Origin of the sequence: Flavobacterium sp. (genome assembly GCF_047602195.1) — a bacterium.
In the GTDB taxonomy this organism is placed as follows: Bacteria; Bacteroidota; Bacteroidia; order Flavobacteriales; family Flavobacteriaceae; genus Flavobacterium.
In genome coordinates this window covers 2,018,503-2,249,188 of sequence record NZ_JASGHW010000004.1, presented here as the reverse complement: position 1 = coordinate 2,249,188, position 230,686 = coordinate 2,018,503, and the positions used below count along the sequence as shown (strand labels likewise).

Annotated in this window: 199 protein-coding genes, 2 tRNA genes and 5 pseudogenes (1 of these 206 cut by a window edge); 132 read left to right on the top strand and 74 right to left on the bottom strand. The window is 47.0% G+C overall.

Annotated elements, in window-relative coordinates; genetic code table 11:
• The 11 genes from QM717_RS16170 to QM717_RS16120 all read left to right on the top strand — a co-directional run.
• Window positions 1–1,661, top strand: partial view of a hypothetical protein gene (locus QM717_RS16170; protein WP_415039016.1) — the 3' portion only. 148 nt of this gene lie to the left of the window's left edge; only the last 1,661 of its 1,809 coding nucleotides appear in the window; its start codon lies beyond the left edge, outside the window; it ends in the stop codon at window positions 1,659–1,661.
• A 100-nt stretch (window positions 1,662–1,761) separates the two neighbouring features.
• Complete coding sequence (locus QM717_RS16165; RefSeq protein ID WP_415039014.1) at window positions 1,762–2,019, top strand: helix-turn-helix domain-containing protein; 258 nt, start codon at window positions 1,762–1,764, stop codon at window positions 2,017–2,019.
• Window positions 2,020–2,064: 45 nt separating this feature from the next.
• Window positions 2,065–2,997 carry a transcriptional regulator gene (locus tag QM717_RS16160; protein WP_415039012.1) on the top strand — a complete coding sequence of 311 codons (933 nt, stop codon included), beginning with the start codon at window positions 2,065–2,067 and terminating at the stop codon, window positions 2,995–2,997.
• Entirely contained in the window at window positions 2,930–3,592 is a 663-nt protein-coding gene (locus tag QM717_RS16155; RefSeq protein WP_415039010.1) for an ATPase, read from the top strand. Before QM717_RS16160 ends, QM717_RS16155 begins: the two co-directional genes overlap by 68 nt.
• An 11-nt stretch (window positions 3,593–3,603) precedes the next feature.
• Window positions 3,604–4,251 carry a hypothetical protein gene (locus QM717_RS16150; protein ID WP_415039008.1) on the top strand — a complete coding sequence of 216 codons (648 nt, stop codon included), beginning with the start codon at window positions 3,604–3,606 and terminating at the stop codon, window positions 4,249–4,251.
• Between the two features lie 57 nt (window positions 4,252–4,308).
• Window positions 4,309–5,847 carry a type IIL restriction-modification enzyme MmeI gene (locus QM717_RS16145; RefSeq protein WP_415039006.1) on the top strand — a complete coding sequence of 513 codons (1,539 nt, stop codon included), beginning with the start codon at window positions 4,309–4,311 and terminating at the stop codon, window positions 5,845–5,847.
• Between the two features lies 1 nt (window position 5,848).
• A complete protein-coding gene (locus QM717_RS16140; RefSeq protein ID WP_415039004.1) occupies window positions 5,849–7,366 on the top strand; it encodes an Eco57I restriction-modification methylase domain-containing protein in 1,518 nt (505 codons plus the stop codon).
• A 10-nt stretch (window positions 7,367–7,376) separates the two neighbouring features.
• The gene (locus tag QM717_RS16135) at window positions 7,377–9,197 is read left to right on the top strand and encodes a TrlF family AAA-like ATPase (protein ID WP_415039002.1); all 1,821 of its coding nucleotides are present in this window, start codon (window positions 7,377–7,379) and stop codon (window positions 9,195–9,197) included.
• Between the two features lie 16 nt (window positions 9,198–9,213).
• Window positions 9,214–10,176, top strand: coding sequence for a hypothetical protein (locus tag QM717_RS16130; RefSeq protein WP_415039001.1), 963 nt, complete (start codon window positions 9,214–9,216; stop codon window positions 10,174–10,176).
• A gap of 9 nt (window positions 10,177–10,185) precedes the next feature.
• Complete coding sequence (locus QM717_RS16125; protein WP_415038999.1) at window positions 10,186–12,609, top strand: ATP-binding protein; 2,424 nt, start codon at window positions 10,186–10,188, stop codon at window positions 12,607–12,609.
• A gap of 1,045 nt (window positions 12,610–13,654) precedes the next feature.
• Window positions 13,655–14,077, top strand: a complete 423-nt coding sequence (locus QM717_RS16120; RefSeq protein ID WP_415038997.1) for a DUF6943 family protein — start codon at window positions 13,655–13,657, stop codon at window positions 14,075–14,077.
• 5 nt (window positions 14,078–14,082) lie between these two features.
• On the opposite strand, the gene QM717_RS16115 is transcribed toward QM717_RS16120, so the two are convergent.
• Window positions 14,083–14,412: a hypothetical protein gene (locus QM717_RS16115; RefSeq protein ID WP_415038995.1), complete on the bottom strand. Its 330-nt coding sequence runs from the start codon at window positions 14,410–14,412 to the stop codon at window positions 14,083–14,085.
• 3 nt (window positions 14,413–14,415) lie between these two features.
• Window positions 14,416–16,113: a hypothetical protein gene (locus tag QM717_RS16110; protein ID WP_415038993.1), complete on the bottom strand. Its 1,698-nt coding sequence runs from the start codon at window positions 16,111–16,113 to the stop codon at window positions 14,416–14,418.
• Between the two features lie 154 nt (window positions 16,114–16,267).
• On the opposite strand from QM717_RS16110, the gene QM717_RS16105 reads away from it, so the two are divergent.
• Complete coding sequence (locus tag QM717_RS16105) at window positions 16,268–16,672, top strand: helix-turn-helix domain-containing protein (RefSeq protein WP_415040152.1); 405 nt, start codon at window positions 16,268–16,270, stop codon at window positions 16,670–16,672.
• A gap of 53 nt (window positions 16,673–16,725) precedes the next feature.
• Window positions 16,726–19,074 (top strand): hypothetical protein, encoded by a 2,349-nt coding sequence (locus QM717_RS16100; protein WP_415038991.1) that lies wholly within the window; start codon window positions 16,726–16,728, stop codon window positions 19,072–19,074.
• Window positions 19,075–19,145: 71 nt separating this feature from the next.
• On the opposite strand, the gene QM717_RS16095 is transcribed toward QM717_RS16100, so the two are convergent.
• From QM717_RS16095 to QM717_RS16075, 5 genes are all read right to left on the bottom strand, one after another.
• Window positions 19,146–19,322 carry a hypothetical protein gene (locus QM717_RS16095; RefSeq protein WP_415038989.1) on the bottom strand — a complete coding sequence of 59 codons (177 nt, stop codon included), beginning with the start codon at window positions 19,320–19,322 and terminating at the stop codon, window positions 19,146–19,148.
• On the bottom strand, window positions 19,312–19,563 hold the full coding sequence (locus QM717_RS16090; RefSeq protein WP_415038987.1) for a hypothetical protein: 252 nt from the start codon (window positions 19,561–19,563) through the stop codon (window positions 19,312–19,314). The genes QM717_RS16095 and QM717_RS16090 overlap by 11 nt, the downstream gene beginning before the upstream one ends.
• A gap of 10 nt (window positions 19,564–19,573) precedes the next feature.
• Entirely contained in the window at window positions 19,574–19,969 is a 396-nt protein-coding gene (locus QM717_RS16085; RefSeq protein ID WP_415038985.1) for a DUF5675 family protein, read from the bottom strand.
• A gap of 1 nt (window position 19,970) precedes the next feature.
• Entirely contained in the window at window positions 19,971–20,729 is a 759-nt protein-coding gene (locus QM717_RS16080) for a hypothetical protein (protein WP_415038983.1), read from the bottom strand.
• 1,102 nt (window positions 20,730–21,831) lie between these two features.
• The gene (locus QM717_RS16075; protein ID WP_415038981.1) at window positions 21,832–22,737 is read right to left on the bottom strand and encodes a redoxin domain-containing protein; all 906 of its coding nucleotides are present in this window, start codon (window positions 22,735–22,737) and stop codon (window positions 21,832–21,834) included.
• A 346-nt stretch (window positions 22,738–23,083) separates the two neighbouring features.
• Between QM717_RS16075 and QM717_RS16070 the strand changes: the two genes are divergently transcribed.
• The 5 genes from QM717_RS16070 to QM717_RS16050 all read left to right on the top strand — a co-directional run bounded on the left by QM717_RS16070 (window position 23,084) and on the right by QM717_RS16050 (window position 27,827).
• Window positions 23,084–23,863: an alpha/beta fold hydrolase gene (locus QM717_RS16070; RefSeq protein ID WP_415038979.1), complete on the top strand. Its 780-nt coding sequence runs from the start codon at window positions 23,084–23,086 to the stop codon at window positions 23,861–23,863.
• A gap of 39 nt (window positions 23,864–23,902) precedes the next feature.
• On the top strand, window positions 23,903–24,592 hold the full coding sequence (locus tag QM717_RS16065; protein WP_415038977.1) for a hydrolase: 690 nt from the start codon (window positions 23,903–23,905) through the stop codon (window positions 24,590–24,592).
• A 52-nt stretch (window positions 24,593–24,644) separates the two neighbouring features.
• Entirely contained in the window at window positions 24,645–26,426 is a 1,782-nt protein-coding gene (locus QM717_RS16060; protein ID WP_415038975.1) for an amidohydrolase, read from the top strand.
• A 69-nt stretch (window positions 26,427–26,495) separates the two neighbouring features.
• Window positions 26,496–27,434, top strand: coding sequence for a ring-cleaving dioxygenase (locus QM717_RS16055; protein WP_415038973.1), 939 nt, complete (start codon window positions 26,496–26,498; stop codon window positions 27,432–27,434).
• 33 nt (window positions 27,435–27,467) lie between these two features.
• Entirely contained in the window at window positions 27,468–27,827 is a 360-nt protein-coding gene (locus QM717_RS16050; protein WP_415038972.1) for a hypothetical protein, read from the top strand.
• A gap of 15 nt (window positions 27,828–27,842) precedes the next feature.
• Here the strand turns inward: QM717_RS16050 and QM717_RS16045 are convergent, their stop codons facing one another.
• From QM717_RS16045 to QM717_RS15990, 12 genes are all read right to left on the bottom strand, one after another.
• Window positions 27,843–29,795: a sigma 54-interacting transcriptional regulator gene (locus QM717_RS16045; RefSeq protein ID WP_415038970.1), complete on the bottom strand. Its 1,953-nt coding sequence runs from the start codon at window positions 29,793–29,795 to the stop codon at window positions 27,843–27,845.
• A 128-nt stretch (window positions 29,796–29,923) separates the two neighbouring features.
• Window positions 29,924–30,907 (bottom strand): type I glyceraldehyde-3-phosphate dehydrogenase, encoded by a 984-nt coding sequence (locus tag QM717_RS16040; RefSeq protein ID WP_415038969.1) that lies wholly within the window; start codon window positions 30,905–30,907, stop codon window positions 29,924–29,926.
• A complete protein-coding gene (locus QM717_RS16035; RefSeq protein WP_415038967.1) occupies window positions 30,904–31,686 on the bottom strand; it encodes a sulfite exporter TauE/SafE family protein in 783 nt (260 codons plus the stop codon). Before QM717_RS16035 ends, QM717_RS16040 begins: the two co-directional genes overlap by 4 nt.
• Before the next feature lie 2 nt (window positions 31,687–31,688).
• The gene (locus tag QM717_RS16030) at window positions 31,689–32,039 is read right to left on the bottom strand and encodes an alpha/beta fold hydrolase (RefSeq protein WP_415038965.1); all 351 of its coding nucleotides are present in this window, start codon (window positions 32,037–32,039) and stop codon (window positions 31,689–31,691) included.
• A 52-nt stretch (window positions 32,040–32,091) separates the two neighbouring features.
• Window positions 32,092–32,580: an alpha/beta fold hydrolase gene (locus QM717_RS16025; RefSeq protein WP_415038963.1), complete on the bottom strand. Its 489-nt coding sequence runs from the start codon at window positions 32,578–32,580 to the stop codon at window positions 32,092–32,094.
• Complete coding sequence (locus tag QM717_RS16020; RefSeq protein ID WP_415038961.1) at window positions 32,577–32,996, bottom strand: DUF1348 family protein; 420 nt, start codon at window positions 32,994–32,996, stop codon at window positions 32,577–32,579. The genes QM717_RS16025 and QM717_RS16020 overlap by 4 nt, the downstream gene beginning before the upstream one ends.
• 131 nt (window positions 32,997–33,127) lie before the next feature.
• Window positions 33,128–33,520: a RidA family protein gene (locus tag QM717_RS16015; protein ID WP_415038959.1), complete on the bottom strand. Its 393-nt coding sequence runs from the start codon at window positions 33,518–33,520 to the stop codon at window positions 33,128–33,130.
• Between the two features lie 83 nt (window positions 33,521–33,603).
• A complete protein-coding gene (locus QM717_RS16010) occupies window positions 33,604–34,470 on the bottom strand; it encodes an alpha/beta fold hydrolase (RefSeq protein WP_415038958.1) in 867 nt (288 codons plus the stop codon).
• Between the two features lie 108 nt (window positions 34,471–34,578).
• Window positions 34,579–35,427, bottom strand: a complete 849-nt coding sequence (locus QM717_RS16005) for a helix-turn-helix domain-containing protein (protein ID WP_415038956.1) — start codon at window positions 35,425–35,427, stop codon at window positions 34,579–34,581.
• Between the two features lie 219 nt (window positions 35,428–35,646).
• Window positions 35,647–36,504 carry an alpha/beta fold hydrolase gene (locus QM717_RS16000; protein ID WP_415038955.1) on the bottom strand — a complete coding sequence of 286 codons (858 nt, stop codon included), beginning with the start codon at window positions 36,502–36,504 and terminating at the stop codon, window positions 35,647–35,649.
• 47 nt (window positions 36,505–36,551) lie between these two features.
• Window positions 36,552–36,857 (bottom strand): putative quinol monooxygenase, encoded by a 306-nt coding sequence (locus QM717_RS15995; RefSeq protein ID WP_415038954.1) that lies wholly within the window; start codon window positions 36,855–36,857, stop codon window positions 36,552–36,554.
• 26 nt (window positions 36,858–36,883) lie between these two features.
• On the bottom strand, window positions 36,884–37,555 hold the full coding sequence (locus QM717_RS15990; RefSeq protein ID WP_415038952.1) for a type 1 glutamine amidotransferase domain-containing protein: 672 nt from the start codon (window positions 37,553–37,555) through the stop codon (window positions 36,884–36,886).
• Between the two features lie 159 nt (window positions 37,556–37,714).
• Between QM717_RS15990 and QM717_RS15985 the strand changes: the two genes are divergently transcribed.
• The 4 genes from QM717_RS15985 to QM717_RS15970 all read left to right on the top strand — a co-directional run bounded on the left by QM717_RS15985 (window position 37,715) and on the right by QM717_RS15970 (window position 42,696).
• Complete coding sequence (locus QM717_RS15985; protein WP_415038950.1) at window positions 37,715–39,982, top strand: histidine kinase dimerization/phosphoacceptor domain -containing protein; 2,268 nt, start codon at window positions 37,715–37,717, stop codon at window positions 39,980–39,982.
• Window positions 39,983–40,081: 99 nt separating this feature from the next.
• Entirely contained in the window at window positions 40,082–41,155 is a 1,074-nt protein-coding gene (locus QM717_RS15980; RefSeq protein WP_415038948.1) for a proline iminopeptidase-family hydrolase, read from the top strand.
• 206 nt (window positions 41,156–41,361) lie between these two features.
• Window positions 41,362–42,081, top strand: a complete 720-nt coding sequence (locus tag QM717_RS15975; RefSeq protein WP_415038947.1) for a hypothetical protein — start codon at window positions 41,362–41,364, stop codon at window positions 42,079–42,081.
• Between the two features lie 108 nt (window positions 42,082–42,189).
• Window positions 42,190–42,696: a hypothetical protein gene (locus tag QM717_RS15970; protein WP_415038946.1), complete on the top strand. Its 507-nt coding sequence runs from the start codon at window positions 42,190–42,192 to the stop codon at window positions 42,694–42,696.
• A gap of 105 nt (window positions 42,697–42,801) precedes the next feature.
• On the opposite strand, the gene QM717_RS15965 is transcribed toward QM717_RS15970, so the two are convergent.
• Both QM717_RS15965 and QM717_RS15960 read right to left on the bottom strand, forming a co-directional pair.
• Window positions 42,802–43,524, bottom strand: coding sequence for a LytR/AlgR family response regulator transcription factor (locus QM717_RS15965; RefSeq protein WP_415038944.1), 723 nt, complete (start codon window positions 43,522–43,524; stop codon window positions 42,802–42,804).
• Window positions 43,521–44,567: a sensor histidine kinase gene (locus QM717_RS15960; RefSeq protein WP_415038942.1), complete on the bottom strand. Its 1,047-nt coding sequence runs from the start codon at window positions 44,565–44,567 to the stop codon at window positions 43,521–43,523. Before QM717_RS15960 ends, QM717_RS15965 begins: the two co-directional genes overlap by 4 nt.
• 236 nt (window positions 44,568–44,803) lie before the next feature.
• Between QM717_RS15960 and QM717_RS15955 the strand changes: the two genes are divergently transcribed.
• The 5 genes from QM717_RS15955 (at window position 44,804) to QM717_RS15935 (ending at window position 49,420) form a co-directional block, all read left to right on the top strand.
• Window positions 44,804–47,191: a TonB-dependent receptor gene (locus tag QM717_RS15955; protein ID WP_415038940.1), complete on the top strand. Its 2,388-nt coding sequence runs from the start codon at window positions 44,804–44,806 to the stop codon at window positions 47,189–47,191.
• A gap of 10 nt (window positions 47,192–47,201) precedes the next feature.
• The gene (locus tag QM717_RS15950) at window positions 47,202–48,026 is read left to right on the top strand and encodes a DUF4249 family protein (protein WP_415038938.1); all 825 of its coding nucleotides are present in this window, start codon (window positions 47,202–47,204) and stop codon (window positions 48,024–48,026) included.
• Between the two features lie 204 nt (window positions 48,027–48,230).
• Window positions 48,231–48,479, top strand: coding sequence for a hypothetical protein (locus tag QM717_RS15945; protein WP_415038937.1), 249 nt, complete (start codon window positions 48,231–48,233; stop codon window positions 48,477–48,479).
• Window positions 48,480–48,600: 121 nt separating this feature from the next.
• Complete coding sequence (locus QM717_RS15940) at window positions 48,601–48,915, top strand: hypothetical protein (protein WP_415038935.1); 315 nt, start codon at window positions 48,601–48,603, stop codon at window positions 48,913–48,915.
• 85 nt (window positions 48,916–49,000) lie between these two features.
• Window positions 49,001–49,420, top strand: coding sequence for a hypothetical protein (locus QM717_RS15935; protein WP_415038933.1), 420 nt, complete (start codon window positions 49,001–49,003; stop codon window positions 49,418–49,420).
• 28 nt (window positions 49,421–49,448) lie between these two features.
• On the opposite strand, the gene QM717_RS15930 is transcribed toward QM717_RS15935, so the two are convergent.
• Entirely contained in the window at window positions 49,449–49,931 is a 483-nt protein-coding gene (locus QM717_RS15930; RefSeq protein ID WP_415038931.1) for a cupin domain-containing protein, read from the bottom strand.
• 110 nt (window positions 49,932–50,041) lie between these two features.
• A complete protein-coding gene (locus QM717_RS15925) occupies window positions 50,042–50,800 on the bottom strand; it encodes a type 1 glutamine amidotransferase domain-containing protein (RefSeq protein ID WP_415038929.1) in 759 nt (252 codons plus the stop codon).
• Between the two features lie 304 nt (window positions 50,801–51,104).
• On the opposite strand from QM717_RS15925, the gene QM717_RS15920 reads away from it, so the two are divergent.
• Together QM717_RS15920 and QM717_RS15915 are read left to right on the top strand one after the other, a co-directional pair.
• Window positions 51,105–51,701, top strand: coding sequence for a hypothetical protein (locus tag QM717_RS15920; protein ID WP_415038928.1), 597 nt, complete (start codon window positions 51,105–51,107; stop codon window positions 51,699–51,701).
• Between the two features lie 190 nt (window positions 51,702–51,891).
• Window positions 51,892–52,386: a hypothetical protein gene (locus QM717_RS15915; protein WP_415038926.1), complete on the top strand. Its 495-nt coding sequence runs from the start codon at window positions 51,892–51,894 to the stop codon at window positions 52,384–52,386.
• Window positions 52,387–52,408: 22 nt separating this feature from the next.
• On the opposite strand, the gene QM717_RS15910 is transcribed toward QM717_RS15915, so the two are convergent.
• Window positions 52,409–55,726, bottom strand: a complete 3,318-nt coding sequence (locus tag QM717_RS15910; RefSeq protein ID WP_415038924.1) for a patatin-like phospholipase family protein — start codon at window positions 55,724–55,726, stop codon at window positions 52,409–52,411.
• Window positions 55,727–55,892: 166 nt separating this feature from the next.
• Here QM717_RS15910 and QM717_RS15905 point away from each other — a divergent pair, with 166 nt between their 5' ends.
• Genes QM717_RS15905 through QM717_RS15895 form a run of 3 tightly spaced genes read left to right on the top strand, consistent with a single transcriptional unit; the run spans window position 55,893 to window position 57,362 of the window.
• Window positions 55,893–56,447: a hypothetical protein gene (locus QM717_RS15905; RefSeq protein ID WP_415038922.1), complete on the top strand. Its 555-nt coding sequence runs from the start codon at window positions 55,893–55,895 to the stop codon at window positions 56,445–56,447.
• A 1-nt stretch (window position 56,448) separates the two neighbouring features.
• Entirely contained in the window at window positions 56,449–56,847 is a 399-nt protein-coding gene (locus tag QM717_RS15900) for a hypothetical protein (protein ID WP_415038920.1), read from the top strand.
• Window positions 56,844–57,362 (top strand): hypothetical protein, encoded by a 519-nt coding sequence (locus tag QM717_RS15895; RefSeq protein ID WP_415038918.1) that lies wholly within the window; start codon window positions 56,844–56,846, stop codon window positions 57,360–57,362. The genes QM717_RS15900 and QM717_RS15895 overlap by 4 nt, the downstream gene beginning before the upstream one ends.
• Before the next feature lie 65 nt (window positions 57,363–57,427).
• Here the strand turns inward: QM717_RS15895 and QM717_RS15890 are convergent, their stop codons facing one another.
• The 3 genes from QM717_RS15890 to QM717_RS15880 all read right to left on the bottom strand — a co-directional run bounded on the left by QM717_RS15890 (window position 57,428) and on the right by QM717_RS15880 (window position 61,208).
• Window positions 57,428–58,372: a T9SS type A sorting domain-containing protein gene (locus QM717_RS15890; protein ID WP_415038916.1), complete on the bottom strand. Its 945-nt coding sequence runs from the start codon at window positions 58,370–58,372 to the stop codon at window positions 57,428–57,430.
• A 270-nt stretch (window positions 58,373–58,642) separates the two neighbouring features.
• Window positions 58,643–59,758 (bottom strand): tetratricopeptide repeat protein, encoded by a 1,116-nt coding sequence (locus tag QM717_RS15885; protein ID WP_415038914.1) that lies wholly within the window; start codon window positions 59,756–59,758, stop codon window positions 58,643–58,645.
• Window positions 59,736–61,208, bottom strand: a complete 1,473-nt coding sequence (locus tag QM717_RS15880) for a helix-turn-helix domain-containing protein (protein WP_415038912.1) — start codon at window positions 61,206–61,208, stop codon at window positions 59,736–59,738. Before QM717_RS15880 ends, QM717_RS15885 begins: the two co-directional genes overlap by 23 nt.
• A 177-nt stretch (window positions 61,209–61,385) precedes the next feature.
• Between QM717_RS15880 and QM717_RS15875 the strand changes: the two genes are divergently transcribed.
• The 6 genes from QM717_RS15875 to QM717_RS15850 all read left to right on the top strand — a co-directional run bounded on the left by QM717_RS15875 (window position 61,386) and on the right by QM717_RS15850 (window position 66,823).
• Complete coding sequence (locus QM717_RS15875) at window positions 61,386–62,000, top strand: hypothetical protein (protein WP_415038910.1); 615 nt, start codon at window positions 61,386–61,388, stop codon at window positions 61,998–62,000.
• A gap of 5 nt (window positions 62,001–62,005) precedes the next feature.
• Window positions 62,006–63,607 (top strand): helix-turn-helix domain-containing protein, encoded by a 1,602-nt coding sequence (locus tag QM717_RS15870; RefSeq protein WP_415038908.1) that lies wholly within the window; start codon window positions 62,006–62,008, stop codon window positions 63,605–63,607.
• A gap of 183 nt (window positions 63,608–63,790) precedes the next feature.
• Window positions 63,791–65,173: a T9SS type A sorting domain-containing protein gene (locus QM717_RS15865; protein WP_415038906.1), complete on the top strand. Its 1,383-nt coding sequence runs from the start codon at window positions 63,791–63,793 to the stop codon at window positions 65,171–65,173.
• A 100-nt stretch (window positions 65,174–65,273) separates the two neighbouring features.
• Window positions 65,274–65,639, top strand: coding sequence for a glyoxalase (locus QM717_RS15860; protein ID WP_415038904.1), 366 nt, complete (start codon window positions 65,274–65,276; stop codon window positions 65,637–65,639).
• Window positions 65,640–65,643: 4 nt separating this feature from the next.
• On the top strand, window positions 65,644–66,237 hold the full coding sequence (locus tag QM717_RS15855; RefSeq protein ID WP_415038902.1) for a hypothetical protein: 594 nt from the start codon (window positions 65,644–65,646) through the stop codon (window positions 66,235–66,237).
• Between the two features lie 34 nt (window positions 66,238–66,271).
• Window positions 66,272–66,823 carry a GldL-related protein gene (locus QM717_RS15850; protein ID WP_415038900.1) on the top strand — a complete coding sequence of 184 codons (552 nt, stop codon included), beginning with the start codon at window positions 66,272–66,274 and terminating at the stop codon, window positions 66,821–66,823.
• A gap of 68 nt (window positions 66,824–66,891) precedes the next feature.
• Here the strand turns inward: QM717_RS15850 and QM717_RS15845 are convergent, their stop codons facing one another.
• Complete coding sequence (locus tag QM717_RS15845) at window positions 66,892–68,859, bottom strand: endonuclease (RefSeq protein ID WP_415038899.1); 1,968 nt, start codon at window positions 68,857–68,859, stop codon at window positions 66,892–66,894.
• 170 nt (window positions 68,860–69,029) lie between these two features.
• Between QM717_RS15845 and QM717_RS15840 the strand changes: the two genes are divergently transcribed.
• The 11 genes from QM717_RS15840 to QM717_RS15790 all read left to right on the top strand — a co-directional run bounded on the left by QM717_RS15840 (window position 69,030) and on the right by QM717_RS15790 (window position 87,605).
• The gene (locus QM717_RS15840; RefSeq protein ID WP_415038897.1) at window positions 69,030–69,470 is read left to right on the top strand and encodes a KTSC domain-containing protein; all 441 of its coding nucleotides are present in this window, start codon (window positions 69,030–69,032) and stop codon (window positions 69,468–69,470) included.
• 193 nt (window positions 69,471–69,663) lie between these two features.
• On the top strand, window positions 69,664–69,915 hold the full coding sequence (locus QM717_RS15835) for a hypothetical protein (RefSeq protein ID WP_415038895.1): 252 nt from the start codon (window positions 69,664–69,666) through the stop codon (window positions 69,913–69,915).
• 74 nt (window positions 69,916–69,989) lie between these two features.
• Window positions 69,990–70,778, top strand: coding sequence for a sulfite exporter TauE/SafE family protein (locus tag QM717_RS15830; protein ID WP_415038893.1), 789 nt, complete (start codon window positions 69,990–69,992; stop codon window positions 70,776–70,778).
• Between the two features lie 58 nt (window positions 70,779–70,836).
• On the top strand, window positions 70,837–72,249 hold the full coding sequence (locus tag QM717_RS15825) for an MBL fold metallo-hydrolase (protein WP_415038891.1): 1,413 nt from the start codon (window positions 70,837–70,839) through the stop codon (window positions 72,247–72,249).
• Between the two features lie 75 nt (window positions 72,250–72,324).
• Window positions 72,325–73,473 (top strand): redoxin domain-containing protein, encoded by a 1,149-nt coding sequence (locus QM717_RS15820; RefSeq protein WP_415038889.1) that lies wholly within the window; start codon window positions 72,325–72,327, stop codon window positions 73,471–73,473.
• Between the two features lie 148 nt (window positions 73,474–73,621).
• Window positions 73,622–73,702 (top strand) — tRNA-Tyr (locus QM717_RS15815).
• Window positions 73,703–74,493: 791 nt separating this feature from the next.
• A complete protein-coding gene (locus tag QM717_RS15810; protein ID WP_415038887.1) occupies window positions 74,494–76,791 on the top strand; it encodes a hypothetical protein in 2,298 nt (765 codons plus the stop codon).
• Window positions 76,694–81,508: a hypothetical protein gene (locus QM717_RS15805; RefSeq protein ID WP_415038886.1), complete on the top strand. Its 4,815-nt coding sequence runs from the start codon at window positions 76,694–76,696 to the stop codon at window positions 81,506–81,508. Before QM717_RS15810 ends, QM717_RS15805 begins: the two co-directional genes overlap by 98 nt.
• Window positions 81,509–81,513: 5 nt before the next feature.
• A complete protein-coding gene (locus tag QM717_RS15800; RefSeq protein ID WP_415038885.1) occupies window positions 81,514–86,553 on the top strand; it encodes a hypothetical protein in 5,040 nt (1,679 codons plus the stop codon).
• A gap of 7 nt (window positions 86,554–86,560) precedes the next feature.
• Window positions 86,561–86,965, top strand: a complete 405-nt coding sequence (locus QM717_RS15795) for a hypothetical protein (RefSeq protein ID WP_415038883.1) — start codon at window positions 86,561–86,563, stop codon at window positions 86,963–86,965.
• 52 nt (window positions 86,966–87,017) lie between these two features.
• Window positions 87,018–87,605: a hypothetical protein gene (locus tag QM717_RS15790; RefSeq protein ID WP_415038881.1), complete on the top strand. Its 588-nt coding sequence runs from the start codon at window positions 87,018–87,020 to the stop codon at window positions 87,603–87,605.
• A 94-nt stretch (window positions 87,606–87,699) separates the two neighbouring features.
• Here QM717_RS15790 and QM717_RS15785 read toward each other — a convergent pair whose 3' ends face one another.
• The 6 genes from QM717_RS15785 to QM717_RS15760 form a co-directional block, all read right to left on the bottom strand.
• Window positions 87,700–89,058: an efflux transporter outer membrane subunit gene (locus QM717_RS15785; RefSeq protein ID WP_415038880.1), complete on the bottom strand. Its 1,359-nt coding sequence runs from the start codon at window positions 89,056–89,058 to the stop codon at window positions 87,700–87,702.
• A 1-nt stretch (window position 89,059) separates the two neighbouring features.
• A complete protein-coding gene (locus tag QM717_RS15780) occupies window positions 89,060–92,245 on the bottom strand; it encodes an efflux RND transporter permease subunit (protein ID WP_415038878.1) in 3,186 nt (1,061 codons plus the stop codon).
• 26 nt (window positions 92,246–92,271) lie between these two features.
• Window positions 92,272–93,402, bottom strand: coding sequence for an efflux RND transporter periplasmic adaptor subunit (locus tag QM717_RS15775; RefSeq protein ID WP_415038876.1), 1,131 nt, complete (start codon window positions 93,400–93,402; stop codon window positions 92,272–92,274).
• A 152-nt stretch (window positions 93,403–93,554) separates the two neighbouring features.
• Window positions 93,555–94,139, bottom strand: a complete 585-nt coding sequence (locus QM717_RS15770; RefSeq protein WP_415038874.1) for a TetR/AcrR family transcriptional regulator — start codon at window positions 94,137–94,139, stop codon at window positions 93,555–93,557.
• Window positions 94,140–94,277: 138 nt separating this feature from the next.
• Window positions 94,278–94,973 carry an SIMPL domain-containing protein gene (locus QM717_RS15765; protein WP_415038873.1) on the bottom strand — a complete coding sequence of 232 codons (696 nt, stop codon included), beginning with the start codon at window positions 94,971–94,973 and terminating at the stop codon, window positions 94,278–94,280.
• A gap of 64 nt (window positions 94,974–95,037) precedes the next feature.
• Entirely contained in the window at window positions 95,038–95,679 is a 642-nt protein-coding gene (locus QM717_RS15760) for a rhomboid family intramembrane serine protease (protein ID WP_415038871.1), read from the bottom strand.
• A 155-nt stretch (window positions 95,680–95,834) separates the two neighbouring features.
• On the opposite strand from QM717_RS15760, the gene QM717_RS15755 reads away from it, so the two are divergent.
• A complete protein-coding gene (locus QM717_RS15755) occupies window positions 95,835–96,713 on the top strand; it encodes a lysophospholipid acyltransferase family protein (protein ID WP_415038870.1) in 879 nt (292 codons plus the stop codon).
• Window positions 96,714–96,775: 62 nt separating this feature from the next.
• Here QM717_RS15755 and QM717_RS15750 read toward each other — a convergent pair whose 3' ends face one another.
• Window positions 96,776–98,269, bottom strand: a complete 1,494-nt coding sequence (locus tag QM717_RS15750; protein ID WP_415038868.1) for an aminotransferase class V-fold PLP-dependent enzyme — start codon at window positions 98,267–98,269, stop codon at window positions 96,776–96,778.
• Between the two features lie 191 nt (window positions 98,270–98,460).
• On the opposite strand from QM717_RS15750, the gene QM717_RS15745 reads away from it, so the two are divergent.
• Window positions 98,461–102,051 carry a leucine-rich repeat protein gene (locus QM717_RS15745; protein ID WP_415038866.1) on the top strand — a complete coding sequence of 1,197 codons (3,591 nt, stop codon included), beginning with the start codon at window positions 98,461–98,463 and terminating at the stop codon, window positions 102,049–102,051.
• Between the two features lie 38 nt (window positions 102,052–102,089).
• Here the strand turns inward: QM717_RS15745 and glmM are convergent, their stop codons facing one another.
• Window positions 102,090–103,478 carry a phosphoglucosamine mutase gene (gene glmM / locus QM717_RS15740; RefSeq protein WP_415038865.1) on the bottom strand — a complete coding sequence of 463 codons (1,389 nt, stop codon included), beginning with the start codon at window positions 103,476–103,478 and terminating at the stop codon, window positions 102,090–102,092.
• Window positions 103,479–103,825: 347 nt separating this feature from the next.
• Here glmM and QM717_RS15735 point away from each other — a divergent pair, with 347 nt between their 5' ends.
• From QM717_RS15735 to QM717_RS15660, 16 genes and pseudogenes are all read left to right on the top strand, one after another.
• Window positions 103,826–104,398, top strand: coding sequence for an outer membrane beta-barrel protein (locus QM717_RS15735; RefSeq protein WP_415038863.1), 573 nt, complete (start codon window positions 103,826–103,828; stop codon window positions 104,396–104,398).
• Window positions 104,399–104,518: 120 nt separating this feature from the next.
• Window positions 104,519–105,049 (top strand): annotated as a pseudogene (locus QM717_RS15730) (ACP phosphodiesterase); the annotation flags it as partial.
• Window positions 105,050–105,100: 51 nt separating this feature from the next.
• The gene (gene ggt, locus QM717_RS15725; RefSeq protein WP_415040150.1) at window positions 105,101–106,768 is read left to right on the top strand and encodes a gamma-glutamyltransferase; all 1,668 of its coding nucleotides are present in this window, start codon (window positions 105,101–105,103) and stop codon (window positions 106,766–106,768) included.
• A 56-nt stretch (window positions 106,769–106,824) separates the two neighbouring features.
• Entirely contained in the window at window positions 106,825–108,606 is a 1,782-nt protein-coding gene (locus QM717_RS15720; protein WP_415038861.1) for a chloride channel protein, read from the top strand.
• 17 nt (window positions 108,607–108,623) lie between these two features.
• Window positions 108,624–109,184: a hypothetical protein gene (locus QM717_RS15715; RefSeq protein ID WP_415038859.1), complete on the top strand. Its 561-nt coding sequence runs from the start codon at window positions 108,624–108,626 to the stop codon at window positions 109,182–109,184.
• A gap of 98 nt (window positions 109,185–109,282) precedes the next feature.
• The gene (uvrA, locus tag QM717_RS15710; protein ID WP_415038857.1) at window positions 109,283–112,111 is read left to right on the top strand and encodes an excinuclease ABC subunit UvrA; all 2,829 of its coding nucleotides are present in this window, start codon (window positions 109,283–109,285) and stop codon (window positions 112,109–112,111) included.
• Window positions 112,112–112,257: 146 nt separating this feature from the next.
• Window positions 112,258–112,986 carry a TIGR00730 family Rossman fold protein gene (locus QM717_RS15705; protein WP_415038855.1) on the top strand — a complete coding sequence of 243 codons (729 nt, stop codon included), beginning with the start codon at window positions 112,258–112,260 and terminating at the stop codon, window positions 112,984–112,986.
• Window positions 112,987–113,090: 104 nt separating this feature from the next.
• Entirely contained in the window at window positions 113,091–115,907 is a 2,817-nt protein-coding gene (locus QM717_RS15700; RefSeq protein ID WP_415038853.1) for an aminopeptidase, read from the top strand.
• Window positions 115,908–116,088: 181 nt separating this feature from the next.
• A pseudogene (locus QM717_RS15695) lies at window positions 116,089–118,497 on the top strand (thiamine pyrophosphate-dependent enzyme).
• Window positions 118,498–118,639: 142 nt separating this feature from the next.
• Window positions 118,640–118,918 carry a hypothetical protein gene (locus QM717_RS15690; RefSeq protein WP_415038851.1) on the top strand — a complete coding sequence of 93 codons (279 nt, stop codon included), beginning with the start codon at window positions 118,640–118,642 and terminating at the stop codon, window positions 118,916–118,918.
• Between the two features lie 79 nt (window positions 118,919–118,997).
• Window positions 118,998–119,339, top strand: coding sequence for a hypothetical protein (locus tag QM717_RS15685; RefSeq protein ID WP_415038850.1), 342 nt, complete (start codon window positions 118,998–119,000; stop codon window positions 119,337–119,339).
• Window positions 119,284–119,667, top strand: coding sequence for a peptidoglycan DD-metalloendopeptidase family protein (locus QM717_RS15680; RefSeq protein ID WP_415038848.1), 384 nt, complete (start codon window positions 119,284–119,286; stop codon window positions 119,665–119,667). The genes QM717_RS15685 and QM717_RS15680 overlap by 56 nt, the downstream gene beginning before the upstream one ends.
• 2 nt (window positions 119,668–119,669) lie before the next feature.
• Window positions 119,670–120,134 carry a hypothetical protein gene (locus tag QM717_RS15675; protein WP_415038846.1) on the top strand — a complete coding sequence of 155 codons (465 nt, stop codon included), beginning with the start codon at window positions 119,670–119,672 and terminating at the stop codon, window positions 120,132–120,134.
• Between the two features lie 18 nt (window positions 120,135–120,152).
• Entirely contained in the window at window positions 120,153–120,689 is a 537-nt protein-coding gene (locus QM717_RS15670; protein WP_415038844.1) for a hypothetical protein, read from the top strand.
• Complete coding sequence (locus QM717_RS15665; RefSeq protein ID WP_415038842.1) at window positions 120,686–121,162, top strand: nuclear transport factor 2 family protein; 477 nt, start codon at window positions 120,686–120,688, stop codon at window positions 121,160–121,162. Before QM717_RS15670 ends, QM717_RS15665 begins: the two co-directional genes overlap by 4 nt.
• 57 nt (window positions 121,163–121,219) lie before the next feature.
• Complete coding sequence (locus tag QM717_RS15660) at window positions 121,220–123,502, top strand: acyl-CoA dehydrogenase (protein WP_415038841.1); 2,283 nt, start codon at window positions 121,220–121,222, stop codon at window positions 123,500–123,502.
• 55 nt (window positions 123,503–123,557) lie between these two features.
• Here QM717_RS15660 and QM717_RS15655 read toward each other — a convergent pair whose 3' ends face one another.
• The 7 genes from QM717_RS15655 to QM717_RS15625 all read right to left on the bottom strand — a co-directional run bounded on the left by QM717_RS15655 (window position 123,558) and on the right by QM717_RS15625 (window position 130,594).
• Complete coding sequence (locus QM717_RS15655; RefSeq protein WP_415038839.1) at window positions 123,558–124,601, bottom strand: o-succinylbenzoate synthase; 1,044 nt, start codon at window positions 124,599–124,601, stop codon at window positions 123,558–123,560.
• A 6-nt stretch (window positions 124,602–124,607) separates the two neighbouring features.
• A complete protein-coding gene (locus QM717_RS15650; protein WP_415038838.1) occupies window positions 124,608–125,807 on the bottom strand; it encodes a tetratricopeptide repeat protein in 1,200 nt (399 codons plus the stop codon).
• A gap of 143 nt (window positions 125,808–125,950) precedes the next feature.
• Window positions 125,951–126,628, bottom strand: coding sequence for a metal-dependent hydrolase (locus QM717_RS15645; protein ID WP_415038837.1), 678 nt, complete (start codon window positions 126,626–126,628; stop codon window positions 125,951–125,953).
• 6 nt (window positions 126,629–126,634) lie between these two features.
• The gene (menA, locus tag QM717_RS15640) at window positions 126,635–127,609 is read right to left on the bottom strand and encodes a 1,4-dihydroxy-2-naphthoate octaprenyltransferase (protein ID WP_415038835.1); all 975 of its coding nucleotides are present in this window, start codon (window positions 127,607–127,609) and stop codon (window positions 126,635–126,637) included.
• A 120-nt stretch (window positions 127,610–127,729) separates the two neighbouring features.
• On the bottom strand, window positions 127,730–129,223 hold the full coding sequence (locus QM717_RS15635) for a PH domain-containing protein (RefSeq protein WP_415038833.1): 1,494 nt from the start codon (window positions 129,221–129,223) through the stop codon (window positions 127,730–127,732).
• Window positions 129,224–129,739 carry a PH domain-containing protein gene (locus tag QM717_RS15630; RefSeq protein ID WP_415038831.1) on the bottom strand — a complete coding sequence of 172 codons (516 nt, stop codon included), beginning with the start codon at window positions 129,737–129,739 and terminating at the stop codon, window positions 129,224–129,226.
• Between the two features lie 15 nt (window positions 129,740–129,754).
• Window positions 129,755–130,594 (bottom strand): 1,4-dihydroxy-2-naphthoyl-CoA synthase, encoded by an 840-nt coding sequence (locus QM717_RS15625; RefSeq protein ID WP_415038829.1) that lies wholly within the window; start codon window positions 130,592–130,594, stop codon window positions 129,755–129,757.
• 48 nt (window positions 130,595–130,642) lie between these two features.
• Between QM717_RS15625 and QM717_RS15620 the strand changes: the two genes are divergently transcribed.
• On the top strand, window positions 130,643–131,758 hold the full coding sequence (locus QM717_RS15620) for a C1 family peptidase (protein ID WP_415038827.1): 1,116 nt from the start codon (window positions 130,643–130,645) through the stop codon (window positions 131,756–131,758).
• A 69-nt stretch (window positions 131,759–131,827) separates the two neighbouring features.
• Here the strand turns inward: QM717_RS15620 and ygiD are convergent, their stop codons facing one another.
• From ygiD to menD, 3 genes are all read right to left on the bottom strand, one after another.
• Window positions 131,828–132,661: a 4,5-DOPA dioxygenase extradiol gene (gene ygiD / locus QM717_RS15615; protein WP_415040148.1), complete on the bottom strand. Its 834-nt coding sequence runs from the start codon at window positions 132,659–132,661 to the stop codon at window positions 131,828–131,830.
• 123 nt (window positions 132,662–132,784) lie between these two features.
• Window positions 132,785–133,621: a S1 RNA-binding domain-containing protein gene (locus QM717_RS15610; protein WP_415038825.1), complete on the bottom strand. Its 837-nt coding sequence runs from the start codon at window positions 133,619–133,621 to the stop codon at window positions 132,785–132,787.
• A 30-nt stretch (window positions 133,622–133,651) separates the two neighbouring features.
• On the bottom strand, window positions 133,652–135,313 hold the full coding sequence (menD, locus tag QM717_RS15605) for a 2-succinyl-5-enolpyruvyl-6-hydroxy-3-cyclohexene-1-carboxylic-acid synthase (RefSeq protein WP_415038823.1): 1,662 nt from the start codon (window positions 135,311–135,313) through the stop codon (window positions 133,652–133,654).
• An 85-nt stretch (window positions 135,314–135,398) separates the two neighbouring features.
• Here menD and QM717_RS15600 point away from each other — a divergent pair, with 85 nt between their 5' ends.
• Complete coding sequence (locus QM717_RS15600) at window positions 135,399–135,896, top strand: GNAT family N-acetyltransferase (RefSeq protein ID WP_415038821.1); 498 nt, start codon at window positions 135,399–135,401, stop codon at window positions 135,894–135,896.
• Between the two features lie 26 nt (window positions 135,897–135,922).
• Here the strand turns inward: QM717_RS15600 and QM717_RS15595 are convergent, their stop codons facing one another.
• Together QM717_RS15595 and QM717_RS15590 are read right to left on the bottom strand one after the other, a co-directional pair.
• On the bottom strand, window positions 135,923–136,219 hold the full coding sequence (locus QM717_RS15595) for a hypothetical protein (RefSeq protein ID WP_415038819.1): 297 nt from the start codon (window positions 136,217–136,219) through the stop codon (window positions 135,923–135,925).
• On the bottom strand, window positions 136,219–136,842 hold the full coding sequence (locus QM717_RS15590) for a glutathione peroxidase (protein WP_415038817.1): 624 nt from the start codon (window positions 136,840–136,842) through the stop codon (window positions 136,219–136,221). Before QM717_RS15590 ends, QM717_RS15595 begins: the two co-directional genes overlap by 1 nt.
• Window positions 136,843–137,194: 352 nt before the next feature.
• Between QM717_RS15590 and QM717_RS15585 the strand changes: the two genes are divergently transcribed.
• The 3 genes from QM717_RS15585 to QM717_RS15575 all read left to right on the top strand — a co-directional run bounded on the left by QM717_RS15585 (window position 137,195) and on the right by QM717_RS15575 (window position 139,049).
• Complete coding sequence (locus QM717_RS15585) at window positions 137,195–137,725, top strand: RNA polymerase sigma factor (protein ID WP_415038815.1); 531 nt, start codon at window positions 137,195–137,197, stop codon at window positions 137,723–137,725.
• Window positions 137,725–138,525 carry an anti-sigma factor domain-containing protein gene (locus QM717_RS15580; protein ID WP_415038813.1) on the top strand — a complete coding sequence of 267 codons (801 nt, stop codon included), beginning with the start codon at window positions 137,725–137,727 and terminating at the stop codon, window positions 138,523–138,525. The genes QM717_RS15585 and QM717_RS15580 overlap by 1 nt, the downstream gene beginning before the upstream one ends.
• Window positions 138,526–138,629: 104 nt before the next feature.
• Entirely contained in the window at window positions 138,630–139,049 is a 420-nt protein-coding gene (locus tag QM717_RS15575) for a TolB family protein (protein WP_415038811.1), read from the top strand.
• Window positions 139,050–139,116: 67 nt separating this feature from the next.
• Here QM717_RS15575 and ccsA read toward each other — a convergent pair.
• Window positions 139,117–142,309: pseudogene (ccsA, locus tag QM717_RS15570) on the bottom strand (cytochrome c biogenesis protein CcsA).
• A 189-nt stretch (window positions 142,310–142,498) separates the two neighbouring features.
• Between ccsA and QM717_RS15565 the strand changes: the two are divergent.
• The 18 genes from QM717_RS15565 (at window position 142,499) to QM717_RS15480 (ending at window position 160,813) form a co-directional block, all read left to right on the top strand.
• Window positions 142,499–143,848: an ATP-binding protein gene (locus QM717_RS15565; RefSeq protein WP_415038809.1), complete on the top strand. Its 1,350-nt coding sequence runs from the start codon at window positions 142,499–142,501 to the stop codon at window positions 143,846–143,848.
• Window positions 143,849–143,921: 73 nt separating this feature from the next.
• Complete coding sequence (locus QM717_RS15560) at window positions 143,922–144,551, top strand: response regulator (protein WP_415038807.1); 630 nt, start codon at window positions 143,922–143,924, stop codon at window positions 144,549–144,551.
• A gap of 127 nt (window positions 144,552–144,678) precedes the next feature.
• The gene (locus QM717_RS15555) at window positions 144,679–145,617 is read left to right on the top strand and encodes a T9SS type A sorting domain-containing protein (RefSeq protein ID WP_415038805.1); all 939 of its coding nucleotides are present in this window, start codon (window positions 144,679–144,681) and stop codon (window positions 145,615–145,617) included.
• A 109-nt stretch (window positions 145,618–145,726) separates the two neighbouring features.
• The gene (locus tag QM717_RS15550) at window positions 145,727–146,791 is read left to right on the top strand and encodes a hypothetical protein (RefSeq protein ID WP_415038803.1); all 1,065 of its coding nucleotides are present in this window, start codon (window positions 145,727–145,729) and stop codon (window positions 146,789–146,791) included.
• A gap of 5 nt (window positions 146,792–146,796) precedes the next feature.
• Window positions 146,797–148,230: an MBOAT family O-acyltransferase gene (locus tag QM717_RS15545; RefSeq protein ID WP_415038801.1), complete on the top strand. Its 1,434-nt coding sequence runs from the start codon at window positions 146,797–146,799 to the stop codon at window positions 148,228–148,230.
• Window positions 148,231–148,436: 206 nt separating this feature from the next.
• Entirely contained in the window at window positions 148,437–149,348 is a 912-nt protein-coding gene (locus QM717_RS15540) for a T9SS type A sorting domain-containing protein (protein WP_415038799.1), read from the top strand.
• 120 nt (window positions 149,349–149,468) lie between these two features.
• On the top strand, window positions 149,469–150,362 hold the full coding sequence (locus QM717_RS15535) for a pirin family protein (RefSeq protein WP_415038797.1): 894 nt from the start codon (window positions 149,469–149,471) through the stop codon (window positions 150,360–150,362).
• Complete coding sequence (locus QM717_RS15530) at window positions 150,359–150,754, top strand: OsmC family protein (RefSeq protein ID WP_415038795.1); 396 nt, start codon at window positions 150,359–150,361, stop codon at window positions 150,752–150,754. Before QM717_RS15535 ends, QM717_RS15530 begins: the two co-directional genes overlap by 4 nt.
• Before the next feature lie 120 nt (window positions 150,755–150,874).
• Complete coding sequence (locus QM717_RS15525; protein ID WP_415038793.1) at window positions 150,875–151,903, top strand: carboxypeptidase-like regulatory domain-containing protein; 1,029 nt, start codon at window positions 150,875–150,877, stop codon at window positions 151,901–151,903.
• 42 nt (window positions 151,904–151,945) lie between these two features.
• A complete protein-coding gene (locus QM717_RS15520) occupies window positions 151,946–152,701 on the top strand; it encodes a Rossmann-like and DUF2520 domain-containing protein (RefSeq protein WP_415038791.1) in 756 nt (251 codons plus the stop codon).
• Window positions 152,685–153,212, top strand: a complete 528-nt coding sequence (locus tag QM717_RS15515; RefSeq protein ID WP_415038789.1) for a KdsC family phosphatase — start codon at window positions 152,685–152,687, stop codon at window positions 153,210–153,212. The genes QM717_RS15520 and QM717_RS15515 overlap by 17 nt, the downstream gene beginning before the upstream one ends.
• 73 nt (window positions 153,213–153,285) lie before the next feature.
• Complete coding sequence (locus QM717_RS15510) at window positions 153,286–154,212, top strand: geranylgeranylglycerol-phosphate geranylgeranyltransferase (RefSeq protein WP_415038788.1); 927 nt, start codon at window positions 153,286–153,288, stop codon at window positions 154,210–154,212.
• The gene (locus tag QM717_RS15505; RefSeq protein ID WP_415038786.1) at window positions 154,205–154,777 is read left to right on the top strand and encodes a Maf-like protein; all 573 of its coding nucleotides are present in this window, start codon (window positions 154,205–154,207) and stop codon (window positions 154,775–154,777) included. Before QM717_RS15510 ends, QM717_RS15505 begins: the two co-directional genes overlap by 8 nt.
• A 2-nt stretch (window positions 154,778–154,779) precedes the next feature.
• Entirely contained in the window at window positions 154,780–155,310 is a 531-nt protein-coding gene (locus QM717_RS15500; protein WP_415040147.1) for a mechanosensitive ion channel domain-containing protein, read from the top strand.
• Window positions 155,311–155,556: 246 nt separating this feature from the next.
• Complete coding sequence (locus tag QM717_RS15495; protein ID WP_415038785.1) at window positions 155,557–155,943, top strand: hypothetical protein; 387 nt, start codon at window positions 155,557–155,559, stop codon at window positions 155,941–155,943.
• 101 nt (window positions 155,944–156,044) lie between these two features.
• Entirely contained in the window at window positions 156,045–156,335 is a 291-nt protein-coding gene (locus QM717_RS15490; RefSeq protein WP_415038783.1) for a hypothetical protein, read from the top strand.
• Between the two features lie 125 nt (window positions 156,336–156,460).
• Window positions 156,461–158,962 carry a PIG-L family deacetylase gene (locus tag QM717_RS15485; RefSeq protein WP_415038781.1) on the top strand — a complete coding sequence of 834 codons (2,502 nt, stop codon included), beginning with the start codon at window positions 156,461–156,463 and terminating at the stop codon, window positions 158,960–158,962.
• A gap of 114 nt (window positions 158,963–159,076) precedes the next feature.
• A complete protein-coding gene (locus QM717_RS15480) occupies window positions 159,077–160,813 on the top strand; it encodes a sodium:solute symporter (RefSeq protein WP_415038780.1) in 1,737 nt (578 codons plus the stop codon).
• Between the two features lie 52 nt (window positions 160,814–160,865).
• Here QM717_RS15480 and QM717_RS15475 read toward each other — a convergent pair whose 3' ends face one another.
• The gene (locus tag QM717_RS15475) at window positions 160,866–161,711 is read right to left on the bottom strand and encodes a DUF2911 domain-containing protein (protein WP_415038779.1); all 846 of its coding nucleotides are present in this window, start codon (window positions 161,709–161,711) and stop codon (window positions 160,866–160,868) included.
• Window positions 161,712–161,857: 146 nt separating this feature from the next.
• Here QM717_RS15475 and QM717_RS15470 point away from each other — a divergent pair, with 146 nt between their 5' ends.
• Entirely contained in the window at window positions 161,858–162,328 is a 471-nt protein-coding gene (locus QM717_RS15470; RefSeq protein ID WP_415038778.1) for an SRPBCC family protein, read from the top strand.
• Window positions 162,325–163,605 carry a cryptochrome/photolyase family protein gene (locus QM717_RS15465; RefSeq protein WP_415038777.1) on the top strand — a complete coding sequence of 427 codons (1,281 nt, stop codon included), beginning with the start codon at window positions 162,325–162,327 and terminating at the stop codon, window positions 163,603–163,605. Before QM717_RS15470 ends, QM717_RS15465 begins: the two co-directional genes overlap by 4 nt.
• Window positions 163,606–163,761: 156 nt before the next feature.
• Here QM717_RS15465 and QM717_RS15460 read toward each other — a convergent pair whose 3' ends face one another.
• From QM717_RS15460 to QM717_RS15445, 4 genes are all read right to left on the bottom strand, one after another.
• Window positions 163,762–164,418, bottom strand: a complete 657-nt coding sequence (locus tag QM717_RS15460; RefSeq protein WP_415038775.1) for an HAD family hydrolase — start codon at window positions 164,416–164,418, stop codon at window positions 163,762–163,764.
• 101 nt (window positions 164,419–164,519) lie between these two features.
• Window positions 164,520–165,236, bottom strand: a complete 717-nt coding sequence (locus tag QM717_RS15455; RefSeq protein WP_415038773.1) for a ThiF family adenylyltransferase — start codon at window positions 165,234–165,236, stop codon at window positions 164,520–164,522.
• Window positions 165,237–165,374: 138 nt separating this feature from the next.
• Window positions 165,375–166,028: a TatD family hydrolase gene (locus QM717_RS15450; protein WP_415038771.1), complete on the bottom strand. Its 654-nt coding sequence runs from the start codon at window positions 166,026–166,028 to the stop codon at window positions 165,375–165,377.
• The gene (locus tag QM717_RS15445) at window positions 166,028–166,630 is read right to left on the bottom strand and encodes a DUF1684 domain-containing protein (protein ID WP_415038770.1); all 603 of its coding nucleotides are present in this window, start codon (window positions 166,628–166,630) and stop codon (window positions 166,028–166,030) included. Before QM717_RS15445 ends, QM717_RS15450 begins: the two co-directional genes overlap by 1 nt.
• Before the next feature lie 103 nt (window positions 166,631–166,733).
• Between QM717_RS15445 and QM717_RS15440 the strand changes: the two genes are divergently transcribed.
• Complete coding sequence (locus QM717_RS15440) at window positions 166,734–167,948, top strand: MDR family MFS transporter (protein WP_415040145.1); 1,215 nt, start codon at window positions 166,734–166,736, stop codon at window positions 167,946–167,948.
• A gap of 152 nt (window positions 167,949–168,100) precedes the next feature.
• Here QM717_RS15440 and QM717_RS15435 read toward each other — a convergent pair whose 3' ends face one another.
• Window positions 168,101–168,637 (bottom strand): hypothetical protein, encoded by a 537-nt coding sequence (locus QM717_RS15435; protein WP_415038768.1) that lies wholly within the window; start codon window positions 168,635–168,637, stop codon window positions 168,101–168,103.
• A 435-nt stretch (window positions 168,638–169,072) separates the two neighbouring features.
• On the opposite strand from QM717_RS15435, the gene QM717_RS15430 reads away from it, so the two are divergent.
• The 6 genes from QM717_RS15430 to QM717_RS15405 all read left to right on the top strand — a co-directional run bounded on the left by QM717_RS15430 (window position 169,073) and on the right by QM717_RS15405 (window position 174,698).
• Complete coding sequence (locus tag QM717_RS15430) at window positions 169,073–169,432, top strand: BlaI/MecI/CopY family transcriptional regulator (RefSeq protein WP_415038766.1); 360 nt, start codon at window positions 169,073–169,075, stop codon at window positions 169,430–169,432.
• 1 nt (window position 169,433) lies between these two features.
• Window positions 169,434–171,206, top strand: a complete 1,773-nt coding sequence (locus QM717_RS15425; protein WP_415038765.1) for a M56 family metallopeptidase — start codon at window positions 169,434–169,436, stop codon at window positions 171,204–171,206.
• 116 nt (window positions 171,207–171,322) lie between these two features.
• On the top strand, window positions 171,323–171,466 hold the full coding sequence (locus QM717_RS15420; RefSeq protein ID WP_415038763.1) for an SsrA-binding protein: 144 nt from the start codon (window positions 171,323–171,325) through the stop codon (window positions 171,464–171,466).
• 104 nt (window positions 171,467–171,570) lie between these two features.
• A tRNA-Arg gene (locus QM717_RS15415) sits at window positions 171,571–171,644 on the top strand.
• Between the two features lie 469 nt (window positions 171,645–172,113).
• Entirely contained in the window at window positions 172,114–173,850 is a 1,737-nt protein-coding gene (locus QM717_RS15410) for a hypothetical protein (protein WP_415038761.1), read from the top strand.
• Window positions 173,851–174,107: 257 nt separating this feature from the next.
• A complete protein-coding gene (locus QM717_RS15405; RefSeq protein ID WP_415038759.1) occupies window positions 174,108–174,698 on the top strand; it encodes a hypothetical protein in 591 nt (196 codons plus the stop codon).
• A 159-nt stretch (window positions 174,699–174,857) separates the two neighbouring features.
• Here the strand turns inward: QM717_RS15405 and QM717_RS15400 are convergent, their stop codons facing one another.
• The gene (locus QM717_RS15400) at window positions 174,858–175,613 is read right to left on the bottom strand and encodes a T9SS type A sorting domain-containing protein (RefSeq protein WP_415038757.1); all 756 of its coding nucleotides are present in this window, start codon (window positions 175,611–175,613) and stop codon (window positions 174,858–174,860) included.
• A 314-nt stretch (window positions 175,614–175,927) separates the two neighbouring features.
• Between QM717_RS15400 and QM717_RS15395 the strand changes: the two genes are divergently transcribed.
• Window positions 175,928–180,184, top strand: a complete 4,257-nt coding sequence (locus tag QM717_RS15395; RefSeq protein WP_415038756.1) for a CotH kinase family protein — start codon at window positions 175,928–175,930, stop codon at window positions 180,182–180,184.
• Window positions 180,185–180,250: 66 nt separating this feature from the next.
• On the opposite strand, the gene QM717_RS15390 is transcribed toward QM717_RS15395, so the two are convergent.
• The 4 genes from QM717_RS15390 to QM717_RS15375 form a co-directional block, all read right to left on the bottom strand.
• Window positions 180,251–182,110, bottom strand: coding sequence for a T9SS type A sorting domain-containing protein (locus QM717_RS15390; RefSeq protein WP_415038754.1), 1,860 nt, complete (start codon window positions 182,108–182,110; stop codon window positions 180,251–180,253).
• A gap of 153 nt (window positions 182,111–182,263) precedes the next feature.
• The gene (locus QM717_RS15385; protein ID WP_415038752.1) at window positions 182,264–183,049 is read right to left on the bottom strand and encodes an alpha/beta hydrolase; all 786 of its coding nucleotides are present in this window, start codon (window positions 183,047–183,049) and stop codon (window positions 182,264–182,266) included.
• A gap of 39 nt (window positions 183,050–183,088) precedes the next feature.
• The gene (locus tag QM717_RS15380) at window positions 183,089–184,114 is read right to left on the bottom strand and encodes an alpha/beta hydrolase (protein WP_415038750.1); all 1,026 of its coding nucleotides are present in this window, start codon (window positions 184,112–184,114) and stop codon (window positions 183,089–183,091) included.
• 33 nt (window positions 184,115–184,147) lie between these two features.
• A complete protein-coding gene (locus QM717_RS15375) occupies window positions 184,148–184,567 on the bottom strand; it encodes an OsmC family protein (RefSeq protein ID WP_415038748.1) in 420 nt (139 codons plus the stop codon).
• A gap of 134 nt (window positions 184,568–184,701) precedes the next feature.
• On the opposite strand from QM717_RS15375, the pseudogene QM717_RS15370 reads away from it, so the two are divergent.
• The 17 genes and pseudogenes from QM717_RS15370 to QM717_RS15290 all read left to right on the top strand — a co-directional run.
• A pseudogene (locus QM717_RS15370) lies at window positions 184,702–184,824 on the top strand (LysR family transcriptional regulator); the annotation flags it as partial.
• A 118-nt stretch (window positions 184,825–184,942) separates the two neighbouring features.
• Complete coding sequence (locus QM717_RS15365; protein ID WP_415038746.1) at window positions 184,943–185,674, top strand: LysR substrate-binding domain-containing protein; 732 nt, start codon at window positions 184,943–184,945, stop codon at window positions 185,672–185,674.
• A 79-nt stretch (window positions 185,675–185,753) separates the two neighbouring features.
• Window positions 185,754–186,509, top strand: a complete 756-nt coding sequence (locus QM717_RS15360) for a hypothetical protein (RefSeq protein WP_415038745.1) — start codon at window positions 185,754–185,756, stop codon at window positions 186,507–186,509.
• Window positions 186,510–186,513: 4 nt separating this feature from the next.
• The gene (locus QM717_RS15355; RefSeq protein WP_415038744.1) at window positions 186,514–187,992 is read left to right on the top strand and encodes a sensor histidine kinase; all 1,479 of its coding nucleotides are present in this window, start codon (window positions 186,514–186,516) and stop codon (window positions 187,990–187,992) included.
• A gap of 14 nt (window positions 187,993–188,006) precedes the next feature.
• Window positions 188,007–190,268 (top strand): histidine kinase dimerization/phosphoacceptor domain -containing protein, encoded by a 2,262-nt coding sequence (locus QM717_RS15350; protein ID WP_415038742.1) that lies wholly within the window; start codon window positions 188,007–188,009, stop codon window positions 190,266–190,268.
• A 32-nt stretch (window positions 190,269–190,300) separates the two neighbouring features.
• Window positions 190,301–192,199 (top strand): sigma 54-interacting transcriptional regulator, encoded by a 1,899-nt coding sequence (locus QM717_RS15345; protein ID WP_415038740.1) that lies wholly within the window; start codon window positions 190,301–190,303, stop codon window positions 192,197–192,199.
• Between the two features lie 209 nt (window positions 192,200–192,408).
• Window positions 192,409–193,245, top strand: a complete 837-nt coding sequence (locus QM717_RS15340; RefSeq protein WP_415038738.1) for a lysophospholipase — start codon at window positions 192,409–192,411, stop codon at window positions 193,243–193,245.
• 126 nt (window positions 193,246–193,371) lie between these two features.
• The gene (locus tag QM717_RS15335) at window positions 193,372–194,781 is read left to right on the top strand and encodes an antibiotic biosynthesis monooxygenase (RefSeq protein WP_415038736.1); all 1,410 of its coding nucleotides are present in this window, start codon (window positions 193,372–193,374) and stop codon (window positions 194,779–194,781) included.
• A gap of 91 nt (window positions 194,782–194,872) precedes the next feature.
• Window positions 194,873–195,661, top strand: coding sequence for a DJ-1/PfpI/YhbO family deglycase/protease (locus QM717_RS15330; protein ID WP_415038734.1), 789 nt, complete (start codon window positions 194,873–194,875; stop codon window positions 195,659–195,661).
• 143 nt (window positions 195,662–195,804) lie between these two features.
• Entirely contained in the window at window positions 195,805–196,791 is a 987-nt protein-coding gene (locus tag QM717_RS15325) for an aldo/keto reductase (protein ID WP_415038732.1), read from the top strand.
• A 36-nt stretch (window positions 196,792–196,827) separates the two neighbouring features.
• Complete coding sequence (locus QM717_RS15320) at window positions 196,828–197,547, top strand: SDR family NAD(P)-dependent oxidoreductase (protein ID WP_415038730.1); 720 nt, start codon at window positions 196,828–196,830, stop codon at window positions 197,545–197,547.
• Window positions 197,548–197,661: 114 nt separating this feature from the next.
• Window positions 197,662–198,549: an alpha/beta hydrolase gene (locus QM717_RS15315; RefSeq protein ID WP_415038728.1), complete on the top strand. Its 888-nt coding sequence runs from the start codon at window positions 197,662–197,664 to the stop codon at window positions 198,547–198,549.
• Between the two features lie 134 nt (window positions 198,550–198,683).
• The gene (locus QM717_RS15310) at window positions 198,684–199,223 is read left to right on the top strand and encodes a hypothetical protein (RefSeq protein ID WP_415038726.1); all 540 of its coding nucleotides are present in this window, start codon (window positions 198,684–198,686) and stop codon (window positions 199,221–199,223) included.
• Between the two features lie 113 nt (window positions 199,224–199,336).
• Window positions 199,337–199,567 (top strand): 2TM domain-containing protein, encoded by a 231-nt coding sequence (locus QM717_RS15305; protein ID WP_415038724.1) that lies wholly within the window; start codon window positions 199,337–199,339, stop codon window positions 199,565–199,567.
• A 181-nt stretch (window positions 199,568–199,748) separates the two neighbouring features.
• Complete coding sequence (locus QM717_RS15300; RefSeq protein WP_415038722.1) at window positions 199,749–200,135, top strand: cupin domain-containing protein; 387 nt, start codon at window positions 199,749–199,751, stop codon at window positions 200,133–200,135.
• 11 nt (window positions 200,136–200,146) lie between these two features.
• Entirely contained in the window at window positions 200,147–200,719 is a 573-nt protein-coding gene (locus QM717_RS15295) for a carboxymuconolactone decarboxylase family protein (RefSeq protein WP_415038720.1), read from the top strand.
• Window positions 200,720–200,760: 41 nt separating this feature from the next.
• Window positions 200,761–201,603, top strand: coding sequence for an alpha/beta fold hydrolase (locus tag QM717_RS15290; RefSeq protein WP_415038718.1), 843 nt, complete (start codon window positions 200,761–200,763; stop codon window positions 201,601–201,603).
• Between the two features lie 107 nt (window positions 201,604–201,710).
• On the opposite strand, the gene QM717_RS15285 is transcribed toward QM717_RS15290, so the two are convergent.
• Window positions 201,711–202,280: a Crp/Fnr family transcriptional regulator gene (locus QM717_RS15285; protein ID WP_415038716.1), complete on the bottom strand. Its 570-nt coding sequence runs from the start codon at window positions 202,278–202,280 to the stop codon at window positions 201,711–201,713.
• A gap of 72 nt (window positions 202,281–202,352) precedes the next feature.
• On the opposite strand from QM717_RS15285, the gene QM717_RS15280 reads away from it, so the two are divergent.
• The 5 genes from QM717_RS15280 to QM717_RS15260 all read left to right on the top strand — a co-directional run bounded on the left by QM717_RS15280 (window position 202,353) and on the right by QM717_RS15260 (window position 206,605).
• Window positions 202,353–203,372: a bestrophin family protein gene (locus QM717_RS15280; RefSeq protein ID WP_415038715.1), complete on the top strand. Its 1,020-nt coding sequence runs from the start codon at window positions 202,353–202,355 to the stop codon at window positions 203,370–203,372.
• 83 nt (window positions 203,373–203,455) lie between these two features.
• Window positions 203,456–203,986, top strand: coding sequence for a hypothetical protein (locus QM717_RS15275; RefSeq protein ID WP_415038714.1), 531 nt, complete (start codon window positions 203,456–203,458; stop codon window positions 203,984–203,986).
• Window positions 203,983–204,534, top strand: coding sequence for a hypothetical protein (locus QM717_RS15270; RefSeq protein WP_415038712.1), 552 nt, complete (start codon window positions 203,983–203,985; stop codon window positions 204,532–204,534). The genes QM717_RS15275 and QM717_RS15270 overlap by 4 nt, the downstream gene beginning before the upstream one ends.
• Window positions 204,535–204,589: 55 nt before the next feature.
• A complete protein-coding gene (locus QM717_RS15265) occupies window positions 204,590–205,972 on the top strand; it encodes an exonuclease domain-containing protein (RefSeq protein ID WP_415038711.1) in 1,383 nt (460 codons plus the stop codon).
• 57 nt (window positions 205,973–206,029) lie between these two features.
• A complete protein-coding gene (locus tag QM717_RS15260; RefSeq protein WP_415038709.1) occupies window positions 206,030–206,605 on the top strand; it encodes a Crp/Fnr family transcriptional regulator in 576 nt (191 codons plus the stop codon).
• Between the two features lie 30 nt (window positions 206,606–206,635).
• On the opposite strand, the gene QM717_RS15255 is transcribed toward QM717_RS15260, so the two are convergent.
• Together QM717_RS15255 and QM717_RS15250 are read right to left on the bottom strand one after the other, a co-directional pair.
• A complete protein-coding gene (locus tag QM717_RS15255) occupies window positions 206,636–207,064 on the bottom strand; it encodes a hypothetical protein (protein ID WP_415038707.1) in 429 nt (142 codons plus the stop codon).
• Between the two features lie 227 nt (window positions 207,065–207,291).
• Entirely contained in the window at window positions 207,292–208,332 is a 1,041-nt protein-coding gene (locus QM717_RS15250) for an NAD(P)-dependent alcohol dehydrogenase (protein WP_415038705.1), read from the bottom strand.
• 280 nt (window positions 208,333–208,612) lie between these two features.
• On the opposite strand from QM717_RS15250, the gene QM717_RS15245 reads away from it, so the two are divergent.
• On the top strand, window positions 208,613–209,044 hold the full coding sequence (locus QM717_RS15245) for a DUF6526 family protein (protein WP_415038703.1): 432 nt from the start codon (window positions 208,613–208,615) through the stop codon (window positions 209,042–209,044).
• A gap of 97 nt (window positions 209,045–209,141) precedes the next feature.
• Here the strand turns inward: QM717_RS15245 and QM717_RS15240 are convergent, their stop codons facing one another.
• Window positions 209,142–210,458 (bottom strand): MFS transporter, encoded by a 1,317-nt coding sequence (locus tag QM717_RS15240; RefSeq protein WP_415038701.1) that lies wholly within the window; start codon window positions 210,456–210,458, stop codon window positions 209,142–209,144.
• A gap of 82 nt (window positions 210,459–210,540) precedes the next feature.
• Between QM717_RS15240 and QM717_RS15235 the strand changes: the two genes are divergently transcribed.
• Entirely contained in the window at window positions 210,541–211,116 is a 576-nt protein-coding gene (locus QM717_RS15235) for a pentapeptide repeat-containing protein (RefSeq protein ID WP_415038699.1), read from the top strand.
• Here QM717_RS15235 and QM717_RS15230 read toward each other — a convergent pair whose 3' ends face one another.
• The 9 genes and pseudogenes from QM717_RS15230 to glyA all read right to left on the bottom strand — a co-directional run bounded on the left by QM717_RS15230 (window position 211,117) and on the right by glyA (window position 221,591).
• The gene (locus QM717_RS15230; RefSeq protein WP_415038697.1) at window positions 211,117–211,614 is read right to left on the bottom strand and encodes a GNAT family N-acetyltransferase; all 498 of its coding nucleotides are present in this window, start codon (window positions 211,612–211,614) and stop codon (window positions 211,117–211,119) included. It abuts the gene before it with no gap.
• Window positions 211,586–213,406: an ATP-binding protein gene (locus tag QM717_RS15225; RefSeq protein ID WP_415038695.1), complete on the bottom strand. Its 1,821-nt coding sequence runs from the start codon at window positions 213,404–213,406 to the stop codon at window positions 211,586–211,588. Before QM717_RS15225 ends, QM717_RS15230 begins: the two co-directional genes overlap by 29 nt.
• 11 nt (window positions 213,407–213,417) lie before the next feature.
• Complete coding sequence (locus tag QM717_RS15220; protein WP_415038693.1) at window positions 213,418–213,870, bottom strand: response regulator; 453 nt, start codon at window positions 213,868–213,870, stop codon at window positions 213,418–213,420.
• 21 nt (window positions 213,871–213,891) lie between these two features.
• Window positions 213,892–214,455 carry a helix-turn-helix domain-containing protein gene (locus tag QM717_RS15215; RefSeq protein ID WP_415038691.1) on the bottom strand — a complete coding sequence of 188 codons (564 nt, stop codon included), beginning with the start codon at window positions 214,453–214,455 and terminating at the stop codon, window positions 213,892–213,894.
• A 192-nt stretch (window positions 214,456–214,647) separates the two neighbouring features.
• Window positions 214,648–215,241 (bottom strand): tRNA-(ms[2]io[6]A)-hydroxylase, encoded by a 594-nt coding sequence (locus QM717_RS15210; RefSeq protein ID WP_415038689.1) that lies wholly within the window; start codon window positions 215,239–215,241, stop codon window positions 214,648–214,650.
• Window positions 215,242–215,355: 114 nt separating this feature from the next.
• Window positions 215,356–217,806, bottom strand: a complete 2,451-nt coding sequence (locus QM717_RS15205; RefSeq protein WP_415038688.1) for a TonB-dependent receptor — start codon at window positions 217,804–217,806, stop codon at window positions 215,356–215,358.
• 1,099 nt (window positions 217,807–218,905) lie between these two features.
• A pseudogene (locus QM717_RS15200) lies at window positions 218,906–219,682 on the bottom strand (M56 family metallopeptidase); the annotation flags it as partial.
• Between the two features lie 5 nt (window positions 219,683–219,687).
• Window positions 219,688–220,062 (bottom strand): BlaI/MecI/CopY family transcriptional regulator, encoded by a 375-nt coding sequence (locus QM717_RS15195; RefSeq protein WP_415038686.1) that lies wholly within the window; start codon window positions 220,060–220,062, stop codon window positions 219,688–219,690.
• Between the two features lie 254 nt (window positions 220,063–220,316).
• Window positions 220,317–221,591 (bottom strand): serine hydroxymethyltransferase, encoded by a 1,275-nt coding sequence (gene glyA, locus QM717_RS15190; protein ID WP_415038684.1) that lies wholly within the window; start codon window positions 221,589–221,591, stop codon window positions 220,317–220,319.
• A 109-nt stretch (window positions 221,592–221,700) separates the two neighbouring features.
• Here glyA and fahA point away from each other — a divergent pair, with 109 nt between their 5' ends.
• The 7 genes from fahA to QM717_RS15155 all read left to right on the top strand — a co-directional run bounded on the left by fahA (window position 221,701) and on the right by QM717_RS15155 (window position 227,499).
• Entirely contained in the window at window positions 221,701–222,984 is a 1,284-nt protein-coding gene (fahA, locus tag QM717_RS15185; RefSeq protein ID WP_415038682.1) for a fumarylacetoacetase, read from the top strand.
• A gap of 54 nt (window positions 222,985–223,038) precedes the next feature.
• On the top strand, window positions 223,039–223,620 hold the full coding sequence (locus QM717_RS15180; RefSeq protein WP_415038680.1) for a delta-60 repeat domain-containing protein: 582 nt from the start codon (window positions 223,039–223,041) through the stop codon (window positions 223,618–223,620).
• The gene (locus tag QM717_RS15175) at window positions 223,502–224,557 is read left to right on the top strand and encodes a T9SS type A sorting domain-containing protein (protein ID WP_415040143.1); all 1,056 of its coding nucleotides are present in this window, start codon (window positions 223,502–223,504) and stop codon (window positions 224,555–224,557) included. The genes QM717_RS15180 and QM717_RS15175 overlap by 119 nt, the downstream gene beginning before the upstream one ends.
• An 87-nt stretch (window positions 224,558–224,644) precedes the next feature.
• Window positions 224,645–225,301, top strand: coding sequence for a membrane lipoprotein lipid attachment site-containing protein (locus tag QM717_RS15170; protein WP_415038679.1), 657 nt, complete (start codon window positions 224,645–224,647; stop codon window positions 225,299–225,301).
• A gap of 233 nt (window positions 225,302–225,534) precedes the next feature.
• Complete coding sequence (locus QM717_RS15165; RefSeq protein ID WP_415038677.1) at window positions 225,535–226,014, top strand: SRPBCC family protein; 480 nt, start codon at window positions 225,535–225,537, stop codon at window positions 226,012–226,014.
• A gap of 5 nt (window positions 226,015–226,019) precedes the next feature.
• Window positions 226,020–226,748: an SGNH/GDSL hydrolase family protein gene (locus QM717_RS15160; protein WP_415038675.1), complete on the top strand. Its 729-nt coding sequence runs from the start codon at window positions 226,020–226,022 to the stop codon at window positions 226,746–226,748.
• Between the two features lie 46 nt (window positions 226,749–226,794).
• Complete coding sequence (locus QM717_RS15155) at window positions 226,795–227,499, top strand: class I SAM-dependent methyltransferase (protein WP_415038673.1); 705 nt, start codon at window positions 226,795–226,797, stop codon at window positions 227,497–227,499.
• Between the two features lies 1 nt (window position 227,500).
• Here QM717_RS15155 and ytxJ read toward each other — a convergent pair whose 3' ends face one another.
• Entirely contained in the window at window positions 227,501–227,887 is a 387-nt protein-coding gene (gene ytxJ, locus QM717_RS15150) for a bacillithiol system redox-active protein YtxJ (protein ID WP_415038671.1), read from the bottom strand.
• Between the two features lie 142 nt (window positions 227,888–228,029).
• On the opposite strand from ytxJ, the gene clpB reads away from it, so the two are divergent.
• Window positions 228,030–230,633: an ATP-dependent chaperone ClpB gene (clpB, locus tag QM717_RS15145; protein ID WP_415038669.1), complete on the top strand. Its 2,604-nt coding sequence runs from the start codon at window positions 228,030–228,032 to the stop codon at window positions 230,631–230,633.
• The last annotated feature ends 53 nt before the right edge of the window (window positions 230,634–230,686 follow it).

Genomic DNA, 230,686 nt, shown 5'->3' with positions numbered 1-230,686 from the left:
TCATTACATCCCAATTCGTAAATGCACAGCACAAAAATTTTAAAGTTCCGGACAGCCTAAAAAACAAAACTATCGATCATGTGATTGACAGGCTTGATGAAAATGAAGCTGATGAAGTCCTTGATTCTATTTACGCCAACACATTTCTATACAAGGCAAAACGGGCGAATAATGCCGATAATCTGATGCGTGCTTACAATGTGATGATGCACAAATCCCCGAAAGATACCTGGCTGCAATATTGCGATACCATGCTCACAGTCGCAGCACGTTCACAACAAAACAAGTTAATCGGCAGCGCCTACCTTACGCGCGGAATAGTATATAATTCACTTAAACAGCAAACGAAGGCTCTTGATGATTATCTGCTGGCCGATAATTTCATTTCTAAAACCGATGATTTATACCTGCGATATAAAGCCAAGTTTTCAATAGCACTCATAAAAAACAATTTGGGATATTATCATGAAGCAATCTCACTTTTAAACGAATGTGAGGTGTACTTCAAAGAGAATGAACCCGGGCTTCCGCATTTAAGAACTTTGCATGCATTGTGTCTATGTTACATCAAGACTAAGGATTATTCAAAAGTTGCAAACTTGATCGATATCGGTTACAGGGAATCAATCGATATGGAAGAACTTAAGACCATCCCATATTTCAAAAACGTCGAAGGTAGAAACGAGTTCTTTAAGGAAAATTATGCAGTTGCCATTGAAAAGTTACAGCAGTCACTTCCCCAGTTAATCAAATTCGAAGATTTTATTACTGTTTCTTCAACCTACTATTTCATAGGTCGTAGTTACTGGGTGTTAGGCGAAAAAGAAAAAGCGATTCCATATCTTAAAAAAGTTGATGAACTATTCAGTCAGGAGAAATTCATTAAGGATGAAGTTTTGGAAGCTTACGATTTACTGGCACAGTACTACGAGGAAAAAGGAAATACAACCGAGCAGCTTAAATATTTGACAGGTCTTCTAAAAGCGGAAACGTTTGTAAGCAAAAATTTCAGGTATCTCTCTGAAAACATGCACCGTCAATACGACCTCAAAAAAATCAAAGATGCTACTGAAGCCTTGAAGCAGGAGTTATATTTTAGGGACAAGCTTGAAATTATCCTGGGCATCGTGTTTTTGGTTATTTGCATTGTGGTAGGGTTTATTTTCTGCAAACAGTATCAGCGCCGGAAGTTGCGTAAAACAAAGTTTAAAGGTGTTATATCACATAAGGATCGTACAACTACACCAATGATTGCTACTGATAAAATTGTCGACGGCGACTTAATTATAAAACCCGAAATTGTAGAATCCGTTTCCAAAAAACTTGAAAAATTTGAGGAAAGCGAAATGTTCCTCGACAAAGATTTTAATCTCAATAAGATGGCTGCATTTGTGGATTGTAATACCCGTTACACCTCACGGATTATTTGCGAGACACGAAAAAAGAAGTATATTGAATATGTAGATGATCTGCGCATCGATTACATAGTGGATAAGCTTAAAAATGATAGCAAATACCGCAATTATACAATTAAAGCCCTCACCGAAGAAGCCGGTTTCAAATCACCTCAGAAATTCAAGGAAGCATTTGTAAAAGCTACCGAACTTACGCCATTGTATTTTATCCGCGAACTTAAAAAGCAATCCGCAAATCAGGTATGAAGTTATTTTACAAAAAATCGTACCGAAGTTCGGATTGGCTTCTGAAATAAAGTAAATCAATCACGACAATTTTGTGCCATAACAATTTAAATCATACGTTATGGCCGTCGAAATTATTACACGGGAAGACTTAAACGAATTCCGCACATTACTTTTAAAAGACTTCAAGGAAATACTGCAAGCTAAACCCGATCAGGCTAAACAATGGCTCAAATCAACAGAAGTAAGAAAGCTTCTGAACATTTCACCGGGAACGCTGCAAACGCTCCGCATCAATAAAACACTTTCATATACCAGGATCGGCGGCATCATTTATTACGCCAATCAGGATATAGAGAAATTGCTCGAAAGCCAATAAAGTAAGTTCAGAGCGCACGTTGTTTAATTCCAAGTAATTCAGCCTATGAATTACATTAAACATCTGACCGGCTTTTTCGACAAGGTCGCAAAAGACAAACTGCTGAACCCTACGCATGTCAGTCTATATATTGCGCTGTTTCAATTTTGGAACATTCATCGGTTCCGTAATCCCATAAGTATATCCCGACAGGAGATTATGCGCATCAGCAAAATCAGTTCTTTGGCCACCTATCACCGTTGCCTGAAACTGTTAGACGCGCATGGTTATATCAAATATGAGCCATCCTTCAATCCGTATAAAGGCAGTCAGGTTTTCCTTTTCAATTTTGCCGACGATCTCAAGCCAACCGCGCGTAATGCACGAACAGCTACTTCAAATTTTGAATCTGCTACTGAACAGGCTATAAACAAGCATGATACTAGTAATGAAACAACTAGTGAACAGGTTGGTGAAATAGCACTAGTACCTTATAAAAACAATACAAACAATACAAACGGTTCAAACATTTCAAACAGCTTAAACTTGGGTGAGCAAGCACAAAAAAATGAAATTGAAGGTTCCGATTTTTTAATTGTGAGCAAAAATGAAAAAGAAAAAAGTTCCGCTAAAAAAGAAAAAGACAATCCTGATTCCGTGAACAATTTTCCAACTGAAGAAGAAAGCGTCGAGCACGTCCGGCAACTTTTTTCTGTTCCAGAAGAAAGTTTCCCGGAAACACCACTTCCGAACCCGACCGTCGAAGAAGTATTGAAATATTTCAGTTATCAAAACTATCCCGAAGTCGAGGCAAATAAATTCTACAACTATTTTAAAAGCATTGGTTGGCTTGTTGGTGGCAAGATTCCAATGACCGACTGGCCGGCTGCAGCCAGAAACTGGATGTTGAACGCTCCAAAGTTTACTACCAATGAACGAACAGACAGAACCAAATCTTTTGATACATCAGCCGACAAAGACTATTCAGAGCCACTATAACTATAACGAGGTTTGTTCCTGGATTGAGAGAAAAGGAATTGAATTATATGGCAAGCGATTCAGGATCATCGAAAACGACCTGCTGGTGATTTATCAGCTTATCGCTTATTTCCTCAAGGATGAACAAAGTGCCTTCCAACATAATCTCGATTTAGAAAAGGGTATTTTATTGGTTGGTCCGGTAGGCTGCGGTAAAACATCGTTGCTAAACATCATGAAATTCCTTGCGCCCGTCGAACAGAAATTTTCTGTAAAACCTTGTCGCGATATCAGTTTTGAGTTTATCCACGACGGCTATGAGATAATTCACAAATACAGCAAAGGAAAACTATATCAATCCAACCCTAAGATTTATTGCTTCGATGATTTAGGAACAGAGAACAATCTAAAATACTATGGTAACGAATGTAACGTGATGGCCGAGATAGTTCTAAGCCGATACGACATTTTCATCAGCAAAAAGATACCGACGCACATTACATCAAATCTTTCCGCTTCCGAAATCGAAACCCATTACGGCCTGCGGGTGCGAAGCCGCCTGCGCGAAATGGTCAATTTAATTTCTTATGACAAAAACACAAAAGACAAACGCTAAAAAATAACCTCATGAAATCAATACAATTATTTTGGGACTGGATCCGCTACAATGAACAAACACTTCGAAATCTTAGAAATGAAAAGCCTTCTGTGCAAAAAATGTTTATCTATTGGCTCGATAAACATCTACACAATTACTGCGAGCAGCTTGAAAGTATATTAATGTTTCCTGCAAACGAAAATCAACCCACGCAGCTTGTGATTTCTGCAAGTGGAAATCCGGAATATTTTGAACAGGTAACAACTTTGATTGAGAGCGCACCAATACTGCGCAATTGGAAATTTGTCGCTTTTATTCAGCCTTCGCAAAGCATAGATGAAATGGAAGCAGGATTAGATAAGCCTTATGTGTTTAAGGATATCGAATTGAAAGCAAGTGAACTTAAATTTATGCCTTTCCAATACGAGGACGTGAAGAAAATTGACATGATTGTTTACTTAAAAAATTTCACCGTACACTGCACTAATAAAAATCTTTTGCACGTAGTTTTTATAATCTTACAGGATTTAATTGGAGAAAAATCATTGTTCGAAAATATCAACTTTGTTGAATTAGCACAAATGCCACCTGAAGAAATAAATGAATTAATTTACATGTATGAACTACAGACATATTTGGACGACCTTAACAAATTCAATGGTTCCCAAGGGAACTAGAAGTTATCCCTGATTCAAAAGGAAATCCTCATTTTTTATTCGTGAAAAATTCATACTTTGGTAGCTGATAAAAACAAACAAATGTCCTTATTTCAGCAATCTGTACTTGAAAAATATTTAAAGCTTCAGGATGACTTGATAGTCGAAAAAGCATATAAAAAGTTTACGAAATATTTTGAAAACCCGGTAATTCAGCAAAACATTCGAAACAGTAAGGAGGAGCAGTTTCAAGAAGGCTTTCTTCGTGAATTGTTTGTGAACGTCTTAGGCTATACATTAAATCCGAATCCAAAATTTAATTTAACTTCAGAATTTAAAAATCTTGGTGGCGCAAAAAAAGCTGATGGTGCAATTCTAAAGAGCGGAAAAGCTATTGGGGTAATTGAATTGAAAGGTACAAATACCAAAGATTTAGAGAATATAAGAAGACAGGCTTTTGATTACAAAGCAAACCATGTCGGGTGTATTTATGTAATCACTTCAAATTTTGAAAAATTAAGATTCTACATAAACAACGCTGTGGAATTTCTAGAATTTAATCTTTTCACAATTGGTAAGTCGGAATTTAAAACTTTGTACCTCTGTCTAGCAGCTGAAAATATCTTTGGTGATTTGCCGCTAAAAATTAAACAGGCCTCTATTGTAGAGGAAAAGAAAATTACAAATAGATTTTATGCTGATTACTCATTATTTAAGCGTGAACTGTATCGTGATTTAGTCCGGCAAAACGCAAATAATAGCTTATTTAGAGATTTAAGTGAGAAAAACTTTAAACTTACACTATTTAAAAAGTCTCAGAAGCTTATTGATAGATTTCTATTTATTCTGTTTGCAGAGGACAGCGGTTTACTTTCTCCAAATACAATTACAGAAATTTTATCAGAGTGGACAACTTTAGTTTCACTTGACGAACCTACTCCGCTGTATGAGCGCTATAAGAAATATTTTAATTATTTAGATACGGGTCGCAAGGGAACTACCGCGAAAGATGAAATTTTCGCATACAATGGAGGCTTGTTCGAGCCTGATGCAATATTAAATTCGATTTTAATTGATGACGATTTATTATACCGTCATACAAAACACCTAACAACTTATCATTTCAAAAGCCAAGTTGACGTAAACATATTAGGGCATATTTTCGAAAATTCCCTAAACGAGATTGAAAGTATTAATGCTGAAATCGAGGATAAGAATTTTGATAAGCAAACAAGCAAGAGGAAGAAGGATGGAGTATTTTACACCCCAAAGTATATTACCAAGTATATTGTAGATAATACCGTTGGTAAACTTTGTAAATTAAAAAAGATTGAACTTGGAATTAATGAGGAAGATTATGCAAAAGGCAGAAAAAATCGTCACGAAACCACCATTTTAAAACTTAACCAACAATTAAAAGACTATCGAGAATGGTTACTGAATATTACTATATGTGATCCTGCATGTGGCTCGGGTGCATTTTTAAATCAAGCGTTAGATTTTCTTATAGCAGAGCATAAATATTTGGATGAACTTAATAAATCTTTATTTGGCGGTTTTATTGTTTTCCCAGATATCGAAAATCAAATCCTCGAAAAGAAATATATTCGGCGTTGATTTGAATGAAGAAAGTGTAGAGATCGCAAAACTATCACTGTGGCTTCGAACTGCACAACCAAAGAGAAAACTAACAAGTTTAAACAATAATATTAAACGTGGAAATTCTCTTGTAGACAACAAAGCTGTTGCTGGAGCTGCTGCATTTAATTGGAAAGAAAACTTCCCAGAGGTATTTGAAGCGGGAGGTTTTGATGTCATTATTGGAAATCCACCATACGTACCAACTGAATACATTGAGGCAGAAGAAAAAAAATATCTGGAAAAAACTTATCAATCTGCATTTGGGAGAATTAATTTATATCCAATATTTTATGAGAAAGGAATACAAATATTAAGGCCAAATGGTGTACTTGGCTTTATTACGCCTTATACGATACTTAAAAATCAGTATTATAAAGAAGCTCGAAAATATATTATCGAAAATTCGAAAATAATTGAAATTATCGATTTTAAGGGAATAAGTGTTTTTGAAGATGCCGCTGTTGATTCAATCATTTTATTATTGGAAAAAAATGTGGCAGATAAATATGTGTATCGACAAATATCAAAAATCGTTTCATTTGAAAACGAAGTATATACTGTCAATTCCTTTAATATTTCAGAAATATTAAAAAGTCCCGATTTATCGATGTTGAGTACAACGCACGATAAGTTAATTAAAAACCTATCTAAAGACACCATCCCGTTAAAAGATATTGTAGATTTTAAACAAGGTATAATTACGGGAGGCAATAGCAAGTTTATTACAACAAACAGTTCCCCATTGACAAAAAAAGTAGTAACGGGAAGTGATTTTAATAAATACTCATTTGTAGATTCCGGTAATCTAATAGTTTATGACATCGTCAATCTACATCGGCCGAGAAAACCTGAAATATTCGAAGCATCAGAAAAAATACTACTTAGACAAACCGCGTCATATCCAATATGCACGCTAGATACCAAACAGTTTTATACTCTGGATACGGTGCATAATGGATTGCTCATTAACAACAACTTCTCACTTAAATTTATATTGGCGTTGTTAAATAGTAAACTCCTTAGATTTCTATATGAAAGTCAAATTAACGAGGGCGGTAAGGTGTTTGCGCAAGTAAAAATAATTTATGTCGATCCGCTTCCAATCCCTAAATTAACCCTAGAACGTCAACTGCCATTTATTGAAGCTGTGGATAGTGTGCTTCAAGCCAATACAGAACTTCAAGTAGTCGCCTCAAAGTTTAATAAATACATCGTAAGCACTCAAAAATTCGACGATTTACCTAAAAAGCTTGAATCTTGGTACCAACTGACATTTGAAGATTTTTTGCTTGAAATAGACAAGCATCGAAAATCTTTAAAATTACCTAGTTTGACTATGAGAGATAAATTTGACTGGTTAGAAATTTTTGATGAAAACAAACAGAAAGCAAACAAATTAAAATTATTAGTTGATAATACACTTAGAGAAATAGATGATCTTGTTTATAAATTGTACGGCTTAGACGAAAATGAGATCTCTCAAATTAACGATTAATTGATTAAAAATGGCGACAACTCAATACAAAGGCACAAGATGGTTCAAATGCGATTTGCATTTACATACGTCAGCGAGTAAATGTTTTCATAATCAAGCAGTAACAGCTCAAGAGTGGGTAAACCGCGCTATTGAACAGGGTTTAAATTGTGTTGCCGTTACAGACCATAACACTGGCTTTAGTATCGATTCGATAAAGGCTGCTGCGTTAGGGACAGATTTAGTGGTATTTCCTGGCGTTGAAATTACCTGTGACACATCCAAAATTCATATCCTAGTTTTATTTGATGTACATAAAACTACCGACACTATTAATGATTTTCTTATTAAAGCTGGCATTAATCGTACTGATTTCGGTACACAAGAAGCGTATACATCCACCAACATTTTCGACATTGCAGAAATTGCCCATAATGATGGTGCAATTATAATTCCCGCACACATAGACGAATATAATGGCTTAGGATCGGTAAGTGTCGCGAACCTCAAAAAATTTTACGAACTTGATTGTATCAATGCGGTTCAAGTTGTTCATAAAGAATTTCTAATTGCATCGCCAATTTTAAGCGGAAACTCACAACTTAAAGCTTTATTAAATGAGTATTATAATAATCCTACGCCGGCAATTGATGACGCTATAATAAAAGAGTGGTACACTCCAGTCAAGTATGCATTAGAAAATAATTTAGCAATCCTTACATTTTCAGATAATCCGCACGAGCCAAAAAATTCAAAACATGGACTTTGGGGAATTGGCTCACATTATACGTGGATAAAAATGGATGAAGTCCCAACACTTGAGGGTCTTCGCCAAGCATTCTTGTTGCCAGATTTCAGAATCTGTAATGAATTTGATTCACCGGGTAAACCTTATAATATGCCGGACCTCTGGATTAAATCAATCACAATTACTAATACAGAAATCACCGGGCCAACATCTCCGTTAAAACTGGCATTTAGTCCTCAGCTCAATACAATAATTGGTGGTCGAGGTAGTGGGAAATCAAGCGTTTTACGATTTATTAGAGGAGTTTTTAATAGAACTTCCGATTTAACAGATCTTCAAGAAATCATTCAAGATCATGACGATTTTTATAAAAAACAAGGAGGTAGACCACAAAAAGGTGTCCTAAATGATAACACGGTTATTGAAATTGAGTTTGTTAGAAACAACACACTGCACAAATTTTTGGCCTCAAATATATCTAATTCAAGAAATCAAAGAGTAGAAATTTCTCGCCTTAACGCCGACGGAATTTTGTGGGATAACATTACTGACGTAGGTTATTCTGATTTCTTTGAATTCGAACATTATTCTCAAAAGCAAATATACGAGATCGCACAGGAGCCTAATGCTTTACGCGAAAGGATCGATAGCGCTATTGTGGATATAGAGAAACTTAAATCCGATCGCGAAATAATACGAAATCAATTTTTAGAAAAATCGACGGCAATTCGCACCGCAGATTCATTAATAGCGGGTAAAGGAAAGATTGAAACTACGATCAAAGATTTAGACGATAGCATAAAAAAATTACAGCAAAGCGGTATCGCGAAAATTTTGACTGATAAAGAAAAATTTGCTTCACAAGAGGAAATTCTTAAATTATTTGCAACTGAGTTAACTACACGAGAAAAAGCTATTGAATTATTAGTTTCATCATTGGAACTTCCATCCGTTGATTTAACTGAATTTGATGATAAATACTCTGCACAAATTTCTGAAGCATCGAAATCAGTTATTGATGGTATTAGCATTATCAAAGGAGAAATCGATAAACAGCGGGAAGCAATATCTAAACTTAAGTCGGACTTTCGAAACCAAAATTAACACATCCATTTGGAAGGTGGAATACGATAAGAATGAAACAGATTTTGAGTCAAAAAAATTAGAACTCGAAGCAGAAGGAATAAATGATATAGCAAATTTTGAAAAACTTTCGAATGATAAAAGTACCTACGAAACTGATTTACAAGCTATAATACTTAAGGAAACCAAACGCGCAACCGAAGTTGCAGAAAGATTGCAACTTCAAGAAGATTTTTTAAGTGTGTCAAAAGAAATTTCGGCAAAACGAAGGGAGTTTGTTAGCCAATCATTACAGGATGATAAGGTTAAAATAAATATTAAATCATTCAGAAACAGGAATGACTATATCCATAAGCTCAGAATGATCCTTCAAAAAGATAGCGGCTATGAGAGAGATTTGGAATTCTTAGCCAACCTCTGTTTTAATGGAAATGTTGAAACGAATATACATACGGTAAGAAAAATATTTGTAGACTTGAAAAAAGGAATTGAGGTCCCCGAAATCACCGGTTACCTCAAAGCTTTAATTTTAAAAATATCTGATGCACAAATAGACGAGATTGAGTTACTACTACCTGAAGACGAGATAGAAGTTCAATATAGACCTACACCGAATGCTGCATTCAAGTCGCTTTCGACTGCATCAGCCGGACAAAAAACAACTGCAATTTTAACTTTCATACTTTCACATGGTAAATCACCTTTAATTTTAGATCAACCAGAAGATGATTTAGATAATAGATTAGTTTATGAATTAATAGTAGACAGGTTAAAACAGGCAAAAAATCAAAGGCAAATTATTGTGGTTACTCATAACGCGAATATTCCCGTAAATGGTGACGCAGAGTTTATTATTTCAATGAATTCCGAAAGCAAATTTTTAGAAGTTTTGCATTCGGGCACAGTAGAACAACCTCATATTAAAAAAGAAATATGTGACGTCATGGAGGGAACCGAACAAGCATTTGATATGAGATCAAGAAGATATAAACAAATTTAACTTTCGAAAATGGCAGACGATTTTAATGACACATTTTTGCCACGCTTACAGGAAAGCGAATTATATAAAGCGCTAACGAAAAAGTGCCGCGCAAAAGATAGTAAGGTAATTGGATTAGTTGATGACGCGGTCTACTATGCGTTTGAGCGCACGAAGACTATTATTAGCCATATGGGCGAGTATACGTTACACGATGCTGATCATTTATTCAGGGTACTCCATATAATGGAAAAATTACTGCAAAAAAAAAATATTAAGCAGTTATCAATTCCAGAACTTATGTTACTTATTCTAAGCGCCTTCTTCCATGATATTGGTATGGCACCAGATTTAAAGGAAGTTTTAGCTTGGAAGAAGATATGGGACACTAATCCTGAATTCATTGATGATGAAGATAGGATTGCGTATCAAAAGTTTAAAATATTTTACTCCGGAAGACCAGATGACGATGAGCTGTTAAGTAATCTTGTCGATAAAGGTGAATTATCAAAGGCCGAAACTTTAAAATCTTATTTAGTTACAGAATTTATCCGCATGACCCACGCTGAACGGGCCCGAACAATTATTAGCAAAGATTGGAATAAAAAAATAGTTTTTAGGAATACTGATATTACTGTAGAGTTAGCCCAGATTTGTTATAGTCATAACGAGGATGCACAAACTCTTCTTGATCTTGATATGGATTTGTCTTTTGGAAATGAAATTGTGGCATGCCTGCCGTTAATCGCGATAATTTTGAGACTTTCAGATATATTAGACTTTGATGGAAAAAGAACCCCAAACATATTATACTCTCATTTGTACGTTCGCCATCCCGTTTCAATCGCGGAGTGGAATAAGCATCGAGAAGTAAACTCTTGGGATATTTCTCCCAAGCTAATTCAATTTAACGCAAAATGTACACATCCCGCGATAGAAGCTTCAATAAGAAAATTTTGTGATCTAATAGACAAGGAGTTGAGCACTTGCTACAATTTAATCTCAGTAGTAAACGAAAATAATCAAAAAAGCGGCAGAGATATTGAAATAAAATTTCCATTTAAAGTTAATAGGTCAAAAATTGTAACTGAAAAAGATTTCGATAATCAGCCGAAGTATATCTATCGTGATACGCACTTCACTTTAAGCAAAACTCAAGTTGTCGAACTCTTGATGGGCACAAAGTTATATGGCGACCCTCAAGTAGCACTCAGAGAGTTAATCCAAAATTCTATTGATGCTTGTCTACTACGGTTAGCGCAAGAAAACAAATGGCAAAAGCCATATACGCCTGAAATAACAGTCAAGTATTATGATCTAAAAGGGGAGGCAATTTTAGAAGTTACCGATAATGGCACTGGTATGGATCAGCATATTATAGACAATTATTACTCTAAGGTTGGGTCTTCATTTTATAAGTCAGACGAATTCTACAGCTTGAAGGCAGAAACAAACGGAAACTTTATTCCTACCTCACGATTTGGAATAGGAATATTATCGTGTTTCATGGTGGCAGATACATTAATTGTAGACACAAAAAAAGTTTATGAAAACCATCGTTCAAGCGAACCTCTAAACATTACAGTAGAAGGTCAGGAAAGTATTTTTTGGATAAAAAAAGGGTCTCGAACTTTGCCAGGTACTACCACAAAACTTGTGCTCAGAAAAAATAAAAATCCGTGGGAAAAAATGACTCCAGAGAATTTTTTAAAATCTGTTGAAAGTGTCATTCCTAATCCGCCATTCAAAATTAATATCCAATCGACAGAATTGAAAAAATTTGTAGATCAAACAAGCTTTAAAAAGATAACTTCAGCTAGCTTAAAAGACAAAAGCTGGGGTGAAAATGAAAATATAAAGGTATTTGAAATTGTTATAGATAAATTGGGTGTGGTTGGCTCGGCTTCAGTGGCAGTTTTGGAAGAAAAAGGTATGCCTGTCAAAAAAATTGATTTAACTGCAAAGGAAATTGATATTGACGGAAATAAATACACGCTAGAGAAGAGCATTAGGATTGATGAAAACATTATTTCAGAGGTCTCAAAATCTATTTCAATAAACGATAAGGGAGAAATTAGGGCTTATGATAGTACTTCAGAAGCTTCTCGATCGAAATCCCAATTGTCTTTACACGGGATAGAAGTCCCTACAAATCTTTTTAGGTATTCGTTTGAAACAAAGAAAAATCATATTCGAATCTCATGGCCTTTTCCATTAATTCTAGTAATTGATGTCTGTGGAGAACGAGATTTGGACCTAAACTCACCTCGCACAGAAATTCTCTTAACTGATAAATGGATTAGTCTGGAGGAAGACCTAGCTTTTCTAATTTGCCAAGATATTGCAAATCAGGTTAGCGATGATTATTGGAATGTGCTCAAAACAATTTTAGAGGAATCCTCTAAAAGCAATTCTTTTCTAAATGGCTTAAAGCGCGTGGAAAAAGATTGGTAAAGTTTTAATGCAGAAATCACAATAAATTATAGCGAATAAATACGCGTGTTTTTTCTATAGTCCGAGAGTAACTTCTTAAAACGGTAGGCTTAGAAAATCTAAAATCATAAGTTTAAAAAAAAAACTATAATGCAAAGGCATTTTCGAAAATAAGTTTTAGCAATTTAAAAATAACGTGGAATAGATTTAGCTAGAATATCATTATACGGGCAATCAATCGGTCTCTCTCCTCATTCACCTTAGTTCCGCCACGCTGCTCCAGTCAGTCGTGCCTCCTTCCGTTCCGCAGTACACTCAAAAAGGCAAATGCAAAAAGCTTTTAAAAAAAAAAGCACTTTGCATTTGCCTTTTTTCGTCGTGGTCTTCACACGGCTCATTTCGTCGTTCGTCGCGGCTCTGCATCCATAACACCACAACTTCCGCAAGCTACAGTTGCCGTGTTTATGTCTGCCGCCGCTTGTTAATTGGGCGGTTGCCGCCTTGCCCACGCCATCGGGGTTGGCTCCGCTGCGCTTTGCCCTAAATCAAGGTTAGGCCACTAGCGTGGCCAGCTGTTAAATTTTTCCCCGCCGTTTCACGCTCGCAGTCCTTCTCTCCACTTCGCAAGCTCCGTTCCGTTCCCGTCCTGCGGTGGCGGGTCAATTGCCGCAACACCGCCGGGCGCTCCTCAAAAAATAAATTCCGCAGGCTACATTTATTTTTCTGCGGTGCTTCGGGGTGTTAGATTGCCCCAGGAACATCGTCGTCACCGGAACGTAATCGAACCATTCCAAAAAACAAATAAAAGAAAGCGAAGATAAGCTGCGATTTCAAAACGTTCGGTTCAAGCCCTTCGGGTTAAAATAAAAATCTCCACCCTACTATTTCGCACACGCACTGACAACCTCAAAGCATGACGTCGTTTCTCCGCTTACAACTATTCTACTAATAAACCGGGTAGTATTTTGATTTTAAAACCGCCCTTATTTGAAATCTCCGCTTCGATGGATGCCTTTCTTTTTTTCATTTTTTTCTTTTGAAAAAGTTAAATTTAAACATCGAAGCCATGCAGAAATTATCTATCAAGACACACAACCCGAAAAACAATTATGAAAAACCTCATTTCTTCATTCTTTCCAAAGGAGCAAATAGCGGCAAGCCATTAGCGCAACCGTGCCCTAATTGCTTTGTATTGGAATTTGAAAGCGAACAGCAAAAAGAAAATAATTACTGGCTTGCTTACAGCCTTTGGCAGTCAAAATTTTGGCGGTATTATTTGGTTGGTTCCGTCGTACTATTTTTGAGGCTCTACGAATTCAAGCCGCAATTTATAGCAAAAGGTGAAGCGCTTCAAAACAGTTACGCCCAGCACATAAAGAATGTCCGGGCGTTAAATTTGTTAGAGGAGAAAGAATTAGAGTTTTCGAAAAATATTGCATTAATAAAGGAAATGCGTGCCGCAATTCTACACACATACACCAGAATTTAATCCTGTTAATTTTCGGCTTGATCGTCTGGAAGCATCGCACGGATTTTATCTAAGAGGTCCATTTCTTCCAATGGAATAATCTCGATTATTTTCTCAAGCACACCGCTAACAGCGCACGGAATATTCCGCACACTCCCAACGCCTTCACTATCTGCTTCCAAAGCAGCTACAGACACTTTAAGAACATCAATTATATAATAACTTAGTTCAGCATAACTGTTTACCGGAATGCTCACTGTTCCTTTTCCTTTACGATGCTTTGAGGGCTTTACCACGACAAATGAACTTGCAGCAACGTCTTTTAATTCTTCAATAGTTTTTATTTTATCATCCATCAGTCAAGCATTTTGATCATTATTTACTTTAACCGGTTCAAGCCTTCCAAGTTCTGCGACTACAAGCTTGTCAGCCCGTTCGACAAATTCATAATATCGATTATTCAATACTTCATAATCGTGGTAGGAAACATCATCGATATAACCGTAGCGAAGCGACGTTGTGCGTCCTGACAAAATCCTTAAAAGTTCTTTGTCTTTATCAGTAGTTCGCGGAAAAATCTCAGCCGTTAGTGGTGTAAAATATTCGCACAATTCAAAAAGATAAGGTAGTGTAAAATGATTCGGCATGTAACCGAGGAAAATCCGAATCAAACCAAGACAGGTTTGCTCAATTACCAACCCCATCAGGTAGACATGAATCTTTGTAGCACCACCGCCGTCGAGCGCCTCGGCTTCCATCAGGAACGTTTTGGTTTTATCACGCTGTGCCCAGTAAATACTTGCTGATGGAATATTTCTAACGGGAATTTCTTTAAATGGCAGAAATGGCGGCTTCAAAGTTTCCAGGAATAACAATTGACCGCGTTGCATAATCTGGTAGAAGAAATATTGTTGGTCACCCTTTTGCTGCATCAATGATTTCTTAGATTGCATGATTACCGTTGCCGTGCATCGCCCTTCGGTCTGGGATTTAATCTTAAACGAAATATTACCAGGAACATGTGATTGGAAATCTTTGACAATCAAGAATAGGTAATAATGGGTATTTTGAAAATCAATCGCATTGTTTTCCAAAAGAACGTTTGCAGCCGACCGGCTAACATTGCGCTGACCGATACAATAAAGCGCAGAAATGGCAACAGATTCCGCAACAATTTGCGTAATGAGTTTGAGCGGTTCAGCTTGATCAATTGCAATAAGCGGGCTTTTAGTTCTCGAAAACTCATATTGGCATCGGCAAATACATTCTTTAAAAAGCCTACTGACTTCAATATTTACCCAATCCTTTTTGGCTTCGGCGGCATCGATAATTTCTTTTGTAAGTTCCGGCATGTTCTGGCCATTTTGCACACAATAGCAGGCTCCATTAAGCAATTCCAACAACCTAAATTCCTGTTCATTTTGATCGTCGAACGTTTTGGCCAATGCTGTAGAAAACTTTGCTACATGATTTTGGTGGACTTTTAAATCATGCTCGACAAGATATTCGCCGGTAAGAAAATTTGAAGCCGCAATTAACAGCCATCGGATATTTTGGTGAATGTTATAAGCCGCCTGTAAATGGTCTTCCTGCCTCTTGTAATATTTGAGGTTTAGTCCAAGAATAAAAGCCGAGTTATCTTCTTTGTCAAATTCACTTTTTGCTTTCTTTAAAAACCTTCTCGGCTTTAATTTTTCAACGTAACTAAATTCGTTAGTTTCATTAGTACTGTAAATCAAACTGTTTTTAGTACAATGCATAGCAAAAAATGGATTGCCGTCTTTCAATTCATCCTTAACCCATTGGGCGCTGAAAATCCGGAAAGAGAATTGCGGGAAAGCTTCAAACACTTTCCAATAATTTTCGTTGAGATCGTCCCAGGCGTGCGGACTATCCTCGCCAATTATGATCAAGATGATACCGGCGTTTAGTTCTTCCTCAACGTGTGGCGAAAAATAAATGGTACGAATGGCAGAAAACGCCATTATCAGTTCAATGGCTTTTTCAAGTTCCGCTTGTTGCGGATGATCCTTTGAAATTAAATAGTTGTGGTACATAATTCTTAATTTTGACGTGAAACATATCTGAAAAATTGTATTTTTGTTAAATCACTGCAAGTAAGAAATACTGTTTTCTGTACCGTATCATTTTGTTCTGTATGCTACACGTATCTTACATTTACAGCGTTCCAAACACATTTATTACTTTTGAATTATGACACCAACAAAAAACCACATAGGACGAAAAATTAGCCGCATCCGCGAATTACGTGATATGAAACAGGAAGCGCTCGCCCAGGCAATGGGTACAAATCAGCAGGCAATTTCTTTGATGGAAAATAGCGAGACGATTGATGAGGATAAATTGGTTGAGGTGGCGAAAGCGTTAGGTGTTACACCGGAAGCAATTAAAAATTTTAGCGAAGAAGCTATTTTAAATATTATCGGTAATACTTATCATGACAGTAATGTGATACATGGTAGCGCCTTCAATTGCAATTTCAATCCGTTAGATAAATTGATTGAAACTTATGAGGAGAACAAGAAGCTCTATGAAAGACTATTACAAAACGAAAAAGAAAAGAATATTTATTTGGAAAAATTTTTGAATAAATAAATTCCAATTCATAGAAGCTTCCAAAAGGAAGCTTTTTTTAAAATATATATTTTATGAAAGATTATACTAAAAATATCTCGCGTTGGATTGACGGACTTACAAAAGATCAATTTGACGATTTTATAAAAGTTTTTCTTAAAAATTATTGGAATGTAGAAACCGTAGTTCTAACGGACGGAAAAGGTGACGGCGGAATTGATGTTAAGATTCTCACAAACAAAATAAATAAAAGAATTCCTCTTCAAGTTACAATCGATAAGAATGTATATTCAAAACTTGAAAAAGATTTGGTGAAAATATCAAAACTTATTTCTGAATTTGATTATTCAGAAAACTTCTTTTTCTACTACTCCCGGGGTGCTGCGGAAGGCGTGGTTATCTCGCTTATAGATAAAGCCAGAAAAGAATATGGTATAAATTTAGAAATCTTCAATAACAAATTGTTAGCTGAATATTTAGATAAACCTGAATATATTGAGTCAAGACAAAAATTGCGAGAAATTTTAGGGGATTTTTTAAAAGACGAAAAAACTTTTTTTGATGAAAATGACAAACTTAGGTTTGATCTTTTAAGCTACAGCACAGAGTCAATCGAGTTAAAAGAGAGATTCATTTATGCCTTCATCTTAAATGAGTTCTTTATTTCTACTAAAGATCAATTATCAAAGTCGGAAATTGTACATCGATTGGAAACAGAATTTAACTTGCAAAGTGCTGAATATTATTGTGAGAAGATAGTTAGTAGCTTGTTAACAAAACACAAAATTGAAAAAGTAACCGATGACACTTATAAGATAACTGATACGGAGAAAAAGAATCTTGAAAATATAAAGGAAGATTCTAGTTTACTTGAGAGAGAATTTCTCACAAATTTAGAGGAAATTCTAAAAAAAGCTGGCTTAGATGAACACGTAAAAGAAGTCGTAGAACTCCTTTACAAAGTTTTCAAACGTAGCAACAAGGTTGATGCGGTTGAAATTTCTGAGTCGCTTGAATCTATTGATGACTCCGATCTTTCTACTTTCTACAAATATTTTTCAAACAAGCTGGAAAATAAGCGTTTACTAAAAAACATAATTAGAGAAATTTTTTCGCTCTGCAGTGAGAATCATTTTATCATAAAAGTTTCTGCTGGTAACGTTTATAGAGAGTTAATCAATAGTTCTGAATATGATTCATACTCCCGTAGAGTTAATAAAGAAGTGTTTTTAGATACTCCGGTTTTGATTTACCTTTTATTGGCAATGAAAGAACCAGATTTTGAATACGACAACTATCAATTTTCTATCGCAAAATCACTATTTGGCTTAATAACGAGTGGGGATCAAACAGCGATCTATAATACTACTGAACCATACATTATTGAACTCGCCGATTACGTTCGCAATACGATAAAACTAGCTCCTTTATACGATGAAGGTCTTTTAGAAAGTTTAGGCGGTTCGTCTAACGAGCTAATAAATATGTTTATTAACATAAAAGAAAAGGGTTTCTTTGATGGCAATTTGTCAGCATATATTGAGGACTTTGGGATAAATATATCTAAGGTTCGCTTCGACGATAAAAATGAATATCTACAACAATTCTTAATAAAACTTTTTAAGGACAATAATATTAATGTTGATATAGTAGCAGATTACGATAGGGATTACAAATCAAGGACAGATTACACCAATGTCGCCAAAACTTTAGGTGATATTTATTCTAGGGCTGAAATAAATAGAAAGCCTCGTTCACTCCGTTTTGATTGCCTGTTATTTATGCACATATATTTTGTGGATGCAGATCTCACAGATCCGACGGTTTTAACTTGGGATAACACCTTTCGGGATTTTAGAAATGAATTCCAATCTAAAAATCCAAATTATCGTTATTGGCATTTGTTTAAACCTGGAAAATATTTAGATCACGTAGCGCTTTTAAAATTTAAAATAAACGGCAAAGCAATTACAAATGAAATACTTTCGATGATAGAAACAGAGTTCGAAGTTGTTAAAGGTGTTAAGAAATTGACAGACGTGTTGGCTAGTATAGTTGATTTAAAATCTGCTACTGGGACAAAACTATCGAAAGGGTTGGCTCACATAAGAGATGTTTATATTTATGAGATTGGTAAAGAAATTGAAGATAAGGAACTCGATTCTGTAGACAGCCAACCCGTTGATGAAATCTTATCGACTATATTTGATTACTATCATAAAAGCGAGGGCCCTTATACCTTTGATGATTTTACAAAGACTCTACAAATTGAGGCAGCTGTAACTGAGGTTTTAGAGTTATTAAGACGCCAGACTGATTATTATATCAAATACAATAAATATTCCGACAACTTTAGACATAAATTTGATCGAGTGATTAAAAAGTATCAATCAATCGATGACTCATTGCCTATTTCATTTTAATCCATCAAAAAAGCCTGCTTCTTTCGAACGCAGGCTTTCTAATCCGGAAAAGGTTACCAGTCAAAACCGGATTATTTCTTTCTCACTTTCGTGAGCAATTTTAAAATAAAGGTTGCCGTGAAACTTACAACGGCACCGATCACCGCTAACACAACCGTTTTCAAAATATCTTCCGAGTGCAAATTGGGAATAATGCTGAGCAACGTTCCCGCTGCCGTACCTGTCTTGAGTGAAATGTTAGCTTCCATCGTGAGCGTTGTTTTCGGCTTCCGGCAAATTCTTAGCCGTATCATCAACTGTGATTTGGCTCACTGCCGATAAAACACCACCGGCTACAGCCGTGTAACCTGCAACAGTTACGATCACCGCAGGCAAAGCCACCGGCGCGGTAAGCAATGCACCGCTAACGGCGAGCATCGCAAGCCCGATGGTACGAAGCAACTTAAAAAATTTTGGTGTTGGCGCTTGCGCCCTTTCTATGATTTTCATGATGATCAATTTAGGATTGGATAATTAAAACTACTTTCTCATTGTTTTCTACAGCTTTGTAAACTAAAGCCTTTAAGGTTGTACAGGCTTTGCGTGACATCAGCCCTAAACCGGCTCCCGCAATTTTCGTCACTGGTGCGATGCAGCCGTTCAGTTCCTTCAAGGCGTTATTGGCCGGATGAAATAAAATGCCGCTTCTCCCTTTCACGTTCAAAACCTCAATGTACCACTGGTACTTTTTCGAATACCTTTTCCTTAAAAAATATTTCCCTTCAGGAACGCAGGAAACTCTTCGCTCGTTCATTTTCCACGGCAGCTCAATCGTATTGCAGATTAGCTTGCCTTCGCATTCGAGTTTTCCATTTGTTCCGTCCGGGAAATAATTCCTTCTCAGGACAAGCACCATTTTACAAGCCGCTTACGGTTACCAAAGCGAGCGGGTTAAATGCACCGTTTTTCAACGGGTACATTGCGCCGTTCACTTCTTGGTAAAACTCGATACCAAGCGCTAAAAACAGCGGCTTGGTACTCGCCGCCGTAACTTGGTTCATGTGGCTCACCGCTACGGTCGGGGTAGCATCCCACGGCAAAATTGCTGTTTCCGATGTGGCCACTGTGAACACCTCATTTTCAAAATCAATCTCGGCACCGCCGGATATAATTTTGTAGTGCGTCGTTCCTGATGGCGCAACAATCATGTTTGTCGGAACAAACGGTGCAAGGTCAACCGTAATTTCACCGCTAACCCTGTCGATCGCGCCAACAAATGGCGCATACAGTGTAGTTCCTAGTTTTCCGCGCAGGTTGAACTCGAAACCCAAAAGCAATTCGGCTTCGCCATCGATTACATTTCGCAGTCCTCTTTCGTTCACCAAATCCGCTTGGATTACTTTTACCATTTTCTGCGTCAGCCTGCTTACCATTCTGCTGTCCGCAGAATTAATTAGCAAGGCTCGCAGCGCCGTTCTGAGCATCTTGCCAGCCTTTCCGGCTCGCCCGAACTCCGCGCCGTTCTCACGCGTTCTCTGAAACGCAGGATCACTCTCGATTCTGCTTTTCTCGATTCCACCTTTCTCGCGCACCAAATGCCCGTCTGCGGAAGTCTTGTAGAAGGTCATACCACCAATGGTTCCCTTCAGCTTGATTATGCCAGTCTGTCTAGCCATAATTTCTACATTTTACGATTAATACTCATTTTCATTTTCACTCCTCATTTCGATTATCGTTGCAACATAACTTCGACTGATTCGAGAACAAAACTTGCACTAATGCGCCACATAAAAAAGCCACCCATGTTCCAGGATTACCAAACCGACAAAATTGGCAGCATTCAGCAAAATTGGCATCCAAACCAAGCACGAAAAGCACTTAATTTGCCCTTGCAGAAGCAATTACAATTTTTCTTATTTTTGAACAGTTCTTAGAAATGGAAACTAGCACTTTGAAGAAACTCAAAGCCTAGTTAAAGGTATGGTTAGAGTATGAAAACTATGGGAAGGCGTATATGCATCACCACAAACGATGTAGAACTCGTTACGGGTCAAAGCTATCGCCAAAGTCTTAGACTATTGCATGAGATCGCAAACAGCCTAAATAAAGCCGTAAAGTTTGTTACTATTCAAGAATTCTGTAATCACACAGGATTAAATATTGAACAGGTTGAAAAGACAATATTTGGTTGATGCTGATAAATGCTACAGGCGGAGAAAATAAATGTCTCCCGAATCATTGAACGCTTCGCAAACCCATTCATTTTTTAGTGTAGTTCTTGCCGTTTCTCTTGGTTTATACATTACTAATCATTATCTTTACAACATAAGATTTAGTGATTTTTGCAGACCTTAAAGATGCAAAATCGAGACCGTTGGATTTTAATTTTTGGAAAGCATTGATATAGGCGGGTTCAGCCGTTAGGTTCGAATCCCTCATCGCCCACGAAAGCCGAAAACACAAGTTTTCGGCTTTTTTATTTCAAGCAAGCGTCGAAAGCAAGCTTTCGTGCAAGGCACCCCAAAAACGGGAACAGCGCAGCCAATCCCTTCCAAACAAAACTTCCCAATCTTGCAAACTGCAAAAAACGGTTGGCTTTGATATCATCACCCGATTGCATTGCGCGCTACCCCATTGCTGCATCAAATTTTACGCGAAGACAATATTTGCTTCACTTCCGAAATTTGCAGATTAATTCCGATTATCGTTCCCTTTTCATCAATAAGAAAATTATACGGGATGCTTTCAATTCCCAGTCTATTTCCCACTTTTTGGTCTTCATCGAGCAGATTGGCCCAGCTTAATTTGTCCTTCGAAGATAGCATCGTTCCATTGCTTTTTGCTTTTATCGCTTGAAATTCCGATGATTTCAAAATTACCCGAAGCAAATTCCTGTTTTAAATCGATGAGCTCCGGATTTTTCTTTCTGCACGGCCCACACCACGAAGCCCAAAAATCAACCAGCACCATTTTCCCCCTGTAATCTTTGAGGCGGACAATAGTCCCCTTTTGATCGGGCAACTCGAAGTCTAAAAAAGGTTTCCCCACCGCATAGACACCCAGCCTGTCAATTCCTTTCTTGAAAAGCTTCAGGTGTTGCGCGTCTTGTTTGGTTGCATCTATCAGCGAATAAAGGTGCAGGAGTTGCTCCTTGTCCAAGATGGGATTGACCAAAGCAAGTTCGGCCAAGATGGCCCCGCTAAACGGATGTGCGCGATGTTTGCTTAAAAAAACAGTTAATTTCTTGTACAGTGCCGCTTTGAAATCTGGCTTGCCTACGTTTGCCTTGTAAAAATCCTGATAGGTTTGCTGCACCTGTAAAGAATGCGATCCTTTAAGTGCGTCGATGTGCAGGGTGCTGACCGTAGTTCCGTCCTTGAGCAAGTCGCCGACACTGACCTCCATGGCAATCGGGCTGTTCTCGAGGTAAAATTGGGGCGCGTTGGTTGCCGATTTGATATAAATCTGCGCAACGGTAGTGTCTTTAACCATCCCCTTGAATTCAAATTGATTATTGACCAATTTCACGCTGTCCTCGGTATTGTTGTAGTACAGGTAGGCGAACTCGTCCTTGACTGTTCCTATGATGGTTCCCGATACCGTAAATGCTTTTGGGGTGTTTTGGCCATAACCCATCGCGGTTAATAAAATAACAAGGGACAATGTCCGGGCTTTTGTTTTCATCTTTTTCAATTTTTAATGTTGTGGTTCTTGTATTGCTGTTGGAGATGACAAACGATATTATTGTCCATTTATTAGAGAACGAAGCCTGTTTTTTTAAAGAAAATCGGGTGCCGATCCGGTAACGGATTGATTTTTAAATCATAAACCCGGCCTTGATTTACTCTATATCGTCGGGGTCCTACTTTAAATCTCGGTATTTCGTAAAACGCAAAAACACAATATTATTCAAATAATTGATTTTCAGTATTTTAAATCAAAGGCACGGTCATTGGCTTAGGGGCTAGAGAAACATCAACCGGTAGATGTTTGGACAAACTGAAGGAATAATCACTAAAACCTAAAAAAGATGAAAAATGCATTACACCTAAAAGCTACTAAAAGATGGATGGCCAGAGCGATGACGCTCGCTCTTTTAGTAATCATGCCGGCAAATAACTTATTTGCCCAAAAACAAGTAAAAAACATTGTACTGGTCCATGGCGCGTTCGCCGATGGCTCGGGTTGGGAAGGCGTTTACAACCTGCTCAAGAAGAAAGGATTCAACGTTAGTGTGGTGGCCAATCCGAATACCTCATTTGCCGAAGACGTTGCGGCTGCCAAGCGCACGATTGATCGATTGGAAGGCCCCGTCCTACTTGTCGGACATTCGTATGGAGGCGCCATCATCACCGAGGCAGGGAATTCGGACAAGGTCGTCGGACTCGTTTACATTGCGGCTTTTGTGCCCGATGCCGGCGAAACGATGTTGCAACTCGTTCAATCTGGACCGCCTACACCAAACTCGGGCATTGAGCCACCCTCTGCCGACGGTTTTGTCTGGTACGGCAAAGCCAAGTTCCATTCGGGATTTTGTGCCGATTTGAGTAAAGAAAAAGCCGATTTCATGTATGACTCACAGGTTCCTATCGCCGCTTCGATTTTTGGAGCTACCGTAACCAAAGCCGCATGGAAAACCAAACCGTCATGGTACATCATCGCGACGGAAGACCAAACGGTTCCCATTGAAGGCGCACGGTTTATGGCCAAAAGGGCCAATTCAAAAGTGACCGAAATAAAAGCCAGCCACGCGGTCTATGTCTCGAAGGCAAAAGAAGTCGCCGATGTGATAGCCCAAGCCGCCAAATAAATTTTAAAATAACAATAACCCATTATAATCTATAACATCATGAAAAAAGTACTCTATACCGCAGTTTTAGCATTGGCATCCGTTGCCGCCTTCGCGCAAAAGCCAAGCCCAAGTTTGTTGAGCCCAACCAACCACAGTCTGGTAATGATCGATTACCAAAGCCAGATGGCATTTGCAACCAAAAACATCAATCCGGAACAGTTGAGAACCAATGTGGCGCTGGTGGCCGGGGCTTCAAAAATCTTTAATGTGCCTACGATCGTCACCACCGTCGCAGAGACATCATTCAGCGGCCCCGTTTTCCCCGAAGTTCAGGAATTCTACCCCAAGGCAACCTCCAACTATATCGACCGCACGACGATGAACTGCTGGGAAGACCTCAATGCCCAGAAGGCAATTGCCGGTAAAGGCAAAAAAACATTGGTGATGGGCGGTCTGTGGACCAGCGTATGCATTGTCGGCCCCGTGTTATCAGCCATCAATGAAGGCTATACGGTGTATTTCATTACAGATGCCTGCGGCGATGTTTCTACAGAAGCCCATGAAATGGCAATCACGCGAATGGTACAGGCAGGCGCCCGCCCCATGACGTCCATGCAATACATCCTCGAACTCCAACGCGATTGGGCCAGAAGCGAAACGTATAAAGCCGTTACCGATCTGATCATGAAATATGGCGGTGCCTATGGTATCGGAATCCAATACGCGCGCACCGTAATCAAACATTAACCTGAGTGTCCACAACCGGAGGCCCGTGTCTCCGGTTTTTAATTGAATAGTTATGAAGAAATTTGCCAAGTATTGTATCCTGTTTTCTTTATTGACATTTGCACTGGTCGCCTCGGCACAGAAAAAGGCCACATTGATCGTCGCCAATGCCAAAGTCATTACCCTGGACGACCGCAACCCGCAAGCTCAGGCCGTAGCCATCAGCGGAAATAAAATCATAGCGGTCGGAACCAGTGCCGAAATACTCAAACGCAAAACCAATCGAACCATCGTTATTGATGCCAAAGGAAAAACGGTAATTCCCGGCCTGTACGATTCCCACCTGCATGTCATTCGCGGCGGTCGTTTTTACAACGCCGAATTGCGCTGGGACGGTGTAAAAACCCTAAGCAGGGCCTTACAGATGCTCAAAGAACAAGCTCAAAGAACACCCGAAGGCCAATGGGTTCGCGTCGTTGGCGGATGGACAGAATACCAATTCGAAGAAAAAAGAAAACCCACACTCGCCGAAATCAATGAGGCGACAGGAAACACACCTGCATTTATCCTCAATCTGTACGGTGAAGCCTACCTCAACCAGGCCGGTATCAAAAAACTTGGGATCAACGAAGACACGCCCAATCCAAACGGCGGATTGATCCAAAAAGACCGGTTTGGCCAACCCACCGGATTGTTGGTGGCCGAGCCCAATGCTTTTGTATTGTATTCCACTTTGGCGATGCTACCTGAATTGTCCGCTGCAGAAAAAGCAAATTCGACAAAATTATTCATGTCCGAATTGAATTCGTTGGGCGTTACCAGCGTCATGGATGCCGGAGGTGGCTTTCAAAATTTCCCCGAGGATTATGCCATTACCGATTCCCTTTCAAAAATAAATGAACTCACCGTTCGTTTACCCCATTACCTTTTTGCGCAAAAACCGGGCAAGGAGCTGGAAGACTATAAAAGATGGATTGATATGGTCGATATCGAGGCGCACGATCACGATGACCAATCCACAGAATACTATGTGCAAGGTGGTGGCGAAAATTTAGTGGCTTCGGGAGGCGATTTCGAAAACTTCACCAAGCCGCGCCCAGAATTGCCGCCCGTAATGGAAACGCAACTAAAAGCAGTAATCGAAACATTGGTCAAGAACCGTTGGCCGTTTCGTTTGCATGCCACCTATAACGAAAGCATCACACGGTTTTTGAATGTTATTGAAGCGGTAAACAAAGAAATCCCGCTGAATGGACTGATTTGGTTTTTTGACCACGCAGAAACCGTTTCAGATGAAAACCTATTGCGGATCAAGGCCCTGGGTGGTGGAATTGCCATCCAACACCGGATGGCTTACCAGGCAGAAACTTTCATTTCGCGTTATGGCAAAAAAGCGGCCTTGAACGCCCCGCCCATCCGCAAAATGATTGACCTCAACCTGCCGGTCGGCGCAGGAACAGATGGTACGCGCGTGGCCAGCTACAATCCTTGGGTCGGATTGTATTGGCTCGTGACTGGCCAATCCGTTGGCGGGACCGTTTTTGCCGCCAAGGAAAACCAATTGGACCGCATCAAGGCACTCAAGATATACACCCAAGGAAGCGCTTCTTTGATCCATCAAGACCGTGACAGGGGAACGATCAAGGAAGGCTATTTGGCCGATATCGCGATTCTTTCGGAAGATTATTTGACAATCGATGCACAGCAAATCAAGGACATCCGCGCCGAGATGACAATACTCGACGGCAGAATCGTTTACGGAAATCCCCTTTTTTCAAAATTTGCGCCAGCCATCCCAAGGGCCTTACCTGCCTGGAGCCCTGTTAATTTTTACGGCGGCTATCAAAAGAATTGAATCGCAACTGATGGTTATCCCTCTTACCACATCAAAGAACACATGTTTGCTCATTTTTAAAAACACGCGATGGAACACACCATTTTAGGCATTCATCACATTACAGCGATTGCTGGAGATGCCCAACAAAATTTCGACTTTTACGCCAAAGTATTGGGATTGCGATTGATCAAAAAAACGGTCAATTTTGACGATCCGGGAACATATCACTTCTATTTCGGGGATGAGATTGGCAACGCAGGAACCATACTTACTTTTTTTCCGTGGGGTGCCGGAATCCAGCAAGGCCGCAGGGGTTCGGGGATGGCCACGGAAATTGGCTATTCTGTCCCGGCCGGGAGTTTGGATTTTTGGATCAAACGCTTTGACGCGCACAACGTTGCTTACCACCAGCCTTCTGAAATATTCGGCGAGAAGTACCTGACTTTTTTCGATCCCGACGGTTTGAAATTCGAACTCATTGAATCCAAGACAACGGACAACCGCAAGGCTTGGGAAACCCATGAAATCAAAGCCGATGTTGCCGTCAAGGGATTCCACAACATCACTTTAACCCTGAATAATATTGAGGGCACCGCAAATTTATTGACCACCGTATTTGGTTATAAGCTCATTGCCAAAACGGCAAACCGGTACCGCTATGCGACCGCTGCCGTGGAAAATGCCGCCATTGTCGATTTGGTCGAATTGCCACAAGAGAAACCCGGTCAGGTAGCCAACGGAACGGTGCACCATGTGGCATTCCGCGTAAAGAATGATGAAAACTTGATGCATTTTCACGACATTATCAATGCATTGGGATTGGGAATTACATCCCCAATTGACCGCCAATATTTTCATTCCTTGTATTTCAGGGAGCCGGGCGGCGTACTTTTCGAAATAGCGACGGAAAATCCGGGCTTCACCGTAGATGAAACCTTGGAAGATCTGGGTAAAAATTTGAAACTGCCCAAGCAATACGAATCCAAGCGCAAAGAAATAGAAGCCCATTTGGCCAAAATAAATTAGCGAATCAGCAACCTAAGTGTAAATAAAACAGGAATGGAACGTTTTAAGATAACCCGGATTTTTGCAGACGAACATGGCGAAAGTCATTTCATGGACATGCAAGTGCGGTTGGAAAACAACGGTGAAATCGGCTATCTGTCAACCTTGCAGGATGCCATTGGCATTGTTTTCAGGAAAGTAAAACCCGATTATGATTACGATTTCCATACGGCGCCCAATCGGCAATACATCATACTCCAAGACGGGGCGATCGAAATCGAGACTTCACTCGGGCAAAAGCGCAGTTTTGGTGCGGGTGACGTCTTGTTGATGGAAGATACGTTTGGCAAAGGGCACCGGACACGAAATTTAAACCATGCGGTCCGGTCCTCTATATTCGTACTTTTGAAATAACTTCGAAATCAGGGGCTAAACATTTGGCCCACTAATACCCAACTTCTTCATTTTCGAGTACAGCGTAGAGGCCGGAATATTTAAAATCTGGGCTGCCCCGCCCGCTCCCGAAACTTTCCCATTGCATTTCTTCAAGATGTAGTTGATGTAGTCGCGTTCGTTTCCGTGGATGGACTGGACAACAAATTCCTGGGGCTTTGTCTGCTCTGGATCTTTGGAAGATACCGGCAATAGCATTTCATGGATCAGATTTCCTTCGGCAAGCAGCATCGTTCTTTGAACCACATGTTCCAATTCCCTGATATTGCCCGGCCAATCATAAGCCATCAATTGTTCCAGTGCGCGATCCGACAGTTTGGGGATTTCATTCCCCGATAGTTTGCCGAATGAGGAAATGAAATGGTTGGCCAAGGCAGGAATGTCATCCCTTCTCTCCTTCAATGACGGTATGGTGATCGGGAACACATGCAACCTGTAATACAGATCGAGCCTGAATCGGCCCGCGGCTATTTCGTCTTCGAGATTGCGGTTGGTCGCGGCAATAATGCGGACGTTCACTTTGATCGGCAGGTCATTCCCAATCCGTTCGATTTCCCTTTCCTGCAACACCCGCAACAGTTTGATTTGTATATCCATGGGCATTTCACCGATCTCATCCAAAAAAATGGTTCCCCCATCGGCGGCCTGGAACTTACCGATGCGTTTATCGAGTGCCCCGGTAAAAGCCCCTTTTTCATGACCAAAAAGAAGCGATTCGGCAAGATTGTCGGGGATGGCGCCGCAATTGATGATCACCATTGGTTTGTCTTTTCTTGGCGACAGGTTGTGGATGCTTTGCGCCACTTTTTCTTTTCCAGTCCCGCTTTCCCCCAAGATCAACACCGACGTTTCGGAAGGGGCCACTTTCTTGATGTGGTCAAAAACAGTAAGCATTTTTTTACTGCTCCCGATCATCGAACAAAAACCATCGGCGGGGTCATTCACTACAACAGGAGGCAATTTCTTGACCGTGGTGGTCGGCATTTCTTTTTTAGTCGTATTCATGGTGTTTACAAATTTGGCCAACACCATCTCGAGCTTGGTCAAAAGCGACAAGTGTTCGCTGCCATAGGAATCGGAATCCCTGCTGAAAAAGAAAAAATTAAAAATACTGCCCTCCTCGATCCTGACCGGAAGCGCGATGAACGACCTGGCGCCAAATGTATGGGCGATTAACCGTTTGATCGGCGAGCTATTGAATATTTCTTTAAACGCTTCGCCTTCATAAATCTTTGGCAATTCATGTTTTGGCGAGTCCAATTTCAAATCGAAAATCTCCTGCTTGCTTTTTTGCGTGATTTTGGAAAGCTTGTCAATATCGATAAGATCGTAACTGTCAAACCCTTTCCGGATCAAACCAATCGGATTGTATTCATCGGTCACGAAACCCGCATACACATAGTCGAAAGGAATATAGGTTTGCAGCACTTTGGCCAGTTGCAACAAGGCCGGTTCCCATTTCAAAGGCGCATAACTGATGGCCTCGATGTTTTTCCGCAGTATACTTTCTTCCTGCAATTGCGATTCGATCCCATGACGGTGTCGGTAACAGGCAATCTCCAGGGTAATCAAAATGTCGCGTTCCTTGAAGGGCTTGACGATAAAGCCATAGGGACGCGTCATTTTGGCTTCTTCCAAAACAGATCGGTTCGAGTTGGCCGACAGGTAAATAAAACCGATGAAATTCTCGTTCAATTTTTTGGCCAGGTCAATGCCGGTTTCCTTGCCCTGCAGACAGATGTCTAAAAAAACCAAATCCGGCCGTTCTTTCTCGATCAATTCGAGTGCCTGTGTGAACGATCGGGCAATACCAGTGACTTTGTAGCCGGCTCTCTTTAGAATGATTTGCAAATCATTTGCCTCGATAAATTGATCTTCGACAATAAGGATTTTCATTTTCCCTTCCGGGGTATTTTTTTGTAATTCCATAGCAACAAATTTTTAAGAAACCCGACTGTTTTTGCGGACTTAAAGTTAAAAAAAGGGAACGAATCTGTTGCTTAAAATCCGGAAAATATCACTTCAAGCAAATGGTCTTCTACAATCAGCGGAACCAGTTACAACTCCAGGATCTGCCGCACCATTTGGTTCGTGAATCCCCATTCATTGTCGTACCACGCCATTACTTTGACCAAATCGCCATCGACCACGCGCGTCATTTCGAGGTCGATTGTCGCGGCGAAAGGGCTTTTGATGATATCGGTGGAAACCAGCGGTTCATGGGTTGCATCGACCACTTTACGGTAACGCGGCGTCGAGGCTTCTTCGACAAGGACCGCATTGATTTCTTCGACCGATGTCAGCCTTTCGGTCACAAAGGTGACATCCGATATCGACCCGATCGGGACAGGAACCCTTACCGCAATCCCATCAAACCTACCTGCAAATTCCGGCAGGGCCTTGGTAACAGCGATGGCGGCACCGGTAGCGGCGGGCGCAGAATTGACTCCGGCGGCGCGGCCCATCCTTGGTTCTTTGCGCGACGGGGCATCAACCAGAGTCTGGGAAGCAGTATAGGCATGTGTGGTATTCAATATGGCTTTCTTGATGCCGATGCGTCTCCCGAGAATTTCTATGATGGGCCCGATGTTGTTTGTCGTGCAACTGGCACAGGAAAAGATGGAAACCTTTCCCTCATCGGTGTTGACGCCGTGCACGATGGTCGGGGTATCTTTGGTAGGCCCCGAAATAACGACAAAACGGGCGCCGGCCTGCAGGTGTTTTTCCGCATCGGACTTGTTGGTAAAAAAGCCGGTGCTTTCGATCACCACGTCAACGCCCAAGTCTTTCCACGGAAGCGCCGCAGGATCTTTGATGGAAGTGTATCGAATGGTTTGGCCTTCTATCGAGATCGCTTCCTGATCAAAGGTCACCTCTTTGTCATATTTGCCATAGATACTGTCCCTTTTGAGCAGAAAAACAGCATTTTCGATTCCCATGAGGTCATTGATTCCGACGACTTCCAAACCAGGCGTGTCGGTGATAATTTTTAGTGCGGCCCTGCCAATGCGGCCAAATCCGTTAATTGCGATTTTTTTCATTGTAAAATATTGAAGTTAATTAAATTAAGAAAGTAAAGCGAAACAACTGCTCCAACAACAACCATCACTTTTTTGATCGCCTTTGTATTGATTTTTTTTACGTAAGTCATCCCCAGATAACCGCCCAGAATTGACCCCACGATCATGACCAGCGCGAAGGGCCAAAAAATCAACCCCGAATAAATAAAGATGATCAGTGCGATCCCGTTGTTGATCGAGACCAAGACTTTGGCCAATGCCTCCAGCGTATCATTGTTCTTGATTCCGTACAAACGGTACAAAATAAAAATGACCATTCCCATGCCGGCACCAAAATAGCCGCCATAGATTCCCAATAAAAAAAGGGGAATCAATGTGCGGTGCGAATAGTCAAACGACGGCCGATCGGCAGCGATGGATTGCACATAATTAAAGATGCGCTCATAAAATACCAAAAGCACATAGGAACACAACAACAAATAAGGCGCAACCGTCTCAAACACCCGATGTGGAAAGGCCACCAATAAAACAGCGCCCAATATCCCGCCCGACGCACAAGCCAAGACCATGTACCGAAATTGTGCGGCAGATACTTCGTAGCCTTTGCGGACCGCATTGGATGTAGCAACAAATCCCGACCAAAGAATGAGTGTCGTTGTGGCGGTACCCGGAACCGGTTGCAATCCCCTGTAAATCAATCCAGGAAACACAATAAACCAAGCCCCGCTGATGGTGACATTCAACACTCCTCCCGCTGTGGCAACGACGAATAAGAAGATGAATTCAGTTAGTGTGTCCATGACTAGGATGGGTTAAAATGAAGGTTCCAGTAGGCAATGATTTCTTCGGCGATGGCATCCCCGAATTCTTCGAGCGCAAAATGCCCCGTCGGATAAAAAAGCAATTTGGAATGAACCAGGTCTTTGCTGAGCAATAACGCCCCTTCCCTTTTGAACACCTCGTCATTTTCTCCCCATACGATCAAGGTGACCGGTTGAAGCTGCCGCAAAACTTCCTGCCACTGCGGATACAATGCCACATTGGTTTTGTAATCCCTTTTCAACTCCATCTGGATTTCCTTGACCCCTGCCCTGTTCATCAGCAACTGGTCTAAAGTATAGGCTTCCTCAGCGATGTTGGAAACATCCTGCACACCGTTCAGGTATTCCCATTTGGTATAATCAAACTCAAAGTATTTTTTAAGCTTAAAAAAACTTTTCGAACGTATCCTCGCCAAACAATTTGCCAATATCCTTCAATACGTCGCCCACGCCTTCATTGTAAATGTTGCCGTTCTGGAAAACGAGCATTTCTGCCATTTCAGGCCGTTGGGTTAAAAGCCGCATCAAAATGGGGGCGCCATAGTCAAAAAGATAAAAACTGGCCTTGTCGATCTTTAATTGTTCCAAAAAATGTGAAACCAGCACGGCATAATTCTCAAAACTGTATTTGAATACATTGGGATGCGGAATTTCGCTGAAACCAAAACCCGGCAAATCAGGCGCGACCACATGGAAATAGCGCGCCAATTGTGGGATCACATTCCTGAACATGTGCGACGAAGAAGGAAAACCGTGAAGCAACAACAAGACCGGGCTGCCTGTTTCCCCGGCTTCCCGGTAGGCAATCCTTATCGAATCGACCAGGATGTAATGGTAGCTGACTTTGGCGGATTGTCCGTTTATTGCGTTCATGAGTCCTTGAATTTCCTGTCCTTTTCTTGAATCTCCAGGTCATTGATGCTGGCGAACCGGCGCTTCATCAAGCCGTTTCCATCGAATTCCCAATTTTCATTGCCATACGCCCTGAACCATTGACCTTCGGCATTCCGGTATTCGTATTCAAAACGAACGGCAATTCGGTTATCGGTATGCGCCCAATATTCTTTCTTGAGCCTGTAATCGAGTTCCCTGTTCCATTTTCCGGTCAGGAAAACAACAATTTGCTCGCGTCCGTTGATGAATTCCGCACGGTTGCGCCATTCGCTGTCGATCGTGTACGCTTTGGAAACACGCACAGGATCTTTGCTGTTCCAGGCATCTTCTGCCAATTGTATCTTTTCTATGGCCGTCTCTAAGGTAAACGGCGGTAAAGGGTATTTTTGTTCCATTGCATTTCATTTTTAATCCAATGCCGCGCAACCTTATTGTGGCTCCGCGGCATGAGAAACATTCAACTTAACTATGAAAAAACCGATCAATCTTGCCTTAAGTTCTTAATCGGAAGCAATCGCCAAAGCATTTATCTCCTGGCAACGGTCTTTATTTCGATCAATTGACCCGGAAGCGCCAAACCACCGACCACTACAATTGTACTGGCAATCCTCATCGGATCAGGGTAAAATTCGTAACCCACTATTTTTCTGGCTTCAAAAGCCGAGGCCATATCGGTGACGTAGATTACTTCCTCTACGACATCGTCTGGCTTGAGGTCAAAACCTTTGAGCAATTTCCCGATATTGGCATAGGTTTGCCGCATTTGGTTTTCCATCCCGGAGAGCAATTGGCCATTGTCGTCGTGGCCCAGTTGTCCCGATACCCATACGGTATTTTTGTGCTGCACCGCTTGTGCATAACCGTATTCTTTTTCCCAAGGCATGTGCAAAGCTTGGATTTTTTTCTTTTCGTTTAGCATAATGATCTTGTTTGGATTTTGCGCCGCAATACCATTTTCGATATTGCGGCTGCAAACCTATTGTTCCACTCAGGCAACCTTTGTTACTTGACCACTTTGCGTTCGAGGAAATCGCCAATGAGCGCACCGATCTCGACCCCAAAACTTTCAAGGGCAAAATGTCCCGTATCAAAAAGGTGGAATTCCAAATTCTTCAGGTCCTTTTTGAAGGCTTCTGCGCCGACTCCCGGAAAAATATAATCGTTTTTACCATAAACGATGAGCGTTTCCGGTTGGTGCTTCCTAAAGTATTCTTGCCATTTCGGATACAAGACCACATTGGTCTGGTAGTCATAGAACATCTGGAGTTGGATGGCATTGTTTTCAGGTCGTTCGAGATGCCTCAAATCGATTTCCCAGTTGTCGGGTGAAATGAGATTGACGTCGGGTACATTGTGCGTGTATTGCCATTTCAAACCGTCGGGGCTGTGGAATCCCTGCAAAGTGTTCTCGGCTTCCTTGTTGCCCCTGTCCTTCCAGTACACTTTGAACGGATCCCAGAAAGTTTCGAGTCCTTCTTCGTAAGCGCATCCGTTCTGGATGATCAGGCTGTCGATTTTTTCGGGACTGGCGCTGGCAATCCGGAAACCGATCGGTGCGCCATAATCCATCAGGTACAGGCTGTACTTTTGAATGTCCAATTCTTTCAGCAGCGCAGTCATCAAAACCGCCATGTTTTCAAAAGTATAATCAAAAGATGCCATCGGCGGTTGCTCGCTTCGGCCGTAACCGGGATAATCGGGTGCAATCAAATGGTATCGGTCAGACAAGTCCGTGATCAAATTCCTGAACATGTGGGAAGATGTCGGATAGCCATGCAGCAATAGCACCGTCGGATTTTTTTTATCCCCTGCTTCTCTGTAAAAAATTTCAACTCCGTTGATTTTTTTGGTGTGGTAATTTGTTTTCATCTCAAATAATATTGGTTAATTAATAAAAGTTACTTCGCAAAGTTGCACCAATTGACCGCCAATGCATTAGGCACATTTTCCCGATGAGTTGGCTTTATTTCCTTTGCATTAATCGGTGACGGCTTCTTCCTTGGCGCACCTGCTTTCCCTGTACTGAAGCGGGGATAAACCTTCCTTGTTCTTGAAAAAACGGCTAAAGGTTTGAATGTCTTCGTATCCCAAATCGTAAGCGATTTCCTTAATGGATTTTGTGGTGTAATAAATTTGCGTGCGTGCCTGGGTCATGATCCGTTCGTGGATGATGTCGATCGGGGTCCGGTCAGACAAAGACGAAAATAAATTGGAAAGCGTCTTGGGGGATTTGTTCAACATCGAAGCATAAAAAGCCACGTCATGGTGTTTCGAAAAATAGTTTTCCACCAAAAACCGGTATTCCCGCAAGATGTCCGCTTCCCTTTTTTTAGGCATCCGCAGGTGTTCTTTCTTGAGCTTGCGGGTGCACAGGATCATGAGCCGCTGGAGGATGGATTGCAGCATGGCATATTGCAGGCTGTCTCTGGATTTCATCTCTTGGCGAAATACTTCCCATGAACTTTCAAAAGCATGCATTTCTGCTTCGGTGATGGAAAGGATGGGCACATGGGTCGGGTTAAAAAACAAGGTGCCTTTAAGGTCATTTTCGACCGCATCGTTGCTGTGGCTCACAAACGGCAGGTCGAACTTGATCAATCGGGCCGACTCGAAATCGATCCCATCGATCCTGTGGTGGTTGGTCAGGATGACCACCTCATTTTGCAACAACTGGTGATTCATCTGATTGACCACGACATTCATGGGGCATCCCCGGTTCCAAATAAATGTCATGTCTGTCGAAGCTGCTTCAAAAAAACGGTTTTTGGTGGCATGGCTGATTTCCATGACGGCCAAAAAGCCTAGTGAGTCGTTTTTGTAAACCATGATTAGTCGTTTTAGATTTGATGTTTCAAGCCATCTCTTGCAGAAAGCCAAATCAAATGCCAAAACAGAAAACCCTTATAAATCAATGGTTTCAACAACTTCGAAAGACAAAAACCTCGATATACCAACTAAACCGGTTGATATATCGACACCCTTGAACACAAAAAAAGGTGAACCGTACAGCTTGGCCCACCTCAAAAAATAGGATGCAAAATCGGGTCAGTGCCGCCGGATGAAATCGTCAATCCATTCGGCTACCTGCCTGTGATGCTCGTCAAGTATAAAATGTCCTCCGTGAACCTGATGAAACTCTGCCTGCGGCAAATCTTTTAGATAAGCCGACGCGCCCGCCGCAACAAACATTTGGTCATTTCCTCCCCAAATGATCAAGGCATGCGGTTGCCGTTTCCTGAAATAGTCCTGCCATTGGTCGTATTGGGCAATATTGCTGCCATAATCGCGGAAAAGCGCCAGTTGTATGGCGTCATTGCCGTTTCGGTCAAGGTAATACTGATCGACGATGTAACTGTCCGGGCTTACTTTTTCGGCCACTTGTGCCCCATTCAAGTATTGGCTTTTGGTCGCTTCCAAAGTCAAAAAGAAACGGGCGGACTGCTCATAGGCAACAGGATCCTGGATGTAGGCCACCAATGGATCTACCGCCGGTCCGAAACCTTCCATATAGGCATTGGCGTTTTGGATGATCAGCGAATGGATCAACCCCGGCCGACGGTTCGCGATCCGCAATCCGATCGGACCGCCATAATCTTGAATGTACAGGTTGATGTCCCGGAGTTTCAATTGGTCGATAAAATGTTCGATTACTACAGAAAGGTGGTCAAAAGTATAGTCGAACGCTTCGAGGCCCGGCGCGCTGCTTTGGCCAAACCCCGGATAATCGGGTGCGATGATGCGATAGTTTCCCGCAAGATCGGCCATCAAATCCCGGAACATATGGGAGGACGATGGAAAACCGTGCAGCAAAAGCAAAACCGGGAGGTCGTCCGTGCCTGTTTCACGATAAAAAATACGGAGGCCATCCACCTCCATGTTCCTGTAAAAAATTGGTTTTTTCATGATGCCTTTATTTTGATCTTATGCTTTAGCCTGTCGGGATGCATTGTTTATGCCTTTAAAATTTCTGAAGCCAATTGAACTTCCCTGCGCTCAAGCAGCGGTACAATTTGCTTTACAATTACATTTTGAAAATAATCGGACGCCCTGTGCTGTTCCAATGCATCTTCATCCGCATAGCCTTCAAACAAAAACAAAACATTAGAATCTGATCGTTCCTGATAGATGTTATACATCAGGTTCCCCGCTTCCTTCCTACTTTTCTCAATTGGATTGGGCAGGAGTTTGAGCACGGCATCTAGCTGTCCTTGCTTGACGGTCCACTTTGCAAATACATAAACGGGTTGTTTTTTCATATCTTTTGAAAATCAAAGCGATGCTGTCAATTACCTTCCAATAGCTTGATCATTTTTTCGGCAACCCCTTTGGCTGAAGCAGGATTTTGGCCCGTGACCAAATTTCCGTCGGCAATGCTCAGTGGCGCCCAAGGTTCTACGGTATGGTATATCGCTCCCTGTTCGGTGAGTGCGGTCTGGAGATCAAAAGGCACATCCTGTCTTGCATAATTGTCTTCTTCCAAGGTAGTGAACGAAGAAATATTCTTGCCCTGGACCAGGTAACTGCCATCGCTCAGTATGACATTATACAGCGCTACCGGGCCATGGCACACTGCGCCAACGACGCCTTTTCGTTCATAAACGCCTTTGATGGTTTGTTTCAAAAACGTATTGTCGGCCATGTCCACCATTGGGGCCAGCCCGCCGGGGATAAAAATAGCATCATACATTTTAATGTCTGCGGTCGCCAGCTTGACCGCCTTTTGCATGTCTTGCCACCCCTTACCGGTAAGGAACGACAGGTTGTCGGGATCATCGGCAAGCCATAAGGCATCCAGATAAGGCGTATCGCCTGAAGGGCTGGCAAAATCTATTTGGTAACCCGCCCTGTCAAACTCGGCATAAGGATGCGCCACTTCTGGCAAAAAATTACCTGTTCTCCTGTTGTGCGGCCCAATAACGTTGGCGTTCGAAACAATGAATAAAATCTTTTTCATGAGTTTACGGTATTTAGGTTAATGAATTATATCCCACAAAGTTACACCATCATCAAGACAATTCGTTAGGCATATTTTCCCGATGGGTTGGCGATACTTCCCTACGGCACCACGCATTGGATAAAGTTTATTAATTTTAACTCGACTAAAGCCAACCACATGAGATGGATTATTTTGATGACCGCCTTCGTTTTTACGACAAACGCCCTTGGTCAAACGCCAAGCAAAGCGCAGTTCGAGCAAATCAACAAAGCATTGCAGTCGGAAAAAGACCCGGCCAAAAAAGCAAATCTGCTGTATCTGGCTGCCCATTATCGCCTTGAGCAGGAAGCATCCAAAAAGAACATCGACAGCGTTTTGCTGCTCAACAAACAATTGCTGGCCATTGGCAAAGCACAGAATTCAAAGAAGCACATCGCGCAAAGCATGCTACTGGCCGGCCAGATTGCAATCAAACAAGCCGACACGGTTCGCGCCATGACCTTAAAATCCAAAGCGTTGGATTATGCCCGTACCAATGAACTGCCCAGACAGGAAGCCGACGTTTACCGATCGATTGCGGTAGACCTGCCTTACGACAAACTGCCCGAGAAAACCAAAAATTTCAACAAAGCGATTGCACTTTACAAGCAATCAGGCGCCACTTTGGATGTGGCCGATGCGTTCAATAAAATGGCCGAGATGTACGCCTACAACGAAGATGTCAACAATTGCATCAAGTACACCCTCGAGGCGGTCAAGGTCAAGAAAAGCATCAAGTCGTATGATTTGTACAAAGAATACACCACGCTGGCCGAGAATTACGGAATTTTAGGGGACTATCAAAACACCCTCAAGATTGCGCTCGCCGCCGAAAAGATCGCATTGCACCTCAAGGCTGATGAGGAATGGCTGTTCCACATCTATAATGTTTTGGGGGTCGTCAATTCTGAGATCAAATTCGATCTCAAAGCGATAGAATATTACAGGAAAGCCATCGCGGTAGCCAAAAATAATCCACACATTGAAGGGCTTTATGACGTGACCATCAATACGGCATTCGCCCTTTACCACATCCGCAAACCGGCAGAGGCCCTTGAGGTACTTTTGGATTTGGGAATCCAGAACACTGCGGATCCTTGTGGCGATATTAGGTATACCTCGATTTTATTGTTGGTCTACGCCGATTTAAAACAATACGACAAAGCCGAATTGCTGTACCACCAACTCATGCAATGCGACAACGGCAAACCCCAATACCGGGTCGTAAAAGAAATCATGTACCATGCGATGATCAAGTATTTACTCAACAGCGGACAAGCCAAGAAAACGTATGTGTACATCGACAAATTAGCAAAAATGGCCGAAAAAAGCAACGACCTGTTGAGCCTGGCCGAACTCGAAAGGACGTACTACAAATCGGATTCGGCGACGGGCAATTACCTGAGCGCGATGAAGCATTTGCAGCGATTCAAAAAAGTCAGCGACTCGGCCTGGAATGCCAAGAAAGCGACGCAGTTTGCCGATCTCCAGATCAAGTACGAAACCGAAAAAAAGGACAAGGACATCAAGCTGCTCAAACAGAAAGGCAGTCTTCAGGAAGCGAAAATACGCAATGCGACGCTTATGCGCTATGCCTTCATCGGCGGGTTGGTCATACTCGCGCTATTTGTGGCGCTGCTGTACAACCGGTCAAGGATCAGAAAACAAAACAACCAGAAACTGGAATTGAAGCAGCAGAAAATCAATGAGCAAAACGAACAGCTCCGGAAATTGCTCACCGAAAAAGAATGGCTGCTCAAGGAAATCCACCATCGGGTCAAGAACAACCTTCAAACGGTGATCAGTTTGCTCAATACCCAATCGACCTATCTGGAAAACAAAGACGCGCTGATGGCCATACAAAACAGCCAGCACCGCATGCAAGCTATATCACTCATACACCAAAAACTCTATCAATCGGACGATTTGGGCTACATAGACATGTCCTGGTACATCAACCAACTGATCAACAACTTAAAGGAATCTTTCAATTTTGGGCAAAAAATACGCTGCGAACTCGACGCAGATCCCATCAAACTAGACGTATCACAAGCAGTCCCGCTCGGGCTTATCCTCAATGAGGCCATCAGCAATGCCATCAAATATGCGTTTGAGGAAAGAACCCGGGGGCACATCAATATTTCGCTCAAAAATATTGGGCCCGATACGTACCGGCTCATTATAGCAGACGACGGCGTGGGCTTGCCCGAAGATTTCCAGGATCGGCAAAATGACTCCCTGGGCATGCATTTGATGGTCGGGCTCACCGAACAAATAGAAGGCACATTCGAACTGCAAAACAACAACGGCCTGAGCATCATCGTAATATTCACCAAGAAAAAAGAATTTACCGATGAAGAAAACCTAAAAATCACCTTAAACAACAGGACAGAACACACGGATTAGGTCAACCCAGTTGCCTTTTTTCAACGACATTTATTAATCTAGGTTAATGCGCAGGCCAATGCCAACAGCGATATTTGGGCTAATGTTAAATAAAATTTTATGACTCAGTCCAAACACCATCCACGCCAACACAAAAACCGCCTGTTCAATTACTTGCCACTGGCACTGACCCTGCTTGCCTTGGCCATCCTTGGTTCGTGCACGCCTCCCAAACCAGATGCATCGGCCAACCTTGCCTATTTCAAAACCGATTCTTCCCAAGTGCAAACCGGCGGGGTAAAAATGATACCCGTCACGACAGCATCCGGAAAACATAAGGTGTGGACCAAACGCATCGGGAACAACCCCAAAATTAAGGTACTGCTGCTCGCTGGCGGGCCCGGCATCCCGCACGATTACTTCGAAGCCTTCGAAAACTTTTTCCCATCCGAAGGCATCGAATTCTACTATTACGACGAGTTGGGTTCGGGCAATTCGGACAAACCCACCGATACCACGCGGTACAACATCAACAGTGCGGTAGAAGAAGTGGAACAAGTGCGCAAAGCGCTTCACCTGGACAAAGACAATTTCTACCTCTACGGACATTCCTGGGGCGGCCTGCTGGCCATGGAATATGCGGTAAAATACCAGGACCATCTCAAAGCCTTGATGGTTTCCAACATGTCTTCGAGCGGGAAAGAATTCAACAGGTATGTTCGGCAGGTATTGGCCAAACAGATCCCTGCGGCTGACATGCAGCGCATCAACCAGCTATCCGAAAACAACAATTATGGCAATCCCGAATACATGCAGCTCGTCATGAAACATTTTTACGCCCGGTTCGTTTGCCGGATTCCGATTGAAAATTGGCCCGAGCCGCTGACCAGGGCATTGTCCAAAACCAACCAACCTTACTACAATAAACTCCAGGGACCAAGTGAATTTGGCTTATTGGGCAGTCTCAAAGATTGGGACATTTCGGGCGCCTTGAATCTAATCAATGTGCCTACACTCATGATTGGGGCCAAATATGACGAAATGGATCCCGAACACCTGAAATGGATGAGCACCCAAGTCAAAAACGGCCAATTCCTCTATTGCGCCAACGGCAGCCACCTCAGCATCTATGACGACCAGCAATTCTACATGAAAGGGGTCATCCGATTTATAAAACAGGTCAACCAGAAATAACTCAAAAAACACCAAAGGCTGCACATCATTGCGGCCTTTACTTTTACAACACGCGGCCAAACCATGCAAAATATGAAAGGGATTGAAATCGGCCACGGCGACAAAGTGGTTCGTTTGCAAATTATGTTTATCTTCGGTGAAAGAACCGGAACCACGGCTGGATCAAATTGGGGATCGGGTTGTTGTTTGTTGTCTTTTTGAAACCCATGGTCAAAAAAATTATCTATACCCTTCTGCTTCTCAGTGCGATAACCCAGGCGCAGGACCGCAGCGCGCAGCTACTCCATGCAGTGGCCCGTGATGTCGTGTATTTGGAAGGCCAAAAATACTACCTGGTGGAAAACAGCTTTTGGAATTCGGCCATCGAGGACTCATTGAAACTGGACTTTCCCAAACAAGAAATCTACCTCAAGAATCCCGGCTTTCCTACAAGCCTGCTGGGACGGGTAACTGTAGGAAGCACCAATTGGCGGAACCAACATTTGGACCATGCGGTCTATATCTCTGAGCAGCAGGGCCAAAAGATTACACAGGTCGTCAAGGAAGTCGTATTTGTCGACGACAACATCCCGCAGGAACAATGGCTCAAGATAAACGACACCCTTGCATTGGGTTCATTTGCCGTCAGGAAGAATAAAAGCTGGAACAAACAGCAAGTCTGGCAGGAATTAGAAAAGACATGGAACGAGACCCCAATCTGGAGAAAAATGTATCTTTCCATTTCTTGCCCGGTATTTTCGGCCGATTATCGTTATGCCCGGATTGCCGTAACCGCAAACCAGAAATGCCAAGGGCAAACCACCATCTGCATTTATAAAAACGAAAACAACGACTGGACCAAAATAGCAGAAATCCTGTGCGGGGCAACCAAGAAGGTCACTTCGCATGTCGATTGCGAAGACCTGATTGTCCAATACCAAAATTAAAATCGATGACACAGAATACAAATGTCACCGACGAGCTGCCCCGGAAAGTGGAAAACCTCAAATCGATTGGCTGGCAAAAATCCGAATGACAACACTACAAACAAGCAAATGAAATCACAGACTTTACAGGCCATCCGCTACAACAGCCAATACTATTTGGTCGACGTTACCGTCTATGCCGACGGTTCGATCCATTGCTGGGAAACCATGAACCTCGAATCGTTTAGCGAAAAATTGGCCTCCGGAAGAATCTTGCTTTCGTTGCCCGAAAATGCCGAGCTTCACCTTCGGGATTGGGGCGTCATCGAAGTCAAGGCATTCCACAACTACAAGACCCATTCAGATTTCATCAAGCAGATCGAGGATACCATCAAAACATTGAACGACCAACCAACCAGGGCCGATGTGTGCCGGGAAGCGTTCAGAAAGTACCTGCTGCAGGCTGATGAGCGCAATTACCAAAACCTCAAAACGGCCTACGAAGACTTGCCCATCCACCAAAAAGTAGTGATGGATTATGTAGACTACAAAGACCCGATTGTCGGGTTGTTTGAACGCAACGAGTCGTTTACCGAAAAAGAAAGGATGGACCTGTTCAATGCCTATTTTGAATAATGCATCCCGACCCTAACATCCTAACGATGCCCATCAAAGTGCTAGCCCGCCTGGCCGCAATCCTCCTTGCTTTGTCCTGTCACCCTAAAGAAGAAAAGAAGCCACTTACCGGCTCAAAATGCGCTTGGTCACAAATTCATTGAAAAAGAAATCGCGGTAAATGTTCCCGATCGGGATCTCGTTCTTGCCGATGTAAACCGTATTGTTGTCTACCGATTCCACTTGTTTGGCATTGATTACATAAGACTTGCTCACGCGCACAAACTGCTGTTTGGGCAATTGGTCGTAAATGGTCTTGATGTTCATCGCCGTGATCACTTTCTGGTGCGCGGTGTGCATCACGACATAATCCTTGAGCCCTTCGATAAACAGGATGTCGTTGAAATAGACCTTGAATATCTTGCGGTCGGCCTTGACAAAGAAATGGTCTTCGGTAACGGTTTCGATGTTGTTGCGCCCCAGATCGGCCTTGAGCAATTTGGCATAAGCCAACGCCTTTTCGACCGCCTTGCGGAAACGCTCCAGTTTGACTGGTTTGATCAAATAGTCGATCGCATCGACTTCATAGCTATCGGTCGCGAATTCTGAAAACGCGGTCGTAAAGATCACGAAAGTCTCTTTGGGGATGGTCCTGGCAAATTCAATCCCGTTGATGCCGGGCATCTGGATGTCCAGAAACACGAGGTCGACGATTTCCTTTTCCATGAATTGGGCGGCAGAATCGGGACTGTTGAAAGAACCGACAAGGTTCAGGTCATTGGTCTGTTCTACCAACATCTCAATGGCTTCGCGTGCCAAAGGTTCGTCGTCTACTATAATGCAGTTCATAATTTTATCGTTAAGGTCACGCTATAGGTTTCGGCATTTTCCACAATTTCGAGGCTGTGTGTGGCCGGATACAGCAATTCGAGCCTGCGTTTGATATTGGCCAATCCCAATCCGCCCGAATTGCTGACGGTTTTCCGAATTGGCTTCGAATTGACACATCGAAAGAACAATTCCCCGTTGCGCACATCAAAAAACAAATTGACATAGGACGATTTGGCCGAGTCGTTGTTGTGCTTGACGGCATTTTCCACGAATGAAATGAACAACAAGGCCGGAATCTGCACGCCATTGAGCTCGCCTTCCTTCGAAATCACGAAATCGAAACTGTCCCTGCGGATTTTCTCTAAATTTAAGAAATCTTCCAAGAACCGGATGTCGGAAGTCAGCAAAACTTTCTCGCGCGCACTATCATACAACTGGTACCGCAGCAAATCGCTCAGGCGCACCAAAACCTGCGAGGCTTTTTCGGGGTCTTTCTTGGTCAGCACATTGGCGTTGTTGAGCATGTTGAACAGGAAATGTGGGTTGATCTGGTTTTTGAGCTGCTCGAGTTCGGCGTAGGCTTTGGCTTGTTCGAGATCGTAGATGCGCTGTGCATCATACACCCAACGTTGGAATAGCTTGATGGCGGCAGATGCAAGGGTCAATACCAATATCACGAACGTAAACGAAAGAATGCCTACATTTTCTTCGACATGGGGCAACAAATCCGGTTCGAAGAAACGAGTCGCGAGTTGTTGTGTAGCCGACCAAAAAACAATCCCAAACAGAACGGAAATGGCGTAAGCGACATATCGCTTTCGGAACAGGAGTTTGGGCACGAAAATGTACATGTTCGCGTACGACAAAAACATGACTTCAAAAAAAATCACCATTCGGCTGTAGCTCTCCACAGGTTCATGGTATTCCGGATCACTGTAATACAATACCAGAATGCTGACGGCATAAACCGTGAAATGCCGCAGCCATCGGTATTTTTTAGCGATGAACAACTGCAACAACATATTGTTGTCGATCGATTGTCTGTGTAAAGTTTCATTCATGGTCCATCAAATATAGGCAAACAAAAGTATAACTCTAAAAAGGGCGCCTTCGGATTTTATACCAAAGCGCTTCTTTTTTATACCAAAAAAAACAAGCACCGGATGGCTCTAAAACAACCCTTTTTTTAATCGGGCCAAAAGCCGGTTTGCTATAAAAACCAATCGGTTTGGTATAATTAGAAATTGGACAATGGGATAATCGAATAGGTTCGTTGAAAATTTGAAATTATCTCACCATGCTAAAAATCAAAAATCAAATCCGGCTCCTGTGGCTGGTCTGGCTGGTCCCGGCGATTGCGGTCCATGCGCAGGAAACCAAATTTACCTTAAGCGGTACGGTGGCCAACAATGCCAACACCGAAACGCTGATCGGGGTCAACATCGTCATTCCCGAAGCCAATGTATCGACGGTGACCAATTCCTACGGCTTCTACTCGATCACTTTGCCCAAGGGCGAATACACGATCCTGATCAGCTATGTCGGTTTTGACAATGTCGAAGAACAGATTTCGCTCACCGAAAACACCAAGCGCAATTTCGGGATGGCCGAAAGCGGCAAGGAATTGCAGGAAGTGGTCGTTACTTCCAATAAAACCAAGGCCAACATCCGAAAACCCGAGATGAGCGTCAACAAACTCTCGATTGCGACGATCAAGAAAATGCCCGCGGTAATGGGCGAAGTCGATGTACTCAAGTCGATCCTGCAATTGCCCGGTGTGACCAATGCACAGGAAGGCGCCTCGGGATTCAACGTGCGCGGCGGTTCGGTCGATGGCAACCTGGTCTTGCTCGATGAGGCGGTGGTTTACAACACTTCGCATTTGTTCGGGTTCTTTTCGGTGTTCAATTCGGATGTCATCAAGGACCTCAAATTGTACAAAGGCGGCATTCCGGCCCATTTCGGCGGACGCATTTCCTCGGTGCTCGACATTTACCAGAAAGAAGGCAACAACCGGGAATACCATGCCAGCGGCGGGATCGGTGCGGTCGCAAGCCGATTGCTCGTCGAAGGGCCGATCGTCAAGGACAAAAGTTCATTTGTCGTGGCCGGGCGCGGTTCGTATGCGCATTTGTTCCTCAAATTGGCAGACGAACCCAATTCGGCTTACTTCTACGACATCAACGCCAAGCTCAATTACAAGCTCAACGACAACAACAATGTATTCCTGTCGGGTTATTTTGGCAACGACCAGATGGATTTCAATAATGCTTTCGAGAACATCTATGGCAATTCGCTGTTCAATGTGCGTTGGAACCATATTTTTTCGGACAAGATTTTCTCGAACGCCTCGGCCATCTACAGCGATTACAATTACGGGCTGCGCATCAAATCGGTCGGGATCGATTGGGATTCGGATGTCAAGAATTACAATTTCAAATACGATTTCAAGCATTACGTCTCGAACCAGCTCACGCTCAATTATGGGCTCAATTCGATTTATTACGCTTTCAATCCGGGAACGATTACCCCGTATGACGAACACTCAGGCATGAATCCGAGACAGATTGCCAAGAAGTATGCATTCGAAAATGCGCTTTACCTCAGCGCCGAACAAAAGATTACCCCAAATTTCTCGGTCAATTACGGATTGCGGTACAGCCTTTTCCAACGTGTCGGCAAACAGGACGTGAATACCTACGCCAACAACGAAGCGGTGGTGTTCAATCGGGAATTCCAAGTCTATGAAGAAGCCACGCCGACGGGAAGCATCCATTACGGGAAAAACAAAAAAATCGCCAGTTTTGACAACTTCGAACCACGTCTGGCCATGGCTTACTCGATCAACGACGACCTGTCGTTCAAATTGAGTTACAACCGTATGAGCCAATACATTCATTTGATCTCGAATACGGCCTCTGCCTCGCCGCTCGACATTTGGGCCCCGAGCGACCAATACCTCAAACCCGAGATTTTAGACCAAGTTGCGCTGGGCTATTTCCAGAATTTCAAGGACGATAAATATTCCCTAGAAATTGAAACCTTCTACAAGAAAGTCAAGAACAAAGCCGATTACATCGACGGTGCCTCGCTGATCGCCAACGACGCGATCGAAAGGGTGCTCCTGAATGGCGAAGCGCGCGCCTACGGTCTGGAAATCATGGCCAAAAAGAATTCAGGCAAATTGACGGGCTGGGTTTCCTACACGCTTTCCAAGGCAGAGCAACGCACACCGGGCCAAAATGCCAGCGAAACCGGAATCAACAACGGGCAGTGGTACCGCGCCAATTATGACAAGTTGCACAATCTGTCGGTCACAGCGGCTTATGCACTGGGCCCGAAATGGTCATTGGGCGGAATTTTCACCTACCAGTCCGGCAAGGCCGCCACCTTCCCGAACGGCAAATACCAATTCATGGGCATGACCGTGGCAAGCTATGGCGAGAGAAACGCCGATGCCTTGGCGGCTTACCATCATTTGGATTTGTCGGCTACCTACATTCCAAAGCCCGATAAAAAGAAAGGCTGGCAGGGCGAATGGGTTTTCAGCGTGTACAACGCCTATGCGCGTAAGAATGCGGCTTCGTATACCTTCGGACAAAATCCGGATTACGGGCAGAGTGAAGTGCGGCGCATGTCTATTTTCGGGATCATTCCCAGTGTAACCTACAATTTCAAATTCTAAAAATACAAAGATGAAAACAGCAAAAATAATATTGGCTATCGTGTTCGGATGCGGATTGGTGGCCTGTGAAGACACCATTGACAATGTAGACCTGGACACTGCGGCGCCGCGATTGGTCATCGACGCTTCGATCGATTGGGAAAAAGGCACGAGCGGCAACGAGCAAAGCATCCAATTGACGACCACCACAGGTTATTATGAAACGACATTCCCTACCGTTTCGGGGGCGACGGTCACCATCCGCAATTCGGCCAACACGGTCTTCAATTTCATAGAAACGCCGGGCAGCGGTAATTATGTCTGCTTTGATTTTGAACCCGTCGTGGGCGAAACCTATACACTGACCATCAACCTGAATGGAGAAACCTATACCGCAACCGAAACGCTGATCGCCACGCCCGACATCGAAGACACGATCGAACAGAACAACGAAGGCGGCATGGCGGGCGATGAAATCGAAATCACTTATTACTATCAGGACGACGGTTCGCGACTAGATTATTATTTATATGGTATTACGACCAACCGCGTGGCTTTTCCGCAATATGAGATCGAAGACGATGACGACATCCAGGGCAACCGGATCCCAGTGTATTATGCCCATGAGGATTTGGCGCCGGGCGATGTGATCAACATCAAATTGTACAATCTTTCGAAAAGGGGCTATGATTATTTCAGCAAGCTGCTGCCGGCATCGGGCAACGACGACAGCCCATTCCCGACCGTGCCCAATCCGGTGCGCGGCAACATCGTCAACCAGACCAATGCCGCGAATTTCCCGTACGGTTATTTCAGGTTGTCGGAAGTTTCGACTAAAAACTATACGGTCCAATAAAGAAGTTTCTTACTTTGTTTTAGTTGCGAATGCCGGGAGCAGTTCAAAGCCCGGCATTTTTATTTATCTTCGTACAAACAACACTGAAAATCAATGAAAAGGATTTTTATTTTTTTAATGTTGGCATTGGCCTGTAATTCTTGTGTTGGCCTAAAAGAAGGGGAACGACGAAGGGATTTTTTGCACAGATTCTCAAAAACCACCATGGTGGCTACAAAAGACACTTACCTCTTTACCAATTACCTGGTCTTAAGGAAGAACCAAACATTTGCCTTGAAAGTACGGTTCATTCCTTGGGTCAACTCCGGCTATGCCGCTGGGAAATACACAATCGACGGAGATACGCTGCATTTATTTTTCAGGAACCATACCAAAGTGTTGGTTTTCACCAACAATCGGAAGAACCTCAATTGGGGCGATGAAGTATACGCGGTAGTGCAAAAGGATCGCTGACGCCACTGCCCAAAAACGCATTTGTCACCGATACGATGCCGCGCAGTTTGCCATTTATTTTTATCTTCGGTGCCGCGGCAGCATTGATCCGCCAAAAGACAATATTCACCAAACCCACACCATGGAACCGAAACCTCATTTTTTGGCGCTCCTTACCTATCTCAAATCCGAAGACGGCGGAAGGGCCACGCCTGCCGTATCCGGATACCGGCCTTTGGTCAAATTCCCATTCCACCACGGATTGTTCACGGGCATCCAGAAATTCACCGACGCCGAGTTCGCGTTTCCAGGAGACACCCTCGATGCCGAAATCACCTTGCTCGATACCGATTATTTCAAGGGAAAAGTATACGAAGGGTTGGGATTTGATTTTTTCGAAGGGCCCAACCTCATTGGTCGCGGCATCATCAAAAAGATGCTCGATCCCGAATTGTGAGCCGTGCAATTGCTTTGTTTCAACCCGAAGTTATTTCTTCTAGATTTTTTACCTTCGGAATATATCCAACAATCAAATACGATTTATGACGACATCCACTAAGGAATTCCTGTATTTCACCGCTACGCTCGTGGCAGCATTGCTGGGTTCGGTTTGGATTTTCGGGTATGAAAACCTCAAGGAAGGCGATTTGGTCTTGAATGTTCACGACACTTATTTTGTAATTCGCGCCTTGCATTTCCTGGCGGTGTTTGTTCCATTGGTCTTTGTCCTGTCGTATGGAATAAGGATTCTTTTTGTTAAATTCCGAAGCAAGGTATCCTATTCAATCTTTTTGATTACCAATGGGTTTCTCATTTTATTTTTGCTGTCGCTGGTCATCAACAACCCGCAACCGCATTTCAAATTGGGCTACCGGTTCTGGATGATCCTTTCCCTATTTTTGATCCTTGAACTGTTTGCGATGTACGGGTTGCTCAAAACACGCGCGGGAAGCAATCGTTAAGCCTTTCAAACCTACACCGAAGCCTGACTTATTCTGCCGGTTTCCCCCTTGGATCGAAACGTTTGTCCATGTAATACAAGCCCAAAGGACCGATCGCATAGACCTGCGTGACATATTCCCCCGATTTGGCCCAATGGAAATGTGGCGTATTTCCCGGCAACACCACTACCGAACCCGGAGCATAAGCCTGCAATCGGGTCTCATCGAACTGCTCACCGACCCCGATGTAAAAAACACCCGAGATCACAGTGTATATGCGGTCTTCGGGATGTTTGTGGGGCATAATTTTTTCACCCTCGGGCACTTTCACCCTTACGATAAACGGTTCAGCCTGGGCAGGATTGCCTACCAAAACGGCCAATTTGACTTTTTCTGGAAAAGCCGGGAAAGTATGCCATTCGATGTTTTCTGAATGGATCGAATTGAATTCCTTTGGGTTCAAGCCTTGGGCGTCTGCCCAGTTGATTGCCATAAGAAATGACAAGGCCATAAAGAAGTTATTGAGTTTCATTGTGGTTATTTTTTGATTGAAAAAGATTTGGCACAGCGGTTGAGCCAACTGCGCCAAATCACCAACAAACCTATACATAATCCTGCTGGGCTTTTGAGCACCCGAATGGCTTATTTGATTTTGGCCAACAGCTTGGTGGCCACTTCTTCGGACGATTGTGGATTTTGGCCCGACAACAGCAAACCGTCTTCCACTACATAAGAACCCCAGTCCGCACCTTTCGAATACATTCCGCCGCGTTCCTTGAGTTTATCTTCGAGTAAAAATGGGACCACTTGGGTCAGTTTGACTGCTTCCTCCTCGGTATTGCTGAAACCGGTCACTTTTTTTCCGGCGATCAGGTATTTTCCGTCTTTGTCTTTGACATTGACCAAGGCTGCCGGTGCGTGACAAACAAATGCAATGGGCTTGGCGTTGTGGTAGAAATCCTGGATCAGTTGGATCGAATGCTTATCGGTGGACAGATCCCACATCGGGCCGTGGCCGCCTGGATAGAACACCGCCTTGAAATCCTGCTGTTTGACCGCGGTAATTTTCACCGTCGTACGCAATGCTTTTTGGGCCGCTGGATCGGCATAGAAACGTTTGGTTGACGCAGTTTGGAAAGACGGATCGTTGCTTTTGGGATCAATGGGCGCCTGTCCGCCTTTTGGGGTCGCGATGACCACTTCGATTCCCTTGTCCAAAAAGAAGTAATAAGGCGTCGCAAATTCTTCGATCCATGAACCGGTAAGTTCACCGGTGTTGCCCAATTTGTCGTGGGAGGTTAAAACGAACAGCACTTTTGCCTTTGGCGCTTTTTGCGCATAAGTGGCCAGGTTCGCTATGGCAAAAAGGGCCACCAATAGATTTTGAATTGTATTTTTCATGGTACTTGATTTTGTGCCCGTGGAGTCCGATATAAAGCCTACACAAGCGGTTAATGATGTTTTGAAATCTTGTGACAAAGGAAAAACAGAATCCAAAAATGATTGCGTGATGTACATCACATTCTAAAATAGGGCCGACAAAGCCCTTTCGATGGAATGGAATTGCAGATTTATGCCGAAGGTTTCGCAAAAAACTTTATCTTCGGCAAGGTATCCCGCATGGATTGGAAAGACTACCGGCCCTATCCCGTTGGATAAAACCAAAACAACAAGAGCATTAGCACGCCCTACAAGACCCGAACAGATGTTGACCGCAGAAGAAATCAAAAGAAACTACAAAAAATTCGACGATTGGAAGATCATTGAGTTGGCACAAGATGCGGGAACACTGCGCAAAGAAATCATCCCGATCCTGAACCAGGAAATCAAGGACCGCAACCTCGGCGACGATCTGTTGATTTGGGTGGGGCTGGAATCCAACAAATTTACGGGACTGGAACGCGAGCGCCTGATCGACACCATCAGGAAAGAAAAATGCAGTTTGTGCCTGGAGCACGGCCGATTGGAAGGATACGAATTCACGACCATCAAATCCTATTTCATCGACTCGCAGACCAAAAACGAAACGCTCATCATTTGCACCGAATGTGCCCAGACCAAACGAACGGACTCGATCGTTACTACGTTGCTTTGGGGCTGGTGGTCGCGATACGGTTTATTCTATACCCCAGTCGAAGTCATCTTGACCTTGATTCGGTGGATCCGGCACCAGCAAGAAGACAAAGAAACAATCGATCTGTTCATCGACAACACCACAGGCCGGATTCGGAAAAGTCTTGAAAAAGGAACATTGGCAGCGCTCATCACGGCCTTCAATAACCCAAAAGACGAGGACGAATAGCAACCAAATCAGCCAAGCACCTTAGAGAAATGGCTCACACAATTTGCTTAGAATGGACAACATCGGGATTGCAGCAACATGCCTGGACGAGGCGATTGCCTTTTTTCTTGGACTGGGCCCGCGGCTAGAAGGGCTGGCGCAACCGCTGAAATAGCGACGCAAGATTGTTGTTTGATTAAATACGAAAACAATGGAATATTTTAGAGTGCTGTTCAGCAACGATTACGCCTCGAGGCGGGGCAAGTTTGGCTTGATCGAAACGGTCCCCGAGATCGACAACCTGGATTTGGTCGCCTACAACGCACCATTCCCAACCGATGAAATAAATGCCTTACAATTTGTTTTGGACGGAAAAGCATTCGCCGATCTGCAGATGTGTCTTTACCCCTGGGAAACCATTTCAAAAAAATTCAAGGAGCTACTCGAACAATACTGCGGCAGCAATCTTTATTTCCACCCGATCACTGTGGATGACGGGCAAACAAGCAAGCCCTATTTCATCATGCATTTCAAGCAAACCGTCGGTTTCAACAAAAGTGCATTCCCGGACAACAAAGCCTTGTTAGCAGGCAAACAGGTCGAGGCTTTCGACGATTCCATCACCGGGGTCTTTTTTGTCTCGGAAACGGTAAAAAGACACATCGAGTCGGAAAAACTCACCGGTATGTATTTCGACCCGCTGTGATTCCGGTCATCAAGCGCTTTTGTTAGGGCAAAAGGTCGTTACGACTTGCAATCGAATTGTAACCCAGTTTGCGGTAGCTCTCGAACTGCGCCTCGTCAAAAAACTGGTCTCCGGTAGATTGCTGCGGAAACTTGGGATTCTTGAGGTGGTATTCGCGGATGTCGGTCGGATTGATTGGCGTAATCGATGTCTTGATGTAAATGATCGTGCCGGGTTCGCTTCGGTTGGGGTAAATGATTTTTCCCTTGACAAAATGCGCCTGGGCCAATTGCGTTTGCGGATCCTTCTCGGTAATCTGTGCCACATCCAGGTCAATCTCGACCCCAAAATCGATCCGGCACCGCCTGATGGCATTGGCAAGCCCTTCACAAATCGCATTTTCGTCCTGTTCGCCATCTCCCAACACAATGTAGCTGCACCTGCGACGGATCAGCTCGTAAAGCCCCATATTGTCGAAATGTCCGCCATCGGAAAGATAGACATAATCGGCGTCCATATTCGATTTTCCGACCAAGTCCTTCAACAGGTAGCCCAATCCCCATCCCGGATCCGAATTTTTCCAGGTGCTTTTTCTCGGGTTTCCAATCCACCGCCCGAGCCTCACATTAAAAACCGTGAGCAGGAATGAGGTCGCCGAGGAAGAATGGTATCCCATATTCGGGCTTACCGCTGCCCCAGAAATGGCCATCGCCGTCCCCAGGAAAGGGCCCGATTCCTTAGAATAATCCTTTGTTGGTCTGTAGCCAAAGTTAAAAACATTGTCTTCCATCGAGGAAGACGAGCGTGTCGGGTTGATGTCGAATCCGCAATACAATGGCGTAAAAACGAATGATTCGGCCATACGGTCCTGACGGTCGAGGTCGGAAACCGTGGTGGCATTGAGCGTGGTGTTGACCAATGGGTAAGGCCCGGTATATTTGCCGGTCATTTGCACCAGCGGAATATCGTCTTCTTTGTCAAAACCGGTAAATCCGTTGGCGGTTTGTTCGCGGTCGGTCCGTCTCCTGGTCGCACCAAGATAGGCCCTGACGAGCCGGTTTTTGTAGAAATCGTGCAACGAGAATTCATTGACGCCGGCACGCCAGCTCAATATGATGGTTACCCCGAGCAGGATCAGGAAAAGATAGGCCGACTGGAGTATCGCACTGCCCGAAAACCCATTGATGTCCTCCAAAAGCCTGAGCACAGCGGCACCGATCAATAAAAATCCGGCCATGAACAAATACGGGGCGATCCTGACAAAGACATCCTTTGCGCGGGCCATGCCGCCGTCCTGTTTGACACCCGAAGTCCCCGAAGTATAGGCCATCCTCACGGCAATACCTACCAGACCAACCCAACCGCCGATAATCGGAGACAGTTCCTTGACCTGTTCCTTGAACGATTTGAATATCGTGGGAAACCACAGCGCCGCAAACGTGATCACGATCCACCAGAAAATGAACCGGTGCAGCATGGCCCCCATCCTGCCCCACCATTCCCTCCGTTCATCGGGGAAAAAATTACCCATGATGACCATACGCACCACCACGGTGATGCAGAAAGATTCCATGACCAGCGGAATCCCGAATATAAAGACCATCATGCTGTTCTGCAAGGCGATGTATTGGATCAATTCCCAACAGGCCGCCAACAAGCAAACAAATGCAACGGAAGCCAGGGCCGAGGAAATCAAAATGGCCGCAAGCAACGGAAAGGAATAGGCTTTCAACCCTTTCTTTTGTTCTTTCATGCTGTAATAACCACCAATCGAAGCAATCAGGATCATGCCGACAAAACACGAAAAGCCGGTAGGCTGCAACAATTCGATCCTTTGGGCGTAGCTGTAGTCCGCCTTTTGCATCAGAAAATGGAAAGCCAGAACGATTCCAGCCAAAAATGCCCACGCGGTTAAAAGGTGCGCCAGTATTTTTTTATTCCCGATCAAAAACAGTTGCAGGGCCGAATCACGGTGTCTGTACGTACTCATGCCGCTTGATGCGAAATAAACGCCTACCAGGATCAGAAACAGGCTGCCTCTAAAAACAAACGGCGACAAATCATGATAGCCCACACCTTGCCAAGCCTTGTAAAACAAACCGATCAACGCCAGCGCCGTGACGAGAATCGACAACAGCACCACTTGGTTGATGATCGTATTGCGCAGCCAGATGACTCCTACTGTCCACGAATCGGCGGACATGATGCTGCTGTTGGGCGAAAGGTAGTTGCTGAACATGCGCAGCCATCGGATGGGTCTTACTTCTTCTGCCAATGGGTTTGCCGACTTTTTGCTGTCCAGGCGGTCGATGACTTTTTTAACCGATTGCTTCCTGTAGATCCATGAGGTATACCAGGATCCGATATACCCGCCGCCCGAAACGGTGGAAAGGTAATCAAATCGCGGAAGCACCCCGAGTTCGGCCAATTTTTGCAAAATCCCCAGGTTGAAAGTAGCCGATCGGATGCCTCCGCCCGAAAAGGCAAGCCCGGCCAGTTCCATGGCATCGGGTTTCTTTTCAGGGTCATAATTTACTTTCTCCTTGGGAATCTGCAGCGGAAAATGGGAAAGGTCCTCGGGATGGAATTCCAATATACGCAGTTCCCTCGCCCGCTCGATCTCGATGAGTTCTTCTTCAAAAAGGCTTAAAAACGGCACCGTAATCTCTTTCTTGTTGAGTATTTTTATGAGCTCCGATTGGTTGCTCAGAAGCGATTTCGCTGCCTCTCTTTTGCCGTCGGTCGTATTGTGCCTGTCGGTCCAGAATTCTTTTATTTTCTTGACGTCTTCCTTGGAAAGCAGTTTCTCGAGCAGTAGATCCGGATTTTTGTTGGCCTCGGCTGGATTTGATTTGAAATAATAGAATTGGTAAAGCCTTTGCTCCGAAATCTTGGGCTGTCTATCAGCCAAGGCGTAAATGATCTGGACCGGAATGTAATGCAGCGCTTCTACAAGTCCCAATCTGGTTTCGGGCCGTTTGTACAGGATGTCCTTGATTTGGTTCCGCCAATAGTCGGGTGTTGCCCACAATCCCATTTTGGAGTCAGGCATGAATGCCGCCACATTTTCAGTGGACAGGTTATCCGAGAGCCATTCGAGCAGTTGGTTGGCTGTGATCCAAAAGAATTCCGTTATAAAAGCATCGTCCTTGACGCGGGCACTCGACCAGATGATCTCGCTGATGCGCGTCCTGAAATTGGCCATTGCTTCGTGATCTTCCTTGATCTTGGGAAAGATTTCCCATAGGTTGCTGCCTTGGTCGTCTGTAACCGTTCCCGAGACCCTTTTGCTGCGCCAGATGTCTTGTATGACGGTCAGGTAGGAAACCGCCTCCGAGGATAAATCAGTGATAATGTCCATAAGATAATGATTAGGGTTATAAAATTCACAGTTTGAGAAGTTATCCAAAAATACATTTAATTCTCTAACACACAAATAATTAAATCCCTAATCTATCCCTAGACAAAAGTCTAGTAAACGGAAAATCACAAATAAATACTATATTGTCCAAGGAAGAACAAACCAGATGAATACAATCCAAAACAAATCCCTGTGGTTTCTGGTGGCGGCCGTAGCGGTCAGCGGCGGGCTCAATGCTTACCTGCTCCAAACCGACCATCCGGCGCTGTTTTTTCTACTGCCGCCCGCCTCTTGGAGCCTTGCGCTACTGCTCCCCATTCACTCCCAGTTAAAGGACAAACGGTTTGCCTATTTCCTGTTCCCCAGTGCCATCTTCTGTCTTTGGATGGCAATGCTGGTATTGAGCGTGACATTGGGAAACATCCTGCTCAAGGCCAGCCCTAGCATTGCCTATCCAATTATCGGAGGGATTGCCGCTTGGGCTTCTTACCTGCTGTACGCCCATTTGGTGCTGTCGCGTTTTTCGGCAGCCGTATCGGTATTCAGTTTTGCAATGGGATACGTTGCGTTTGTACTGAATTCATTTGTGGAACCTAGCGATAAAATCTTCCTGGAACAAAAAACCACATTGTTCTTATTGTGGCAAATACTAACCGGTGCCGGACATGCGTTGGCGTATTATAAATTTTGTTCGGCAAAAACAGAATCCGTAACTTCATGACATGAAAAAAATCTTGCTTTTTTTATGGTTTGTCCAGTCGGCTTTGGCCCAGCAGCAAACCGAAACGCCATTGCAAACCGTCGGACGGATCCACAGTGCTTATATTGCACAGACGGAAACCGCATTGGCGCAAGAGCAAAGACAACAAATGCAGTCGGCGCTCGAACAACTGCAGCAATCGGCCACTACCGAGGACCTGCCGCTCTTGCTCAATGTCTGGATGTATTTTGATCCGACCGATTTTCCGACACGCGAATTGATTTCGCCAATCCTGGCCAAAGACCGCACGGCTTCGTTAAAGGCCGTCAACCAACGCCTGGCACACAAACAAAAATGGGAAACCGAGAATGAGGCACCCTATTCCGATTTGATTTACCTCAAAGAACAACTTTCCCAATGATCCGGAAAACCATAAAGACCATTTTCTTCCTCTTGATTTTTGGAAGTGGTTTTTGTTTTTCACAAACGGCCAACCTTAATCTGGTAAAAGCCATCCAAGAATCGGAAAAAGTGCTGTTGATCAGCCATGAAGATTACCGGCTCATCATTGAGCAACCCGGAAATTCAACAATCATCGACCGGGAGCTGTTCAAGGACGGCTTGCCCAATGCCGAAATCATCCAACAGCAAATCGAATTAAATCCGAAGCTCAAAAGCGAGTTGGCCGATGTCATTTCCTATCAAAAAAACACAACCGACGAGGAAGGCGTCGACTGTTTCTGGCCCCACCATTCGATCCTGCTTTACCGGCAGGGCAAATGGTCGTATGTGGATCTGTGCTTCAGTTGCGACCATTATGCGCACAGCCCTGATTTGATCATCCGCAAGGACGAATTCTTGGTCACTTACGAGCAATGGCGTACACTCGAAAATTTCTTCCGCAAACTCCAATTGGACTACAAACTCCAGAAATAAAAAAAGCCCCCAGAAAACTGGGGACTTTTCCATCCATCCTAATAAAGCTGATTGGGGTACTAATTCTAATTCAGCTTAACAAATTTAGTTGTGAAGTTTCGGTCTTCGTTTGTATAGGCTTTCAGGATATAAACGCCGCCGCTTAACTCAGCCACGTTGATGTTGTCGAAATTCGCGTGTATTTCTTTTACTTTCTGTCCAGAAACGTTGAAGATTTCTGCCTTGGCGATCGATTGCCCAGACGCGGTCATCACTTTTAGGAAATCGCTGGCCGGATTAGGCACCACCATCGCCGAATGGGCATTGAACTGGTCTACGGCCAAAGCCGAGCACTCCGCCGTCAATTCGTATTGCGCCTCGATGTTGAGCAACTGGAACCATTGGAAGTTGTTGCCGCCCATCGCCACCGATTCGCCTACGACGCCTTCGCCGGTCTCACCATGGGCAGTAGTAGCCCAGGCATTGGCATTCGACAGCGCACCCATCCAGTAACGGCCGTCCACCTGATTGCCAGAAAGTACGATGGGTTCGGCCAAGACCAGAGTGATGCGTCTTACGTAGAACTGGTGCAACGGCTCGTAGCCGATCACTTCGAATTCACCCATTTCGGTGTTGACATCGAACATAATGTCACCCGGAATAAAACCCGGCTGTACTTCCGGATCTTCTGGCACACTCAAGATATTTTCATAGAAGCGCAAATGCACGTAATTGGGCACTTCCTGGCTGGCCAGGGTTACCTTGATCCCGCTGATGGTGATTTGCTGTTCTGCACCGATCGGGATGTCGACCGCGGCCTTTTGTCCCGACATGCCGCTGATGAACACCCCGTTTTCTTCTTCGGTGTCATTGATGACCACTGTGTTGCACGTTCCGAGCAACCGAGAGGCGTTATTGTTTTGTGTTTTTGGATTTTGTGCCGCCATATTCGCGTGCTTGCCATAAGTCCCATTTTGGGCTTGGGCGGCTAAGGCGCAAAGGGCGAACATACATAAGTAAATTTTTTTCATAGTGGTAGTGTTGGTTGTTAATAATGCGTTGTTTTTGATGGTTCCAAATGTAGGACGAAACCAACTCAAAAAATAACGACAACACGGCCGAATTCGGGAAATTTTCCTTGATTATGAAAAAAATAAAAAAGCGCAATCAATTCATATTCAAAATATTAAACACAAAAAAGCGCTTCTTCTCCAAAAGGACATTCGTGTATTAAAATATAAGATTTTAAAAGCGTTTTTGAAACCTGAAAGTAAATTCTTATCGATTATTTCACAATCAATTTACGGTTTCTTGATTTTCCTTTTGAGTTTGAAAACCGCAAAAAAGACAATGGCAATGACCAAGACCAATCCGCCCAAAACATACGCGATCCATCCCGGACGGATGCCTGCCGCTTGATTGTCGTCAACGACTTCATCGGTGGCCTTGTGTGCAATCTTGCCGACCGATTGGGTTTCGCTTTGGTCAAAATCCTTGAGACTCAGATTGTAGAGCTTGTCGTAATGCGCGTGCATCTTGAGGTTGTTTGTGGAAAGGTAGTTTTCAGAAAGCTGGTGGTAGATTTCCTTGATGAGTTCCATTTGCTTGGCTTCCTTGGCCACATCGATCGTTTCGAGCAGCAAGGCATTCGATCGGGCGTACTGCTGCTGTTTGGCATAGACCTGGGAAAGGCTAAACCTGGAGAAAACATTGACCCCGATGTTGTTGCTTTCTTCAGAAATCCGGACGGCTTTCTGGAAACATTGCTCGGCTTCCTTGAGCTTGCCGTTGTCGAGCAGGCACCGGCCTTTGTGCGTATAGACTACGCCAAGGTTGATTTTCCCGAGTTGCTTGTCGGTCGCCTTTTCGAAACTCTCGGCCGCCTTGTCAAAATAAATGATGGCATAATCACAATCGAGCTTGTCGGCATACAGATACCCCTTGAGCAGGTAAACATTGCCCTTGAGGTGGATCGACGAATCGGCCGGCGGATGGTTCCTGAGCAAATCCTCGGCCACCTTGAGGCTTTGCCAAGCCTTATCCTTGAGTTCGAGCCGGAAATAATGGTTGCCCAAAAAATTATGAATGACAATCTGGTTGTTGTAGTCGTTGGTTTCCTTGGCGATGCGCAACGCCTCGTCGGCATTTTCGAGCGTTTTTTCGTAGCGCGTCAGCATGACGTTGGCCTGTGCCATGGCCATCAGCGATTTGATCTTGAGCTTGCTGTCGGTCTGGGGCATTTTGTAGATCTTCTGTGCGATTTCAATCGAACGCGTCGGATTGTTGTAGACCTCGAGCACGGCTATCTTGAGCAGGCTGTCGGTTTCCTTGCTTTGCTGTGCGCGGTTTTCTATCGGCAACAGCGACAACAACACCAGCAAAAGACAGCGAATATCAGGAAACTTGTTTGTTTTCATTTTTCAAGAATTTGATAAAAGACAAAGGCGAAATGCCCGTAGACGCCCTAAAGACGGTACTGAATGTACTTTGGGATGAAAAACCGCATTCCTTGGCCAGGTAATACACTTTGTAATTGAGGTATTTGGGATCTTCCTTCATCTTGCCGATGATGTAATTGATCCTGAGTTCGTTGATGTACTGGTTGAAATTGGCATCCTTGTTCTTGTTGATGATTTCCGACAAATACTTGGTGTTGGTATCGAGCGATTTGGCCAGCGTAACAAGGGTCAGGTTCGGATTGGTGAAGCGGTTCGATTTCTCGAACTTGGCGAGCTTTTCAAGCAAGGCTTCCTCGGTTTTCTGCGGGATGGCCATTTGGCGTACCGCCGTTTGTTCGGGTACTTGGGCTTTCTCGACGGCCGCGAGGAATTTTCGATAGTCCTTTTTGGCTTTCACATAAAAATAAACCCCGCCCGACAACAACAGCAAAAGCAATCCGGCCGCCAACAGGTAATAATTGAAACCCGAGGCCGATTGCGCTTTTTTTTCGGCCTCCAAATGCATAATGATCCCATCGCGCACTTCCTTGAGCGAACGGTTCAACTGGTCGTTGAGCATTTTGTGCTTGTCGAAATACTTTTTATAAGAAGCCACCTCGTCCTTTTGCAGAAAATCCTGCGCGAGCAGTTGGGCCACCTGCAGTTGCGTCGGGACATCGGTGTGCTGGTCGAGCAAGGCATCGGCCTGGAGCAAGGATTCCAGGGAAGATTTTCCCACCGCCCTGTCGAACTGGGCCTGTTCGAGCAAAGCCCTGGCGCCAAAAACTGAATAACGACTGCCTATGGCCGTCACCGCCTTTCGGAATGATTCCACGGCGCGCTGCTGCCTAAATGCAGCGGCATAGCACAAAAGCATTTCTGCATCCAGCGGGGTTTGGTGGATTTTCCTGCTGAGATCCGTTAAATCCTCCGATTGTTGCAACGCTTTTAGACGATCGGCTGCGGTCTTGGCCGCCAATGCATTTTCCAAATGATAACGAAACCACAGGTCGTTGCGTTGGGATTGATTGTCCAGGAGCAAACGCAGCGCTTCCGCACTATTTTTCCTTGACAGTTCCTCGAAGCCGAACAACCTGTAGTAGCGCACGAAAGACAATTTCTTTTTGATCTCGAAACGCAGTTCGGTGCTTGAGAGTTTGATGGTGTCGGCGGCATACAGGTTCTTCATCGTGGCCGCATACTGGCCCTTGAGGTAAGCCGCATCAGCCAAAACCAGGTAGGCAGACACGGTATTGGCCTTGTTTTCCTGGTCTTGCGTAAAAAACAATGCCTGTTTTTCGGCTTTGGCAACGTCGCGGTAAATGAGTTGTTCGGAGATGCCCAGAATACTTTCGGTGATTTTATCGGTTTGCGCCCAAAGTGTGCAGGAACAAATCAACAAAAGGGTCAGTATTCTTAAAAGTTTCATGCGAAAGTCTGGCGGTTTGGTTTGCCCAAAATTAGTTTAAAAATCGATGCCTTTCGTGTGAAAAAAACCAAAAATAAACTTCGAAATCATTTTTTTTGCCCCCAGTTTCACTATTTAAGATTTTATCAAGAGATGCATGCCGTAGAAAATCTTAAATTTGCATGCCAATTACAAACTATGCTTACCGATATTTTTTTAAAACTGGTTGCCCAATATAGCCCCGACAAAGCGCTGGCCAATGATTTATGGCTGGAGATTTTCACCAAATATTCGGAACCCAAAAGACACTACCACACCATCACACATCTCGAAAACCTGATCAAGGACCTGACTTCGGTCAAAAAATCGATCACCGATTGGGAAACGATGTTGTTTGCCGCCTTTTACCACGACCTGGTCTACAAAGCCACCAACAGCACCAATGAAGAAGAAAGCGCAAAGATGGCGCAGGACCGGCTCACTTTGATTGGTTTTCCACCCGAACGCATTGCCGCTTGCTACGCGATGATTCTCGCGACCAAAAACCACGAGCCATCCACCGATCCCGACACCAATTTGCTGCTCGACGCCGATTTGGCGATACTGGGGCAAAAACAGGACGATTACCAGCTTTATGCCGAAAACGTCCGAAAGGAATATTCGATTTATCCCGATTTTATTTACAACAACGGCAGAAAAAAAGCGCTGCAGCATTTCCTCGACATGGAATCGATCTACAAGACCGACCATTTCATCGCGAAATATGAAAAACAGGCGCGCATCAATATTGCCAATGAACTTGAAGATTTGTAATTGTTATGCGGGCCATTAAATTCTTTTCTGCGTTGTTCGTTTTGCTGCTGCTCCATCCGATGGCGGCGCAAACCAAGCTGCAAAAAGAATTGGACAGCCTTGAAACCGCGCTCCATTCGTACGACAATACCGATACAACGCGAATCTTCAAGACCGCAGCCTATCTTGCAAAACACAGCAACTCTGCGCGCCAAAAGTTTGAGGCACTCGAAAAAATAGCCGAGACCTATTCGCGCATCAACAACACCAACCAATCGATTGCCTATTTGTTCCAGGCCAAGGAAGTAGCCGAACAATCGGGCGATGCACAGATGATGGCACAGGCTTACGGATCGATCGCGAACGAATACTCTTACCTGAACCTGACCGAAAAGGCGCGTCCCTATTTGAAACGGGCAATCGAGCAGATCGAAAGACTGCCCAATGGTGACAAAAGACACCGCCTCAAAGGGTTGAGCTACCTCGAATTGGGCAACCTTGACATGAACGACAAGCGCTTTGTCGAGGCCAACAAAAACTACAAACTGTCGCTGCAGCAATTGAAACTGATCCAAAAGCGCGACGACAAAAACCTGTACCATTACCGCCGGTCTTTGTACAACATCGGGAATTCGTATTATTACCTCAAACAACCGGATTCGGCGGAATTTTATTTGGGTAAATCTTTGAAAATCAAAGACGTTAAAAGTCCTGACCTCAAGTATTTTATTTATTCCTCCCTGGCCGAAGTGTACACCTTGCGTGGCCGCCACCAACAAGCCATCGACACGCTCGAAGCGGCGCTGAACGACCCCGGATTCGACAACAAATCGCTCAAGATGGAAATGTACCTGAACCTGGCGCGCAATTACAAAAGCATCGGTGACAAGACCAAATACAGCCTGTACAACGAAAAACACCTTTCGCTGCGCGATACGGTAGAAAGCCACGAACGCAAAGCCATCAACACGGCCTTCAATGTGGAACAGCAGGACATTTCGGAAGATGCATTGGCGTCGAAACAGACCAGCAGATGGCTTGCCTATGCCGTTTTTGTGGTCGTTTTGCTCAGTATTGGGACGATATTTTACCTCAATCGCAAGAAAAAAAGGGAGCACGCGATTTACCTGTCGATCATCGAGAAACTCAAAAGCCGCGTCGAAATGCCATTGCAGACCAAAACGGAAGCCGAAACAGAAGTCGAAAGCGAAAACGAACCCGATGCCAAACCCAACTACTCCATCCCTACTTTGGTCGAAGACGAAATCCTTGGCAAGCTCCAGAAATTCGAGGAAAATGAGGAATTCCGCAATTCCAAATTGACCCTTTCGATGCTCGCCGTTTCACTACAAACCAATCCGGCCTATCTGTCGGCGGTGATCAAGACCCACAAGGACAACAATTTCAACTCCTACATCAACGAATTGCGTATCGGCTACATCTGCCGTAAAATCCATGACAACCGCGAATATGTCAATTACAAGATCAGTTATTTGGCAGAAGATTGCGGTTTTACTTCCCACAGCACTTTTTCGACGATTTTCAAAAAAGTCACCGGAATCTCGCCTTCGGTTTTTCTCAGCGAGGAAGAAAAACGCCACAATTCCGATTGGAAGAACGCGGTCTAATTTAACCTTCAATTTGCTGTAAATCAGCAATTTTATATTTAATTGTATTTTGAAATATGATATTTTGAAAGACATCTGCACGGATGCGTTTTGCTGTTTCCCTAATTTTACGGCTTCATTAAAAAAACCACAACGACTATGAAATTGAAAATTCACGAAAACAAAAAAAACAAACTACCAGGCTTGAGTAAAAAATTATTTACTTTTTTACTATTGGGCGCAGCCGCCTTTTCCTTCGGACAGCAGTGCGGTTATGGAACGGCCTCTGATTCGAGAGGAATCGGGGAAAACATGTCGACAGGCGGCGATGCCGAGTATTCGGGAGCAGGAGATTTCGACGTACCATTCGGATTTACCTTTACGGCTTCGCAAGTCACCTTCAATGTACTGAAAGGTCCGGCCAACCTGCAATACGTCAATCTGGCGTTCCGCGAAGAACAAAACGGACTTCCGGGCAATATCATCCAAAGTTTCGACGGATTGGTTCCGGCATCCCAAACGCTCGCTTATGAAATCAACGACGACCCGAATCTTGACGGTTATTTGATCACCATCGATCTTCCATCGGAAATGGTATTCCAAAAAGGAAGATACTTCCTCCAATTATCGGCGGCGGCCGGTGACGAATACAGTGCCTGGTGGGAAATCACCGATGACGAACAAACCGCAGGCGTATTCGACTACAGCCTTTTCGAGGACGAAGATTGGGGCGGGACAGGCTATTACAACAAAGTATTTCAGGTAAAAGGCAACTGCGCGCTTTCGGGCGAGGAACAACCTGATTTGGGTGATTTCTGCCAACAAGTAACGCCATCCAACGGATTCACCACAGCGGCGCCTTTTATCGCCAACGGAAGTATCGTTTCGGTTGCCGATGATTTTACCGTTGCGCCAAACACGACTTTTTATTTGACCCACTTCACGATGCAGTCGCTTTTGTTGGGCGGCGGTTTGCACAACGCCACGATCAAGATCAGAAGCGCGGTAAACGGCGCTCCGGGCCCGGTATTGCATACGTTCGAGAACAAAGGGCCAGAGACTGAGGATTACGATGGTTACTGGCCTTTCCCGGGATCACCATTCGATGTGGTTTCGGTACTGATTACGTGGAAATTCGAGCCGATCGAGTTTACCGAAGGAAACTATTTCATCGAAGTAATCCCAACACCTTACGCCACTGAATTCCTAACTTGGGAAGCGACACCTTCTGGAACCATCGGTGATTTTGCCGCTTCTTCTTATGACCAAGGCGAAACTTGGGTCACGCACGAAGGCTACCATTTGGTATTCGCGGTAGAAGGATTCTGCAGCGAGAACCTCGGCACCGAAAACCCAGAGGTGCCTTCTGCCCTGAAATATTACCCGAACCCTGTTCAAGATGTATTGCATATTTCATCTGAAAAACAAATCAACGGCGCGACGGTCTACAACATGGAAGGCCGCCAGGTGAGCGCTACTGTTAACAACGGGACTGTTGACATGCAGGCACTCGCCAGCGGCATCTATATGGTGAAAGTCGCTTTCGGCAACGACACTTTTGAAACGTTCAAAGTGGTAAAACAATAACACACAACGTCTTCGGGACACACAACTAGGAAAAGCCTGCAATTGTTGCGGGCTTTTTCTTTTGGATGGAAATGAGTACATTCGTTTTAAACTTGACCTGATGAAACACCACATCCTTTCCGTACGGCCTTTCCTGGGCGCCAAAGACTTTACATTGTCGCGTCGTTTCTACACCGACCTCGGGTTTGAAGAAGTGCCGCTGCCTTACAACATGTCTTATTTCAAAAGCGGCGACTTTGGTTTTTACCTGCAGGATGCGTATGTCAAGGACTGGATCGACAATACGATGGTATTTCTCGAAGTAGCCGATGTAACGCATTATTGGAACGAATTGAACGCCCTGAACCTGCCTGCAAAATATCCAGGCGTCAAACTTACCCCGATCCGCAAGGAGCACTGGGGAGAAGAATGTTTCCTGCACGATCCGTCGGGAATTTTGTGGCATTTCGGGAAGTTTTACCAATAGGCATATGGACCAGACCGTACGAACCAATCTGCGTTATGCCATCGGCGCCAGCCTATTCGGGTTGATTTTCTTGTGGTTTGCGGTCCATTTTTACAACCAGGCCGATGTCGGTCCAAAAGAAACGATCCAACTCAATGGCACGCTATCCGAAAACCTCAAAACCGAAAGACACCGCCGTTCCCAATCACTGGTGATCAAATTGGCCGAATATCCGGGCTTGCAGTTCCACATCGGCGGGGTTTCACTCAAAGGCACGGCGAGTAGCGACCTCAAAGCAGACCTTCACATCGGCAATCCCATTCGGCTTACAATTTCACAAACCGACTACGGCAAGAAAATAACCCGCAAAATACCGCTTTCTTTTTGGGAAAGTTATTGGAATTTCGAACGCATCCACGTTTTGGAAGCCTCGACCGACGAATTCGATTACCTTACCCTGGCCGATTACAACCGCGTACACCGCCAAAATGCGCGTTGGGGAATGGGTGTTTTCGGATTTTTCTCCGTCTTGTTTTTGGCCGCAGCCGCCTTGTTTTATGCCAAGAGACACGAAGCTTCTTTTGAGCAAAAACCCAACAAGCGCAAAAGAAAATCCTGAAAACATGCTATATTAGCCGCGCAAACCAAACACAATGAAAAATCAAATCAAAATCCTGCTGGTGGCCCTACCGCTCTTTATAGCCTTGATCGGTTGGATCATGACCGCAATTGCACCGGGCCCTGTCGCCACATTCCTTATCGATACGGGCTACAATGTTGCAAAACTGGCCGGAATGCTGTTCCTGGTGCAGCACACCGATTTCATCAAGACGCCTTATTTCAAATTAATCGCCTGTTGTTTGGTTGGGGTCATCATCGGCGCACTGTTCAAGCTCATGCACTGGCCGGGCGCAACGGTGATCTTATCAGGCTCGTTGCTGGCCATTGCGGTGATTTACCTGCTGCGGTTTGCCCATAAGGAAGAAAAAGGCCGTTCCGACAAACTCAAACTGGCTTGGGTTCTAACCGCATACATCGGGACGGCGTTGTTTTTCATGGATTGGATTCCGAGGGATTTCCTTTACACGGCCGACATCTTGCTTTGGCTCAGCATCATTGATTTTCTGATTACCGATTACAAGTCGGAACAGCAAAATGCAGCACCATTCACTGCCAAGGAAGCACCTTTGAGAAAGGTGGATTGACCGGCCACAAGTTTCACCAAACAAAAAAGCCGAAGATCAACCCCGGCTTTTCGTGAATTAACAATTCCTTATTTTAGGATCAACTTTTTTGTGGTGGATTGGTTTTGCGAACTGATTTTCGCGAGGTAAACCCCGGTCGGCAAATGAAGTTCGATTGCGGTATCGCCCGTAAAATCATTCTCCTGCAATTTCATTCCCGAAATACTGTAGATTTCCATTTTACCGTGGTCCAAGCCAGAAATGGTAACCTGATCTTTGGCCGGGTTCGGATAAACCGCCACAGCCAAACCGGCAAATTCTTGGGTCTTGAGGTTCGAAAACCAAGGTTCGCCTACATGGACGCCCCAAATGTAATCGGCCAAATCAGGATGATCGATGAACGGATTGCGGTTGAACTGCCAAGTATAGATAATGTTGTTGCGGTTCATCTCGAAATCATCCGAAGGATCGGCCTGGTTCCAAGACAGCAAGGTCGCCAAGTCGCCCATTTGGTACATTGTATTGTCGGGCGGATTGCCATTGACCACATCGAGTAACGTAAATCGGCAAGCCATGTAAAACAACGAGCGCGCCACGTCACCATGCCAACTGCCTGCGGTCCCGAGTGCCGGCCCTACATAATCGTCCAATCCGTAATCCTTGTTGCTGCGGCGCGTATTTTCCGGACCGTCTTCGGCGCGGATGTGGTGCCCGTCGGCATGACCGGCTGCGATGTCATCTGGGCCTGTCGCGTTCCAGATGTCGATGCCGTCGGCCTGTGAACTCGTCCCGTCGGCAAAACCGCCGCGCGATTGCGGAAAAATATGTTCGCGGTTCCAAGAACCGACATTGCTCGCCGTCTGTTGGTATTTGTATTTGGCCCTGCCCTGCTCGACATACATGAGCCAAACCTCGTTGCTGTTGAGCGGATTCTGGTCGGCCTGCTTGAGCATGAATTCGATGTCGCCATAATTCTGCGCATGCACGGTAGCCGGATTCGAGACAATCGCCCGGATGGCCATCCTGAGTTCATTCCCCGATTTACCTTCGAGCGAGTCGTAATAACCCGCCGGCTGCGTACTGGCGACGATTCCATAGGTCGGATTGAGCGGCGTTCCCCAAGGCGCGGTCGTGAAATCGTTGTCGATCACGCGGATCTCGATATTGTCGTTGAGCCGGATAAATCCCGTAGGCAGCGCACCGAATTTGATCTTGGCCAATTCATCGGTGTCATCTACCGTGTCATCGACCAAAAGAATATTGGTAGTAAAACTCGTGCTCCCGCTTGGAATCAGCACATTAAGGTTGCCTGAATAATCCGAAGAAACAAATGTGCCGTTGTTGAGCGAAAACGTAAAGGCCAAGTCGGCAGTTACCGGATTTTGTGTCGTGAAAGTGATGTTGAAATTATCGCCTTCATTATAAGTGTTGGCCGGAACACTGATCGTAATTCCATTGAATTGGATCCCGCTGCCATCGTTGTTGGCGCCAGGCGTCGGCGTTTTTACCTCATAAGTACCGTCGTTCTTGCGCTGCACCGATTGTGATGTGCCGAGGGAATTGACATTTTCATTCGTATAGACCGTGATGTTAAGCAATCCCATGAGTGCCGTGGGCGGAGTGGCAGCCGTTCCGTAGGCTACCGCATCGACGAGATTCGTGGCAGTGGCCGGCGTCAGGTGTGGAAAATTGGAAGCGCTGCCAAGGTAAATAGCCACGGCATCGGGCCCGTTCTGCAACGTACTGTTCGAGGTATACAGGGCTGGAACCGGTGAGACCAGCGCATTGCCCAATAAAAATATCCCGTTCGCATCGGTGGAGAAGCCATCGAGATCGATCGCGTAATAGCTTTTGAGGCCGGTGCTCGAAACCGTATCGCCATTGTAAAAGACGACCACGTAGGCATCGAGCGCGAAGTTCGGCGTGGCCGACTTGAGTTCGATGAACTCCTTGTCATCGGTGCCCGGCGTATCGGTGTCGATTTCGTTGATAACGATTTGTGAATGTGCCAAACCACAACAAAAAAACAGCGAGGCGATCAGGGTAATTTTATTCATTTTTGAAAAAATTTAGCCTACAAATGTAAGTTAATAATTGACATAGATTCGGTTAGCCCAAAATTTAACGTTGGACTTTCATTCGGATAACTTAAAAAAAGATGTACTTTTGCAAAAAATTTAAAAAAAGGGATTGCCTGATACTTTTCCGCTAACAAACAACACCTTAAATGAAAAGAATTGTAGAATACCGCAAATTATTGAATGTTGAAAGAGGGGTTTCGCTCAAAGAACTCAAAACCATTTACCGCAATTCTATGAAGGAATGCCATCCGGATAAATTCCATGACGATGCCGAAGGTTTGGCCCTTGCCGAGGAGAAAAGCAAGGCCGTCATCGAAGCCTACCACCATCTGGTGAGCATCAATCCGGAAACGATCGAGCAAGGCATGCCCGAATACCAGGACACCATCGCCAATGCCACGATCACCGATTACCGTTACGAAAATATCCGTCTGCATGTGGAGTTTTCCAATGGCAGCAGCTACGAATACATCAGCGTCCCGAAGGCGACCTTTATCAAGATGGTCAACGCCGATTCACCCGGTCGTTTTGCGAAACGCCACATTTTCAATGCGTTTCCGTATAGAAAAGTCAGCAACCAAGAATAAATTGTTCAAAAATATTTTTTCGGAAAGTGCCACAAAACTGGCACTTTTTTTATTTTATTTGTGTTTATAAGAAAATACTTGCCTCACTAAATTTAGTGAGGCGGAAAAAATCACTAAAAGTGGGTATTGTGGGTCGAATCTTGAAACTGTAATTTAGCCTATACCAAAACAAATACTAACTAACGCTAATGCCATGGAAAACGTTTGCCACAAGTATGTGCTTCAGGTCGTAAAGGCCAAAGAGATGCTCGGAACACTCGAAGAAGAACTACACGACATCCGGATCAAACTCAAAACCAACCCCACCCACGCGGGCCATCTCAAGGAACTCAAGAAAATTACGCTCGATATGACGATCACGTTAAACGAACTCGAGCATTGCCAATACATGCTCGACGAATGCCAGGCGACGCAACTCAAGGCAGAGGAAAAATACAACGACTAACACCAAGGATCCTTCAGCGGGTCCTTTTTCTTTTGGTGAAATTCACTTACATTTGGGACACTAATTAAAAACGGGTGATTGAATATCTAGGTTATTTCGGCGCGCTGTGCATCGGGTTGATTTTGGGATTGACCGGTGCGGGCGGCTCCATCTTGACGGTACCCATTTTGGTGTACCTGATGGGAATCAACCCGGTTGTCGCTACCGGATACTCGCTTTTCGTGGTCGGGGCGACTTCGGCTTTTGGCGCTTTGCAGAACATCCGTCAGGGCTTGGTGGACGTCAAAACCGCTTTTCTTTTTGCGATTCCGTCCTTTATCGCCGTATTCCTGACCCGCAAATTCATCGTACCGGCTTTACCCGAATACATCGGCAACCAAAACATCGCGGTTCCCAAGGAAAGTTTCCTGATGCTGATGTTCGCCTTGGTCATGTTGGCCGTCGCGGTTTCGATGCTCCGAAAGAAAAAAGCAGCAGTCATCGAGGAACAGCAAACAAACCTTGTGGTGGCCATGTCCCGCATGTTTGTCGTGGGCATCCTGATCGGCATGGTCGGTGCAGGCGGCGGATTCTTATTTATTCCCGTGCTATTGTTCATCGCCAAATTACCGATGCGCAAAGCCGTCGGGACTTCGTTGCTCATCATCGCGCTCAATTCGCTGATCGGTTTTACGGGCGACATCGGCAACCATACGATCGACTGGCAGTTCCTGATCGGATTCACTTCGCTTTCGGTCATCGGCATCTTGATCGGCACCCATTTCAGCAGACAGGTCAACGAACAGCAATTGCGAAAAGGCTTCGCGTGGTTTGTCATTGCGATGGCCATTTTCATCCTTTGCCGCGAATTGGTGAGATTGTGAATAAATTAACGCCCTACTCCAACATTCTTCTTATTTTTGCTAATTAAATTCCCGAACCATGAAAATCGAACAAATATACACCGGATGCATTGCCCAAGCGGCTTATTACCTCGAAAGCGACGGCGAAGCGGCCATTTTCGACCCGCTGCGTGAAGTGCAACCTTACCTGGACAAGGCAGCCAAGGACAACGCCCAGATCAAATACATTTTTGAGACGCATTTCCACGCCGATTTTGTTTCGGGTCACCTCGACCTGGCCAAAAAAACGGGGGGCAAAATCGTATACGGACCGACTGCCAATCCCGAATTCGAAAGCATCATCGCCAAGGACGGTGAGGAATTCACGATTGGAAAATACACGGTAAAAACCATCCATACGCCCGGACACACGCTCGAAAGCACCTGTTACCTGCTCATCGACGAAAACGGGAAAGCGCACGGCATCATCACCGGAGACACTTTGTTTATCGGCGATGTGGGCCGACCGGATTTGGCACAGGAACTCGTAGGCGACTTGACACAGGAAAAGCTGGCGGGTTATTTATTCGACTCGCTGCGCAATAAAATCATGCCTTTGGCCGATGATCTCATCGTTTATCCGAGCCATGGCGCCGGAAGCGCCTGCGGCAAGAACATGAGCAAGGAAACGACCGATACGCTGGGCAACCAGAAAAAAGCCAATTATGCGTTACGCGCCGACATGACCAAGGAAGAATTCACCAAGGAACTGCTCGACGGATTGAGTGCGCCCCCGGCCTATTTCCCGCAAAACGTGATGATGAACATCCAAGGTTATGAAAGCCTCGACCACGTCATGAAACGATCGTTCCAACCGCTCAATGCGCGCGAATTCGAAGCCTTGGCCAACCAATCGGAGGCGATTGTCTTGGATGTGCGCCACGAGAGCGATTATGTCAAGAAACACATCCCGGGTTCGATATTCATTGGCATCCAGGGCAATTTTGCTCCATGGGTCGGTGCTTTGATCATGGATGTCAAGCAACCGTTGTTGCTCGTGACGCCCGAAGGACGCGAACAGGAAACGATCACCAGATTGTCGCGCGTAGGTTTTGACCAGGTGTTGGGTTACCTTGAAGGCGGTATGGCTGCCTGGGAAACCGCGGGTTTTGAAACCGACAGCATGGCCTCGATCACACCGGAACAATTTGCTTCGGAATTCAATGACAAAAGTATCGTCGTTGATGCGCGCAAACCGGGCGAATACCAAGCAGAGCGTATTGATTCGGCCATCAATATTCCGCTGGACACGATCAACAACCATTTGGCCGAAGTACCCAAAGAAGAAAATTTCTACCTGCACTGCGCCGGCGGTTACCGTTCGGTGATCATGGGCTCGATCCTGAAATCGCGCGGTTACCACAATATGGTCAATGTTGAGAAAGGCATCGCCGGAATCCGCAACACCAATGTGGGACTGACGCATTTCGTCTGCCCTTCGACACTCCAGTAACAATAACATAAATTTAAGTTGGATAACGTATTATTTTAAATACTTTTGCAGCACTTTAAAACAAAATAATAGATTATGAAAAAAGTTCTTTTGCTGGTTTCAGCGGTTGCGGTTTTGGTTTCCTGTAACAAGGCCGGAGATAATGAATATGTGATCACCGGGACAATCAAAGGCATCGCCGACGGCAAATTGGTCATTCTCGAAGGACAGGATTCCTTGGGAGTGATGAAACCGATTGATACCGCGAAAGTGGAAAAAGAAAAGTTTACGTTTAAAGGTTCGTCCAAAGAGCCAGCGATGCATTTGATCGGCATTGAGGCGCTTGGCAAAGTCCCTTTGATTTTGGAAAATGGCGACATTGAAATTACCGTGGACAAGGACAGCCTCCAAAAATCGAAAGTAAAAGGAACGTACAACAACGACGAGCTGACCAGTTATGTCGATGCCGATTTCAAAATGTACAAGAAATTCGAATCCGACCACAAAGTTCAGATTACCCAGGCGCAGCAAAAACAAGACATGATCATGTTGCAGGAACTGCAGAAACAATACATGGAAGTGGCTACGGCGCAAAACGAAAAATACATCGGCGGACATCCAAAATCTTTCATTGCGGCGCTTTTGATCCAGAGAATGTTCACTATTCCAGATGCAGATTTGGCTAAAATCAAGAAATATTACGAAGCACTCGATCCTGAAATCAAGAACACCAAGCCGGGCAAAGAAATCAAAAAGCGATTGGCCGAGATCGAACAAGCAAAAGCAGCACAACCAACAGCCGAAGCAACTCCGACAGGAAATGCCGTTGGAGACCAGGCACCTGAATTTTCAGCCAAAACACCAGACGGAAAAACCATGTCGCTCAAACAAGCCTTGGGCAAAGTCACGATTGTAGACTTTTGGGCCTCTTGGTGCGGACCATGCCGCAAGGAAAATCCAAATGTGGTGGCGCTCTACAATGAATTGCACTCGAAAGGACTCAACATCATTGGGGTTTCATTGGACAAAGATGCCAAAGCTTGGAAAGAAGCCATCGGAGCCGATAAACTAACCTGGAACCATGTTTCGAACCTGATGTATTGGAACGAACCGATCGCCAAAACCTATGGTATCGAAGCCGTTCCTGCCACATTCATTTTGGATGCCAACGGAAAAATTGTAGCCAAAAACCTCACCGGCGCTGCCTTGAAAGCCAAAGTTTCTGAACTTTTGGCGGCCAAATAATCCGCAAACAATATCAAAAACACCAAATCTCCCTCGCGGAGATTTTTTTATGCATTTCAATTTCAAACGATTAAAAAAACGCGAGAAATTAAGTGTTCAATTAGTTTGCAAACACCAAAAGTGTTTATATATTTGCAACCGCTGGACCGGGGAGATACTCAAGCGGCCAACGAGGGCAGACTGTAAATCTGCTGGGAGACCTTCGCAGGTTCGAATCCTGCTCTCCCCACAAAAACATTAAGACCAAAATAACAAGCTCGCTTGATTATTTTGGTCTTTTGTTTTTGTGCAAGGTTTCCCTTAACGGATCACGAAGTAATCCTGTCAATTTCACAGGAAACCTTGATCAATTCCAACAAGCTCGCTTGATTGGTTTTTTTGTTTTAAAAACTTGCGTAAGGGTTCACCCTTACGGATCACCGCCAGGTAATCCTGTCATTTTAATTTTATCTGAACAAGCTTGATTATTTTGGTCTTTTGTTTTTGTTCAAGGTTTCCCTTAACGGATCACGAAGTAATGCTGTCAACTTCACAGGAAACCTTGATCAATTCCAACAAGCTCGCTTGATTGGTTTTTTTGCTTTAAAAACTTGCGTAAGGGTTCACCCTTACGAATCACCGCCAGGTAATCCTGTCATTTTAATTTTATCTGAACAAGCTTGATTATTTTGGTCTATTGTTTTTGTGCAAGGTTTCCCTTAACGGATCACGAAGTAATCCTGCCAACTTCACAGGAAACCTCCCACCTTGCCATCAAGTCCCACACCGTAACCCACCCCATTTCAAGAATTATTTCCATTGAAGAAAATCCTATAGCTAAATATTCTTTATAATTTTAACATTTACCTATTATTTCGTATTGCATTTTTGTTAAATTTATAAACCCAAATCCTCAATTTAAAACTTCATTATTGGGGTAATCATTTTCTCATCCCGAAGTTTGAAACATTTGCTGCCCTTGGCGGCACAGGGAATTCTTATGCTTATCGTCGCACAAACACCAATTTAATTCATTTAAAGATGGACCACAATATACCCGACCTTCTTAAAAAAAATCCCGTATTCAAGGATTTAAAGTTGTTGGCTACAATCGCCAAAAAAGAAAATTCAATCGACTGGGCTTTGTTTTTTAAAGACGACTTATGGCTGATTCCCCTATCGAAAAATGCCATCGAGGAAGCCAAAAAAGCCTCCGACACAACAATCCCCCATATGGGCTGTTCCCAAATCGTACTCCGAAATGCCAACGGCAGCAAGTTTTGGTATGAAGACGACGACCCAACCTCCGAATGGAAAAAAGACCTTATCCTGTCGTTGCCTATCAACACCAAACTCGAGCAACTCAACAAAGGCAAATGGTATCCGATCGTTTTGGGCGATGGCCCCAAAGTAAACCTCAGCTATTGGCGTTCATCGGGCACGCTGGCCACAACTGACAAAATCTTGGTGTTTCCGGCCCCGAAATGCCATCTCATCAATAAGGCCGGAACATACGCGGATTATCATTTGTCGTTTGGCCTCATGAATACCAAAGAACCTTTCCTGAGCCTTGATCGTGCTGATGATTTGGCGAATGTCGGCAAGGACAGTCCATTCATTTGGGCAACCCAAAAACGCAACGATGATTTATTGGTGCTTCGAAACGCACCGATAGAAAATGATGAACTCCTCGCCGAAGATTTTGTCGACAAGCCACTCAAATTCTATCTCGACAATACCTTTGTCAATCGGCAAAAATCAAAAGATTTTCGGAGCATCTTTGACAACAAAACACCAACCGATGTCAAACCGTGGCTTTACATCCACAACCACCAGAGGGTTACTGTTTGCTATGCCCGTGGAATTGTATTTGACAAACTCAACGACACCACAAAGCCCGAAACGGATCCAACCCGTATGGCCTATACGATACTGCTGCAAAATTGCAAAAAAGAGTATACCCAACTGCTGGCCAAACTTTACCACTTGACCGGGTTTTGCCATAAAGCCTACCAATTGCTCCAGCAAACCAAAATCGGGATCAAAAATGCCTTGGCCTCGAACCCGATGGGTATTGTCCCCGAAATCGACAATGCGGTTTTCAACATCCCGGCCGGTATTTCTTATGTCAGCGAATGGAGCGCCGAAGATCCTGGCAATGCCTGCAACGTCCAATACTCGTTTACGCTAAAAAAGACGATGGTCTTCAACGGCGACCTAACCCAAGACAACTACAAAAGCACCAATCCATTCCGGATCAATGTCAACAGCACACAATCCGAAGCCATCCTGATCAAAAAACCGGTTTTCGGCATCAAGATGCTCGAACAGCAAACCGGCGACAACGGTTCGTTGTTCCGGACCAGGCTCGAGGGTTATGAAACCGACAGCGTCAAAATAATCGACGGTGCCTTCGAATTCGAACTGGGTCCGGTCGCCTCGGTCGACACCCAAAATTATCCGAAAAAATTCGGACAAATCCGGTTCACGCTCCAAAACAAAAAAACACAGCAACCTTTTTTCCTGTGGCAATACCGCGATGTCAGCCAGAATAGCGATATCGTGCTCAAATATGCCATCGAGGAATTTTCACTTCCGATAAAAAACGTCAGGGCCGCCGGACAGGATTTGATCGGCAGCGAACGTTTCCTCGCCCCAAGTAGCGTGGGCGCCGTATCGGAAGGCGCAGGCGAACGCAACGATTCGTCTTTGGTGATCCCGATGCGCGAAAAAAACACATCCCCAACCAATAAAACCTACTTGCTGGCCTTCTCCGAAAGTGTCAATGTGGGCCAGGATTACCGGCTCGATGTGAAACTGCTCGAAGTAAAACCGGAAGCCAACACCGACAACAGCTCCTCGATCAAGGCCGTTCTGCTCGATACCAACCCGCAATTCCTCGGACTCGTGGACGCGCGGTTTTTACAGCAGCCCGGATTCGATGACGGTGCCTGGATTCTGGCCCGGCGTTCCCAATTATCGTTGGAAAACGGCGCCTGGGAAATTCTCGACGACAGTGCCAAGACTGAAGGATTCCGTTTGGTCCTGCCCGCTCAGGCCATTGGCGAAGCCTACACCAAAAACAATGTCGACAAGAATGGGACGGGAAAGGTTGCCGATGATGAAGGCAACATCATCCTGGTCAACGGGCAATCCATCGATGCAGGTGCATTGGGCGAACCCAAAGAAGGGCAACCAATCGAATTCAAGTTCGGCGCCCCGGCCTTGTTCAAGATTGCCAATGAAAGGCTCGAAAAGACGCTACGTCGCTCCATCCTGGAACCTGCGCCACATCTGGGGACAACCCGGCAGCCTGCTTCCTGGCGTGCCTTTTCTTGAAGCCCAATTCGAATTGCTGTATGGACTGAACGCACACCTGAAACCCGAAGACACCCATATCGCCGAACTGGCTTCCAAATTAGGAGAAATCCCGGTACCGCCCGCCAACAGTGTCTTTTGGGAAACCACCGCCATCCAAGACGAAACCTTTTCGGAGGCTTGGCACAATTACCTGGCATTTTACAGGGCATGGAAATCACGGGTGGCGGTCCTGGAACCTTCGAAAGAGAATGCTTTCGGCCGGGCGAAATTTTCGGAAAAGCTCAAATACAGCCCACGCATCGATTTCAGGTCGAAACTACAGCGACCTGTGACCAGTACCGAATTGGAGAACGACATCATCGAAGAATTGAACAAATTATTGCTCATTGTCACGGCCGAAGACAAACCCGCCATCAATCAACTAATAGCCGATACCAAAGCATTGCAGAAATTGATCGCGGCAAAAGACGAAACGGCGGCAGAAAAATATAAATCCTTGCGAACAGCGTTGGCGGCCAACGAAAAAACCAGTGAGATTGCCCAAAACCTTTCCCTATACGAAAGAATCGGCGCAAGCCTCAGGTACCCGATACACGACGGTAGCGAAATCCCCGAAAATGGCAAAATCGACCCCAAAGATTTGAGTATACTCGAAAAGAAAATCAAATTTTCGCACGACAAAAACGGCCTTGCCGGCGGTTTCCATTACGGCTTCGAATCGAAAGAAATCTACAAGGAATTTTGGCGCGAGGCTTTCAAGGGCGGATCTTCATCTGGTGAACTCGAAGCACCCGCCTACTCTTCGGTTGGGGGCTGGGGCAAACAAACGGCAAGATTCGCCGGCGACAAAACCATCATCAAGTCGACCACGACCATGGGCCGTACCCATTTCTATGCGGTGGAACGCATCGGCAGGATTGGTGTCTTGTGGCACAAGGCCAAACACGTCATCGAATACGAAAGGACGGTCGTGCCATCGGCTTATTTCCCACACCAACCCAAATTGCACGGAAGACCGATCGTGCGCAAGGTGCGCGAATACATCGAAATACTGGAACCCATCAAGAAATATCCTGATTTCGAAGGCCACAGCGACGACGCGCCCGGAAGTATCCAAGCCTGCCATTTCAAGTCGATCATCATACCGGTCAGGAGTTCGTGGGGCAAGGACGTGGCCTTCAATGTCCCGAAGTTAAAACCAGACGGAACAGCCGAACCCGGTAGCTTCGAATACCAGAACTTCGGTTGGGAAATTCCGCTTTGGCACCCCGATGCCGACCCGAAATTGTTCCCTAAACCGCAGGTCAGTTTTGAATTGATTGCGCCGGCCGAATCGAATGTGTCATCGGTGATGGTCAACCTTTCCGAACCGCAGCACTTGAGGTTTTACACCGATACCCGCGAAAAGGTCAATCTCAGCGACACCGCAAAAGAGGTGATGCTGACAGCCGACACCTCGAAGTGGCCCGCCATCAAATATGTCGATTATACCGACTTGCCGCTGCCCAGCGAAAAACACCTCGCTCCTTCCCTGGCCAACGATTCGGGCAAAAATATGGAACTCCAGATGCCCGACGTTTTGGAAGTCCCGCCGGGCTTTGAACGTTATACGTTTAAGGTCGATACGAGTGAATTGCCTTCGGGCGTAGCCAACCGCTACAATCCGAAAAGCGGCATCTCGGGCAAAATGAAATCGGTGACCATGATGCGCAAGCCGGTCTTTACCGAGAAGGACAGAGACGAGAATGGACAAGAAATCAAGCCAAAACCAGTTTGTGTCACCTTTGAAACTTTAGTCAGTGCCCCAGAATCATTGCTAAACCGTGTGTACAATGCCGGGCCCAATATCGTAAAGGAAATAACTGAAGTATTCACCCGTGATGTTATTAAAGATCATAAATTGGCTCCGATACTTAAAAAACTGAACAATGAAAAGCCTGTCACGTTAAAGCACTTCAAAGCCCTTTATGAGAACCACCGCCCAGGTCATTTCCCTACCAAATACCTGTGGAAAGAAGCCGTCTCCTCATCCGAAGGCATGCTCAACAACCTGCTCGCATTGTATACCGAACAAAGCAATCACCTCAAAAAAGAAATCGATTTGATTGTCGCCCAAGGCGGTGATTTCAAGGACGAAGCCATCGCGGCTTTGAGGCGTTACCAGCACCGCATTGGCGCACTCCATTTGAAGGTGGACATCGGCATTGAGTTTTTTGCTTCCCTACAAGGGCAACTCGAAACGGGACTCCAAGCGGTTGAAAAGCAAGCCCGTGAAGAAAAAAATAAGATTACCCAATTCATCTCTGAAGAAGAAGCGCGCATCCAAACCCTGATCGACGATGCCGAAACCGATTTTGAGGTCTATAAAAACAAGGTGGTTGCGGCATTGGATACTGCAATCCAAAACAGCGACAAATTGTTAGAGGCACTCGATAAACTCAAACTCCCGGGGAAAACCTTGAACGATTTGAAAGCGGTCGTCAAAGAAAAAATTTCCGGTGTCAAAACTGCCTGTAGCGATTTAAAAGATGCCATCGGCACTTTGACCGACATTGACGCGGTCCGGGAAGCCGTAACAGATTTAAAAGCCGAAATCATTAACCACGTCGCCAATTTTGAAGCGCTCCTGAAAGATTTGATCAAACAAATCGAGACTTTCGAAAAAGAGGAGTTCAAAAAAATCCAAGATTTCTTAAATGCCGTCAAAGATAGCGCGAAAGACATCGAACAAGAAGTCATTGCAGCAATCGAGGTCGCGATCAAAGACATTGAGGTCGGATGGGAAAATGCCAAAGGCGAAATTTCATCGCGCATCAATAAGTTAAACGGAAAGGTCCGAAAATGGATCGATGCCGATTCGGATTCGTTTAAGGCATGCCTGGCCAAAATACTTTATAAGGACGACAATCCGGGCTACGATTCGGTTTTTGGAATCCTCAAGACCATCGACGGCTGGATAGATCAATTGCTTGCATATTTCAAGACAAATTACCTGGCCCAATTTTCAGAATTCACCGATGAAGCCAAAGTCAAAGAATGGCTCAGCCGATATGACGAATACAAACAATTGGAAACCGCGATTGCCAACGGCAATACCGAACAGATCCTCAAGCTATCGACCGCCCTGGCCAACCGGATCAGCCCCGAACTGGGCCAGCTCGCCGCAGAGGCCGCCGAGAAAATCCAAGAGATCAACCGGACCACCGAATCCTTCAACGCGATGCGCAACAGCGGCCAGCAGGTATTGGACAATTACCGCAGCGTATGGGGAGAATTCACCGCGCCCGGCATGGGACTCAACCGCAAGACCGTTGCGATGATTGTCAACAAGGATTGGAAAGAGGTCGAGCAAAGATTGTCGATCACCCCTTGCATCTCGAGGGTCAAGCAGTTCGAAAACGACCTTGAGGGACTGGGGCTGCGTACACCGGTGACCAACATCCTGGAAGGACTATTGCCGCCCAAACCCGAGTGGGTACAAGGCGTGGGCGATTACAGCAAATCGCTGCTGAACAAGTTCAATTTCTCGGATGTACTGTCCGATGTGGGTGCGATGCGACTCGACAAATTGTTCCCGAATTTCAAGATGCCAAACAACCTGCGCGACAACATCAAGGTCACGCAGGGCTTCGACAAACAAAACCTGTTGGCCTGGGTCAATGCCGAAATTGATTTCAAGCTCGATGCGCCGCAGTCGATCCTGGCCATCGGCCCAATCGACGTGAAATTGAACGAAGGCAAATTTACCGCGCGCGTCCGCATGGAAATGGACATCGAGGGAAATACCAAAAAACAAAACTCCGGTATGCTTGCCGGGGATTGGGAAACCAATATCGGGGGCGTGCCGATCATGACGTTCAAGGAGGCGAAGGCCATTTTCGAAGGCGACAAACTCACCTTCGACCTTGATCCGAACCGCATGGAAATGCCGGGGCTGCTCAAACTATTGACCGATGCGAGCAAAAACATCCCCGCCGGTGCAGAAGATGGCGCCGGTGACGGCAAGCAAAGTCCATTCAAAATTGGTTTGATTGAAATGGACGGACAGGAAATCCACATCGGATTGGCGGGAAGAAAATTACCGATCGGCGTCAAGGCCAGCCTCGACATCCCTCCGATCAATGTGGGCGGTGGCACCACTGCCATGACCAACCTTTCCTTTGGCGGACATTTCGCCTTGCAATTCTGGGACATCCAAAAGAAAAAATTCGGTTTCATGACCGCCCTGGGCTTTTACTTGGGCAAACAGGACGCTCCTTTCAACTTCACCGCGTTTATTTTGGGCGGCGGCGGTTATGTGAAAAGCGACATCATGTTCAAGCCGCAGGAAGGACTTTCGGTGGTTTTTGTCATGAGCGTGCATGCCAGTGTCGGATTTGCGCTTTCCGTAGGTTGGATGAGCGGCAGCATCCTGATCCTGATGGGGCTCGAAGGCGAATACCACAAAACACCGGACGCCGAGTCAACCGTGTACGTGAGCATTTTTGTACAGATCATCGGAACGGTCAACCTGATGGGACTCGTCAGCGTGTACCTCGGATTGCGTCTGGCTGCCACTTACAATGGCTCGCAGCTTACCGGAAAAGGACAGGTCAAACTCAAGATCAAGATTTGTTGGTGCCTCACGGTAAAAGTCGACAAGCAATACCAGAAGACCTTTGCCGGAAACAATGAGAAAAAACGAATCGAACAACCCAAAGAGGAAGCGGTTAAAATTTCAAACACCTTAAGCTAAAGATTATGTTACAAGTACTTATAGATCCGTCGATGTTGACCGGGAAATCCAACGCCAATTGCGAAATCACCGTAAACATTTCAGGCTGTGCCTGGCCCAAGGACGAACCCATACCCGATTTCAATGACCGTGAGGAGATGATGAAATTTTTCTATCCTTGGCGTTGGGAAAATCCAAAATGGCTCAAGATCCATTGGTTCAAGGAAATAATAGTCAAAAATCAGCCGACAACTTATGAATTCCTTGGCCAAGGCAATGTCCCGCTCGAGATCACCTCAAACAGTTATGCTGCATTCGACTCTGACGAACTGTTGCTTCAGGGCCATTATGAATCGTTGTTGAACAATCGATTGATCAAGAATGAGCAGGCGGGATACCCGATCGAATTGGATGAAAATCAAATCCGCTTCGACCTGACCGGTCTTGAACAAAGCCCTGCCCAGATTACAATCGATGACGATTACCAAAGCCCGTCGGAAAACCAGCCCAATGGTTTCCTCAATATGTCCATCGCGCAATTTGCACAAAAGCTGCCGCCGCATAACCTGGGACTGCACCTGACTTTTTTTGCCCAAAGCAACGCCATCACCATCCCGGATGAGGCGACCCATTTTGTGGTCTATCCGGTCGGGCAATTCCTGGATGACCGATGGAGCAGTTCGGTAGACAACGGCAGCATCAACAACAATAAGGTACGGTCGTTTGTGTATTACAACGAGGGCCCGAAAATGCAGATGCAATGCCAATTTACCGCCATCCCGCTTCCGTCGGCCCAAGATGCCAAAGACCCGATCCAATTGCGGGACAGCAATGGCAATTTCCTCGGCCAGACTACCGTAGAAGTGCACGATTCCAATGAATTGTTCGACAAACAATTGTTCAAACAAAACCTGTTGGCCAAGACCAGCCTTATTTTTGATTTGCCTGCGCTGTTGCTGGAGCACCTGGACAGCCAAATGGACCTCATTTCCCAATTGGACCCATCCGGCCTCAAATCGTTTTTCAAAAACGCCAACAGCGTACTGATGGGATTGATCCGCGACCATTACAGCATCGGCAATGCACTCAACGAGGCAAACACCAAAATCCTGTTGAACGGCGTCACTTTCGCTGAAGAAAAAGACCCAAGCCTGCCCAAAGGAATCATCAGCCAGTACAACGAAAAAGCACGTCCTGCTTCGTTGGACCTGCTCAACAGGCAAACCGTATTCGATCAATTGAAAAGTAACGACGGTGGCGACCTCGTGGCCTGGCGTTCGATGCTGAAGTTGCTCCCGGCACTGGACAAACAATTGCAGGAAATCGAGCTTTTTGAAAAAACGGAAGCCGATCAAGAATTTGTGGTTGGCCATGACGATCCAAAGTTGTGGCTCAGCCATTGGAAAGCAATCCTCGACAACCGCATTCCGCTCAGCGATGATACCGACGATGCAGCCATCCAAAAACAACGCGACATCCAAGCCGACAAAAGAAAATTGTTCCAACTGCAAATTGCCAACGCTGCCTTCCCCAATGCAAAACAAGGCCCAGCCTGGGAATTGCTGCTGGGCATACTCGATGGATTTTTTGAGTACTTCTGCCCCAGCAATCTGTTCATCGAATCGGTCGTCACCCACAGCAAGGGAAATGACAGACACAGTCAATTCAACGATGCCGATCCCAAGGCGATCAAACAAAAACTCATCGAAACTTGCCTTGCGGATTATGCCGACATCCGGATTGTGTATGACCAAGATGCCGAAGTCGCCACAGAAAAGCTGTTTCCGTCGATTAAATCCGAATTGAAAGCGCTCTCGGAATTGGAAATAACCACCGCATCAGGTACAGTCGCGTTTTTTTCCAAACAAGCATTCACCAATTTCATCAAGGCGTACAATTTCAACGACAAAGACAACCTACTTTGGCTGGACATTGAAGCGGTTATTGAGGAATTGCTCGAAAAACCAACCGATGTACCGCCCCAGGTGTTGGTCATGGTCGACACGCTCGATCCCATCAAACTGCAGGACAACAAAGAAGATCTGGCCGATGAAATCAGCGGGCACTTGGTGGTGATGCAACGCAGCCAAAAGGCAAACACCGCGGTAGATCCCACCCAGACGAATTGGAAGGCGCTCAACTGGAGCCGGGTCAATTTACTGAACAACAAGGACAACGAAATTACCGCTTTGTACCACCATTATTTGATCCCCGCTTTCCTTCCTGAAACCGACAACATCAAGAGCACCTACCTGCCTTTGTCCAATGAACGTTTGTCCCTGATCGCCGGTCACGACAGCTTCAAGGACAATGCAGATGACGCGGACGATACCCCCGATTTTGCGTTCCAATATCCGTTTGAAAATACGGCTGTTACCGATGGCACCAAGACGACAATCACCGTTCCCCCGGCTTTTGCATTTTGGTACGGCTACCATTACGATTTTGCCGGTTTTGTGGTACTCAACAGCGGCGTACTCCCGCCTAAGTTGCGCAAGCAATCTGAATGGGTCACGCCAAAAATCGACCAGAACGACCAAATAACCAACCGATCCCAATACAAACATTACCGCAGGGTACCGATTGCCCAGCCTTCGTCAGAAATATTGCGCGCCGACCAGCTCGAATTGATTCCCGTCCCGACGGGACTGTTGCCGCTGGCCTGTGAGCTTCCGGAATGGAAGGCCAAAAAGGAAGCCAAAGACGACTCCCAACCCAACCTGCCGGTGTATTTGCTGTTCAACAATGAAGCGACCCACAAGCAAACCAATCTGCAACTGAAAGTCGGCAAACCATTGACAAATTTCTGGAACTGGTATGCCTGGCACGGAGACCAACTTACTTCCGAACAGGGAAAAAAGAACCTGACCACCGTGCTCGAAAATGAACTAAAGCTTCGCGGCACAAAAATACCAAACGACTACCTGCACGACCCGGCCCTGTCCAATACGCTGGTAGTGGTTGTGGAGCAGCTTTTTCCGGTCAATAATGGCAAGTACGAACATTTTGAAGTCGAATTGGCCGATGAAACCCTACTATTCGCTCCCGTTCCCGACAAGATGGTCGAGGTCAAAATGGTCGATTATGTGGCCAACACTGCAAACCTTGCATTGGTCAAAGAAAAAATACAACCGGGCGGCAAAAAAATAAAGTGGATTGAAATTCCGCAAGGTTGTGTCGCACGGGTCAGTGTCCATGGCAAAACCATGAAAAGCCATTTCGGCAAGGACAAGACCGGCAAAGATGCCAAAAAGTTCCACCCTTGGATGGACAACCGTATCGATTCGCATTCGCCTGCGAGCGAAAAATATCCCGATCATTTCCTGACTCCTCCGACCCAGATGCTTTTTGAGGCGGCGATGAAACCATCATTAGTGGTACTTGGCCAAGACAGCCAATCGTCAAACGAATACAGACTTTGGAAGCAACTCACCCCGTTTGTAACCGATACGCAACAGGTAGCGCTCGATTTGACCAAAAACGACCACCGCTATTCTTATTTCAGCCGTACCAAAATCCTGCACCAGGTTTGGCATTGGAACGGGCGATTGTCGGGCAGCCTGTTAAAAATGGCCGACGAGAATGAAACAGCCGGCTTTCCGGACAACATCAACCCGGAGGACGGCAAGACCAATTATGCGATGAAATGGGAAGCCTGGGAATTTTCGGACCGGCCCGATTTTTCGGCACTCGAATACACGACCCATTTAACCGCAAGCCGCATCGATGCCGACAAAGGTGAAACCAAATGGCAAACCTTGTTCACCGACAACCGTCCCGTCGATGAAAAGGCACTGTACTACCGTTTCTCTGCGGAATTGTTCGGACGCTATGAACTGCTGGGCGGTCAATACGCCGGAAAAGTACAATCAAAAATTACAGTAGAAGATATCGACAATCCATGGAAAAGATTCCTCAGGCTGAGCACGCGAACCAAACCATTGCCAAAACCAGCCATCCGTTTTGCCATTCCGTTGACCGCCTCGATCGACGAGTGTCCAAAACCCAACGAGATTGACAGCGCCTCCATCATGGTGGTACTCAACGACCGTTGGTTTTCTGAAGCCGGGTTGGCCGAAAAACTGGAAATCGGGATTGAATTGCTCGAAACAGCCGCAGAACAGCAACCTATGGCCGGAGTTTTGGAAGCTTCCGAGAAACAACCTGCCTATTACCTGAATGCCGGGCCGGATCCGATACTTTCAGGCCAAGGGCTCCAAGCCATCGCTATTGACGATCCTATCTTGACTATCGAGCGACCCGAAAACAAGAACCCGGACAAGAAAGAAAATCCAATCGTGCTTTTTACCCCGGAAGGTCCGGCCGGATTGACTTTCGATTTTGCAGCGGCTACCCCGAAACTGATCGGTTCGACTTTTATCCTCAAAGTAAACGACATCAATCGGTTTGTTGCCAAAGACAAGGAACCCAAAATGGATGCGTGGTCGATGGTACAGATTGCGGCCCGTCGGAATGTAGACAAATCTTTCCTCAAAAAAGTGGACGGAAAGTATCCTGAGCTCAAGAGCGAATGGACCGCCAAAGAGTGGGTGCAATTCCTACCCAACAGCAATGCAATGATCCCGCATGCCTGGAAAAAAGAGCATGCCAATTACGGCCAGGTGCATTTGTCGTTGCAAGGAAAAGACATTATTGCCCGGCAACCCGGTTTCGAAATGCCGGTCCTGATGGCCGACCAGACAACTGATGCCAGCGGAATGGAATCCAAAACAGAGAAATACCTTGTGGTGTCACAGAAAGTCTACAATGCAGGCGGCTTGCCTGTTGAGACTTACAAGGCCACTTACCGTTATGCGGGCGGAAACCAATTTGTTTTCAATGACGCCCTCGAGGCCGAACATTTCCAGCCCGAATCAATCCAGGAAGGTTATGCCCGGATCATCATGGTCCGCGTAAACAACAGACAGGCATACGAGAACAAAAGTCTGTGGGAAATGCTTTTTGGAGAGAATGTCCATGAATCGGTTCCGTTTGGGCAAGTACAAAATGACCCTGCCGCTGCCCTGCCGCTGATCAGCAAACGAATTTCAATAACCCTTAAATAATTATTCAATGGCAATTACTTTCAAAATTACAAGCAAGACCGGACAAAAAGCCGAAGGAATCCTAAGCTGGCCCGAAAAAGGATTATCGGACGTGGCCGTATCAGGGCCTTATGGCAATGGTTACATCGAATTGGGCGTCTACCATGCCAAGCGGAATTTCCTGTTGGACAAACAGCCCAGCGAAGATGCCTATTGCGACACAAACAACAAATGCTGGTTCCAACGGCTGGATGCGCAGTTTGCATCTACGCGAACCGAAATCGGTATCCATCCGGACGGCAATGTTCCGGGAACTAAAGGCTGCGTGGGCCTGAATATTCCCAACACCAAGGCTTGGTACGATGCGTTTTTTGCCGTAAGTCCCGGCAAACATACCGTTGTCACGGTAACCGAAGAAGCGGCCATCGTTTAACCCTTGCAGCGATCAGCGAATCAAACAAAATAATAACTTAAAACTAGAAACCATGCCAACACTCATGTTACCACCGGCCAAGCCACGGCTATCAGGCCAACGGCTTCAGGAACTCATCGCTTCCTATGGGGTAGACCGCAACCAATATCCACTCATACTGGTCGGTATTCGCGGCTATTACCTCAATACACTCGGGGTTCCGAACACAAACGACAGGGGAATCTATGACGATGCCCTGTTTTTAGACACTCCCAACGTAACGGTGTCGTTTAACGCCAATACCGATCCATCGATCAAAAAAAACGGGAGAGCGGTACTTCAACCAGGCGTTTACTATGCGCACAAATTCGATACGCATTACGGAAAAACCGCACAGTATCCGGCCATTTGCCAACGATTGGGCAAAGTCACCATACTGCGGGATGGCGAAATGACAACACAGGAAGGCAGCAAATACGGAATCAACATACACCGCGGCGGAATAACTACGACAAGCAGTGAAGGATGCCAGACCATTCCTCCAAGCCAATGGGATGGTTTTTACGAATTGGCCAAAAGCGAAGCCGTACGATTGTACGGAACCGATTGGAATAAAAAAGTGATCCCTTACATCCTGATCAACAACACCGGGCAGGTATAAAAAAATCCCGGGCCAATGACCCGGGACTCCAACAACAATCCTCTTCATCAAAAATTATTGCCAGCCTCCGCCAAGGGCACGGTATAATTCGACATTAGAAGAGAGCCTTTCTTTTTTGATATTGGCCAATTCGAGTTCGGCTTTCGAGCAAGTTGCCTTGCGCGATAATGACTTCGAGGTAATTGGCCATGCCATTTTTGAACAATAAATTAGCATTTTTGATGGCTTGGCGAAGGGTTGCCACGCGCTCGCTTGCGACCTTGAATTGCCGTTCCTGCTTTTCAATCTTGGCCAGCGCGCTTGACACTTCGCCTACAGCCACCAGTACGGTTTGGCGGAATTGGATTCCGGCCTGGTCGCGCTGCAGTTTGGCGACCTCATATTGGGTGCGCAATCTTTTTCCGTTGAGCAATGGCGCGGTGAGGCCGCCTGCCACCGTTCCGAACAAAGAAGCCGGAAGGTTGAACAATTTATCGGCTTCAAACGCATTGACACCTCCCGAAGCAGTGATACTGATCGATGGATACAAGCTCGCCTTGGCGATGCCTACATTGGCGTTGGCGGCTTGGAGTGCCAATTCGGCGGCTTTTACATCGGGTCTTTTGCTGAGCAGTTGCGCAGGGATACCGGCCGACAAATCAGATTTGACTTCAATGGCATTCAATCGGCTGCTGCGTTCTTTTGCTTCAGGGAAACTGCCGCTGAGCAAACTCAGTGCGTTCTCCTGCAAAATGATGTGCTGTTCCAATTGCGGAATGAGTTGTGCCGCGACGAGGCGTTGCGCTTCGGTTTGCTGTTTGGCCAATTGCGTGACTTGTCCCGACTCGTATTGCAGGTTCACGATGAACACGCTGCTGTCGTTGAGTTTGAGTGTTTCCTTGGCGACCTGCAGTTGCGCGTCGAGCATCAACAAATCGTAAAACCCTTTGGACACGTTGGCCACGACGGCCGTTTGTACCGCTTTTTTCACTTCGGCCGATTGCTGGTAATTGGCACGCGCACTTCTTTTGCGGTTGCGGATCTTGCCCCAAATATCGGCTTCCCAGGACAGGTTCAAACCGGTCGAGAAATCATCGATGTGGTGCTGTCCGGTGAACTGCTCGGTATTTCTGCCATTGAGGCTGTTTTCGGAAAGTCTGGTCGAGGAAGCATTCCCGAAAGCATTGATTTGCGGGACATTGCCCCATTTTGCCTGACGGAATTGCAGGCTCGCAATCTCGAGATTTTTCTGTGCAATCTCAAGGTCATTGTTTTTGGCCAAAGCCGTTTCGATCAGGGTATTCAAGTCCTTCTCAACGAAGAAATCTTTCCATTGAATATCGGCGATGCTCGTCGTATCGGTAGATGACGCGTTGCGGAAAGCGTCGGGAACCGTTGGTTTTTCCTGTTGTGCGAAGCTGGCAACCGATACGAACAGCAACAGGATTTTAATATAATTGAGATACTTTTTCATGTTAGTCGATTTGATGTTGGTGTGCATTCTGGCCCGATTCATTGTTGATCACGGCCAATGGTTTTCCCGAAACGCGTTCGTGCAAATATTGGAACACGACAAACAATACCGGGATGATGAAGATGCCGAGCAAGACACCTGAAACCATTCCGCCCGCCGCACCGATACTGATCGAGTGGTTACCCAAAGCCGATGGCCCGGTGGCGCGCATCATCGGAATCAATCCGACGACAAAGGCGAATGAGGTCATGATGATCGGACGCAACCTCAGTTTGGCTGCCTCGAGCGCCGATGCAAGCAGCGACTTCCCTGCCCGTCTGCGTTGGATGGCGTATTCGACAATCAGAATCGCATTCTTGGCGAGCAATCCGATGAGCATCACAAGTGCGACCTGTACGTAAATGTTGTTTTCGATTCCGGCCAGGCCGATGGCGGCAAACACCCCGAAAATTCCCGTCGGTATTGATAAAATAACCGCTGCAGGCAAGATGTAGCTTTCGTATTGCGCCGCGAGCAGGAAGAACACGAACAATAAACTGAGCCCAAAAATGACGGCCGATTGTCCGCTGGAAGTGATTTCTTCCTTGGTCAATCCCGAAAATTCGACATCATAACCCAGCGGCAAATATTTCTCGGCCACGTCCTGAACCGCTGCAATCGCATCCCCCGAACTCACGCCCGGTTTGGCAATCGCATTGACGCCGATCGAGTTGAACAGGTTGTAACGCGAAGCGGTTTCCGAACCGTAAATGCGTTTGAGCTTGACCAAGGTATTGATCGGCACCATTTCGCCGAGACGGTTTTTGACGTAAATCCCGTTCATTGCGTCCTGGTTGCTTCTTTCGGCGGCATCGGCTTGGACAACGACGCGGTAGTATTTCCCGAAGCGGTTGAAATCACTGGCCTGCGCACTACCAAAATACCCTTGCATCGTTTGCATGATGTCCTTGACGCTGACGCCGAGCTGTTCGGCCTTGACATCGTCGACTTCCATTTCAAGCTGCGGATAATCGGCTTTGAAGCTCGTAAAGGCAACGGCGAGTTCGGGACGTTTCATCAATTCACCGATGAATCCGTTGGTGATTTCGCTGAAGCGCGTGATGCTTCCGCCGGTTTTATCTTTAAGGACAATATCGAGTCCGTCTACGTTGTTGAAGCCAGGGACTGTTGGAAATGTAAACACGAAGAAATTGGCGCCCTTGATTTGGCTGAGCCTTTGGCGCGTATCGTTCATGATCTCGTTGATGTCTTTCATCTCGCCGCGCTCTTTGGCTGGCTTGAGCAATATGAAAGCGACACCGGCTGACGGGCTCGTCGATTGGGTAAGCAGGTTGAAACCAGACAATTTCATCAATGTCTTTTTGGATTCCATCGCGCCGAGTTTTTCTTCGACTTCGGTCATGACGGCTTTGGTACGGTCAAGTGAAGCACCCGCCGGCATTGACAATGAAATGGCGATAAAGCCTTGGTCTTCCGAAGGGATGAATCCGGTCGGTGTCCTCTTGATCATGAATACGGTAAGCAAGGTCAACACGGCCAATCCGCCGAGACTGAGCCAACGGTGTTTAATCAGAAATCTTAAACTGTTGACATAACGGTTGGTCAATTTGTTAAAGCTGCTGTTGAATCCGATGAAGAATTTTTCCTTGAAATTCTTTGGCTTTTCATCGTGGTGTTCGCCATCGTGTACGTCTTTGAGGAACAAGGCCGCGAGCGCCGGACTCAACGTCAAGGCATTGACCGCCGAAATGACAATCGCAATGGCCAGTGTGAACGCAAATTGTCTATAGAAAACTCCTGTCGAACCTTGCATGAAACCGACCGGCAAGAATACAGCCGACATGACGAGCGTAATCGAAATAATGGCTCCCGTGATTTCGCTCATCGCGGATGTCGTAGCCGCTTTGGCCGACAGTTTCTTGCTGTGCATCTTTTCATGGACGGCCTCGACGACGACAATCGCATCATCAACGACAATACCGATCGCCAATACGAGTGCGAACAGCGTCAACAGGTTGATCGAAAATCCGAAAATGTACATGAAGAAGAACGTACCGAGGATCGAAACCGGAACCGCAATGGCCGGAATCAAGGTCGAACGGAAATCCTGCAGGAACAAGAACACCACAATGAACACGAGGATAAATGCCTCAATCAAGGTCGATTTGACTTGGCTGATCGATTGGTCGAGTGAATCTTTGGTGTTGTACAAAATGAGGTGTTTGACATCTTTCGGAAAATCCTTGGAGGCTTTTTCCATCATTTCGCGCACGGCAATCTGTACGTCACTGGAGTTCGAACCCGGCAACTGATAGACACCGATGTTCAGACCCGATTTGCCGTTGACTTTGGTCGCGCTTCCATAGGTGTACGAACCGAATTCGATGCGTGCCACGTCTTTGAGGCGCAGGATTGAACCGTCATTGTTTGAACGGATGATGATGTTGCCGTAATCCTCTGGCTTGTTGAGTTTTCCTTTGTATTTGATGACGTATTCGAATGCCTCGGTGCTGCTTTCCCCAAATTTACCCGGGGCAGCTTTCAGGTTTTTGTCCTGGATGGCACCCATAACTTCTTTCGGGGTCAGGTTGTAGCTCGCCATTTTGGATGGATTGAGCCACACGCGCATCGAATAATCCTTGCTTCCGCCGAAGATAATGGCTTGGCCTACGCCTGGAATCCTTTTGATTTCGGGGAGGATATTGATCTGGGCGTAGTTGGCCAGGAACGTCTGGTCGTATTGCTGCTCGTTTTCGGTGAACAAATCGACGACCATGAGCAAACTGTTTTGCTGTTTGACGGTCGAAATACCGGCTTGGACCACCTCGACCGGCAATTGGCTCGTGGCTTGGGACACGCGATTTTGCACGTTGACCGCCGCCTGGTCCGGATCGGTACCGAGTTTGAAATTGACGGTGATCACGAGCGTACCGTCGTTACTCGCGGTCGAACTCATGTAGGTCATATTTTCGACCCCGTTAATCGTCTCCTCCAGCGAAGGTGCCACCGAACGGATGATCGTCTCCGCGTTCGCTCCCGGATAAAAAGCAGTTACCTGTACGGCTGGCGGCGCGATATCGGGGAATTGTTGCAAAGGCAGCGTCGAAATACCCAGCATCCCTAGGATCACTATGATAATAGCGATGACTGTCGACAGTACTGGCCTGTCAATAAATTTTTGTAACATGATGAAGATGTGTTGGTTAGCTTTTTTTACAGTTTGGCTACGGCTTTGGTTGGTTTTTCAGGAATGATGACAGAACCGTCGGCCAGGTTTTCAAACCCTTTGGCCACGATGCGGTCGCCGGTTTTGAGTCCGTCCTTGATCAGGTAATCAGTTCCGGCTTTTCCTGCCACGGTCACAGGCTGTTTGGTCACTTTGTTGGCTTTGTCGACGACAAACACGAAGACTTTATCCTGGATTTCAATCGTGGCGTTTTGCGGAATCACAAGGCTGTTCGGGTGTTCGAGTGCGATCTTGACCCGGCCGGTATTTCCGGAGCGCAACAAACCTTTGCTGTTCGGGAAAGTGGCGCGAAGCGTGATGGCGCCTGTATTTTTGTCGAATTGGCCATCGACCATATCGATTTTTCCGTTTTCGGCAAAGACCGAATTGTCAGACAAAACGAGTGAAACCGGTGGCAATTTGTGGAGTTTGTCGCTGAGGCTGTTTCCGGCGTACTGCGATTTGAAGTTGATGAAATCATTTTCACCGAGCGAAAAATACGCATATACTTCACGGATGTCGGACAAAGTCGTCAAGGCTTCCGGATCGGCAATATTGATCAAACTGCCTTGCTTTTTAGGCAATCTTCCGATGTACCCATTGACAGGTGCTTTAATAAGCGTGTACCCCAGATTGATCTGTGCAGTCCCGACCAATGCCTTGGCTTGTGCCACATTGGCTTTGGCAGCGCTGAGTGCAGCTTTGGCCGATTTAAGCTGGTAATCCGAAACGACTTTGTTTTGCACCAGCGGTGTAAGTTTTTCGACTTCAAGCTGGGCGTTGGTCGCAGCAGCTTCGGCGGCATTCAAGTTGGCGTTGGCATTGTTGAGCTGTTCACGGTACGGATTGTCGTTGATCTTGAACAACGGTTGACCGGCGGCAACATATGCGCCTTCATCTACGAAAGCTTTCTTGAGCGTTCCATTGACCTGCGGACGGATTTCTACATCCGATTTGCCACGGATGGCAGCCGGGAACTCGGTATCGGTGGTCGCACTTTGGGCGCTGATGCTCAATACGGGCAAAGTGGCAGGTTGTCCTGCCGGGGCGGTGGCGGTGTTGTCGGCACAACTCCACAAAAACAAAGCGATAAGGCTTGAAAAAAGAAGTGTTCTCATTGTTGAATTGATGTTGAAAGTGATTAAATAATGGTTAATTGATGTTTAAATTTTTGAAACGTTCGTTCCAGAATTATTGCTGATTTTAAAACAAAAAACTTTTATTTCCATAATTTTTGAAATAAACGTTCCAGAATATATTAAAAAAAATATCAGCTATTGTGCACGATACTTTTGATGAGAAAATCGGCCATTTTCTTGACCTTGATTGGGTTGCCCTGCAAAATATAAGACTGTTTCCAACCGGTAAACGACATCATGATGTATTCGGCCATCATGCCGGCGTCTTCTGAGTTGTCGATTTCTCCCGCATCCATGGCCCTTTGGATCAAATCGGTCATGAATTTAAGATAGACATCATTATTTTTACACAGCAGGTTACGGACGGTTTCATCGGTTTGCGCGACCTCGAAAATGGTCTTCACCCCGAGACAACCTTTGTCGCTTTCCACAATCCAGTCCGATTTGTCGCGGATGATACGGATCAGCGCCTGCAACGGCGATTTTTCATTGGCGGCTTTCTGCTTGGTTTCTTCCATCACCTGGTCGGCATAACTGCTCACACATTCGTGGAACAACTGCTGCTTGTCGCCAATGGTATTGTACAAACTGCTTCTGTTGATCTGCATTGCATCCACCAAATCCTGCATCGACGTACCATTATAGCCTTTTTCCCAAAAGACATTCATGGCTTTCTTCACGGTTTCTTCCTTGTTGAATTCAAGATTGCGTCCCATAGGTTTTACAATTTGATGGAGCAAAGATAGATTCTTTTTTGAAACAAGCGTTCCAAAATATAATTTTTATGATTTTTTTGGCAAACCGAAATAAAAAAACCGGACGAATCCGGTTTTAATAATTGACATAATTCTTTGCTATTCCAGGATAAAACTCACCTGAACGTTGGCCACGATGTTGATTTCGCCCGCAGCCAAAGTTTCCCTCGGCGCGCCGCCTACCGCATCGGCTTTGTTCATGGCCATTTCATAATACACCGGTTGTGGGTGGTAGACCTGCGAATTGTCGGAAATCATGAGCGCCTTCCCTACTTTCTGCCCGAGCACCGAAACATAATCCTGCGCCTTGAGCTTGGCTTCCTGCATCGCCAGTTTACGGGCTTCCGACTGGTGGAACGCCAATTTTGACGAACGGAACTCCACATTGTTGATGCGGTTGATGCCCAAATTGACCAAGCCTTCCATCAAAGCATCGTACTGTGAAAGGTCCTTGAGCAGGATTTCAATCGTTTGGTTGGCGAGGTAATTGTATTTCTTTTTGTCGTAATCGTATTGCGGATTGAGCGAAACACGTTGGGTTTGTACATCTTCCTTCGGCAGTTTTTTCTTGAGGTATTGCACCACTTTCTCGACGGTCTCGTCGTTGAGCTTTTTGACTTCGGTGGCGTTGTTGCCCTTGTTTTCCACTGCGATGGAAATAAACGCCTGATCGGGAACCACTTTTACTTTTCCTTCGCCCGAAACGGAGATTTGCGGTTTCGGTTCTGGTGTTACGATTTGTGCTTGTGCAGCAGTGACGGCAACGGTAAACAGGATTAAAAATGCTTTCTTCATAATTGCTTTTTTTTGATGATTTGTGTTTATAAAATTCGGGGCGGGGTTTCCAAATCTTGTGCCATTATAGCTTGCCGAGCTTGTCCATGACAAACAAAATTACAATCGGAATCGCTAACACGATGACCGTGAAGGTGTTCTCGGTCAACATTTCGGGTTGTTTTAAAATGGTGATGACATAACCGCCGACCGCTCCGCCAAAATGCGCGGCATGCCCGATGTTGTCATTCTTCGTCTTCATTCCATAGATCGAATACAACAGGTAAATGATCCCGAAAATATAGCCGGTAATCGGAATCGGAATAAAAAACAAAAACAATTCCCGATCCGGATTAATCAAAATCGCCGAATACAAAATTCCCGTCACCGCGCCCGATGCACCGATGGCCCGGTAGCTGTAATCGTCCTTGTGCATGACCAAGGTGAGCAAACTTCCAAAAACCAAACTCGCGAGGTAAATCAGCAAAAAAGTGGTGCCGCCAAATTCGGCAATGACCGTAGGCGCAAAAAAATACAGCGTGAGCATATTGAACGCCAGATGCATGATATCGGCATGCAAAAAACCCGAAGTAATCATGCGGATTTGCTCGCCTGCGCGGATGCTGCCGATGTGGAATTCGTATTTTCGGAAAAAAGCCAAATCGTTAAATCCCTTAAAACTGACCACGATGTTCGCGGCGATAAGGGCCAGGAGAATGATGTTCATGTTGGTTGTATTTACTTTACACCGTTGGGCCGCCTTGGCTTCGGGTGCCGTAAAAATAGCAATACTTTTCTTTAGCTTTTGTTAAATTCTCGACCCCGAATCGGCTTTTAAATGTATATTTGCAGCGAACTGAACGATGTAAATTTCCAGCGTTAATGCAATATTTTATTTACCTGCTTGCCTATCCCCTGCTCTGGTGCGTTTCCATATTGCCGTTTCCGTTGTTGTACCTGTTCTCCGACTTCATCTACCTGATCGTGTATTACCTGATCGGTTACCGCAAAAATACCGTGCGCAAGAACCTCGCCCTGGCTTTTCCAGAAATGTCCGAGAAAGAGCGGCTGCGCATCGAAAAAAAATCGTACCGCCATTTGTGCGACATGTTCCTCGAAATGATCAAGACGCTGACGATTTCTGAAAAGGAGATCAAGAAACGTTTCCACTTTACCAATATCGAAGTGTACAAGGCACTCGAAAAAGAAGACAAAAGCATCGCGATGATGCTCGCGCATTACGCCAGCTACGAATGGGTGATTTCGATGAACTATTATGTCAATTTCCCAGGTTATGCGATTTACAAACGCATCGCCAATCCGTATTTCGACAAGCTCGTGCGCGACATCCGATCGAAGTTCAAGGCTTACCTGATCACGACCAAAAACACGATTCCGGCCATTCGCGAAAACGAAAAGAATGGCATCCGTGGCGTGTACGGTTTTGCCAGCGACCAATCGCCCAAGGCAGACAAAGCCTATCATTGGTCGACTTTCATGAACATTGTCACGCCGGTCCATACCGGAGCCGAAATGCTCGCCAAGAAGTTCAACATGAACGTGATTTTCCTCAGGGTCAAAAAACTCAAACGCGGCCATTATGAAGCGACTTTCGAAATCCTGTCGGATGATGCCAAGAACGTGCCCGATTACCAAATCACCGACCGTTTCCTGGCGCTGGTCGAACAGCAAATCCACGAGGCTCCTGAATATTATTTGTGGACGCACAAACGATGGAAACACAAGGCGGAAGATAATTAAAAAGAAAGGCCATTTAGTTAAAGATCGCTTCTTGCAGCGCAGCGATCTATCAATATAGCGGTCTAATTTTCAAACCAACTTTTGACCATTGCCTTTTCGGCCTGTTGGGCGTCCTTGTGCAAAAATTCATTCGATTCTTTGTTGTAGTTGTAGTCTTGGCCCCACTGGGTGAAATGTGCCGCCAATTCCTTGATGCTTTCACAAACGTATTGGATTTCGGCATTGGTCGTCGTCGGGTGGATCGACATCCGGATCCAGCCCGGTTTCTGGATCAAATCGCCGAGCGTGATTTTCTCGGTCAGGTAATGCGACTGCTCCTGGTCTACGTGCAACAGGTAATGTCCGTACGTTCCGGCACAACTGCAACCACCACGGGTTTGGATGCCAAATCGGTCGTTGAGCAATTTCACGCCCAAATTGAAATGCAGCCCGTCGATGTAAAACGAAATCACGCCCAGACGGTTTTGGTGCTGTCCGGCGAGAATGTTGATGTTCGACACGCCACCCAATTCTGAAAACACATAATCGACGATCTCATGCTCGCGTCGAAGGATGTTTTCTACGCCCATCTGCTCCTTGAGCCGAATCGCCAAAGCGGTTTTGATGACTTGCAAAAAACCCGGTGTCCCGCCATCTTCGCGGTCTTCGATGTTGTCAACGTATTTGTGTTCGCCCCACGGATTGGTCCAACTTACGGTTCCGCCACCCGGATGATCGGGTATCATGTTGTGGTACAATTTCTTATTGAAAATGAGTACGCCCGAAGTACCCGGGCCGCCCAGGAACTTATGCGGCGAGAAGAAAATCGCGTCGAGATAAGCCTCGGGATCCTGCGGATGCATGTCGATCTGCACGTAGGGGCCCGAACAGGCAAAATCCACAAAACAAACCCCATTGTTGCGGTGCATCAATTTGGCCACTTCGTAATAAGGCGTCTTGATTCCGGTAACGTTCGAACAGGAAGTGATCGAAGCAATCTTGATTGCGCGGTCTTTGTATTTGCCGAGCAATTCGGTGAAATTATCGAGACAGAACAGTCCTTTTTCACAGGAAGGAATCACGACCACATCGGCTATGGTTTCGAGCCAAGAGGTTTGGTTGGAATGGTGTTCCATGTGCGAGACAAACACGATCGGTTTTTTCTCGGCCGGAACATTCGTATACGCCTTGAGGTTTTCTGGAATCTTGAGCCCCAGGATGCGCTGGAATTTATTGATGACGCCCGTCATTCCGGTACCATCGGTGATCAGGATGTCGTCGTGGCTTGCGTTGACATGTTGTTTGATGATGTGCCGCGCTTCGTGGTAAGCCATCGTCATGGTAGTGCCCGAAACGGTAGTCTCGGTATGCGTATTGGCTACAAACGGGCCAAATTCATTCATCATTTTTTCTTCAATCGGACGGTACAGACGGCCGCTGGCGGTCCAGTCGGTGTAGACGATTTGCTTGGTGCCAAAAGGCGAAACGAATTCCTGGTCGATCCCGATGATGTTCTTGCGGAAGGGCGCAAAATATTGCTCGAGCTCAGTAGGAATGGTGCTATTTGCTGCAATCATGACAATGAATTTGGATGGCGTAAATGTATGGATTTTTTAGAAAAAACCATTGCCGGACACATTTTAACAGTATACAATCTTGTTGTTTTGACCATCCAAAAATGGGGATTTTCCCTTATCGTTGTAATTTAAAAATCGATTATATTTACAACAGGCAGATCAAATCCTGTATCATTCAAATTCTTATACCGATGGAAATCAATTCACTGGCTTTTCAAATCATCCAACAAAATAAAAAAAACAACGAAAAAGTAATCGACCTCGGCAATTGCAACCTGCACGACGATTCCCCCGAACTCAAGGAACTTGCCGATATGCATCACCTGGAAACCATCAACCTGGGCGCCTATTACTACATTGATGAACTGGGTACGAACACGGCCAACCCTGGCAGCAAGAATGAGTTTACGAAAATCCCGGCCACGCTCCCCAAAACCATCAAAAAGCTGTACCTGAACCGTATCCAGCTCAGGAGCCTGCAAAACGTACACCTCTATCCTGAACTCCGGTACCTGGATTGTTACGGCAACGAAATCAAGTCGTTGGAATACCTGGCCCCTAATCCCAACCTGCATTCGCTGGGGCTGAGTCGGAATTTACTCGATTCGCTGCACGGTATCGAATGCTGCCCGAATATCGAAAGGTTGTATTTGGGACAAAACCGGCTCACCGAAATCGACGCCGACCAGTTCAGCCGTTTCCAAAACCTGAAGTTGTTGTACCTGTACCGCAATGCCATCGAGAAGATTGACTTCTTGCAGCATTGCCGTAGCCTCACGCAATTGTACATGCAGGACAACAAAGTATTCAACATCGACGCCCTGGCGCCTTTGTCCAATCTCCAAACCATCGATTTGAGTGAAAATCCGATCATGAGCAACAAAGTCAATTTTACGACCTTGCTCACGACAAACGGCCCAATGATCCGCGCCATGGTCCGCGATATGAGCCTGGCCCAGTTGCTGATCGATGATTTCAAAAATTCTGACGGCTATTTCCTCGACTTGGGCAATTGCGGACTGACCAACCGTTCACAAGAACTCGAGCTGCTAAAGTCCTTGAACAAAGCCACCAGCATCAGCCTCGGTGACGGCTATTATGACGATGCCAAGGAGAGTACGTTTCAGAAAACCCGCAACATCGGGGCCAGCAACACTTTCTCTGAGATACCGCTGCTCCATCCAAACGTCACCAAGTTGCAGATCAGAAGCTGCGGCCTGCGCAAAATAAGCAACCTGTCCACGCTCAAAAAACTCGTGCTGCTCGACTTGTCTTACAACCAGATCAAGAAAATTGAAGGACTCGAGGCTGCGGCCGGACTGCTGGAAATTGCCCTGCACGGCAACAAAATCGAGAAAATCGAAGGGCTCGAACGCCATACCAAACTGCGTACGCTCCACCTGAGCGGCAATGAAATCACCAAGATTGAAGGACTCGAAAAAAACACCAACCTGCAGGAACTTTATCTGTATTCCAATAAAATAGAATCCGTAGAGCCGGTCACCCGATTCAAATCGCTCGGAAAAATAAGCCTCGCCTCTAACCCGATCATCGATTGTCCGCAGGAAGTATGGACCAGCAACGACATCAAACAGCTCAAGGCATTTTTCAATTCGACCAATAACCTGCCGCCGCCGCCAAAAGCCGTCAAGACCAAAACGCCTGTTCCGGAGGCGTCCGCTGGCGGAAGCGAATTCCCGATCGATGTCAAGCTCATCATTCTCGGCAACAGCAATACGGGTAAAACCCATTTGGCGCATTTCCTCGAAACCGGTAAGTTCCTTAACGACCGCAATTCGACGCACGGACTCGCCGTCAAACGCTGGAAGCCGGACGTCAAAAGGTTTCCACAACTCAAAAACATCGAGGTTTGCATCTGGGATTTCGGCGGACAGGAATACTACCACGAATCTTACCGGTTGTTCCTGGGCAACGACGCGATCAATCTCATTTTTTGGTGCACCGATTCAGACCTCAATAAAAAATGCGAAGAAAAAGTCTCGGCCACCAAAACTGCGCTGATCGACCATTTTGAAAAGACGTATTGGCTCGATACTATTGATTTTTACCAGAACCCGAAACTCAAAATGCCGCTGTTCGTCGTCCAGAACAAGGTCGATGAGATGGGACAAAAAAACAGGATCGCGCAGGAAATCCACCACACCTATGGCATTGACGAATCGTTCCACATCAGCATCCGCGAAGGCGCCAAAGGCGTGTATGCCAACCAGCGCGAGCTCAATCATTTTACCAATTACCTGGCCGACGCGATTGCCGAATTGGGCAACCGCGACACCAAGCGGTACGATGACGGCTTCTATTTCATCCGCAATGAGATTCTCGCCTTGGCCCAGCCGGGCAATAACTCGATTTTCAAGAAATATGTCAAGGAAGGGCTTCGCATCGAAATCGATGATTTTTATGAAGTGTGCCGGAAACAGAAGTTCAAGAATTACCAGTATTATCCGGAATGGCTCAACAAAGGAAGCATCGTCAATTATTTTTCCGCCAACGAGGACCTCAAAAATGTCATTTTCATCAACCCAAGGAAACTTTCGGATGAAATTTACAACCTTTTGAATGCTAAAGTCCTGGGCAACGGCGGCGAATTGCCCAAAAAAAGCAACCAAAAAAAATGGATCATCAGCGCCATGAAAAGCCTCGACTTGATTTACGACCACCCGACCAAGGAAAACCATTACCTTATTCCGCAATATTTGCCCGAGGAGCATGCCATCGACGGACTGTTCAAGATTGCCTCCTCGAATGCCTGGCAAAATTCGTTCTGGGTCAAAGTGCCCATCTTTTTCTACAAGAAACTCATGCACTTTTTGCTCATCCAGCACATCACCACCAATGCCGATGCGCGTTATTTCTGGAAAAATGGCATCCTGATGCTCATCAACGGAAAAAAAGTACTGATCAAGGGCCTGCACCCCGAGGAGGAAGGGCTTATCCAGATCAGTATAGAGGACGGCGATCCCACTTTGCAGAAAAGAATCTTCCAGACCATCCTCAATTTCAGGGTTACCTCGACGGCAGACGATATGGAGCGCCTGTCCAAAAATGACCGTTCGCCAGAAATGCTCGGGGAAGAAAATTCTTTCATCAAAAGGCTTGCGATTTCGACCGACAAGGTACATTTCGACTCCTATATGTACCTGAAGGAATTGTCCCAAATCTCCGAAGGCACCGACAACAGGCTCATCCGTTACAAGCAAATCGTACCGCTCGATATCAAAGGCAGTGAGCCCAAGAATGTCTTTGTTTCCTATTCGCACAAAAACACGGTCTGGCTGGGCAAAATCAGGAACCACCTTTCCGGATTGCGCCGAAGCAACCACATCAAGGACTGGACCGACCAGGAAATTTTCGCCGGGGAAAAATGGGACCAGAAAATCAAGGAGCAGATCGAAAAGGCCGACGTCTTTATCCTTTTGCTTTCCGCAGATTTCATCGCCTCGGATTACATCTGGAACACCGAACTCAAGGCGGTATTCGACAAACACATCAACCGCAATGCAACGGTCATCCCGATTTACGTGGAATCCTGCGATTTGCGTGCCTTGCCGAACATCAAAATCGACGGCAACAGTTCGAGCATTTCGTTTTCCAACCAAGGCGCGCGCACAAGCCTGCGTGATTTTGAAATCATCCCCAAAAACAAGGACGAGCAGCTCAAGCCGCTGAACCTATGGGAGAACGAGGCCGAGGCATTGACCAAAGTCGCCGAAAGAATTCGCGAAGTCATCCTCGAAAAACCCACCATACCGCTGGCTTGATGGAATAAAAAAACCGGCCCAAAGACCGGTTTATATTTTTAGATTCCTGCAATCGCCTTCATCTCGTTCATGATCCGGATCGCGAGTTCATCGGCGGCGGCCTGCGTTTTGGCCTCGGTGTAGATGCGGATGATCGGTTCGGTATTCGATTTTCTAAGGTGTACCCAGTTTTCGGCAAAGTCGATCTTGACGCCGTCGATGGTCGAAATCTGTTCCTGTTTGTATTTGGCTTCCATCGCGGTCAAAATCCCGTCCACATCGATCTGCGGCGTGAGCTCGATCTTGTTCTTGCTCATGAAATATTCCGGATACGAGGCGCGCAATTCGGAAACCTTCATTTTCTTGTTGGCCAGATGTGTCAGGAACAACGCCACGCCCACGAGACTGTCGCGACCGTAGTGCAAGTCCGGATAAATGATTCCGCCGTTGCCCTCGCCGCCAATCACAGCCTTGTTTTTCTTCATGAGCTCCACGACGTTCACCTCGCCTACCGCACTGGCTTCGTAGGTTCCGTTGTGGTTATTGGTCACATCACGCAAGGCACGTGACGAAGACATGTTCGAAACCGTATTGCCCGGTGTCTTTGACAGCACATAATCGGCCACGGCCACCAAAGTATATTCTTCGCCGAACATTTCACCGTCCTCGCTGATGAACGCCAAACGGTCCACATCGGGATCGACGACAATTCCGAGGTCGGCTTTTTCGTCCACGACCATTTTGCAGATGTCGCCCAAATGTTCCTTCAAAGGCTCCGGATTGTGCGGGAAATGCCCGTTCGGCTCGCAATACAATTTGATCGCTTCCACGCCCATTTGCTCGAGCAATTTGGGAATGATGATCCCGCCCGATGAATTCACGCCATCGACAACCACTTTAAATTTGGCGGCTTTAACAGCTTCAACATCCACAAGTGGCAATTCCAGAACTTCATCGATGTGGATGTCCATGTAAGCGTCATTGGGTGTAATCGTGCCAAGGTTGTCCACATCCGAAAAATCAAACGCTTCGTTTTCGGCGATGTCGAGGATTTTCGCCCCTTCGGCCCCGCTCAGGAATTCGCCCTTTTCGTTGAGCAACTTGAGCGCATTCCATTGTTTGGGGTTGTGCGACGCGGTCAGGATGATGCCGCCATCGGCCTTTTCAAGCGGCACGGCAACTTCTACCGTCGGCGTGGTCGACAAGCCGAGGTCGATCACATCGATGCCCAAGCCAATCAAGGTGTTGACCACCAAATTATGGATCATCGGACCCGAAATGCGCGCGTCGCGGCCGATCACCACGGTTAACTTTTCTTTGTTGCTGTAATTCTTGAGCCAGGTGCCGTAAGCCGAAGCGAATTTCACGGCGTCTACCGGCGTCAGGTTGTCGCCCGTCTTTCCGCCTATGGTTCCGCGGATGCCCGATATGGATTTGATTAATGTCATGGGAATATTTTGGATTTATGATTTATGATTTTAGATTTTGGCGTGCCGGCGCTTGCAAATTCTTTCTTCCAATTGAAATTCTTTGCGCCGTCAGGCTTTCGGCTGCACGCGGTGCTTGCCTCAATCCTTCACGCAAAACAGTGCAAATATAAGAGTTGCAAATTTCAAAGTCACAAAGTTTCAAAGTTTTCGACGATAGCATCAATTTCATCGGGGAGTTTCCTTTTGTTAAGGTTTTAAGAATCCGCGGTGTTAATTTGTGTGAAAATTCGTTAATCTGCGTTAATTCAAATTTTGCTAAGCGAATTCTTACTTTCTTCGGACTACCAATTTAAAACCAGACAAACATGAAAAAAATTATGCTCTCCGCCGCACTATTGCTGTGCGCATTTTTATCCAACGCCCAAGAATCGGGCAATGAACCCAAAACCGATTTCAAAAGATTCTACATCAATGCTTCGAGCGATTTCACCGACGAATATTCATCGAGCGCATTTCTGGGTTTCGAATACCAATTCAAGAACGAATCTTCGGTAGGGATCAGTTTCAGCTACAGGGAATCGAAAGACGTCAATAATTTTTATACGCCCGATCTGACCAATTACGGCTTCCAACTCCAATTCAATCACGACTGGAGCCGCTTGATCGGGTTAAACACAAATAAATTCGACCTCTACACCGGACTCAATTTCGGGTTGACGCGTCAGGAAGTCAAACAAGGAAACGCCTTGGTTAGCATTTACGAGGACGGCAGCAACTTTTTTACGGCTGGCGGCCAACTCGGCGCACGCTATTTCTTCTATAAAGGTTTAGGCGTCAATGTCGAGCTCAACGCCAACAGCGATTTTGACGGCGCCAATATCAAATTCGGTTCCGATCCCCGGATAGGCGTCAGGACCGGTCTCACCTACAAGTTTTAATACCAACAAACATTTTTTTACAACGCCGAAGTGGATTCTGGAAACAGGTCCACTTCTTTTTTGGGGCCTTGCGTTTTTGAAGGCGAAGTTTCGTATCTTTAAAACATCAACAGAAACACCATGAATTTCCTTGCCCACATTTACCTCTCCGGAGACAACGACCTGATCAAAATCGGGAATTTCATGGCCGACGGCATCCGCGGCAAACAATACGAACACCTGCCGGCCGACATCCAGAAAGGCATCTTGCTGCACCGCGCCATCGATACTTTTACCGATTCCCATCCCGTTTTCCGCCAAAGCACCAAAAGGCTGCACGACAAGTACCACCATTATGCCGGCGTGATCGTCGATGTGTTTTACGACCATTTCCTCGCAAAGAATTGGGTCAAATATTCCGATGAAAAGCTCGAAACTTTCGTACTCAATTTCTACCAATCGCTGATGGACAACCAGGATTTCCTGACCGAAAAAACCATCGGCATGATGCCCTATATGATCAAATTCAACTGGTTGTGGAACTATCAGTTCATCGATGGCATCGCGCGCATCCTGTTCCAGATGGACCAGCGCACCAAAAACAATTCGAAAATGCAACACTCGATCGACGACCTCAAGGAATTCTACGCGGATTTCGAAAATGAATTCACGGTTTTCTTTCGAAGACCTGCGCGTTTTCGTCGAGCAAAAAAAGGCCGAATTATGAAAAGGATTTTCCTTTCGCTTCTACTTTTCGCCACCCTATCCCACGCCCAAAAAGGACTCATCGCGCAAAAAGCCATGGTAGTTTCGGCGCGTGAAGAAGCTTCGCAGATTGGTACCGAAATCATGAGACAGGGCGGCAATGCCTTCGATGCGATGATCGCGACACAACTGGCTTTGGCCGTAGCCTATCCGTATGCCGGAAACTTGGGCGGCGGCGGTTTCATGGTGTATCGGCTGCGAAATGGCGAAACGGGTACACTTGATTTCCGTGAAATCGCCCCGATGGCCGCAAGCAAGAACATGTTCCTCGACGCCCACGGCAATGTCATCCCCGATTTGAGTACAGATTCGGGACTGGCAGTCGGGATTCCGGGAACGGTAGCGGGCATTTTCGCCGTACACCAGAAATTCGGCTCGTTTCCACTCGACAAAATCTTCCAGCCTGTCATTGCCTTGGCAGAAAAAGGCGTTGTGGTTACCCCAAAACAACTCGTCCAAATCGATGAAAGCAAAAAAGCAATCATCGAAATAAATGGCGATAAAGTATTCTACAACAAGACATTTAAAGTCGGAGATACCATCAAATATCCACAGCTCGCCCAAACCTTGAAACGCCTCCTCAAGAATGGGCGCGACGAATTCTACAAAGGTGAAACCGCAAAAAAACTGGTCGCTTTTTTACAGAAAAAAGGCGGCATCATTACCTTGAAGGATCTGTCTTCCTACGAGGCCAAATGGCGCGATCCACTCAAATTCACCTACAAAAACCTGAACATCATTTCGATGGCACCGCCCAGCAGCGGCGGATTTTGCCTGGCGCAGATTTTCAAGATGATCGAACCGTTCGATGTGTTCCAGCTCAAACACAATTCAGAAAAATACATCCAGGTCTTGACCGAGGCCGAACGCCGTTCGTTTGCCGATCGCAATTTTTACCTCGGCGACCCCGATTTTGTCAAGATTCCGACTGCGCAATTGCTCGATATGGATTACCTGTACAAACGCATTGAAAGTTTCAGTTTTGCCAAAGCCACGCCTTCTTCCGAAATATCGCAGGGCAAAGTCCAATTTTCCGAAAGCGACGAGACGACGCATTTTTCGATTGTCGACGCCAAAGGCAATGCGGTCGCCACGACCACGACGCTCAACGGCGCCTATGGCTCGAAACTGCTTTGCGAGGAACTCGGTTTTTTTCTCAACAACGAAATGGACGATTTCAGCGCCAAACCCGGCTCGGCCAACTTTTACGGATTGGTCGGGGCCGAAGCCAACAGCATCGCGCCGCGCAAACGCATGCTGAGCTCGATGACCCCAACAATCGTCGAGCGCAATGGCCGTTTGCTGATGCTGCTCGGTTCGCCGGGCGGTTCGACAATCATCACTTCCATCTTACAGACGATCTTGAATGTGGCCGAATTCCGCATGGGCATGCAACAGGCCGTCAATGCGCCGCGTTTCCACCACCAATGGCTGCCCGATGAAATCCGATTCGAGCCCAATGGTTTTGATAAAATATTGCTCGAATCCCTAGGCCGAAAAGGCTACAAGATCAATGTAGGCCACGCGCCTGTAATCGGGAAGGTCGACGCCATTTTACTGTTGCCCGACGGAACGCTCGAAGGCGGTGCCGACCAACGTGGCGATGACCGCGCGGCCGGGTTTTAAATTTAACTTGACAACAAAGGCATCTTGTCTTAATTTTGCCACAACTATTCCGCACCATGTTTAAGAAACTGCTTCGAACGTTTGAAAAATGGCTCCTTTGGGGACAGCGCAAACTCACGAACAAACAGTTCATTTTCCTTTCGGCGGTCCTGGTCGGGATTTCAGCGGCCTTTGCGGTAATTGTGCTCAAGACGTTTGCGCACTCGGTGTTTCGGTTTGCGACTTACATCAACGGCATCCTCAAATTAAGCTTCATCAACAGCGTACTGCCGATTGTCGGCATTCTTCTCACGGTATTTGTGGTCAAGAAATTACTCGGCGGCACCATCGAAAAAGGCACTTCGCAAATCCTGTTTGCTGTGGCCAAAAAAGCCGGCATCATTCCCAAAAAGCAAATGTACGCACAGATTGTGACGAGTTCCCTGACCGTCGGTTTGGGCGGTTCGGCCGGACTCGAAAGCCCGATTGTGATTACGGGCGCGGCTTTCGGATCGAATTACGCGCAGCAATACCGGCTCGGTCAAAAAGAACGGACATTGCTCATTGGCTGTGGTGTCGCTGCCGGAATTGCCGCGGCGTTCAACGCACCGATTGCCGGGGTTCTGTTTGCCATCGAAGTCTTGCTGGTCGATGTGAGCATTTCGGCCTTTACCCCAATCATGATTTCGGCTGCGACCGGTGCGCTGGTTTCCGCAATCGTCCTCGATGAAAGCATTTTGCTCAAGTTCAACCAACAGCAGACTTTCGATTACCACAACATTCCATTTTATATGCTGCTCGGCGTATTTACGGGATTGATTTCGATTTATTATTCGCGCAATTTCCAGCGTACGGAACATTTTTTCTCGAGGCTCAAATTCGGGCCGTACAAGAAAGCCTTGATTGGCGCCTGCATTTTGTCGCTGCTCATTTTTGCGTTCCCGACACTATTCGGCGAAGGATACGAAAGCATCCGTACGTTATCGGAAAGCGACCCGGGGCAATTGCTCGAAAACACCCTGTTCAGTGAATTTCGCAACAACCAACTGATGTTGCTTTTGTTCGTTGGATTGACGATGCTGATGAAAGCATTCGCCACGGGAATCACCTTGGGCAGCGGCGGAAACGGCGGCAACTTCGCTCCCTCGTTGTTTTTGGGTTCGTATGCGGGGTTCTTTTTTTCGCGCGTGTTGAATCTGACCGGATTTCATTTACCCGTGAGCAACTTCACGATGGTCGGCATGGCAGGCATCCTGAGCGGTTTGTTCCATGCGCCCTTGACGGCCATCTTCTTGATTGCAGAAATTACGGGCGGTTATGATTTGATGATTCCGCTGATGATGGTTTCCTCGATCAGTTTTGCGATTTCGAAGCGCTTCGAGAAACATTCGCTCGACGTGAAAAACCTCGCCAAAAAAGGACATGCGTTTACAAGCAACAAAGACACGAACATCCTTTCGACGCTCGACACCGAGAAAATCATCCAGACCGACCTGCATACGATTACCCCTGATGAAAACCTCGAAAAATTGGTCGATCTGATCTCGCATTCGAACCAGGTCATTTTTGGCGTGACCGACAAGGAAAACCAATTGCTCGGCATTGTATATTTTAATGACATCCGCGAAATTATTTTCAGTAACTTTAAGGTGAAATATACGCCCGTCAAGGAAATCATGACCCAGCCCAAAGCGATTGTTTACCCAACCGATACGATGGAAACGGTGATGAACAAATTCGAAAAAACCAACGTCTTGTTCCTGCCGGTCTTAAAGAATGGCCTGTACCACGGATTCATTTCGAAAGCCGCCGCGCTCGAGGCGTATCGCGAAAAACTCAAATCGATGATCATCGAGTAAACCAAATAAAGCAGCGCATGTTGAAGAAAGCGATCTTATTGCTACTGTTGTGCGGATGTTCAGTCCAAGCCCAGCAAACCCAACCCACGGCAAGTGTCGAAAAAGCCTTGTTTGCCGTCGAGGTCGGGTTGGTCGGATTTTGGGCCCATGCCGAAATGAAAATGGCCAGCCATTGGGCGCTGCGCACCGAAATCGGGGCCGAAACTTTTACCGTGACCTACCACGACCACGAAACCGAAACCCTGCTCGCCCCAGTTGTATCGGTAGAACCCAAATGGTATTACAATTTGGACAAACGCCTCAAAATGGGCAAAAAGACCCAAGGCAACAGCGGCAATGCGTTTTCGGTCAAGGTCAATTACAACCCGCATTTTATATTGGCCGGTGATGATTTTGTTCCCAAACCCAACCACATCGCCATCCTTCCCAAATGGAGCCTGCGCCGGCAATACGGCAAACACTTTACGCTCGAAACCGGCATCGGCATCGGACCGATTTTTTACCTCGGCGACGACAACCTGTACAAGCACGCCGAGACTTTTTTCGATGGCATGTTCCGGATCGGCTATACTTTTTAGACCGCAATCTTTAACAAAACGTTTCCAATTCGACTGCTGAAAAAAGCGCGGAAAATGTTAACTTTGTGTCCCGACTTTTTTACGGGTCAAGAAAAAATATGCCTGAAACAGAGAATACTATAGAAGTCCTGGGCGCGCGCGTCCACAACCTCAAAAACATCGACATCACCATTCCACGCGAACAACTCGTCGTCATTACCGGACTTTCGGGTTCGGGAAAATCTTCACTCGCGTTCGACACGATTTACGCCGAAGGCCAACGCCGGTACATCGAGACGTTTTCGGCTTATGCGCGCCAATTCCTCGGCGGACTCGAACGTCCCGATGTGGACAAGATCGACGGACTGTCGCCCGTGATAGCGATTGAACAGAAAACCACGAGCAAATCGCCGCGTTCGACCGTGGGCACGATTACCGAAATCTACGACTTCCTGCGTTTGCTTTTTGCACGTGCGGGTGAAGCCTACAGCTACAATACGGGTGAAAAAATGGTCAGCTATTCCGACGAACAGATCAAGGAATTGATCATTCAAAACTTCATCGGGAAAAAAATCAATATTTTGGCGCCTGTCATCCGTGCCCGAAAAGGACATTACGGTGAATTGTTCCAGCACATCGCCAAGCAAGGATTTTTGCGCGTCCGCGTTGACGAGGAACTCAAGGAAATTACGCCGGGCATGAAGCTCGACCGGTACAAGACACACGACATCGAGATCGTCATCGACCGTATGCTCGTAGAAGACACGCCCGACAACGACAAACGACTGTCGGAAAGCATCAACACGGCAATGTACCACGGCGAGGACATCCTGATGGTTTTGGACAACGATACGAATGAAGTACGCTTTTTCAGCCGCAATCTGATGTGCCCGAGTACCGGAATTTCATACCAGAACCCCGAACCGAATTTGTTTTCGTTCAACTCGCCCAAAGGCGCCTGCGACAACTGCAACGGACTCGGGACGGTCAACGAAATCAATATCAAAAAGATCATCCCTAACCCGAAACTGTCGATCAAATCGGGTGGCTTTGCACCGCTCGGCGAATACAAGAACACCTGGATCTTCAAGCAACTCGAAATCATTGGCGAGAAATTCGGTTTCAAATTGACCGACCAGATCGAGAAAATTTCCGACGAGGCGATGGAGGTTATTTTGCATGGCGGCAAAGACAAATTCTCGGTAGAATCGAAAACACTGGGCGTCACCAAGGAATACAAAATCGAGTTCGAAGGCATCTCGCATTTCATCAAGAACCAGTTCGAGGAAACCGAATCGACGAGCATCAAGCGTTGGGCAAAGGAATTCATGGACGAGGTGGAATGCCCGGTCTGTGAAGGCTCACGCCTCAAAAAAGAAGCGATGTATTTCAAGATCGACGAGAAAAACATCGCCGATTTGTCGAACATGGACATTTCCGATTTGACGAAATGGTTCGACCAGCTCGACCAGCATTTGTCCGAAAAACAAAAACTGATTGCCACCGAAGTCGTCAAGGAAATCCGCGACCGACTGCACTTTCTCGTCAACGTAGGCTTGGATTATCTGGCGCTTGCGAGAAGTTCCAAATCGCTTTCGGGCGGTGAGGCACAGCGCATCCGATTGGCGACACAGATTGGTTCGCAACTCGTGGGCGTGCTGTATATTTTGGACGAACCGAGCATCGGTTTGCACCAGCGCGACAATGAAAAATTGATCAAATCCCTGGAACAATTGCGCGACATCGGCAATTCGATTTTGGTGGTCGAGCACGACAAGGACATGATCGAACGCGCCGATTACGTCATTGACATCGGGCCCAAGGCCGGAAAATACGGAGGCGAAATCATCAGCATCGGCACGCCGAAGGAAACTTTGGAACACCATACGCTGACCGCGCAATACCTCAATGGCGAAAAGCAAATCGAGGTTCCGAAGAAACGCCGCAAAGGTTCGGGGAAATCATTGAAATTGGCCGGCGCGAGCGGCAACAACCTCAAAAACGTTTCGATAGAGATCCCGCTCGGACAACTCGTTTGTGTGACGGGTGTTTCGGGCAGCGGTAAATCGACGTTGATCAACGAGACGCTCTACCCTATTTTGAACGCGCATTTTTTCAATGCGGTCAAGAAACCGAAACCGTATAAGAAAATCGAAGGTTTGGAACACATCGACAAGGTCATCGACATCGACCAAAGTCCGATTGGACGTACGCCGCGTTCGAATCCTGCTACTTATACCGAAGTATTTTCGGAAATCCGGAATTTATTCACGATGACTTCCGAGGCGATGATCCGCGGCTACAAAGCCGGGCGTTTCAGCTTTAACGTCAAGGGCGGACGTTGCGAAACCTGCGAAGGCTCGGGGGTTCGGACGATCGAGATGAACTTCTTGCCCGATGTGTATGTGGAATGCGAAACCTGCCAAGGCAAGCGCTTCAACCGCGAGACCTTGGAAATCCGCTACAAAGGCAAATCGATTTCGGATATTTTGGACATGACGGTGGATGAAGCCGTTCCGTTTTTTGAAAACATTCCGAAAATCTATAGAAAAATCAAGACGATTCAGGATGTAGGCTTGGGCTATATTACGCTAGGCCAGCAAAGTACGACACTTTCAGGCGGTGAGGCGCAACGCATCAAACTCGCGACCGAATTGTCGAAAAAAGACACCGGAAATACGTTCTACATCATGGATGAACCCACGACGGGCTTGCATTTCGAGGACATCCGCGTACTGATGGAAGTCATCAACAAACTTGTCGACAAAGGCAATACGATCCTGATCATCGAGCACAATATGGACGTGATCAAGCTCGCCGATTACATCATCGATATCGGGCCCGAAGGCGGCAAAGGCGGTGGAACGGTTGTGGCAGTGGGAACACCGGAGGAAGTGGCGAAGAATAAGAAAAGTTATACGGCGGAGTTTCTCAAGAAAGAACTGTAATCTGAAAAAGTTTTGCTAATTCGGATAAACCGTGTACTTTAGCGCGCTTTTTAAAATTAGTCAATTAGAAAATGAGCCAATTAGACAATCTGAACAATTATCTAATTTCCTAATTCACTAATTTTCTAATTAACAAAATAAAAAATATGAGATTAGAAGATTTCGACAACGACGAAGACAAAGTCATCCAGGACAAACTCAAACAAAAATCGTGGAATGAGATCCGCGCCAACGATAGCTGGGCGATTTTCAAGATCATGAGCGAATTTGTGAACGGCTATGAGACGATGGGGCGCATCGGGCCCTGTGTTTCGATTTTCGGATCGGCGCGCACCAAACCCGACAACCATTTCTACCAATTGGCCGAGAAAATCGCGTTCAAGATTTCGAAAGCCGGTTATGGCGTCATCACGGGCGGCGGACCTGGAATCATGGAGGCCGGTAACAAAGGCGCGCACCTGGGCGGCGGGACTTCGGTGGGATTGAACATCGAATTGCCGTTTGAGCAGCATTTCAACCCGTACATCGACCGCGACAAGAACTTGAATTTCGACTATTTCTTTGTACGCAAGGTCATGTTCGTCAAGTATTCGCAGGGGTTTGTCGTGATGCCGGGCGGTTTCGGCACCTTGGATGAAATGTTCGAGGCAATCACGCTGATCCAGACCAAAAAAATCGCAAAATTTCCGATCATTCTAGTCGGCACCGAGTTCTGGAGCGGGCTGATCGAATGGGTCAAGACGATACTTGTGGAAAAATACGCCAACGTGTCGCCCGAAGACATGAACCTGATCAAAATCGTGGATACCGAAGACGAAGTCGTCGAAGTCCTTGACAAGTTCTATAAAAAGTACGATTTGAGTCCGAATTTCTAAAAGCTGTCCAGTACAGCTTTTTTTATACACCAAAAGTTAATATATTGCTGGAAAATACTACAAACCGCGCTTCGCCGTTATGTTTGTGCTAAGAAAAAGAATCGTTGAAGTTTATTAATAAAATTGCTGTTGGTCTCGTTTTGCTTTTGACGTTGGGGTTGCACGCGCAGCACCGGTCGAAGTTGGTCGTTTCGGTTGATACCGAGTCACATACCTTGACTGTTTCACAGCAATTGACTTATGTAAACAAATCTGCCAAAACTCTAAACACAATCGTACTCAACGATTGGAACAATGCGTATTCGGACCGGAATTCATTGTTGGGCGAACGTTTTTCGGATGAATTTGTGCGCAGTTTCCATTTGGCCAAGGCGAAGGAACGCGGCAATACGAATTCGGTTGTCGTTACCGATGCGCAGAATTCGGCCTTGAATTGGACGCGTCCGAAATTGGATTTGGTGGAAGTCACTTTGAATCAACCGTTGGCACCGCAGCAGCAAATCGTTTTGAACCTGAACTATGTCGTCAAACTGCCATCGGACCAATTCACCAAATACGGTTACGACAGCAACAACAACCTCACGCTCAAGAATTGGTTCCTCGCTCCTGCCCGATTCTCCGAAGACCATTTCGTACGCAACAGCAATGCGAATCTTGACGATATCGTCAATGGGCTTTGTGATTATGATTTGGAAGTCCATGTGCGCGGAACGATTGAAGTCACTTCTGATCTCGATGAAGTCGGTAAGAACCAAACCGCCGAAGGAATCTCGTATTCCTTCTCGGGACAAAACCGGAATGATTTCAGCCTGTATGTCAACCAACGATCGGATTTCTACAGTTTCAAGAATGCGCGTGTCGATGTGCTGACCGATCTTAAAGACACCAAACTCGATGGCATCCAAAAAGCAATCATCATTGACCGCGTCGTGAATTTCGTAGGCGAAAACATCGGCGATTATCCGTTCGAAAAAATGACGGTTTCGCAGGTCGATTATGAGCGCAACCCGTTTTACGGTTTGAACCAGTTGCCGTCTTTCCTGAGTCCGTTCCCGAACGATTTTCTGTACGAACTCAAGTTCCTCAAGACCTACACGAACAATTTTCTCAAGAACAGCCTTCACCTCGACGGCCGTAAGGACAACTGGGTGTACGATGCGATCCAGATGTATGTGATGATGAAATACATCGACGAATACCGTCCTGAAAGCAAGATGATGGGCAGTTTGTCGAAGTGGAAACTGCTCCGGAGCTATTACATCATCAACCTGCAATTCAATGAGCAATACAGCTATTATTACATGCTCATGGCGCGCAAGAATTTGGACCAGCCGCTCGGTGATTCAAAGGAAACGCTGATCCGTTTCAACGAAAAGATTGCGTCGAAATACCGCGCGGGTTTGAGTTTGAAATATTTGGACAATTTCCTCAGCGATTCGATCGTGCCGCGCAGCATCAAGTTGTTTTACCGTGACAATATCGGCCAAACCACCGACCGTTATCACTTTGAAAACCAAATCGAAGCGATGACCAATAAAAAAGTCGAATGGTTTTTCAGGACGGTGATCGAATCGCGTGACATCATCGATTACAAATTTGGCGAGGTGACGAAAACCGCTGATTCGATCACGATGAACATCAAGAACCGCACGGGAACAACCGTTCCTATTCCTGTTTATGGCATCAAGGACAAAAAGATTGTGTTCAAAGAATGGTTCGAAAACATCCAAACCGACAGTACCTTCACCGTCAAGCGCAACAACGCCGACAAGATTGTACTGAACTACAACAATGAAGTTCCCGAATTCAACCTGCGCAACAATTGGCGTTCGCTCAAGGTCTTTTTCGGCAACGACCGTCCGTACAAATTTGCCTTTTTGAAAGACCTCGAAAATCCGCATTACAACCAGATCATTTACGTCCCGACGCTGACCTATAATTACTACGACGGACTCTCGCCCGGCATCAAGTTCAGCAACAAGACGATGCTCGACAAACCGTTTATCTTCGATTTGAATCCGGTGTATTCGACCAAGACGCAATCGCTGAGCGGCAGCGCGGGTTTTTCGATCAACCAGTACCGCCGCGACAGCCGACTGTTCAACATCCGTTATGGAATGAGCGGCTCCTATTACCATTACGCACCTGATGCGGCTTATTTGAAGTTGAGCCCTTCGGTCAATTTCCTGATCCGCGAGAAAGATTTCCGCGACAATAAAAAACAAGGCATCAATTTGCGTTACAGCATCGTGCGCAAGGACCATTCGGAAATCGTGATCGACAGCAGCGAAAATTATGCGGTGCTGAATGCGCGTTATTCGAATTCGCGAACCGAAATCAACAACCATTTCAATTACAACACCGATGTACAGGTGTCTAGCGAATTCTCTAAACTTTCGGGCGAATTGCAGTACCGCAAGTTGTTCGACAACAACCGACAGTTCAACATCCGTTTCTTTGCCGGAACGTTTGTGCACAACAATACCGACAGCGATTATTTCGATTTTGGCTTGTCGAACCCGAACGATTATTTGTTCGACTACAATTTCTTCGGGCGTTCGGAAGAAACCGGTCTGCTGAGCCAACAGATCATCCTGGCCGAAGGCGCGTTCAAATCGAAACTCGCCCCGAAACGTGCCAACCAGTGGATGGCCACGACCAACGTGAGTTTCAGCATCTGGAACTGGATCGAAGCCTACGGCGATGCGGGTTTTGTCAAGAACCACCACAACAGCGAGAAATTCCTGTACGACAGCGGCATCCGGCTCAATCTGGTGACCGATTATTTTGAATTGTATTTCCCGGTTTACTCGAACAACGGCTGGGAAATCGCACAATCGCATTACAACGAGAAAATTCGCTTTATAGCGACTTTTAGCCCAAAAACGCTTATCAACCTTTTTACAAGAAAATGGTTTTAATCGCAAAGAAAAAAGCGAATCCTTAGCAATAATTTTACATTTGACTTATTTCATTGAAAATAACTCAGCAAATACCGCCGAAATGGATTTTCAATTTGCGATTTATTTTTCGGAGGCTGTAAAAATCAATACTCTTTTTACCTAAATTTGTGTTCCTAAGTAAGAAAAAATACCACCTTTTATGACACAAACAGAAACCAATACGGCCTCACTTACTTTTGAAGATTTCAAGAAAGAAGTCCTCAACGACTACAAAATTGCAATCGTCAGCCGCGAATGCAGTTTGCTGGGCCGACGGGAAGTTTTGACGGGAAAGGCCAAATTTGGCATCTTCGGCGACGGCAAGGAAGTGCCGCAGCTTGCCATGGCCAAGGCTTTCCGCAATGGCGATTTCCGTTCGGGGTATTACAGGGACCAGACTTTTATGATGGCCATCGGCGAATTGACGATTGAGCAATTCTTCGCCGGATTGTACGGCCATACCGATATCAACCACGATCCGATGAGTGCCGGACGCCAGATGGGCGGGCATTTTTCAACCCACAGTTTGAACACCGATGGTTCGTGGAAAGATTTGACCCAACAGAAAAATTCAAGCGCCGATATTTCACCGACCGCCGGACAAATGCCGCGACTCGTAGGATTGGCCCAGGCTTTCGAAGATTTTCCGCAACGTGGCCGGAATCGACACGACGAATTTTTCGGTCAATGGAAATGAAGTCGCCTGGGGAACGATCGGCAACGCCAGTACGTCCGAAGGTTTGTTTTTTGAAGCCATCAACGCCGCCGGGGTCTTGCAGATCCCAATGGTGATGAGTGTCTGGGATGACGAATACGGAATTTCGGTTCACGCCAAACACCAAACGACCAAAGAAAATATTTCTGAAATCCTCAATGGTTTCCAGCGAGACGAGAATAACAAAGGATACGAAATCATCCGTGTCAAAGGATGGGATTATGCCGAACTGGTTTCGGTGTACGAACGCGCTTCGCAAATTGCACGCGAGGAACACGTACCGGTTTTGATCCACGTGATCGAATTGACGCAGCCACAGGGCCACTCGACATCAGGTTCGCACGAGCGTTACAAAAATGCCGACCGTCTGCAATGGGAAAGCGATTTCGATTGCATCAAACAGATGCGGGAATGGATGATAACCTACAGCATCGCGACCGAAGCCGAAATGGATGCGATCGATGCGCAGGCCAAGAAAGACGTACTCGAAGGCAAGAAAGCCGCCTGGACCGCCTTTACCGAACCGATCAAGAATGAAAAAGCCGAATTGGTTGCTTTGCTCGAAAACATCGCTTCTTTCGAGCATCAATAAAGTGTTCATCCAAAAATACATCAATGATTTAGCCGATATCAAGGAACCGATCCGCAAGGATTTGTTGACCATTGCACGTAAGGTGTTGCGCATGATTGTCAAGGAAAACGGACGTGCCGAACTGGCTTCGTGGATTGCGAATTATACCGAAAAAATCCAACCCAAATTCAGCTCGAACTTATTCTCGGAATCCAAAGAAAATGTGTTTTCGGTTTCGGAAGTATTGCCGACTTACAACGACAATGCAGAAGAAGTCGATGCACGCCTGGTGATCCGCGACAATTTCGATGCGATTTTCACGAAATACCCCAACACGATGGTTTTTGGCGAAGATGCCGGAAACATCGGCGACGTGAACCAAGGTCTTGAAGGCATGCAGGAGAAATATGGCGAATTGCGCGTGGCCGACGTGGGCATCCGCGAAGCGACGATTCTCGGACAAGGCATCGGTTTGGCCATGCGTGGCCTGCGCCCGATTGCCGAAATCCAATACCTTGATTATTTGTTGTACGCGATCCAGATCATGAGCGACGATCTCGCGACTTTGCAATACCGTACCCAGGGCAAACAAAAGGCACCGCTCATCATCCGAACACGCGGACACCGTCTTCGAAGGCATCTGGCATTCGGGCTCGCCGATGGGTATGATCATCAATGCGGTACGCGGCATCCACGTTTTGGTGCCGAGAAACATGACAAAGGCGGCAGGTTTTTACAATACGCTGTTGCAAACCGACGAACCGGCTTTGGTCGTCGAATGCCTGAACGGCTACCGCCTCAAGGAAAAAATGCCAACGAATTTGGGTGAATTCAAGACGCCGATCGGTGTGGTGGAAACCCTCAAACAAGGAAGCGACATTACGCTGGTTTCCTATGGTTCGACTTTGCGCTTGGTGGAACAAGCGGCCAAAGAATTGCTCGAAATCGGGATCGATTGTGAAATCATCGACGTACAATCGTTGTTGCCTTTCGATGTCAACCACGACATTGTCAAGAGCGTCATGAAAACGAATCGTCTGCTGGTGATCGACGAGGACGTTCCGGGTGGTGCCTCGGCGTTCATTCTGCAACAGGTCATCGACGAACAGGGCGGTTACAACTACCTCGACAGCAAACCGCAAACGCTCACGGCAAAGGCACACCGTCCGGCTTATGGCACCGATGGCGATTATTTCTCCAAACCATCTGCCGAGGACATTTACGAAAAAGTCTATGCGATGATGAACGATGTCGACCCAGGAAAATATCCGACATTGATTTGATTCCAGTTCATACAATCCAAAAGCCGACACCAAAAATGTCGGCTTTTTTAGTTCTCAAATCTTAAAAGATTAACCGCGTATCTTGTAAAAGTGAACCGGTAAGGATATTTTAATTTTATCCCGAACACAATAAAAACACAACATGAAAAAAATACTGCTCGCAGGAATAATATCGGTCGCTTTATTGACTGCCTGCAAAAACGAAGTCCCGTCGGCACCTGCAGAGCCGGCAGCGGTTCCATCCACGCCTGCGCCCGCCCTGCCCGAGACGCCTGAACCAGAAGTGCCACAGCAAAAAGAAGGCACCTCGGTACAGATCGGCCCCGATGGCGTAAAGGTCCAAAACAAAAACGGCGACAAAAAAACCGGGGTCAAGGTCGAAGATGGAAAAATCACCGTAGATGCGCGATCGCCCCAATAACTTAAAGTTTTGATAAAGTAAAATGCACCCGGCGCCAGTGTTGGATTTTTATTTAAATTTAAAAGTTAATACTTCCTACATGAACAAATTCGAAATGTTGCTTGCCTCGATAACCGATGCCAAGGTCATCAAAGAAACCAGCGGTTTCCCAATAGATTTATCAGATTCGAGCCCGCTGCTCGACCAAGTAAGCCTGACCGACACGGCCGATTTCGAAGGTTTCATCGAAAATTACCTGACGCAAAACAAAGCCGATTTTGCGTTCGGCGGTTACCATGAAAAACGCAAATTGTACCAACGCAGCGATATTTTCAACGACGGCGAAAGCGACGAACGCAACATTCACATCGGGCTTGATTTATGGCTTGAAGCCGGGACACCTGTGCTGGCGGCGCTCGAAAGGAACCGTCCACAGTTTTGATTACAACGCCGGTGTTGGGGATTATGGCCCGACGATTATTTTGGAACACACGGTTGAAGCCCAGCAATTCTACACGCTTTACGGACATTTGTCGCTCGAAAGCATTGAGGAAATCGAAATCGGCGATGTGTACCGCAAAGGCCAACAACTCGCGACCCTGGGCGATGCCTCGGTTAACGGCGATTACGCGCCACACCTGCATTTCCAGATCATCAAGGACATTGAGGATTGGTTTGGCGATTATCCGGGCGTTTGCAGCGAAAAGGATGTGGCATTCTATCTCGAGAATTGTCCCGATCCCGATTTATTGTTGAAATTAAATAAATAAAAATGAGAACGATATTGATCCTGATGTGCAGCCTGTTGCTCCTCGTCGGTTGCAAATCCAAGAAAACCGCAGCCAAACCGGCCCCGAAAAAAATCGAAGTCGTCGAAAAGGAAAAAATCAACGAAGTCCAAAAAGACAAAGCCTACGACGCAGGCAAACGCATTTTGATGACCTGCAACACCTCCAAGTTCAAACCGTTCAGTGCTTCAGAGGCCACACCGACCGTCATCAAGAATACGACCCAGGAACGGTTGACCAAAACCTGTCTCAAATTCCGGCTCAAGTATGGCGATTTCCGTGACATCCAACTCGTGGAAGTCATCCACAACAAAACCGACAAGACCAACATTTACCGCTACAAGGCGTTGTATGAAAAGAAAATCGCCAACAAGGAACTGCGTGTGACCATGAATGAGGAAAACAAAGTTTCGGCGATTAAATCACTCGATTGGGTGGATAAATTCTAAATTTGTAAAAAACATTCCATGACCATCAAACCATTGTTCGTTTGTATCATTTTCCTGCTGGCAACCCCGCTATTTTCGCAGGAAATGATGACCACCAAGGACGGGGCGCCGATTCCCGCCACTGAAACCTGGGATTTCCTTTGTGAAAATTACGCGCTCACGGGAACGGCCAAAGTTCAAATCGCCAAAGACGGAAAAGGCGGCGTGCTCAAAATTGCCGTACAAACCACCGACCCAAGCTTTTTCATTGGCGGTGTCGCCTATGTTTATCTTGAAGACAATACGATAATCGTATGTACCGACAAACGCATGCGAACCAATAAAGACAATGTCAGTACAGTCTGGTATACGTTTTCAACGGTAGAAATGAACAAACTCAAAACGACCAATATCGGCTCGATCCGTTTCAGCATCCGCGGCAATCCAACCAAATTCAGCAGTCAAACCGGAACCTTCACCGCAGTGAATAAAAAGTCGTATTTTAGTGTGGGGGAAAACAAACCCGAAACCTACCCGACCGCAACACAAATCACCGCCCTATACCATAAACCATGAATCCGAACCAACAGATCATCGAAGAATTTTACGCCGGATTTGCCAGCCACCATGCCGATACGATGGTGAGCTGCTACCATCCCGACGTGGTTTTTCACGATCCTGCCTTCGGGACTTTGCACGGGAAAGATGCAGGTGACATGTGGCACATGCTCATCGAACGCAGCAAAGGCCAATTGCAGATCGAGTTTTCAAATGTCAGCGCCGATGAAACTTCAGGTTCAGCCCAATGGGTCGCGACCTATATTTTCAGCAAGACCAACCGAAAAGTGGTCAATAAAATTCAAGCCCAATTCGAATTCAAGGACGGGCTGATCATCAAGCACACCGACCGCTTCGATTTGTGGAAATGGAGCAGCCAGGCATTGGGTTTTACGGGCTTGGTGTTGGGATGGACGAATTTCATGCAGCAAAAAATCCGGCAACAAGCCATCCAATCCTTGCGCGCCTACCAAAACAAGCCTCGAAATTAACATACATTTTAAAAGCTTTGGCGGGCAATTGCGTAATTTTAAGCAAATGCAAAATGTATGGAAAACCCAAAACAAAGCATCTTCCTGCCCTATTTATGGCTGGTCTGGTCCGACGATCTGCTGAGCCAGAACGAACTCAACGTCCTGCAACAATTCATCAGCAGCCGCGAATGGCTTTCACAATCCCAGCAAAAAATGTTGCTCGGGATGATTGCACCAACTTCCCCTCCATCGCGCCAAACCTTGGCCGAATGGAAATCGATCGTCCATGCTGTGCTAGAAACAAAACCGAAAATCCGCAGTCTATTTGGTCTTGCACTCGAACTGTCGCAAAACAACGCCGATGTCAAGAAGCAAAAAAACGAATTCCTGCAACTCGAGAATGCGCTCGGGATTCTGGGCGAGGAAGCGTTGCGCACCTTCAAATCGCCAGAAAATACCCTGACCCAAAACCACCATACCGTCCATCAATTCGACGTAACAAAAATGACCGCCTTACTCGATGGCAAACAAGCGCCGATCATCAACCGAGTCAAGCAATTGCTGCAACGTCCAGCTTTCAAGTACGTCGCAGAAAACGACACGGACGCCTATCGCGAGAAAGTTTTCCAATGGTGTAAAATCCTGGCCAAGGAAAAACTGGGAAGCATGGCCTACCCAACGAAATATGGTGGCGGAGGCAACATCGCCGATTATTTTGCCATTATGGAAACGCTGAGCTACCACGATTTGAGCCTGGTCATCAAATTTGGTGTCCAGTTCGGGCTTTGGGGCATGAGCGTACAATTGCTCGGCACGGAAAAACACCACAAGAAATACTTGGCTGCTATCGGCTCGCTCCGACTCCCGGGTTGTTTCGCGATGACCGAAACCCATCATGGTTCAAACGTCAAGGGCTTGGAAACCACGGCGACTTACAACCACCAGAAACAAGTCTTCGTCATCCATACGCCCAATCCGAATGCCCAGAAGGAATACATCGGCAATGCAGCAAAACACGGCAAAATGGCTACGGTTTTTGCCCAATTGATTATCGACGGAAAAAGTTATGGCGTTGGCGCTTTTATCGTTCCATTGCGCGATGAAAATGGCGTTGTCCTCAAAGGCATTACCATTGGCGATTGCGGGCCAAAAATGGGATTGAATGGCGTCGATAATGGCACGATCCGCTTCAGCAAAGTGGTTATTCCCAAAGAAAACATGCTCGACCGTTTTGCTTCGATCAACGACAAAGGCGAATTTGAAAGCCCGATCCCGAGTGACAACCGGCGGTTTTTCACGATGCTCGGTACCTTGGTCGGTGGCCGAATCGGGATTCCGCGTTCGGCATTGGCGGCAGCCAAATCTGGGCTGACCATCGCGATACGGTACGGCGACCGCAGGAGACAATTCGGGCCCGATGGCGGTTCAGAAGTCCCGATCCTCAATTACCGCATCCACCAGAGGCGATTGCTTCCTCGACTGGCGAATGCCTATGCCTTGCATTTCGGACTGCAATACCTGACCCAACGTTACATTGGCCGCAAGGAAACCGAGATGCAGGAAATCGAAGCGCTCGCCGCCGGCATGAAAGCTTATGCGACCTGGAGTACGCGCAACACTTTACAGGAATGCCGCGAAGCCTGCGGTGGTAAAGGATATTTGTCCGAAAACCGGATCGGTTCGCTTAAAAACGACACCGAAATCTACACGACATTCGAAGGCGACAATACCGTCCTGATGCAATTGGTCGCCAAAAGCAGGCTTGCCGAGTTTAGAAAAGAATTTGCCCAAATGGATGCAGCCCAAATGGTCAGCTTTGTGATCGACAAGGCCAAAATTGCCATCTCCGAAAGGAATCCGATCGCCAAACGCAACACCGATGAAGCGCATTTGATCGATTTCGCTTTCCACAGGCAAGCTTTCGAATACCGTGAAAAGGTGATTTTGGAATCGGCAGCGAAACGGCTCAAACGCTTGATCGATGACGGCATGGATGCCTATGACGCCTTCAATGTCGCGCAACACCAAATGATTGCCGTAGCCGAAGCCTATTTGGAGCGTGTTGTCTTGGAGCAATTCCAACATCAAATCAGCCAAACAAAAGACAAAAAGCTAAAAGCCGTTTTGGAAAAATTGTGCCAGCTATTTGCACTTTCGCTACTCGAAAAACACAACGGCTGGTACCTGGAAGAAAATTATATGGAGGCGGCCAAAACCAAAGCGATCCGAAAAATGGTGGGCCAATTGTGTTGGGAAATCCGTCCGCACGCGGTGCCGTTGGTCGAAGCGTTTGCAATTCCGGAGCGTTGTTTGGCTGCGCCGATTGCGTTTGATGAAAACAAATCGTTTGGAGACTGATAGACGCAACGGCATCTTGATGGTGTTTCGATCAATCGATTAAACAGTTAAACGATTAAACGAAATTAAAATCAACAACCCAATTTTTATCCGGATTGTAACCCAATTCCCCCGATTGCACTTCCAGCGGCCCGTCAAAATTGTTCGTATACAAACCGCCCGTACCCAATCCCTGTGGCATTGGGTTTTGCAGTCCAAAGGTGAATTGGGCGATTGCATTTAAACCGATATTGCTTTCGAGCGCCGAGGTGATCCACCAACCAATTTGGTATTTTTGGGCCAATGCAATCCACGCTAATGTCCCGCGAAATCCACCGATAAAACTGGGCTTTAAAATGAGGTATTGCGGTTTGATTTTGTGTAACAATTCTTCCTTTTCCTTTGAAGAAAACACGCCGATCAATTCTTCGTCCAAAGCAATGGGTATTTTTGGGTTTTTACACAAAACTGCCATACTGTCATGTTGATTTTTTTGTATAGGCTGCTCGACGCTATGTATTTTAAATTCAGATAGTTGATTTATTTTATCAAAAGCATCAATTTCAGAAAAAGCACCGTTGGCATCGACGCGGATTTCAATCTGATTTTCGTCGAAGTTTTGACGGATTGAACGCAATAAATCGAGTTCTTTTTCAAAATCAATCGCCCCGATTTTGAGTTTAACACAATGGAAACCCTCAGCTATCTTTTGTTCTATCTGCTGCTTCATAAAACCCTCATTTCCCATCCAAACCAAACCATTGATCGGAATGTTTTTTTGCCCGTCTGTAAATTTCGACGGAAACAACACAAACGGATTTTCGCTCCGCAAAGAACGGAATGCCATTTCAACCCCAAACTGGATCGACGGGAATTCAAGCAACGCTTCCCAAAGCTTTTCTTCGCCTAAATGGATATGGTCGCAAACCCATTGCAGTTTCGCCTCATAATCGGGCCGGTCGTCCGCGCTGAGGCCACGCAAAATCCCGCACTCGCCTATTCCGGTTTTCCCTTCATTTTCGAGCAGCAGGAACCAGGTTTCTTTTTCGGTCAATATCCCGCGCGAAGTCCCAGACGGATTCTTGAATTGAAGCAGATAGCGATGGTAGGTTGCCTTCAACTTGTTTTATTTTAATGAATTCAAAATAGCCTCAAAATCCTCGGAGGCGATGCCGGCTTTCTTAAACGCCTCGAAGTCGAGTTTGACTTTTTCCTTCCATGCCAACGCATCGGTCACATTTTGCGCCTTGTATTTCTTGTAGATTTTTTTGGCCGTACTGTAATCGCCATTGAGCAGGTGCGCATGCGCCAGGTTGAGCTTGATCTGCAATTCGGAAGGGTCGAGTTTTTCGCCTTCCTTGAGGAATTTAAGCGCCTTCTCGTACTGCCTGGTCAACAGGAAGCTGTAACCGATTGCATTGTAATCGGCGGCATTGGCCTTGTTTTCGTTGATGACGACCTGCAATTTGGCAATCGCATCGCCAAACTGCCCCTGCTTGATGAATTCGGCGGCCTGGTCACGCAGGGCCTTGTAGATTTCCCCCGAAGCGTCGGTTTCGTTGAGACAGGTTTTGCCGTAATCCTTGAATGCCTTGGCTTTTTCGGCGGCGAGCATTTTATTGTATTCGGGAAACTTGTAATCCTTCTGGAATTTGTCGAGAATGCAGATGCAGAAATCGTCGGCATCGGGAATGCGCTTGGCCAGGTCGGAAGTCTTGCACAGACTAATGACCGACTTCTTGTTTTCGGAAGTCCAACCCCGGCTCATCTTGTTGTCGACCCAAGGCACGACCTCGAGCACGATTTTCTGCTTCAATATCCAGTTGTTGCTCTCGAACGCAAACCACAAATTGGTCGAGCCCGGGTTCAGGCAAGCCATTTTTTCTGCCGAGAGCACCTTGACTTCTTTGTTGATCGGCGTATCCTGATACAGGCACGCTTTTTCCGGCTTGCCCGTTTCGCGGTACTTTTGCGCATTTTCGCTGGTCGTAAAAATCCCGTAACGGCATTTATCGTCGCCCGAGACTTTGGACAGGATAAAAATAGCACCCGCCGAGCCCTGGCTAATGCCGCTGGGATCCGGAATCGACTTGAGCAACGACACGAGACTGTTGGCCAATTGCTGGTTTTCGTCCAGAATCGTGATGCGGTAGACCACTTCGGTCGTACCGACAGGAAAATCCTCGGTCTTGATCACGACGCGGTTTCCGGCGGGAACAATGATTTCGCGCGAGGTAGCGCGGTCTTTGTCCCAATAGCCGTCGGTTTGCGCGCTGACGATGGTCGCGAACAGTGAAAGAAAAAAGGTAAATGTTAGCTTGGTCATGGTTTGGAAGTGGAAAGCCCTAGCCCGGATGGGAGCGGTATCCTTTTGTCCCGCAGGGCAAAAGATAAAGCGGACAGCCGGACTCGAGCTCCTAAAATTAAAAATAAGGAGCGAACAGGCGAAGCAAAAAGCTCCTAAAAATTCTACAAATCGATTGAATCGCCGATGGGCAACAACATTAAATCTTTGCCCGCATCGAAAAACTTTTTCTTGGCCTCGGCATGGTCGATCTCGATGTAGCCGAACGTATCGTAATGGTAGCCCAGGATCTTGTCGCACTCGACAAAATCGGAGGCGGTGATCGCGTCGTCCACATCCATCGTATAATTGCTGCCGATCGGCAAAATGGCCAAATCGAGCGTGGTGCGCAACGGAATCAGTTTCATGTCGTAGGTCAATGCCGTATCGCCCGCGATATAAATGTTTTTGTGCTCGCTTTCGAGTACGAAACCACCGGGATTGCCGCCATAAGTCCCGTCAGGAAAGGCACTCGAATGGATCGCATTGACGTATTTGACGGTCCCGAAATCGAAGTTCCAACTGCCGCCGTGGTTCATGCCGTGGCTGTTGAATCCTTTCTTGGCGTAATAATCGGCGATTTCGGCGTTCGAAACGATGAGCGCGCCGGTGTTTTTGGCGATGGCCTCGACGTCGAGCACATGGTCGCCGTGTGCGTGCGTGACCAAAATGAAATCGGCTTTTAGATTTTGGATGTTGATGTGCGCCGCCTTGGGATTGGCGGAAATATACGGATCGACGATGAGGTACTTGCCGTCGACCTCTATCCCGAGCGCGGCATGGCCCAAATAAGTTATTTTCATAAGGTTTTAGTTGAAATGGTTAATGGTGGCGTTGACAATCTGCACGATGATGTCGGTAAAGAAATAGATCAGCGACAGCGAAATAATCAGTGAAATCAGGAAAGTACTGATGGCCAATTTCTTGAGTTCGGGATCGAGCAGACGCGGTTCCTTGTTGTTGTAGACCGTCCGCAGGTGCTTGACCAAAGGAATGTAAGCCACCAGAAACAGGTACATGTCGAAATTGATCTGTTCGGGGTAACTGTCTTTGTACCAATCGAAAAGAAACGCAAACAACAGCATGAGCACCATCGCCCCGCCAACGAGGAAATAATGATACACCTTGGCTTTGGCGCCGCCAATCTTGACTACAATGGTGTTCTTGCCTACTTTCCGGTCCGATGCCTCGTCGCGCATGTTGTTCAGGTTGAGCACGCCCACGCTGAGCATCCCGATGGCCGCTGCCGGAAGGATCAGCAACGGGTCGATTTCCTTGAGGTACATAAAACTCACGCCGAGCGTACTGACCAATCCGAAGAATACAAAAACGAACACATCGCCATAGCCGCGGTAGCCGTAAGCCGTATTACCCACGGTGTAACGGATGGCCGAAGCCACCGCCAAGGCCCCCAAGGTCAAAAAGAACAACGAGAACACAAAATTGGTTTTCTTGAACGCGAAATAAATCAGCGTGACGGCCGAAATCATCGTCAAAATCGAGGTAATCAACATCGCGCGTTTCATCGCTGCCGGGGAAATCACCCCGCTTTGGATGGCGCGTTTGGGCCCGACACGGTCTTGGTTGTCGGTTCCTTTGATGCCGTCGCCGTAATCGTTGGCAAAATTCGAAAGAATCTGCAGCAACAAAGTCGTGGTAATGGCAAAGGTGAATATTTTCCAGTTCGGACGCGCCTGCGACATCGCATAAAAACATCCTAAAATAATCCCTGATACAGAAAGCGGTAAGGTTCGTACGCGCGCGGCTTCAATCCAGTGTTTCATTTAATCAATGAATAATTAACAGTTAATAATTAACAATTGCAGATGCAATCAATCCTTACAAATTTACAGCGAAAATCATTTCCAATAATTATTAATTAGCCATTATTAATTATTATTTGGCTACATCCAATTGCTGTCGGAGGTTTCCATCTCATACAGCCAAAGGTTGACGTACTGTTTGATGGTGGTGAAATCACCGAGCTGGAAACTGACATTTCCGCCTGCGGTATGGATCGTCAAATAGCCGATGTCGGCGCTTTTGTGCCAGAACAATTGCGAAACCGTGAGCGCCTGTATCTTTTGCGGCTCGATGATTTCATCGGTGATGTCCCAAGCCCCGCTTTGCTTGATGATGAAACGGTCGCCGATGAACAATCGGTAATTCTTAAATCCGAAACAAAGAATGAGCAACGCAAAACCGATATAGACCGGAATCAAATACGCAAATTGCAGTAAATTCCCGGCTGCATTGACCGCGATCAGATAAAACAGCGCCAGCGGCAACACGATTGTCAGGAAAATGGAAAAGACGAGCTTACGGAAATTGGGCCTGAGCATCACGCCTTTTTCGGGGATTTTTCCAAAAAGCAGCTTCAGGATCGCATCGCGTTCGCTTTCATTGCAGCCCGGAATTTCAATGGCCTGTTTGCGCTCCTCCTGCTCGCCGCCCGTGGCTTGCTTAATCTTGAGTTCGAGCACGTCGAGTTTCTTTTGGAAGTAATTGCGCGTGATGGCGACAATCTGCACCTTTTCGGGTTTGATGATCGTGCTTTTGGTATTGAACAATCCGAAAGACAACAGCAACGAGCCTTTCTGCTTGGCAATTTTATAATCGAAATAACGCACGACGATGCGGAAAATATTGATGACCAGAATCGACCCGAACATAATCAGCAACACGATCCCGATCGATGACAGGATTGCGTTTCGGTCAAAATAAGAACTGAATTGATCCTCATCGAGATAGCCTTGGTTGGAAAACCGCAGGATATTGTCGTAAAGCGTCGCAAAAAAAGCCAGCAACAATCCCAGACTTCGGATGTAATTGGAGGTAATGCCCACCTTGAGCAGACTCAACAGGCTGATGCTGATGAATGGTTTTTCTTCGGATACGGCATTTTCAACCAGCGCATCCTGGCCCACAAAAGTCCTTTCGTTTTCAAGCAACTTGGCCTTGAGCGCAATGGCCAAGGCATGCGAAATCGCCTTGATCGACACTTCCTTTTCTTTGCTGCCCGCCGTATCCACATCAAGCGCATGGATGCCGATAATCCTTTGGAGCAACGACTGTTTGATATTGACCTGCTGGATCTTATGCAGCGCGATCGTGGTGCGCGTTTTACTAAAAACCCCTTCAGTGATGACAAATTCTCCGTTGGCCTGGTCGAGAAAAAAAGTAAAATTGCGGTAACGCAGGTAAGCCACCACACCGATTGCGGCAAAAAACAACAATCCCCCAACCAAAAGCCAAAGCTTATTGATTTCATTGAACTTGAAAATCCATACCACAAAAATGGGCCACAGCGCGCGCGCATACTGCTGCACCGTGTCAAAAAACATGACAATGATTCCGACAGCCGATTGCCGTTGCGGCACATTGAACTGGTTTTCCATTTACAGCTCTTTTTGGATTTTACCCATGAGCAATTGCTTGATGTTCTCGGCCTGCTCCTTTTCGATCCCCGGGATTTCGATGTCACTCGAACTGCCTCCGGCCGTGAAGATTTCGATGGTCGCCAATCCGAAGAAACGCGAAATAAAACCTTCGTGCAAGGCGACATGCTGCACCCTGTTGTAAGGAATGACGATGGTTGTCGTGGCGATAATCCCATGCCGGAAAAGCACATCGTGGTTGCGGAAGGCAAATGCTTTCTTGCGGAAAGAAATGCGGGCAAAAAACAAACACAACCCGATTAGGGCCAATAACGGAACCAACAAGGTGGCTCCTATCGTCTGGAATTCTTCGATAAAAGCAACCGCAGCCACCAAGCCGATTGCGATAACGCCAAAAATAATCAGCCAGGTCAGCAGCACCACTTTCCAATAATCGCGGTGCAGTGCCGTCATCGCGACTTCTTCAAATCTCGGCAACTGGGCAGTATCGATCGTTTCGTTCGTAAAATTTTCCATTGGTTTTTGGATGGGTTACGGAATCCATTTCTTTTCAAAGTTCGGTTTGCGCTTTTCGAGAAAGGCATTGCGTCCTTCGATGGCCTCGTCGGTCATATAGGCCAGACGCGTGGCTTCGCCTGCAAAAACCTGCTGCCCGACCATGCCGTCGTCGGTGAGGTTCATCGCGAATTTGAGCATCTTGATGGAGGTAGGCGACTTGGCCAGGATTTCCTGCGCCCATTGAAAGGCAGTATCTTCAAGCTCATCGTGCGGGATCACGGCGTTGACCATGCCCATTTCGAAGGCTTCCTGCGCCGAGTAATTGCGCCCGAGGAAAAAGATTTCACGCGCTTTCTTCTGCCCGACCATTTTGGCCAGATAAGCCGAGCCGTAACCGCCGTCGAAACTCGTCACATCGGCATCGGTTTGCTTGAAGATGGCGTGTTCTTTACTGGCCAGCGTCAAATCGCAGACCACATGCAGGCTGTGTCCGCCGCCTACCGCCCAGCCCGGAACGACCGCGATGACCGCTTTGGGCATGAAACGAATCAGCCTTTGCACCTCGAGAATGTTTAAACGATGCATACCGTCGTCGCCTACGTAACCTTGATGGCCGCGTGCACGTTGGTCCCCGCCGCTGCAGAACGACCAGATGCCGTCTTTGGACGATGGCCCTTCGGCAGAAAGCAACACCACGCCAATCGAGGTGTCTTCCTGTGCATCATAAAAAGCCTGATACAATTCGCTGGTGGTTTTTGGACGGAACGCATTGCGCACATCCGGACGGTTGAACGCGATACGTGCCACGCCGTCACACTTTTTATAGGTAATGTCTTCGAAATCTTTAACAGTCTTCCAGTTTATTTGAGCCATATTTGTGCTATTTTAGCGTAAAAATAATACATTTAAATCAATATTTACATGAAACAAACCTTGTTGAATATTAGCCTGTTCGCCTTGGCTTTCTCTGCCTACAGCCAAAAATATGAATTCCAGACCGTTAAGGACATCTCTTGCACGCCGGTGGTTTCGCAGGGACAAACAGGAACTTGCTGGAGTTTTTCGTCGACCTCTTTTTTAGAAGCCGAAATCATCCGCACGACAGGCAAATCGATCGATCTTTCCGAAATGTTCAACGTGCGCCACACCTACCCTAAAAAAGCGTGGAATTTTGTGATGCGGCAAGGCAAGGCCCAATTTGGCGAAGGCGGACTCAACCATGATGTCATCAACAGCGCGCGCGATTTTGGACTGGTCCCGCAAAGCGCGTTTACCGGCCTGGTCAATGACCAAACGAAATACGACCACACCAAAATGGTCGAGGAATTGGAAGCTTTGCTCAAAGCCAATGCCGATCCGTCGAAAAAACCGGATCCCGAATGGCAGGCCAAAGTCAATAACATTCTCGACAGTTACATGGGCAAGGACATCAACGAATTCACTTTCGAAGGCAAAAAATACACCCCGAAAAGTTTTCTTGAGATGACCAAGCTCAATCTTAATGATTATGTGACGATTACATCTTTCACACACGTGCCGTTTTACAAGTCGTTCATCCTTGACATCCCGGACAATTTCTCCTATGGAAATTTCTACAACATGCCGCTCGACGAATTCATGCAGAACATTGACAATGCCTTGGACAAAGGTTACACGTTGGCACTCGACGCCGATGTGAGCGAAAAGACCTTCTCCCCTAAAAACGGCGTAGCGATCATTCCGGCCAACGATGCCGATGCCATCGCCAGCTTAACCGAAATCAAACCCGAAAAGAATGTCACGCAGGAGTTGCGCCAGCAGGAATTCGAAAACTTCAACACCACCGACGACCATTTGATGCACATCGTGGGCAAGCTCAAGGATCAAAAAGGCAATATCTACTACAAGGTCAAAAACTCTTGGGGAAGCGACAATGCGCGTGTGGCCAATGGCGGTTACGTCTATGTGAGCGCCGCCTACATGAGGCTCAAGGCCATCTCGGTACTGGTACACAAAGATGCCCTGGCGGCGAAAACCAAGAAATCACTCGGCGTTTAATTGCCAAAACTATTATTGGCCACGAATACACGAATTAAAAGTCAAATTCGTGTATTCGTGGCTATTTTTTTAGTCCCATTTCACCGAAGTCATCGTCAATGAGCCGCCCACGGGTTTGTCGTTGAAAAAACCGATGTCGTCTTTGGAATCCCGCAACGCCAGGGTATACAACAACGGATAATAATGATCGGGGGTTGGAATAGCTAGCCTTGCCGCCTTGTTGAGCTTTTCGTAATCGATCAGCGCCTTGAAGTCGTGGTTGCCGATTTTCTCCTTGAACACCTGATTCATCTCAATGGCCCAATCGAAACCATATTCAGCCTCGCCTAGTTTGTCCCAGGCCACCATGCGCAGGTTGTGCACCATATTGCCGCTGCCGATGATGAGTACGCCCTTCTTGCGCAATGCTTTCAATTGCTTGGCGAGTTCGTAATGGTATTCGGGTGGTTTGTTGTAATCGATACTGAATTGCAGCACCGGAATATCGGCATTGGGGTACATGTGCCTGACCACGCTCCAGGTACCGTGATCCAAGCCCCAGTCGTGGTCGAGACCGACACTAGTCGAAGTAATCAATTTTGAGGTTTCGACCGCCAAAGACGGGCTGCCCGGCGCCGGATATTGCACATTGAACAATTCCTGTGGAAAACCGCCGAAATCGTGGATGGTTTTTGGAAAGTCCATCGCGGTGATGTGCGATCCCCGGGTCAGCCAGTGCGCCGAAATGACCAACACGGCTTTGGGTTTTGGGATTTCTTTCCCGAATCTGGCCCAGGTTTGGGAAAATTCGTTGTCCTCGATCGCGTTCATCGGCGATCCGTGCCCGATAAACAACACCGGGTGCGTGAGATCCTCCTCGCCCAACGATTGGGTCCAGTTGTAAAAAGGTTGCAATGATGCCATGACTATTCCTCCTGTAATGGTTTTGATGAAATCTTTCCGTTCCAAAATACAATATTTGTATATACAAATGTACAACTCTATTTTAGAAATCGGATTGATTTACCGCAAAATTAACAGACTGGTTTACAACAGATGGATGCCGTCGTCCTTGATTTCAATCAGCCGCTCCTTGTACAACGCACCGATGGCTTTCTTGAACGTTTTCTTGCTCATCTGCAAAACTGCCTTGATGTCTTCGGGGTGCGAATCGTCATTGAGCCGCAGGAAACCACGATTGGCCTTGAGTTCGAGTAAAATCTTGTCGGCGTTGGGCTCTACGTTTTCGTAGCCTTGCTTTTGCAGCGACACATCGATCTTGTGATCGGGACGGATGTTCTTGATGAAACCGCGCAGTTTGTCGCCGGTACGGATCGAATCGTCATACACTTCATCCTTATACAGCAATCCTTTGTGCTGGCCGTTGATGATGACATTGATGCCCAACTCAGTGATGTGCGACACGATCAGGTCGACCTCCTCGCCTTTCTCGACGGTTAGGGTTTCATTGTCTAAAAATTGATTGGTTTTGCTCGATGCGACCAGTCGGTTGGTTTTTTCATCGAGATACAGGTACACAAGGTAACGCTTGCCTTTTTCCATCTCACGCGCCTGCTCCTTGAACGGGACCAGGATGTCCTTTTCGAGTCCCCAATCCATGAATGCACCGACACGGTTGGTGTAATTCACGCGCAGCAAAGCAAACTCGTTGAGTTGGATGTACGGCTTCAACGTTGTGGCGACGGGCCGTTCTTCGTGGTCGAGGTAAACAAAAACGGTCAACTCATCGCCTATTTCAAATTTTTTGGGAACATATTTGATGGGCAATAAAATGTCTTCGGCTTCATTGCCGTTGCCGAGGAACAAACCGACTTTGGTTTGGCGCAGTATTTCGAGTGTGTTGTATTTTCCGATTTCAATCATAGCCGCAAAGGTACAAACTTGAAAAAGGTTTTAAGCCAACGCCTTGAAATAATCTTTTAGGATGGAATCATTTTCCTTTTCGGGTGTGAAAACTTCCAAAATGCAAGGCTTTGTATTTTTGGCGTACAGCGATTTCAACCCCAATGCCAACGACTGCTCATCGGTGGCGGTGAAGTAATCGAGCTGGAACATTTTGGCCAGATGCTCGGCGGTCAATTGGTGCGAAGTCTCGAAATACGTATTGAAAATCTTGCTTTCCTGATGGCCCGGCAAAATCCTGAAAATACCGCCGCCGCCATTGTTGACGACGATGATCTTGAAATTCTTCGGGATGTAATTGTTCCAGAGCGCGTTGCTGTCGTACAGAAATCCGATATCGCCCGTGATCAAGGTCGTTGGCCTGTCCGAAGCCGAAGCCGCACCGATGGCCGTAGACGTACTGCCGTCAATCCCGCTCGTACCTCGGTTGCAATAGACCGAAACCGACGCATCAATGTCAAACAACTGTGCGTAACGGATCGCTGCGCTGTTGCTCACCTGCAGCATCGAATTTTGTGGAAGCGCCGGGATGATGGCACCAAACGCCTTCAAATCGGAAAACGGAATTTTTGCCAAATATTTATCATGCAAAGCCTCGCGTTTCTTCTTGACCGTCTGCCCGAGCTTGAAATAATCGCTTTTGACGGTTTTGGTAAACGGCAAAATCTGCGCAAAGAAATCGTTCGGGTTGGTCTCGAAATGATGTGCCAGGCTGCCAAACGTATTGTACGCGCGCAACGGATCGATGTGCCAATGGTGCTCCGGACGGTACATTCTCAAAAACGCCTTGATCCTTTTGGAGACAATCAATCCGCCAAAAGTAATCAGGATTTCGGGCTGGAATTGCTTGAATTCTTTTTCCTTGAACGGCGTAATGATCGTATCGATGTTACCCAGGAACGTCGGGTGGTGCAAATTCGAGGTCGTCTCGGTCATGACCATCACCGACGGATCGGAAGCGAGTTTATTCAGGATTTCCTCATCGATTTCATTGGGTTCGTTGACGCCCACAAGAATGAGTTTCTTCTTGGCCGAATTCCAGATGTTGGTCGAGGCGATGATGTCCTCGATCGAAATGTTCTTGTAGAATTTGGCAAAAGCCGAAATCGTCGGGTCGACGACCTGCTTCTTGACCGTTTCATACAACGGCTCCTCAAACGGAACGTTGATGTGCGCCGGACCTTTTTTGGTATACGCTTTATTGATCGCCTCGTTGATCAGGTGGTCGTTGTATTCGGAAGCTTCCTCGGTCAGGTTCGCGTTGAACAACGAATGGTTGTCGAATACATCGCGCTGGCGGATGGTTTGCCCGTCACCGATGTCGATTTTTTCCAATGGACGATCGGCCGAAATCACTATCAGTGGAATCTGGCTGTAAAAAGCCTCGGCCACGGCCGGATAATAATTGAGCAAGGCCGAACCCGAAGTGCAGACCAAAGCCACGGGCTTGTTGATCTGCTGGGCGATGCCGAGCGCGAAGAAACCCGCGCAACGTTCATCGGCGATGCTGTAACATTTGAAATTGGGATTGCTCGCAAAACCGATGGTCAGCGGCGCATTCCTCGAACCTGGCGATATGACGATGTGGTTGACGCCCTTGGCCATGCAAATCTGGATGATGCTTTGGGCTAGTGGAATTTTCGGGTAGATCATGTATGCTGTTGCTTCAAATTCAAGAATCGTTGATTTTTTGAGGCGAACAAATTTAACTACTTTTGGACAAACTTGAACAATTCCCATGGAAATAATCATCCGCCCGGCCGTGATTGCCGATGTGCCAAGCATCCTCGATATTGTCAACCATGCCATTTTGCATACGACCGCCAATTACAACTACGAACCGCAAACGCTCGAAACCCAATTGCAATGGTTCAAGGACAAGCAACAGCACAATTTTCCGGTCATCGTGGCCGAGTTCGAAAACCAGGTCATCGGTTATGGCGCCTATGGGACGTTTCGCGAAAAAATCGGGTACCAATACACGGTCGAGCATTCGGTGTATGTGGCCGACAACCATTTCGGCAAAGGCATCGGCAAATTGCTCCTTACCGAATTGATCCGGCTGGCGCGCGCGCAAAACTACCATGTCATGATCGGTGCGATCGACGCCGACAACGCCGACAGCATTGCCTTCCATAAAAAATTCGGTTTTGAAGAATGTGGTGTGATCAAACAGGCCGGTTTCAAATTCGGCAAATGGCTCGATTTGTTGTTCATGCAATTGATCCTGAAATAAAAAACGGGAAATCTTTCGAAATCCCGTTATTTGATTACATTCAAGGTAATGAGCAGTGTCGTGATGAACAGGACAATCAATCCGGAAAGAAAAGTGATGTCGGCCTTGCGTTCGTAACGTGCCGCCAATCTTTCGCTGCGCATCGACAGATAAGACAAAATGCTGCTGGTCATGAACATCAGGATCGCGATTGCGGTAAATTCATCGATTCGCGACGTTTCGTGGTTGTCCCCGAGTTTAAGCGACGTCAACACCACAAAGCAAAGCCCAAGCAGCGTTGACGAGGCATTCAATATGTGCGGGAAATTTTTCTTCTTCCCCATTACGATTTGATCCACGAAACGATGGAATCATCGGTTGGCAAGGTTTCGGGCGAAACCACCTTGGCAAGTTCTCCGTTTTCATTGATCAGGTACTTCTGGAAATTCCACTGTACTTCTGAATCCTGCAAAGCATTCCTGCGCTTTTGCGTCAAAAATTGGTAGATCTCGGCCATGTCGTTGCCCTTGACCGATATTTTGGCCATCATCGGGAAAGTCACGCCGTAATTCCTTTGACAGAATTCGCCGATTTCGGCATTGGTTCCCGGTTCCTGCTGCCCAAAATTATTGGCAGGGAAACCGATGATGATGAATTTCTGGTCCTTGTATTTTTCATAAAGCTCCTCGAGTTGCTTGTACTGTGGCGTGAGCCCGCATTTCGATGCCGTGTTGACAATCATGATCTTTCTGCCCCTGAGCGAAGCGAAATCGAATTCCTTGCCCGACAAATCTTCGACTTTGAATTGGTAAATCGTTTGGTCTTTCATTTTTTCGTTCTGTGTTTCAACCGTAGTCGACATTTGCGAGGCCGGTTGGCTGGTTGTGCTGGATTTTTTGTTTTGTGCCTGGTTGTGGCAGCTCATCAGTAGAAAAGTGCCACAGGCGATGTACAGGAAGTTTTTCATTTCGATGTAAATTTTTATAAAATTAAATAAAAACCGCCGGCAAGTTCCATTTGAACCCCATTTTTTTCAGAAAATAAAAAGCCCGATGCCTTTTACAGCGTCGGGCCATCCGGAAACGGGAAATCCTCTAACCAAAATTTCCCGCTTCCGTTTTCCCGCAATTGGCCTTGAAAATTTTGGGAGCATTTCTCGGCCAAAAACAGGAGGTTTTTCCAGCACTAAAAACGGTGTTTTTAGCACATACGACAAAATCCGGTTTTTGGTTTTTGGAACCTGCAAAACTTTGAATTATAAAACGTTCCGTCGTTTATTTGTAAAAAAGAATGCCTAGATTTGACTAAAACAATCACACATGACACAAGAAGAATTACTCCCCATTGTCTTGCGAAAAGAAGACCGCGGCTTTACGCTGATGTACGACATGTATGCCAAAAGCCTGTTCGCCGTCATCTGCAACCTGATCAAGGACCGCGAGGAAGCCGAGGACGTCTTGCAGGAATCTTTCGTCAAAATCTGGAAAAACATCGACACTTACAACGAAAGCAAAGGCCGATTCTACACCTGGATCCTCAACATCGCCCGAAACACGGCCATCGACAAGCTGCGTTCCAAAGGTTTTAACAACAGCCGCAAAAACCTGTCCTCGGATAATTTCGTACATCTGCTCGACGACAGCAACAAGCTCATGAACCGCATCGATACGATCGGCATCCGTGAATTTGTCAAGAAACTGAAACCCAAATGCATACAAATCATCGACCTGCTGTTCTTTAAAGGTTTCACCCAACAGGAAGCATCGGAAGAACTGGGCATTCCGCTGGGCACCGTCAAAACACAGAACCGCAATTGCATCAATGATTTAAGAAACTTTTTACAGGTATAATGGATATTCAAGGCTACATCGATACAGGGATTTTGGAATTGTACGTTTACGGGTTGCTCGACGAGAACGGCAACCGCGAGGTCAACGACATGGCCAAACAATTTCCCGAAATCAACAACGAAATCATTTCGATTGAGCGGGCGATCATCGATCTTTCGACGAGTTTTTCCCCGCTGCTTTCGGCGGAAAACTTCGACAAGATCAGACAGCGGCTCGAAATCAAATACGGCGTGGTCAACATCCGCACGCGTTCGTACTTCCCGAAATACATCGGTTGGGCCGCCGCGGTGTTGCTACTTGCGGCAATTGGCGTGCAATACGTACGCTTGAGCGAAGCGGGTGAAAAAGTCGCCGTTGCCGAAATCGAGAAAACCAAATTGCAGGAAGCGCTCGTTTCTGCCGAGATCAAGACCAAGCAGAGCGAAGACGCTTTGGCATTGGTACGCGACAAAAATACTTCGATCATCACTTTGGGCGGACAGGCCGTTTCGCCGCAATCGTATGCCAAAGTCTATTACAACAAGGCGACGCAAGTCGTGTATGTGGACGCCAAAGGTTTGCCTGATCCGCCTCAGGGAAAGGTCTATCAGATCTGGGCTTTGAAACTCAATCCGCTCACGCCGACGAGCATCGGGCTTTTGGAAAATTTCGCGGCAGACGGCCAAAGAGTTTTACCGTGGACAAAGCCGCTGCGGCTGAAGGTTTCGGAATCACGCTCGAACCGGCCGGCGGAAGTGCATCGCCTACGATGGAACAATTGTACACTTTGGGAAAAGTATAAATCCGACTTAACTATATGAAAGAGTTCAGTAGCAATACTGGACTTTTTTTATGGCCAAACATCTAGAATTCAAATAAAAAGCATAAGTTAGACTTGCAAAACAAAACTTTAAATCTTATCGCTATGAAAAACTTTCTCAAAACCAGTTGCTATGTAATCGTATTTGCCGTTGCCGGCGTGTTGTTCCAAATCAGTTGTTCCAATTCGGATGATACCAACGCAACCAATTCACCACAGGCTTTGCCACAGGCGACCAATAAATTGATTTATGTGAAATGGGATACGTCGGGCCAATCGATTTGGACATGTGACAGCGACGGCAGCAACCAAACGCAAATCCCGATTACACTTCCGGCCGGAATTCAATTCAACACTTCCAATGGTGATGCGAATCCGAGATTGTCACAGGACGGACAGAAAGTCTTTTTTGTGGTTTACACCGCAACGACCAATGCGATTTATTCGTGTGACATCGACGGTTCTAATATTCAGGAAATTGTAGCGCCAGACAACGCCAATTATTCGCTCGGCAATACCAATTGATTGTATTTTGAAAATAAAAAAAGCCGGTCGCAATGAACCGGCTTTTTTTATTTTATCGCTTTGGAAATTACCCTTTCCTGAAAAATTTCCGGTACTTGAAATACGAGAAAAATCCGAGCACGGCCACAATCGCCACCGACCAATACACGAACGAAGGCGTCACGACCTTATCGCCGCTCGCATACGAATGCAATCCGGTCAGGTAGAAATTGACCCCGAAATAGGTCATCATGATCGAATAGAACGCGATGATGCTCATCAGGTTGAAGATCCACTTGCCGCGCAAGGCCGGCACGAAACGCGCGTGGATCACAAAAGCGTAAATCATGATCGAAATGAGCGCCCAGGTTTCTTTCGGGTCCCAGCCCCAGTAGCGTCCCCAGCTTTCGTTGGCCCATTGCCCGCCGAGGAAGTTCCCGATCGTGAGCATGACCAAGCCGATCGTCAGCGCCATTTCGTTGATATAGGTAATTTCCTTGATATTGAGGTTCATCTTGACCTTGTTCTTCTCGTTGCCAAACAACATCAGGAGCAACGACACCACGCCGAGCACCATCCCGAGCGTAAACGGACCGTAACTCGCCACGATCACCGCGACGTGGATCATGAGCCAGTACGAATTGAGTACGGGTTGCAGGTTCGCAATCGAAGGATCCATCCAGTTCCAGTGCGCGATCATCAGGATCATCGAGGCCACGAAAGTCCCCGAGGCGATCGTCAGTTTGGATTTGCGCGAGAAAATGAGCGTGAACAGCATCGTCGCCCAAGCCACATAAATCATCGATTCATAGGCGTCGCTCCAAGGTGCGTGGCCCGAAATGTACCAACGCGCAACCAAACCGGCCGTATGCAACAGGAAAAAGGCACCGATCAGATAATGGAAACCATTGATGATGTAACGGATCGCTTTCTTCTCGAAAGAAAATATTGATAATCGTAAACAGCAACATCAACACACCCGAAAGCATGTACCAGTAGTACAGTTTCTTGAAAATATCATATTTATTGTACAGGATCTCCGAACTGATGCGGTCGTCGCTCGGCATGACTTTCGCGCCGTATCGGTGCTGGTATTTGCTGATGCCGTTCAGGTAAAAATCGGCTTCCTTGTAATTGCCGTTCAGGGTCGCATTGCGCGCCGCGGTAAGGTAAATCGGTAAAATCTGTTGCGTGAAAGTCGAGTCGATGCCCTTGAGTCCGGCATGGCTCAATTCGAGGTGCGACACCCATTTATTGTTCGGGTCGTTCGGGATCGGAAAAATCTTGAGGATGCTGCCGCTCAGGGCCGAATTCAATAGATTTACCTTGCGGTCGGCTTCGATGAAATCTTTCTGGAATTGGTCGGGAACCGCGGCCTTGTAGGCTTCGTCAAGGTAAGGCGACAATTTGTAGTTGCCTTTTTCGTCGAAGAATTTGATGAACGGCGCATATTTGTCTTTCGGACCGATACCGATCAGTTTACGGATGCTGTCGTTGCCCGATTTGAGGTAAATCAGCGGCACTTCGAACCAGGCTTCGCGGAATTGCGTCATCGACAGGAACACCTGATCGGAGTTCATACCGTTGTACGTATCGCTCTTGCTGACCTTGCGCAACAACTCCGATGAAAATGTATTGATCGGCTTCATCCTTCCGCCCTCGTCCTGGATGATGAGTCGCCCAAACTTGGCGGCATGCGCTTCCGAAACCTTGAATTTATCGAGCAACGAATCGATTTCTTTTCCTGAAATCGGCTTGTTCTTCGTATCGGCAGTGTGATTGTGGTTGTGGTTCGGATCATTGTGGTCGTGCTGGTGCTCCTGGGCAAAAGTCCCGAAACTCAAAAACAACAACAATACGGTCAATAATTTGGCTTTCTTCTTCTTGACGGTGTCGAGTTTGCGGCGCAAATCGGCGAAACGTGTGTGTTTGTCCCACAAAATCGCGAGCATCGCAAAGAACAAGATGAAATAACCCAAATACGTAATATTCGTTCCCCATTCGTCGTGGTTCACCGAAAGTACGGTTCCCTTTTCATCAGGGTCGAATGATGCCTGGAAAAAACGGAAGCCTTTGTGGTCGAGGACGTGGTTCATGTAAATGCGCGCGTCGAATTTCTTTTCGGGATCGAGCACGGTCACACGGCTCTCGAACGCGGAATAGCTTTTTTCGGTACCCGGATATTTGTCGGCGATGAAATCGTTGAGTTGGATCTGGAACGGCAGCATATACACCTTACTGCCAAAAAACACCGTAAAATCGAGCTTGCCGATCTTGAAATTTTGCGGTTCGCCCTGTTTGCCCTTGGAACCAACGACCGTAATTTCGCGTTCCTGTCCTTGCGTTTTGATGGTCATCGTCACCGCATCGTCATGGGTTTTGGCCTTGAAATCATTATTAGATTTGAATGCCTTTACCCCTTTGACGGCCGGTTCCGGGAATACAAACTGCGCCCCGCCCAGATTGTACAACGAGCGCATCATGAGCGGCTGGATGGAATCTTTGGTGACCATGCCCTGGAACTTGTCGGCCATGCGCATGAACTGTCCCTCGAATGGCGACTGGATCGTATACGCACCGCCAGTAGTATTGATGTTGACGGCGCCCTGGGTGAATTTATTCAAGGCAAAAAGCACGTTGTGGATGTTGGCCACTTCGCCATCTTTGAGGTAATGCTCGTGCCGTGTGCCGCCACCCGACTCGACCATTTTAAGGTACAGCGTTCCATTTTCCTTGGGCTCGACGGTTTCGGTCGCGCCCATGATGTAATTCTTGTAGTTGATTTCGAATGGGATGTCGGCGAATTCTTCCGAAATGGTAAAGTCGTTATCGGTGACCGGCGAAAACAACAATGGTTTTTCGAAGACGCGGCGTTTCATCGCCCCTTTGTAATCGCCATCGACGAATACGGTCATGTAGGTCTTGTCGGAATAGATTTGGTTGGCCGCGGCCCCTTCGCGGATGGGCATCATGCCCTCGTAGCTGATGTAGCGTGTGATAAACGCACCGGCAATGATGAAAATGAAGGCAAGGTGCAAACTCAGGGTGGCCCATTTTTCCTTTCTCCACAGTTGGTAACGCTTGATGTTCCCGAAGAAATTGATCATAAAAAACAGCATGATCGCCTCGAACCATTTGGTGTTGTAAATTAAAATTCGCGCAGTATCGGTATTGTATTCGCTTTCGATAAAAGTCCCGGCGGCCATTGCGATTGCAAATACGAGAAATAAAACGGCCATTAATCTTGTTGAAAATAAAAAGGAAGCTATTTTCTTTTCCATGAGGTTGGAATTAGGTATTTAAAAAAGTCGTACAAAAGTAAGTAAAAATGTAATCGGAGCATTTTTTGGTGGCAGTATTTAATTGTTAATTGCAGGCATTCGCGTGGGGATTTTTGGCATTGGTTGCATTTTATTTTTATCCCTTTTGCGAAAAAATGTACTTTTACCGCTGACAGATAACCCTTTATCATGCACAATATCGAACTCGATTTTATCCCGACCTTTATTTTGGGTGCCTCGGTGCTGGCGTTCATTTATCACGCCGTGCTGCTCATTTACAACCGTGACAAATTCATGATCCCTTATTTGGTCTATTTGTTTTGTACGGCGGTGTTCATGTATTCGAAATCGGGTTTGTATTCGGCTACCTTTGGGCAGATGAGCGAAAATTACATGATGTGGTATTTCCGTGAGGCAATCCAGATCATTTACCTTACCTCCTATTTCAATTTCATTATCGAGGCCATCGGGCTTTCCAAGACCAGCAACCTGTTCCTGTTTCGCTATTGGATCGTGGCCGCGGGCATCATGATTGCGTATGCGTTGTGGAGCGCGCTCTCGCATCTGTACTTCCCGATGGAGGATTATTCGATCCCGTTTATCGCGATGCGTGTCTACATTTTTGCCGTGACGGGAATCATGTTGTACCAAAGCTTCAAGCTGCGCGAGGACAAATTCCAGCTCATTATATTGTATGGCTGTTTGCTGTATTTCATTTTAGGGCTCGTGAGTTTCGTGACCAATTTCTACCATGACTCTTACGGTTCTATGATTGTGATGCCACTCGAATGGATGATGGTGGGCAGTTTCATCGACATCATCTTTTTCTCCTTTGCCGTGGGTTACCGAAATCGCAAGGAATGGGAAAAACTCAACTCGACCTTGCTCAACGAGGCCAACAAACACATCGCACTGCAACAGGTCGTGCTCGAAAAACAAGCCGAGCTTGAAAACGAACGCACGCGCATCGCCGCCGATATGCACGACGACCTGGGCAGCGGATTGACCCGGATTACCTATCTGAGCCAGATGGCGCTCAAATCGGATACCGAGAACAACTTGCAGAAAATCAAGAAAACTGCCTCGGAACTCGTGGGCAACATGAGCGAACTGATCTGGGTCATGAAAGAGGAAAACAACACACTCGAGGATTTGGCCACCTATATTAAATCGTATGCCGTGGATTATTTCGAGAACAACCAAATCAATTGCTCGATCCGGATTCCCGAAACCTTCGATGCGATTATGGTCAATGGCAACCATAGGCGCAATTTGTTTTTATCGGTCAAGGAAAGTCTGCACAATATCGTCAAGCACGCCAAAGCCGACCATGTCAAGATTGATATTGCGGTCGATGGACACCTCCAGATCGACATCCACGACAACGGCATCGGCATCGCAAAAAACCAACCCGAAGGTCCTGTCGGCGGCAACGGACTCAGGAACATGCGCAAACGCATCGAAAGCATGAACGGCGAGGTTTCTATTGAAAATCAAGACGGTACAAAAATTTATTTCCGGATCCCGCTCAGCAATTGAACCCAAAAATGAACCTTTTGTACCATTGTGTAATCGAAAAAATGCCAGTTTCTTTGCATCGAAAATTAGAACCATGATTACTATCTGCATCATCGAAGACATTTTAGACATCCGCGAAGGATTGCAGACCATCATTGAAAGTGATGAAAGGTTTGAACTGTTGGGCTGTTTTACCAACGCCGAAGACGCGATCGACCAACTGCCGGTTTTGCAACCCAATGTGGTTTTGGCCGACATCAACCTTTCGGGCAAAAAGAGCGGGATCGACTGCGTGCAGGAAATCAAGCCTTTGTTTTCGCAGATGCAGTTCATCATGTTCACCATTTACGAAGACAACGACCAGGTTTTTGAAGCACTCAAGGCCGGGGCCAGCGGTTACATCTTAAAGAATACAGCACCAGAGAAAATAATCGATTCGCTGGTCGAGCTGTACGAAGGCGGAAGCCCGATGTCGCCCAAGATTGCCCGAAAAGTATTGAGCACCTTCAATGCACCGATGCCCGATAATTCAGTCCATGAATTATTATCAAAACGCGAACAGGAAGTACTGGAACTGCTGAGCAAGGGTTTCCTTTACAAAGAAATTGCCGACAAGCTCAGCATTTCCATTAGTACCGTCAAAAGGCATCTGAACAGCATCTACACCAAGCTTCAGGTACAGAACAAGGTAGAAGCGGTCAACAAACTGTACAACAGGGAATAATTCGAGAAGAAAGACCACTTCGTTGAAAGAAGAAAGACAAAAAGAAATACCACAACCAATACAAATTTGCGAATGACAGAAAAATAAATAAATCAAAATCAATCATCAATTAATCAAAATCAACATCATGAAAAAATGGACTTTATCGCTGGCGGTAATCGCGCTCGCGCAATTTTCAACCTGGGCACAGCCTGTAGCCACTTCTGCCAACGTTACCGACTTCATCGGCGACTTCTACTTCGCCGAGGCGACCAATTTCAATCCCGGATCAGCCGGCCCCAACCAGACATGGGATTTCTCCAACCTTCAAATCACCTATGGCGGAACCGACACCCCGCAGGTGATCAGCACTACTCCCTTTGCGAGTTCCTTTCCCACAGCCAACAACTGTTACAAATTCAGCGGAATCTTTCCCCCGGATCGGTACTACTACCAAAATGTATCGGCGACCAAATACGAAATTCTCGGTTTGGCCATCACCGCAACCACCGGCGACAATTACACGCCCAATCCCAGGACTTTCGCAGTCTTTCCCTACACTTACGGTACAGTTTACACAGATACTTATAAAACAGTTTCCGAAGCCGCTGAAACAACGTTTACTGCTACTTATGACGCTTACGGTACTATCATTCTTCCTTTTGGGACGTATACGAATGTGATCCGCCAGAAAGTCGTCAAGAACGGACAGACCAATTACAATTGGTTCAACGTACAGCCGTTCTTCCCTATCTTGCAGACCGTACTCGAGCAGAACAGCCTCGGCGTATTGAAGCACCAGGCGTCTTTGAGCGTCGATGAAAAGGCTTTCGGGAAAATGTTTGCGATCTACCCGAACCCGACGCAAAGCGAAATCAACATCGAAGCCACTGAAACCATCGGGCATGCGATTGAAATCGAAATCTATGACCTGCTGGGCAAACAATTGCTGTACAGAAAAGAAAACGGGCTCGACCATGATCTGGTTCAGCTCAACATCGAATCGTTCAATACAGGAATCTACCTACTCAAAATCACCGATTCAAGCACAAAAACCACTCATATTCAGCGGGTTGTAAAAAAATAACTTTACTTTACCAAAGTTACCTCGAATGCACTGGCGGATCACCAACATCCATCGGTAGGCAAACCAGTGCATTGGAATCAATCATCCTAATCATCAAAAATCAAAATCAATGGAGAAATCAATTTTAAAATCAGCCATCCTGATGCTGGTTATCGTAGCCGCCGTAGTGGTGGGCTATGAAATCCACCTGCGCAACCGCGGGCTGGAAGTTTCCTATGACGACGGCCCGGCGCTGTGGTCCAACAAAAGAACCCAGGTGTATGGCGACAAGGAAGACCAGGTCGTCTTCATCGGATCGTCGCGCATCAAGTACGACCTCGATCTCGATACCTGGAACCAGCTTACCGGTATCGAAGCCGTCCAGTTGGCCTGCGTGGGCAGCACACCGCTCCCTATCTTAAAAGACCTGGCCAACGATCCTGAATTCAAGGGCCGACTCGTCATCGACGTGACCGAGCCGATCTTTTTCTCAAGCCTTCCCTTTTTCCTGGACCGCCCGACCAAAAACCTCAAGTATTACCACGACCATACGATTGCCCAGGACGCGAGCTTCCGGTTGCATTCGGCTTTGGAGTCGCAATTTGTATTTCTTGATGAGGAAAACTTGTCGATGAATGCGCAACTGAGCATCGTGCCGTATATCGTACCGCAATTGCAGGACCGTCCGGGCGCTTTTGGCGGACCGATCTTCCCGATTGAATTCGGGCGTACGACCTTCGACCGTCAAACCTACATGACCGATCATTTCGTCGCCGATACGGCCCAAGTGAATATGGTCAAAGGAATCTGGGCCGGACTGGCCAAAATGCCGATGCCGCCACCGATGAACGATCAGCAATTACTGGCTTTTATCCAGGACATTAAAAAGAGTACCGACAAAATCAAGGCCCGTGGCGGCGATGTGATTTTTGTACGCACCCCGTCGAGCGGCGATTTCCGCCAGATGGAATTGGCCGGATTCGCCAGGCCACGTTATTGGGACCAATTGCTCAAAGTGACGCAATGCCCGGGTATCCATTTCGAAGACGATGCGGCGACCAAGAATTTGATCTGCCCTGAGTTTTCGCACCTCAATCTGGCCGACGCCAAGACCTACACCAAAGCATTCGTGCGCATTCTTTCGCAACACGACGGCTGGGACGTACAATCTGAAAAACTCTTAACTAAAATCTAAGAATCATGGTATTCAACTCTTATACATTCATCGCGTTTTTTGCGATCATGCTTTTGATCTATAACCTTCCGATTTCGTGGAAGTCCAAAAAAATAACCTTACTCGGCGGCAGCTATTTGTTCTACGCCGCCTGGAACCCGCCTTTTATCTTGTTGTTGTGGCTGTCGACCGTCGTCGATTTCTTCGTCGGGAAAGCACTTTATACGCAAACCAATCCGTACAAGAAAAAAATGCTGCTCGTATTGAGCCTCATCGGAAACTTAGGGATGTTGTGTTTCTTCAAATACGGCACCTTCCTGCTCGATAATTTTGTCGCACTCGTCAACGCGTTTGGCGTCGATTTCCACCCCGCAGCACCCGGTATCATCCTGCCTGCCGGAATTTCGTTCTACACGTTTACGACTTTGTGCTACACTATAGACATGTACCAGAAAAGAAGCGAACCGGTGAAATCCCTACTCGATTTCTCTTTGTTCGTGACTTTCTTCCCACACCTTGTGGCCGGGCCGATCGTTCGTCCGCCGCAATTGGTACCGCAATTTGAGAACCCGCGTTCGGCTACGAGGAAGCAACTGTTGGATGGATTGTTATTGCTTTCCCTCGGTTTATTCATGAAAGTCGTCTTGGCCGATGCACTTTTATCGGAAACGGCCGACGCGGTTTTCAATTCGGCTGCCGCGATGACCTCACTCGATGCCTGGGCTGGCGTATTTGCATTCTCTGGACAGATTTTCCTTGACTTCGCGGGTTATTCGACCTGCGCGATCGGGGTGGCTTTGTGTCTCGGATTTGTGTTGCCGCAAAATTTCAACTATCCGTATGCCGCGATCGGTTTCTCGGATTTCTGGAAACGTTGGCACATCACGCTCTCGGCTTGGCTGCGCGATTACCTTTACATTCCGCTCGGCGGAAACCGCAAAGGCAAATTCCGCATGTATGTGGCCTTGATGCTCACGATGCTGCTTGGCGGATTGTGGCACGGCGCCAACTGGACGTTCGTGGCCTGGGGTGGATTACACGGTTTGTACCTGTGGGCCGAAAAGTTCATCAACGACCGTCGCAAATCTACGGCCGAGCAAAGAGAACAGGAGAACAGGCAATGGTACGGTTTCCTCTATGCGTTCTTTACGTTCATGCTCGTCAACATTACCTGGGTGTTCTTCCGTTCGGATTCGTTCGGGAAAGCCTGGATGATCCTCGAATCGATGTTTGGCATGGCTCCTGAAGGCCAAGTGATCCTGACGACGATGGCGATTGTCAAAGTGGCGATCGTAATTCCGGCCATCCTTATTTTCCACTGGGTGATGCGCAACCGCAAGGTCATCGACGAAGCCTACAAAATGAAATGGTGGTCGCTTGGATTGACCTGGTCTTTCCTGATCCTGATGCTCATTTGGGCGCAGGAAAGCGGCGATGCCTTTATCTATTTCCAATTTTAAGCGTTTAAGTTTTTTTAGTTGATAATCCTGGGTACGGTCGGCTTTTGGGTCGTGCCCAGTTTATTTCAACCGGGAATTTAAAATTTGATTGAATCAAAAATTTTGATTTGAATCAAGAGGAATAACCCATACAGCATATAATTTTGCCCTGTCAAGATTCATCAGCTTGACGGGTTTCAATCATCAATAATCAAAAAAACGAACAAATGAAGAACATCTATCTGACTGTGGGCGCTGTGCTCGCGTCGCTGATCGCTTATGCGCAGCCCGTAATCAATCCATCCAATGTAACCGACAACCTCGTCTGTGAGGCATTGACCGCCACAGCCGACAACTTCTCTCCCGGAACCGCAGGAGCCGATAAAGTCTGGGATTTTTCCGGACTCGTGCTCACCCCGGCCGGAACCAACAACATCATTCCGCCCGACAACACCTTGTTTGCGGCATTTTTCCCCAGTGCGACCGTATGCATGGCCTATACCGGCACAACCGATGCATACCTGTACTACAAACACGACAGCCACAAAATGGAACTGATCGGTGAAGGATTTTCATGGCTCGGCACCATCAATTACAGTGGCAATCCAAAGACTTACATCGAGTTTCCTTATTATTACAACCGCATCACCAACGATTCGTACCGCGGCAATTTCGACGATGCGGCCACGGTCTTCACTTCGGTCTATGACGCTTACGGCAAATTGATCCTGCCATTCGGGACGTACGACAATGTGATCCGCCAGAAAATTACCGAGAACGGCCAGACCGATTACATCTGGTTCAACGTCGATCCGTTTTTCCCGATCATCCAAACCGCATTGGCCAACAACACGATGGGCATCATGAAAAATGCCGGGGCGCTTTCGGCCAGTTCATTCGAAAAGAGTCTCTTTTCTATTTCTCCCAACCCAACCCATGGCGAATTTGCAGTAAACTTGCCGCAATTTCCAGGAGCAAAAATCGATGTGTACGATGCCAACGGCAAATGGGTGGCGACACACAAAGTGACCGAACAATCCACAAAGATTGACATCGACGATTGCAGTTCTGGAGTTTACCTGGTCAAGGTGACCACCAAGGATGGCCAAAGCAGCACACAGAAAATCGTCAAAAAATAAAGGTTTAGTTTAAATTGGTTTGAATGTCCGCCGTGCTTCTTGGCTCGGCGGACATTTCTTTTTTGGCCCATCTAAGTTTGGCGAATTCTTCGTAATTTTAAGCTCCAAAAACACCAAACCATGTCAAATATTCAATTGATTATAGAAGAACGCCCCAGCATCGTGGGCAATTTCATGGTCGGACGGCTGCTGCCTTTCCGCGAAAAACGTACCGTCGGGCCTTTTGCCTTTATCGACCATATGGGGCCGCACAAATTATCCGACCACGAGAATTTTGATGTGCCACCGCATCCACACATCGGTTTGTCTACATTGACGTACTTGTTCGAAGGCAGCATCATGCACCGCGACAGTCTGGGCAGCGAGGTCGAAATCAAGCCCGGCGAGGTCAACTGGATGACCTCGGGAAATGGCATCGTGCATTCGGAGCGCACGCCCGAATATTTGCGCCATTCGGAAAAATCGCTGCACGGTTTGCAGATCTGGGTCGCCTTGCCCAAACACCTCGAGCAGATGGAACCCAATTTTCACCATGCCTCCGATCACGAAATCCCGCATTGGCAGCAGGACGGTGTTTCTTTTAAATTGATTGCAGGGGAAGCTTTTGGAAAAAAATCGCCGGTGCCGGTGTACAGCCCGCTTTATTTCATCGAAATCAAATCTTTCGAGAAAAAAACCATCAGCATCGGCCACGAATTGTTTGGCGAGAGTGCGCTGTACATCCTTGAAGGCAGCATTGAAAGCAACGGAAATGTATACGAACCCAAGCACATCCTGGTGGCCACCGATGCCAAATTGTGCGAATTCACGATGCAAGCCAATACCTCGGTCTACATCTTCGGCGGTGAGGCATTTCCCGAAGAACGGTTTATCTTCTGGAATTTCGTAGCTTCGAACCACGAACTGATTGAAGACGCCAAAAGACGCTGGATCGAACAGACCTTCCCCAAAATCGACGGGGAAACCGAATTCGTTCCATTGCCTGAACCCAATCCGCTAAAACCGAAACAATGAGCAAAGCCACCGCCTCCACGACCCGAAAGAAATACCAAACGACGATCAACTCCCGCCACCACTCGATCATCGCCGACGAACCGACCGAAGTGGGCGGCACCGATTTGGGATTCAAACCCGGCGAACTGCTCGCCGCTTCCTTGGCCTCTTGTACCGGGATCACGCTGCGCATGTACGCCGACCGCAAAAAATGGGAACTTGAAGAAGCCATGATCGATGTCACCATAGACAGCAATACCGTTGACGGCGATTCGAAAATCTATATGAACATCCGGCTTTTTGGCAACCTTGATGAGCAGCAGCGCACGCGTCTGCTTGAGATTGCACACAAATGTCCGGTCCATAAAATGCTCGAAAACCCGATCCACATCCAAACCAATTTGAAAGATTAAGCTTTAGCCAAACCGTTTGCTGAAAACAATTGGCTTTTGATAGATGCCAATCTGCTTTCTGTTGCAGCATGCAAACCGATTTTGATTTTCTTTTAATTTAGATCGTCAAATGGGCTTGCTATGCTTCGGAAATTTCATCTATTGCTGCTTTATTTTTTCGGCGCGGCCACTTTTGCGCAAACCGCCAACGGAATCGTATGGGATGAAAACAACCAACCCATTGCAGGCGCGCTGGTTTACCTGGACGGCACTTCATTGTGGACCACTACAGATGAAACGGGACATTTCGAACTCCGCATTGCCCATAAAATCAATGCGGCACTCGTCATCAGTTACATCGGTTATGCGACTTTAACGGTCAAAAATCCGTTTCAGCAAAATTTTCTCGAGATTTATCTGAATCCGAAGCAAACGCAACTCGAGGAAATCACGGTCGTCAGAAAAAAAGAACGCTTCAAAAGAGCCGAAAAACTCGCGGTTTTCAGGGAACAGTTCCTTGGAAAAACCACCGCGGGAAAATCCTGCACTATTTTAAACGAAGCCGACATTGTGTTTTCGTACGATTTAAAAATGCGGCGACTGATGGTTTCCTGCGACGTTCCGTTGCGCATTTACAACCGCTTTCTGGGATACGAAATCGAATACAACATTCAGGAATGCTACATCGAATTCAGCCGCAGAACCGTACAACCCGAAGCCGTAAATTCGTGGTTGTTCCTCGGCACCGCCTTTTACAAAGACCTTACGACGATGGGCAAAACCTACAAGCCGCAACGCAAAATGAGCTATGAAGGGTCGATGATGCAGTTTTTCCGGAATTTGAGTACGCAGCAACTCGAAGCCTCCGGTTTCCGCTTGCTCAAGCACAATTGGCGTTGCAATCCCGACGATTATTTTTCCGTTAAACGGCATTCTGGAAATTATTTCATTTCGTTGGCGAGTAAAAATTACAGCACCGATGCTGCCGAATTTGAGCAAACTTTCACCTTGGAATTCCCCGGCAAGTCCGATTCATTTGTGACTTTCACGACGCGGACATTTGTGGTCGACGTTTTTGGAAACAACAGTTCATACGAAAAGATTATTTTTTCGGGGGCGATCAGTGAAAACCGCATCGGCGATTTGCTTCCGCTCGACTACAAAGAATAGCAAGGTCTCCCAAAATTTCCCAATTTTTAGTACTTTAGCCACATGATTCAAATTGTGGTTATCGGTTCCGGAAATGTGGCGCACCACCTGATTTCGGCTTTTTTGCAGAGTACCGAAATAGAACTCGTTCAGGTTTTTGCACGTGACCGAAATGCCCTGCGGCAGTTTTCGGGTTCGTTCGCGATCACCAACAATTTGAATGAATTGGCCCAAGCCGATTTGTACCTGATTGCCGTTTCCGACGACGCCATCGGCCCGGTCTCGATGCAAATCCAGAAAGAAAATGGCCTGGTCGCGCATACTTCGGGCGGCGTTTCGATCGATGGCTTGGCTTCGCACCACCGGCGCGGCGTGTTTTATCCGTTGCAGACCTTTTCGAAAAACAAGACGGTTGATTTCCGCTCGATTCCCATTTGCCTTGAAGCGACAACACCTGGGGATTACCAGTTGCTTGAAAAAGTGGCGCGCAGCATTTCGGATTCGGTTCATGCAATCGATTCGAACCAACGCAAAGCCCTGCACGTATCGGCGGTTTTTGCCAACAATTTCACGAACCACCTGTACAAGATTGCGGGCGACATTTGCGCCGAAAACCAGATTCCGTTCGACATTTTGAAACCGCTGATCCAGGAAACCGCCCAGAAAATCCTGACGCTGTCCCCCGCCGAGGCACAAACCGGTCCGGCCAGACGACATGATGCAACAACGATCCAGCGGCACCTCGACTTTTTAACCGACAACCCAAAGAAAATATACCAACTCCTAACCCAATCGATTCAAAATGACCAAAAGTTATAAGGAAATCATGAACGACATCACGACGTTCATTTTTGACGTGGACGGCGTGCTGACCGACAGTTCCGTCCATGTGACACCGACCGGCGAAATGCTGCGCATCATGAACATCCGCGACGGTTTCGCGATGAAGGCTGCCGTAGAAAGCGGTTACCACGTGTGCATCATTTCGGGCGGCAGCAATGAAGGCGTCCGCATCCGGCTGCGCAACCTCGGGATTACCGACATCCATCTGGCCGCGCCAAATAAGGTGGATACATTCAGGGAATACATCGAATTGTACAACATCAACCCCGAACAGGTGTTGTATATGGGAGACGACATCCCGGACTACCATGTCATGAAATTGGTTGGACTGCCGACCTGTCCGCAAGACGCAAGCCCCGAAATCAAAGGCATCTGCAAATACATTTCACACAAGAACGGCGGCCGTGGTGCGGTGCGCGATGCCATCGAACAGGTCATGAAATTGCAGGGCAAATGGATGGAAAACTTCGACGGCAAACACGATTAGAATTAGATAATGAGAAAATTAGATAATTTTCTCGCATTTTCTAATTGACTAATTGACTAATTATCTAATTGAAATGAAATACCTCAAACTTATCCGTTTACCCAATTTATTGATGCTCGCGCTGATGCTGCTCATCATTCGTTATGGATTGCTCAAAATGCAGGGCGTTCAGCTTGCATTGGCCGACTGGCAATATGTTTTGCTGGTTCTTTCGGTAATGCTCATTGCCGCTGCGGGTTATGTAATCAATGATATTTTCGACCAGCAGACCGACAGTGAGAACAAACCCCATAAGACGATCATCGGGACGCACATTTCTGAAGAAAAAGCCTATTATTTCTATGCCGGGCTCAACGTGACTGGCGTTGCGATTGGTTTTTACCTGTCGAATGTGATCCAACGCCCTGGGTTTGCGGCGATTTTCATCCTGATTGCCGCCACGCTGTATTTTTATGCGACCAGCCTCAAGCAGATGGTGATCGTCGGAAATGTGGTCGTCGCATTATTGCTGGCCGCGAGCGTTTTAATCGTCATCGTTTTTGACATTTTTCCGGCGACTTACGAAGGCAACCAGCAATTGATGACCAACGTTTCTTCGGTGATTCTCGATTATGCGATTTTTGCCTTCATCATCAACCTGATTCGCGAAATGGTCAAGGATCTCGAAGATGTGAACGGTGATTACAACCAAGGCATGAACACGCTGCCGATTGCTTTGGGCGTCAGCCGTACCGTCAAAATTGTTTTTGCACTGAGTTTTGTCCCGGTGCTGATTTTACTCGATTACATCAACCGTTATTATTTTGCGAACAACTTGTATTTGTCGGTAATTTACGCCTTTGTCTTTGTCGTGGCGCCGCTGATTTATGTGACGGTCAAGATGTGGTCGGCCAAAAATCAGAAGGATTTCAGTCATTTGAGCCTGGTACTGAAATTGGTCATTTTCTTTGGTGTCCTTTCGATTGCCGTTGTTTCCTATAACATCAACCACCATGCTTAAAACACCATATAAAATCATCTTGGCCTCGGGTTCGCCGCGCCGTCAGCAGTTTTTCAAAGACTTGGATCTTGATTTTGAAATCCGTTTGAAGGAAATCGAGGAAGTCTATCCGCCGACGCTCCAAGCAGAAGCCATTACGGATTTTCTTGCCGAACTCAAAGCCGATGCATTCAAGGACGAACTCGGCGACAAGGAATTGCTCATCACCAGCGATACCATCGTGTGGCACAACGGCAAGGCACTGGGCAAACCCAAGGATTATGAAGACGCGGTGGCGATGCTGCAATCGATGGCGGGCTCGACGCATGAAGTCATTACGTCGGTTTGTTTCCGGACGAACCAAAAATCGGAAACCATCCATGAGGTGACCAAAGTGACTTTTACCCATTTTTCGGAAGATGCCATCCGGTATTATCTCGACAAATACCGACCGTTTGACAAGGCCGGCGCCTATGGCATCCAGGATTGGATCGGGCTGAGCGGGATTTCAAAAATTGAAGGTTCTTATACCAATGTGGTTGGATTGCCGACGCACAAGGTATATGAATTTCTAAGTAAACTGTAATAATAATGATTACGAAAGAATTTTATATCGAGATATTATCGACCATCATCCTATTGATGGTTGTTATTTTCCTGCGGTATTTCTCGGCACGCATCATCAAGCATTATGCGAAGACAAGCGAAATTCTCGAACACCGCACGAACCTGGTCATCCGCTACAACAATATTTTCCTGACCATTTTGTTCCTGATGGCGATTTTTATCATCTGGGGCGTACAGACCGATGATATTTTCCTGACGATTTCTTCGGTAGTTACTGTAATTGGCGTGGCGTTCTTTGCGCAATGGTCGATTTTGAGCAACATCACTTCGGGGATTATTCTGTTGCTGTCCTTTCCGTTCAAGATTGGCGACATCATCCGCATCCATGACAAGGATTTCCCGATTGAAGCCGAGATCGAGGACATCCGCGCATTCCACACCCTACTCAAGACCAAGGACGGCGAACGAATTTCGTATCCGAACAACCTCATGCTTCAAAAAGGGATTTCTATTGTAAATAATCACTACGAGGATAAGGAATTCACAGATTAAGTATTACCTTTGTCGGCCGATTCTGAATAAAATTTAATTCGGACCGTTGGTGATTATTCAATTTACTGTAATACTATTCTTTCTTTATATGTTATTTTACGCATTTCGTCGATGTTTTTTACACTTTATCGATAGTTTTTCAGATTTTCTCGCTACTTTTACTCCAGAATTTTTAATGAAAGAAAGCGTCTAATATTTTGAAAGCCAAACCGCAACAGTTTGACCCTCAAATAAAAACATGAAATGATGAAAAATTTGAAAAACATCCTACTACTACTTTTTGTTTGCACGCTGCCCAATATTGCCGATGCACAAGCCCCACAAAAGAAGAACATCAACGGTCAACTGATCGATCCCGAAACCAACTGCATTTTGCGTTACTACTACTTCCCGAACCTTGAAGCTTATTACGACACGCAAAAAAACCTTTATTACTATACCGAAGCAGGCAAATGGATTACCGCCGAAGAAATTCCGGCCGGTTACAGGGGCTATTCTTTGTACAATAAGGTCAATGTCATCATCACTGATTTCGACGACGACGATCCGACGCAATTCCTGTACAAACACAAGAAGAAATACCCGTACATCACCAAGGGAAACGTTAAAAAGATGACGGCTTCGATCGAATAGCACAATCTTAAAAAGAGTTAAAGTTTTCTTATCTCGGTTTTCGAGGCACAGTAATTGGAAAGTCGGCTTTACTAACTGTCAAATCGACTAAATCTAAAGCTATGAAAACTTTCAAATTAGCCACAGCCCTTTTGTTTATTGCCTTTTCTGCAATGCAAGCCCAAGCGCAAATCTCTGCTGGCGCAGGTGTTAGCGTAAACATACCACTACCGGTTCCAGTCATTCATGCACCAGCGCCACGAGTGGTTTATGTAGAACCGCGACCGGTATATGTAGAAAGACCTGTCTACGTCGAAAGACCAGCACGAGTGGTCTACGTAAAAGAAAAACGCCACCACAAACACGGCAAATGGCATAAAAAGCATGGTTGCGGACGCAGACACCATCATTAAGACATACAAATCCAAAATGGAGCAAAGTTTCACCGCTTTGCTCTTTTTTTTGCTGTTAAAGAATATTTAAAAATCAATCGCGGGTTGCCTACTTTACTATATTTGACTACCGAATAAACGACACCATGCTTAAACCTTTACATTTCCTTCTTCCCGCATTATTACTCGGCCAAGCAGTCTTGGCACAGCAGCCAACCAAACCCAATTCGGCAGAGATTTACAACCAGATCCAAAAACTCAATTTCCTCGGATCGGTATTGTACATCGCCGCACATCCCGACGACGAAAACACAAGGCTCATTTCATACATGGCCAACGAAAAGAAAGCGCGAACCGGTTATTTGTCGCTTACCCGTGGTGATGGCGGACAAAACCTGATCGGTCCCGAATTGCGCGAACAACTCGGTGCGATCCGTACGCAGGAATTGCTCGAGGCACGAAAGATTGACGGCGGCGAACAGTTTTTCTCGCGTGCGAACGATTTCGGTTATTCCAAAAACCCCGACGAAACCTTGAAAATCTGGAACAAGGACGAAGTCTTGGGCGACATGGTCTACATCATCCGCAAATTCCAACCCGATGTCATCATCAACCGTTTCGATGCGCGCTCGCCCGGAACGACACACGGCCACCACACCGCTTCGGCCATGCTCAGCGTGGAGGCTTTCGACAAAACCAACGATACAAAAACCTATCCCAACCAATTGAATCTGGTTCAAGTATGGCAACCCAAACGTTTGTTTTTCAACACCTCTTGGTGGTTTTACGGCAGCAAGGAAAAGTTTGAAAAAGCCGACAAATCGAAATTGTACAATGTGCCGACAGGCGTTTATTATGCATCCATCGGAAAATCCAACCAAGAAATTGCCGCGCTGAGCAGAAGCCGCCATCAATCACAAGGCTTTGGAAACACAGGTGTTCGCGGTGAAGATTCTGAATTTCTTGAGTTGCTCAAAGGCGAGGACACCAAAGACCACACGAATCTTTTCGAAGGCATCGACACTTCGTGGAACCGCGTCAAGGGCGGGAAAGCAATCGGTGAATTATTGGCCAGGGTGGAAAAAAATTACGATTTCAAAAACCCTTCAGCGAGCATTCCCGATCTGGTCAAGGCATACGGCATGATTCAGGCATTGGACGAAAACCATTGGAAACCGATCAAGTCGGAAGAAATCAAGAAAATTATCGCAGCCTGTTCCGGTTTGTATCTCGAAGCGGTCGCGAATTCCCAGGAAACGACGCCCGGAAATACCGTCAAACTCAAACTTGAAGCGATCAACAGAAGTGCCATTCCGATGCAACTCGTTGGTGTAAAAACACTTCCTGAATCGACCAGCAACATTGCCCCTACCGAACTCAAAAACAACACCCTCAACAGTTTCGACCTCGAATTGAAATTACCCGAAAATTCCAGCTACACCCAGCCGTATTGGCTCGAGCAGCCCGGAACCGTCGGAATGTATACGGTAAACGATCCCAAAAAGATAGGCATCCCGGACATCATCCGCAACCAAAAAGTCATTTTTGATATTGCCATCAACGGCGTGACTTTTCCGTTCGAGCGCACGATCATTTACAAATTCAACGACGATGTCAAAGGCGAAGTCTACCGTCCATTTGACATTGTTCCCGACGTTTCCACTTCGATTGTCGATAAGGTGACCATTTTCAACGGCTCCAAGACCAAAACCGTCGGCGTCAAAGTCAAGGCCGGAAAAGACAACGTCAAGGGCAGCCTCCAACTGGAATTGCCGCAAAACTGGAAAGTCACCCCTGCTTCGATCCCATTCGACATGACACGCAAGGGCGAAGAACGCACCGTGTATTTCGAGGTCACCGCGCCCAAGCAATCCGAAGAAATCAGCGCCAAAAGCATCGCCATTGTTGACGGCAGACGATTCGACAAGGAACAGGTCAACATCCAATACGAACACATTGCCAAACAACAGATCTTCAAACCGGCCGAGGCGCGTTTCCTGAACCTCGACATCAAGACCGGAAAGGAAAAAATCGCCTACATCATGGGCGCCGGCGATGAAGTACCCAACAGCCTCAAACAAATGGGTTTCGAGGTGTCGGTCATCAAAGCCGAAGACATTACGAAGGAAAAACTCAAAAACTTCAATGTCGTAATGACAGGAATCCGCGCCTACAATACGATTGCGACACTGGCATTCAAGCAACAGTTGTTGTTCGATTTTGTCAACGAAGGCCACACGATGATCGTGCAATACAACACGCTCGACGATTTTGTCACCAAAGACATTGCGCCGTTCCCGTTCAAGATTTCGCGTGACCGCGTGACCGAGGAAGATGCCGAGGTTAAATTCCTCGAACCGAACCACCCAGTCTTGAATACGCCGAACAAGATCACCGCCAAGGATTTCGAAGGATGGAAACAGGAACAAGGCTTGTATTATCCGAGCGAATGGGACAAGGCATTCACTCCTATTTTGTCCGCACACGACAAAGGCGAATCGGATAAAAAAGGCGCACTGCTCGTTGCCAAATACGGCAAAGGGCATTACATTTATACCGGATTGAGCTTCTTCCGCGAATTACCCGAAGGCGTTTCCGGTGCGTTCCGATTGATGGCCAACCTGATTGCAATCCAACCTGAAAAATAAAATCTATGGGGACCAACCGAACCAACGTCTGGAAAAAAAGCTACACCTGGGTGCTCATTGCCAACGCGATCTACATCATGCTCTTTTGTCTAATCATGGTAATGTATTCTTAAGATGCAGCAGCTCGATTGGATTGTGCTTTCCGTAACGCTGCTGTTCATCGTCGTCTATGGCGTATGGAAAACGCGCGGCAGCAAGAATGTCGAAGATTATATCTTGGGCAGCAATGAAACGCCTTGGTGGACCGTCGGCCTTTCGGTCATGGCGACACAGGCCAGTGCGATTACATTTTTGTCGACCCCCGGACAGGCTTACCACGACGGAATGGGTTTTGTGCAATTCTATTTTGGGTTGCCGATTGCGATGGTCGTCATCTGCTATACCTTCATCCCGATTTACCACAAACTCAAGGTGTTTACGGCCTACGAGTATTTGGAACAGCGATTCGATTTGAAGACGCGCTCGCTGGCCTCGATCCTATTTCTCGTGCAGCGCGGGCTTGGGACGGGTTTGACGATTTACGCCCCGGCAATCATCTTGTCGGCGTTGCTGGGCTGGAATTTGACGTTGATGAATGTCGCCATTGGGGTTTTGGTCATCATCTACACTTTTGCCGGTGGTACCAAAGCAGTCAACGTCACACAAAAGCAGCAGATGTTTGTCATCATGACGGGCATGTTCCTGACCTTTTTCCTGATCATCCATTTGCTGCCCAACGACATGAATTTCAGCAACGCGATGCACATTGCCGGTGCAAACCACAAGATGGATGTGGTCAATTTTTCGTTCGATCCCGAGACGCGATACACTTTTTGGAGCGGGATTACCGGTGGCTTCTTCTTAATGCTTTCCTATTTTGGAACCGACCAATCGCAAGTAGGCCGTTACCTTTCGGGAAAATCGGTTCGCGAGAGCCAGATGGGACTCATCATGAACGGCTTCCTTAAGGTACCGATGCAGTTCTTTATTTTGCTGATCGGCGTGATGGTGTTTGTATTTTTCCAATTCAATCCGGTGCCGCTCAATTTCAACCCGAACAACAAGATCCTGGTCGAGAACTCCAAATACAAAAACGAATACCATTTGCTCGAGGCCAAGCTCGACAAGCTTTCCGAAGAAAAAAAGGAAATCAACCTGTTGTACATGGACCACCTGAACCAGAATTACGACAACCCGATCTTGCGGAAAGAACTCGTCGCACTCTCAAGCAAGGAGAACGATTTGCGCGAGGAAGCGCGTGAACTCATCCACAAAGCCGATCCTAAGGCAGAGAAAAATGACAAAGATTATGTATTCATCCACTTCATCCTCAACTACCTGCCCAAAGGCTTGATCGGTTTGCTGTTAGCGGTGATTTTGTCGGCGGCCATGTCGTCTACGGCTTCGGGGATTACGGCCTTGGCATCGACCACCGCCATCGACATCTACAAACGCAACGTCAAGGGCGACAAGACCGAAAAACATTTCGTCAATGCCACCAAATTGTTCACGCTCATGTGGGGCATCATCGCCATCCTGTTCGCCTGTGTCGGGACCTTGTTTGAAAACCTGATCCAGCTTGTCAACATTGTAGGTTCGGTGTTTTACGGCACCGTGCTCGGGATTTTCCTCGTTGGTTTTTACATCCGGTACATCAAGGCCAATGCGATGTTTTGGGGTGCACTCGTGACCCAAACCATCATTTGTTTGATTTATTATTTCTTTATCCACATCCAGCCCAAAGGCGAAGAAAAACTCGGCTATTTGTGGCTCAACTTTATCGGCGCGACGCTGGCCATTGTGCTTTCGCTGATCATCCAGCGTTTTATCAAACCAAACAAAACGCCCGAAGAAATTGAAGTGCTTGCATAAAAAAATCCCGCCTTGTGAGCGGGATTTTTATTCTATCAAAATGGAGGATTAATTATTTCTTGCTCCACTCTGCGATGCTTTCGTTGTTCATCTTCACGTAATCGGCATTCTTGGCTTCGGTCGCCATGGCCAAGGAAGTTTTGGCGGTTTCGATCGCGCCTTTCTTGTCGCCCATTTTCGCCTGGATCAATGACTTCAAACGGTACATCCAGAACGCTTTGTTCTTGTCGAGCTCGACTGCTTTGTTGGCATAACCCAACGCCTTGGTCAAATCACCGTTCGATTGGTACAAATACTGTGCAGACGAAAAATAATCGTTTGCCGACGGGCCGGCCATTACTTTATCGATGCTCGCCATGGCCGTCTTGGCCGTAGGCACTTCGAATTTGATCGGCGCCACGGTCTTTTCCCATGAAATTTCGAGCACGCCGTAGTTGTTATCGAGGTTGTTCACGCCAATGGTAAATGATTCCACGTTTCTGTTCAACATTTCCGGCTTGACCGAAGTCTTGACCGCTACCTTGGCATCGCTCCATTCTTCCGGCGTTCCCCAGTTCTCGGTATCCGAATAGAAAAACACGTCCCAAACGTCGGCTTTCGGCGTCACGAACAATGCATACTCGCCTTTTTTGAGTGTCTTTCCATCGATGACCACATCTTCGCTAAAAGAAACGGTGGTGTTTTTGTTGGCACCGGTTCTCCACAGCTTGCCGAAAGGAACCAAATCACCAAAGATCGTTCTGCCTTTCATGCTCGGGCGCGAATATTTGATCTCGACATCGGTCAGGCCGACTACTTGTTTTACGGTCGCGGCCGGACTCGGGGCTGGTGTTTTTACCTGGGCTTGAATTCCCATGGAGGCAACCGAAATCGCCAGTAAGAATAATATTTTTTTCATAGAGTAAAAGGTTTTAGTTACTGCTCAAATTTACAAATTCATCCTGCTCAAAATGTTAATTAATACTTAATTCGAGAAAGGTTTTGTTTATCATTTTGTCAATTTTATTAAACATTCTATACCTTTACATTCTTCAATCCGTGCCCATGTATTCGTTTCACCGCATCCAAAAATTCCCCGTACCGATAGAGAAAATATGGGCTTTCATCAGCGATCCCAAAAATCTTGCAGTCATTACCCCGCCCGAAATGGGATTCCAGACCTTGTCGGGTGACGAGCGGCCAATGTTCCCGGGACAAATCATCCACTATACCATCACCCCGCTTTTTGGGATCAAAATGGAATGGGTCACCGAAATCACCCATGTTGAACACCTAAACTATTTTGTGGACGAACAACGCCACGGTCCGTACAAATTCTGGCACCACAAACATTTCCTGCGCGAAATCCCAGGCGGTGTCGAAATGGAAGACCTGATCCATTACAAAGTCCCGATGGGTTTTTTGGGCCGTATCTTCCATCCCATTCTGGTCAGGCCGAATCTCGAAAAGATTTTCGAATTCCGCAGACAGCAATTGATTGAACTGTTTGGTGAATTTAAAATGGATGCGAAATGAACATATTTTGGTTTAGACGCGATTTGAGACTTGAGGACAATCACGGCCTTTTTGAAGCTTTATCTGACGGAGATGTATTGCCGATTTTCATTTTCGACAAAAACATCCTGTCGGAACTGCCCAAGGACGACGCACGTGTGGAGTTTATTTCCGACTTGCTGCAAAAAATAAATACCGAATTGCACAAACACCAACGGTCGTTGGCGGTTTTCCACAGCGATCCCGAAACGGTTTTTCACAAGCTCGTCCGTGAAAATGACATTACGGCCGTTTATACGAACCGCGATTACGAACCGTACGCCACCAAACGCGACGCCGACATTGAAAAATTCCTGCAATCGAAAAACATTGCCTTCAGGACTTTCAAAGACCAGGTTATTTTTGAAAAAGACGAAATCGTCAAAGACGATGGCAAACCGTATGTCGTTTATACGCCTTATTCAAACAGATGGAAAGAACACTTCAATAAGTCGGATTTAAAAAATTATAAATCAGAAAGTTTGCTTTCCAATTTTACCAAACACGATTATCCCTTTTTGAATCTCGAAGACATCCATTTCCGAAAATCCGAAATTGAAATTCCCGAATTCAATCTCTCAAAAGCAATGATCGAACACTACGAAGCGACACGCAATTTTCCCTCTAAAGAAACCTCGAAACTCGGGGTGCATTTGCGGTTCGGTTCGGTCAGTATCCGGAAAATTGTGGGCAAAGCCAACGAATCGCGCAACAAGACTTTCCTCAACGAACTGATCTGGCGCGAATTCTTTATGCAGATTTTGTGGCATTTCCCCGAAACGGTGACCAAAAGTTTCCGTCCGCAATACGACAACATCCGATGGCGCTACAGCGAAAAGGATTTCAAACAATGGTGCGAAGGAAAAACCGGTTACCCAATCGTCGATGCGGGCATGCGCGAACTCAACGCCACGGGTTTTATGCACAACCGCGTGCGCATGGTCGTGGCGAGTTTCCTGTGCAAGCATTTACTGATTGATTGGCGTTGGGGTGAGGCGTATTTTGCCGAGAAATTGCTCGATTACGAACAATCATCCAACATCGGGAATTGGCAATGGGCCGCGGGCAGCGGTGTCGATGCCGCGCCGTATTTTAGAATTTTTAATCCGAGTGAACAAGTGAAAAAATTCGACAAGGATTTGCAGTACATCCGAAAATGGGTTCCGGAACTGGACACTTTTGAGTATCCGCAGCCGATGGTGGATCATAAGCAAGCGCGGGAAAGATGCCTTACCATTTATAAGGCTGCCGTAAATTGAAAGCCGCGAATGCACGAATTAAAATTAGGCATAAAGCAAAAATTCGTGAATTCGTGACCAATGTTTATCACCGAGAGTTGCGTTAGCGATGGAAGCGGCAGCCCGCAGCGCAGCGAGGACTACAGCGGACAGCGCGAGCCTTCAGGCAACGCCCAATCAAATTAAATCTTTAATCTTCCCGTAACTCAACTCATTGAAATGCCTGATCACCAAATCGGCCTCCGAATAATCCTGCAATTTCGAATGGAAACTGTCGTAACCGATGCAATACAAACCCGCCGCCTTGGCCGCCTTGATGCCGTTGGTGCTGTCTTCGATTACAATGCATTCCGACTTGGGCGCTTTCGACAACGAGGCTGCGTGCAGGAAAATCGCGGGATGCGGTTTCGATTTCGGGAAATCCTCGCCGCTGACGATATCGGTGAAATACGGATAAAGGTTGAAACGTTTGAAAATGCGGTCGATCGTAACCTTGGCCGATGACGAAGCGAGAATCAACTGCACGCCATTTTGATGCAAATCCTTTATTAAATCTTCCACGCCGTCGAGCAGGAACAAATCTTCCTTTTTATCGAAAGCTTCGTTGAACAACGAACGCTTGATGTCGACGAGTTTCTCTACTTCTTCCTCGAGCGCGAATTGCTCCTTCAACCTTTGGTAGATGTTGCGTGTGGAATTGCCCGTGAACGAATGGTACATTTCGGGCGAAACCTCTATGTTCAAGGCTTTGAAATGTTCGTGGTATGCGTAATGGTGAACGGGTTCGGTGTCGACGATGACGCCGTCCATATCGAAAATGACTGTTTTTATCATTGTTTAATCGTTGATTTGGTGATTTGGTAATTTGTTTAACCGTTGAATCGTTTAATCGGACTTCCTAAGAACGCATCGGTTAAACGATTCAACGATTAAACTTATTTTTTTAAAATCCCACGGATCACATAACTCGCCGCATGCAATCCAAACAATCCCGGCATGTAGCTGTTCGTGCCGTAAAACGATTTCTTGAAATTCTTGCCGTCGGTTTTGCGCAGACTGTTCGGGTCTTGGATTTCGGATGAGAAAACCACTTTAATGCCCTTGTCGATTTTCTCGGCACGCAGGCGTTTCTTGATGAATTTGGCGAGGTAGCAATTTTCGGTTTTGCTGATGTCGGCGACTTTGACTTTTGAAGCGTCCATCTTGCCGCCCGCACCCATCGAACTGATGATCTTGACTTTCTTGCGCTTACACGCCATGATCAAATTGAGTTTCGGCGTGACACTGTCGATGCAATCCATCACGTAATCGAAATCCTTTGTGACGATTTCAAACGCGCGCTCGGGCTCGAGGAATTCGCGGATTTTGGTCAGTTGCAATTCGGGGTTGATGTCCATCAAGCGGTCGCCCACGACATCTATCTTGGGTTGCCCGACCGTCGAATGCAAGGCCGGTAATTGTCGGTTGATGTTGGTAATATCGACCACATCGCCGTCCACGATTGTCATTCTGCCCACACCGGCACGCGCGATGAATTCGGCCGCAAACGAGCCCACGCCACCCACGCCCACGATCAATACGTTGGCATTTTTTAATTTTTCAAGTCCTTCTTTTGTAAAGAGCAGCTCTGCCCTTTCGGTCCATTCGGCCATATTTTTGGTTTAATCGTTTATTTGTTTAATCGTTTTGGGCGTTGCCTGACGGCCGCGCTGTACGCTCTATCTTTTGCTCCGTAAACTGCTTCGCCAGTTCGCCTTGCTCGTGTACGCAAAAGGATGCCGCTTCCATCGCTAACGCACCTCCTTTTGAAACACGCTTTTGAAATTTGAATTAATTTGTTCTTTCAAATCCTCCACTATCATTCCTTTGTATTTCGCCGCGAGTTCGTAAACTTCCCGGATCGATTCTTCGACCGTATCGGTTTCGAGAAAGAAACGGTCATTCGGAACGCTTTTGAAAACACTTTCCAATTCCGGATTGCGCAACAAATATTTCCCGAACGACAAATACAGTCCGTTGTCGAGCAATGATCGGGCAACCTGTTCATTTTTCGAATATCCGTGAATCACCATCGGCACGGAAATTTTCATTTGCTTCTTGATGGCAATGACTTCCTGAAACGCCGCGACGCAATGGATGATGACGGGTTTTTGGTATTTTCCGGCGAGTTGCAATTGCTTTTCAAACACTTCCGCCTGCAATCCCAGATCGGTTTCGATGCGTTTGTCGAGTCCGCATTCGCCAACGGCCAAACAGTTTTGCTGCTGCAGTTTCTGCTCGATAATCTGCAAATCTTCCTCAATTTTACTTTCATCAATGTACCACGGATGAATCCCGATCGAATAAAACGGCGTTTCGCTGAACGCGCGCGGATACTGGTTCACCACTTCCAAAATCGCTGGCGAATCTGTAAAACGGTGCGTATGCAAATTGACGTACGACATCAATCGTGGAATTTTTTAACGCCCGCTTTGATGGCCACGGGCAAATCGTTTTCTAGCGGCACAATCGGGCACGAATATTTGTGGTTGTACGCGCAATACGGATTGTAGGCTTGGTTGAAATCGATGGCCATCGTATCGCCTTTCGGAATTTTCAGATCGATGTAACGACCGCCGATATAGGTTTCGTTGCCGCTGGTCAAATCGGAAAACGGCAGGAACAAATAATCGACGTATTCTTTTTTCTTGACCAATTCAACATTCTGATACACATTGAGTTTACAGGACTTGCCTTCAAGCGTAAAAGTAAGTTCGCCGTATTTGACGTACATCGGCAAACGGTTCGTGGAAGTTTTCATCTCGAATGGTTTTTCATCCTTGATCCGTTTGAATTTGGCATTGACGAAATACTTCGCATCGGGCGTGTAAAAATCGAGTCCGTGAAAGTTGCGGCGGTCTTCGGTCGTGAGCGGGCTTTTCAATGAGTCGGCGAAGGCCGTCGTGAGTTCGTTCTGGAATACCTGTACCTTGACCTCGTCGAATTTCTCCTGCGCGAAACCCAACAAACTGTTGCAAAACAGCAACCCGAGAAGTATCTTTTTCATGTCCGAAATTTTATGCAAAAATAAGCAAAATCAATACGCGAAACGTTTAATTTTTCGTTAGAGAGTTCGTAAATTTGTGGCACTCAAAAACGCCATTTCTTCCATGCTCAAATCGGGATTCGAACGCTACATCAACAACTTCAAGGGATTTTCGCGCGAGGTTTGGATTCTTGCCATCATCACCTTCATCAACCGTGCGGGCATGATGGTCGTGCCGTTCCTGACCAAATACCTCAATGAGGATTTGAAATTTACGATGAGCGAAGTCGGGACGATGATGATGTTCTTCGGGTTCGGGTCGATGCTGGGTTCCTGGCTCGGCGGCAAATTGTCGGACAAGATCGGGTTTTACCGCATCATGGTGTTCAGTTTGTTTACAAGCGGCTTGATTTTTCTTGGATTACAGTTCGTCACCTCTTTCTGGGGATTGTGCCTGAGTTTGTTCGTGATGATGACCATCGGCGACATGTTCCGTCCGGCGATGTTCGTTTCGCTCGCGGCTTATGCCAAACCCGAGAACCGTACCCGCGCGTTGACTTTGGTACGGCTGGCCGTCAATTTGGGTTTTGCGTGCGGCCCGGCTTTGGGCGGACTCGTGATCATGGGCGTCGGCTACCAGGGCTTGTTTTGGATCGACGGCGCGACCTGTATGATTGCGATCACGATTTTTGCGTTGCTCGTCAAGGAAAAGAAAAACCCGGAACATCTGAAGAAAGTTGCCGAGACAGTTGTTGAATCGGTTTTCAAGGACAAAATTTTCTGGATTTTCCTTTTCGTGTGTTTCGTGACCTCGATGATTTTCTTCCAGTTGTTCACTACCTTGCCGCTGTACCATCGCGTCCAATATGGCTTGACCGAAGTGCACACCGGACTGCTCATGATGCTCAACGGCGGACTCATCTTTCTGCTCGAAATGCCGATCGTGAGTATTTTTGAGCGGCACCAGGTGCACAAGCTCAAGATCATTTTCTGGGGTGCCTTGTTCATGTCGCTCAGTTTCTTCATCCTGTTGATCACGGGCTGGGCAGGATTGCTGATCATCAGCTTACTGTTCATGACCTTTGGCGAGATGTTCATTTTTCCGTTCTCGAACTCGTTTGCGATGAGCCGTGCGCCCAAAGGACACGAAGGCCGATACATGGCGCTGTTTACGATGAGTTTCAGCCTGGCGCATATCGTGAGCTCCAAATGCGGACTCGAGATCGCCGCCCATTTGGGTTACCAAAAAAACTGGCTCTTTATGGCTTTCTGCGGATTGCTGTCCGTGGGTTGCTGTTTGTGGTTGCAGAAATTGGTGCGAGAGGAAAACCGGGTTTAGACCGTTTCACCGCAAGACCGCTGCGCTGCTAGAGCCAAGACCGCTTTACTGCAAGACTGTTGATTAGAAGATTAAATCGAATTAACAGTCCGTTACTCTTTCACCACAATTTCCGAACTGGTCTTGGTTCTTGGTTCTAGCAGCACAGCGGTCTACAAATCTGCCTTGATCTGCTGCAGCGTTTGCTCGGTTTCGATCATTTGACCGATGACCTTTCTTTTTAAATCTACTCCATTTTCATTGGAATAATATTCTGTCCAAGAATCGTTTTCCAATAAATTGCGGATTTGGCGGATGCGTTTGGTCGTTTCTGATGCCGTGCGCAGCACTTCATTATTGTAGTTTCCACTGTCTTTGTGTTGGAATTGCACCGATTGGTTTTCAAAATCGACTTCGATGAAATACAATTTCTCGGTTTCGTTGTCGCGGTGGAAAGCCGACCATAAGGCGAATCCCAATTTCGTGCGATTTCCGGTTTTCTCGTTCGAATGCAATCGCCATTTGCAATTGGCCGCGCGTCCCCAATGGTTGGAAAGCCGATAAACGCCGGCTTCGGTGAAGTAATAACTGCTGCCCGATTTGCTTTTGTAGCCCAATTTGAGTTCGGCGATTGTTGTTAAATCGGCTTCGTTGAAAATACAAAAGGTGTTTTTGTGAAAATTATTGCGGTGGAAAGTTTCGGCGCCCATGCCCTATTTTTATTGATAGTGTAACAAAGGTAAACATTTCGAGTCTTTGGTTAAAACTTAAAATTTAGTTAAATAACTATTTCTATAGTTGTATAACTAAAAATATAGTTGTAGGTTTGGATTGTTCTTTTGGAAAGATTCAAAGATTCAAAGATTCAAAGATTCAAAGATTCAAAGATTCAAAGATACAAAGATTCAAAGATTCAAAGATTCAAAGATTCAAAGATTCAAAGATTGAAGTTGGTTTGTAGGTTTTTTAAACTTTGTGACTCTGCATCTCTGTGACTTTGCGACTTACTAGCGTTAGGGATTGTAGTGAAAATCCTTTTTAGCGTAGTTTACGAAGCTGAAAGATTGCAACGGAAAGCCCGGCCTTCAGGCAACGCCCAAAATCCGATTAAACGATTACACGATTCACCGATTAAACAATAAAAAATGCAAAAGTTAACCAACAAAGAAGAAGAAATCATGCACGTCTTATGGAAGCTCGAAAAAGCTTTTGTCAAAGAGGTCATGGCCGAGATGAAGGACGAGGCGCATTACAACACGCTGTCGACCATCATCCGGAATTTGGAAGAAAAAGGGTTTGTGGCGCACAATGCTTTCGGGAACACACACCAATATTATCCGGTGGTGAGCAAGGAAGATTACCGCAAGCGCTTTATGAATACGGCGATTGAAACCTATTTCAACAGTTCGTACAAGAACATGGTATCCCATTTTGCCAAGGAGGAAAAGATTTCGGCCGATGAGTTGCGTGAGATCCTCGAAATGATCGAGAAAAAACAAAAGTAGCATGGAAGCGCTGTTCGTTTACCTCGTCAAATCGGGCGCTTTGCTCGCCACGTTCTACCTCGCCTATCATTTCCTGCTGCGGAAAGAGACTTTTTTTAACAGTAACCGGTGGTTTCTCTTGTTAGGGTTAGTTACTTCGATATTACTGCCACTGGTTACGTTTAAAAAAATAGTTTGGGTCGATCCGATTCCCGAAGCGGTTGGTTGGAGCGACATGCCCGCCCGGATCGCCGCGCCGGTGGTCAATGAAGGCTTTGAGATCGACTGGTTTATCGTGATGGGTTTGGTCTATGCGATTGGGATTTTTATTTTCTTGATCAAATTCATTTTTGATTTTGGAAGCCTGGCCAAGACGCTCAAGGGCCATGAAATCAAGCAACAGGCTGACTTTAAGTTGGTCGATGTGAACCACAACGTTTCGCCTTTCTCCTATTTCAGTTACATTGTTTACAATTCTTCCTTGTACAGCGCAGAAGAACTCGAGAATATTTTGGAACATGAGAAGGTGCATTGCGAGCAGAAACATTCGGCCGATGTGTTGATTTCGCGGCTGTTTTGCATCCTGTTCTGGTTCAACCCGTTTGCATGGCTGTACAAGAAAGCGATCCTGCAAAACCTCGAGTTTATTGCCGACAGCGGCGCGCTCAAAAATTTATCCGATAAGAAAGCGTATCAAATCACCTTATTAAAAGTAACGACACACGAACATTGTGTCGAGATCACCAACCATTTTTATCAATCATTAATCAAAAAACGAATTATTATGCTAAACAAAAGCCAATCGAAGAAATCGAATTCCTGGAAGTATGCCTTGATCATCCCGGTACTCGCAGCGTTCCTTTTCTATTTCCAAGTGAAAGTAATCGCGCAAGAACGCCACACCGATGTCGAGGCCACCGAAATGCCATCGGGCAAACCGATCAACATCACGATCAACAAAAACACCACCGATGCGCAGCTCAACGCCTACACCACCGAATTCAAGAAACAATACGGCGCCAAGCTCAAGTTCTCAAAGGTGAAAAGAAACAGCGCGGGTGAAATTATCGGACTCAAGGCGGTCTATTCGGACAAGAACGGCAAATCGGGCACTTACCAGTTGAGCGGAGACGAACCGATCAAACCGATCAACATTACACGCCAGGAAGATGGCAAGATTGCCTTTGGCAACAGCAAGCAAATTCGCATCATCAGAGACAAGGACGGTGAAGATGCCGCCGATACTGAAGATGCCGAGGGCAGCTACACCTACAGTTATTCGACCGGAGCAAACGGCGACCATGAAATCATCGTCAACGGCGAGCACATTTCGATCCCTGAACCGCCCGAAATGCCGGATATGCCAGACATGGTGGTTCCGCCGGCCGCCTGCGGTAAAAACGTGGTCGTGAAAACCATCACCAATAAAGACGGCAAAGTTGTAGTTTCGGTCAATGGCGAGGTAATCGACGTGGACACCGATAAAATCCTGGCCGATATCGACATCAACATCGATGAGATTAAAGAACAGGCCAAAGCCGGCGCGAGATTGGCCAAGGAACAAGCGAAGCTCGCTTTGAGACATGCCGAAAGAGCCCGCAAACAAGCCGGTGAAGCATCGGAAGATTCCGAGGAAACCCGCCAGGAAATGGAGGAAACGCGCCGCGAGATGGAAGAAACCAGACGCGAAATGGAGGAAACACGACGCGAACTCGAGCAAGCCCGCCAAGAATTGTCCAAGGCAAGAGCAGCAGCCAAAGCGGCAAAAGCAAAGAAAGCTTCCCAAGGGCAATAAGTCTAAAAAATCATCATCATTACATCAAACAAATAATCAGAGTGGAAAAAGGCGGTCTTCGGGCGGCCTTTTTTTGTATTTTTACCAGATCAAGCCGACCGAACAAAAATATCTAAATGTTTAAACTTTTAGCCAAGATCAACAAACTGCTGCTACCGAGTTTCACCAAACAACGGCTCGACTTGGCCACGGCCAGCACTTGGCAGAAGGCTTTGATCGCGTGGCGCTACTATGTAACTACAAGAGCACTAGACGAATAAAAAAGCAACACAGAAAAATTTTATTTTATTTGATTTTTACGCTTGCAGGTTTAACGTTAATGCTTATATTTGCACCCGCAAACAGCGTCAAACGCATTGCAAACGGCCTCGTGGCGCAACTGAATAGCGCATCTGATTACGGCTCAGAAGGTTACTGGTTTGAATCCAGTCGAGGTCACGAATAAAACGGAAAGCGAGCTAAAATATAAAGCTCGCTTTTTTATTTTAGCTGTTTTTTGTTTTTCAGTGCGGAGCGCTGCTTGAAATTTAATCCAGTCGAGGTCACGAATAAATAGAGTGTAAAGAAAAAAGCGCCAAGTTCACTTGAGCGCTTTTTTTCTTTCTTACTATTTTCAAAGCGGAGCTTTGTGGATGTCGCGCAGCGAAATCCAGTCATGATGAAACGTCCTTCTTCCCCACCCGTCCTTTTACACACACTTCACCAGAGGTAGTAGAAATCCCTTTAAACACCACAAACTCAATTTCCAGATCCTTTTTAACCAAACGCCTACGGCACAGGATTGGGTTGATATTTTACCAATGGTTGTTTTCAATGTTTTTTATCCTTATCGGTGGGGTTTTCTTATACATAACTGTTTGAAATTGTGGAACGATGCCGTGAATAAACCATAAGTATCAGAATCATTATGAAAAATTTCTTACTTTCTATTATACTGTTATCAACTTTGTCATTGTTGTCAGGATGTGACCCGCACGATGATCAGGAAAATTCCCAACCTCAAAATTCACCAAATTCCTTTTCAGAAAATTTCGGAAATGAAGTCTCCCGCGATTTTATCGGACAGGTAGTAGATATAAACAGTCTTCCTGTGGCAAACGCAGTGGTTGCAGTTGGGACATCTACCGTCCAGACAGATGCCAACGGCGTTTTCATTATCGACGGCGCCGAGGTATACGAACAATTCGCTTATATCACCGTAAAAAAGCCCGGATACATCGATGGCTCAAGGGCGATGGTCCCCACAAATGGGAAAAATAACGTAAAGGTCATGCTGATTCCATCTGCTCCTATCCAAACCATAACTTCAGGCTCATCTGCTGAAGTTGCTTTGCCATCAGGGACGAAAGTAACTTTTGATGGTGCTTTTGAAGATGAAAATGGAAATCCGTATTCAGGTAACGTTTCTGTTTCAATGTATCACTTAGAAAGTTCAAACGAGAATATTTCCCTGCTTATGCCCGGGATGCTTTACGCAAAAACCGATACCGGCCAAGAAGCTATTCTCAAGACTTTTGGAATGCTGAATGTTGAACTAAGGGGAAATAGTGGACAAAAACTCCAGATAGCGGGTGGACATACTGCCGAGATTGAAATGATGATCGACAATTCACAATTAGCAACGGCGCCTTCCACCATTCCGCTTTGGCATTTTGATGAAGCCCTCGGCTATTGGATACAGGAAGGAACCGCAACCAGATCAGGAAACAAATACATTGGCCAAGTTTCCCATTTTTCATGGTGGAATTGTGATGCTTTTTTCGCTACCGTTTCATTATCGGTTACCGTTGTTGGCGTTAATGGAAATCCTTTGCCCAATACTGTAGTTGGTTTAATAGCAAATAGCAGCCTTAGTGCTGTTAGCGGATATACTGACAATAATGGAACTATCTCAGGAATGATTCCTCAAAATCAGACCTTAACCTTGAACGTATATTCAGACTGTGGGATTGCTTACACGACAACTATTGGGCCTTTCAACGGGGATACTGTTTTGCCGACCATTCAAATAGCTGGTTCGTCGACAACATCTACACTGGTTACTGGCGTTTTGAAAAAGTGCGATGGTTCTGCTGTCACTAATGGCTACGTTGTAATGTCAAGGCTTGGAGGCGACCAAGTTATAAATGTAACCAATGGAACTTTTAGTTTTAATTCCATTTTTTGCAGTAGTGTCACGACCCTTTCGCTTAGAGGAGTCGATCTGGATAATCTCCAGACGGTATCGGTTAATCATGCGATAACTACACCAACTACTAATGTTGGCAATTTGACGGCCTGTAATTCGATTTCAAATTACGTGTCTTACAAATTAGATGATCAACCTGTAACCTATTTGTTCACCGGCTTGTTTGGTGGTTATAATTCACCTACGCTACTATTTTCTGCGGGAGCAATGAGTACCACCCGGCTACACGTTGTCGGGAATACGCTGGTGCCTGGTGTGTATGACAGTTCTGTATTCCAATTGTTTGATACGCTGGGCCCGTACCACACTTATGCAAATGAAAATATCACCTACAATTTAATAGCATTTGGAAATGTCGGCGAGTTGTTGCACATGACACTCTCGGGAACTTTTGATGATAACTATGGAGTTACCCACACTGTTAGCGGGACGATACACGTTACTAGAAATCAATAGTGTAAGAAAGCCTTTGAATTTAGGGTGATGGTTCAATTGGAATGAGTTTAAAAAAACACTAACAACATTATCTATGTCACTTTTATGACTATTTTGATAAAAACTCGAAAAGACTCAATCGAATCATTTTATTCAGTTATGCTTGGAAATTGACTAATGCAAGAACCGATATTCCTTTTAAGAACAAATTAACCCTCCAGAAGCAATAAACCCAATCAAAAAAAGGTTTTAATAATACATTATTAAACCTACAAAACATGAAAAGGATATTGTTCATCATCATATTAGCCGTGTGCATCCAAGGATATGCACAGGACGAACTCAACAGCAAAACCAAGCCGATTTCAGGTGGAAGCCTCAAAATCAAGGAAGCCACCCCGCCCAAAGAAGAAGCCAAACCAGAACCACCTATTGTTGTCGAAAAACCCGATCCTTTGAAGCTGGCCGAGGCCGAATTGCTCAAAAGCCCCAACCAGTACAACAAAAAACCACATCCCGACGAAGCCGACTACCGACGGAACCAATACCTGGGCGGTGTCAAAACCCAATCCCATACCTCAACGGTACGCTACCGCGATGCCGCCGCAATCGATGGCGATAAAATCAAGGTTTATGTGAACGACAAGCTCGTCGAGCCTGAAGTCGTCATGGACAAGGAATACAAAGGCTTCAAGATCGATTTGAACGAAGGCATCAACAAAATCGATTTTGTCGCTATAAATGAAGGTTTTGCTTCGCCGAACACGGCCGAATTCCAGGTCTACAACGACAAAGGCGTCGTCATCAAATCGAGCCAATGGAATGTCGGTACGGGTTACAAGGCCACGGTACTGTTGCTCAAGGAATAAATAGCAATATTGAGGATTTTGGAAACGCCATACCCATTGCCCTCGGGATTGGCTTTCATGCCTTTTCGATACGCAGACACGGAAAATAAACACATCCGTGATGAAACAACAACAAAAAAGCCTCCCGAAAGAGGCTTTTATTTTGGATCAAAACAAAAATTACTTGGCAATCCTCGCGATTTGCACCCCATTCTCGGTATGGATCTTTACAATGTAGTTCCCAGAGGCCCACGTGCTGCATTCCATATTGGTTTCCTTTGCGTTCACCGGCCTTGAAACCATCAACTGGCCGAATAAATTGAACACTTCGATCGTATGGATTGTCGTGTCGCTTGAAATGGCCAGTACATCCTTGACCGGATTGGGGAAGTATTTCAAGTCGCTTTTGGCGAATTCGGGCGTACCCAACGAAGCGTTGTAAGGCGACACCTGGAACTGCCCCTGTCCTACCTCGGGGTTGTTGTATTGCCACACACCGATGTAGACTGTTGAACCGGGCACCAAACCCGTCAAATCGACCTTTGAAAAGGTTCCCGAATCGGTATCGTCGTTACAGCCCAGTAACGTTAGGTTGCCACAGACGCCTGAATACACCGCGATAACGGTATCGAATACTTCGGAGCCGGAAACAGGTCCCGTTTCAACGGTCAGTGCGCCATCAGCCGGGACAACGGCCTTGAACCAAACGTCGTTCATCACATCGGTTTGGCATGCAGGAAGCAAGGTGCCGAGGTTGGCCTGTACATTATTGACCGTCCGTGCCGCCGAAAGAAAGCTCTGCCGGACCGGAATGAGCAGCGCATTGTCGCAATTGTCATAGGACGGTGCGAGTGCAGTTTGCAAAGATTTTGAAGCATTTTGTGCCGAAGCCATGACCGCAAATACCATTGTAGCCAAAAGTGTAACTTTTTTCATTTTCTGATTGATTTTTTTTCGCGGCGCCCCAAACTATTCAGCAGCGCCCCGAGTGATGATTGAATAATATAAAATTCAAGGATTTCATTCCCTGATTGATTGGTGCAAAATTGGCAGGAAATATTGCCAAAGCCCTTGATTGAAATCAAGAAGCGCCAATTATCCCCGAACATTTCTTATTTGGTGCGGGCTCGCGCATTTTGACCATAAGTATTTATCAATCTGCGTATTAACAAAACATTTTTTGTTTAAATTAGAGGCAGAAACAAAACTTTTGCACGCTTCCGGCTGTGCTAACTTTACAACTAACCGACATGACCAAAACAACACGAACCTTTTTAAAGGGCTGCCTGCTGCTTTTCTTTTTTTGCGGCTATTCGCAAAACGGCACCCGAATCGCAACTCCCCAACTATCGCGCCCCGAATCAAAAAAAAATACCCATTTTGCTCCCATTCACCAAGTGGATTATGAGCAGATCGACCGCCGAACGAAATATTCACAAACGTTCGTCAACACCAACAAAACGAAAACCACGGTGCAATCTTCGGTGCCTTTGCACTACCAAGGCGAAGATGGCCGATGGAACGTCATCGATTACCGATTGACCCGAGACGAAGACAAATTGGTCTACCCGGCGCAAAATCCTTTCCTGGAAATGGATGTCAAAACCGGTTCGATAACGATGGGCGGCCAGCAAATCAAGGTGCCTAGGCAAACCCAGTTCCTTTTTGTTTCGAACCAGACTATCGTCAAAAAAATAGATGCCACGGGGCATGAAACCATTTTGGGAAATGACGACGGGATTGAATTGAAAGACATCGCGCCGTCTGTCGACATGAACATCACCTTGTACCACCAGGCGTTCAAATACAATTACCTGGTCCACCAGGCCGCTTTTTTCCCGGCGCAGTTCGATTACCTGCTCGTGGAAGAAACCATCGATCTGCCCAACGGCTACACCATTCGGGAGGAAAACGGCCAGAACCGGCTTGCAGTTGTCCATCCAAACGGAACGGAACAACTCATTTTCCATCAGCCCATCGTCACCGACAGCAAATTAGCCGAGCGAAATCTACGGCCGCAGCCGTATGAGGGAAAATACCAAATCGTCAAACTAAACGACACCCGCTATAAAATTCAAATCCGCATCGACGGCTCGTGGTTGCAATCGGCCGAACGCGTTTACCCGATCAACATCGATCCCGTGGTCACCGTAACCAACAACGAGGCAATCAATTCCTGCTTTTTCCCCAATTACCAGCAAGCCACCTTAGAGGTTGTGGTTCCGGCGGGCGAAACTGTTTTGTCCTCGAATTTCAGTTACGATTTCATTGCACCTGCCGGTTCCGGCGGCTGGATGTCGGACCAACGCAGCTTCGTATCCGGTCCAAATGGACAAACACCGGTAGTCAATGGCGTGGGCGGTGACGAAGGCACTTACACCTATAACCTCAACGACAGCCCGATCGGCAACATCGTCTCGACGGGACAAATTGCCTACACCTTTAATTTTGCACGCAACTGGGGCGGCAGCGGATGCAACGCCACGTTCAATTTCGTCAACCGCCGCGAGGTATCGGTCACTTACGGCACGATCGAATTTGGCGACGGCCCTTTGGTGATCAACGAATATTCGGCATCGAACCGCAACTTCAACGACGGCTTTGACCGCAACGAGGATTGGATCGAACTCTACAACACCAATCCCGATACTTATTTCAATCTGGCGGGCTACCATTTGAGCAACAACATCAACAATCCTACGAAATGGCAAATCCAAAGCGGCATCATCCCGCCCAACAGCAAGGTATTGGTGTTTTGCTCGAACCGCAACATTTCCTCAGGCACCGTCCTGCATGCAAGTTTCGACCTGACACAAACCACCGACGCCGATGAAATTGTCCTGGCCGACCCAAGCGGCAACATCATCGAGTCGCATGAAATGTTTGTGACGCAGACCAATCATTCCTATGGCCGGACCACAGATGGCGCATCGACCTGGAGCGTTTTTGACGATCCTACGCCCGGAACATTCAACACCAACGGCTATTCGAACTACACAAACAAACCGGTCTTGAATATGGCAGCCGGAAAATATCCCGGACCAATCAATGTGACGCTTTCCACAAACGGCACAAACGAACAGATCCGCTACACCACCAACGGGGCGACGCCAACAGCCGCTTCCCCACTTTACACAGGCCCGATTGCCATTGCACAATCTACGGTACTCAGGGCGCGGACTTTTAGTACGGTTCCCGGTATTTTGCCTGGATTCATTGAAACCAATACCTACCTGATCAACGAGAATTCGTCCTTGCCGATGGTATCGCTGTCTGGCGATGCCGATTTGCTGACACTGCTCAACGGCACCCAGATCGAACCCACAGGTTATTTCGAATATTTTGAGACAGACGGCACGTTTATCGACGAAACCATGGGCGATTTCGACAAGCACGGCAATGATTCCTGGGCTTACGACCAACGCGGGATCGACTTCATCGCACGCGATGACCACGGCTACAAACGGCGTCTGGAGCACCAATTCTTCGGTACGACTCCACGCCCGACCTTTAGGCGATTGATCCTCAAGGCAGCCGGAAGCGACAATTATCCACACCAAGCGGGCGGCGCCCACATGCGCGATGTTTTTGCACAAAAGCTTTCCGAAGTATCCGAATTGGATTTGGACGAAAGAAGAAGCACTTATGTTTCGCTTTTTGTCAACGGCCAATATTGGGGACTTTACGACCTGCGTGAAAAAGTAGACGACAACCAATACACCGATTACTACTACGGACAGGATTATACGTTCCGCGACAGCGACATCTACATCCAATACATCAAGACCTGGGGCGATACGAATCCCGAATTCGGGAACCAGCCCGCCGAGGACGACTGGCAAGACCTGCTCGATTATGTACAAAACAATGACATGGCCGTCGAAGCCAATTACAATTATGTCGAAGGCCAGCTCAACATCGACAGCCTTGTCGACTATTTCGTGCTCAACTCCTATCTGGTCAACAAGGACTGGCTCAATTGGAACACCTCCTGGTGGCGCGGCACCGATCCATCGGGCGGTGCGCACAAATGGCGGTATGCGCTTTGGGACGTCGACGGCATCCTCGGGCATTACATCAATTATACCGGCATCCCCGATATTTCGGCCAATGCACCGCCCTGCCAGGTGGAACAGATCAGCGTGGGCGTCGGGCATGCGCAAACCATCGCCAAACTGGTCGCCGAGAGCCCGATCGTGCGCCAGAAATACATTACGCGTTATGCCGACTTGCTCAATACGCATCTTTCCTGCGAACACGTGACGCAAGTATTTGACAGCATCGTCGCGGTGATTGCACCCGAAATGCCGCGTCAAATCCAGCGCTGGGGCGGCAGCCTTGCGGTCTGGCAGGCCAACGTACAGGATGCGCGCAATTTCCTGCTGACACGCTGCTCGCAGACCATCAGCACCGGGCTCAACGACTGTTATGAAGTCACCGGACCATATGCCACGACTTTCCAGGTCGAACCTGTAGGAGCGGGAAAAATCAAGATGAATTCGGAATGGCTCGTCGACTATCCGTTTACGGCCCAGGTGTTCGGCAATATCGATACGATGTTAAAAGCCGAAGCCAATGCAGGTTATGCGTTCAGCCATTGGGTCGTTGACGGGGCCGTTGTGACGCCCGATCCCAACAATCCGGATATTGTATTGCAGGTTTCACAGGCGACTTCGGCGACAGCCCATTTCACCGAGATCGTCAATACCGAAGATGTGGTGTATTATTGGCATTTCAATAGCCTCGAATCACCTCCAGACGTGACGACCATCGCCGCCGATTACAACCACATTCCCGGCGCGGTTCCGATGATGACCTACACCGGTTCGGGACCAAGGGACATCGATGCGTACAACACCGGTTCGGCGGTCAATTTGCACATGGACCAAACGGCCGGTAAAGGCGCCCGGGTACGGAATCCTTCGGATGGACGGACGATTGTGTTTGACTTGCCTACGAATGGCTACAAGGACATCAAATTCGCCTATGCGGTGCAGCGTACCAACGAAGGCATGCTGACCAACCATTTGTCCTACAGCACCGATGGCAGCAATTTTACGCAAGCCGGTTTGGCACAAAGCGCGTTTGGCATCACGACCGATTACAGTTTGGTCGCGGTCGATTTTACGGCAATCACGGCGGTGAACAACAATGCCAATTTCAAAATACAGATTGCATTCGAGGGCAACACCACCGCAGACAACGGCAACAACCGTCTGGACAACGTGACGCTCAAGGGCGTCGTCAACAATTTGGCGACGGTGTCCCATCAGGCGGCGGCTTACCAGATTTTCCCGAATCCGTTTAACGACCATGTACAGATCATCAGCAGCGGATCAATGACTGAATTGTCGGTCTATGACCTCGTGGGCAAGAAAATCTGGCACAAAAGCACGGCCAGCACCCATACCGAAACCATGGATCTGGCGGCCTTGAATACAGGGGTCTATTTGTTGAAAATCAAGACGGCCAATGGCACCATCTCGCACAAATTGGTCAAGCGATAAATAGTCTATTGCATCTTATAAAAAAGCCCGACCTATGAATCGGGCTTTTTTTATTTGTTGTTGCAATTATTTCTTTACAATCTTGTGGTTTAGGATTGTCCCGTCGATTGTTTTCAGACGGACAATATAGGTTCCCGATTGAAGACTTAGTACAGGAATCGCATGCTCGCCCTGTTCGAAATGCCCTTTGAGCACCACCTGTCCGAGCAGATTTGAAACCTGGTAACCCGACAGCTCTTGGTTCGATTTCACATACACTACATCGTCTGACGGATTCGGATAGACCCCGATTGGATTATCGGTAAAATCCTGGGTCGCCAAACTACCGCAAGGCCCAGCGGCGAGTTTGCTGATGAAGAAATCCGTATAATAAGACTGGTCAAACACCTTGGTCAAGGTAGGTACATTGTCGTTGGGCGCCGTAAAAAGGTCTGAGTGGAAATAACCGCCTGTGATGTAATTCCCATCGTTATCGACGGTGATCGCAGTAAACGCATCGTCATGATTAGCAATGCCCATGATATCGTGCAGACCAATTGGTGTTCCTGTTGCTTTATCGAGTCGAAGAATAGCTGGGTCCGAGCGGTGATTGACCGGGCGGTTGACCACGAAATCACCCCAAATTTCATTCGTCACTTGCGTGGCCACACCAATTTCATCGCCATTGATCACGAGATCATGAGCAAAGTTGGAACCTGTAAAAATGCCTGTACTTGTGGTATATCCCGATGGTTTGCTGAACCATTGCACTTCCCCTGCCGCATTCAATTTCATGAGGTATACAATGTTGCCGCCCAAATCGGATGGAAACTGGTAACCGTTCATGTTGACGCTCGGGCTTTCTGAATCGATCACATATTTTCCGGCAAAATAGAGATTGGAATCACCATCAATCTCGAAATCGAGGAAACGACTGTCCTGAAATGGAGATGTACAGGTAATTTCTTTGCGCCATACTTCATTGCCCGAAGCGCCAAACGCCAAAATATAGGCTTGTTTGGTGAAAGGCTGCCCATTAAAAGACAAGTTGACTAGCGGATCGACAGCGCCGCCATAATTCCTAAATCCGGCCAAATAATAGCGGCCTAAATTTTCATCATACCTGAAGTCGGTTGAAAACTGATTGAGCGCACCTTCAAGCGATAACGGCAATACACTCAGGAGATTGCCATCGCGGTCATACTTCACGATGTAATACTTAAACTGGTTGGTAAAACCACCCGGAACCGTAACCTGCCCATTGAGGTGTGTACCGGCTCGGAAACCAATGAGCGTGTGCAATATGCCTTGGGAATCGATAACCACCTCGTTGATGTTGGCATATCGCAACAAATAATTAACGTCACCCTGCGGCATCACGCGCCACGCGAGCGAACCATCGCTTGTATTGTATTTGAGCAAAGCAATCGTTTTATAGCCGGGCTGCGCTTCCCCGTTGTTATCGCCCAACACAGGCATACTGTCGGTCGGACTGAAATATGGCGGCAAATACGGATTCGAAGCGTCAGAAATATTGACTACACTTGCCCCTAAATACAAACCGCCATTGTTGTCCAAGACGATTTTATAGGAGAAATCGCGGTCTGCGCCGCCAATGGTTTGCATCCATCTTAAAGTGCCTTCGCAATCGGTGGCGATCAAGACCACATCGGTCGGACTGTAATCTGAATTTTCGTGGTTGTAAACGGTGATGGGCGCTCCGTCGTATTCGGTTTGGCCTTGTCCCATGAAGGCCAGAAAGTAATAATTGTTGTTGGCGTCGACGACAATATCAATGATTTGTTCACTTTCGAAATTCATAGCCGATTCGCTTTCCGCGGGCGTATGTTTGATACCGCCGCCGCGTTTGGCCCATTGCCATTGGAAATTCTGTGCCGTAGCCGTTAGTCCAAGCAGCACGGTAATGCAAAGTAATGTTGTTCTCATGGGTTGATTGGTTGGTTGGTTGTTAGAGGTTATAAAAATAAGTAATTTCTTATAACATAAGACATTACTCCCCTCAAATATTTGAAAATTGGGGCATTAAAAAAGCCCAATTCTTGCGAATCGGGCCTTCTCAAAAAAATCAAATCAAAAAAATTATTTTCCGTTGGCTGCCGAGATGATCACTTGGGCAACCACCTTGGGCTGTGACATGAAAACAACGTGACTGCCCTTAATTTCGGTGATCTTGGAATTCGAACGTTTGTACATCGCGCGTTGGATCGATGGAACGATGCTCTTGTCTTCGGTCGCCACTATGCCATAAGCCGGTTTATTTCTCCAGGCCGCCTGGCTGATCGGCGTTTCAAATCCTTTGGCGTAAAATGCGCCTTGTGAGGCATACATAAAATCGGCGTCGGCTTTGGGGATGTCGGCTGCAAAACCTGCATGGAATTTGGCCTTGTCGTAGTAAACGATTCCATGGGCATCGGGAGCCAATACGCCATTTTCTGGAGCCGGCGGTGCGGTTTGCAACCATTGGATCGTGTTTTCACCACTATCGGGTTGCACGGCGGCCACATAAACCAAAGCAGCCACCTTTGGATGATTTCCGGCTTCGGTAATTACCGTGCCGCCCCAGGAATGACCCACCAAAATCGTTGGCCCGTCTTGTTTGTCGAGCACTAACTTGGTTGCCCTTACATCATCTTCGAGCGAACTAAGCGGATTCTGTACGATGGTTACCTTATAGCCTTTCTGGGTCAGTACTTCATAGAGCGCTTTCCAACCCGAGCCGTCGACGAAGGCACCGTGTACCAGTACGACATTTTTGACAGGCGTTTGGGCTGTTTGGGCAAACGACGGAACGGTGAAGAACAATCCGAATGCGAAAGTGGCCAACAGGTAGAAACGGTTCAACTGTGTTTTAAAAAGTGTTTTCATAATGTTACTTAATTTATAGGAGATTGATAATTATTTCGATTATTTTAAAGTGTTTTTGATGACGGCCGCTGCCTGAAGCAAAGCCACCTGTACCGCCGGGACATTGGCAATCGGGTTGAGCAAGCCGTAATCGTGGATCATTCCTTGGTGGCGTGTCAATGTAACTGCTACTCCGGCTTCAGCCATTTTTCTGGCGTAGGCTTCACCTTCATCCCTGAGGATGTCGTTTTCGGCGGTTTGAACGAGTGCCGGTGGCAAGCCTTTGAGTTCATCGAGTGTGGCGTTGAACGGCGTGGCGTATTTTTCTTTGCGTTTGTTCAAATCGGTGGTGTAATTGTCCCACATCCATTTCATCAGGTTGGTGGTCAGGAAACGGCCTTCGCCATACGCTTGGTAAGACGGTCTGGTAAAATCGGCATCGGTCACAGGCCACAACAACACTTGGAGTCTGATTTCGGGACCTTTCTTGTCTTTGGCCATCAAGGCCACGACCGCTGCCATGTTCCCGCCGACACTGTTGCCCACGACGGCCAGATTTTTTCCGTTCACGCCAATTGCCGCACCGTGCTCGGCAACCCATTTGGTCGCAGCATAGCCTTGGTTGACCGCCACCGGATATTGCGCTTCAGGCGACGGGGTGTAGTCTGGAAATACTGCCGCTACCCCACTGCCTACGACCAGATCACGGACCAATCTGCGGTGTGTCGGATAATCGCCGAGCACCCAGCCGCCACCGTGGAAATACATAAATACGGGAATGTCGTTTTTAGCGCCTTTGGGTTTGACGATGTGCAGTTTGATCGACTGCCCGTCCTGGGTAATCGTTTTTTCGGTTTCCTCGATTCCGGAGTAATCCACTTCGACCGATTTTTGTGCGCCTACCAATACCTGACGTGCGTCGGCCGGGCTCAATGCTTCGACGGGTTTGCCGCCGCTGTTGTTCAATGCCTTGAGGAAGCCGCGGATTTGCGGATCGATGTTCGGGTCGTTCTCAGCTTTAGGAGATTGGGCGCTGGCGGTTGCCAAGGCCAGGGTGAATGCGAAAGTGGTGATGATTGTTTTCATGATAAGTTGATTTTTATTGTTGATTTGTTTTGATCAGGCAACCAAGGTTACCGCTAAAGTGATTTCTGCGTTGAGCAGTTTGGATACCGGACAGATCGCTTTGGCTTTTTGTGCGGTTTCGATGAATTCTTCTTCTGAGATTCCCGGTACTTTTCCGGTCAAATCGAGTTGGATCGTGATGATGGTGCCGTCTTCAAATTTTACGCTGGCTTCGGTGTTCAGGTCTTCAGGGACGAATCCGGCTTCAGACAACAGGAAGCTCAATTGCATGGTGAAACAGCCCGAATGCGCCGCTGCGATCAATTCTTCTGGGTTGGTGCCGACCCCTTCGGCGAAACGCGTTTTAAATGACAATTGGGCGTTGTCTAAAGTGGTGCTTTGGGTGCTGATGGTTCCTTTTCCTTCCATTCCGGTTCCTTTCCAGTTCGCTTTTGCTTTTCTTGTAAATTTCATAATGTTGATTTTTTAATTGTTGTTATTTTTAGTTTTCGAAATCATTACGTTGATTTTGATAGGACAAATTTATGTCGGGTATTTTCATAAATCAAATTGATAATTTTTTACCTTTATAAAATAATTTTATAATCATGACCATCCAGCAATTGAAATACATCGTCGCACTCGACGAAGAACGCCACTTTGCAAGGGCTGCCGAAGTGTGCATGGTGACCCAGCCCGGGCTCACGATCCAACTCAAAAATCTTGAAGAAGAAATCGGGATCAAGATTTTCGACCGCAACAAAGTACCATTGACCCCGACAACACTCGGCGTGGAAATTATCAACCGTGCGCGAAAAATCCTGCGCGAGGCCGACGACATCCGCGATTTTGTCATCAACGAAAAAAATACGCTCGAAAGGAGAAGTCAAGGTAGGCGTCATCAGCACGCTGTCCCCCTATCTCATTCCGTTGTTCATCAAGGCGATGAAAGAATCGACGCCCAAGATGCAATTCAAGATCAAGGAAGCCTATACCGCGCACCTGATCCATGGGCTCGAAACCGGCGAAATCGATGTGGCGATCATGGCCACCCCGACCGGAAGCGCGCACCTGATCGAACATCCGGTGTTCCAGGAACCGTTCCTGGCCTACCTCAACAGCCACCACCCGATGGCCGACGCGGCCTTCTATGAAATGCAACCCGGCGACAAGGCCGAATTGCTGTTGCTGCAGAACGAATATTGCTACAATGCGCAATTGCTCGACATCTGCGGCCTCAAAAATCCGGGGAAAATCAAGGAGCAATTCCATTACGACATCAATTCGATCGAGACGCTCAAGAATTTGGTGCGCGCCGAATTGGGTTTCGCCATCCTGCCCGAACTGTCGGTCATCAACGAGGCGCATTCCGAAATGTTCAAGCCGTTCAAGGAGCCCAAACCCGTGCGCGAAATCAGCCTGGTGGTATCGGACAGCTTTTCCAAAAAGTTATTGCTCGAAAAAATGAACGAGGCCATATGGAATTGCCTGCCCGAATCGCTGCGCCAAAATTTCGCCTACCGAAAAATCCGTTGGAACGACTCGCCTTATTTCATCAAGGCCGTCGAAAAATTCAAATAATACGAAAAGAAGGTTTTGCGGTTTTTATTCAAAATAGTTTAGTATTTTTATACGTCAAACTATTGTGAATAAGCAAACTATGAAGTCCGCCAGCCTTCTTACCACATTGCTGTTCTTTACGGTCGGCGCTTTTGCGCAAACGGTCATCACGGAGGCGCAGTATAAAACCGTACGAAAAAAGCTGGCTGTCGAAAAAGATCCTGTAAAGAGAATCGACCTGCTGCACCTTACGGCCCGCTATTACCTTGAAAAAGACAGCGAATTGAAAAAATATGTCGACAGCGCCGCTTTGTGCAACAAACAGGCAAACGACATCAGCCGCAAACTGGGTTTGAAAAAAAGGATCGTCAAAAGCATGCTGCTCGATGGACATATTGCCGTCAAGCGGAACAAGGACAGCCTGGGCTTCCAAATCAAGAACAAGGCACTGCACTATGCACGCAAGCACGGCCTCAAGAAAGAGGAGGCCGATGTTTACAAATCTTTGGGTAACGATTATTGCAATGCGGCCGACATCCCAAAATATGTGGCCTGTTTCAATAAAGCCGTGCAATTGTACAACAAAGCCGGCGCTTTTTACGAACAAGCCGAAACCCATGCGCTGTGGGCACGCGGCTATCAAATAGATGACCTGCTGGAATTGTCGACCCAACAAGCCAAGTTGGCCATCGCCATCAAGAAACAGATCAAGCGGCCGAACATCCATACCGAATTGTATTGCATTGCCTACAATTTACAACTGCAGGGGAATCTGGATCAGGCGCAGCTTTACTTGCTCGAAAGCCCTAAAAATTGCGGAAGCACAGGACGATGCGGTCTGGGTAATGATTATTGAAAACATGCTCGCCATCATTTACAGCCAACTCAAATTCTACGACAAATCGCTCGAATACAACAAAAAGACATTGGCCATTGCCCAAAAACATGGTTTTTCCGAAGCGGTAAAAGGCATCATCGAAAACATGTCCGGCATCTTATACGATATGGGAAAACCAGCCGAAGCGCTCGCGATTATTGACAACCAATACCATTACAAACCGGGCAAGGAATGCGAAACGGAGCTTTCCTCTATTTACCTCACCCTCTATCTGGCGCTCAAAAAATATGAAAAGGCCAAACCGTATTACGAAAGCCTGATCCATTGCAAAGGCGAGGAATACACGCCGCTTGAAGACAAAATTGTCAAGTACCAAACCATCATCCGCTACCTGATTGAAACCGGTCAGGCCGGCAAAAGCTACATTTATATGGACACTTTGCGGAATTTGGCCAATGGACGCAACAATACGTTGGCGCTTTCCGAGATCGAGAAAATCCATTTCCAGGCCGATTCCGCCCGGGGCAATTACCTGGGTGCCATTGCCCATTTCAGCCGGTACAAGTCGTTGAGCGATTCGATCTTCAACAGCAACAGCACCAAGCAAATGGCCGACCTGCAACTCAAGTACGAAACCGATAAAAAGGAAAAAAACATCAAGCTGCTCAACAGCCAGAACCAGCTCATCCGCATCAAATCGGGAAAGGCACAGCGCTCGAGAAACATTACCTTGATCGGCGCTGCGCTGTTGCTGGTCATCGTCGGATTGCTCTATTACCTGTACCGTACCAAACAAAAGGCCAACCGTAAACTCGAGGCACACCAGCACGAACTCGACCAGAAAAACGAATTCCTCGAAACGCTCAACATCCAACAGGACCGGCTCATCAAGGAAAAAGAGTGGCTCATCAAGGAAGTCCACCACCGCGTCAAGAACAACCTGCAGATGGTGACCGGCCTGCTGTATTCGCAATCGATGTACCTGCAGGACGATGCCGCCAAACTCGCCGTCAAGGACAGCCTGCGCCGCATGCAGGCCATGGCGTTGATCCACCAGAAACTGTATCAGGACGAGAATACCTCGACGATCGCGATGCCCGAATACATCAACGACCTCTTGCATTACCTGCGGGAGAGTTTCGATGTGGACCAACAGATTGCGTTCAGGCAAAATATAGACCCGATCCTTCTCGATGTGTCGCAGGCCATTCCGCTGGGACTCATCATTACCGAAAGCATTGTCAACGCGATCAAATATGCGTTCATCAACCAGCAGAAAGGTGTAGTCGATATTGTGTTGCAACACGACGGCACAGCACATTTGCTGCTCAAGATTGCCGACAACGGCATGGGGTTGCCGGAAGCATTCGACAGCTCGAAAACGCATTCGCTCGGACTCGACCTGATCAAAGGATTGTCCAAGCAGCTCAACGGCACCATGACAATAGAAAACCGTGAAGGTGTACACATTACGGTAAGATTCGCTATTTTTAACAAGTAATTGAACCGATGCAAATGCCTGTGGATAAATACCGTACAAAATTTACCCGCCTTCTTGCGGCCCTACTATTGTTTACCGCTCATGCTTTTGCGCAAACGGTAAGCAAGGAACAGTTCGAAGTCGTATGGAAAAAACTGCCTTTGGAAAAAGACCCAGCCAAAAAGGCTATGCTTTTGAAGCAGGCGGCGAGTTACTATGTAGAAAGGGAAAACCCATCCGAAAAAGACCTCGACAGCGCGTCGTTGTTCAATCGGGAATCCATGCGCATCAGCCAAAAATTCGGCTTGAAGAAACAAATCGCCCAAAGCTTGTTGCTCGACGGGCAGATTGCCGTTACCCGAAACCAAAACAAGTTGGGCACCCAATTGCGGAACAAGGCTTTGCAGTATGCCCACCGCAACGGACTCAAAAAGGAAATGGCCGACGTATACCGGGCCGTCGCCAACGATTTTGCAGCGAATGCCGAAATGACCAAAGCCGAAAAATATTACCGCAAGGCCCTAGCCTTGTACCGACAGGCCGGCGCCCTGGCCGAGGAAGCGGACACCTATTCCCAGATGGCCAATGAATACCAATACGACGAACAACTGGAGCGGTCCACCCAATACGCCAGGCAGGCCATACGAATCAAGAAACAGGTCAAACGACAGGATACTTACAAAGAGTTGTATTACATCAGCTATAATTTCCTGTTGTTGGGCGACCACGACCAGTCGCTCACTTGTCTTTTGGAAGCCGAAAAAAAAGTCGACAATACCAATGACAGCCGTTGGAAAATGCTCATCTATGATCTTCTGGGCGGCATTTACGGCGAACTCAAATTTTTTGACCAATCGATCGCCTACTACAACAAAAGTTTGGTCATTGCCAAAAAAAATGGCGAAACCCAATCGGTGCGGACCACCACAGAAAACACCGCCAGTATCCTCCACGGTATGGGAAAAACCGCCGAAGCCCTGGCGCTTTTGGAAAAAGAAATCCAATACAAGCCCGGCAACGAGTGCAATATGTATTATTCGTCCATATACCTGTCGCTGCATTGCATCCTTAAACAATACGACAAAGGAAAGCCGTACTATGAAAATTTGCTCAAGTGCAACCAAAAGGATGCACAAAACAACATGCTCGAAAATCGGGTAAGAAGGTATGACGTGATCATCAAATACCTGATTGGGATTGGGCAGGCGTACAAAACCCGCCCGTATGTGGATTCCCTGAAACAACTGGTCAACCAGCGCAACAACAATGTCGTTCTGGCCGGATCAGAAAACACCTATTTCAAGGCCGATTCTGCCGTAGGAAATTACCGGAGTGCCATCGCGCATCTGCAAAAATACAAGTCCCTGAGCGATTCGCTTTTCAACATCTCCAATGCCAAGCAATTTGCCGATTTGCAGCTCAAATACGAAACCGAAAAAAAAGAAAAGAATATCAAGCTGCTCAACAGCCAGAACCAGCTCATCCGCATCAAATCGGAAAAGGCGCAACGCACCAAAAACATTACCTTGGTCGGTGCGGCATTGCTGCTGATCATTGTCGGATTGCTTTACTATCTGTACCACACCAAACAAAAAACCAACCGAAAACTCGAGGCGCACCAGCGCGAACTCGACCAAAAAAACGACTACCTCGAAGCGCTCAATACCCAGCAGGACAAACTCATCAAGGAAAAAGAATGGCTCATCAAGGAAGTGCACCACCGCGTCAAGAACAACCTGCAGATGGTCACGAGTCTGCTCTATTCGCAATCGATGTACCTCAAGGACGACGCGGCCAAACTGGCGGTCAAGGACAGCTTGCGCCGCATGCAGGCCATGGCGTTGATCCACCAGAAACTGTATCAGGACGAGAATACCTCGGCGATCGCGATGCCCGAATACATCAACGAGCTTGTGCATTACCTGCAGGAAAGTTTCGATGCGGGCAACCAGATCACGTTCCGGCAGACCGTCGAACCGGTCCACCTGGATGTTTCGCAGGCGATCCCGCTCGGACTCATCATCACCGAAAGCATCGTCAACGCGATCAAATATGCCTTCCTCCACGAACAGAATGGCATTGTAGATATTGTGCTGCAGCACGACGGCGCCGATTACCTGTTGCTCAAGATCGCCGATAACGGCATCGGTTTGCCGGATGAATTCGACACCAACAACACTACCTCGCTCGGACTCGATCTGATCAAAGGACTCGCCAAACAGCTCAACGGCAGCATGGCCATAACAAATAGTCAAGGCGTACAGATCACTGTGCGGTTTGTCATTTTAAATAAGTAATTTAGACACGGTTGACGATAAAACATTTCCAAATGGACCGCAAAATACTCATCGTCGAGGACGAATATGTGTTGGCCAATGCACTGCGCCTGATTTTGGTGCAAGCCAAGTACAAGGTCATTGGCATCGCTTCTTCTGTGGCAGAAGCCGATGGAATCCTTCAAAACGAAAAACCCGACCTCGTGCTGCTCGACATCCAACTGGAAGGCAAAAAGACCGGGGTCGACCTGGCCCAGAAATTAAAAGCGACGGGAATCGCCTTCATTTACCTGTCGGCCAATTCGAGCCAAAAGGTACTCGAGGAAGTCAAGAAGACCGAGCCTTACGGGTTCCTGGTCAAGCCTTACCGCGAGAAGGATTTGCTCGTGGCGCTCGACATCGCGTTTTACCGCCTCCAAAACAGCATCGAATCCAAAGCGCAGCGCGAAGCCTCGTTGCAGCAAAAAATCACGCAGATCAATCGCGAACCGGCGGTCCCCGAACAAAAGCTGCTCCAACTGGCGCGCGAACTCCAGCCGCACATTCCCTTCGACCTCATCATCTGCCAATACCCAACCGGCAACGGACAAAGCCAAACTTTTGGCTACCTGCGCGTTGGTTTCGACGAATACCAATTCATTGGCGAAAAGGAAGCGATGACGATTACCGGGCAGGACAAAAACGTTTTGTGCGAAAACGACCCGCCTCTTTCACAGGCTTTCATTGCCGACCTCAGCAAACCCTCAACCGATTTTCAAAAGGCACTGGCCTTGTATTTCAATATGGATTGTTATCTGTCCTTCGCTACAGCAACCGAAGGCGGAGATTTGCGCTATCTGTTCTGCAGCCGCAAACCCGACAGTTACCAGCACGAACACCTGGCCTTGCTCGAGCGTCTCAAAGACAACCTGGCCGAAGTTGCAGCACCAGTTTCCCATCTGAAGGCGACGTCCCCGCAACCCGGTGTGTTGGCCCCGGTCGAACTGAAGACCATTATCGGCAAACATCCGTTGTTACTCGCCGCACTGGATTTGACCATGCAGGTTGCCCCTTACCAGACTTCGGTACTCATCCTTGGCGAGAGCGGCACCGGTAAGGAAAAAATCGCCGAGTGCCTCCACACCTTTTCACCGAGAAAAAACCAACCTTTCGTAAAAATCAACTGTGCTGCCATTCCGGTTTCGTTGATCGAGGCCGAATTGTTTGGTCACGAAAAAGGCGCCTTCACGGGAGCCGTCGAAAAACGCAAAGGCAAATTCGAGCAAGCCGATGGCGGGACCATTTTCCTCGATGAGATCGGCGAACTGTCATTGGACATGCAGGTGCGGCTCCTGCGCGTGTTACAGGAAAAGGAAATCGACCCCGTGGGCGGCGGCATGCCCAGAAAGGTAGATGTACGCATCGTGGCGGCCACCAACCGCAACCTCGAAAAGGAAATCGCCGCGGGAAATTTCAGGCTCGATTTGTATTACCGCCTCAACGTATTCCCGATTACATTGCCGCCGTTGCGCGAACGCAAAAGCGATGTCGGTTTGCTGGGGCTTTACTTCGCACAAAAATTCTGTACGGAATTCAACAAGGATTTTCCGGGCATCGGCGCAAAGATGACCGAAGCCATGAATACCTACCATTGGCCCGGGAACATCCGCGAGCTGGAAAATGTGATCCAACGTTCGGTTATCCTGAGCGATGGGAAATCTGGATTGGAATGGCAGCAGAATTTTTCCGATGCCGCAACGGGATTGCCCGAAAAACCTGCGCTGGAAACATTCGAAGACGTCAGGAACGCACAACGCGAAACCGAGCGCGATTACCTGATTGCCGTACTCAAAAAGACAAACGGCCGCATCCGGGGCATGCACGGCGCTGCCGAATTGCTCGACATCAAACCCACCACGCTCGAATCGAAAATGGCAAAACTGGGGGTTCGAAAAGAAGATTACCTTCCTTGATTTTTTAAACTTTGCTCCGATATTTTCGGAGTTTTTTGCGGTCGTCTCCATTTTTTTTGGAGATAACTGTCCGATTATCATCTGCTCGATCAAAAGCAATTTAAATACAAACAAATGAAAATCAGTTAATTATAAAATAAAACACACTCTATTCCTGTATTTTACCGGAACGGCACATCCTTGGTCATGTATTGCCAAAACGCAAAATCATGGTACCAGCCGTTGCTCCCACCATCGCTACTTTCTTGAACAAAGAAGGGCAGAAAATCGCCTACCGCCATTGGAAGGCGGACCAGCCCAAAGGCATCTTGTTGATTGTCCACGGATTCCAATCCCACAGTGGTTATTACCAAAATTTCGCGAGTGAACTCGTCGAGAACGGATTGGGTGTGTACGCGATCGACCTGCGCGGACGCGGGCAATCGGAAGGACTGCGTTATTACATCCCGGATTACAATGCCATTGTCGTTGATATTGCAGCGCTGGCCAATCTCATCCAGTCAGAGAATCCCATGATCCCATTGTTTGCGATGGGTCACAGCGCGGGCGGCGTATGGGCTTCGCTTTATGCCGCGCAGTACCAACACCAATTAAAGGGATTGATAGCGGAAAGCATTGCATTGGAAGTGCCAACACCCAAATTGGCCTTGAACCTCGTGAAATTCCTGAGCCGATTTGTACCAAGGTTGCGGCTGGTCGGGTTGCGCAATGAAGATTTTTCGAGGGACAGGCAACTCATCGAGCAAATGAACACCGATCCTTTACTGGCCAACGAGAAACAACCGACACGAACCATACAGCAATTGGACGCGGCCGCCCAGCAATTGAAATCCTTGATCCCAAAAATCAAAATCCCGGTGCTGATCATCCACGGTACGGCAGACAAGGTGACCAACCACAGCGGCAGCGAATATTTTGTCGCCAGCCTTTGCGCCAAAGACCGGCAACTCAAACTCTACGAAGGGCATTACCACGACCTGATCAATGACAAATACAATGGGTTTATCATGAAGGACATTATCCGGTGGATCGACGAAAGGACTTAGCCTTGCAGAAAAGTGTGACTGCAATCACACTTTTAAAGTGCGCTGACGCAACTTCCACGGAAACAATTCGGCAGAACTTTGCCTTGTTATATTACCACATTATTCAACCACAAAAAATCAATTATCATGAAATCAACAATTACAAAAACAATCCTGATCGCGCTGATGATTTTGGCGGCAGGGACAAAACACATTAACGCACAAAAAAGCAATACCATGAACAAGATTCTATTTGTAGTTACCAGTCACGACAAAAAAGGCAATACAGGAGAACCGACCGGATTCTACCTCTCTGAAGTAGCGCATCCTTGGGAAGTGCTCACCGCCGCCGGATACGAAATCGACTTTGTCAGCCCAAAAGGCGGCAAGGCACCCGTAGACGGATTCAATCTCGGTGACCCGGTCAACAAAAAATTCTGGGACAATGCCCAGTACCGCAACAAAATCGAGCACACGCTCAAACCCGACGAAGTCGATCCCGAAAAATACGTCGCCATCCATTATGCCGGCGGACATGGCACGATGTGGGATTTCGCCGACAACACCGCACTGGCCCAAATCGCCACGCAGATCTATGAGCACAACGGCATTGTGAGCGCCGTGTGCCATGGCCCTGCCGGTTTGGTCAACGTAAAATTGTCGAACGGCAAATACCTCGTCGACGGCAAAAAAATCAACGCCTTTACCAATGAAGAAGAAGTGGCCGTAGCACTGAACAAAGAAGTGCCGTTCCTGTTGGAATCTAAACTGATCGAGCGCGGTGCCCGGTTTGAGAAATCAGGGTTGTGGCAAACCCATGTGGTGGCCGACCAACGGGTCGTAACGGGGCAAAACCCGCAATCGGCCAAGGCTGTTGGGCAGGCGGTGTTGGAGCAGCTCAACCAATTGCAGATGGTTGCACGCATCACCCAGTTCGGGGTCAAATCCGGAATGGAAATGGAATTCCGCAAAGCCTTGTCGGATTATGTCAAGCATGCCCTGTCTGAACCCGGCAACATCATGGCCGAGGCTTATCTGGAACAGGACAAACCCACCACCTTATGGCTCATCGAAAGATGGGAAAGCCCATCCGGACGTCAGTCATTTGAAAACGGCAAGCACGGAAAAAAACTCCAATCGCTCGCCAAGAAAGCCCTTTCCCAACCCGCTGTCGAATTTGCCATAAAAGACCTCGAGCCGCTCAGCAAACAACAATGGCGCAGGACCTCGAAAACCGAAGACAACCAACTCATGGTCATGCTTTTTGTAGACGCCAAGGCAGGCACCCAGCAGACTTTCAAGGACACTTACCACACCGCAATGCCCCAATTCCGCAGCGAACCCGGCGTGGTGACCTACCAGCTTTCGGAGCTTGAAAACGACGAAACCCGGTTCGTGACGTATGAAAAATTCAGGAGCCCGGATGCTTTCCAATACCACTTGAATTTTCCGCCCGTCAAACCGGTGGTCGAATTCCTGGAAACGAAATCCGAAACGTTGCCGTTCCAGAAAGGGCTCCACATGCTCATCGAATTTGCCCCGATGACACGCGAATAACGAAAAGCATTTCTTAACCCAAGTCAACAAAGCACCCTAAATCAGCAAATTACTTTTGAAACCAATTTATTAATCATTAATTCTTTTTACAATGAAAACTTTAAAACACATCATCATGGCCGGCTTGATCAGCGTATCAGCCATATTCACTGCAAATGCACAAAAGGACCACGAACTCGACGTGATCAACAAACTCGGAACGCCGTCGCATGTTTCGGTCATGCCGGTTTCGGCTTTGCTCAATGCGCCTGGAAATGAGGCGATGCGCACTTTCTTCTTCACCCCTGTGAAAAACCAGACCTTAAAAGGCAAAAGAATTGCCGTATTGGCCGCCGACGGCTTCGAGGAAATCGAATTGACCGGCCCGGTTTGGTACTTCCGTGAACTCGGCGCCACGGTAGACATCATCGCCCCGAAATACAACCCTGCTCCCGAACGATATGGACTCAGCAGCCCCGAAATGGCCAAGACCCACATCATGGCGATCCAATACCTGCAACCGGTCGGCTGGATCAAGTTTGACCGCACCGCAGACCAGGTGAAAGTGGGCGATTACGACGCGGTATTCATTCCGGGAGGCGCGTGGAATCCGGACAATTTGCGTTACGACAAAGACGTGATCAAATTCATCCAGGATTTCAACAAATCCGGAAAACTGATTGCGGCCATCTGTCATGCGCCGGTAGTGCTGGCCTCGGCCGATATCCTCAAAGGCAGAAAACTGACCGGTTACTGGAACATCCAGGTCGATCTTAAAAATGCCGGTGGTATCGTATCGGATGTGCCGGTTGTAGTCGATGCCAACATCATCACCAGCAGACACCCGATCGATGTAGCCGATTTCTCAAAGGCCGTAGAAAGCTGGTTGGCTAAAAAATAATCCTTCTTCAACATTATTATTGAACGGTCGACAGGGAGTCGCCAGCCGTCTCCCTTGAAACCGTCCCAAAACCGCAGCATGGCTTGCCTTGTTTTCGCGGAACGGGGAACGCATGAAAAAAATAAACGAAAAAACGAATCAAAATGGAATACAGAAAATTAGGCAATACCGACCTTGAATTATCGGCACTTACCTACGGAAGCTTCGCCATCGGCGGCACCATGTGGGGCGGCACCGAAAAGAAAGAAGCCCTTGATGCCATCCTCGCCTCGCTCGACCAAGGCGTAACCACACTCGATACCGCACCGTTTTATGGATTCGGTCTCAGCGAAGAACTCATTGGCCAAGCCATCAAAGACCGCGACCGCTCGAAAGTGCAAATCCTGACCAAATTCGGGATGGTCTGGGACGGCAGCAACAATGGGAAAGGCGACTTTATGTGGGACCAGGAACACGAAGGCAAAAGCTATCCGGTTTATAAATATGCCGCAAAAGCCAATGTCATCAAGGAAGTCGACGAAAGCCTGCAACGCCTCGGCACCGACTACATCGACCTGCTGCAATTGCACTGGCCCGATTCTACTACGCCAATCGATGAAACCATGGAAGCATTGCAACGCTTGGTCGAGCAAGGCAAAATCCGCGCGGCGGGTGTGAGCAATTTCAACAAAAATCAGATGCTCGAGGCCCATCAAGCATTACCATTGGCCTCCAACCAAATGCCGTACAGCATGCTCAACCGCGGCATCGAGAAAGAAGTGGTACCTGCGGCCATCGAAAACCATATTGGAATCATCGCCTACAGTCCGCTCGAACGGGGATTGCTCAGCGGTAAATATTTCAAAGGCGAACAACTGCAATCGACCGACCACCGCAACAGCTATTTCGGGCGATTCGATGCTGAAAAAGTACAAGCTTTCTTGCGCAAAATCGAACCGATCGCTTTAGAAAAAGACGCGACGCTCGCACAGCTTGTCCTCAAATGGACGACACTGCAACCCGGCATCACCGTCGTGCTGGCCGGCGCCAGAAATGCCCAGCAGGCCATCAGCAATGCCAAGGCGATCGACCTCAGCCTCAGTGAAGGCGAACTGGGTTTCATCCGCAGGGAACTGACGGAACTATTTTAAATACCATCCTAAATATTAATTTAATTTTTAAACACAATGAGCACATTAAAAAACAAAATCGCAATCGTAACAGGCGCCAACCAAGGAATCGGTTTGGCCATCGTTAAAAAATTCGTAGCCGAAGGCGCCAAAGTATATGCTTTTGACATCAAGGAAACCGCCGACTACGGGGAAAACGTCACCTTCCTTCAGGTAGACGTGGCACAGGAAGCCCAATGGCGCGCAGCCGTGGCCAAGGTAATCGCCGAAAATGGCCGTATCGATGTCCTGGCCAACAATGCCGGACTGATCGACTACACCCCGATCCACGAACTCGAACTGGAAAACTGGGACCGTCTGGTAGCCGTAGACCAAACCGGCGTATTCCTCGGGATGAAACACGTGATTCCGCACATGATGAAGGAAGGCAAAGGCTCGATCATCAACACTTCCTCGATTTGGGGATTGGTGGGCGCTTCGGGCGTAGCCGCTTACAATGCAGCAAAAGCCGCTGTCGTTGGTTTGAGCAAAAATGCCGCCGTGACTTATGCCACACAAGGCGTTCGCGTCAATTCGGTGATGCCGGGATTCATCAGCACGCCATTGACCGATAGCCAAGACGCCGAACTCAACCAATGGGTAATCGACCAAACCCCGATGAAGCGTGCCGGAAAACCGGAAGAAATTGCCAACGGCGTGGCCTTCTTGGCCAGCGATGAGGCGAGCTATATCACCGGATTGGATTTGATCATCGACGGCGGTTACACCGCACAATAATTTTTTAAGCCGGGCGGGTTCCTCACCTCCTCCACCATCCAAAAAACACCCCGTCCGGTTTTCTTAACTATTCATCCTTATTATTTTACCCTCATTCATTTAATTGAAAACAAAATGTACAAAGAACTTCAAATCGCGCGCGATTATTTCAAGACCTACTTGAGTTTTGATGCCACGATCGAACAATTGCGCAAGCAGGCCGATGTGATGTATGCGACCCTTCCGGCAGCCAACGACATCCATTATGAAACCGTTCCGGTCGGGAATATCAGCGGCGAATGGACCATTTCTCCCGAGGCACGCGAAGATTACGTGCTGTATTACATCCACGGCGGCGCGTTTATTTTTGGCAGTCCGGCCGGACACCGCGGCGAGATCAGCGAATTGGGCCGCGCCGGAAGAATGAAAACCTTTGCCATCGATTACCGTTTGGCACCCGAACATCCATTCCCACAACCTTTGGAAGATATTTTCAACGGTTACCTGTGGCTGCTCGAACAGGGCTACGATCCAAAAAAGATTGTGATTGCCGGGGATTCTGCCGGTGGAAATGCCACAATCAATCTATTGTTGTTTGCGCGCGACCGACAAGTCCCGATGCCTGCAGGCGGGATTGTCCTTTCGCCCTGGATCGACCTTGGGCAGAACAGTGAAACCTACAAAACCCGTGAAGGTATCGACCCGATTGTTAACCTAGTCGCGATCCAGAAACAGGCAGCCGTCTATTTGGGCGGTGCCGATCCGAACCTGCCGCTCGCCTCGCCCATTTTTGCCGATGTGCATGGTCTTCCGCCAATGTACGTGATTGTAGGTGAAGCCGAGGAAATGCTCAGCGAAGCGATCACATTTACACACAATGCCGCGATGGCCGGGGTTCACGTCAGCCTTGAAGTATGGCCGCAGATGATCCACAATTTTCCGCTTTGGCATTCGGTGCTGCCCGAAGGGAAAGATGCGATTAAAAAAGCGGGCGCCTTTATGGATTTTTTGACGGGAAAATAATTCCCGATTCGAATTTTTCTTAACCGAAGTCAACGGTCTCGCCGATCATGCCGCTTTAATTTTGTCTTGTAAATAAGCTGTAAATCAACTGGTTTACAAATTCAATTAATCATTCATCCTTTAAATTATTTATCATGAACACCACCTTAATTCCTTCAAGAGCAGCGGTAGGCAAATATTCAGACCGTTATGTGGCCAGTTTCCCGATTGCGCTTCCCGCCGACCAAATCGACCTGCGCCAATGGTTTGCGGAGATGACCGAAACCGATTACACTTCCTATTCGCCGGCACACATCGCCATGAACAGTTACGAAAAAGACGGCGTATTGCTGACCACCAACGTCGAGAACATCGGCACCGATCAAATCGTACAGCACTATACGATGGAATACAACGCGAAAGACCACTTGCTGTTGCATTCGACACAATCGGATGTGTACATCATGAAATTCGTGCCCGTTTCCGTCGGCGTGCCCTGGGAAATGCAGATCAGGCCAACATCCGAAAGCACTTGTGAATTCATCTGCATGTTCGGCATCGACTTCCCGAATGCACTGTTGCAGAAAGTCTATGCCGTGTATGGCCTGGGCGGACTGTTCCTCAGAAAACATTTGACCAAAGAAGGGATTGCCTTTGCGCGTGACATCGAACAGAAATTCAGCGCAAAAGCCTGAACCTAAAAAACATAAACCATTATTAATCATCACCCGAGGCATTTGATATTAAGAGCAGAATGTCCAGTGGACATTCGGTAATACCAAGAGCAACGGAAAAAAAACCTTAAGTCATGAAAACAAATTTTACCGCTGCACCCAAAACGTACCAACACGCAGCACTCGGATTCCGGATCCATTTAGTAGCCTTTTTAATCGCCACACCCGTCATCTGGCTGGTTTGGTACTTGACCGACACCACTTATCCGTGGCCTTTATGGTCGACTCCCGCCTGGGCGTTGGGCGTATTGTTCCATTATCTCGGCGTATTCGTATTCAATAAAAAACAATCCAACACCTTCTAAATCATGGAAACAAAACCAACATTCAGACGAATCGTGACGGGTCACGACGCTGACGGAAAAGCCATCATCGTTTCAGATGCCGCACCGGGCCGCACCTATATGATCGGTGGTCCCAACGGAGCCAAGTTCCACGAAGTGTGGAATACCCAACAAACACCGGCGCTCATCGACAGCAAAACCTATGATACCGAAACCGGATTGGTATTGGCGCCACCGAAACAGGGCACCCGAATCCGAGTCATCGATTTCCCGCCCGAAGGCGATGAGATCAGGAACCTTTTCGAAGGAAGAAGCCGCCAAGCATTTCAAGAACATGGGTGGCGAAGACGCGGCACGGGCCAATTCCGAAGCACCGCATCCGCTCATGCACCGCACACAGACTGTCGATTACGGCATTGTGCTCGAGGGCGAGTTGACGATGGTCCTCGACCGGGGCGAAACCACACTCAGGGCCGGTGACATTGTCATCCAGCGCGGAACCAACCACGCTTGGGCCAACCGTACGAACCAATATTGCCGTGTGGCTTTTGTGCTTATCGACGGGCAATTTACAGAAGAACTCCATTAAATCTGGACACTATGAGAGCAGCACCGTTACCTCCAGCAGAAATGAACCCAGAGGTTCGTTATGTACACGATGAAGTCGTCAACCTGGTCACCAGAAGCCAGGGCCCGGTCTCGATGGTCAATCCCGAAGGGGCATTGATCGGGCCGTTCCCTCCTATGCTGCGCCATCCGCAATTTGGCATTCCTGCATTGGCTTTCATCCGTTCGCTTGACAACCATGCGACGCTTCCCAAAAAATTGAAGGAAGTGGCGATCCTCACCGTGGGTGCGGTTTTCGGTTCCAGATTCGAACTCTACGCGCACAAAATCATGGCCGAACATTTTGGGTTTTCGAAAACCGCGGTGGCTTATCTGGCTTCGGGTTACCGCCCGGCCGAGCTCGACGAAGCCGAAAGCCTTGCCTACCAGGTTGCCAATACTTTGGCCAACGGAAGCACCCTTTCCGATTCACTGTACACGCGGTCAATCGAGGTTTTGGGCGAAGAAGGAACGGCTGAGTTGATCTTCCTAATCGCCGGCTACGCCATGCTTGCGATGGTGCTGAACGGTTTTGACGTTCCGATTCCGAAAGATCAAACCAAATAAAAAACAACCATCAATAATTAATAACAATAAAATAGAAAACAATGAAATCATTCAAATTCAATCCACACACAGCATCCAAACTTTTTATGCTGTTGTTTAGCGCTTCTGCCCTTGCCGCCACTGTTGAAGACAACGGCGATAATTCCGCGCCAAAATCCCCCATCGTCTTGGTCCATGGCGCTTGGCAAGGCGCCTACGTATGGGACCAGACCAAAACCGAACTCGAAAAGGCCGGCTACAAAGTGAGCGTAGTCAAACTTTCGGGACACGGTGACGATGCCACGCCTGCGCACCAGGTTTCGCTTCAGGGATATGTAGAGCAGGTAAAATCGGCGGTCAATGCCTATAAGGAGCCCGTCATTTTGGTGGGACACAGCCTGGGTGGCGCGATCATCACGCAAACGGCAGCCGAATTGCCGCAACGGATCAGCAAATTGGTCTATGTAGCCGGTTTCATCCCGCAAAGTGGAAAAAGCGTCCTGGACTATTCGCAGATGGACAAAGGCTCGATCCTCGGGCCATCGATCCGATTGTCTGAAAACCAAACCGAAGCCAGCATCGCAGATCCCGAAACCAACCTCGGCAAAATCTTCAGCCAGGATGCCACCGCCGAACAAAACAAATTCTTGTTGACGCATTACAAACCCGAACCGACCATCCCGATGGGCACGCCTTTGAGCTACGACCCTGCACAGTACAAGGCAGCCGGCAAAAAATATTACATCTTTACCGAAGCCGACCAAACCATCAGTTATCCGTTCCAGCAACAGATGGCTTCGGCGGCGGGCATCACCGATACTTTTAAGATCAACAGCGGCCACAGTCCATTTGTTTCCAAATCGGGCCAGTTTATCGCATTGCTCAAAGAGATTTCGAAAAAATAAAGAAATGGCGTGGCTTTCAACCACTGCGCCATAGGGTTAATTCATGATGATGATTGGTTGATTAATTGGGGGCCGCCCGGGTTCATTTCGGGCGGCTTTTTTTTCAATCAATTACCGCTGTACAACCTGCTCAGGGTTTCGCGGCTCACGCCAAGGTATTCGGCAATGTACTTTTTGGGGATTTTCTGCATGATGTTCGGATACATGCTGCCGAATTCCTCATAGCGTTGTTTGGGATTCTGCGACAAGAGCGAAATGATCCGACGTTGCTGCGCCGCATAGCCTTTGCTGAGCTTCATCCTGAAAAAATGCTCCATCTTGTGGAGTTCGGAGGCGATTTGTTCCCTTGCCAGAAGTGTCAGGCAAAGCACTTCGGCTTCTTCCATACACACCACGTTGATCTTGGCCTCGGTCTGGTTGAAGAACGCGTCGTAATCGCTGAGCCACCAGTTCTCGAGCGCAAACTGCAGGATGTGCTCCTTGCCTTCCTGATCGAGATAAAACGCGCGAAAAACGCCCTTGACAATCCAATATTCGCTGTGCACCTGGTCGCCGTCCTGAATGAGGTATTGGTGTTTCTTTACTCTTTTCTCGGTAAAAAAAGACCGGATGTATTCAAATTCGCCATCACTCAGTGGCGTGACGGCTTCGATGTGGTTTCGCAGTGGGTGCATCATCTCGTTTTGACTATCTTTAATCGTCTAAAATTAATCAAAAAATCAACACAACCTTTCCAATCAATACCAACCATGATCACCAAAAAAACACTTTCGCTCAAATCCATCTACCGGTTTTCGGGCCAGCACTTGCTTTGGCTTGTCCCGTGGATGTTGCTCGTGACGACGATTTACCATTTCACGCATTGGAAACTCATCACCTTGCCTTGGCTGCCGTTGTCCTTGATCGGTACGGCCGTCGCTTTTTATGTGGGTTTCAAGAACAACCAATCCTACGAACGTTTGTATGAGGCGCGAAAAATCTGGGGCGCGATGGTAAACCACAGCCGAAAATTGGCCACGACCATCAAGAATTACCAAGCCGATGGTGCGCAAAATGATTCCGGCCAAGCCCTCCGCAAGCAGATCATCTACCGCCACATCGCCTACCTGTACCAACTGCGCGAGCAATTGCTCAAACCGACGCCTTGGGAGCACGTGAGCCTGAACTGGGTTTTTGGCAGTTACAATGAAATCCGGCGCAATAATTTTTTCGACGCGATCAAGGAAGAACTGGATGAAGTGGCCAACCACCATTACCTGTCCGATGACGAAAAAAAACAATTGGATGCTGCGGCCAACAAAGCGACACAACTCATGGACAGGCAAACGCAATCGGTACAGGCGCTTTACCAAGAAAAATCCATCAACATGATGCAGCAAATCGAGATACAAGGCATCCTCAACGGCATTTACGACGAACAAGGCAAGGCCGAACGCATCAAAAACTACCCTTTCCCGAGACAATACGCCAGTTTCAGTTTTGCTTTCGTGTGCATATTTGTGTTCCTGCTGCCGTTTGGCATTGTGGGCGAATTCAGCAAATTGGGCGAAGCTTATGTGTGGCTCAGCGTCCCGATCGGAGTGGTCATCGGGTGGATTTATGTGGTCATGGAAATGATCGGCGACTATTCTGAAAATCCGTTTGAAGGACTGCACAATGACATCCCGATGCTCGCCATCTGCCGCATCGTCGAAATTGATTTGCTGCAGATGATCGGCGACCCGAACGTCCCCAAACCGATACAGCCCAAAGATGGTGTATTGTTCTAACGCATAAGCAATACACGCCAACCGACCGCGATGGCTAATTCATTTCAATCAACCTATATTGGCGGCTTTTTTATATCTTCGGCATGACCATAAGACCTTATCAAATGCTGCAACTGACCGCCACACTTTTCAACCTGCTGCCGGACTTCGTTTTGCTCCAAGCCCAAGCAGACGATGAAGAATTCAACCTGTTCCTGTTCAGTATCCTGGTACTGGGCTTGACTTTTATGTTCATTAGCCTGCTCATTGCGCTGCTGCTCACGGCAATCGGTCTGATGGTTATTTTCGGATTTATTGGGATTGGGGCGGTTTCGGCCTCGGTGCTGGTAGGAATCAGCCAAAAATCGTTTACCGCAGGCTTTCGTTGGTTTGCCATTCTTTTTTGTTCGGTTTCGCTATCGGTTGTCGGCGCCGGAACCTTTTGGTTCTTGAACCGAATCCTGCATTGGTGGTCCCAAACCAAGGCCATCGTTTTGGGACTCAGCATCGGAATGGTCAGCGGTATTGCCGCCGGATTCTGTATCGCCTACCTGATCAAAAAACTGTCTGCCTTCCTCAAGGCCAAACTCGACAAAAAGAACAACCCGTCCATTCCTACCAATAGCAATGCTTGACAGAAAACTGCACCAATGCAGCGAATGCGCCAGCGATTACTTTAAGTCTGCTCGGGCCTGACCGAAAGATCATCTGGCAGGTAGAGCAAACCAATCACCCTTATGACGGATTTGAGATGAAAAAAATAGTCCTTTTAACCGTAGTCCTGATCGCACTGCTGTGCCTGACGTCATTTGTGTATTCCGATTTTTTGAGTTCGTTGGTTCCGGGTTGGCATACGACGATTTATCCGCCGTATTTTTTTGTAATGCTGGCGGTATTGAATGTACTGTTTCCCGTTTTCGCTTATTGGAAACTCAGCAACAGCGGCCGGAAACCAAGACCGTTGGTATTGGCTGCGCATGCCTTGGTCAGTTCAGCAATCCTGATCGCGGCCAAATTTCCGTTGCTGTTTCTCCCTGAAACCCAAGGACAAACCAATCCGGACATCCTCTTACAGCTTTTTGACCTGACACGGATGCTGTACTTGGCATTTGTAATCGAGCAAGTCGCTTTCCTACTGTTAATATTGTATTGGATCGGCAGAAAAAAACCGACCGCATCCTGATTTGGAATATCTTTGCCATTCCCAACACCAATCTTTTTTGGCTTTCGCATTTGTGATGAAAAAAAACCAGTACGCAATCGTCGACATCGAGACCACCGGCGGAAATGCCAGTGGCAGCCGCATTACCGAAATTGCAATCATCATCCACGACGGCCAAAAGATCATCGACCGTTTCGAAACGCTTGTCAATCCCGAAAAGGAAATCCCGGTCCCTATTTTTGCACTGACGGGCATCAACAACGAAATGGTGCGTCACGCCCCCATTTTCGACGACATCGCCGAACAAGTGCACGGACTGCTCAACGAGCGCATTTTTGTCGCCCACAACGTCAATTTCGATTATTCGTTTGTGCGCCACCAACTCGAACAGGCAGGATTCAAATGGACCGCAAGAAAATTGTGCACCGTACGCGCCGCAAGGAAAATCAAACCCGGATTGGCCTCCTACAGCCTCGGCAACTTATGCCGCTCCTTGGATATTCCGCTCGAAAACCGCCACCGCGCCGGTGGTGATGCCGAGGCCACCGCTGTCTTGTTTTCGCGCTTGATGGAATGGGACAACGATGGCATCCTGGCCCAAATGCTCAAGAAAACGGCACAAGACCAACGGCTGCCGCCCAATCTTCCACCGCAGGATTTCGAGCAATTGCCCGACAAACCCGGTGTATATTATTTCTATAACGAGGCGCGCAAAGTCATTTATGTCGGAAAGGCAATCAATTTGAAAAAACGCGTGGCCTCGCATTTCAGCGGGCACAACGTCAAGCCGCAACGCCAGCATTTCCTGCGCGAAATCCACGGAATTTCGTTCGAGGTCTGCGCGACCGAACTCATGGCGCTTTTGCTCGAATGCGCGGAAATCAAGAAATTGTGGCCGGCTTACAATACGGCGCTCAAACGTTTCGAGTCAAAATTTGGGCTATACGAATACGAAGCGCGCAACGGTTACCGTTACCTGGCCATTGGAAAAGCAAGTAAATTCCAGCGTTGCATCGAAACCTTCAACGCAGAATACGATGGCATCCATCTGTTGCGCAACCTGGCCGAGCAATTCGAAATCGACCACCGCTTCTGCCAATACGGTCGCGCGCAGCAAGCCGAAGGATTACCCAGAACCAGCCGAGACAACCTTCCCGATCTCGAACAGCACAACCTGCAGGTAGCACACGCACTCGATTTCCTGAGCAAAAACAGACCGAGCTTCGCAATCATCGACAAGGGCCGCAACGACGACGAACGCAGTTGCATCTGGGTCGAAAACGGGCATTTCTATGGCATGGGCTATATTGCTTCGGAGGTGGGACTGGCCGACATTTCTGAAATCCGCGATTATGTGACGGCCTACCGCAGCAATCCCTACATCATGCAACTGATCCAGGCTTTTACGCAGAAATACCCGCGCAAGGTCATTTATCCGCAGTCCCTTTCCGCTTCGTAGGATTTGCTTCGTAGGCGGTTAATCCTTACTTTTAAACTGAACTTACAACAGTCGCCCATGGATCCGCTCAAAACCGTCATCACTTCCTTTATCGACATGTCCGATGAGCAATACGCCATCATCCATCCGATCATGCAAAAGATGGAGGTTAAAAAAGACACCAATCTTTTACAGCAAGGACAGGTCTGCAAGCATGTTTATTTTGTGGAAAGCGGCTTTTTCAGGATGTTCTATGTCGATTACAAAGGCAATGAAATCAATGCGCGTTTTGCCAAACCCAACGACTTCATGGTGGACTTCGTGAGCTTCATCACCAAGACGCCTTCGCAATACCATTGGCGCGCGATGGAAGACTCTACCATCATCGCACTCGATTATGAGGAAATCGAGAAAGCCTACGAGCTTTATCCCAAATGGCAAAAATTTGGTCGGTTGATTGCCGAATGGAGCTACATCCAAATCATGCAGCGCGAAGAAATGCTGCATTTCCAGACGCCCGAGGAACGTTACGAAACCCTGCTCAAGACACAACCTTACCTGTTCAATCTGGTTTCGCAAAACCAACTCTCGTCCTACATCGGGATCAAGCCCGAATCGCTGAGCCGTTTGCGCAAGCGAATTTTGGGGAAATAAAAAATTCCCATTCAGGGAATCCATGTCAAATTAGCCGTGCTTGAGGTACAATTTCCAGTCGCTGCTCATCTCGATGATGCGCTGTTTCTTGCCTTTGCGCACGAGCGTCGAGTCGATTTCGAGGTGCCGGTGCGTCTTGTTCTCGAAAACCTCGACAAAAGTCTTGATGATGTCGTCGTTGGTTTGCGTGCCGTCGAGCGGATTGAGCGCGAGCGCATTGACATTCATGCTCACAAACACACAATCTTCATATTCGGTCACGTTCTGGTTGAGCGGATGCACGCCCGAGTGGTCGGGTTTGTAGCCGATGTATTCGATAGAAACGTCTTCGGTTTTGAGCAGATACAAAACGGTTTCAATAATGCTTTGCTTAAAAAGCTCGCGGTTGTTCTCGGGTGGTGTTTCAATAGAGCCCGAAATTTTCACGGTAAGTGTCGAGATGTGATCCATTGGTTCCATAGCAATTTCTTTTTTAACAAAGTGACGACTTTTCGTGCTGCGAGCCCTTATAGGATTAGCCTTTAGAATTATAAAAATCCCACGATGGCGCAGTGTTGCCAATAAAAAACCACCGAAACGAAACCGAAGTTTCACTTTCCGATGGTCTATTTTTAGGAGCTGTTCCCGCTATCCGCAGTATCTCTACGAGGATACTTGCTGCTATCGGGGCTAGGGCCGCAGTATCCTTACAACGTCGCCAAGTCGATCACAAATCGGTACTTCACATCGCCCTTGAGCATGCGGTCGTAAGCTTTGTGGATGTCCTTAATGTCGATCATCTCGATTTCCGAAACGATATTGTTGGCTGCACAAAAATTAAGCATTTCCTGGGTTTCTGGCAAACCGCCGATCAACGATCCGACCAAGCTTTTGCGTCCGCCAATCAAACTGAACGCGTTGAGTTGATACGGCGTCGGTGGCACCCCCACGCAAATGTGCACGCCGTCGCGGCGTAGCAATGCCATGTACAGGTTGATGTCGTGCGGCGCGGAAACGGTATCGAGGATAAAATCGAAACGGCCACGGGCTGCCGACAACTGCGCTTCATCTTTGGTCAATACGAATTGGTGCGCACCGAGCTTCTTGGCATCGGCTTCCTTTTCGGGAGAGGAACTGAGCACGGTCACTTCGGCTCCGAAAGCCACGCCAAACTTGACGGCCATGTGTCCGAGACCACCGAGTCCGAGCACGGCCAGTTTGTGCCCCTTGCCTACTTTCCAATGGCGCAAGGGCGAATAGGTCGTGATGCCCGCGCAAAGCAAAGGCGCCGCCCCGGCCAAGTCGAGTTTGTCCGAAATGTGCAATACGAAATCCTCGTGCACGACAATCGTATTCGAGTAGCCGCCCTGTGTAGGCACGCCGTCCTTGCCGATGCTGTTGTAAGTCCCGACCATGCCGTTGAGGCAAAATTGTTCGAGTCCGTCCTTGCAGTTGTCGCAAGTGCGGCACGAATCGACGAGACAACCGGTTCCCGCAATGTCGCCCACCTTGAATTTCTTGACGTGGCTGCCCACGGCGACGACCTTGCCTACGATTTCGTGTCCGGGCACCATTGGGAAGATGGCACCGCCCCATTCGTCGCGGATCTGGTGCAGGTCGCTGTGGCAAACGCCGCAATACTGTATGTCGAATTGTACGTCGTGCGGGTTGAGTTCGCGTCGCTCGAAATCCCACGGCGCGAGGTCGGTTTGGGCACTTTGTGCCGCATATCCTTTAGCTGGTATCATGATGTATAAGTTTTTTTAAAGTTAGTGATTTTTTGATTTTGTATTGGCTTGTTTTTAGAAATAACGTAAAATTTACAACGGTCGCTAGCCCAGACAGTAGCGGCATCCTTTTGTGGAGTCCCGACACTTCGGGACGGAATAAAAGATACAGCGAATGGCTGGAAAATGCTCCTAAAAACAACAGCCACGAATACTCGAATTGCAGATTATCGTCAAATAAAATTCGTGCATTCGTGGCCAACCAAATAGAAAACTTATCTTAGTGACTCAAAATTTCACCATGAAACAATCTTACGAAAACCACATCCGCTATTACGCACCGCACCATTTTGTATTTTATCCGGTGGCGGCGATTCTTTTTTTGATTTCGATTTACTTTGTTTTTTCACGACCCGAAACCGCCTTGTGGATTTTCATGAGCGTCGTGATCGGCTTGGTCATTTGGGTGTCATACATGATGCGCCAGCATTACGCGCTGACGTTGCAGAACCGCATCGTTCGATTGGAACTGCGTTACCGCTATTTTTCATTGACAGGCAAACGTTTGGAGGAATTCGAACACGAACTGCGCGATTCGCAATTGTTCTCGTTGCGTTTTGCGCCCGATGAAGAATTCGTGGCTTTGGTGGAGCGCGCGCGAAACGAGAAAATCGGCGGGACCAAAATCAAGCAAAGTATTGTGAACTGGAAAGGCGATTACGACAGAGTTTAGATTTTAGATTTTAGATTTTAGATTTTAGATTTCTGATTTTAGATTTCTGATTTTAGATTTCTGATTTTGATCTACTGTTGGATAATTGGAACACTCATTATTCATTATTCATTATTCTCTTCTCAGTATCTTCGAAACTGAAATCGCGCAACTGCGGCGCGCGGAAATAGGTGTAAATCACCACGCCCAACGTGATGCAACCGCCCGTAACGACTGCCCTGACCGTGCCGAGCCAATGCGCCATGAGTCCGCTTTCGAAATCGCCGAGTTCATTGGAAGAACTCACGAACATGGTGTTGACGGCCGAAACACGTCCGCGCATCTCATCGGGTGTGACGAGCTGCAAAATGGTGCCGCGGATCACGACGCTCACGGCATCGAACATTCCTGAAAACAACAGCATGAAAAACGAGAGGTAGAAATTTTTCGATATCCCGAAGATGATGATCGAAATCGCAAAACCACCGACGCAGAAGAACAATTTCCGGCCGGGATTGGTCCTGAGCGGCAAGAAAGCAAGCAAGCCCATCGTGACCAAAGCCCCGATTCCGGGCGCCGAGCGCAGCAACCCAAAGCCCATTTCATTGACGTGCAGGATTTCTTTTTGGTAGACCGGCAACAGCGCGACCGCCCCACCGAACAAGACCGAGAACATATCGAGGCTCAAGGCCGACAACAATGCCGGCGTTTTCCATACGAAGCGCAATCCTTCGGTCACGCTTTGCAAAACGGGTTCCTTGACTTTTTTAAGGATCGGCTTGACGGCAATCGAAAACAACGGAAACAGCAACAGAAACAATAAAACAAACACCGACAGCAAGCTCGTTGGGATGCCAAAAGCCGCGATGCCAAATCCGGCTGCCAAAGGTCCGAGTACCGCGCCGAGGTGCCAGGCCATACTGCTCCAACTGGTCGCGTTGGCGTAATGTTCGCGGGGCAAAATCATCCCAAACAGCGCAAACATCGATGGACTGTAGAAACTGCGCAGCATTCCGCCCAGGAATACGAATACATAAATGAGGTTGACCAAGACGGTGACGCTCATTCCTTTTTCGACCGATGGCAAAGCGATGCCGAAAAGTGCGGCCGACAAAACAATGTAACCCGCCAGACAGTAAAACACCATTTTGCGTTTTTCATTGTGGTCGACGACATGGCCCGAGAAAAAAGAGAAAACGATGGCCGGAATGACTTCGGCCAAACCGACCAGACCGAGCGAGAGTTTGTTGTTGGTGATGTGGAACACCCAATAGTAGATCAGCGTCGACTGCATGTTGAGCGCGAAGATGATCCCGAGCCGCAGCATCAGGTATTTCTGGAATTCCTTGATTTTGAGTGATGGATTCTTGGCGAAAAAACCTTTGGGTGTTGGGGAAAGCGGCGTATTGTTGTCCATATATTGCGGTGGAAGCATTCAAAATTCCAAGGGGTAAATTTACGCCATTCGGCACACATATTCCCTACAAATTGGCAAGGAATTTTGTTCCTTTGCAGCGATGAGAAAAAGCGACTATTTCTTTGAAACCGTTTACAACGACATCCTTTACGAAAAGGACGACGCCAACTTTAAGGAGTTTGAAGGCTGTACGTTCAACCGTTGCGATTTCAGCCGTTGTACGTTTTTGGCGGTGACGTTTATCGATTGCGTGTTCAACGATTGTATTTTCAATGGCGCCAAGATCAATTATGTCGCGTTGCGCACGGTGACTTTCAACCGTTGCCAAATCAAGGAAGTCAATTTTGCGATGTGCGACAAACTCATTTTCGAGATCGCGTTCAATAATTGCACGCTCGATTTCTCGAAGTTCTACACACTCAAAATCAAAGGGACGGTTTTTACCGATTGCAGTGTCATTGCGGTCGATTTCATGGGCGCCGATTTGACTTCGGTGGTGTTTGACCGATGCGATTTGTACCGCAGCGAATTCAGCAAGGCCATTTTGAACAAGGCCGATTTGAGGACCGCACGAAATTACACGATCAATCCGCAGCGCAGCAAAATCAAGAAAGCGCGGTTTTCACTCGAGGGTTTGAAAGGATTGCTTGCGCACCATGATATCGTTGTACAGTAATCACAACGCTTTCTCCATGATGTAATCTTCCATCAAATAACCACGACCAATGTCGATGTCTTCCTCAGCGGTAATCGCAAACCCGATTTTTTGGTAAAAACCCAGTGCCTTGTTGAACCGGTTCACGTTAAGCGACAAAGTGTTTGAACGGTTCTCCCGCGCCACTTCCGCTGCCCTGTCCATCAGCAATTTCCCGATGCCCCTGCCTTGGGTTTGCGGCAGGACATAGATCTTGTGGATGCGCGTGACAGGCTGGTTCTGGTAGTTGTGCTCGTAAGAAAGGAATCCGAGCGCTTTTCCATCTTCCTCGACGATTTCAAAACGGTGGTTCTTTTGCGCTACATTGTTTTGCAGGGTCTCGACCGAATAAAAATTGCCGAGCATGTAATCGAGCTGTTCCTTCGACAGGATTTCGCCATAGGTCACCGGCCAAATCGCATAGGCCAAATCCCGAATGGTTCCAAAATCGTCAGGCGTCGCCGGAATTATTTTTATCATAATAGATGTTTTTGGGAAAATAAATGCTGAATTCCGCACCGCTATTGGGTTTAGACTTCACACGGATGCCGCCGTTGTGGTTCTCGACAATCTTTTTGCAGATGGCCAGCCCAAGCCCCGTACCCGAATATTTGGCATCGGTCTCCAGACGTTGGAACAACACGAAAATCTTTTCGGCGTATTCTTGCTTGAAGCCGATCCCGTTGTCCGAAACCACAATTTTATGGTAGCGCTTGTCGGTAAAATCCATGTCGTTGAAACTTTCGGTTTCGGTGATTTTTTCGGCCTTGATGACAATTTTTGGCGGTACGTTTTCCTTGCTGTACTTGAGTGAATTGGTGATCAGGTTGATGAACAACTGTTCGATCTGGAACGGGATGGCCTTGATCGTCGGCAACGGTTCGATCGTGATCTTGGCTTTTTTTTCCTCGAGGTTGATGGCCAAATCTTCGACAATCTGGTTGAGCAGGCTGTTGAGATTGGTCTTGACAAAAGTGCGGTCGCCCTTAATCGTACGCGCATAATTGACCATGTCGATCATGAGGTTCTGCATGCGGTTGGCGGCAGTGCGGATTTTGTTGAAATAATCCTTACCCTGTTCCGAAAGCACTAATTCCTCCTTTTCCTCGATGCGCGAAATGAACATTTGGATCTTGCGCAACGGCTCCTGCAAGTCGTGGCTTACGATGTTGTTGAACGACTCGAGTTCCTCGTTCATCGTCTTGAGTTCGCGGTTGTTGGCCTCGAGTTCGATCGTTTTCTTGTACTGCTCGGTCAGGTCATAATTCACGCCGACCTTGACGGTTTCGCCTTTGCCGTTTTTCATGAAACTGCCCACCGAACTGATGTATTTCGTTTCGCCATTGGGCAAAATATAACGGATCAAAACCGAGGTCGGTTCGAGCGTCCTGAGCGATTCGTTATGGATCAGCATGGCCGATTCGAAATCCTCGGGATGCATGAATTTGGACACATTTTCGGGGTTGGCCTCGAACGACTGCGGTTCCACGCCCAGCAATCGGTAGAAATTATCCGAAAACGTGTAGGTGTTGGTGTGCAGGTTGACCTTCCAGTGTCCGAATCCTGCGACCTTCTCGGCGTTGTTGAACGAGCGGTTCAGGAATTGGAGTTCGTCGTTGGCGCGCTTGAGTTGACTCAGGTCGATGTTGAGCCGGTTGTACGACAACAACAAAATGAGCAACGATAGAATGACCAACAGGAACGCGCTGATGATCGAATCCTCGAGTTCAAACTGGTGCGTATCATTGAGGTGCTTGAGTTTTTGCGCCTCACCGCGGATGGTGCGGTAGACATGTTCGCGCATCTTGTTCGAGAATGCGGTACTTTCGAGCAGTTTGGCGTTGAGTTCCTCTTTGTCGGCGTTCTTGATCTTGGCCAGCGTCAACGTTTCGCGGAACAGTTGGAAACGGTGGTCAAACATGAGCTTGAGCGAATCGAGGTCGGCGCTGACCTTTGGGCTGTGTGCGCACAATTTCTTGAGTTTCTTGAAATTGAGTTCGATTTCGGCCCGGTCCAGGAAACGGTTTTTCAAATAGGATTCGTCGCGCGTGATGATGTAACTGCGCAGGTACGTCTCATAATTGCTGATGATCGACAACAGCTTTTCGAGTTCGAGCTGGGTCTGGTTGGAAGTCGCAATGAGTTCAACGGAATCGTCGAGCTTCTGCATTTTCGAATAAAACACAGAGCCGATGTAGCAAACAACAATAATCGCAATTCCTAAGGCAATCTTAAAGACCTGGTCGCTTTTATATTGTCTCAAGAATTTCATTCATTCCCATATTAAATGCTAAAGAAAAAAGTCTCTTTGTTTAGTCCGGAAGAATGGAATTGCCAGTTAATGTTCACGACGTCTTTGATGACTTTCTTGAGTTTCGAGAAATCGTTGGGTTTCTTGATGTAGATGTTGGCACCGCCGACAAAAGTTTCTTCAATGTCCTTTTCGGCGGAGGAAGTCGAGTAAATCGCAATCGAAAGATCCTTGTACCTGCTGTTCATCCGGATTTCCTTGAGACAGTCAAAACCGGTTTTTCCAGGCATGTTCAAATCGAGGAATAAAATATGCGGCATCTTGATATCGGGTTGTTCAAGATAATCCATCAGTTCTTTTCCGTCCTTGAACAAAGTGACCTTGTTGCTCATTTTGAGTTCGGCAATGGCTTCGCTAAAAAAATTGCGATCATCTTCATCATCATCGGCAAGGAGAATGTGGATTGGATCTTTGTGTGTAATCATAAGGTGCTTTCTGAGATTTTATTATTCAACCTGGTTTACTAATAATCTTCTTTTGTCTATAATTCTTTTGAACATCGATGGCGTGAGACCGGTTACTTTCTTGAACTGGCTCGACAAGTGCGCCACGCTGCTGTAGTTGAGTTTGTAGGAGATTTCGGTTAGCGTCAGTTCTTCTTCGACGATGAGTTTCTTTGCCCTTTCGATTTTTTGGATGATGATGAAATTCTCGATCGACGTAAACGTATATTCCGAAAAAATATTGGCGATGTAACCATAACTGAAATTCAATTTCTCGGACAGGTAATGCGAAATGGTCGTCGACGGCAATTTGTCGCGTTCGTACACCATCTCTACGATTGCGTCCTTGATCCTTTGGATGAGCTGGCTTTTCTGGTTGTTCAGGATGTAGATGCCATAACGGTTGAGCGATTCTTGGAGTTCGGCAAAATGTTCCTCGGTGATTTCCTCATCAATTTCAATTTCGCCCAGATCCAGTAGTTGGTGCTTTACGTTGTGCTTTTCAAGCTGCTCCTGAAGAATAACCCGGCAGGCCATTATTCCGTCGTATTTGATGTAGAGCTTCATACTGGTATTTAAAAATGATTAAGGTTAAAATTATTTCATAAATATAGAGCAAAAATTGGAATCTGCTGATACAAATTTACGAAATCGGTTAAACTGTTACTTTTTTTAAGAAAATAAATACTTTCAAATTATTGAAAAACAAATATTTAAACTTTCAGTTCCTTTTTGGTTTTTAACAATAAATAGCTGATTTTATCCGTGAATCGTTTCCGATTTTCCATACTTGGCAATCACCGAAGCCTCAAAATCGAGCCATTCGCGCCAACGCTTTTCCACATCGATTCCCGTCCCGTATTTTCGCGCATATCCGATAAAAGTCGTGTAATGTCCGGCTTCGCTTTCCATGAGTTCGCGGTAAAATTTAGAGAGTTCGGGATCTTTGATGTTTTCCGACAACACCTTGAAACGCTCACAACTCCTGGCCTCGATCATCGCCGAGAACAACAACCTTTCGACCAGACCCGAAACCCGGCTGCCGGTATTGCTGCGCTTCATGTATTGTGCGAGTTCGCCCACGTATTCGTCTTTGCGTTCGCGCCCCAGTTTGTAGCCGCGCTTCTTGATGATTTCGTGCACCATGTCAAAATGTTCGATTTCTTCCTTGGCCAAGGCCAGCATATCGGTCACCAGATCGGGAAATTCCGAATTGATCGTGATCAGCGTAATGGCATTCGATGCCGCTTTTTGCTCGCACCACGCATGGTCTGTCAGGATTTCCTCGATGTTGCTTTCAACAATGTTTACCCAACGCGGGTCGGTGGGCAATTGCAGGCGGAATGTAGACATGGCTTTTGAATTTATGCGCCAAAATTACGATTTTCCGCGAAATGGACAAAGCCGAAAGCGGATCGAAATTTCCCACTTTCGGCTGTCACTCTAACTATAACTGGAACTCAAATACTAACTTTTCACGCGGTTCTGCTCGCTTTCCGATCCGCTGCGCTCGGAACTGTTTTTCGATTCGAACCTTTTCCCGAACGCATAGGTAAACGTGAGCGCCACATAACGCGTATCGCCGCGGTTTTCGTACCAGGCATCGGTTTGGCTCAGGTTGTTGATCGTCCCGAAATTGAGGTTCGAATAAAACATATCGTTGATCGACAATTTGACGCTGCCCTGATCCCCGAACACTTTTTTCTGTACCGCGGCATTGATGCTGCTTTTGGGCCTCGTGGTCACCTGTCCCGATTCGACCCCGGAAAGGTACCAGCCGCTCAATTCGCCCGACCAACCGCTACCGAACACGAGTCGGTTGTTGACCGAACCGTAGAAAAAAGTCCCTTCGGTCTTGAGGTATTGCGAATACAGCGGACTGTCGTAACGCAGGTTCGTCACTTCGGCATAAATACTAGTACTGAGCCATTTCGCAAACGGAACATCGGCCTGTGCATTGAGGCTGATGGTTTCGCTTTTGGCGATGTTGCCGGGACGGCTGTAGTAGATTTCGTTGACGATTTCGAGCGTTTCGTCGATGTTGTCCTTGGTGTGACTGTAGCTCGCCGTGGTGCTGAAAAATCCCTTGAAACGGTACGACAACTCGATGTTGTGCGCAAATGAGGGTTCCAGATAAGGATTTCCCGAGTAAAACGTAAACTTATCGAGCGGGCTCAAAAACGGGTTCAAATCCTGGTAATACGGACGGTTGATGCGTTTGCCGTAATTGACCGCCAACTGGTTGTTCCCGATCGAATCCAATTTGTACATCACATACACCGTCGGGAACAAATTCGTGTAATCTTTCTTGAACCTCGAGGCCGGTTTGAGCACATTGCCGAGCTGGTTTCCTTTGGAAATGGTGTTTTCCAGACGCAGGCCCGTCTGTACCGAAAACCGCCTGAAATTCCGGTTGTAATTCACATAAACGGCATTGATGATCTCGTCGTACTTGAAATGGTTGCTCGTATTGTAGTTCGGGATCGACGCACCGCCTACAATGTCGTTGTATTCCGCGATATTATCGGTTTGCGAATAGCTGATTTTATAACCTGTTTCGAACGTCTGCTCCTTTTTCATCGGATGTACGTAATCGGTCTTGAACGTGTAAATGTTGATGCGCGAGGGCAGCCATCCCACCGACTCGTCGCTGCTGCTGAGCGAATGATCGGGTTGGTAGATGTAATTGCGGTAGCGCTGGTCTTTCTGGTCGTCGTAGACCAGGAAGTCGGCATCGGCGGTGATTTTTTTGCCGATGCTGTCGAATTCATGGCTGAAATTGAGGTTCGCCCCGCCGTTGAGAAAACGCGTCTTTTCGTAATTGTCGGCCACGATCGTCGAATCGAGCACGCGCATCGGGTTGCGCAAATCGCTGTTGCCATCGGTTTTTACATTCGAATACCTCGAAAGCCCGGTAAAATTCATACCCCAAGTGGTTTTATCCGAAGCGTAATAATCCATCCCGAATTTAACGTTCGCGGTATTCTGTCTGCGGTTCATATCGGTACTCTGGTCAAAAAACGACTTGACGCTGTTGTCCGGGTTCTTGTAGGTGCGGTAAATATCGAGGTCGTTCTCGAATTCCTGGGTCGCATAATTCGCATTTCCAAAAACACGCACTTTATTTTGCTTGTAATTGAGGCTGATGCCATTGCGTGAATGGTACTTTTTCCCACCCGACACGCGCGAAGTCACGTTGCCGTTAAAACCTTTCGACTTGATCTTCTTGGTCTTGATGTTGATGATCCCCGCGCTTCCGGCCGCTTCGTATTTGGCCGGCGGATTGGTGATGAGTTCGATCTGGTCGAGCATACTGGCCGGCAATGATTTGAGGTACGCTTCGAGATCGGCGCCCGAAAGATAGGTCGGTTTGTCATCGATAAACACCATCACACCCGATTTGCCCTTGAACGTGATCGTGCCGCTCTGGTCGACGGTAATGCCCGGTGATTTTTCGAGCACGTCCATCGCATCCGAACCTGCACTCGAGATCATCGCGTCGACATTGACGACAGTGCGGTCGATCTTGTATTCGGCGAAGGCTTTTTTCTTCTGCACGGTGACCTCGGCAATCGAATTGGCCTGCAATGGCTCGAGGATGATGTCAGCCTTGGATTCGGGTTGGTTTTCGGCCAACGTCACAGGTTGCCCGATAAACGGCTTGTAACCCGTTTCTTCGATCGAAACGATGTAAGTTCCAAAAGCAATATTTTCAAACAGGAAACTGCCGTCGGGTTGTGTGATTTCGGTCTTGACGAGCGCATTGTCATTGGTTGACAGTAACGAAACAATCATTTGGGAAATTGCCTTCTGGTCGGCCGATTGGATGCTGCCGCTGATTTTTCCGGTACTTTGGGCCGAGGCCAATTGAGGCAATAACAAAAACAGGACAACGGTCAATTTGAGTAAGTGGTTCATGGTGATGGATGGTTTTTTTGATTGATGACGAAACTCGTTGGTTTGATGAATGAATGGATAAGTTGTTACAAAATGGGTTAAAAATTAGGCATAGGTATGGCTGTCCACATGGATGGATACGGTCAAAATCGGTTTGTTTTTCGGATTATTTCGAATCTATGGCCAGGTCGCCCGTGATTTCATAATTGTAGCAAATGGCGTATCGGTTGGCCTTGACGTATTTGTTTTTGAACCTGGCATGGACGCTTTCGGGTTGTTTCACTCCATTGACGATGAGGCTTCCGGGGGAAAGCTTGTACGAAAGATTCTCGGTGTTTTGGATCACGTTGGCCGCGATCAAATCACTGGTGATGTTGTTGGTCAGGTTGTCGAGCGGCGGACCATTGTGCTTGAAATATTCGTTCGGGCTGTCGGATCGCAACGACACTTTTTTGTAGTAGGTCGGATCGTCGGTATCACGGGTTTCTTCATCACGCGCATAAATTTGCGTATGGGTCGTTTTGGTCAACGACACCGGCTTGGCCAGCGGGCTCAGGTTTCCGTAAAGCGGCTGCGGCACGGTCGGCTCTTGGATACAATACTTATTTTGGTCTTCATACATTTTTTGCCTTGCATTGTATTTGGCTTGCTCGGCTTCGTACTTGCGTTGGTTGGCTTCGTATTTTTGCTGGTTGGCATCATACTTTTTTTGCTCCTCGTCGTATCTGGCCGTCTCATCGGAATAGACGATCGATTCCTGTGCGATTCGTTTGGCTTCTTCGTTTCGCATTTTGACTTCTTCATTGGCCATTTGTGCATCCATAGCCATGCGTTCCCGGTCCGCATGGATGCGTTCGGCTTCGATTGCCGCGGCATCCGTATGAATGACATCCGTATGGTTGAACGCAAACAAGGCCAGGGCGATCAACAACAGGCTTACCGACAGGAACGTTTTCTCGATGGCATTGAGCGATGTATTGTTGTTGTAGATGATGCGTTTGGCGCGGTGGAACAGATGGCTTTTATTGTCGCCGAGCCCCATGACCAATTGCTCCTGCCTGAGTTGGTATTGGCCGAAAGAAACAAGCGCGTGCACAAATCCCGACTTGTTCCCGATGGCTTCCACGGCAATGTCATCGCAGCAGTTTTCACGTTCGTCGCGGATCAGATTCGACAACCAAAGCAACCCCGGATTGAAGAAAAACACCATCTCGGCCAAACGCTGCAGGATATTGATGATGTAGTCTTTGCGGCGGATGTGCGCGAGTTCGTGCAACAAAATCGCCTCGACCTGATCGTGCGGAAAACCCGACAGCATCCCGATCGGCATCAAGATCACCGGTCTCAAAATACCGCTTACCGACGGCACCTTGACCAAGGCCGATTCGAGCAGGACAACCGATTTTTGCAAACCGATCAACCCGGCAAGTTCGGCAATACGTCCGTTCCAATAATCGGACGGGGCGAAGGTTTTGTAATTGCGGATGCGGTAAATTTGTCCGAATCCATTACAGATTTGCAGGGCCTTGAAGATGAAAATCAAGAACCAAATCGTCACGATAAAACTGGAATATTGGTTGAGGAAATCGGAGGCAATCAATCTGTAATCGATTATTCCCGTATGTGTCGCTTCACCTGTTACGGCTTGAATCAACGGAAGATTTAAAGTGGACAAGCTTTCCTGCTGCTGCAGGTTCGCCTCATAATAAAATGTAATTCCCGAAACCACAAGAAAGCCTACAAACAAAACCGTAAGCAAATGGTACCGCAATACCGAAGCCGATTTCTTGGTCGCCAAAATCACCAATCCGGCGACGAGCGCCAGGACAAATCCCTGCCAAACCGAATGCACCAGCGTCCAGGAAATGGCTTTTAATAAAGTGTCGTTGAAAACCATCATAGCTATTGATTGTCGAGTTTATCGAGCATCGCCCGAATTTCATCGAGTTCCTGTTGGGTTGTTTTTTTATTGCCGAGCAATTGCATCATCAGGCTGCTGCTCGATCCGTTGTACATATTGTCTACGAACTTTTCGAGCAGGAAACCTTTGGTCTTCTTCTCCTCCACCGCGGCGCTGTAGATGTGTTTCATTTGGGTCTTATCTGTTACAAGCATTTCCTTTTCGGCCATGATTTGCATCAGTTTTAAGGTCGAGGTGTATTGCACGGCGCGCTTCTGCTCGTTGAGCGTATCGTTGACAAACCGCACCGTTGAAGGGCCGAATTGCCAAAGTACCTGCAGGATTTCTAGTTCTGATTTGGTCGGTTCCGATTGCATGATTTCACAATTTATTGGTATTGAACAATTCAAAGGTAAGAAAAATTTCGTACGAACAAATTATAATGTTTGTTTTTTGTTTTTTTTAACAGAAATACCAAAAGCAATTGCCGAAATTAAACCGCAAAGTTCCGAAAGCTTTGCTGTCTTTGCGACCCGAGACCGTAGGTCGAACTGACGAAGTAAAACCTTCGCGCTTTGCAGCAAAAAAAGCCCCGTCTTTCAACGAGGCTTTCTATTATTTATGCACGCATTTAAAATACGAAAATCGCGCGTTCGCTCATCATTTCATTAACCTCATCGCCTACCTGCTCGATGATTTCCTCATTGGTGTGGTTCATCAGGACGCGGTCGATCATGTCGACGATTTTTTCCATATCGGCTTCGACAAGACCACGTGTGGTAATCGCCGGTGTACCGATCCGGATGCCCGAAGTCGTGAATGGCGATTTGTCGTCGAACGGCACCATGTTTTTATTGACAGTGATTTCGGCCTTGACGAGTGCGTTTTCGGCTTCTTTGCCCGTGATGTTTTTGTTGCGCAAATCGATCAGCATCATGTGGTTGTCGGTTCCGCCCGAAATAAGGTTGTAACCGCGCTTGATGAACGCCTCGGCCATCGCCTTGGCATTTTTCTGTACCTGCATCGAATAGTGGAAAAACTCATCGGTCAACGCCTCGCCGAATGCCACCGCCTTGGCTGCGATGATGTGCATCAAAGGCCCGCCCTGGTTGCCCGGAAAAACCGACATATCGAGCAAGTTCGACATCATCTTGATTTCGCCTTTCGGTGTGGTCAATCCCCATGGGTTTTCGAAATCCTTGCCCATCATGATCATCCCGCCACGTGGGCCGCGAAGGGTTTTATGTGTAGTCGTCGTTACGATGTGGCAATGTGGAATCGGGTCGTTCATGAGTCCTTTGGCGATCAATCCCGCCGGATGTGAAATATCGGCCAGCAACAAGGCTCCTACGCTATCGGCAATCTGGCGGAAACGTGCAAAATCCATGTCGCGGCAATAAGCCGAAGCACCCGCGATGATCATTTTCGGTTGTTCCTTCGTTGCGATTTCCTGGATTTTGTCGTAATCGAAACGCCCGGTCTCTTTTTCGACACCATAAAAAGCGGTCTCATACAATTTTCCTGAGAAATTGACCGGGGAACCGTGTGTCAAATGCCCGCCGTGCGAAAGGTCGAACCCTAAAATTTTATCGCCTGGCTTCAGGCAAGCCGCATAAACCGCGGTATTCGCCTGCGAGCCCGAGTGCGGTTGTACGTTGACATATTCGGCACCGAAAAGCGCCTTGGCACGGTCGATCGCGATTTGCTCGATGATGTCTACGACTTCGCAACCGCCGTAATATCTTTTGCCGGGATAGCCCTCGGCGTATTTGTTGGTGAGGCATGAACCCGCCGCTTCCATCACCTGGTCGCTTACAAAGTTCTCGGAAGCAATGAGTTCCAATCCGTGTATTTGTCTGTCCTGTTCTTCGAGGATCAAGTCGAAAATTTGTTGGTCGTGATGCATTTGATAATTTTTCGTTAAAAACTTTCCAAAAATACGAAAACGGTTTGTTAAATTGGGCAATAATAATATATTTGATAACTAAATTTTCAACATTACAAACCCTTAAAAAATGCCAATAACCGCAAACGATCCGAGCCGAAAATCATGGTTGGAAGTACCAGAAAACAGCGATTTCCCCATCCAGAATATTCCTTTTGGGGTATTCATAACCAAAGACGATGTCGTCACGATCGGCACACGGATTGGCGATTATGCGATTGACCTTGGCGCGTTGCAACAACTCAACTATTTTGAAGGGATTGAACTCACCGACGACATGTTCATCCAGGATACGCTCAACGATTTCATTTCGGATGGACAAAAGACCTGGCGTTTGGTAAGGAATCGCATTGCCGATATTTTTGACAACACCAACGGCGAATTGCGCGACAACAAGGACCACCGCGAAGTGGTCGTCTGCAAAATGGACGATGTGGAGATGCAATTGCCGGTACTCATCGGCGATTACACCGATTTTTATTCGAGCAAGGAACACGCGACCAATGTCGGCATGATGTTCCGCGACCCGGCCAATGCATTGCTGCCGAACTGGCTGCACATTCCGGTCGGCTATCACGGCAGAAGCTCGTCGATCGTACCGTCGGGAATTCCGGTGCACCGCCCGATGGGACAAACGGTGGCTGTGGGCGAAACGACGCCGGTTTTCGGGCCATCGCGTTCGATCGATTTTGAACTCGAGACGGCTTTCATCACGACCGATGTCAACATCATGGGCGAAAACATCCCGGTGCACGAAGCCGAGGATTATATTTTCGGGATGGTACTGCTCAACGACTGGAGTGCGCGCGACATCCAGAAATGGGAATACGTGCCGCTCGGACCGTTCCTGGCCAAGAACTTCGCCTCCTCGATTTCGCCGTGGATCGTGACGATGGATGCACTCGAACCGTTCCGATGCAAGGCCCCCAAACAAGACCCTACGCCGCTGCCCTACCTGCAACAGAAAGGCAAGCACGCCTTCGACATCAACCTTGAGGTTTCGATCGAACCCGAAGATGCCGAAGCTACCGTGGTTTCCAACTCCAACTTCAAGTACATGTACTGGACGATGAGCCAGCAATTGGCGCACCATACCTCGAACGGTTGCCGCGTGAATTCGGGCGACATGATGGGATCGGGAACCATTTCGGGACCTACGCCGGACAGTTTCGGATCGATGCTCGAACTGACATGGGGCGGCAAGAACCCAATCAAGATGAAAGACGGCAGCGAACGCAAATTCATCAACGACAACGATACGGTCATCATCAAAGGTTGGTGCAAGAATGCCGAAGTACGCATCGGATTTGGCGAATGCAGCAGCAAATTATTACCGCCGTTTGTAAGAAAATAATTTCTCTTTTTATGTTGTTTTTTATGGTTAAGTTTGTATTCCAACAGACTTGCCGTGAAGAAATTATTACTCTTATTTACATTAAGCCACTGCTGTTTTCTTTCTGCACAGGATGGTTTTCTTGACCCTACTTTTGGAGACAATGGCATTGTGAACACTTGCCTTACGCCTGCTTTTGCTAATGCCGGGGCTATCGCCATCGGGTCAGACAACAAAATTGTCGTTGGCGGATCGATTGTGCACGCAATGGATGATTCTGATTTCTGTGTAGTGCGCTATCTTTCTGATGGAACGCCCGATCCAACTTTTGGGACAAATGGCATTGTCACTACCGAATTCCCTTCTTTCAGCACCATAAATGACATTGCCACCAAAAGCGGAAAAATCATTGTGGCCGGTTCCACTATCCACAATGCGCAGTTAACAGCAGTAATTGCACAATACAACAGCAATGGTTCACTGGACGATGCGTTCGGTACCAACGGGATTGCCCTCATTCCCATTCCCGTTACCGATGATGCCGGTGCATCCAAAATTACGCTATTACCCAAATGGCAATTTACTGGTGACCTGTTCTATTCATTCTACTCTTTTTCCAGATTGGCATTATTCGGCGTTTGCCCAATATCTTCCTGATGGTACATTGTACACTTCCTTCGGAAATCAAGGAATCGCCATTGATCAAAGTGGCGGAATGGTTAGCGAGGTGAAAATCCAATCCGACTCTAAAATTATGGTACTGGTTTACGGCTTCGTACCCGTGTATGGGCTGATTCGCTACAACGCCGATGGCTCTCGCGACACCACTTACGGAAATGCCGGCGCCGTATTTGGCCTTCCAAATACTGACACCTATATGAGGTCGATGACGCTGCTCAATGATGACCGTGTGGTTTTGATCGGATTAATTAACGATATGCAAAACAGCAATAGTTTTGCACTGCTCAGGCATCTTCCTTCAGGCGCTCTTGATCCGACTTTTGGAAATGGCGGCATGGTATTGTACCCACAAATCCAAATTACCGCCAATGGCCTGCTGCTTCAGGAAGACAATAAATTGGTTTTTGGCGGCAATACGCAAAACGGAAACGATTCGCTGTATACCGTAGGCCGATTCAATGCCGATGGGACAATCGACAACACTTTCGGAACAAATGGCATTACCACCACCGATGTCACGCCTTCCTACAACAGGCTCAACGCCATTGCTTTTCAAAATGACGGAAAGCTTGTTGCCGTTGGCGATGGTGCTTGCATCACTTTGGCCAGGTATACGCAAGGAACTTTATCCGACAGAACCTTTTCCAGCAATAACTTGCAAATGGCCGTTTATCCCAACCCCGCACCGGATGCATTCCACTTGACTTATGAATTAAAAAACAACCAGACGGTTTCTGCAACGCTTCACGATTTATATGGCCGCGGCATGCGCAAACCAATCGAAAACCAACAACAAATCGCCGGAAAACACATACAGCCCATCAGCCTTGAAGGGCTTTCTACCGGAACGTATCTGCTCGTATTGGAAACATCCGAAGGCAAACAATGCTGCAAAGTCATCAAATCGAATTAACCGCTAACGTTCCGCAATCGCGAAAAAGTTTTTTTGATTCTGCATTTTTATACTATGTTTGTCCGAAACCATTGACGAACAAACACTATGAAAAAATTTTTATTCGGTTGTTTTGCCATGGCAGCATTGGCAGCCTGCAGCAGCGATGACGGCGGATCCGATCCCATCACGATTCCCGAGGCGCAATTCGAAAAAGGAACCTTGGCCTACATTAAAGATTACATCGGCGAAACGGCTTACAACAATATCGTCGAGCAGGGATTCGAACTGCATTTGGGCAAGACGCCGCCAACGATTGAAGGTGTTTACGAAATCAACGGCAGTCGCATCTTCAAAACCAATGTGCCCAACGACATCAGTGTTGGTTCCAGCACCGGGCCGCATTATTTGATCATCTCCAATCAGGACAACGCCAACCTTAATGTCAGCTACAGCAGCAAACACCACAGATCCGGCTCCAATCCGCGTGTGGAAAATAATTCAGATGAAGGCTATCCCGTCATTTCGGGTAACGGCGACCGCTTTACGATGGTGGCCAAGGTCAATTCGGAGGTTGGCAATCTTAATGTAGAAGGAGCCAATACCATCCACATCATTTCGGGCAAAAAAACCAGCGAAGGAATTGTCGATTTTCAATTGTTCGTTTACATGGTCAACAACCATGGCAATACCAATACTTTTTTCACGAATAAGAAATCACGCGTTTACGTTGACACCGACGGAACAGTCGAACCTTGGGATTAACTCATTTTTTAATACACATTCAAGCCGGTGCCCAAAGCATCGGCTTTTTTCTTGATTTGCATCAAGCGGCATCACCGGCTTTGTGCTGAAATTTGCAGCAATCAATCAATCAATCAATCAATCAATCAATCAATCAATCAATCAATCACCCGAGGCATTTGATATTAAGAGGAGAATGTCCAGTGGACATTCGGAAAAATAAATATCCTGCAGCGAAGAAAATCATCAATCCAATGAAATCAATCAACACCTATGCGCCCATCATCGCCTACAAAACGATCGAAATCAACGCGGGAATCGAAACCGTGTGGCAAAAACTAACCGCCGTAGAGGCTTGGCCCGAATGGCACCGTGAGATCAAACACGCACGCCTCAATGGAAAACTCGAAAAGAATACCTCCATCATATGGGAAACTGCCGGAATGAAAATCAAGTCGGAGTTGCACACGGTCAACCCGCCGACGCATTTCGGTTGGACCGGAAAAAGTTTCGGGCTGTACGCCATCCACAACTTCAGGCTGTTCGACCTCGATGGAAAAACACAAGTACTCGTAGAAGAAAGCATGGAAGGCTGGCTCACACTGTTCCTCAAAAAATCGTTGAAAAATATACTCGACAAAAGCCTACAACAATGGCTTGTCGAACTCAAATCGGCTTGCGAAAACCCGACTAAAATGTCGCGACTGGAAGCAACGCTGCAAGAATCTGCTTGATGGGCATGAAAATCCTTCTTATTGGCGACAGCATCACGCGTGGTGATTTGGGCGATAGTTTTGTCGATTTGTTGGCCGAAAAATTTCCGCAGCACCGGTTCATCAATCAGGGACTCGACGGTTATCCGATGGCAACCTTGCTGCGTCGGCTCATCAACCACCTCAAGATCAAGGACGATTACGATTGCATCATCATCCAGGGCGGTTACAACGACATTTTATTGCCTTGGTTTGATCAGCGGCAGATTTTGTTCCGGCTGGCGGCAAAACACCAACGCAAAAAAGGTTTTTCTCCATTAACTGCGCCGGAAATGAAGTCTTTGCTGACGGACAGCCTGCACCAGATCAAGCAATTGTTCCATGGCCGATTGGTGCTGCTTACCCTGGGCTGTCTCAATGAGAATCTGCAACAGCCATTGAACCGGCAACGCAGCCAATGGAACGACATCTTGCGCGAAATAGCCGTCGCCGAAAACATTTTGCTGGCCGACTGCGGCAAGGCGTTTGACCACTTTTTACAATCCGAAACACAAACCGATTATTGCCTGGACTGCTTCTGGAACACGACCATCGGCGACCGTCTCGTCTGCAAATTGCCGAACGGGTCAACCTTTTTGAGCCAAAAACGCCAACTGCTGCTCACCATCGACGGCGTACACCTCAACAAAGCCGGTGCAGAAATTTTCTGCGATTGTGTAACAAATGCCTTGGGATGGACAACCAATACCGCTTGAATGCGATTTTTTCGCCTCGCATCATCATCATCAAAAAATCAACATCATGAAACTGATCCAGGACAATCCGGTTTTCAAACCGCTGGGACAAAACTTTTACACGGCCATACCCAATGTTACCGGGGCGGCTTACGACGACAAGGCCAAAATGTACGAAAGGCTGGTCGGGTCGAAATTATACAACCGTATTTTCTGGGGCACTTCTCCCTCCGATTACACCCGGTTTGCAGAAAACGCCATCCTATCAGCCAAAGGCAATGCACTCGACGTGGGTTGTGGCGGACTGGTCCAAACCGCATCGGTGTACACCAAAGCCCAAGCCGACTGTTACTTGCTCGACCAATCAACGGCCATGCTCGAAATCGGAAAAAAGCGGCTCGAAAAAGCCTGCGGAAATGTTCCCGAAAACATCGTTTTGCTTCAAGCCGACGCTTTTCAAATTCCGTTTGCCGACCAAACTTTTGACACGGTTTTCAGTTTTGGGATGATCCATTTGTTTGCGGACAAACCGGGATTCCTATCTGAAGTTTTGCGCGTCCTGAAAACCGGCCAGCGGTTTTATTTCACTTCGTTGACCAACGACCGCAGGTTCAGCAGTTGGTATTTGTCGCTGTTGCAGCAGAAAAATGAAATCGCAGCGCCGATGGGTTCAAAAGAAATCACCGCCCTTTTCAATCCCCAAAAAACCAAAATTGAGATGCATAACAAAGGCAGCATGGTGTTTATATCGGGTGTAAAAACCGCACACTGATTTACAGTCTCTGCCCCAATTCCGCGGCGTCGATCCCTTCGTGCGATTCGTTGTAGACACATTTTCCATCCACAATCAACAGCAATTGCGGCGATTGGTGCTGCACGTAAAATTGCTGGGAAATCGCATCCGAAACATCGCGGTGCGCTAGCAAATCCAAAAAATACGGCGTAACTTTATCCTGCAAACCAAACTCCTGTTCAAAGCGCCTGAGCGTCATACGACTGATCCCGCAGCGTGTGCTGTGCTTGAAAATAATCGCCGGTTTCTGTGATGAATCCTTCATGATTTCCTGCAATTGGGAAATGTTGTGCAACGAATTCCAATCGACATTGCCTTGCTCTGGCTGATCATTTGAATTTCCGAATAAGCCTTGAAATAAACCCATATTGTCGTATTTTAAGACTTTTTGTCATTTGTTAATGTAAAAATTAAGACAAAAAGTCAGATTATTCGCATTGGAATATCAATTGCAATACGCCGACCAAAATTACAAAACACAACAAAATCACCTACAGAATTAACGAATTATGAACATAAATCTCTTGACAATTAAATCACAGGAAGCTTTGCAACAGGCACAATTGCTCGCGCAAAGTTATGGACAACAGCAGATCGAGAACGAACATCTTTTCAAGGCCATCTTTGAAGTCGACGAAAATGTTGCGCCGTTTATCCTCAAGAAGCTCAACGTCAATGTACCGCTGTTCGAGCAAATTCTCGACAGCACCATCCAGAGCTTCCCGAAAGTCTCCGGCGCACAGATTACCTTGTCGCGTGAGGCCAATTCGACCCTGAACGAAGCCGAAATCATCGCCAAGAAAAGGAACGACGAATACGTTTCGATCGAGCATTTGATCCTCGCGATCTTCAAATCGAAAAGCAAGGTCGCCCAAATCCTCAAAGACCTAGGCGTTACAGAAAAAGGACTGCAGGCGGCCATCGACGAGCTCCGCAAAGGCGAACGGGTGACTTCACAGACCGCCGAAGAAACCTACAACGCCTTGGGCAAATACGCCAAAAACCTCAACGAATTGGCCAAAAACGGCAAACTCGATCCGGTCATCGGACGCGATGAGGAAATCCGACGCGTCTTGCAGATCCTGACACGGAGAACCAAAAACAACCCAATGCTTGTGGGCGAACCCGGCGTGGGCAAAACCGCGATAGCCGAAGGTTTGGCGCACCGGATCGTTGACGGCGACGTGCCCGAAAACCTCAAGGATAAAATCGTTTTCTCGCTCGACATGGGCGCGCTCATAGCCGGCGCCAAATACAAAGGGGAATTTGAGGAACGATTAAAATCTGTTGTAAAAGAAGTCACGACTTCCGAAGGCGACATCGTCTTGTTTATTGATGAGATCCACACGCTCGTGGGGGCCGGTGGCGGCGAAGGTGCGATGGACGCGGCCAACATCTTGAAACCGGCCTTGGCGCGTGGCGAACTGCGTGCGATCGGTGCGACCACCTTGGACGAATACCAGAAGTATTTCGAAAAGGACAAGGCACTCGAACGCCGTTTCCAAAAGGTCATGGTCGACGAGCCCGATACCGAAAGTGCAATCTCGATCCTGCGTGGCATCAAGGAAAAATACGAAACGCACCATAAGGTCCAGATCAAGGATGAGGCGATCATTGCCGCTGTCGAACTGTCGCAGCGCTACATCACGAATCGTTTCCTTCCCGACAAGGCCATCGACTTGATGGACGAAGCCGCCTCGAAACTGCGCATGGAAATCAATTCCAAACCCGAAGAACTCGATGTGTTGGACCGTAAAATCATGCAGCTCGAAATTGAAATAGAAGCCATCAAACGCGAAAACGATGAGAGCAAACTCAAATCGCTCGGGATGGAACTGGCCAACTTGAAGGACGACCGCAACGAGATTTTCAGCAAATGGAAATCCGAAAAAGACATCGTCGATGGCATCCAGGCCGTCAAGACCGAAATCGAGGATTTCAAATACGAAGCCGAACGCGCCGAACGAGAAGGCGATTACGGAAAAGTGGCCGAAATCCGCTACGGCAAAATCAAGGACGCACAAACCAGATTGGAGGATCTGCAAAAGCAACTGCAGGAAAACCAATCGGGAACTTCCTTGATCAAGGAAGAAGTGACGCGCGAAGACATCGCCGAAGTCGTGGCCAAATGGACCGGAATCCCGGTAACCAAGATGTTGCAGGGCGAACGCGAGAAATTGCTCCAGCTCGAAAGCGAATTGCACCGCCGTGTCGTGGGACAGGAAGAAGCCATCGAAGCCGTTTCGGACGCGGTACGCAGAAGCCGAGCCGGCCTGCAGGACATGAAGAAACCCGTCGGGACGTTCCTGTTTCTCGGAACCACCGGTGTCGGAAAAACCGAGCTTGCCAAAGCATTGGCCGAATACCTATTCGATGACGAAAACGCAATGACGCGCATCGACATGAGCGAGTACCAGGAACGCCACAGCGTGAGCCGTTTGGTGGGCGCGCCTCCGGGCTATGTGGGTTATGATGAAGGCGGACAATTGACCGAAGCCGTCAGACGCAAGCCGTACTCGGTGATTTTGCTCGACGAGATCGAAAAGGCGCATCCGGATACGTTCAACATTTTGCTGCAGGTACTCGACGAAGGCCGATTGACCGACAACAAAGGCCGCCTGGCCGATTTCCGAAACACGATCATCATCATGACGTCGAATATGGGAAGCGAGATCATCCAGGAGAAATTTGAAAACCTCAAGGGAGGAATTGAGGCAGCGACCGAAGCGGCCAAATCGGAAATCCTGGGCCTGCTCAAGCAAACGGTGCGTCCGGAGTTCATCAACCGCATCGACGAGATTGTGATGTTTACGCCATTGAGCAGTGCCAACATCAAGGAGATTGTCGGGTTGCAACTCAAATCGGTGACCAAGATGCTCGCCCAGCAAGGCATTGCGATGGATGCGACACCGGAAGCCATTGCATACTTGTCTGAAAAAGGATACGATCCGCAATTTGGCGCAAGACCGGTAAAACGGGTCATCCAACGCGAGGTGTTGAACCAGCTTTCGAAAGAAATCCTGGCCGGAAACATCGCGACCGACAGCATCATTTTGCTCGATTCATTCGACGGTAATTTGGTGTTCCGAAACCAAACCGAGCTGCAGAAGTAATCTTACAGCAAATTATCATTTAAACAATATTTCATCATATAGTTCGCAGATAT

Coding starts and splice junctions, on each gene's coding strand:
- QM717_RS15240 (WP_415038701.1), bottom strand. CDS start 210,458: ATGCTTCCACCGCAATATATGGACAACAATACGCCGCTTTCCCCAACA.
- QM717_RS16015 (WP_415038959.1), bottom strand. CDS start 33,520: ATGCTAAACGAAAAGAAAAAAATCCAAGCTTTGCACATGCCTTGGGAA.
- QM717_RS15905 (WP_415038922.1), top strand. CDS start 55,893: ATGAATACAATCCAAAACAAATCCCTGTGGTTTCTGGTGGCGGCCGTA.
- QM717_RS15780 (WP_415038878.1), bottom strand. CDS start 92,245: ATGTTACAAAAATTTATTGACAGGCCAGTACTGTCGACAGTCATCGCT.
- QM717_RS15215 (WP_415038691.1), bottom strand. CDS start 214,455: ATGAAGCTCTACATCAAATACGACGGAATAATGGCCTGCCGGGTTATT.
- QM717_RS15835 (WP_415038895.1), top strand. CDS start 69,664: ATGGAAAACGTTTGCCACAAGTATGTGCTTCAGGTCGTAAAGGCCAAA.
- QM717_RS15600 (WP_415038821.1), top strand. CDS start 135,399: ATGGAAATAATCATCCGCCCGGCCGTGATTGCCGATGTGCCAAGCATC.
- QM717_RS15645 (WP_415038837.1), bottom strand. CDS start 126,628: ATGAAAATAACTTATTTGGGCCATGCCGCGCTCGGGATAGAGGTCGAC.
- QM717_RS15975 (WP_415038947.1), top strand. CDS start 41,362: ATGGTCAAAAAAATTATCTATACCCTTCTGCTTCTCAGTGCGATAACC.
- QM717_RS15635 (WP_415038833.1), bottom strand. CDS start 129,223: ATGGAAAACCAGTTCAATGTGCCGCAACGGCAATCGGCTGTCGGAATC.
- QM717_RS16155 (WP_415039010.1), top strand. CDS start 2,930: ATGAACGAACAGACAGAACCAAATCTTTTGATACATCAGCCGACAAAG.
- QM717_RS16020 (WP_415038961.1), bottom strand. CDS start 32,996: ATGGAACAAAAATACCCTTTACCGCCGTTTACCTTAGAGACGGCCATA.
- ygiD (WP_415040148.1), bottom strand. CDS start 132,661: ATGGCATCATTGCAACCTTTTTACAACTGGACCCAATCGTTGGGCGAG.
- QM717_RS15430 (WP_415038766.1), top strand. CDS start 169,073: ATGCAAAAGTTAACCAACAAAGAAGAAGAAATCATGCACGTCTTATGG.
- QM717_RS15320 (WP_415038730.1), top strand. CDS start 196,828: ATGAGCACATTAAAAAACAAAATCGCAATCGTAACAGGCGCCAACCAA.
- ytxJ (WP_415038671.1), bottom strand. CDS start 227,887: ATGGGTTTATTTCAAGGCTTATTCGGAAATTCAAATGATCAGCCAGAG.
- QM717_RS15800 (WP_415038885.1), top strand. CDS start 81,514: ATGTTACAAGTACTTATAGATCCGTCGATGTTGACCGGGAAATCCAAC.
- QM717_RS15765 (WP_415038873.1), bottom strand. CDS start 94,973: ATGAAGAAAGCATTTTTAATCCTGTTTACCGTTGCCGTCACTGCTGCA.
- QM717_RS15205 (WP_415038688.1), bottom strand. CDS start 217,806: ATGAACCACTTACTCAAATTGACCGTTGTCCTGTTTTTGTTATTGCCT.
- QM717_RS15860 (WP_415038904.1), top strand. CDS start 65,274: ATGAAACACCACATCCTTTCCGTACGGCCTTTCCTGGGCGCCAAAGAC.
- QM717_RS15790 (WP_415038881.1), top strand. CDS start 87,018: ATGCCAACACTCATGTTACCACCGGCCAAGCCACGGCTATCAGGCCAA.
- QM717_RS16090 (WP_415038987.1), bottom strand. CDS start 19,563: ATGAAAATCATAGAAAGGGCGCAAGCGCCAACACCAAAATTTTTTAAG.
- QM717_RS16035 (WP_415038967.1), bottom strand. CDS start 31,686: ATGGACACACTAACTGAATTCATCTTCTTATTCGTCGTTGCCACAGCG.
- QM717_RS16100 (WP_415038991.1), top strand. CDS start 16,726: ATGAAAGATTATACTAAAAATATCTCGCGTTGGATTGACGGACTTACA.
- QM717_RS15685 (WP_415038850.1), top strand. CDS start 118,998: ATGAACAAATTCGAAATGTTGCTTGCCTCGATAACCGATGCCAAGGTC.
- QM717_RS15265 (WP_415038711.1), top strand. CDS start 204,590: ATGAAAAAAAACCAGTACGCAATCGTCGACATCGAGACCACCGGCGGA.
- QM717_RS15925 (WP_415038929.1), bottom strand. CDS start 50,800: ATGAAAAATACAATTCAAAATCTATTGGTGGCCCTTTTTGCCATAGCG.
- QM717_RS15160 (WP_415038675.1), top strand. CDS start 226,020: ATGAAAATCCTTCTTATTGGCGACAGCATCACGCGTGGTGATTTGGGC.
- QM717_RS15260 (WP_415038709.1), top strand. CDS start 206,030: ATGGATCCGCTCAAAACCGTCATCACTTCCTTTATCGACATGTCCGAT.
- QM717_RS15960 (WP_415038942.1), bottom strand. CDS start 44,567: ATGAATGAAACTTTACACAGACAATCGATCGACAACAATATGTTGTTG.
- QM717_RS15660 (WP_415038841.1), top strand. CDS start 121,220: ATGGAAAACCCAAAACAAAGCATCTTCCTGCCCTATTTATGGCTGGTC.
- QM717_RS15330 (WP_415038734.1), top strand. CDS start 194,873: ATGAAAACTTTAAAACACATCATCATGGCCGGCTTGATCAGCGTATCA.
- QM717_RS15520 (WP_415038791.1), top strand. CDS start 151,946: ATGATTCAAATTGTGGTTATCGGTTCCGGAAATGTGGCGCACCACCTG.
- QM717_RS15805 (WP_415038886.1), top strand. CDS start 76,694: ATGAAAGGCTCGAAAAGACGCTACGTCGCTCCATCCTGGAACCTGCGC.
- QM717_RS15755 (WP_415038870.1), top strand. CDS start 95,835: ATGCAATATTTTATTTACCTGCTTGCCTATCCCCTGCTCTGGTGCGTT.
- QM717_RS15895 (WP_415038918.1), top strand. CDS start 56,844: ATGATCCGGAAAACCATAAAGACCATTTTCTTCCTCTTGATTTTTGGA.
- QM717_RS15310 (WP_415038726.1), top strand. CDS start 198,684: ATGAACACCACCTTAATTCCTTCAAGAGCAGCGGTAGGCAAATATTCA.
- QM717_RS15715 (WP_415038859.1), top strand. CDS start 108,624: ATGTTGAAGAAAGCGATCTTATTGCTACTGTTGTGCGGATGTTCAGTC.
- QM717_RS15425 (WP_415038765.1), top strand. CDS start 169,434: ATGGAAGCGCTGTTCGTTTACCTCGTCAAATCGGGCGCTTTGCTCGCC.
- QM717_RS15610 (WP_415038825.1), bottom strand. CDS start 133,621: ATGATTGAAATCGGAAAATACAACACACTCGAAATACTGCGCCAAACC.
- QM717_RS15340 (WP_415038738.1), top strand. CDS start 192,409: ATGGTACCAGCCGTTGCTCCCACCATCGCTACTTTCTTGAACAAAGAA.
- QM717_RS16150 (WP_415039008.1), top strand. CDS start 3,604: ATGAAATCAATACAATTATTTTGGGACTGGATCCGCTACAATGAACAA.
- QM717_RS15465 (WP_415038777.1), top strand. CDS start 162,325: ATGAACATATTTTGGTTTAGACGCGATTTGAGACTTGAGGACAATCAC.
- QM717_RS15515 (WP_415038789.1), top strand. CDS start 152,685: ATGACCAAAAGTTATAAGGAAATCATGAACGACATCACGACGTTCATT.
- QM717_RS15395 (WP_415038756.1), top strand. CDS start 175,928: ATGACCAAAACAACACGAACCTTTTTAAAGGGCTGCCTGCTGCTTTTC.
- QM717_RS16070 (WP_415038979.1), top strand. CDS start 23,084: ATGAAAAATGCATTACACCTAAAAGCTACTAAAAGATGGATGGCCAGA.
- QM717_RS16010 (WP_415038958.1), bottom strand. CDS start 34,470: ATGAAAACAAATTACCACACCAAAAAAATCAACGGAGTTGAAATTTTT.
- QM717_RS15720 (WP_415038861.1), top strand. CDS start 106,825: ATGTTTAAGAAACTGCTTCGAACGTTTGAAAAATGGCTCCTTTGGGGA.
- QM717_RS15795 (WP_415038883.1), top strand. CDS start 86,561: ATGGCAATTACTTTCAAAATTACAAGCAAGACCGGACAAAAAGCCGAA.
- QM717_RS15940 (WP_415038935.1), top strand. CDS start 48,601: ATGGAACCGAAACCTCATTTTTTGGCGCTCCTTACCTATCTCAAATCC.
- clpB (WP_415038669.1), top strand. CDS start 228,030: ATGAACATAAATCTCTTGACAATTAAATCACAGGAAGCTTTGCAACAG.
- uvrA (WP_415038857.1), top strand. CDS start 109,283: ATGCCTGAAACAGAGAATACTATAGAAGTCCTGGGCGCGCGCGTCCAC.
- QM717_RS15375 (WP_415038748.1), bottom strand. CDS start 184,567: ATGAAATTTACAAGAAAAGCAAAAGCGAACTGGAAAGGAACCGGAATG.
- QM717_RS15405 (WP_415038759.1), top strand. CDS start 174,108: ATGAAAAGGATATTGTTCATCATCATATTAGCCGTGTGCATCCAAGGA.
- QM717_RS15335 (WP_415038736.1), top strand. CDS start 193,372: ATGAAATCAACAATTACAAAAACAATCCTGATCGCGCTGATGATTTTG.
- QM717_RS15460 (WP_415038775.1), bottom strand. CDS start 164,418: ATGATAAAAACAGTCATTTTCGATATGGACGGCGTCATCGTCGACACC.
- QM717_RS15665 (WP_415038842.1), top strand. CDS start 120,686: ATGAATCCGAACCAACAGATCATCGAAGAATTTTACGCCGGATTTGCC.
- QM717_RS15285 (WP_415038716.1), bottom strand. CDS start 202,280: ATGATGCACCCACTGCGAAACCACATCGAAGCCGTCACGCCACTGAGT.
- QM717_RS15915 (WP_415038926.1), top strand. CDS start 51,892: ATGGAATATTTTAGAGTGCTGTTCAGCAACGATTACGCCTCGAGGCGG.
- QM717_RS15300 (WP_415038722.1), top strand. CDS start 199,749: ATGATACCGAAACCGGATTGGTATTGGCGCCACCGAAACAGGGCACCC.
- QM717_RS15545 (WP_415038801.1), top strand. CDS start 146,797: ATGGTATTCAACTCTTATACATTCATCGCGTTTTTTGCGATCATGCTT.
- QM717_RS15870 (WP_415038908.1), top strand. CDS start 62,006: ATGCGGGCCATTAAATTCTTTTCTGCGTTGTTCGTTTTGCTGCTGCTC.
- QM717_RS15930 (WP_415038931.1), bottom strand. CDS start 49,931: ATGAAACTCAATAACTTCTTTATGGCCTTGTCATTTCTTATGGCAATC.
- QM717_RS15295 (WP_415038720.1), top strand. CDS start 200,147: ATGAGAGCAGCACCGTTACCTCCAGCAGAAATGAACCCAGAGGTTCGT.
- QM717_RS15575 (WP_415038811.1), top strand. CDS start 138,630: ATGAAAAACTTTCTCAAAACCAGTTGCTATGTAATCGTATTTGCCGTT.
- QM717_RS15845 (WP_415038899.1), bottom strand. CDS start 68,859: ATGAATAAAATTACCCTGATCGCCTCGCTGTTTTTTTGTTGTGGTTTG.
- QM717_RS15590 (WP_415038817.1), bottom strand. CDS start 136,842: ATGAAAAACTTCCTGTACATCGCCTGTGGCACTTTTCTACTGATGAGC.
- QM717_RS15625 (WP_415038829.1), bottom strand. CDS start 130,594: ATGGCTCAAATAAACTGGAAGACTGTTAAAGATTTCGAAGACATTACC.
- QM717_RS15750 (WP_415038868.1), bottom strand. CDS start 98,269: ATGATTGCAGCAAATAGCACCATTCCTACTGAGCTCGAGCAATATTTT.
- QM717_RS16110 (WP_415038993.1), bottom strand. CDS start 16,113: ATGTACCACAACTATTTAATTTCAAAGGATCATCCGCAACAAGCGGAA.
- QM717_RS15510 (WP_415038788.1), top strand. CDS start 153,286: ATGAAATACCTCAAACTTATCCGTTTACCCAATTTATTGATGCTCGCG.
- QM717_RS16025 (WP_415038963.1), bottom strand. CDS start 32,580: ATGAACGCAATAAACGGACAATCCGCCAAAGTCAGCTACCATTACATC.
- QM717_RS15770 (WP_415038874.1), bottom strand. CDS start 94,139: ATGGGACGCAATCTTGAATTCAACAAGGAAGAAACCGTGAAGAAAGCC.
- QM717_RS15470 (WP_415038778.1), top strand. CDS start 161,858: ATGTATTCGTTTCACCGCATCCAAAAATTCCCCGTACCGATAGAGAAA.
- QM717_RS15705 (WP_415038855.1), top strand. CDS start 112,258: ATGAGATTAGAAGATTTCGACAACGACGAAGACAAAGTCATCCAGGAC.
- QM717_RS15555 (WP_415038805.1), top strand. CDS start 144,679: ATGAAAAAATGGACTTTATCGCTGGCGGTAATCGCGCTCGCGCAATTT.
- glyA (WP_415038684.1), bottom strand. CDS start 221,591: ATGCATCACGACCAACAAATTTTCGACTTGATCCTCGAAGAACAGGAC.
- QM717_RS15965 (WP_415038944.1), bottom strand. CDS start 43,524: ATGAACTGCATTATAGTAGACGACGAACCTTTGGCACGCGAAGCCATT.
- QM717_RS15990 (WP_415038952.1), bottom strand. CDS start 37,555: ATGAAAAAGATTTTATTCATTGTTTCGAACGCCAACGTTATTGGGCCG.
- QM717_RS15400 (WP_415038757.1), bottom strand. CDS start 175,613: ATGAAAAAAGTTACACTTTTGGCTACAATGGTATTTGCGGTCATGGCT.
- QM717_RS15890 (WP_415038916.1), bottom strand. CDS start 58,372: ATGAAAAAAATTTACTTATGTATGTTCGCCCTTTGCGCCTTAGCCGCC.
- QM717_RS16160 (WP_415039012.1), top strand. CDS start 2,065: ATGAATTACATTAAACATCTGACCGGCTTTTTCGACAAGGTCGCAAAA.
- QM717_RS15850 (WP_415038900.1), top strand. CDS start 66,272: ATGAAAAATCAAATCAAAATCCTGCTGGTGGCCCTACCGCTCTTTATA.
- QM717_RS15505 (WP_415038786.1), top strand. CDS start 154,205: ATGCTTAAAACACCATATAAAATCATCTTGGCCTCGGGTTCGCCGCGC.
- QM717_RS15775 (WP_415038876.1), bottom strand. CDS start 93,402: ATGAGAACACTTCTTTTTTCAAGCCTTATCGCTTTGTTTTTGTGGAGT.
- QM717_RS16165 (WP_415039014.1), top strand. CDS start 1,762: ATGGCCGTCGAAATTATTACACGGGAAGACTTAAACGAATTCCGCACA.
- QM717_RS15875 (WP_415038910.1), top strand. CDS start 61,386: ATGCTTACCGATATTTTTTTAAAACTGGTTGCCCAATATAGCCCCGAC.
- QM717_RS15290 (WP_415038718.1), top strand. CDS start 200,761: ATGAAATCATTCAAATTCAATCCACACACAGCATCCAAACTTTTTATG.
- QM717_RS16045 (WP_415038970.1), bottom strand. CDS start 29,795: ATGGAATTACAAAAAAATACCCCGGAAGGGAAAATGAAAATCCTTATT.
- QM717_RS16135 (WP_415039002.1), top strand. CDS start 7,377: ATGGCGACAACTCAATACAAAGGCACAAGATGGTTCAAATGCGATTTG.
- QM717_RS15525 (WP_415038793.1), top strand. CDS start 150,875: ATGCTTCGGAAATTTCATCTATTGCTGCTTTATTTTTTCGGCGCGGCC.
- QM717_RS15540 (WP_415038799.1), top strand. CDS start 148,437: ATGAAGAACATCTATCTGACTGTGGGCGCTGTGCTCGCGTCGCTGATC.
- QM717_RS16115 (WP_415038995.1), bottom strand. CDS start 14,412: ATGGATGATAAAATAAAAACTATTGAAGAATTAAAAGACGTTGCTGCA.
- QM717_RS16075 (WP_415038981.1), bottom strand. CDS start 22,737: ATGAAAACAAAAGCCCGGACATTGTCCCTTGTTATTTTATTAACCGCG.
- QM717_RS15935 (WP_415038933.1), top strand. CDS start 49,001: ATGACGACATCCACTAAGGAATTCCTGTATTTCACCGCTACGCTCGTG.
- QM717_RS16050 (WP_415038972.1), top strand. CDS start 27,468: ATGGAACGTTTTAAGATAACCCGGATTTTTGCAGACGAACATGGCGAA.
- QM717_RS15195 (WP_415038686.1), bottom strand. CDS start 220,062: ATGCAATCGGAACCGACCAAATCAGAACTAGAAATCCTGCAGGTACTT.
- QM717_RS16040 (WP_415038969.1), bottom strand. CDS start 30,907: ATGAAAAAAATCGCAATTAACGGATTTGGCCGCATTGGCAGGGCCGCA.
- QM717_RS15820 (WP_415038889.1), top strand. CDS start 72,325: ATGAAAAAAGTTCTTTTGCTGGTTTCAGCGGTTGCGGTTTTGGTTTCC.
- QM717_RS15675 (WP_415038846.1), top strand. CDS start 119,670: ATGAGAACGATATTGATCCTGATGTGCAGCCTGTTGCTCCTCGTCGGT.
- QM717_RS16060 (WP_415038975.1), top strand. CDS start 24,645: ATGAAGAAATTTGCCAAGTATTGTATCCTGTTTTCTTTATTGACATTT.
- QM717_RS15650 (WP_415038838.1), bottom strand. CDS start 125,807: ATGACCAAGCTAACATTTACCTTTTTTCTTTCACTGTTCGCGACCATC.
- QM717_RS16085 (WP_415038985.1), bottom strand. CDS start 19,969: ATGGTGCTTGTCCTGAGAAGGAATTATTTCCCGGACGGAACAAATGGA.
- QM717_RS15560 (WP_415038807.1), top strand. CDS start 143,922: ATGATTACTATCTGCATCATCGAAGACATTTTAGACATCCGCGAAGGA.
- QM717_RS15825 (WP_415038891.1), top strand. CDS start 70,837: ATGAAAATCGAACAAATATACACCGGATGCATTGCCCAAGCGGCTTAT.
- QM717_RS15255 (WP_415038707.1), bottom strand. CDS start 207,064: ATGGAACCAATGGATCACATCTCGACACTTACCGTGAAAATTTCGGGC.
- QM717_RS15445 (WP_415038770.1), bottom strand. CDS start 166,630: ATGAAAAAGATACTTCTCGGGTTGCTGTTTTGCAACAGTTTGTTGGGT.
- QM717_RS15535 (WP_415038797.1), top strand. CDS start 149,469: ATGTCAAATATTCAATTGATTATAGAAGAACGCCCCAGCATCGTGGGC.
- QM717_RS15550 (WP_415038803.1), top strand. CDS start 145,727: ATGGAGAAATCAATTTTAAAATCAGCCATCCTGATGCTGGTTATCGTA.
- QM717_RS15840 (WP_415038897.1), top strand. CDS start 69,030: ATGAAAAGAATTGTAGAATACCGCAAATTATTGAATGTTGAAAGAGGG.
- QM717_RS16000 (WP_415038955.1), bottom strand. CDS start 36,504: ATGAAAAAACCAATTTTTTACAGGAACATGGAGGTGGATGGCCTCCGT.
- QM717_RS15880 (WP_415038912.1), bottom strand. CDS start 61,208: ATGAAACTTTTAAGAATACTGACCCTTTTGTTGATTTGTTCCTGCACA.
- QM717_RS15630 (WP_415038831.1), bottom strand. CDS start 129,739: ATGGAAAATTTTACGAACGAAACGATCGATACTGCCCAGTTGCCGAGA.
- QM717_RS15165 (WP_415038677.1), top strand. CDS start 225,535: ATGAAATCAATCAACACCTATGCGCCCATCATCGCCTACAAAACGATC.
- QM717_RS15745 (WP_415038866.1), top strand. CDS start 98,461: ATGGAAATCAATTCACTGGCTTTTCAAATCATCCAACAAAATAAAAAA.
- QM717_RS15235 (WP_415038699.1), top strand. CDS start 210,541: ATGAGAAAAAGCGACTATTTCTTTGAAACCGTTTACAACGACATCCTT.
- QM717_RS15995 (WP_415038954.1), bottom strand. CDS start 36,857: ATGAAAAAACAACCCGTTTATGTATTTGCAAAGTGGACCGTCAAGCAA.
- QM717_RS15810 (WP_415038887.1), top strand. CDS start 74,494: ATGGACCACAATATACCCGACCTTCTTAAAAAAAATCCCGTATTCAAG.
- menA (WP_415038835.1), bottom strand. CDS start 127,609: ATGAAACACTGGATTGAAGCCGCGCGCGTACGAACCTTACCGCTTTCT.
- QM717_RS16125 (WP_415038999.1), top strand. CDS start 10,186: ATGGCAGACGATTTTAATGACACATTTTTGCCACGCTTACAGGAAAGC.
- QM717_RS15485 (WP_415038781.1), top strand. CDS start 156,461: ATGCTTAAACCTTTACATTTCCTTCTTCCCGCATTATTACTCGGCCAA.
- QM717_RS15785 (WP_415038880.1), bottom strand. CDS start 89,058: ATGAAAAAGTATCTCAATTATATTAAAATCCTGTTGCTGTTCGTATCG.
- QM717_RS15595 (WP_415038819.1), bottom strand. CDS start 136,219: ATGGGGAAGAAGAAAAATTTCCCGCACATATTGAATGCCTCGTCAACG.
- QM717_RS15315 (WP_415038728.1), top strand. CDS start 197,662: ATGTACAAAGAACTTCAAATCGCGCGCGATTATTTCAAGACCTACTTG.
- QM717_RS15970 (WP_415038946.1), top strand. CDS start 42,190: ATGAAATCACAGACTTTACAGGCCATCCGCTACAACAGCCAATACTAT.
- QM717_RS15480 (WP_415038780.1), top strand. CDS start 159,077: ATGCAGCAGCTCGATTGGATTGTGCTTTCCGTAACGCTGCTGTTCATC.
- QM717_RS15305 (WP_415038724.1), top strand. CDS start 199,337: ATGAAAACAAATTTTACCGCTGCACCCAAAACGTACCAACACGCAGCA.
- QM717_RS16055 (WP_415038973.1), top strand. CDS start 26,496: ATGGAACACACCATTTTAGGCATTCATCACATTACAGCGATTGCTGGA.
- glmM (WP_415038865.1), bottom strand. CDS start 103,478: ATGACATTAATCAAATCCATATCGGGCATCCGCGGAACCATAGGCGGA.
- QM717_RS15920 (WP_415038928.1), top strand. CDS start 51,105: ATGTTGACCGCAGAAGAAATCAAAAGAAACTACAAAAAATTCGACGAT.
- QM717_RS15440 (WP_415040145.1), top strand. CDS start 166,734: ATGCTCAAATCGGGATTCGAACGCTACATCAACAACTTCAAGGGATTT.
- menD (WP_415038823.1), bottom strand. CDS start 135,313: ATGATCTACCCGAAAATTCCACTAGCCCAAAGCATCATCCAGATTTGC.
- QM717_RS15735 (WP_415038863.1), top strand. CDS start 103,826: ATGAAAAAAATTATGCTCTCCGCCGCACTATTGCTGTGCGCATTTTTA.
- QM717_RS15690 (WP_415038851.1), top strand. CDS start 118,640: ATGAAAAAAATACTGCTCGCAGGAATAATATCGGTCGCTTTATTGACT.
- QM717_RS15155 (WP_415038673.1), top strand. CDS start 226,795: ATGAAACTGATCCAGGACAATCCGGTTTTCAAACCGCTGGGACAAAAC.
- QM717_RS15435 (WP_415038768.1), bottom strand. CDS start 168,637: ATGGGCGCCGAAACTTTCCACCGCAATAATTTTCACAAAAACACCTTT.
- QM717_RS15980 (WP_415038948.1), top strand. CDS start 40,082: ATGACTCAGTCCAAACACCATCCACGCCAACACAAAAACCGCCTGTTC.
- QM717_RS15455 (WP_415038773.1), bottom strand. CDS start 165,236: ATGGCCGAATGGACCGAAAGGGCAGAGCTGCTCTTTACAAAAGAAGGA.
- QM717_RS15475 (WP_415038779.1), bottom strand. CDS start 161,711: ATGAAAAAAATATTATTCTTACTGGCGATTTCGGTTGCCTCCATGGGA.
- QM717_RS15410 (WP_415038761.1), top strand. CDS start 172,114: ATGAAAAATTTCTTACTTTCTATTATACTGTTATCAACTTTGTCATTG.
- QM717_RS15380 (WP_415038750.1), bottom strand. CDS start 184,114: ATGAAAACAATCATCACCACTTTCGCATTCACCCTGGCCTTGGCAACC.
- QM717_RS15490 (WP_415038783.1), top strand. CDS start 156,045: ATGAAAACTTTCAAATTAGCCACAGCCCTTTTGTTTATTGCCTTTTCT.
- QM717_RS15760 (WP_415038871.1), bottom strand. CDS start 95,679: ATGAACATCATTCTCCTGGCCCTTATCGCCGCGAACATCGTGGTCAGT.
- QM717_RS15530 (WP_415038795.1), top strand. CDS start 150,359: ATGAGCAAAGCCACCGCCTCCACGACCCGAAAGAAATACCAAACGACG.
- QM717_RS15885 (WP_415038914.1), bottom strand. CDS start 59,758: ATGAAAACAAACAAGTTTCCTGATATTCGCTGTCTTTTGCTGGTGTTG.
- QM717_RS15945 (WP_415038937.1), top strand. CDS start 48,231: ATGGTGGCTACAAAAGACACTTACCTCTTTACCAATTACCTGGTCTTA.
- QM717_RS15910 (WP_415038924.1), bottom strand. CDS start 55,726: ATGGACATTATCACTGATTTATCCTCGGAGGCGGTTTCCTACCTGACC.
- QM717_RS15670 (WP_415038844.1), top strand. CDS start 120,153: ATGACCATCAAACCATTGTTCGTTTGTATCATTTTCCTGCTGGCAACC.
- QM717_RS15585 (WP_415038815.1), top strand. CDS start 137,195: ATGACACAAGAAGAATTACTCCCCATTGTCTTGCGAAAAGAAGACCGC.
- QM717_RS15620 (WP_415038827.1), top strand. CDS start 130,643: ATGAAACAAACCTTGTTGAATATTAGCCTGTTCGCCTTGGCTTTCTCT.
- QM717_RS15220 (WP_415038693.1), bottom strand. CDS start 213,870: ATGATTACACACAAAGATCCAATCCACATTCTCCTTGCCGATGATGAT.
- QM717_RS15565 (WP_415038809.1), top strand. CDS start 142,499: ATGCACAATATCGAACTCGATTTTATCCCGACCTTTATTTTGGGTGCC.
- QM717_RS15280 (WP_415038715.1), top strand. CDS start 202,353: ATGATCACCAAAAAAACACTTTCGCTCAAATCCATCTACCGGTTTTCG.
- QM717_RS16080 (WP_415038983.1), bottom strand. CDS start 20,729: ATGGCTAGACAGACTGGCATAATCAAGCTGAAGGGAACCATTGGTGGT.
- QM717_RS15250 (WP_415038705.1), bottom strand. CDS start 208,332: ATGATACCAGCTAAAGGATATGCGGCACAAAGTGCCCAAACCGACCTC.
- QM717_RS15345 (WP_415038740.1), top strand. CDS start 190,301: ATGGACCGCAAAATACTCATCGTCGAGGACGAATATGTGTTGGCCAAT.
- QM717_RS15495 (WP_415038785.1), top strand. CDS start 155,557: ATGAAAAATTTGAAAAACATCCTACTACTACTTTTTGTTTGCACGCTG.
- QM717_RS15855 (WP_415038902.1), top strand. CDS start 65,644: ATGGACCAGACCGTACGAACCAATCTGCGTTATGCCATCGGCGCCAGC.
- QM717_RS15275 (WP_415038714.1), top strand. CDS start 203,456: ATGACCATAAGACCTTATCAAATGCTGCAACTGACCGCCACACTTTTC.
- QM717_RS15245 (WP_415038703.1), top strand. CDS start 208,613: ATGAAACAATCTTACGAAAACCACATCCGCTATTACGCACCGCACCAT.
- QM717_RS15350 (WP_415038742.1), top strand. CDS start 188,007: ATGCCTGTGGATAAATACCGTACAAAATTTACCCGCCTTCTTGCGGCC.
- QM717_RS15230 (WP_415038697.1), bottom strand. CDS start 211,614: ATGATAAAAATAATTCCGGCGACGCCTGACGATTTTGGAACCATTCGG.
- fahA (WP_415038682.1), top strand. CDS start 221,701: ATGCCAATAACCGCAAACGATCCGAGCCGAAAATCATGGTTGGAAGTA.
- ggt (WP_415040150.1), top strand. CDS start 105,101: ATGAAAAGGATTTTCCTTTCGCTTCTACTTTTCGCCACCCTATCCCAC.
- QM717_RS15950 (WP_415038938.1), top strand. CDS start 47,202: ATGAAAACAGCAAAAATAATATTGGCTATCGTGTTCGGATGCGGATTG.
- QM717_RS15225 (WP_415038695.1), bottom strand. CDS start 213,406: ATGAAATTCTTGAGACAATATAAAAGCGACCAGGTCTTTAAGATTGCC.
- QM717_RS15450 (WP_415038771.1), bottom strand. CDS start 166,028: ATGTCGTACGTCAATTTGCATACGCACCGTTTTACAGATTCGCCAGCG.
- QM717_RS15580 (WP_415038813.1), top strand. CDS start 137,725: ATGGATATTCAAGGCTACATCGATACAGGGATTTTGGAATTGTACGTT.
- QM717_RS15390 (WP_415038754.1), bottom strand. CDS start 182,110: ATGAGAACAACATTACTTTGCATTACCGTGCTGCTTGGACTAACGGCT.
- QM717_RS16120 (WP_415038997.1), top strand. CDS start 13,655: ATGCAGAAATTATCTATCAAGACACACAACCCGAAAAACAATTATGAA.
- QM717_RS16065 (WP_415038977.1), top strand. CDS start 23,903: ATGAAAAAAGTACTCTATACCGCAGTTTTAGCATTGGCATCCGTTGCC.
- QM717_RS15985 (WP_415038950.1), top strand. CDS start 37,715: ATGAGATGGATTATTTTGATGACCGCCTTCGTTTTTACGACAAACGCC.
- QM717_RS16095 (WP_415038989.1), bottom strand. CDS start 19,322: ATGGAAGCTAACATTTCACTCAAGACAGGTACGGCAGCGGGAACGTTG.
- QM717_RS15955 (WP_415038940.1), top strand. CDS start 44,804: ATGCTAAAAATCAAAAATCAAATCCGGCTCCTGTGGCTGGTCTGGCTG.
- QM717_RS15385 (WP_415038752.1), bottom strand. CDS start 183,049: ATGAAAACACTTTTTAAAACACAGTTGAACCGTTTCTACCTGTTGGCC.
- QM717_RS15900 (WP_415038920.1), top strand. CDS start 56,449: ATGAAAAAAATCTTGCTTTTTTTATGGTTTGTCCAGTCGGCTTTGGCC.
- QM717_RS15355 (WP_415038744.1), top strand. CDS start 186,514: ATGCTCGCCATCATTTACAGCCAACTCAAATTCTACGACAAATCGCTC.
- QM717_RS15325 (WP_415038732.1), top strand. CDS start 195,805: ATGGAATACAGAAAATTAGGCAATACCGACCTTGAATTATCGGCACTT.
- QM717_RS16005 (WP_415038956.1), bottom strand. CDS start 35,427: ATGGTTTACAAAAACGACTCACTAGGCTTTTTGGCCGTCATGGAAATC.
- QM717_RS15175 (WP_415040143.1), top strand. CDS start 223,502: ATGCCGGTGCATCCAAAATTACGCTATTACCCAAATGGCAATTTACTG.
- QM717_RS15360 (WP_415038745.1), top strand. CDS start 185,754: ATGAAGTCCGCCAGCCTTCTTACCACATTGCTGTTCTTTACGGTCGGC.
- QM717_RS15170 (WP_415038679.1), top strand. CDS start 224,645: ATGAAAAAATTTTTATTCGGTTGTTTTGCCATGGCAGCATTGGCAGCC.
- QM717_RS15210 (WP_415038689.1), bottom strand. CDS start 215,241: ATGTCTACATTCCGCCTGCAATTGCCCACCGACCCGCGTTGGGTAAAC.
- QM717_RS15420 (WP_415038763.1), top strand. CDS start 171,323: ATGTTTAAACTTTTAGCCAAGATCAACAAACTGCTGCTACCGAGTTTC.